The organism is Mesorhizobium sp. WSM4822 (genome assembly GCF_055811155.1).
In genome coordinates this window covers 416,310-641,245 of record NZ_JBVVQM010000002.1, presented here as the reverse complement: position 1 = coordinate 641,245, position 224,936 = coordinate 416,310, and the positions used below count along the sequence as shown (strand labels likewise).

At 63.3% G+C, this 224,936-nt stretch carries 223 protein-coding genes, 1 tRNA gene and 1 pseudogene (2 of these 225 cut by a window edge); 118 read left to right on the top strand and 107 right to left on the bottom strand.

Annotated elements, in window-relative coordinates; translation table 11 throughout:
- The 4 genes in view from AC0L3E_RS07945 to AC0L3E_RS07930 are tightly spaced (at most 22 nt apart) and all read left to right on the top strand, a layout consistent with a single transcriptional unit that may run on beyond the window.
- A protein-coding gene (locus tag AC0L3E_RS07945; RefSeq protein ID WP_473604570.1) for a glycerol-3-phosphate dehydrogenase/oxidase crosses the window boundary here: on the top strand, positions 1-449 show its end. 1,249 nt of this gene lie to the left of the window's left edge; 449 of the gene's 1,698 nt are visible here — the last part of the coding sequence; the start codon falls outside the window, past its left edge; the stop codon is at positions 447-449.
- Positions 440-1,282, top strand: a complete 843-nt coding sequence (locus tag AC0L3E_RS07940; RefSeq protein ID WP_473604569.1) for a class I fructose-bisphosphate aldolase — start codon at positions 440-442, stop codon at positions 1,280-1,282. Before AC0L3E_RS07945 ends, AC0L3E_RS07940 begins: the two co-directional genes overlap by 10 nt.
- A gap of 22 nt (positions 1,283-1,304) precedes the next feature.
- Complete coding sequence (locus AC0L3E_RS07935) at positions 1,305-2,819, top strand: FGGY-family carbohydrate kinase (protein ID WP_473604568.1); 1,515 nt, start codon at positions 1,305-1,307, stop codon at positions 2,817-2,819.
- A complete protein-coding gene (locus AC0L3E_RS07930) occupies positions 2,816-4,432 on the top strand; it encodes a GMC family oxidoreductase (RefSeq protein WP_473604567.1) in 1,617 nt (538 codons plus the stop codon). The genes AC0L3E_RS07935 and AC0L3E_RS07930 overlap by 4 nt, the downstream gene beginning before the upstream one ends.
- Positions 4,433-4,444: 12 nt before the next feature.
- Here the strand turns inward: AC0L3E_RS07930 and AC0L3E_RS07925 are convergent, their stop codons facing one another.
- On the bottom strand, positions 4,445-5,362 hold the full coding sequence (locus AC0L3E_RS07925; protein ID WP_473604566.1) for a LysR family transcriptional regulator: 918 nt from the start codon (positions 5,360-5,362) through the stop codon (positions 4,445-4,447).
- A gap of 131 nt (positions 5,363-5,493) precedes the next feature.
- Between AC0L3E_RS07925 and AC0L3E_RS07920 the strand changes: the two genes are divergently transcribed.
- Positions 5,494-6,132 (top strand): DsbA family protein, encoded by a 639-nt coding sequence (locus tag AC0L3E_RS07920; protein ID WP_127397363.1) that lies wholly within the window; start codon positions 5,494-5,496, stop codon positions 6,130-6,132.
- A 41-nt stretch (positions 6,133-6,173) separates the two neighbouring features.
- A complete protein-coding gene (locus tag AC0L3E_RS07915; protein ID WP_127322455.1) occupies positions 6,174-6,785 on the top strand; it encodes an NAD(P)-dependent oxidoreductase in 612 nt (203 codons plus the stop codon).
- Between the two features lie 25 nt (positions 6,786-6,810).
- Here the strand turns inward: AC0L3E_RS07915 and AC0L3E_RS07910 are convergent, their stop codons facing one another.
- From AC0L3E_RS07910 to AC0L3E_RS07890, 5 genes are all read right to left on the bottom strand, one after another.
- Positions 6,811-7,611 carry an ATP-binding cassette domain-containing protein gene (locus AC0L3E_RS07910; RefSeq protein ID WP_473604565.1) on the bottom strand — a complete coding sequence of 267 codons (801 nt, stop codon included), beginning with the start codon at positions 7,609-7,611 and terminating at the stop codon, positions 6,811-6,813.
- Positions 7,608-8,627 carry an ATP-binding cassette domain-containing protein gene (locus AC0L3E_RS07905; RefSeq protein ID WP_473604564.1) on the bottom strand — a complete coding sequence of 340 codons (1,020 nt, stop codon included), beginning with the start codon at positions 8,625-8,627 and terminating at the stop codon, positions 7,608-7,610. The genes AC0L3E_RS07910 and AC0L3E_RS07905 overlap by 4 nt, the downstream gene beginning before the upstream one ends.
- Complete coding sequence (locus AC0L3E_RS07900; RefSeq protein WP_127809248.1) at positions 8,624-9,454, bottom strand: ABC transporter permease; 831 nt, start codon at positions 9,452-9,454, stop codon at positions 8,624-8,626. The genes AC0L3E_RS07905 and AC0L3E_RS07900 overlap by 4 nt, the downstream gene beginning before the upstream one ends.
- Entirely contained in the window at positions 9,451-10,437 is a 987-nt protein-coding gene (locus tag AC0L3E_RS07895; protein WP_473604563.1) for an ABC transporter permease, read from the bottom strand. Before AC0L3E_RS07895 ends, AC0L3E_RS07900 begins: the two co-directional genes overlap by 4 nt.
- A gap of 267 nt (positions 10,438-10,704) precedes the next feature.
- Positions 10,705-12,315, bottom strand: coding sequence for an ABC transporter substrate-binding protein (locus AC0L3E_RS07890; protein WP_473604562.1), 1,611 nt, complete (start codon positions 12,313-12,315; stop codon positions 10,705-10,707).
- A gap of 369 nt (positions 12,316-12,684) precedes the next feature.
- Here AC0L3E_RS07890 and AC0L3E_RS07885 point away from each other — a divergent pair, with 369 nt between their 5' ends.
- Positions 12,685-13,875: a M24 family metallopeptidase gene (locus AC0L3E_RS07885; protein WP_473604561.1), complete on the top strand. Its 1,191-nt coding sequence runs from the start codon at positions 12,685-12,687 to the stop codon at positions 13,873-13,875.
- A 201-nt stretch (positions 13,876-14,076) separates the two neighbouring features.
- On the opposite strand, the gene AC0L3E_RS07880 is transcribed toward AC0L3E_RS07885, so the two are convergent.
- The 3 genes from AC0L3E_RS07880 to AC0L3E_RS07870 are packed head-to-tail and all read right to left on the bottom strand — an operon-like array spanning position 14,077 to position 16,637.
- The gene (locus AC0L3E_RS07880) at positions 14,077-14,493 is read right to left on the bottom strand and encodes a cupin domain-containing protein (RefSeq protein ID WP_127268329.1); all 417 of its coding nucleotides are present in this window, start codon (positions 14,491-14,493) and stop codon (positions 14,077-14,079) included.
- Positions 14,494-14,500: 7 nt separating this feature from the next.
- A complete protein-coding gene (locus AC0L3E_RS07875; protein ID WP_473604560.1) occupies positions 14,501-15,427 on the bottom strand; it encodes a phosphoenolpyruvate hydrolase family protein in 927 nt (308 codons plus the stop codon).
- Between the two features lie 13 nt (positions 15,428-15,440).
- Positions 15,441-16,637, bottom strand: a complete 1,197-nt coding sequence (locus tag AC0L3E_RS07870; RefSeq protein WP_473604559.1) for a Tm-1-like ATP-binding domain-containing protein — start codon at positions 16,635-16,637, stop codon at positions 15,441-15,443.
- Between the two features lie 112 nt (positions 16,638-16,749).
- Here AC0L3E_RS07870 and AC0L3E_RS07865 point away from each other — a divergent pair, with 112 nt between their 5' ends.
- The 7 genes from AC0L3E_RS07865 to AC0L3E_RS07835 all read left to right on the top strand — a co-directional run bounded on the left by AC0L3E_RS07865 (position 16,750) and on the right by AC0L3E_RS07835 (position 23,569).
- Entirely contained in the window at positions 16,750-17,445 is a 696-nt protein-coding gene (locus AC0L3E_RS07865; RefSeq protein WP_127268332.1) for a TetR/AcrR family transcriptional regulator, read from the top strand.
- 360 nt (positions 17,446-17,805) lie between these two features.
- Complete coding sequence (locus tag AC0L3E_RS07860; RefSeq protein WP_127268333.1) at positions 17,806-19,122, top strand: ABC transporter substrate-binding protein; 1,317 nt, start codon at positions 17,806-17,808, stop codon at positions 19,120-19,122.
- A gap of 70 nt (positions 19,123-19,192) precedes the next feature.
- Positions 19,193-20,098 carry a carbohydrate ABC transporter permease gene (locus AC0L3E_RS07855; protein ID WP_023812446.1) on the top strand — a complete coding sequence of 302 codons (906 nt, stop codon included), beginning with the start codon at positions 19,193-19,195 and terminating at the stop codon, positions 20,096-20,098.
- A gap of 1 nt (position 20,099) precedes the next feature.
- Positions 20,100-21,059 carry a carbohydrate ABC transporter permease gene (locus AC0L3E_RS07850; protein ID WP_127268334.1) on the top strand — a complete coding sequence of 320 codons (960 nt, stop codon included), beginning with the start codon at positions 20,100-20,102 and terminating at the stop codon, positions 21,057-21,059.
- Positions 21,056-21,277, top strand: a complete 222-nt coding sequence (locus AC0L3E_RS07845; RefSeq protein WP_127268335.1) for a hypothetical protein — start codon at positions 21,056-21,058, stop codon at positions 21,275-21,277. Before AC0L3E_RS07850 ends, AC0L3E_RS07845 begins: the two co-directional genes overlap by 4 nt.
- Positions 21,274-22,377, top strand: coding sequence for an ABC transporter ATP-binding protein (locus tag AC0L3E_RS07840; RefSeq protein ID WP_128289236.1), 1,104 nt, complete (start codon positions 21,274-21,276; stop codon positions 22,375-22,377). Before AC0L3E_RS07845 ends, AC0L3E_RS07840 begins: the two co-directional genes overlap by 4 nt.
- A 106-nt stretch (positions 22,378-22,483) precedes the next feature.
- Entirely contained in the window at positions 22,484-23,569 is a 1,086-nt protein-coding gene (locus tag AC0L3E_RS07835) for an ABC transporter ATP-binding protein (RefSeq protein WP_127268316.1), read from the top strand.
- 116 nt (positions 23,570-23,685) lie between these two features.
- On the opposite strand, the gene AC0L3E_RS07830 is transcribed toward AC0L3E_RS07835, so the two are convergent.
- The 3 genes from AC0L3E_RS07830 to AC0L3E_RS07820 all read right to left on the bottom strand — a co-directional run bounded on the left by AC0L3E_RS07830 (position 23,686) and on the right by AC0L3E_RS07820 (position 26,358).
- Positions 23,686-24,117: a DUF4437 domain-containing protein gene (locus tag AC0L3E_RS07830; RefSeq protein ID WP_127332286.1), complete on the bottom strand. Its 432-nt coding sequence runs from the start codon at positions 24,115-24,117 to the stop codon at positions 23,686-23,688.
- A gap of 170 nt (positions 24,118-24,287) precedes the next feature.
- Positions 24,288-25,259 carry an AraC family transcriptional regulator gene (locus tag AC0L3E_RS07825; protein ID WP_164761593.1) on the bottom strand — a complete coding sequence of 324 codons (972 nt, stop codon included), beginning with the start codon at positions 25,257-25,259 and terminating at the stop codon, positions 24,288-24,290.
- Between the two features lie 520 nt (positions 25,260-25,779).
- Positions 25,780-26,358, bottom strand: coding sequence for a TetR/AcrR family transcriptional regulator (locus AC0L3E_RS07820; protein ID WP_245469859.1), 579 nt, complete (start codon positions 26,356-26,358; stop codon positions 25,780-25,782).
- Between the two features lie 99 nt (positions 26,359-26,457).
- Here AC0L3E_RS07820 and AC0L3E_RS07815 point away from each other — a divergent pair, with 99 nt between their 5' ends.
- Positions 26,458-27,366, top strand: coding sequence for an SDR family oxidoreductase (locus tag AC0L3E_RS07815; protein WP_473604558.1), 909 nt, complete (start codon positions 26,458-26,460; stop codon positions 27,364-27,366).
- A 60-nt stretch (positions 27,367-27,426) separates the two neighbouring features.
- Here the strand turns inward: AC0L3E_RS07815 and AC0L3E_RS07810 are convergent.
- Positions 27,427-27,773, bottom strand: a pseudogene (locus AC0L3E_RS07810) (GFA family protein).
- Between the two features lie 120 nt (positions 27,774-27,893).
- Between AC0L3E_RS07810 and AC0L3E_RS07805 the strand changes: the two are divergent.
- Positions 27,894-29,192, top strand: coding sequence for an amidase (locus AC0L3E_RS07805; protein ID WP_128309204.1), 1,299 nt, complete (start codon positions 27,894-27,896; stop codon positions 29,190-29,192).
- Positions 29,193-29,210: 18 nt separating this feature from the next.
- Here the strand turns inward: AC0L3E_RS07805 and AC0L3E_RS07800 are convergent, their stop codons facing one another.
- The 5 genes from AC0L3E_RS07800 to AC0L3E_RS07780 all read right to left on the bottom strand — a co-directional run bounded on the left by AC0L3E_RS07800 (position 29,211) and on the right by AC0L3E_RS07780 (position 33,462).
- Entirely contained in the window at positions 29,211-29,357 is a 147-nt protein-coding gene (locus AC0L3E_RS07800) for a hypothetical protein (protein WP_245470103.1), read from the bottom strand.
- 282 nt (positions 29,358-29,639) lie between these two features.
- Entirely contained in the window at positions 29,640-30,620 is a 981-nt protein-coding gene (locus AC0L3E_RS07795) for an NAD(P)-dependent oxidoreductase (RefSeq protein WP_128309203.1), read from the bottom strand.
- Positions 30,621-30,625: 5 nt separating this feature from the next.
- Positions 30,626-31,342: a FadR/GntR family transcriptional regulator gene (locus AC0L3E_RS07790; RefSeq protein WP_128309202.1), complete on the bottom strand. Its 717-nt coding sequence runs from the start codon at positions 31,340-31,342 to the stop codon at positions 30,626-30,628.
- 2 nt (positions 31,343-31,344) lie between these two features.
- A complete protein-coding gene (locus tag AC0L3E_RS07785; RefSeq protein ID WP_127328201.1) occupies positions 31,345-32,514 on the bottom strand; it encodes a mandelate racemase/muconate lactonizing enzyme family protein in 1,170 nt (389 codons plus the stop codon).
- A gap of 60 nt (positions 32,515-32,574) precedes the next feature.
- Complete coding sequence (locus AC0L3E_RS07780) at positions 32,575-33,462, bottom strand: sugar phosphate isomerase/epimerase family protein (protein ID WP_128309200.1); 888 nt, start codon at positions 33,460-33,462, stop codon at positions 32,575-32,577.
- Between the two features lie 399 nt (positions 33,463-33,861).
- On the opposite strand from AC0L3E_RS07780, the gene AC0L3E_RS07775 reads away from it, so the two are divergent.
- From AC0L3E_RS07775 to AC0L3E_RS07765, 3 genes are all read left to right on the top strand, one after another.
- On the top strand, positions 33,862-34,917 hold the full coding sequence (locus AC0L3E_RS07775) for a sugar phosphate isomerase/epimerase family protein (protein ID WP_128289244.1): 1,056 nt from the start codon (positions 33,862-33,864) through the stop codon (positions 34,915-34,917).
- A 147-nt stretch (positions 34,918-35,064) separates the two neighbouring features.
- Positions 35,065-36,252: a Gfo/Idh/MocA family protein gene (locus tag AC0L3E_RS07770; RefSeq protein WP_127269535.1), complete on the top strand. Its 1,188-nt coding sequence runs from the start codon at positions 35,065-35,067 to the stop codon at positions 36,250-36,252.
- 39 nt (positions 36,253-36,291) lie between these two features.
- On the top strand, positions 36,292-37,146 hold the full coding sequence (locus tag AC0L3E_RS07765; protein ID WP_128307398.1) for a sugar phosphate isomerase/epimerase family protein: 855 nt from the start codon (positions 36,292-36,294) through the stop codon (positions 37,144-37,146).
- A 74-nt stretch (positions 37,147-37,220) separates the two neighbouring features.
- Here the strand turns inward: AC0L3E_RS07765 and phnE (AC0L3E_RS07760) are convergent, their stop codons facing one another.
- The 4 genes from phnE (AC0L3E_RS07760) to phnC form a co-directional block, all read right to left on the bottom strand.
- The gene (phnE, locus tag AC0L3E_RS07760) at positions 37,221-38,771 is read right to left on the bottom strand and encodes a phosphonate ABC transporter, permease protein PhnE (RefSeq protein WP_128307399.1); all 1,551 of its coding nucleotides are present in this window, start codon (positions 38,769-38,771) and stop codon (positions 37,221-37,223) included.
- Positions 38,772-38,775: 4 nt separating this feature from the next.
- Positions 38,776-39,750, bottom strand: a complete 975-nt coding sequence (phnE, locus tag AC0L3E_RS07755) for a phosphonate ABC transporter, permease protein PhnE (protein WP_127271835.1) — start codon at positions 39,748-39,750, stop codon at positions 38,776-38,778.
- A 74-nt stretch (positions 39,751-39,824) separates the two neighbouring features.
- Positions 39,825-40,733: a phosphonate ABC transporter substrate-binding protein gene (phnD, locus tag AC0L3E_RS07750; RefSeq protein ID WP_127321054.1), complete on the bottom strand. Its 909-nt coding sequence runs from the start codon at positions 40,731-40,733 to the stop codon at positions 39,825-39,827.
- 84 nt (positions 40,734-40,817) lie between these two features.
- On the bottom strand, positions 40,818-41,675 hold the full coding sequence (gene phnC, locus AC0L3E_RS07745) for a phosphonate ABC transporter ATP-binding protein (RefSeq protein WP_127267986.1): 858 nt from the start codon (positions 41,673-41,675) through the stop codon (positions 40,818-40,820).
- A gap of 342 nt (positions 41,676-42,017) precedes the next feature.
- Between phnC and AC0L3E_RS07740 the strand changes: the two genes are divergently transcribed.
- Positions 42,018-42,383, top strand: coding sequence for a hypothetical protein (locus AC0L3E_RS07740; RefSeq protein ID WP_128307400.1), 366 nt, complete (start codon positions 42,018-42,020; stop codon positions 42,381-42,383).
- 13 nt (positions 42,384-42,396) lie between these two features.
- Here AC0L3E_RS07740 and AC0L3E_RS07735 read toward each other — a convergent pair whose 3' ends face one another.
- The 8 genes from AC0L3E_RS07735 to phnG are packed head-to-tail and all read right to left on the bottom strand — an operon-like array spanning position 42,397 to position 48,027.
- Positions 42,397-43,014, bottom strand: coding sequence for a DapH/DapD/GlmU-related protein (locus AC0L3E_RS07735; RefSeq protein WP_128307401.1), 618 nt, complete (start codon positions 43,012-43,014; stop codon positions 42,397-42,399).
- A complete protein-coding gene (phnL, locus tag AC0L3E_RS07730) occupies positions 43,011-43,718 on the bottom strand; it encodes a phosphonate C-P lyase system protein PhnL (RefSeq protein WP_128307402.1) in 708 nt (235 codons plus the stop codon). The genes AC0L3E_RS07735 and phnL overlap by 4 nt, the downstream gene beginning before the upstream one ends.
- A 37-nt stretch (positions 43,719-43,755) precedes the next feature.
- Positions 43,756-44,532: a phosphonate C-P lyase system protein PhnK gene (phnK, locus tag AC0L3E_RS07725; RefSeq protein ID WP_127267988.1), complete on the bottom strand. Its 777-nt coding sequence runs from the start codon at positions 44,530-44,532 to the stop codon at positions 43,756-43,758.
- Positions 44,529-45,428 (bottom strand): alpha-D-ribose 1-methylphosphonate 5-phosphate C-P-lyase PhnJ, encoded by a 900-nt coding sequence (locus tag AC0L3E_RS07720; protein WP_127321058.1) that lies wholly within the window; start codon positions 45,426-45,428, stop codon positions 44,529-44,531. The genes phnK and AC0L3E_RS07720 overlap by 4 nt, the downstream gene beginning before the upstream one ends.
- Entirely contained in the window at positions 45,425-45,844 is a 420-nt protein-coding gene (fosX, locus tag AC0L3E_RS07715; protein WP_128307403.1) for a FosX/FosE/FosI family fosfomycin resistance hydrolase, read from the bottom strand. The genes AC0L3E_RS07720 and fosX overlap by 4 nt, the downstream gene beginning before the upstream one ends.
- On the bottom strand, positions 45,841-46,953 hold the full coding sequence (locus tag AC0L3E_RS07710) for a carbon-phosphorus lyase complex subunit (protein ID WP_128307404.1): 1,113 nt from the start codon (positions 46,951-46,953) through the stop codon (positions 45,841-45,843). Before AC0L3E_RS07710 ends, fosX begins: the two co-directional genes overlap by 4 nt.
- Before the next feature lies 1 nt (position 46,954).
- Positions 46,955-47,566 (bottom strand): phosphonate C-P lyase system protein PhnH, encoded by a 612-nt coding sequence (gene phnH / locus AC0L3E_RS07705; RefSeq protein ID WP_127267992.1) that lies wholly within the window; start codon positions 47,564-47,566, stop codon positions 46,955-46,957.
- The gene (gene phnG, locus AC0L3E_RS07700; protein ID WP_127328214.1) at positions 47,566-48,027 is read right to left on the bottom strand and encodes a phosphonate C-P lyase system protein PhnG; all 462 of its coding nucleotides are present in this window, start codon (positions 48,025-48,027) and stop codon (positions 47,566-47,568) included. The genes phnH and phnG overlap by 1 nt, the downstream gene beginning before the upstream one ends.
- A 132-nt stretch (positions 48,028-48,159) precedes the next feature.
- Here phnG and phnF point away from each other — a divergent pair, with 132 nt between their 5' ends.
- On the top strand, positions 48,160-48,909 hold the full coding sequence (phnF, locus tag AC0L3E_RS07695) for a phosphonate metabolism transcriptional regulator PhnF (RefSeq protein ID WP_164755509.1): 750 nt from the start codon (positions 48,160-48,162) through the stop codon (positions 48,907-48,909).
- A gap of 77 nt (positions 48,910-48,986) precedes the next feature.
- On the opposite strand, the gene AC0L3E_RS07690 is transcribed toward phnF, so the two are convergent.
- From AC0L3E_RS07690 to AC0L3E_RS07665, 6 genes are all read right to left on the bottom strand, one after another.
- Positions 48,987-50,006: a zinc-binding alcohol dehydrogenase family protein gene (locus AC0L3E_RS07690; protein WP_292455330.1), complete on the bottom strand. Its 1,020-nt coding sequence runs from the start codon at positions 50,004-50,006 to the stop codon at positions 48,987-48,989.
- Between the two features lie 66 nt (positions 50,007-50,072).
- Complete coding sequence (locus AC0L3E_RS07685) at positions 50,073-51,038, bottom strand: ABC transporter permease (protein WP_023812479.1); 966 nt, start codon at positions 51,036-51,038, stop codon at positions 50,073-50,075.
- On the bottom strand, positions 51,035-52,588 hold the full coding sequence (locus tag AC0L3E_RS07680) for a sugar ABC transporter ATP-binding protein (protein WP_127328220.1): 1,554 nt from the start codon (positions 52,586-52,588) through the stop codon (positions 51,035-51,037). Before AC0L3E_RS07680 ends, AC0L3E_RS07685 begins: the two co-directional genes overlap by 4 nt.
- A gap of 155 nt (positions 52,589-52,743) precedes the next feature.
- A complete protein-coding gene (locus AC0L3E_RS07675) occupies positions 52,744-53,736 on the bottom strand; it encodes an ABC transporter substrate-binding protein (protein ID WP_127272465.1) in 993 nt (330 codons plus the stop codon).
- A 299-nt stretch (positions 53,737-54,035) separates the two neighbouring features.
- Entirely contained in the window at positions 54,036-55,034 is a 999-nt protein-coding gene (locus AC0L3E_RS07670) for an aldo/keto reductase (RefSeq protein WP_473604557.1), read from the bottom strand.
- 60 nt (positions 55,035-55,094) lie between these two features.
- Positions 55,095-56,600 (bottom strand): UxaA family hydrolase, encoded by a 1,506-nt coding sequence (locus AC0L3E_RS07665; protein ID WP_473604556.1) that lies wholly within the window; start codon positions 56,598-56,600, stop codon positions 55,095-55,097.
- A 228-nt stretch (positions 56,601-56,828) separates the two neighbouring features.
- Between AC0L3E_RS07665 and AC0L3E_RS07660 the strand changes: the two genes are divergently transcribed.
- The 7 genes from AC0L3E_RS07660 to gndA all read left to right on the top strand — a co-directional run bounded on the left by AC0L3E_RS07660 (position 56,829) and on the right by gndA (position 64,160).
- A complete protein-coding gene (locus AC0L3E_RS07660) occupies positions 56,829-57,731 on the top strand; it encodes a GntR family transcriptional regulator (RefSeq protein ID WP_473604555.1) in 903 nt (300 codons plus the stop codon).
- A gap of 197 nt (positions 57,732-57,928) precedes the next feature.
- Entirely contained in the window at positions 57,929-58,285 is a 357-nt protein-coding gene (locus AC0L3E_RS07655) for a DUF2946 family protein (protein ID WP_127321857.1), read from the top strand.
- A 97-nt stretch (positions 58,286-58,382) separates the two neighbouring features.
- Entirely contained in the window at positions 58,383-58,922 is a 540-nt protein-coding gene (locus AC0L3E_RS07650) for a copper chaperone PCu(A)C (protein WP_127270813.1), read from the top strand.
- Positions 58,923-58,963: 41 nt separating this feature from the next.
- The gene (locus AC0L3E_RS07645) at positions 58,964-59,482 is read left to right on the top strand and encodes a YcnI family copper-binding membrane protein (RefSeq protein ID WP_292695672.1); all 519 of its coding nucleotides are present in this window, start codon (positions 58,964-58,966) and stop codon (positions 59,480-59,482) included.
- 53 nt (positions 59,483-59,535) lie between these two features.
- On the top strand, positions 59,536-61,173 hold the full coding sequence (locus AC0L3E_RS07640) for a copper resistance CopC/CopD family protein (RefSeq protein WP_473604554.1): 1,638 nt from the start codon (positions 59,536-59,538) through the stop codon (positions 61,171-61,173).
- 182 nt (positions 61,174-61,355) lie between these two features.
- Positions 61,356-62,501, top strand: a complete 1,146-nt coding sequence (locus tag AC0L3E_RS07635) for a trypsin-like serine peptidase (protein WP_473604553.1) — start codon at positions 61,356-61,358, stop codon at positions 62,499-62,501.
- 231 nt (positions 62,502-62,732) lie between these two features.
- Complete coding sequence (gene gndA / locus AC0L3E_RS07630; protein WP_128307413.1) at positions 62,733-64,160, top strand: NADP-dependent phosphogluconate dehydrogenase; 1,428 nt, start codon at positions 62,733-62,735, stop codon at positions 64,158-64,160.
- A 9-nt stretch (positions 64,161-64,169) separates the two neighbouring features.
- Here the strand turns inward: gndA and AC0L3E_RS07625 are convergent, their stop codons facing one another.
- Positions 64,170-65,225: a LacI family DNA-binding transcriptional regulator gene (locus AC0L3E_RS07625; protein ID WP_032900915.1), complete on the bottom strand. Its 1,056-nt coding sequence runs from the start codon at positions 65,223-65,225 to the stop codon at positions 64,170-64,172.
- 403 nt (positions 65,226-65,628) lie between these two features.
- Between AC0L3E_RS07625 and AC0L3E_RS07620 the strand changes: the two genes are divergently transcribed.
- The 7 genes from AC0L3E_RS07620 (at position 65,629) to mgrA (ending at position 72,996) form a co-directional block, all read left to right on the top strand.
- The gene (locus AC0L3E_RS07620; RefSeq protein WP_127328234.1) at positions 65,629-66,867 is read left to right on the top strand and encodes an ABC transporter substrate-binding protein; all 1,239 of its coding nucleotides are present in this window, start codon (positions 65,629-65,631) and stop codon (positions 66,865-66,867) included.
- Between the two features lie 81 nt (positions 66,868-66,948).
- The gene (locus tag AC0L3E_RS07615) at positions 66,949-67,836 is read left to right on the top strand and encodes a carbohydrate ABC transporter permease (RefSeq protein ID WP_127322195.1); all 888 of its coding nucleotides are present in this window, start codon (positions 66,949-66,951) and stop codon (positions 67,834-67,836) included.
- A 2-nt stretch (positions 67,837-67,838) separates the two neighbouring features.
- Entirely contained in the window at positions 67,839-68,771 is a 933-nt protein-coding gene (locus AC0L3E_RS07610) for a carbohydrate ABC transporter permease (protein ID WP_473604579.1), read from the top strand.
- Between the two features lie 5 nt (positions 68,772-68,776).
- Positions 68,777-69,874: an ABC transporter ATP-binding protein gene (locus tag AC0L3E_RS07605; RefSeq protein ID WP_023812494.1), complete on the top strand. Its 1,098-nt coding sequence runs from the start codon at positions 68,777-68,779 to the stop codon at positions 69,872-69,874.
- Between the two features lie 53 nt (positions 69,875-69,927).
- Complete coding sequence (locus AC0L3E_RS07600) at positions 69,928-70,674, top strand: sugar phosphate isomerase/epimerase family protein (protein ID WP_127328238.1); 747 nt, start codon at positions 69,928-69,930, stop codon at positions 70,672-70,674.
- A gap of 11 nt (positions 70,675-70,685) precedes the next feature.
- Positions 70,686-71,828 carry a Gfo/Idh/MocA family protein gene (locus AC0L3E_RS07595; protein ID WP_473604552.1) on the top strand — a complete coding sequence of 381 codons (1,143 nt, stop codon included), beginning with the start codon at positions 70,686-70,688 and terminating at the stop codon, positions 71,826-71,828.
- 121 nt (positions 71,829-71,949) lie between these two features.
- Positions 71,950-72,996, top strand: a complete 1,047-nt coding sequence (mgrA, locus tag AC0L3E_RS07590; protein WP_256745389.1) for an L-glyceraldehyde 3-phosphate reductase — start codon at positions 71,950-71,952, stop codon at positions 72,994-72,996.
- Positions 72,997-73,071: 75 nt separating this feature from the next.
- Here the strand turns inward: mgrA and AC0L3E_RS07585 are convergent, their stop codons facing one another.
- Positions 73,072-74,169, bottom strand: coding sequence for a S1 family serine peptidase (locus AC0L3E_RS07585; RefSeq protein WP_127272136.1), 1,098 nt, complete (start codon positions 74,167-74,169; stop codon positions 73,072-73,074).
- Between the two features lie 396 nt (positions 74,170-74,565).
- On the opposite strand from AC0L3E_RS07585, the gene AC0L3E_RS07580 reads away from it, so the two are divergent.
- Positions 74,566-75,660: a trypsin-like serine peptidase gene (locus AC0L3E_RS07580; protein ID WP_473604551.1), complete on the top strand. Its 1,095-nt coding sequence runs from the start codon at positions 74,566-74,568 to the stop codon at positions 75,658-75,660.
- Positions 75,661-75,722: 62 nt separating this feature from the next.
- On the opposite strand, the gene AC0L3E_RS07575 is transcribed toward AC0L3E_RS07580, so the two are convergent.
- From AC0L3E_RS07575 to AC0L3E_RS07565, 3 genes are all read right to left on the bottom strand, one after another.
- Positions 75,723-76,430, bottom strand: a complete 708-nt coding sequence (locus tag AC0L3E_RS07575) for a DUF4760 domain-containing protein (RefSeq protein WP_473604550.1) — start codon at positions 76,428-76,430, stop codon at positions 75,723-75,725.
- Positions 76,427-76,807, bottom strand: a complete 381-nt coding sequence (locus AC0L3E_RS07570; protein WP_473604549.1) for a hypothetical protein — start codon at positions 76,805-76,807, stop codon at positions 76,427-76,429. Before AC0L3E_RS07570 ends, AC0L3E_RS07575 begins: the two co-directional genes overlap by 4 nt.
- 122 nt (positions 76,808-76,929) lie before the next feature.
- Entirely contained in the window at positions 76,930-79,128 is a 2,199-nt protein-coding gene (locus AC0L3E_RS07565; protein WP_473604548.1) for a caspase family protein, read from the bottom strand.
- A 243-nt stretch (positions 79,129-79,371) separates the two neighbouring features.
- On the opposite strand from AC0L3E_RS07565, the gene AC0L3E_RS07560 reads away from it, so the two are divergent.
- Complete coding sequence (locus tag AC0L3E_RS07560) at positions 79,372-79,776, top strand: Fur family transcriptional regulator (RefSeq protein WP_109658718.1); 405 nt, start codon at positions 79,372-79,374, stop codon at positions 79,774-79,776.
- A gap of 231 nt (positions 79,777-80,007) precedes the next feature.
- Here the strand turns inward: AC0L3E_RS07560 and polA are convergent, their stop codons facing one another.
- Positions 80,008-82,959 (bottom strand): DNA polymerase I, encoded by a 2,952-nt coding sequence (gene polA, locus AC0L3E_RS07555; protein ID WP_473604578.1) that lies wholly within the window; start codon positions 82,957-82,959, stop codon positions 80,008-80,010.
- A gap of 416 nt (positions 82,960-83,375) precedes the next feature.
- Here polA and AC0L3E_RS07550 point away from each other — a divergent pair, with 416 nt between their 5' ends.
- The 8 genes from AC0L3E_RS07550 (at position 83,376) to AC0L3E_RS07515 (ending at position 91,702) form a co-directional block, all read left to right on the top strand.
- Positions 83,376-84,761, top strand: a complete 1,386-nt coding sequence (locus AC0L3E_RS07550) for a M20/M25/M40 family metallo-hydrolase (RefSeq protein ID WP_473604547.1) — start codon at positions 83,376-83,378, stop codon at positions 84,759-84,761.
- 124 nt (positions 84,762-84,885) lie between these two features.
- The gene (locus AC0L3E_RS07545) at positions 84,886-85,506 is read left to right on the top strand and encodes a ribonuclease D (RefSeq protein WP_095084743.1); all 621 of its coding nucleotides are present in this window, start codon (positions 84,886-84,888) and stop codon (positions 85,504-85,506) included.
- A gap of 105 nt (positions 85,507-85,611) precedes the next feature.
- Positions 85,612-85,815 (top strand): hypothetical protein, encoded by a 204-nt coding sequence (locus AC0L3E_RS07540; RefSeq protein WP_127322523.1) that lies wholly within the window; start codon positions 85,612-85,614, stop codon positions 85,813-85,815.
- 110 nt (positions 85,816-85,925) lie between these two features.
- Positions 85,926-86,180 (top strand): GlsB/YeaQ/YmgE family stress response membrane protein, encoded by a 255-nt coding sequence (locus tag AC0L3E_RS07535; protein WP_013529551.1) that lies wholly within the window; start codon positions 85,926-85,928, stop codon positions 86,178-86,180.
- 25 nt (positions 86,181-86,205) lie between these two features.
- Positions 86,206-86,352, top strand: coding sequence for a hypothetical protein (locus AC0L3E_RS07530; protein ID WP_013529552.1), 147 nt, complete (start codon positions 86,206-86,208; stop codon positions 86,350-86,352).
- Positions 86,353-86,382: 30 nt separating this feature from the next.
- On the top strand, positions 86,383-87,297 hold the full coding sequence (locus AC0L3E_RS07525) for a hypothetical protein (RefSeq protein ID WP_473604546.1): 915 nt from the start codon (positions 86,383-86,385) through the stop codon (positions 87,295-87,297).
- Between the two features lie 23 nt (positions 87,298-87,320).
- Positions 87,321-89,291, top strand: coding sequence for an acyltransferase family protein (locus tag AC0L3E_RS07520; protein WP_473604545.1), 1,971 nt, complete (start codon positions 87,321-87,323; stop codon positions 89,289-89,291).
- 149 nt (positions 89,292-89,440) lie between these two features.
- Positions 89,441-91,702 (top strand): transglycosylase domain-containing protein, encoded by a 2,262-nt coding sequence (locus AC0L3E_RS07515; RefSeq protein ID WP_127328260.1) that lies wholly within the window; start codon positions 89,441-89,443, stop codon positions 91,700-91,702.
- A 9-nt stretch (positions 91,703-91,711) separates the two neighbouring features.
- Here the strand turns inward: AC0L3E_RS07515 and AC0L3E_RS07510 are convergent, their stop codons facing one another.
- On the bottom strand, positions 91,712-92,074 hold the full coding sequence (locus AC0L3E_RS07510; RefSeq protein ID WP_027037737.1) for a nuclear transport factor 2 family protein: 363 nt from the start codon (positions 92,072-92,074) through the stop codon (positions 91,712-91,714).
- Between the two features lie 165 nt (positions 92,075-92,239).
- Between AC0L3E_RS07510 and AC0L3E_RS07505 the strand changes: the two genes are divergently transcribed.
- On the top strand, positions 92,240-92,992 hold the full coding sequence (locus tag AC0L3E_RS07505; protein ID WP_023812510.1) for an SDR family NAD(P)-dependent oxidoreductase: 753 nt from the start codon (positions 92,240-92,242) through the stop codon (positions 92,990-92,992).
- Between the two features lie 13 nt (positions 92,993-93,005).
- Here AC0L3E_RS07505 and AC0L3E_RS07500 read toward each other — a convergent pair whose 3' ends face one another.
- Complete coding sequence (locus tag AC0L3E_RS07500) at positions 93,006-93,926, bottom strand: zinc-binding dehydrogenase (protein WP_128308902.1); 921 nt, start codon at positions 93,924-93,926, stop codon at positions 93,006-93,008.
- A gap of 197 nt (positions 93,927-94,123) precedes the next feature.
- Between AC0L3E_RS07500 and AC0L3E_RS07495 the strand changes: the two genes are divergently transcribed.
- The gene (locus tag AC0L3E_RS07495; RefSeq protein ID WP_127271895.1) at positions 94,124-94,933 is read left to right on the top strand and encodes an AraC family transcriptional regulator; all 810 of its coding nucleotides are present in this window, start codon (positions 94,124-94,126) and stop codon (positions 94,931-94,933) included.
- Between the two features lie 69 nt (positions 94,934-95,002).
- Here the strand turns inward: AC0L3E_RS07495 and AC0L3E_RS07490 are convergent, their stop codons facing one another.
- Together AC0L3E_RS07490 and AC0L3E_RS07485 are read right to left on the bottom strand one after the other, a co-directional pair.
- The gene (locus tag AC0L3E_RS07490; RefSeq protein ID WP_292334068.1) at positions 95,003-96,799 is read right to left on the bottom strand and encodes a cation:proton antiporter domain-containing protein; all 1,797 of its coding nucleotides are present in this window, start codon (positions 96,797-96,799) and stop codon (positions 95,003-95,005) included.
- 224 nt (positions 96,800-97,023) lie between these two features.
- Positions 97,024-97,473 (bottom strand): baeRF12 domain-containing protein, encoded by a 450-nt coding sequence (locus AC0L3E_RS07485; protein WP_127271043.1) that lies wholly within the window; start codon positions 97,471-97,473, stop codon positions 97,024-97,026.
- 420 nt (positions 97,474-97,893) lie between these two features.
- Between AC0L3E_RS07485 and cysG the strand changes: the two genes are divergently transcribed.
- From cysG to AC0L3E_RS07455, 6 genes are all read left to right on the top strand, one after another.
- Complete coding sequence (gene cysG / locus AC0L3E_RS07480) at positions 97,894-99,345, top strand: siroheme synthase CysG (RefSeq protein WP_473604544.1); 1,452 nt, start codon at positions 97,894-97,896, stop codon at positions 99,343-99,345.
- A complete protein-coding gene (locus AC0L3E_RS07475; protein ID WP_128309092.1) occupies positions 99,342-99,635 on the top strand; it encodes a DUF2849 domain-containing protein in 294 nt (97 codons plus the stop codon). The genes cysG and AC0L3E_RS07475 overlap by 4 nt, the downstream gene beginning before the upstream one ends.
- A gap of 43 nt (positions 99,636-99,678) precedes the next feature.
- Positions 99,679-101,349 carry a nitrite/sulfite reductase gene (locus tag AC0L3E_RS07470; RefSeq protein ID WP_127272508.1) on the top strand — a complete coding sequence of 557 codons (1,671 nt, stop codon included), beginning with the start codon at positions 99,679-99,681 and terminating at the stop codon, positions 101,347-101,349.
- A complete protein-coding gene (locus tag AC0L3E_RS07465) occupies positions 101,324-102,088 on the top strand; it encodes a phosphoadenylyl-sulfate reductase (protein WP_127272509.1) in 765 nt (254 codons plus the stop codon). Before AC0L3E_RS07470 ends, AC0L3E_RS07465 begins: the two co-directional genes overlap by 26 nt.
- A gap of 207 nt (positions 102,089-102,295) precedes the next feature.
- Complete coding sequence (locus AC0L3E_RS07460) at positions 102,296-102,829, top strand: DUF934 domain-containing protein (protein WP_127271069.1); 534 nt, start codon at positions 102,296-102,298, stop codon at positions 102,827-102,829.
- A gap of 97 nt (positions 102,830-102,926) precedes the next feature.
- Positions 102,927-104,531, top strand: a complete 1,605-nt coding sequence (locus AC0L3E_RS07455) for a GMC family oxidoreductase (protein WP_128309091.1) — start codon at positions 102,927-102,929, stop codon at positions 104,529-104,531.
- A 117-nt stretch (positions 104,532-104,648) separates the two neighbouring features.
- On the opposite strand, the gene AC0L3E_RS07450 is transcribed toward AC0L3E_RS07455, so the two are convergent.
- The 3 genes from AC0L3E_RS07450 to AC0L3E_RS07440 form a co-directional block, all read right to left on the bottom strand.
- Complete coding sequence (locus AC0L3E_RS07450; RefSeq protein ID WP_473604542.1) at positions 104,649-105,671, bottom strand: fatty acid desaturase; 1,023 nt, start codon at positions 105,669-105,671, stop codon at positions 104,649-104,651.
- A 153-nt stretch (positions 105,672-105,824) separates the two neighbouring features.
- Positions 105,825-106,202, bottom strand: coding sequence for a hypothetical protein (locus AC0L3E_RS07445; RefSeq protein ID WP_127269664.1), 378 nt, complete (start codon positions 106,200-106,202; stop codon positions 105,825-105,827).
- 99 nt (positions 106,203-106,301) lie between these two features.
- Positions 106,302-106,502, bottom strand: a complete 201-nt coding sequence (locus AC0L3E_RS07440; RefSeq protein ID WP_127319283.1) for a hypothetical protein — start codon at positions 106,500-106,502, stop codon at positions 106,302-106,304.
- 239 nt (positions 106,503-106,741) lie between these two features.
- Here AC0L3E_RS07440 and grpE point away from each other — a divergent pair, with 239 nt between their 5' ends.
- Positions 106,742-107,377, top strand: a complete 636-nt coding sequence (gene grpE / locus AC0L3E_RS07435) for a nucleotide exchange factor GrpE (RefSeq protein ID WP_027161324.1) — start codon at positions 106,742-106,744, stop codon at positions 107,375-107,377.
- Positions 107,378-107,496: 119 nt separating this feature from the next.
- On the top strand, positions 107,497-108,129 hold the full coding sequence (locus tag AC0L3E_RS07430; protein ID WP_127319279.1) for a trimeric intracellular cation channel family protein: 633 nt from the start codon (positions 107,497-107,499) through the stop codon (positions 108,127-108,129).
- Between the two features lie 77 nt (positions 108,130-108,206).
- Here AC0L3E_RS07430 and olsB read toward each other — a convergent pair whose 3' ends face one another.
- From olsB to AC0L3E_RS07400, 6 genes are all read right to left on the bottom strand, one after another.
- Positions 108,207-109,082 (bottom strand): l-ornithine N(alpha)-acyltransferase, encoded by an 876-nt coding sequence (olsB, locus tag AC0L3E_RS07425; RefSeq protein ID WP_023812526.1) that lies wholly within the window; start codon positions 109,080-109,082, stop codon positions 108,207-108,209.
- A 180-nt stretch (positions 109,083-109,262) separates the two neighbouring features.
- Positions 109,263-111,545: a response regulator gene (locus AC0L3E_RS07420; protein ID WP_473604541.1), complete on the bottom strand. Its 2,283-nt coding sequence runs from the start codon at positions 111,543-111,545 to the stop codon at positions 109,263-109,265.
- Between the two features lie 138 nt (positions 111,546-111,683).
- On the bottom strand, positions 111,684-112,673 hold the full coding sequence (gene acuI, locus AC0L3E_RS07415; RefSeq protein WP_128307458.1) for an acrylyl-CoA reductase (NADPH): 990 nt from the start codon (positions 112,671-112,673) through the stop codon (positions 111,684-111,686).
- A 57-nt stretch (positions 112,674-112,730) separates the two neighbouring features.
- The gene (gene lspA, locus AC0L3E_RS07410) at positions 112,731-113,219 is read right to left on the bottom strand and encodes a signal peptidase II (RefSeq protein ID WP_127269341.1); all 489 of its coding nucleotides are present in this window, start codon (positions 113,217-113,219) and stop codon (positions 112,731-112,733) included.
- Between the two features lie 13 nt (positions 113,220-113,232).
- A complete protein-coding gene (locus AC0L3E_RS07405) occupies positions 113,233-114,090 on the bottom strand; it encodes a TrmH family RNA methyltransferase (protein ID WP_013529576.1) in 858 nt (285 codons plus the stop codon).
- The gene (locus AC0L3E_RS07400) at positions 114,087-115,181 is read right to left on the bottom strand and encodes an RsmD family RNA methyltransferase (RefSeq protein ID WP_023812530.1); all 1,095 of its coding nucleotides are present in this window, start codon (positions 115,179-115,181) and stop codon (positions 114,087-114,089) included. Before AC0L3E_RS07400 ends, AC0L3E_RS07405 begins: the two co-directional genes overlap by 4 nt.
- A 135-nt stretch (positions 115,182-115,316) precedes the next feature.
- Between AC0L3E_RS07400 and AC0L3E_RS07395 the strand changes: the two genes are divergently transcribed.
- The 3 genes from AC0L3E_RS07395 to AC0L3E_RS07385 all read left to right on the top strand — a co-directional run bounded on the left by AC0L3E_RS07395 (position 115,317) and on the right by AC0L3E_RS07385 (position 116,910).
- Positions 115,317-116,009 carry a helix-turn-helix transcriptional regulator gene (locus AC0L3E_RS07395; RefSeq protein WP_128307457.1) on the top strand — a complete coding sequence of 231 codons (693 nt, stop codon included), beginning with the start codon at positions 115,317-115,319 and terminating at the stop codon, positions 116,007-116,009.
- Between the two features lie 71 nt (positions 116,010-116,080).
- Positions 116,081-116,476, top strand: a complete 396-nt coding sequence (locus tag AC0L3E_RS07390; protein ID WP_473604540.1) for a VOC family protein — start codon at positions 116,081-116,083, stop codon at positions 116,474-116,476.
- Positions 116,473-116,910, top strand: a complete 438-nt coding sequence (locus tag AC0L3E_RS07385; protein WP_127271652.1) for an EVE domain-containing protein — start codon at positions 116,473-116,475, stop codon at positions 116,908-116,910. The genes AC0L3E_RS07390 and AC0L3E_RS07385 overlap by 4 nt, the downstream gene beginning before the upstream one ends.
- Here AC0L3E_RS07385 and lhpI read toward each other — a convergent pair.
- The 4 genes from lhpI to sppA form a co-directional block, all read right to left on the bottom strand.
- On the bottom strand, positions 116,907-117,872 hold the full coding sequence (gene lhpI, locus AC0L3E_RS07380) for a bifunctional Delta(1)-pyrroline-2-carboxylate/Delta(1)-piperideine-2-carboxylate reductase (protein ID WP_128307455.1): 966 nt from the start codon (positions 117,870-117,872) through the stop codon (positions 116,907-116,909). The two genes, AC0L3E_RS07385 and lhpI, sit on opposite strands and share 4 nt — an antisense overlap.
- Before the next feature lie 37 nt (positions 117,873-117,909).
- Positions 117,910-118,290: a LapA family protein gene (locus AC0L3E_RS07375; protein WP_128307454.1), complete on the bottom strand. Its 381-nt coding sequence runs from the start codon at positions 118,288-118,290 to the stop codon at positions 117,910-117,912.
- A gap of 57 nt (positions 118,291-118,347) precedes the next feature.
- Entirely contained in the window at positions 118,348-118,632 is a 285-nt protein-coding gene (locus tag AC0L3E_RS07370; RefSeq protein ID WP_006200394.1) for an integration host factor subunit beta, read from the bottom strand.
- An 82-nt stretch (positions 118,633-118,714) separates the two neighbouring features.
- Positions 118,715-119,671 (bottom strand): signal peptide peptidase SppA, encoded by a 957-nt coding sequence (sppA, locus tag AC0L3E_RS07365; RefSeq protein WP_473604539.1) that lies wholly within the window; start codon positions 119,669-119,671, stop codon positions 118,715-118,717.
- A 402-nt stretch (positions 119,672-120,073) separates the two neighbouring features.
- Here sppA and lptC point away from each other — a divergent pair, with 402 nt between their 5' ends.
- The 6 genes from lptC (at position 120,074) to ptsN (ending at position 125,441) form a co-directional block, all read left to right on the top strand.
- A complete protein-coding gene (lptC, locus tag AC0L3E_RS07360; protein ID WP_127269996.1) occupies positions 120,074-120,787 on the top strand; it encodes an LPS export ABC transporter periplasmic protein LptC in 714 nt (237 codons plus the stop codon).
- Positions 120,774-121,355, top strand: a complete 582-nt coding sequence (locus AC0L3E_RS07355) for an LptA/OstA family protein (RefSeq protein WP_256745406.1) — start codon at positions 120,774-120,776, stop codon at positions 121,353-121,355. Before lptC ends, AC0L3E_RS07355 begins: the two co-directional genes overlap by 14 nt.
- Complete coding sequence (gene lptB, locus AC0L3E_RS07350) at positions 121,355-122,173, top strand: LPS export ABC transporter ATP-binding protein (protein WP_013529586.1); 819 nt, start codon at positions 121,355-121,357, stop codon at positions 122,171-122,173. Before AC0L3E_RS07355 ends, lptB begins: the two co-directional genes overlap by 1 nt.
- A 325-nt stretch (positions 122,174-122,498) precedes the next feature.
- Entirely contained in the window at positions 122,499-124,025 is a 1,527-nt protein-coding gene (rpoN, locus tag AC0L3E_RS07345; RefSeq protein ID WP_127328299.1) for an RNA polymerase factor sigma-54, read from the top strand.
- 264 nt (positions 124,026-124,289) lie between these two features.
- Positions 124,290-124,874, top strand: coding sequence for a ribosome hibernation-promoting factor, HPF/YfiA family (gene hpf / locus AC0L3E_RS07340; protein WP_013529588.1), 585 nt, complete (start codon positions 124,290-124,292; stop codon positions 124,872-124,874).
- Positions 124,875-124,976: 102 nt separating this feature from the next.
- Positions 124,977-125,441 (top strand): PTS IIA-like nitrogen regulatory protein PtsN, encoded by a 465-nt coding sequence (gene ptsN, locus AC0L3E_RS07335; protein ID WP_473604538.1) that lies wholly within the window; start codon positions 124,977-124,979, stop codon positions 125,439-125,441.
- A 67-nt stretch (positions 125,442-125,508) separates the two neighbouring features.
- Here the strand turns inward: ptsN and AC0L3E_RS07330 are convergent, their stop codons facing one another.
- Positions 125,509-125,763, bottom strand: a complete 255-nt coding sequence (locus AC0L3E_RS07330) for a BQ00720 family protein (protein WP_023760740.1) — start codon at positions 125,761-125,763, stop codon at positions 125,509-125,511.
- 121 nt (positions 125,764-125,884) lie between these two features.
- Positions 125,885-126,310: an Hsp20 family protein gene (locus AC0L3E_RS07325; RefSeq protein ID WP_023760739.1), complete on the bottom strand. Its 426-nt coding sequence runs from the start codon at positions 126,308-126,310 to the stop codon at positions 125,885-125,887.
- 315 nt (positions 126,311-126,625) lie between these two features.
- Here AC0L3E_RS07325 and AC0L3E_RS07320 point away from each other — a divergent pair, with 315 nt between their 5' ends.
- Positions 126,626-127,567 carry a nucleoside hydrolase gene (locus tag AC0L3E_RS07320; protein WP_128307451.1) on the top strand — a complete coding sequence of 314 codons (942 nt, stop codon included), beginning with the start codon at positions 126,626-126,628 and terminating at the stop codon, positions 127,565-127,567.
- Positions 127,568-127,732: 165 nt separating this feature from the next.
- Here the strand turns inward: AC0L3E_RS07320 and AC0L3E_RS07315 are convergent, their stop codons facing one another.
- The 10 genes from AC0L3E_RS07315 to AC0L3E_RS07270 all read right to left on the bottom strand — a co-directional run bounded on the left by AC0L3E_RS07315 (position 127,733) and on the right by AC0L3E_RS07270 (position 134,932).
- Positions 127,733-128,011, bottom strand: a complete 279-nt coding sequence (locus AC0L3E_RS07315) for a hypothetical protein (RefSeq protein ID WP_245469389.1) — start codon at positions 128,009-128,011, stop codon at positions 127,733-127,735.
- A 143-nt stretch (positions 128,012-128,154) separates the two neighbouring features.
- Positions 128,155-128,769 (bottom strand): LysE family translocator, encoded by a 615-nt coding sequence (locus AC0L3E_RS07310; RefSeq protein WP_127267106.1) that lies wholly within the window; start codon positions 128,767-128,769, stop codon positions 128,155-128,157.
- Positions 128,770-128,883: 114 nt separating this feature from the next.
- Positions 128,884-130,335: an amidase gene (locus tag AC0L3E_RS07305; RefSeq protein ID WP_473604537.1), complete on the bottom strand. Its 1,452-nt coding sequence runs from the start codon at positions 130,333-130,335 to the stop codon at positions 128,884-128,886.
- Position 130,336: 1 nt separating this feature from the next.
- A complete protein-coding gene (locus AC0L3E_RS07300; RefSeq protein WP_128307448.1) occupies positions 130,337-131,242 on the bottom strand; it encodes a ribokinase in 906 nt (301 codons plus the stop codon).
- A gap of 153 nt (positions 131,243-131,395) precedes the next feature.
- Positions 131,396-131,878 carry a hypothetical protein gene (locus AC0L3E_RS07295; RefSeq protein ID WP_164898499.1) on the bottom strand — a complete coding sequence of 161 codons (483 nt, stop codon included), beginning with the start codon at positions 131,876-131,878 and terminating at the stop codon, positions 131,396-131,398.
- Complete coding sequence (locus AC0L3E_RS07290) at positions 131,853-132,365, bottom strand: hypothetical protein (protein ID WP_128307446.1); 513 nt, start codon at positions 132,363-132,365, stop codon at positions 131,853-131,855. Before AC0L3E_RS07290 ends, AC0L3E_RS07295 begins: the two co-directional genes overlap by 26 nt.
- Positions 132,332-132,724, bottom strand: coding sequence for a hypothetical protein (locus AC0L3E_RS07285; RefSeq protein ID WP_128307445.1), 393 nt, complete (start codon positions 132,722-132,724; stop codon positions 132,332-132,334). The genes AC0L3E_RS07290 and AC0L3E_RS07285 overlap by 34 nt, the downstream gene beginning before the upstream one ends.
- A 21-nt stretch (positions 132,725-132,745) precedes the next feature.
- Positions 132,746-133,216 carry a hypothetical protein gene (locus AC0L3E_RS07280; protein WP_128307444.1) on the bottom strand — a complete coding sequence of 157 codons (471 nt, stop codon included), beginning with the start codon at positions 133,214-133,216 and terminating at the stop codon, positions 132,746-132,748.
- 221 nt (positions 133,217-133,437) lie between these two features.
- Positions 133,438-134,313 carry a methylated-DNA--[protein]-cysteine S-methyltransferase gene (locus AC0L3E_RS07275; protein WP_024502817.1) on the bottom strand — a complete coding sequence of 292 codons (876 nt, stop codon included), beginning with the start codon at positions 134,311-134,313 and terminating at the stop codon, positions 133,438-133,440.
- Positions 134,314-134,437: 124 nt separating this feature from the next.
- Complete coding sequence (locus AC0L3E_RS07270) at positions 134,438-134,932, bottom strand: DUF2244 domain-containing protein (protein ID WP_127328318.1); 495 nt, start codon at positions 134,930-134,932, stop codon at positions 134,438-134,440.
- Positions 134,933-134,954: 22 nt separating this feature from the next.
- Here AC0L3E_RS07270 and nth point away from each other — a divergent pair, with 22 nt between their 5' ends.
- Entirely contained in the window at positions 134,955-135,779 is an 825-nt protein-coding gene (gene nth / locus AC0L3E_RS07265) for an endonuclease III (protein ID WP_128307443.1), read from the top strand.
- 1 nt (position 135,780) lies between these two features.
- Here the strand turns inward: nth and AC0L3E_RS07260 are convergent, their stop codons facing one another.
- The 4 genes from AC0L3E_RS07260 to AC0L3E_RS07245 form a co-directional block, all read right to left on the bottom strand.
- Complete coding sequence (locus AC0L3E_RS07260) at positions 135,781-137,289, bottom strand: tripartite tricarboxylate transporter permease (RefSeq protein WP_473604536.1); 1,509 nt, start codon at positions 137,287-137,289, stop codon at positions 135,781-135,783.
- A gap of 10 nt (positions 137,290-137,299) precedes the next feature.
- Positions 137,300-137,773: a tripartite tricarboxylate transporter TctB family protein gene (locus AC0L3E_RS07255; protein ID WP_128308716.1), complete on the bottom strand. Its 474-nt coding sequence runs from the start codon at positions 137,771-137,773 to the stop codon at positions 137,300-137,302.
- A 75-nt stretch (positions 137,774-137,848) separates the two neighbouring features.
- Complete coding sequence (locus AC0L3E_RS07250; RefSeq protein WP_128308717.1) at positions 137,849-138,826, bottom strand: tripartite tricarboxylate transporter substrate-binding protein; 978 nt, start codon at positions 138,824-138,826, stop codon at positions 137,849-137,851.
- Between the two features lie 135 nt (positions 138,827-138,961).
- The gene (locus AC0L3E_RS07245) at positions 138,962-139,417 is read right to left on the bottom strand and encodes a DUF2214 family protein (RefSeq protein ID WP_127328326.1); all 456 of its coding nucleotides are present in this window, start codon (positions 139,415-139,417) and stop codon (positions 138,962-138,964) included.
- Positions 139,418-139,616: 199 nt separating this feature from the next.
- Between AC0L3E_RS07245 and AC0L3E_RS07240 the strand changes: the two genes are divergently transcribed.
- Positions 139,617-140,150 carry a GNAT family N-acetyltransferase gene (locus AC0L3E_RS07240; RefSeq protein ID WP_128288014.1) on the top strand — a complete coding sequence of 178 codons (534 nt, stop codon included), beginning with the start codon at positions 139,617-139,619 and terminating at the stop codon, positions 140,148-140,150.
- A 137-nt stretch (positions 140,151-140,287) separates the two neighbouring features.
- Here the strand turns inward: AC0L3E_RS07240 and AC0L3E_RS07235 are convergent, their stop codons facing one another.
- Complete coding sequence (locus tag AC0L3E_RS07235; RefSeq protein ID WP_127397554.1) at positions 140,288-141,058, bottom strand: IclR family transcriptional regulator; 771 nt, start codon at positions 141,056-141,058, stop codon at positions 140,288-140,290.
- Positions 141,059-141,242: 184 nt separating this feature from the next.
- Here AC0L3E_RS07235 and AC0L3E_RS07230 point away from each other — a divergent pair, with 184 nt between their 5' ends.
- From AC0L3E_RS07230 to AC0L3E_RS07210, 5 genes are all read left to right on the top strand, one after another.
- Positions 141,243-142,217 (top strand): Bug family tripartite tricarboxylate transporter substrate binding protein, encoded by a 975-nt coding sequence (locus AC0L3E_RS07230; protein ID WP_127269608.1) that lies wholly within the window; start codon positions 141,243-141,245, stop codon positions 142,215-142,217.
- A gap of 122 nt (positions 142,218-142,339) precedes the next feature.
- Positions 142,340-142,876 carry a tripartite tricarboxylate transporter TctB family protein gene (locus AC0L3E_RS07225; protein WP_128308718.1) on the top strand — a complete coding sequence of 179 codons (537 nt, stop codon included), beginning with the start codon at positions 142,340-142,342 and terminating at the stop codon, positions 142,874-142,876.
- A gap of 4 nt (positions 142,877-142,880) precedes the next feature.
- On the top strand, positions 142,881-144,404 hold the full coding sequence (locus tag AC0L3E_RS07220) for a tripartite tricarboxylate transporter permease (protein WP_023812558.1): 1,524 nt from the start codon (positions 142,881-142,883) through the stop codon (positions 144,402-144,404).
- A 15-nt stretch (positions 144,405-144,419) separates the two neighbouring features.
- Positions 144,420-145,604, top strand: a complete 1,185-nt coding sequence (locus AC0L3E_RS07215; protein WP_473604535.1) for a CaiB/BaiF CoA transferase family protein — start codon at positions 144,420-144,422, stop codon at positions 145,602-145,604.
- On the top strand, positions 145,601-146,449 hold the full coding sequence (locus tag AC0L3E_RS07210; protein WP_473604534.1) for a citryl-CoA lyase: 849 nt from the start codon (positions 145,601-145,603) through the stop codon (positions 146,447-146,449). Before AC0L3E_RS07215 ends, AC0L3E_RS07210 begins: the two co-directional genes overlap by 4 nt.
- Before the next feature lie 4 nt (positions 146,450-146,453).
- On the opposite strand, the gene AC0L3E_RS07205 is transcribed toward AC0L3E_RS07210, so the two are convergent.
- From AC0L3E_RS07205 to AC0L3E_RS07195, 3 genes are all read right to left on the bottom strand, one after another.
- Positions 146,454-146,930: an NUDIX hydrolase gene (locus AC0L3E_RS07205; protein ID WP_473604533.1), complete on the bottom strand. Its 477-nt coding sequence runs from the start codon at positions 146,928-146,930 to the stop codon at positions 146,454-146,456.
- A 127-nt stretch (positions 146,931-147,057) separates the two neighbouring features.
- Positions 147,058-147,366: a hypothetical protein gene (locus AC0L3E_RS07200; RefSeq protein WP_473604532.1), complete on the bottom strand. Its 309-nt coding sequence runs from the start codon at positions 147,364-147,366 to the stop codon at positions 147,058-147,060.
- Positions 147,367-147,769: 403 nt separating this feature from the next.
- Positions 147,770-149,203: a hypothetical protein gene (locus AC0L3E_RS07195; protein ID WP_473604531.1), complete on the bottom strand. Its 1,434-nt coding sequence runs from the start codon at positions 149,201-149,203 to the stop codon at positions 147,770-147,772.
- A gap of 197 nt (positions 149,204-149,400) precedes the next feature.
- On the opposite strand from AC0L3E_RS07195, the gene AC0L3E_RS07190 reads away from it, so the two are divergent.
- Together AC0L3E_RS07190 and AC0L3E_RS07185 are read left to right on the top strand one after the other, a co-directional pair.
- Positions 149,401-156,102 carry an autotransporter outer membrane beta-barrel domain-containing protein gene (locus AC0L3E_RS07190; RefSeq protein WP_473604530.1) on the top strand — a complete coding sequence of 2,234 codons (6,702 nt, stop codon included), beginning with the start codon at positions 149,401-149,403 and terminating at the stop codon, positions 156,100-156,102.
- Positions 156,103-156,137: 35 nt separating this feature from the next.
- Positions 156,138-156,716, top strand: a complete 579-nt coding sequence (locus AC0L3E_RS07185; RefSeq protein ID WP_127379941.1) for an invasion associated locus B family protein — start codon at positions 156,138-156,140, stop codon at positions 156,714-156,716.
- A gap of 87 nt (positions 156,717-156,803) precedes the next feature.
- Here AC0L3E_RS07185 and coaBC read toward each other — a convergent pair whose 3' ends face one another.
- The 6 genes from coaBC to ubiE all read right to left on the bottom strand — a co-directional run bounded on the left by coaBC (position 156,804) and on the right by ubiE (position 161,428).
- Entirely contained in the window at positions 156,804-158,036 is a 1,233-nt protein-coding gene (gene coaBC / locus AC0L3E_RS07180) for a bifunctional phosphopantothenoylcysteine decarboxylase/phosphopantothenate--cysteine ligase CoaBC (RefSeq protein ID WP_473604576.1), read from the bottom strand.
- Between the two features lie 25 nt (positions 158,037-158,061).
- Complete coding sequence (locus tag AC0L3E_RS07175; protein ID WP_127270488.1) at positions 158,062-158,463, bottom strand: type II toxin-antitoxin system VapC family toxin; 402 nt, start codon at positions 158,461-158,463, stop codon at positions 158,062-158,064.
- A gap of 2 nt (positions 158,464-158,465) precedes the next feature.
- Entirely contained in the window at positions 158,466-158,720 is a 255-nt protein-coding gene (locus AC0L3E_RS07170) for a FitA-like ribbon-helix-helix domain-containing protein (RefSeq protein ID WP_127270486.1), read from the bottom strand.
- Between the two features lie 2 nt (positions 158,721-158,722).
- Positions 158,723-158,932: a FitA-like ribbon-helix-helix domain-containing protein gene (locus tag AC0L3E_RS07165; protein WP_127379939.1), complete on the bottom strand. Its 210-nt coding sequence runs from the start codon at positions 158,930-158,932 to the stop codon at positions 158,723-158,725.
- 74 nt (positions 158,933-159,006) lie between these two features.
- Entirely contained in the window at positions 159,007-160,581 is a 1,575-nt protein-coding gene (gene ubiB, locus AC0L3E_RS07160) for a 2-polyprenylphenol 6-hydroxylase (RefSeq protein WP_127272445.1), read from the bottom strand.
- A 70-nt stretch (positions 160,582-160,651) separates the two neighbouring features.
- Entirely contained in the window at positions 160,652-161,428 is a 777-nt protein-coding gene (gene ubiE, locus AC0L3E_RS07155) for a bifunctional demethylmenaquinone methyltransferase/2-methoxy-6-polyprenyl-1,4-benzoquinol methylase UbiE (protein WP_127266931.1), read from the bottom strand.
- Positions 161,429-161,562: 134 nt separating this feature from the next.
- Between ubiE and AC0L3E_RS07150 the strand changes: the two genes are divergently transcribed.
- From AC0L3E_RS07150 to AC0L3E_RS07140, 3 genes are all read left to right on the top strand, one after another.
- Entirely contained in the window at positions 161,563-162,537 is a 975-nt protein-coding gene (locus AC0L3E_RS07150) for an adenosine deaminase (protein ID WP_128307702.1), read from the top strand.
- Between the two features lie 146 nt (positions 162,538-162,683).
- Positions 162,684-163,313, top strand: a complete 630-nt coding sequence (upp, locus tag AC0L3E_RS07145) for a uracil phosphoribosyltransferase (protein ID WP_127266929.1) — start codon at positions 162,684-162,686, stop codon at positions 163,311-163,313.
- A 222-nt stretch (positions 163,314-163,535) separates the two neighbouring features.
- The gene (locus AC0L3E_RS07140; RefSeq protein ID WP_473604529.1) at positions 163,536-164,099 is read left to right on the top strand and encodes a TIGR02281 family clan AA aspartic protease; all 564 of its coding nucleotides are present in this window, start codon (positions 163,536-163,538) and stop codon (positions 164,097-164,099) included.
- Positions 164,100-164,182: 83 nt separating this feature from the next.
- Here AC0L3E_RS07140 and deoA read toward each other — a convergent pair whose 3' ends face one another.
- Genes deoA through AC0L3E_RS07110 form a run of 6 tightly spaced genes read right to left on the bottom strand, consistent with a single transcriptional unit; the run spans position 164,183 to position 170,432 of the window.
- Positions 164,183-165,502: a thymidine phosphorylase gene (gene deoA, locus AC0L3E_RS07135; protein ID WP_473604527.1), complete on the bottom strand. Its 1,320-nt coding sequence runs from the start codon at positions 165,500-165,502 to the stop codon at positions 164,183-164,185.
- Complete coding sequence (locus AC0L3E_RS07130) at positions 165,502-166,311, bottom strand: purine-nucleoside phosphorylase (protein WP_128307705.1); 810 nt, start codon at positions 166,309-166,311, stop codon at positions 165,502-165,504. Before AC0L3E_RS07130 ends, deoA begins: the two co-directional genes overlap by 1 nt.
- Positions 166,312-166,341: 30 nt before the next feature.
- Positions 166,342-166,734, bottom strand: coding sequence for a cytidine deaminase (cdd, locus tag AC0L3E_RS07125; protein WP_023812575.1), 393 nt, complete (start codon positions 166,732-166,734; stop codon positions 166,342-166,344).
- 56 nt (positions 166,735-166,790) lie between these two features.
- Positions 166,791-167,762, bottom strand: a complete 972-nt coding sequence (locus tag AC0L3E_RS07120) for an ABC transporter permease (protein ID WP_127266924.1) — start codon at positions 167,760-167,762, stop codon at positions 166,791-166,793.
- 1 nt (position 167,763) lies between these two features.
- Positions 167,764-168,903, bottom strand: a complete 1,140-nt coding sequence (locus tag AC0L3E_RS07115; RefSeq protein WP_473604526.1) for an ABC transporter permease — start codon at positions 168,901-168,903, stop codon at positions 167,764-167,766.
- Positions 168,900-170,432, bottom strand: coding sequence for an ABC transporter ATP-binding protein (locus AC0L3E_RS07110; protein WP_127328351.1), 1,533 nt, complete (start codon positions 170,430-170,432; stop codon positions 168,900-168,902). Before AC0L3E_RS07110 ends, AC0L3E_RS07115 begins: the two co-directional genes overlap by 4 nt.
- 229 nt (positions 170,433-170,661) lie before the next feature.
- On the opposite strand from AC0L3E_RS07110, the gene AC0L3E_RS07105 reads away from it, so the two are divergent.
- Together AC0L3E_RS07105 and AC0L3E_RS07100 are read left to right on the top strand one after the other, a co-directional pair.
- Positions 170,662-170,868 carry a SlyX family protein gene (locus tag AC0L3E_RS07105; protein ID WP_189367407.1) on the top strand — a complete coding sequence of 69 codons (207 nt, stop codon included), beginning with the start codon at positions 170,662-170,664 and terminating at the stop codon, positions 170,866-170,868.
- 22 nt (positions 170,869-170,890) lie between these two features.
- A complete protein-coding gene (locus AC0L3E_RS07100) occupies positions 170,891-171,298 on the top strand; it encodes a hypothetical protein (RefSeq protein ID WP_473604575.1) in 408 nt (135 codons plus the stop codon).
- Here AC0L3E_RS07100 and AC0L3E_RS07095 read toward each other — a convergent pair.
- The 5 genes from AC0L3E_RS07095 to AC0L3E_RS07075 form a co-directional block, all read right to left on the bottom strand.
- Entirely contained in the window at positions 171,293-171,733 is a 441-nt protein-coding gene (locus AC0L3E_RS07095) for a GNAT family N-acetyltransferase (RefSeq protein ID WP_473604525.1), read from the bottom strand. The two genes, AC0L3E_RS07100 and AC0L3E_RS07095, sit on opposite strands and share 6 nt — an antisense overlap.
- 137 nt (positions 171,734-171,870) lie before the next feature.
- On the bottom strand, positions 171,871-172,860 hold the full coding sequence (locus tag AC0L3E_RS07090) for a BMP family lipoprotein (protein ID WP_473604524.1): 990 nt from the start codon (positions 172,858-172,860) through the stop codon (positions 171,871-171,873).
- 208 nt (positions 172,861-173,068) lie between these two features.
- Positions 173,069-173,734: a peptide-methionine (S)-S-oxide reductase MsrA gene (msrA, locus tag AC0L3E_RS07085; protein ID WP_473604523.1), complete on the bottom strand. Its 666-nt coding sequence runs from the start codon at positions 173,732-173,734 to the stop codon at positions 173,069-173,071.
- A 101-nt stretch (positions 173,735-173,835) separates the two neighbouring features.
- Positions 173,836-174,159 (bottom strand): hypothetical protein, encoded by a 324-nt coding sequence (locus tag AC0L3E_RS07080; RefSeq protein WP_473604522.1) that lies wholly within the window; start codon positions 174,157-174,159, stop codon positions 173,836-173,838.
- 308 nt (positions 174,160-174,467) lie between these two features.
- On the bottom strand, positions 174,468-175,172 hold the full coding sequence (locus tag AC0L3E_RS07075) for a hypothetical protein (RefSeq protein WP_473604521.1): 705 nt from the start codon (positions 175,170-175,172) through the stop codon (positions 174,468-174,470).
- Between the two features lie 361 nt (positions 175,173-175,533).
- On the opposite strand from AC0L3E_RS07075, the gene AC0L3E_RS07070 reads away from it, so the two are divergent.
- A tRNA-Ser gene (locus AC0L3E_RS07070) sits at positions 175,534-175,623 on the top strand.
- A gap of 191 nt (positions 175,624-175,814) precedes the next feature.
- Here AC0L3E_RS07070 and AC0L3E_RS07065 read toward each other — a convergent pair.
- Positions 175,815-177,032, bottom strand: a complete 1,218-nt coding sequence (locus AC0L3E_RS07065; RefSeq protein ID WP_127329467.1) for an NAD(P)/FAD-dependent oxidoreductase — start codon at positions 177,030-177,032, stop codon at positions 175,815-175,817.
- A gap of 15 nt (positions 177,033-177,047) precedes the next feature.
- The gene (locus AC0L3E_RS07060; RefSeq protein ID WP_473604520.1) at positions 177,048-177,812 is read right to left on the bottom strand and encodes an HpcH/HpaI aldolase family protein; all 765 of its coding nucleotides are present in this window, start codon (positions 177,810-177,812) and stop codon (positions 177,048-177,050) included.
- Between the two features lie 110 nt (positions 177,813-177,922).
- Here AC0L3E_RS07060 and AC0L3E_RS07055 point away from each other — a divergent pair, with 110 nt between their 5' ends.
- From AC0L3E_RS07055 to AC0L3E_RS07035, 5 genes are read left to right on the top strand one after another with little or no spacing between them, the layout of a single operon-like run.
- Positions 177,923-178,813: a 2-hydroxy-3-oxopropionate reductase gene (locus tag AC0L3E_RS07055; RefSeq protein ID WP_292336345.1), complete on the top strand. Its 891-nt coding sequence runs from the start codon at positions 177,923-177,925 to the stop codon at positions 178,811-178,813.
- Between the two features lie 6 nt (positions 178,814-178,819).
- Positions 178,820-179,632 (top strand): shikimate dehydrogenase family protein, encoded by an 813-nt coding sequence (locus AC0L3E_RS07050; RefSeq protein WP_473604519.1) that lies wholly within the window; start codon positions 178,820-178,822, stop codon positions 179,630-179,632.
- Positions 179,625-180,431, top strand: coding sequence for an SDR family NAD(P)-dependent oxidoreductase (locus AC0L3E_RS07045; RefSeq protein WP_473604518.1), 807 nt, complete (start codon positions 179,625-179,627; stop codon positions 180,429-180,431). Before AC0L3E_RS07050 ends, AC0L3E_RS07045 begins: the two co-directional genes overlap by 8 nt.
- 31 nt (positions 180,432-180,462) lie before the next feature.
- Positions 180,463-180,810, top strand: a complete 348-nt coding sequence (locus tag AC0L3E_RS07040) for a RidA family protein (RefSeq protein ID WP_128308769.1) — start codon at positions 180,463-180,465, stop codon at positions 180,808-180,810.
- Between the two features lie 50 nt (positions 180,811-180,860).
- Positions 180,861-181,649, top strand: coding sequence for a FadR/GntR family transcriptional regulator (locus AC0L3E_RS07035; RefSeq protein ID WP_164898681.1), 789 nt, complete (start codon positions 180,861-180,863; stop codon positions 181,647-181,649).
- 42 nt (positions 181,650-181,691) lie between these two features.
- Here AC0L3E_RS07035 and AC0L3E_RS07030 read toward each other — a convergent pair whose 3' ends face one another.
- Positions 181,692-181,955: a hypothetical protein gene (locus AC0L3E_RS07030; RefSeq protein WP_128308765.1), complete on the bottom strand. Its 264-nt coding sequence runs from the start codon at positions 181,953-181,955 to the stop codon at positions 181,692-181,694.
- Here AC0L3E_RS07030 and AC0L3E_RS07025 point away from each other — a divergent pair.
- From AC0L3E_RS07025 to AC0L3E_RS06920, 22 genes are all read left to right on the top strand, one after another.
- Positions 181,939-182,649: an SDR family oxidoreductase gene (locus AC0L3E_RS07025; RefSeq protein WP_127321703.1), complete on the top strand. Its 711-nt coding sequence runs from the start codon at positions 181,939-181,941 to the stop codon at positions 182,647-182,649. The genes AC0L3E_RS07030 and AC0L3E_RS07025 overlap by 17 nt on opposite strands.
- A gap of 11 nt (positions 182,650-182,660) precedes the next feature.
- Positions 182,661-183,410 (top strand): SDR family NAD(P)-dependent oxidoreductase, encoded by a 750-nt coding sequence (locus AC0L3E_RS07020; protein ID WP_127397377.1) that lies wholly within the window; start codon positions 182,661-182,663, stop codon positions 183,408-183,410.
- Between the two features lie 96 nt (positions 183,411-183,506).
- A complete protein-coding gene (locus AC0L3E_RS07015) occupies positions 183,507-184,457 on the top strand; it encodes a LysR substrate-binding domain-containing protein (protein ID WP_023810154.1) in 951 nt (316 codons plus the stop codon).
- An 86-nt stretch (positions 184,458-184,543) separates the two neighbouring features.
- Positions 184,544-185,578, top strand: a complete 1,035-nt coding sequence (locus tag AC0L3E_RS07010; RefSeq protein ID WP_127267661.1) for an amino acid ABC transporter substrate-binding protein — start codon at positions 184,544-184,546, stop codon at positions 185,576-185,578.
- An 82-nt stretch (positions 185,579-185,660) separates the two neighbouring features.
- Positions 185,661-186,824 (top strand): ABC transporter permease subunit, encoded by a 1,164-nt coding sequence (locus AC0L3E_RS07005; protein WP_127267662.1) that lies wholly within the window; start codon positions 185,661-185,663, stop codon positions 186,822-186,824.
- A 3-nt stretch (positions 186,825-186,827) separates the two neighbouring features.
- Positions 186,828-187,907 (top strand): amino acid ABC transporter permease, encoded by a 1,080-nt coding sequence (locus AC0L3E_RS07000; protein WP_127267663.1) that lies wholly within the window; start codon positions 186,828-186,830, stop codon positions 187,905-187,907.
- 11 nt (positions 187,908-187,918) lie between these two features.
- On the top strand, positions 187,919-188,683 hold the full coding sequence (locus AC0L3E_RS06995; RefSeq protein WP_127267664.1) for an amino acid ABC transporter ATP-binding protein: 765 nt from the start codon (positions 187,919-187,921) through the stop codon (positions 188,681-188,683).
- Positions 188,684-188,715: 32 nt separating this feature from the next.
- A complete protein-coding gene (locus AC0L3E_RS06990) occupies positions 188,716-190,146 on the top strand; it encodes an FAD-binding oxidoreductase (protein ID WP_473604517.1) in 1,431 nt (476 codons plus the stop codon).
- Positions 190,147-190,241: 95 nt separating this feature from the next.
- A complete protein-coding gene (locus tag AC0L3E_RS06985) occupies positions 190,242-191,912 on the top strand; it encodes a thiamine pyrophosphate-binding protein (RefSeq protein WP_473604516.1) in 1,671 nt (556 codons plus the stop codon).
- Positions 191,909-194,002 (top strand): hydantoinase/oxoprolinase family protein, encoded by a 2,094-nt coding sequence (locus AC0L3E_RS06980; protein ID WP_473604515.1) that lies wholly within the window; start codon positions 191,909-191,911, stop codon positions 194,000-194,002. Before AC0L3E_RS06985 ends, AC0L3E_RS06980 begins: the two co-directional genes overlap by 4 nt.
- Positions 193,999-195,618, top strand: a complete 1,620-nt coding sequence (locus AC0L3E_RS06975; RefSeq protein WP_127320509.1) for a hydantoinase B/oxoprolinase family protein — start codon at positions 193,999-194,001, stop codon at positions 195,616-195,618. The genes AC0L3E_RS06980 and AC0L3E_RS06975 overlap by 4 nt, the downstream gene beginning before the upstream one ends.
- Positions 195,615-196,817, top strand: a complete 1,203-nt coding sequence (locus AC0L3E_RS06970; protein ID WP_473604513.1) for a pyridoxal phosphate-dependent aminotransferase — start codon at positions 195,615-195,617, stop codon at positions 196,815-196,817. Before AC0L3E_RS06975 ends, AC0L3E_RS06970 begins: the two co-directional genes overlap by 4 nt.
- A 3-nt stretch (positions 196,818-196,820) precedes the next feature.
- Positions 196,821-197,633: an NAD-dependent epimerase/dehydratase family protein gene (locus tag AC0L3E_RS06965; RefSeq protein ID WP_473604512.1), complete on the top strand. Its 813-nt coding sequence runs from the start codon at positions 196,821-196,823 to the stop codon at positions 197,631-197,633.
- Positions 197,634-197,988: 355 nt separating this feature from the next.
- Positions 197,989-198,213 (top strand): alkylphosphonate utilization protein, encoded by a 225-nt coding sequence (locus AC0L3E_RS06960; RefSeq protein WP_013529641.1) that lies wholly within the window; start codon positions 197,989-197,991, stop codon positions 198,211-198,213.
- Between the two features lie 258 nt (positions 198,214-198,471).
- Positions 198,472-198,774 carry a DUF982 domain-containing protein gene (locus tag AC0L3E_RS06955; protein ID WP_473604511.1) on the top strand — a complete coding sequence of 101 codons (303 nt, stop codon included), beginning with the start codon at positions 198,472-198,474 and terminating at the stop codon, positions 198,772-198,774.
- A gap of 448 nt (positions 198,775-199,222) precedes the next feature.
- Positions 199,223-199,312, top strand: coding sequence for a K(+)-transporting ATPase subunit F (locus AC0L3E_RS06950; RefSeq protein WP_032808122.1), 90 nt, complete (start codon positions 199,223-199,225; stop codon positions 199,310-199,312).
- Between the two features lie 20 nt (positions 199,313-199,332).
- The gene (gene kdpA / locus AC0L3E_RS06945) at positions 199,333-201,036 is read left to right on the top strand and encodes a potassium-transporting ATPase subunit KdpA (protein ID WP_127273222.1); all 1,704 of its coding nucleotides are present in this window, start codon (positions 199,333-199,335) and stop codon (positions 201,034-201,036) included.
- 25 nt (positions 201,037-201,061) lie between these two features.
- Positions 201,062-201,259 carry a hypothetical protein gene (locus AC0L3E_RS06940; RefSeq protein WP_473604510.1) on the top strand — a complete coding sequence of 66 codons (198 nt, stop codon included), beginning with the start codon at positions 201,062-201,064 and terminating at the stop codon, positions 201,257-201,259.
- Positions 201,256-203,349: a potassium-transporting ATPase subunit KdpB gene (kdpB, locus tag AC0L3E_RS06935; protein ID WP_473604509.1), complete on the top strand. Its 2,094-nt coding sequence runs from the start codon at positions 201,256-201,258 to the stop codon at positions 203,347-203,349. The genes AC0L3E_RS06940 and kdpB overlap by 4 nt, the downstream gene beginning before the upstream one ends.
- A gap of 12 nt (positions 203,350-203,361) precedes the next feature.
- A complete protein-coding gene (kdpC, locus tag AC0L3E_RS06930; protein WP_473604508.1) occupies positions 203,362-203,925 on the top strand; it encodes a potassium-transporting ATPase subunit KdpC in 564 nt (187 codons plus the stop codon).
- Between the two features lie 57 nt (positions 203,926-203,982).
- Positions 203,983-206,718: a DUF4118 domain-containing protein gene (locus AC0L3E_RS06925; RefSeq protein WP_473604507.1), complete on the top strand. Its 2,736-nt coding sequence runs from the start codon at positions 203,983-203,985 to the stop codon at positions 206,716-206,718.
- Positions 206,715-207,407 (top strand): response regulator transcription factor, encoded by a 693-nt coding sequence (locus AC0L3E_RS06920; protein WP_473604506.1) that lies wholly within the window; start codon positions 206,715-206,717, stop codon positions 207,405-207,407. The genes AC0L3E_RS06925 and AC0L3E_RS06920 overlap by 4 nt, the downstream gene beginning before the upstream one ends.
- 34 nt (positions 207,408-207,441) lie before the next feature.
- Here AC0L3E_RS06920 and AC0L3E_RS06915 read toward each other — a convergent pair whose 3' ends face one another.
- Positions 207,442-208,335 (bottom strand): LysR substrate-binding domain-containing protein, encoded by an 894-nt coding sequence (locus AC0L3E_RS06915; RefSeq protein ID WP_473604505.1) that lies wholly within the window; start codon positions 208,333-208,335, stop codon positions 207,442-207,444.
- A 129-nt stretch (positions 208,336-208,464) separates the two neighbouring features.
- Here AC0L3E_RS06915 and AC0L3E_RS06910 point away from each other — a divergent pair, with 129 nt between their 5' ends.
- The 3 genes from AC0L3E_RS06910 to AC0L3E_RS06900 all read left to right on the top strand — a co-directional run bounded on the left by AC0L3E_RS06910 (position 208,465) and on the right by AC0L3E_RS06900 (position 211,176).
- A complete protein-coding gene (locus AC0L3E_RS06910; protein ID WP_473604504.1) occupies positions 208,465-209,226 on the top strand; it encodes a class II aldolase/adducin family protein in 762 nt (253 codons plus the stop codon).
- A gap of 38 nt (positions 209,227-209,264) precedes the next feature.
- Positions 209,265-209,978: a haloacid dehalogenase type II gene (locus tag AC0L3E_RS06905; RefSeq protein ID WP_473604503.1), complete on the top strand. Its 714-nt coding sequence runs from the start codon at positions 209,265-209,267 to the stop codon at positions 209,976-209,978.
- A gap of 160 nt (positions 209,979-210,138) precedes the next feature.
- Positions 210,139-211,176: a GlxA family transcriptional regulator gene (locus AC0L3E_RS06900; protein WP_473604502.1), complete on the top strand. Its 1,038-nt coding sequence runs from the start codon at positions 210,139-210,141 to the stop codon at positions 211,174-211,176.
- A 95-nt stretch (positions 211,177-211,271) separates the two neighbouring features.
- On the opposite strand, the gene AC0L3E_RS06895 is transcribed toward AC0L3E_RS06900, so the two are convergent.
- The 7 genes from AC0L3E_RS06895 to AC0L3E_RS06865 all read right to left on the bottom strand — a co-directional run bounded on the left by AC0L3E_RS06895 (position 211,272) and on the right by AC0L3E_RS06865 (position 216,886).
- Entirely contained in the window at positions 211,272-212,708 is a 1,437-nt protein-coding gene (locus AC0L3E_RS06895) for an MFS transporter (protein ID WP_127409006.1), read from the bottom strand.
- A 211-nt stretch (positions 212,709-212,919) separates the two neighbouring features.
- Positions 212,920-213,399 carry a DUF992 domain-containing protein gene (locus tag AC0L3E_RS06890; protein WP_023810132.1) on the bottom strand — a complete coding sequence of 160 codons (480 nt, stop codon included), beginning with the start codon at positions 213,397-213,399 and terminating at the stop codon, positions 212,920-212,922.
- Positions 213,400-213,492: 93 nt separating this feature from the next.
- Complete coding sequence (locus AC0L3E_RS06885) at positions 213,493-213,969, bottom strand: DUF992 domain-containing protein (RefSeq protein WP_127290636.1); 477 nt, start codon at positions 213,967-213,969, stop codon at positions 213,493-213,495.
- Between the two features lie 202 nt (positions 213,970-214,171).
- A complete protein-coding gene (locus AC0L3E_RS06880; protein ID WP_023810130.1) occupies positions 214,172-215,014 on the bottom strand; it encodes a tetratricopeptide repeat protein in 843 nt (280 codons plus the stop codon).
- Positions 215,015-215,152: 138 nt separating this feature from the next.
- Positions 215,153-215,431, bottom strand: a complete 279-nt coding sequence (rpsU, locus tag AC0L3E_RS06875; protein ID WP_023810129.1) for a 30S ribosomal protein S21 — start codon at positions 215,429-215,431, stop codon at positions 215,153-215,155.
- A 201-nt stretch (positions 215,432-215,632) separates the two neighbouring features.
- Positions 215,633-216,019, bottom strand: coding sequence for an SET domain-containing protein (locus tag AC0L3E_RS06870; protein ID WP_127395264.1), 387 nt, complete (start codon positions 216,017-216,019; stop codon positions 215,633-215,635).
- Between the two features lie 108 nt (positions 216,020-216,127).
- On the bottom strand, positions 216,128-216,886 hold the full coding sequence (locus AC0L3E_RS06865; RefSeq protein WP_128307207.1) for an SDR family oxidoreductase: 759 nt from the start codon (positions 216,884-216,886) through the stop codon (positions 216,128-216,130).
- A 260-nt stretch (positions 216,887-217,146) separates the two neighbouring features.
- On the opposite strand from AC0L3E_RS06865, the gene AC0L3E_RS06860 reads away from it, so the two are divergent.
- The 8 genes from AC0L3E_RS06860 to AC0L3E_RS06825 all read left to right on the top strand — a co-directional run.
- Positions 217,147-218,400: a sarcosine oxidase subunit beta gene (locus AC0L3E_RS06860; protein ID WP_127321970.1), complete on the top strand. Its 1,254-nt coding sequence runs from the start codon at positions 217,147-217,149 to the stop codon at positions 218,398-218,400.
- Positions 218,400-218,840 carry a hypothetical protein gene (locus tag AC0L3E_RS06855; protein WP_127270055.1) on the top strand — a complete coding sequence of 147 codons (441 nt, stop codon included), beginning with the start codon at positions 218,400-218,402 and terminating at the stop codon, positions 218,838-218,840. The genes AC0L3E_RS06860 and AC0L3E_RS06855 overlap by 1 nt, the downstream gene beginning before the upstream one ends.
- Positions 218,841-218,851: 11 nt before the next feature.
- Positions 218,852-219,148, top strand: a complete 297-nt coding sequence (locus AC0L3E_RS06850; RefSeq protein WP_015315781.1) for a sarcosine oxidase subunit delta — start codon at positions 218,852-218,854, stop codon at positions 219,146-219,148.
- Positions 219,145-222,138, top strand: coding sequence for a sarcosine oxidase subunit alpha (locus AC0L3E_RS06845; protein ID WP_473604501.1), 2,994 nt, complete (start codon positions 219,145-219,147; stop codon positions 222,136-222,138). Before AC0L3E_RS06850 ends, AC0L3E_RS06845 begins: the two co-directional genes overlap by 4 nt.
- Positions 222,131-222,715, top strand: coding sequence for a sarcosine oxidase subunit gamma (locus AC0L3E_RS06840; protein ID WP_473604500.1), 585 nt, complete (start codon positions 222,131-222,133; stop codon positions 222,713-222,715). The genes AC0L3E_RS06845 and AC0L3E_RS06840 overlap by 8 nt, the downstream gene beginning before the upstream one ends.
- Before the next feature lie 59 nt (positions 222,716-222,774).
- Entirely contained in the window at positions 222,775-223,005 is a 231-nt protein-coding gene (locus AC0L3E_RS06835) for a hypothetical protein (protein WP_127398121.1), read from the top strand.
- 78 nt (positions 223,006-223,083) lie between these two features.
- Entirely contained in the window at positions 223,084-223,869 is a 786-nt protein-coding gene (locus tag AC0L3E_RS06830; RefSeq protein WP_473604499.1) for a ThuA domain-containing protein, read from the top strand.
- 48 nt (positions 223,870-223,917) lie between these two features.
- Positions 223,918-224,936, top strand: partial view of a Gfo/Idh/MocA family protein gene (locus AC0L3E_RS06825; RefSeq protein ID WP_127329421.1) — the 5' portion only. 31 nt of this gene lie beyond the right edge of the window; only the first 1,019 of its 1,050 coding nucleotides appear in the window; its start codon is at positions 223,918-223,920; its stop codon lies beyond the right edge, outside the window.

The following is a 224,936-nucleotide window of genomic DNA, read 5'->3' as shown; positions in this document are numbered from 1 at the left end:
GCACGCAGTACATGGCCATCGGTGGCGGCCGCGATTTCCCCGCCGATCCGGACGCCTGGTGCGCGTCATTCGCCGCCGAGCATGGCCTGCCGGTCGAGCGCGCGCGCACACTTCTGCAGCGCTATGGCACGTCGGCCAGGGATTTCGTTTCGCACCCGGCGGGCGAACAGATGCTGCCGCGGTCGGACTATTCGGCAAACGAGATAGGGCGCATCATCGAGCGCGAGCAGGTCGAGTGCCTCGCCGACCTGTTCCTGCGCCGCACCACCATCGCCATTTCGGGCGGTCTCAGCTTCGACCTCGTCAATGCCGTTCTCGACATGCTGGCGGCGCACAAGGGCTGGAGCGCCAGCGAGGCCGCCACCGAGCGCGCGACCTTCCTCACCTTGCTGGCCGACCGGCACGGCATCGATCTCCAGACGCATCAAAGGAGCGCCCTATGCGCATAAACAAGAAAGTCCGCATGAACCGGCTGTTCGATGGCGGCCGCTGCCTCGACGTAGCCATCGATCACGGTGTCTGCAACGAGCCGAGCTTCCTTGCCGGGCTGGAAGACATGGCCGGTGTGGTCAATCAGTTGGTCAAGGCCGGCCCCGACGCCATCCAGATGAACTACGGCCAGGCCGATCTGCTGCAGGCCGTGCCTGGCAAGGACAAGCCGGCGCTGGTGATGCGCATCGACATGGGCAATCCCTATAACAGGATACGCCACCGGGCGATGTGGGCGGTGCTGCAGAACGAAGCCGAGCCCTTGCTTGGCGCCATCGGGATGGATGCGGCTTGCGTCGTGGTCAATCTGTTCATGCTGCCCGACGAACCCGACCTGTTCCGGCAATGCGTGCAGAACATCGCCCGCGTGCGCGCCGATTGCGAGAAATACGGCCTGCCGCTGATGATCGAGCCGCTGGCCATGCTGCCGGTCGCAGAGCATGGCGGCTACATGGTCGACGGCGATGCCGAAAAGATCGTCACCTTGACCCGGCTTGCCCGTGAAATGGGTGCTGATATCGTCAAGGCCGATCCGACCACCGATCCCAACGACTTCCACCGCGTCGTCGAGGCGGCGCGCTGCCCGGTGCTGGTGCGCGGCGGCGGCAAGGAGGATCTGCGTGCCGTGTTCGACAAGTCGGCCGCCTTGATGGCACAGGGTGCGCTTGGCATGGTCTATGGCCGCAACATCTACCAGCACGCCAACCCGAGCGCTGTCGTGCGCGGGCTGATGGCGATCATTCACGACGATGCCGATGGCGGTACGGCCTGGGATCTGTACAACCAGGCTTAGGCTGCGGCCTCGGGAGGCGCCAATGGCAAGCTATATCCTCGGTCTCGATGCCGGCAACACCGTCATCAAGGCCATCCTCTTCGACTTGTCCGGCCGCGAACTGGCATTCGCCGCCCGTGACGGCCGCTCGTCCATGCCAAAGCCCGGGCATGTCGAACGCGATCTCGACGAACTCTGGCGCAACGCGGTTTCGGTCATCGGCCAATGCATCGCTGAAGCCGGCATCGACGCCGGCGAGATAGTCGCCATCGGCTGCGCCGGTCATGGCAACGGGCTCTACGCGCTCGATCGCACGGGCGCGCCATTGATCGGCATCCAGTCGCTCGACACACGCGCGGTCGACATCGTCGCCGAATGGGCAAAAGAGAATGTCGGCGGCCGCACCTATGCACATTGCCTGCAACGGCCGTGGGCGGCGCAGACGCCTACCCTGCTTGCCTGGCTCAAGCGCTTTTCGCCGGCCTTGTTCGCCAGCATCGGAACTGTGTTCCTGTGCAAGGATTTCGTCGTCAACCGCCTGACTGGTGCGCGCAGCAGCGATACTTCAGACATGTCGGGCTGCGGCCTGCTGGAGATGCAGGACCGCCGCTACGAGCCGGACCTGCTTGCCGCCTATGGGCTCGGCGATTGCATGGACCTGCTGCCGCCAGTGCTGGAATCGGCCGACATTGCCGGTCATGTGAGCGCGGAGGTGGCGGCCCTGACGGGACTGCGCGCCGGCACGCCGGTCGTCGCCGGGCTGTTCGATGTCGTCGCCAGCGCGGTCGGTTCGGGCGTGACCAGAACCGGCGCCGCCTCGGTTATCGCCGGGACCTGGAGCATCAACCAGGTCATTACCGACGAACCGATCCGCGACCCTTCGATCTTCATGCTGTCGACTTTCGACCGCCAGCGCTATCTGGCGATCGAATCCAGTGCCACCTCGGCCGCCAATCTCGAATGGATCGTTCGCGAATTCCTCGAACATGGTGGCGAAGCCGGCAAGTCGCCGTTCGAATTGTGCAGCGAACTGGTGGCGTCCGTCGATCCCAACAGCGACATCCCGATCTATCATCCCTTCCTTTACGGCTCGCAGCAGAATGGCCATGCGCGCGCAGGCTTCTATGGCATCGCCGGCTGGCACAGCCGAGCCCATCTGCTGCGTGCGCTGTTCGAGGGCGTTGCCTTCGAGCATAAGCGCCATGTCGAGACCTTGCACAGAGCGGGCGCTGATTTCGACCAGGTGGTGCTGTCGGGCGGGGGCTCGCGCAGCAGCGTCTGGCCGCAGATATTCGCCGATGTGCTCGGCGTGCCCGTCACCGTGGCGCGCAGCCGCGAAACCGGCGCGCTGGGAGCGGCGATCGCGGCGGGCACCGGCGTCGGCATTTTCGCGGACTACAGTGCCGGTGCAGCCGCCATGACGGCGGCGGCCCGACATTTTGTACCCAATGAGGCGGTTGCCGATGCATATTCGGGGCGGTATCGACTGTACGGCGAGATCAACCAGGCGATGACCCCGATGTGGGAGCGCATCGCCGGACAGCAGGCGCGCACGTGACCGAAGATCCACCGTCCCCGTTCGGCAATTACGATTACGTCATCGTCGGCGCCGGTTCCGCCGGCTGCGTGCTCGCCAACCGGCTCTCCGCCGATCCGCGCAACAATGTGCTGCTGCTCGAGGCCGGGGGCAGCGACCGCTATCACTGGGTCGATATCCCGATCGGCTATCTCTTCTGCATGGGCAACCCGCGCACCGACTGGATGATGAAGACCGAGCCGGAAGCCGGTCTCAATGGACGCAGCCTCAACTATCCGCGCGGCAAGGTGCTTGGCGGCTGTTCATCGATCAACGGCATGATCTACATGCGCGGCCAGGCAGCCGACTATGATGGCTGGCGTCAGGCCGGCAATGCCGGCTGGGGTTGGGACGATGTCCTGCCTTACTTCCTCAAGTCGGAAGACTATCACGGCAGCAAGAGTGCCATGCACGGCAGCGGCGGCGAGTGGCGGGTCGAACGGCAGCGGCTGTCATGGCCGATCCTTGACGCCTTCCGGGACGCGGCCGAGGAACTCGGCATTCCGCGCACCGAAGACTTCAACACCGGCACCAATGAAGGCTCGGGCTATTTCGAGGTCAACCAGAAGAAGGGCGTCCGCTGGAACACATCGAAGGCCTTCCTGCGCGGTATAGCGGCGCGCAAAAACCTGCGCGTGGTGCTCGGCGCGGAGACCGAAAGGCTCGAATTCGACGGCCGGCGCGTCACCGGCCTGATTTTCCGCCAAGGCGGCCGCCTGCATCAGGTCCGCGCTGGACAGACGATCCTTGCGGCCGGTGCCATCAACTCGCCGAAGCTGCTCGAACTGTCGGGGGTGGGCCGCCCCGACCTGCTCTCGGGCATCGGCGTTGATGTTCGTCACGCCTTGCCGGGCGTCGGAGAAAACCTGCAGGACCATTTGCAGATCCGCACCGTCTTCAAGGTCGCCAACACCGCCACGCTCAACCAGCGCTACCACAATCTGGTCAGCCGTGCGTCGATGGGGCTGGAATACGCGCTCAAGCGCAGCGGGCCGCTGTCGATGGCGCCGAGCCAGCTCGGCATCTTCGCCAGGAGCGATCCGCGTCTCGCAACGCCCGATCTCGAATATCATGTACAGCCGTTGAGCACCGACCGTCTTGGCGAACCGCTGCATCGCTTTCCCGCGGTCACCGTCTCGGTCTGCAACTTGCGTCCGGAAAGCCGGGGCAGCGTGCACATGGGTTCAGCCGACGCGCGGGAGGCGGCGAAGATCCGGCCGAATTATCTTTCCACCGAGGGGGACCGCAGCGTGGCCGTCGCGTCGTTGCGCCATGTCCGCACTCTCATGAAGGCCCGGGCGGTGGCACGCTTTGCGCCGGAAGAGATGCTGCCCGGCACGCAGTATGACAGCGACGAAGAGCTCATCCGCAAGGCCGGCGATATAGGCACGACGATTTTCCACCCCGTCGGCACCTGCAAGATGGGGTCGGATACGATGGCGGTGGTCGACGACGGCCTGCGTGTTCACGGGCTTGGCGGGCTGCGCGTGGTCGATGCCTCGATCATGCCGACAATCGTCTCGGGCAACACCAACTCGCCGGTCGTCATGATCGCGGAGAAGGCAGCCGAGATGATCCTGCAAGAGGCCCGCTGACCGCCATCGGCTTCAAGCCGTGGCAACACCGCGCGATCGCCGTCTCTCGGCCGCCGCGAGCAGATCGACGAAGGTGCGCACCTTGGCGGGCCGGAACCGGGCCGGCGGAAAGACCGCGTGGATGCCGCCTGACGGCAGGCTCCAGTCGGCAAACACCGGCACCAGCCGCCCCTCGGCGATATCGTCGCTGACGCTGTAGTCCGGAAAGACGCCGAGCCCGATGCCGACGAGCACGCAGGCCAGGGCGGCGGGGCTCTTGTCGCACATGATGACCGGATTGAGTTCGGTCAGCACCGTCTCAGTGTCCCTGGAAAACAGCCATTGGCCGATGCCGCGCAACTGGGTGTTGCCGACCCAAGCCAGCGATCTTGCCTGGCGCGGCGTCACGTCGGGCGGCAGGCTCGCCGCGAAGCCAGGGCTCGCCACCACGATCTGCCGGATCGTCCCCAGGCGCCGCGCCTGGTTCGAGGAATCGGTGAGCCAGCCGACGCGGATGCCGAGATCGATCTGCTCGTCCACCAGATTGCTGACGGCGTCGTCGAAGATCGCCTCGACGCGCATATGCGGGTAGGTTCTGAGATAGGCCGCCATGACCGGAGCCACGATCTTGGTGCCGTAGTCGAGTGGCGCCGTCAGCCTCAGCGTTCCGCTCGGTTCTACGGACCCGCGCGAGATTTCGCCATAGGCCGCCTCCGCTTCGCGCAGGATGATCATCGCGCGGTCATAGAAGAGGCGGCCCTCTTCGGTCGGCGTGACACGCCGGGTCGTGCGCTGCAGCAGCGTTGCGCCCAGCTCCTCTTCGAGCTTGCCGATCTGGTGGCTGACCACGGCCTTGGCGACGCCAAGCCGGTCGGCCGCGGCGGTGAACGAGCCGGTTTCCATCACCGTGGTGAAGTAGGCGAGCCGATTGAGGTTCAGAAGTTCGGCCAAGCTGGCTGCCCTTTGTATGATCGGATCAGACAGTTTGTACAATTGGGCGCCATTTATCGCAAGGCTGCCGTCTGCCACATATGAGCGACGGCCTCGACGAGTCCGGTGGCCGGGCAGGAATGGCAGCGACTATGAGCAATTCAGAAGTGACCTATCTTTTCGATCCGCTCTGCGGCTGGTGCTATGGCGCCACCCCGATGCTCGACCGGTTGTCGGCCGCCGGCCTGAACGTCGAACTGCTGCCGACCGGCCTGTTTTCCGGCGCCGGCGCGCGTCCGATGGATGAAGGCTTTGCGGCGCATGCCTGGGCGAACGACCAGCGCATCGAGCGCCTGACCGGACAATCCTTCACGCCGGCCTACCGGCACAATGTCCTCAATGTTCGTGGGACCCTGCTCGACTCACATGCCGCCACACTCGGCATCAGTGCCGCTGGCCTGGAAGATCCCAGCCGCCGGCTTGCGGCGCTGAAGACGATCCAGCATGCGCGCTATGTAGAAGGACGCGATGTCGTGACGATCGGCGGTGTGGCCGAGGTGCTCGCCGCCGCCGGCATGGCGGACGCCGCCGAAATGCTCAAGGCGCCGACCGAAACATTGCTGACGGCTCACCGCGATCTGGTTGGCCGTGGCCGTGCGCTGTTCCAGCGCCTGCATGCCGATGGCGTGCCTTCGCTCTCGGTCATCCGCAATGATGCGCCCCGGCTCATCGGTTCGAACGCGCTGTTCGGCAGCTTCGACAATCTTGTCGCCCATATCGCGGCGGCGTGATCCCATCCTCCAGACCCCCAACAAGAAATAAGGAAACAGACATGGCAAAAGTCGCTCTCATTGGTGCATCGGGCGCCGTCGGTTCACGCCTTCTTAGGGAACTCTCCGATCGCGGCCACACCGTCACCGGCATTGCGCGCAACCCGGAAAAGATCGTCGCGCTTCCGGGCGTGACGGCCAGGAAAGGCGATGTCTTCGACAGACAAGGTCTCGCGGACCTGATCCGCGGCCATGACGCGGTGATCAGCTCCGTGCATTTCCTGGACAGCGATGCCGATACGCTGATCGAGGCGGTGCGCGCCTCCGGCGTGAAGCGCTATCTGATCGTCGGCGGCGCCGGCAGTCTCGAAGTCGCACCGGGCAAGCGGCTGGTCGATAGCCCCGACTTCCCTGATATCTACAAGGCCGAAGCGCAGAAGGGCGCCGACTTCCTGGACAGATTGAAGACGGTCGACGACCTCGATTGGACGTTCCTGTCGCCATCCGCCATGTTCGTGCCTGGCGAGCGCACCGGCAAATTCCGCCTCGGCAAGGACACACTTCTCGCCTCCGACAAGGGCAGCAGCATTTCCTTCGAGGACTACGCGATCGTCATGGTCGACGAGATCGAGAAGCCAGCCCATATCAGGCAGCGCTTCACCGTCGGCTATTGAGCGAACGGGTGGCGGCGGCCGGGTCTCAATCGAGGCCGGCCGACGTCAGCCGCATCAGAGTCCGGTTCAATCTCGGTGCTGCCGCCACCAGCGCCTTGCCGATGGCCGATTGCGGTGCGTCGATGACGGTTTGGGCATCGCCACTTTCGGCAATCCGCCCGGCATCGAGAAGGATGACGCGGTGGGCGACCGACCTGATGACGCCGAGATCATGTGAAATGAAGAGATAGGCGATCTTTTCCTGGCGTTGCAGGTCGAGCAAAAGCTCGAGGATCTCCCCGCGCACGGAGACGTCGAGCGCCGACACCGCCTCGTCGAGCACGATCAGCGACGGCTTCGTGGCGATGGCGCGGGCAATGGCGACGCGCTGCCGCTGGCCGCCGGAGATTTCGTGGATGGCGCGTGGGGCGAGATCAGCCGTCAGCCCGACGCGCTCCAGCAAGGCGGCGATGCGGCGCGGCCGCTCGGCGCGGGAGGCGATGCCATGGATGCGCAAGGGATCGTCGAGCACGCGCGCCACCGTGGCGCGCGGATTGAAGGCGGCCAGTGGGTCCTGGAACACCATTTGCAGGCGTGCGCGGCGTGCTCGCAGCTTGGCGCCGCTCAAGGCCAGGAAATCACTGCCCTCGAAGTCGATGCGTCCGTCGTCCGGCTCGATCAATCGCAGCACCAACCGCGCGATCGTCGACTTGCCGCTGCCGGAAGGTCCGGCCAACGCCAGCGTCTCACCGGGGCCGATGTGAAAGGAGACATCGTCGACGGCAGCGATGGTCTTGTCGCCGCGACGGTAGCGCTTGGTCAGGTTGGACACCGCCAGCAGGCTCATGCGTGGAGCCTGGCTCGGTTCAGCAACGGCCTGGTGTCGAGGCCGATATGGGCGTCGAGCAATGCACGCGTATAGGGCTGGGCCGGGGCGCCGACAATCTGCGCCGTCCTGCCAAGCTCGACCAACTGGCCATGACGGAAAACAGCGATACGCTCGGCAAGCTCGGCCGCCAGCGCGATGTCGTGGCTGATGAACAGCAGCGTCATGCCGTCCTCGGTCACCAGGCGTCGGATCAAGGCGACGATCTCGGCCTGCACGATGGTATCGAGCGCGCTGGTCGCTTCGTCGGCGATCAGCAACTTCGGACTGGCCGCAATGGCGGCGGCGATCGCCACACGCTGCTTCTGGCCGCCGGAGAGTTGATGCGGGAAGGCGCGCAAGGCTGAGTCCGGGTCCGGCAGCCGGACGCGATCGAGCAGGCTTTTGGCCCTGGCATAGGACTGGGACCAGGTGAGGCCGAGATGGGTGCGGGCGACTTCGGCGATTTGCTTGCCGATGGTCATGACAGGATCGAGGCTGGCTGAGGGGTCCTGGAAGACGAAGCCGATGTCGCGGCCGAGGCGGGGGATGTAGCTCTGTTTGAGGGAAGACTTTCGGACTTTGCGCCTTACGAGGCCCCCCTCTGTCCTGCCGGACATCTCCCCCTCAAGGGGGGAGATTACGCCCTTGTCTCCACTTTCGCCCATCGCCAGAGATGCAGAAAGAGGGCCTGCGGGGGAACTGCCAATCTCCCCCCTTGAGGGGGAGATGTCCGGCAGGACAGAGGGGGGTGCCTTGGCGCCAGAGGGTGGCGATGATGGCAAGAACCAGTCGATTCGCCCTCCAATCCTGGAGGATCCCGGCAGCAGCCCCGCGAGCGCCAGCGCCAGTGTGCTTTTGCCCGAACCGCTTTCGCCGATGATGGCGAGGCGTTCGCCATTGGTGACGTCGAGGCTTACACTCCTCAGCGCTGCGACCTCATTGCCGTCACGCCGATAGGTCACCGTCAGGTCGCGGATCGAAGCGAGCGTGGTCACGACAGGCCTCTCCTGACCGCTGTCGTCTCGACAATGCCTTCGCCGGCGAGATAGACGCCGAGCACGGTCAGCACCAGCGCTATGCCCGGGACAATCGACAGGAAGGGCGCGGTACGCAGGACGGCGCGGCCTTCGGCGATCATTCCGCCCCAGGTGACCCGGTTGGGATCGCCCAGGCCGAGGAACGACAACGCCGCTTCGGTGAGGATCGCGGCGGCGACGATCACCGACGACATCGCCAGCACCGGCGGCAAGGCATTGGGCAGCACCTCGCGAAAGGCGATCGCCAGCGGGTGCATGCCGATGACCCTGGCTCCGGCGACATAATCGCGTTCGCGAATGGAGAGGACTTCCGCGCGGGCGACCCGGGCTGGTCCGGTCCAGGTGCCGAGCGCGATGGCAATCACGACGACGCCGAGCGACGGTCCGACGACGCTGACGAAGGCCAGTGCCAGCAGGAAGCTCGGCACGGTCTGGAAGGCGTCGGTGATGCGCATCAGCACCTCGTCGACGAGGCCGCCGGCAAAGCCGGCCAATGTGCCGACCACGGCGCCGACGACAAGTGCGGCGGCCGCGGCCGCGAGCCCGACAGCCAGCGATGTGCGGGCGCCATGAAAAAGCTCGGCCAGTACGTCGCGGCCAAGCCGGTCGGTGCCGAGCGGCAGCGACCAGTCCTGGAACGGCGGCAGCAGCGCCGGGCCGGCGATGGCCTGCGGGTCGCCGGGGAACAGCAGCGACGCCGACAGCGCCATAGCGATCAGCGCCGCCAGGAGCATGGCGCCGGCGACCGCCTCGGGCGTGCGCAGAAAGCGGCGGAGCGGGCTCATGCGCCGGCCTCGCTGGCGCCTACGCGCGGATCGAGGAAGGCGTAGGCGATGTCGACGAGCAAATTGATGACGATGACCAGGACGGCGCTGGTGAGGATAATGCCGAGCAGAAGCGGCGTATCGCGGGAGGCGACCGCCTCCTGCGCCAGCCGGCCGAGGCCGGGCACGGAAAAAACGCTCTCGATGACGACGCTGCCGCCGAGCATCTGCGCCGACTGCAGGCCGAGCATGGTGACCAGCGGCAGCAGTGCATTGCGGGCGACGTGGGCGAGCACGATGCGGCGGCGTGACAATCCCCTGGCGCGCGCGGCCAGGACGAAATCCAGGCGCCAGACCTCGGCCATACCGGCGCGCATCATGCGCAGATAGAGCGCCAGATAGATGAAGCCGAGGGCGGAAACGGGCAGGGCGAGATGGATGGCAATGTCGGCTGCGCGATCAAGGCCGGTCTTGTCCGAGGCCAGGGTTTCGATGCCGCCGATCGGCAGCCAGCGCAGGTCGACGGCAAAGACGACGATCAGCACCAGGCCGAGCCAGAAACCCGGCACTGCATAGAGCGCCAGCGAGCCGATCGACAGGAAGCGGTCGCGGAAGCTGCCCGGCTGTGCGCCGGCGTAGATGCCGAGTGCCGAGCCGAGCCCGAAGGAGAGCGCGGTGGCGCTAACCATCAACAGCAGCGTGTTGGGCAGGCGTTCGAGGATGACGTCGCGGATCGGCCTGGAGAAGGTCACCGACTGGCCGAGATCGAGATGCAGCAGCGCCCAGAGGTAATTGGCGAGCCGCGTCAGCTCCGACTGGTCGAGGCCCCAGCGATGTCGCAACAATTCGATCATGCCGGCGTCGCCACCGGTCGAGACGATATAGGCATCGACCGCATCGCCGGGGGCGGCCTCGAGCAAAAGGAACGTGCCGATGACGACGATCAGCAGCACGAAGATGCTGCCGACGAGGCGACGGCGGATGAGCGTGAGGGCGCGGGTCATGGGGGCGTCGGAGGCTTGGCACTGAGTCGCCCAAGAGAGATGTCGCGCCTGAGCGCCCCCCTCTGTCCTGCCGGACATCTCCCCCTCAAGGGGGGAGATCGGAAGTCATTTATGGCTTCGCCAATGTTCGACGCTGCAGGAAAATCAGCCGACGGTGCGGCCAGCCAATCTCCCCCCTTGAGGGGGAGATGTCCGGCAGGACAGAGGGGGGCCTCGTAGGGCTCAACGCCTACGCTGATTTCGCGAATTTTCATCCGCGCAATTCTGTCACGATTCCAAATACGTGTCCGCCCAGTTCGACACCGCCCAGCGCGGGTTGTTGGCGATGTTGCCGACGGTGTCGCGCGCGACGCTGATAAAACTCCATTCGGCGACGTTGATCAGCGGCAGGTCGGTGGCCACCTCCTTCTGGAATTCCTTGTAGAGGTCGGTGCGGGCTGATGTATCGAGCGTCTCCGATGCCTTGGCGATGAGCGCATCGAGCGCGTCGTTCTTGTAGCCGCCCTGGTTGGAGAACGGCACGCCGTCCGGAATGCCGCTCTGCACCAGAATGGTGGTCGAGATCGCCGGATCGCCGCGGAACACCGGCGGGCCGACCGCGAGGTCGAAGGCGTGGTCGGTGTAGACCGCCTTGATGTGCGCGGCCGAGTCGTTGTTGACCAGTTGGGCGTCGATGCCGATGGCGGCGAGCGCCTGGCGAAGATAGTCGCCGAACTGCTTGGTCTCATTGAAATAGGGCGCGGGTAGCAGCTTGAGCGAGAAGCGGTTGCCGTCGGCGCCTTTCTTGTAGCCGGCGTCGTCGAGCAGCGCGTTGGCCTTGGCGACGTCGAAGGCATAGGTCGGCACGTCGGCGGTGTAGAATTGCGGATCGTTCTTCGGCACCGGACCGGTGGCGGTCGCGGCATAGCCGAGGAACACCGTCTTGACGACGAAATCCTTGTCGATGGCATGCGCGATCGCCTGGCGCACCTTCACGTCGGCCAGTTCCTTGCGGCGATGGTTGATCTCGACGACAAGCTGATAGGTCAGCCCTTCGTAACCCTTGGAGATCACCTTCAGGCCCGGCACTTTCGAGATGCGGTCGAGGTCGGCCAGCGGCACGGCGGAAAAGGCCGCCAGTTGGATCTCTTCGGCCTCCAGCGCGCTCGCCGCTGACGTGCGATCCGGCAGCACCTGATAGATGATCTCGTCGAGATAGGGCTCGTCCTTGCCCCAGTAATCCGTATTCTTGATCAGCCGGTAATATTGCCCGGCCTTGTGCTCGCCGAATTTGAACGGTCCGGTGCCGATGGGCGCGTTGTTGGCCGGGTTGTCCTCGATCTTGCCGACCTCATAGATGTGCTTCGGCACCACGCTGCTCAGCGCCGGCAGCGCGTTGCGGATCAGCTGGAACGGCGTCGGCTTGGCGAATTTGAACACGGCGGTGAGATCGTCGGGCGTGTCGACGCTGGCCAGATCCTTGAACACAGTGCGGCCGAGATTCTGCAGCGGCTTCCAGATCTGCAGCGCCGAAAAGGCGACGTCGGCCGAGGTGAACGGCTTGCCGTCATGCCATTTGACGCCGTCGCGCAGTTTGAACGTCGCCGAGAGCCCGTCGGCGGCACCCTCCCAGCTCAGCGCCAGCCGTGGCGCGAGACCGTCCTTGCCGTCGAAGGAGGCTTCGGCCAGCGTTTCGACGATCTTGCTGGAAATGAAGAAGACGCCGTTGGAGGCGACGATCGCCGGGTTGAGGTTGCGCGGTTCGGAATCGGCGGCAAGCACCAGCCGCCCGCCCTTCTTTGGCGTCTGCGCCCAGCCCGGTGCCGGCATTGCGGTGGAGGCCAGCAGCATTGCCGAGCCGGCAAGCATCGTGCGTCTGGAAATCGTGAAACCTGACATGATCGAACTCCGTCCTCTCCGCGACCCGGTCGGGTGCGCCAACCCCCTCGGACGCCGGCAGCCCGCCAGCATCCCTTGCGGCGGCGATTATGAGCCTTGCCGAGGGTTTCGCCAGAGACGGAATTGGCGCATCCTCGCTTGGCTTTGAAATTTTCGTCCGCTGGACCAGTTTGGAGGACGTGGCTCAATTTGATCCTTCTGGTAGGACCAGATTGGTTGAATATGCGACGAATGACAGCGCGGAGTCATAGAGAGGCGACATTTCATCTGTTTCTGGCTGGACCAGAACGGGCAAAATGGTGCAGATTTGACCGCTGCCAAGGGATCGGGAGCGGAACAGCGGCGATCCGGCTATTCAGGGAGAGAGAGATGAACATTGCTCCGGGCAAGAATGCGGTCGGCAATATCCCGTTCGACCAGGCAAGGGTCGACCGGCTGATGGAGGAGGCCGGCATCGATGTGCTGCTCGCCACCTCCAAGCACAACACGCAATATCTGCTGGGCGGCTACAAGTTCATCTTCTTCGCCGCCATGGATGCGATCGGCCACAGCCGTTACCTGCCGATTGTCGTGTACGAGAAAGGCGGGCCGGACCATGCCGCCTATATCGGCAACCGTATGGAGGGCGGCGAGCATCAGAACAACCCGTTCTGGACGCCGACGCTGCACGCCGCCTGCTGGGGCACGCTCGACGCCGCCAACCTTGCGGTCGAGCATCTGCAGAAGATCGGCAAGGCGGGCGCGCGCATCGGCATCGAGCCCGGCTTCCTGCCGTCGGACGCCTATACGCTGATCCGCAACGCATTGCCGGATGCCAGGCTGATCGATGCGACCGACATGCTGGAGCGCATGCGCGCCATCAAGACCGATGCCGAACTGGAGAAGCTGCGCACGGCCTCCGAACTGATCACCGATTCCATGCTGGCGACCATCGCCTGGGCGCGCGAAGGCACGACCAAGGGCGAGATCATCGAACAGCTGCGGCGGGAGGAAACCAATCGCGGCATCCATTTCGAATATTGCCTGCTGACGCTGGGTGCCAGCCACAACCGCGCCGCTTCACCGCAGGCGTGGAAACAAAGCGAAGTGCTGTCAATCGATTCCGGCGGCAACTTTCACGGCTATATCGGCGATCTCTGCCGGATGGGCATTCTCGGCGAACCGGATGCCGAACTGGAAGATCTGCTGGCCGAGGTCGAGACGGTGCAGCAGGCGGCCTTCTCAAAAGTCAAAGCGGGCACGCTGGGCGGCGACATGATTTCCCATGCCGAGGGCGTACTGAAGGCTTCGAAGGTCGCGCCCTACACGGATTTCTTCGCCCATGGCATGGGCCTGATCACGCACGAGGCGCCGTTCCTGATGACCAACCACCCGGTGACCTATGAAGGCACCTATGCGGCCAAGCCGCTGGAGAAGAACATGGTGCTGTCGGTGGAGACAACCATGCTTCACCCGACGCGCGGCTTCATCAAGCTGGAGGACACGCTGGCGGTTACTGAGGGCGGCTACGTGATGTTCGGGGACCGTGGCAGGGGATGGAACAGGGGCGGGATCTCATAGAACCCAAGGCGGGCGCTGCCCCTCATCCGCCTGCCGGCACCTTCTCCCCGTATAGTGACGGGGAGAAGAGGGCAGCCGCGCCCTCGGCACCTATTTGAAAATTGGCGAAAGCGCCGATGACTGCGTCTTTCTCCCCGTCACTATACGGGGAGAAATGTCCGGCAGGACAATGAGGGGCAGCGCTACCCTAGAACAAGTTCATCACTGCCCCGGCGCGATCAGCCTGAAATCCGGCAGCTCACGCAAAACCAGTTCAGGCCCGGCCGGCGAATAGACGACGAAAAGCTGCATCGGCCCGTCGCCGGTGTTCAGCGTCGAATGAAAGCGGCTTTCCGGGACATAGATGGTGCAGCCGGGGCCGACTTTTGCGACCACCGGATTGCCCTTTTCGTCCTCGACCATCTGCTCGCCATGACCGGAGATGACGAAGATGATTTCTTCCGCGCCCGGATGGTTGTGGCGCGTGTGACCCTTGCCGGACGGTAGGTCCACCACACCGCCGGAAAACCGGGTTGCGCCATTCACTTCGGGCGCCACCGTCAGCGCCAATTTTCCCCAGTCGAAGCCGAAGGCGCTGACGTCCTTCGGGTAGACAAATACCTTGCTCGTGTCGGTCATCGTCTCATCATCCCTTCTTTTTCTTCGTGGTCTTGTAACCGTTCTGTCTTTTTGTGGGAGCATCGGATTCTCCCAAAACCGGTTTCCACTTTTGGGTCCGATGCTCCAGTGTCACCGCCTTGAAATCGGCCGTCTGTTTGGCGATCGCGGCTTCCGCCGGCAGCCGTTCCATCGAGCTGGCGCCATAGAAGCCGTGCAGGCCCTTGGCATGGGAGAGGATGTAACGGGCGTCGTCCGGCATCGAGATCGGGCCGCCATGGCAAAGCAGGATGACGTCCTTGCGCACCGAGCGCGCGGCGTCGGCGATGGCATCGATCTCGACGATGCAGTCGTCGAGCGACTTGGCCGAGGTGGCGCCGATCGAGCCGCCTGTCGTCACACCCATATGGGCGACGACGATGTCGGCGCCGGCTTTTGTCATGGCGCGGGCCTCGTCGGGGTTGAAGACATAGGGCGTGGTCAAGAGATCGAGCTTGTGCGCCTCGGCGATCATGTCGACCTCGAGCCCGAAGCCCATGCCGGTTTCCTCGAAGCTTTGCCGCATGCTGCCGTCGAACAGGCCGATGGTGGGAAAGTTCTGCACGCCGGAAAAGCCCATGGTCTTCAGCTCTGCCAGCAGCAGCGGCATGATGACGAACGGGTCGGTGCCGTTGACGCCGGCCAGCACCGGCGTGTGTCTGACCACCGGCAGCACCTCATAGGCCATTTCCTTGACGATCTCGTTGGCATTGCCATAGGCGAGCAGGCCGGCGGCCGAGCCGCGCCCGGCCATGCGGTAGCGGCCGGAATTGTAGATGATGATGAGGTCGATGCCGCCAGCCTCCTCGGCTTTCGCCGACAGGCCGGTGCCGGCGCCGCCGCCGACGATCGGCACGCTCTTGTCGATCATTCCCCTGAATTTCTTCAATATGTCCTTGCGCGGTATGGCGGGCATTTTTTGAGATCTCTCACTGTCTGGCGATGTCGAGGAAGGCCGATGTTGCAGCCTTTGCGAATTCCGGGTCGTTGATATGCAGCGGCAGGCGCGTCACGCGGCGCTTGCCGTTGGGCTGGATGGTGCGCTCGATGGCTTCGAACAGAACGGCGTCGGCTTCCGGGTCGAAGAAGGCGCCGCCTTCGATGTCGAGCGCCGAGACGCCTTTTTCCGGGATGAGAAGATGCACCGGCCCTCCGCAGCGGGCGAGCCTGGTGCCGATCCACTCGCCGATCGCGCGGCATTCGTCCGCCGTGGTGCGCATCAGCGTGACATTGGGATTGTGTTCGTAGAACAGCCGATCGCGATAGGGCTCCGGAATGGTCGAAGGCGCCCAGAAGTTCACCATGTCGAGCGCGCCGACGGAGCCGACATAGGGCAGCCCCGTGCGAACTATGGCGCCGAAACGATCCTCCGTCGCCGGCAGCACACCGCCGAACAGCAGATCGCAAACTTCGGTCGTGGTGATGTCGACGACGCCGGACAGCAAGCCGCTGTCGGCCAGCTTTTCCATGCTGCGGCCGCCGGTGCCGGTGGCGTGGAAGACCATGCAGTCATATCTGGAACGGAGCTGGTCGGCGATGGCGGTCACGCAAGGCGTTGTGACGCCGAACATGGTGAGGCCGATCGATGGTTTGCCGTCGGGTGGCGGCGCCGGCTTGGTTGCCATGCCTACGATCGCCTGGGCGGCATTGTGCAGCACGACACGGGAGATCCGGTTCAGTCCGGCCATGTCGGTCACCGCCGGCATCATGATGATGTCGGAGACATCGACATAGGGAGCGGTATCGCCGGAGGCGAGCGTCGAGACCATGATCTTGGGCAAGCCGAGCGGCAGGGCGCGCATGCCCGACGTGATGATCGATGTGCCGCCACCGCCGCCGATGCCGATCATGGCTGCGATGTCGTTGCGCGATGGGGCAAAGCGGGCGAAGGCGATGCCCATCGCGGCGACCGCGGCGCCACGGTCATTGCCGCCGAGCACGGCGTCACGGCCGCCGGGATGATGGTCGGCGATTTCCATAGCGCCGATATCGACGAGGATGGTTGCGTCGCGCGTTCCCACATCGACCCGGCAAACGATGGCGCCCGCAGCAGTGATCGCATCGGCCAGGAAGGCGAGCTCCTCGCCCTTCGTGTCCGCGGTACCCACCACATAAATACGCTTCATTTGCGCTCCCCCGATCCTGGCAGGCGCGATGCCGCCCCCATTGCTCATTGCCCGGGCCACTCGACGATGCGGACACCATTGCAAATTTTTGAGACTCGCGTATCGTATTGGTATGAATGTCTCACGTCAACAATCCACTGCGAGCGACGACGCTGAACGGGCAACCGGCCCGGTGCCCGAACGTGGGCCGCGCGCGCGGACCAAACGGCTGATGCTGGAGACGGCAACAAGGCTGATGCAGGCGGGCGTCACGCCCTCGGTCAGCGAGGTCGCCGAGGCGGCCGAGGTTTCCCGTGCCACCGCCTATCGTTACTTCCCGAGCCAGTCGGCACTGGTGCAGGCCGTCGTCGACGAGGGGCTGGGGCCAATCCTCACCTGGCAATCGACCTCCGCCGATGCCGAGCGCCGGGTCGCGGAGCTGTTCGATACGGCCATGCCGCGCATCGAGGCCTTCGAGGCCACGTTCAAGGCAGCACTGAAGCTGTCGCTCGATCAATGGGCGCGGCGTCAGGCCGGCACGCTGGGCGCTGAGCCCGCCTTTACGCGCGGCCATCGCATCGACTTGCTGAAAGATGCGATCGCGCCGCTCAAGAGCCGTTTGCCGCCGCGCGACTTCAAGCGGCTGGCGCAGGCGCTGTCGCTGATCTTCGGCGTCGAGGTGCTGATTGTGCTCAAGGATATCTGGGGACTGGACAGCCGCCGGACGAGGGCGGTCGCACAGTGGGCAGCCGGGGCGCTGGTGCGTGCGGCAGTCGCGGAATCGGTCGATGAAGGAGGCAGCCCCGATCCGAAGGCAGTCATGAAATAGAGCCTATCTGGTTGGACCAGATTGGCATGCACGCTACTGATCTTAGCCGTTGAGTGGGGTGCCGGACAATACCCAATCATATCACTGAGTAGGAAAATCTTGGTAAAACAGGCAGATAAAGCCGGAATCCGATGGCAATGGCCACGTCAAGCTGTCAAGAAAGGGCTTGACGCGCATGCAAAATTGGTAATACCAGATTGGATCAGAAAAGCGGATCGAAAGTGAGGGCTGCGATCCATTTTCCGGCAGGGGCGAGGAGGCTCGAAACCGGGAAGGTGCGATCACGGGAGGAACTACCAGGGCCGGCCCCGTTGCCGGCTCGCACGATAAGGTAGAACGCGCACAAGGGAGGAAATCATTATGCGCAAGTTAGTGACCAGCGCACTTGCTGGTATCGGCTTAACGCTTGCCTGCGGAACGTCCGTTTACGCGCAGGACAAAGAACTCACCATATTCTGGGCGGAATGGGATCCGGCGAACTATTTGCAGGAACTCGTCAATCTCTACGAGGCCGAGACCGGCGTGAAGGTCACGGTCGAAACCACACCTTGGTCCGACTTCCAGACCAAGGCATTCACCGAGTTCAACGCCAAGGGCAGCGCCTACGACATGGTGGTCGGCGACTCGCAGTGGATCGGTGCCGCATCCGAGGCGGGCCACTATGTCGACCTTACCGACTTCTTCAACAAGCATAATTTGAAGGAGGTGATGGCGCCGGCGACTGTCAAGTACTACGCAGAATATCCGTCGGCCTCTGGCAAGTACTGGTCGATCCCGGCCGAGGGTGACGCAGTCGGCTGGTCCTACCGTAAGGACTGGTTCGAGGACCCCAAGGAAATGGAAGCCTTCAAGGCCAAGTATGGCTACGATCTCGGCGTGCCGAAGGATTTCAAGGCGCTGCGCGACATTGCCGAATTCTTCCACCGTCCCGACCAGAAGCGCTACGGCGTCGCCATCTACACCGACAATTCATATGATGCCCTGGTGATGGGCGTCGAGAACGCCATCTTCTCCTACGGCGGCGAACTTGGCGACTATGCCACTTACAAGGTCGACGGGATCATCAACTCCGATCAGAACGTCAAGGCGCTCGAGGTCTACAAGGAACTCTATTCCTTCACACCTCCTGGTTGGGCCAAGAGCTTCTTCATCGAGGACAACCAGGCGATCACCGAGAATCTGGCTGCGATGAGCATGAACTACTTCGCCTTCTTCCCGGCGCTCATCAACGAAGCCTCGAACCCGAATGCCAAGAACACAGGCTTCTTCGCCAACCCGGCCGGCCCGAACGGCGACCAGTTCGCCGCGCTCGGCGGCCAGGGCATCTCCGTCATCTCCTATTCCAACAACAAGGAAGAGGCGATGAAGTTCCTGGAATGGTTCATCAAAGACGAGACGCAGAAGAAGTGGGCGGAACTCGGCGGTTACACGGCAAGTGCCAAGGTGCTCGAGTCGCCTGAATTCCAGAACGCCACGCCTTACAACAAGGCTTTCTACGAAACCATGTTCAAGGTGAAGGACTTCTGGGCGACGCCGGAATATGCCGAGCTGCTCATCGCGATGAACCAACGCGTCTATCCGTACATCACCGGCAATCAGGGCACGGCCAAGGAAGTGCTCGATGCGCTCGCCGCGGACTGGAACGCGACGTTCAAGAAGTACAACCGCGTGAAGTAAGCGGTACTAACGCTCGGAAGGGGTGGGAGCCCACCCCTTCCGTTTTCTTTTCTCAAGGAAGGAACTGGCCTTGGCCACTGCAGTCATGACCACGCTGGATCCCAACTCGCGCTCCGCCACCCGCGGCATGAGCGATCTCACGATCCGAAATCTCTTCATCATTCCGACGATCGTTTTCCTGATCGTCTTCAACATCTTTCCACTGCTCTATTCGCTCGGCTATTCGTTCACCGACTTTCGCGCGTCGAGCCCGGCGGCGGCCAATTTCGTCGGACTGCAGAATTACCGCGAACTGCTAAACGACCCGTTCATCTGGTCGAATTTCGCCATCACCGCCAAATATGTCATCGTCTCCGTGGTCGGTCAGGTCATCGTCGGCTTTGGCGTGGCGTTGCTGCTCAACCGCGATATCCCGCTGAAGGGCCTGCTGACGACACTGCTGTTGTTGCCGATGATGCTGTCGATGGCCGTCGTCGGTCTGTTCTGGAAACTGCTCTATGATCCGTCATGGGGTGTCATCAACTATGCACTCGGCCTCGGCAATTTCGAGTGGCTGTCCAACCCTGACATGGCGCTCTACGCGGTTGCCATCACCGACATCTGGATGTGGTCGCCCTTCGTCATGCTGCTGTCGCTTGCCGGCCTGTCGGCAGTGCCGAAGCACCTCTACGAGGCGGCGGCGATCGACCGCGCCGGCTCGTTCTATACCTTCTTTCGCATTACGCTGCCGCTGGTCGCGCCGATTCTGATGATCGCGATCATCTTCCGCACCATGGAGGCGTTCAAGACCTTCGATCTCGCCTACATCCTGACCAGCCAGCCAACCACCGAGGTGATCTCGATCCGGCTCTACAAGATGGCGTTCCAGGAATGGCAGACCGGGCGCTCCTGCGCGCTTGCCTACATCGTGCTGATCATGGTGCTGGCTATCACCAACATCTACGTCAAATACCTCAACAAGGTGAAGGAGCGCTGAGATGGCCGCCGTCCGCACTTCTTCCGAAATCGGCTTCAATCGCGTCGCCATCGTCGTTGTCCTTTTGGTGACGATCATCTTCCTCGCGCCGATCTACTGGATTGCCTCGACGGCGTTCAAGCCGCGCAATCTTGCCACGACCATCCCGCCGACGGTGGTGTTCCAGCCGGAGATATCGCCCTTCGTCAAACTGTTCACCAAGCGCTCGCAACTGCGCAGCGCGCCGACGCCGGAAGAGTATGCGGCAGCGCCCTGGTGGGAGCGCGTCGTCTTCGACGGCGGTGAAAAGATCGTGCGCGACGGCAAGGGCCAGGTGCAATGGTCCGGCTATCCGAGCCGCTTCATGAACTCGCTGATCATCGCCATCACCTCCACGGTGCTGGCGGTCGGCATGGGCACCTTCACCGCCTATGGCTTTTCGCGCTTCAAGGTGAAGGGGGAGGCTGACCTGCTCTTCTTCATCCTGTCGACACGCATGCTCCCGCCGGTGGTGGTGGCGATCCCGATGTTCCTGATGTACCGGGCGGTCGGCCTCAACGACACGCATGTGGGCCTGATCATCCTCTACACCGCCTTCAACCTGTCCTTCTCGGTGTGGCTGATGAAGGGTTTTATGGATGAGATACCGAAAGAGTATGAAGAGGCGGCCCTGGTCGACGGTTACACGCGCATGGAGGCCTTCTTCAAGATCGTGCTGCCCGAGGCGGCCACCGGCATCGCCGCCACCGCGGTGTTCTGCTTCATCACCGCGTGGAACGAATATGCCTTCGCACTGATCATGACCAACCGCCGCGCCCAGACCGCACCGCCCTTCATCCCGAGCCAGGTCGGCTCGGGCCTGCCGGACTGGACGGTGATCGCCGCCGGAACCTTTCTGTTCCTGCTGCCGGTCGCGATCTTCACGTTCCTGCTCCGCAACCATCTGCTGCGCGGCATGTCCTTCGGAGCGATTCGCAAATGAGCTTTCGTGCCATCAACCAGAAATATCTGGAGCCCGGTTCGCAGGTGCTGATGGTGCTCGGCATCATAGCACTCTGCCAGCCCTGGAACCTGTTGTTGCACACATATGGCCTGACCATCATCCTGATCGGGCTGGTCGGCTTCAACGTCACCTCCAAGATCGCGCCTGAGGAAAAGGCCGGCACCGGCCAGGTGCGCAATCCGGGAGCACAGCATTGACCCAGATCGAGCTTCGCGGCGTCCAGAAATTCTTCGGCGCCGTCCAGGTCATCAAGGACCTGAACCTCAAGATCGCCGACAACGAGTTCATCGTTCTGCTCGGCCAGTCGGGCTGCGGCAAGACGACGACGCTGCGGGCCATCGCCGGGCTGGAAACGATCGACGAGGGCGACATCCTCATCGACGGCAAACCGATCCAGCATCTAAAGGCCGCCGACCGCGACATTGCCATGGTCTTCCAGTCGTTCTCGCTCTATCCGCATATGAGCGTCTACGAGAACATCGCCTTCCCCTTGCGCGCCACGCGCAAGAGCAAGACGGAGATCGACAGCGAGGTTCGCTCCGTCGCCAAGACGCTGCAGATCACCGATCTGCTGGACAAGAAGCCATCGGCGCTCTCGGGTGGCGACATGCAGCGCGTCGCCATTGGCCGGGCGCTGGTGCGGCGGCCGAAGGCCATGCTGATGGACGAGCCGATCGGCGCGCTCGACGCCAAGCTGCGCGAGGAGATGCGGGCCGAGATCAAGCGGCTGCACATCAAGCAAGGGTCGACGACCATCTATGTGACGCACGACCAGGTCGAGGCGATGAGCCTCGCCGACCGTATCGTCATCATGCATGAAGGCGTGCTGCAGCAGGTCGGCTCGCCCGACGAGGTCTATTCGCACCCGGCCAATCTGTTCGTGGCGCAATTCGTCGGCAGTCCGGTGATGAACGTCGCCGATGCGGCAGTCGCCGAGACGGCGTCCTCGGTCTCGGTGACGGTCGGCGGGGCTCCCGCCGGCTTCGAGTTCCCGCGGGCGCTGCTGTCGAAGCTCAACGGCCATGCAGGCGGCCAGCTCGCGCTCGGCATCCGGCCGGAAGGCGTTCTCATCCGCCGCGAGGCGACGGAGGGGTTTTTGCCGGTCGAGACGCAGATCGTCGAGCCGCTTGGCTCCTTCGACATTGTCGATCTCAAGGTCGGCTCAAAGATGCTGCGCGCACGCACCAAGAGCGGCTTCGTCGCCGGTCCCGGCCAGAAGGTGTTCGCCAGGATCGATCCGGCCCAAGCGCATTTCTTCGACACGGCAAGCGGCAAGTCGCTGGGAGTGAGATTGTGATGGCCGAAGGACACGAAAGGCCAATGACTTGGCCTTTCGAACAATCGAACGCCCGGAGCTATAGCGGAGGGCAGACACCCTCGAAAAAGAGATCGGGACGATAGACATGGCCCATATCCAGCTCAAGAACATCTCGAAGACTTTCGGCAACCACACTGCGCTCACCGGGCTCGATCTCGATATTGCCGATGGCGAGTTCTTCGTGCTGCTGGGCGAGACGGGCGCCGGCAAGACGACGACGCTGCGGCTTATCGCCGGCCTGGAAAAGCCGAGCGAAGGCCAGGTCTTCATCGACGGCGTCGACGTCGCCGACTGGGGTGCGGCCGAGCGTGACGTGGCGCTGGTGCTGCAGCAATACTCGCTCTATCCGCGCTACACGGTGCGTGAAAATCTCGAATTCCCGCTGAAGCCGAAAATTCGCCGGCTGCCCGACGCCGAGATCAAGGATCGCGTCGACCGTGCCGCCCGTACGCTGCGGATCGAGCACCTGCTCGACCGCAAGACGGATCGGCTGTCCGGCGGCGAGATGCAGCGCGTCTCGATCGGCCGCGCCATCGTGCGCAAGCCGCGTGTGTTCCTGATGGACGAGCCGCTGTCTGCGCTCGACGCCAAGCTGCGCGAGGCGCTGCGGACTGAACTGAAGAACCTGCAGATGCAGCTCGGCGCCACCTTCCTGTTCGTCACCCACGACCAGATCGAGGCGATGTCGATGGGCGACAAGGTCGGCGTGCTCAACCATGGCCGCATCGTTCAGACCGGCACGCCGCACGAGATCTACAACAATCCGCGCGATACCTATGTGGCGAGCTTCGTCGGCTCGCCGCCAATGAACCTCATCGACGGCAAGCTTGTGAACGGCCGCGCGGTGATGGCGCCGTTGAACTTCGAACTGCCTTTTTCGGGGGGAGCCAAAGCGGGCGGGGCGACCGACGGTCGCCCGCTCGTCTTTGGCATTCGTCCCGAGGACGTCTATCTCGAGAGCGGCGCGCCGGTCGAGGCGCATGTTCACGACGTCGAGAACCACGGCGTCGAAAAGATCCTGACGCTGCGCGTCGGCGACGCGACACTGCGTGCCACCGTGCCGGCCAGGACCGACGTCGCCATCGAGCAGGCGGTGCGCTTTGCCTGGAACCCCGACAAGGTGGTGCTGTTCGACAAGGGCAGCGGCGTCAGCTTGCGACACGCCTCATAAAGCGCGTCGCGCTGAAACGGATTCATGCGACGCGCTTTAGGTCTTTGTTTTTGTGCATGTCGTTCTCCCAAAACCGAGGTCACTTTTGGGCGACATGCGTGAGGCCGCATCCCAGCCTATTTCTGGAAGTAGGTTTCGTAGGGCGTGTCGTTGATCAGCAGGATCACGCATTCCGTGTCGGAGACGCAGGCGTCGTCATGCATCTCATTGGCTTTCTGGGTCCAGTAGGATCCAGGAGGCAGTTCGACCTTGGTCGCCTCGCCGCCATCCATCTGCCAGTGCGCCCACAGCCCCTTTATGACCACCGCACGATAATCCGCGGTGTGCGCATGGACCGGTGCACGCCAGTTGCCGGGAACCTTCAGCAACGTGCCTGCCGGACCCTTGGCCCGCTCGCCCCACAATGGGCCAAGACGATGCGGCTGGTCGGGTACTTCCGCCACATAGGGGATCTTGTCGGCCGGCAGGTAGCTGTCCTCGAGGGCAAAGGCGCGCCCGGGAACCGCAAGCATGACGGCGAGTGCGATGACCTTCGGATGATTTGGCATGGTTCTCCTCTTCGGACCGACTGGACGCCGGCCGCTGGCTGCCTGGTTATGGCAAGCTATTGCATGCGGGTGGCCCGGCAATGGCATTGCGTCCGGAAGGCTTGGCAATTCATCCAGACCCGGCAATTCATCCAGACCCTGCGATCCATGGCCGCGGATCCGGGATCGCCTCAGCGGTTTTCGGAGGTGCCGTCGACGGTGCGCAGGTGGCTGGGCGCGATGCCTATGATGCGCTTGAACGCCCGGCTGAACGACGCTTCGGAATCGTAACCCAGTCTGGCGGCGACCACCGAAACCCGCATCCGATCATCGATCAGCCATTGCCGCGCCTGGTGCATGCGTATCCGGGCGACATATCTCGCCGGTGTTTCGCCAACGACGGCCGTGAAGCGTTCGGCGAAGGCCGATCGCGAGGCGCCCATTTCGCGCGCCAGCGCTTCGACAGTCCAGTTCCTGTCGGGCTGCAGATGAATGGCGGCAACTACGCGGCCGATGTCGCGATCCCTGATCGCCGCGATCCAGCCTCTGGTGTCGCCGCCGCTGTTTTCCACCCATGAACGGATGATGCTTGCAGCCAGTACGTCGGCCAGCCGCGCCAGCATGCCGCCGGAACCGGCGCGGTTCATGGTGATCTCGCCGGCCATGGCTTGCAGCAGATGCGGAATACCTGGCTCGCCAGCCATCAATTCCTTGGCGCGCATCATGTCCGGCATCATGCCCAGCAAGGGGTGCGATCCGTCCAGGTTGAAGTGCATGCTGCCGCAAAACAGCAAGATTTTCGGGCCGTGGCCGCCATTGGAGACATTGAAGACATTGTCCTGCAAAGGCTCGACAGTGTAGCTTTCGATCGGCACGGCAGGAATGCCAGGCGCGCTGGCAACGACATGCTCGGCGCCGCGCGGCAAGAGCAACGCATCGCCGGGTGTCAGCTCAATCCATTCTCCGGCTGGCGAGAACAGCCAGCATCCGCGGCGGCCAATGAAGTGAAATCTTGCTGCCTTCTGGGCAGGAAACAACACGGCCCATGGCTCTGAAAGTTCGCAGCGGCCATAGTCGACGCCATCAAGCCGCAATCCGCGCAAGATGTCGGTGAGCGGACCCTCCGAGGCCGGCAAGGCAGTCTTGGGCGAGGTGAAAACCATGCGGATTTTTCTAGAGCAGTTCATCGTTTAACGGAAACGTTGAACCGCTCTATCTCTTTGTTTTGACGCAATTCCGGACGGAAAAACCGCTTCACACTTTTCCTGGAATTGCTTTAGCCTGGAATCGCCAGTCCGTCACGGCTCCATGCGTCGGCTCAGGGCAATGAACTCGGGTCAACGGGTTCCTTCGGAGCTTTCGCCAGGCGTAGGGACGGAGCATCAAACGAAAACCCGCCTGTGCGGCGGGTCACTGGCGCAAATCAGCACCATAGACAGAAATGTAGCATAGCTGAGGTCACCGAGTCAAGAAAAAATTCCTATCGCGAAAAGCTGCCGGCAAAAAAGCTGCCGGGACCGCCGAACTGCCTTTGGCAAGCTGAGTTCGAAACCCTGTGCGTCAGCTGGCCTGGCGGATATCGGCCTGTTCCTCGCCCCGGAGATGGCTGCGCGCCAAGCCGATGACGCGCTTGAAGGCGCGGCTGAAGGCGACATCGGATTATAGCCGAGACGCCAAGAACCATCACGGTTTTCGGGCCGGCGCCGTTGTGATGGCAGCGACGAAGCGGTTCAGGCTGTCCTCGACATAGGCGGCCACTTCGATGGCCGGGTCAAAGCTCCACCACAGCAACGAGCCTTGCCAATGCGAGGCCATCAGCAGGCCGATGTCGCGTGGCGGGTTGGGCGTCTTGGCAAAACAGGCTGCAAGTGTGTCGCACAGGAACGCCTTCCAGGCCGCACCCCGCGCCCTGAGCACGGGATCGCGCAGATCCTCGCGCAGGACAAGCAGGCCTTCGGCATAGGATTCGATGCCGCCATAGAATTGCGACAGCGCCACCAGCAACGCGACCGCACCAGTGGGGGTTCTGGGAACGGCGGCTGCCAGCTTTCTGGTGTTCTCGTCGAGACCGTCCCAGGCGTGCAGCAAAGTGCGCTGTTTCAGCTGCGCCTTGTTCTTGAAGCGCTGCACCAGCGTTGCACCGGAGAGACCGCAGGCCTTTGCCAGACGCTCGAAGGTGAGTGCTTCGGGACCATGCTCGTGGATTAGCCGGTGCGCGGTCTCCAGCACCTGCTCGTCGGACTGGGTTTTTGGCCGTGTCATCTTGACATCCCGATATAACCGAATGATCATTTATATATATGGCGCGAACAGCACAAGCCAGCCTTGTCTGATCGATGAGACCGTTTTTGGGAGAGTTCAATGACGCTGCAAGGGAAAGTTGCTCTGGTCGCCGGCGGGACGCGCGGCGCCGGACGGGGCATAGCGATCGAACTCGGCGCAGCCGGCGCCACCGTCTATGTCACCGGGCGCAGCACGCGGGCCCAGCAATCCGAATATGCCCGGCCCGAAACCATCGAGGAAACAGCGGAACTGGTCTCGGCGAACGGAGGCAACGGCATCGCCGTTCAGGTCGATCATCTGGTGGCCGACGATGTGCGCAAACTGGTCGAGCGCATCCGCACCGAACAAGGCCGGCTCGACATACTGGTGAATGACATCTGGGGTGGCGAGAAACTGTTCGAGTGGCACAAACCGGTCTGGGACCACAATCTGGACAATGGCCTGCGCATGCTGCGGCTCGGCATCGACACGCATCTGATCACCGCGCACCATGCGCTGCCGCTGTTGATCGAACGTCCGGGCGGGCTGCTCATCGAGGTCACAGACGGCACGGCCGAATACAATGCCGATCACTACCGGCTGTCGCCATTCTACGATCTCGCCAAGGTCGCGGTGACGCGCATGGCATGGGCGCATGCCCAGGATCTCGCCAAACACGACGCAACGTCCGTGTCGCTGACGCCCGGCTGGCTGCGTTCGGAGATGATGCTGGAAGCCTTTGGCGTGAGCGAGGGCAATTGGCGCGACGCCACCGCTGAGGTGCCGCATTTCGTCATTTCCGAGACGCCACGTTTCGTCGGCCGCGCCGTTGCGGCTTTGGCGGCGGATCCGGACCGCTCGCGCTGGAACGGACAGTCGCTGTCCAGCGGCGGGCTGGCGCAGGTCTACGGCTTTACCGACCTCGACGGCTCACGGCCCGACGCCTGGCGTTATGTTCCCGAGGTCCAGGACGCCGGCAAGCCCGCCGATGCGACGGGCTATCGATAGGTAATTGGTTCCTGCGCAATTCCGGACGGAAAACCGCTGCGCACTTTTCCTGGAATTGCGTCAGGCGGACCGCCCGTCGAAAGCGAAGACCGACAGGGTCGAAGGGTCGAGATCGGCCACGCAGTTGATGTTGATATAGGCGCTGCGTTCACGGCCTCGCGGACATCCTCCGCAAAGGGATGGATGCCGCAAGCCCGGCAGAACCGGTGCGCGATGGCATGGTTGCCGAATGTGTAAGTGCCCAAATCGTCGCCCCAGGCCAGGACCCGCAAGGTCTCATGCGGAATGGCACACAGCAGGGCGCCCTTGCGCGTGCAGATCGAACAATTGCACCTGATGGCACCGGTCAGTTCGGCCTTGAATTCGAAGGCCACCTTGCCGCAGTGGCAGCTGCCTTTGTAGAGCATCGGGCTTTTCCTCGTATTCGACAGGGTGCAAAACTGCCTGCGCCGGGTTAAGTCTGGGCAAGCCATGCACTGGCCGCACCCCCTTAAGACGTTCAAGGCGTCCGGAGTCCGACACCGAAAATGCAATCCGTTCGTGATCATCTGGAAATCATTCTTGCGCGCCTCGCCGCCCGTGCCGGCGAGGAGCACGTGTTCACGAAGCTCTATGCCGAAGCCGCACGGGCCGCGGCTGATGCCAGCGATGCCCGCAAGCGGGCAAGTGTGACGCTAGGGCCGCTCGACGGCACCATCGTCTCGATCAAGGACCTGTTCGATGTCGCCGGCGAGCCGACCACGGCCGGTTCGCTGATGCGCAAGACCGCGGCGCCCGCCCAAAGCGACGCGGCAATCGTCAGCCGGCTGCGGCAGGCCGGCGCGGTCATCATCGGCAAGACCAACATGACCGAATTCGCCTTCACCGCGATCGGCGACAACAGCCATTTCGGCACGCCTGGCAATGCCGTGGACGCCAGTCGCATTCCGGGCGGCTCTTCCTCGGGCGCAGGCGTTTCCGTCGGCGAGGGGACAAGCGAAATATCGATCGGTTCCGATACCGGCGGTTCGATACGCATACCGGCTTCACTCAACGGTGTCGTCGGCTTCAAGCCGACAGCGCGACGCGTGCCGCTCGCCGGCGCGTTCCCATTGTCCGCCACGCTGGACTCGATCGGGCCGCTTGCCCGAACCGTCGCCCAATGTGCCGCCGCCGACGCCGTGATGGCCGGCGAGGTGCTGCCGACCGCGCTGGCGCCGATTGCCCTTGCAGGGCTTCGCATAGGCATTCCGCGCGGCGTCCTTTTCGAAGAGACGGAAGACGAGGTGGCGACCGCGTTCGACCGCTGCCTTGGCAAGATCGAGCAGACAGGCGCGCGGATCGCCGACCTGTCGATCGACGATCTGCTCGCCGATTTGCACGCGGCGACCAAGCGTGGCTCGATCGCTGCGATGGAAGGGGCCGAAGTGCATGCCGACTGGCTGGCGACAGGAGCGTCGGTGCCGGTCGACCCGCATGTCAGCGGACCTTTGTCGCGGGCGGCAATGCTGCCGACGCCTGTCTACATCAGGGCAATGCGTCGTCGCGCAGCACTTGCCGCCGCCATGGACGAGCGGCTGGCATCGGTCGATGTGCTGGCTCTGCCGACCACGCCGGTGACGGCGCCGACCATCGTCTCGATGGCTGACGGCGCCGAGCTGCGCGACCGCACTGAGGGCCTGCTGCTGCGCAACACGCAGGTCGCCAACCAGTTCGATCTCTGCGCGATCTCGCTACCGATGCCGGGCACTCCGCTGCCCGCCGGATTGATGCTGGTGGCGCGCAACGGGCATGACCGGCGCCTGCTGCGGATTGCTGCCGAAATAGAGCAGCTGCTTGGCGCGTGACCAGGGCTGAACCGCCTATCAGTGCGACGAACAGTGCTTGCGTTCGCTGTCCTTGGCGGTCCGCACGATACGGGTCGCGACCAGCCAGGGCAGATTGTACTTCTCGCCGGTGATGGTCTGGGGTGCGGTGCTCGATCGAACCCCTGACGACGATCTTGCCGGCATAAAGCGCGTCGGAAAGATCGGTTATCGCCTTGTCGGCCTGCGGCAATCCGCTTGGATCGATCGAGACGCCCTTGATGATCGCCCCGGTGGCAAGGTCGAGCACGCTGTTCGACGGGCAGGGCGCCTTGAAGCAGCGCAGTCCGTTGTCGCAATAGACATAACTGCTTTCGGCCGCGAATGACGGCATGGCGCAGAGCGAACAGACGACGACTACCAGGAATGCGAGCCGTGGATCGGCATGGCTCTCAACGTCGCGGAGAATTGGGGCGAAACCGCGATGCGTTACAGGTTCGCCGGAAACCGCCGCCGATAGTGATCGACCACTTCCGGATTGCGCAGATTGACCGGCAGCTTGTTGGCCAGCACCAACAAGGCTTCACCCGCCGCGCCGACGCCCATGCGCATCATCGATTCCTCGGTGATCCCGGCCATGTGCGGCGTGATGATGACATTGTCGAAGCCGAAATAGGGATGGTTCGACGGCAGCGGCTGTGTCGCAAAAACATCGAGCGCGGCACCGCCGATACGGCGTTTCTGCAATGCCTCGATCAGCGCATCGTCATCGATGACCGGTCCGCGCGACACGTTGATCAGCAGCGCATGCGGCTTCATGCGGGCGATCCGCTCACGGTTGATCAGGCCGCGCGTTTCCGGCGTCAGCGGGCAGCACAGAACGATGATGTCGCTCTGCTCGACGAGAGCGTCGATCGACAGGAAGCCGACCTTGTCCGGCGCCGGCTGCATGCTGCGCGTCGTTGCCACCACCTTCAGGTCGAAGCCGTGCGCCGCGATATGGCCGACCGCCTGGCCAACGGCACCAAGGCCGACGATGCCGATGGTCTTGCCGGCAAACTCGCTGTTGGAATTGGCGTGCTCGCGGCCGGCAAGCCAGCCTTTGGCGCGCAGGTCGCGGTCGACGACGCGGAAGTTGCGCAGCAAGGCGAGCGCCGCGAACATGACGTGCTCGGCAACCGAGCGGGCATTGACCGCCGGCACATTCGCCACCAGCACGCCGCCCGCCGCCGCTGCTTCCATCGGGATCATGTCGAGCCCGGCGCCATGACGGATTGCCGCCCGCAGCAGCTTTGCGCCGTCGAAAAGCTGTGGTGGCAGCGGCGCGCGCACGATGACGATATCAGCGTCCTTCGCCTCGGCGGCCAGCGTGGCCGGATCGATGGCGGAGGCGACGACGAGTTCTCCGGCGCCGGCCAGCATGGCCGAGGCGCGCGGGTGCAGGGCGTGGGTCGTGAGGATACGGGCCATGTTGGTCAGGCTCTTTCGAGCGCCGGGCTTTGCGGCTCCTCGCCATGGCCCTCGATCAGGCCTTTCCAGTAGCTCTCAGCCCCTTGCAGATGGGCGCTCATCAGCGCCTGGGCGAGATTGCCGTCGCGGCGCAGCAGCGCCTCATAGATCTGGATATGCTCGGCATGCGAGCGCACGTTGCGCTCGGGGTCGTTGAAATAGATCGGCAGGCGCTGCTCGCCCATCATATAGTAGACGCTGCAGACATTGTGGAAGACGCTGTTCTTGGTGGCGCGCACGATCTCGAGGTGGAATTCACGGTCTTCCCTGGCAAGCCCTTCGCCGGCGGCAATGCGCTCTTCCGAAACCTTCAGGATTTCACGCAGCCGCTCGAAATTCTCCTCGGTGGCGCGCGAACAGGCAAGTTCGGCCGCCTTGATCTCGTGGATCTTGCGCAGTTCGACCGTCTCGTAGATCTGGATCGGGTCGAGCGGCAGGCCCGCGCGCGCAAAAAGCGCCATGGCCTCCACGCTGGCCTGCTTGGTGTCGATGTAGATGCCGGACTTGGCCCGGCGCTCGACGATGCGCATGGCCTCCAGGATGGCCAGCGCCTCGCGGATCTGGCCGCGGCTGACGGCGAAATGCTCCGCCAGTTCGCGTTCCGAAGGCGTTCGGCCGCTCTCCTTGTCCGAATGGGAGAACAGGTAGGCAGCGAGTTCCGCGAGGAGGTTCTTTTCTTTCATCGTCAACCGCGTTGCGCGTGCGCCTCCAGGAACCGCTCCGAAATGGTGAATCCCAGGCCCGGTTTTTCCGGGATCGCTATCATACCGTCCCTGGCTTCGACAGTCTCTTCGACCAGATCATGGATCATCGGGTTGGCGCCGAGCGAATATTCGACGGTGAAACTCGACGGCGAGGCGGCGCAGACATGCAAGCCTGCGAAAAAACAGGGCGCGCCGGCCCACAGATGCGGTGCAAAGCGCAGATTGAAGGCGCTGGCGATGGTGCCGATCTTCATCGCCTCGCTGATACCGCCGCAGAAGGCGGGATCCGGCTGGAAAATGTCGGCGGCTTTCAGCACCGCGAGATCGCGGAAGGCATAGCGTGTCGCCTCGCTTTCGCCGGTGGCGATCGGGACGGCACCTGACGCCCGCACTTCAGCCATGCCGGGCTTGTCGTCGGCGATGATAGGCTCCTCGAACCAGGCGAGGTCCAGATCGTTGACGAGATGGATGAAGCGCTTGGCTTCGGCCACCGTGTAGGTGCCGTGCGCGTCGACCATCAGTTCGACATCGGGGCCGAGCGCCTGCCGTGCGGCCCGCACGCGGCCGGCCGAAATGTGCGCCGCGCCATCCATGGCGCCAACCCGCATCTTCAGTGCCTTGAAACCGCCCTTGGCGATGTAGGATTTCAACTGCTCGCCGATGGCGTCGGCAGCCGCCCAGCCGCCGGACGCGTAAGCCGGCATGCGATCGAGCTTGCGGCCGCCGAGCAGCCGCCAGACCGGAACGCCAAGCGATTTGCCAAGAATGTCCCACAGCGCGATGTCGACGGCGCTGATGGCGGCGATGCTCATGCCGCGCCGCGCCAGTTGCGGCATGGCGTGGCCGCCACGCGCGGCGCTGTCGTGGCGCACGCCATTGTAGAGCATCTCCCATATGACGCCGATATCGGCCGGATCGCGACCGATCAGTTGCGGCCCGACCTCATGGTTCAGCATGTGGACGAGCGCACCGTAGCTGCCGGCACTGCCGGCGGCGTTCTTGCCTTCGCCCCAGCCGACCAGCCCGTCATCGGTCGCGATGCGCAGGATGGCGGCGTCGAAGGTCGTCACCTGACCGAAGTCGCTGCGGTGCTGCCGAGCGGCTTCGATCGGAACGCGGATCCACCAGGCTTGGACGGACTTGATACGCATATTCTTCCCCAGCCCCGCCGCCGGTCAGGGCGGAAGGGCGAATTTCCCAGAGGCAGTCGGCTACTTGATCAGCGGCAATAACGTTTCGGCGTTGATGCGCATCTGGTCGGTGTAGAATTTCTCGGTGAGCACGCTGGAGCCGTGGTCCTGGATGAACTTCAGCTGCTCGGGCGAGATGTCGACCGGATTGCGCTCGACCATGTCGGGATAGGGGGCTGCCGGCGTCCGGTCGACGGGCGCGACGAACTCGTTGGTCAGCGCGCCGTCGTAGCCGATCTCGCGCAAGGTGGCGACGATCTTCGGCCAGTCGATCTGGCCGAGGCCGGCGGCAAACCGGTTGTTGTCGGCGACGTGGAAGTCGAACAGGCGCTTTCCGACCTGCCGGATCGCGTCATGGACGTTAAATTCTTCCATGTGGAGGTGGTAAGCGTCGAGGCACACGCCGCATTCGGGGCTGACCGCGTCAGCCAGCGCCAGTGCCTGGGCGCCGCGATTGAACAGATAGGTCTCGAAGCGGTTTAGGGGTTCGACAGCGATCTTGACGCCGACCTTCTTGGCGTGGGTGAAGCATTCACGGGTGGCGTCGACGACCCACTTCCATTCCTCTTCTTCGGTCCCGTCAGGCACGACCTTGCCGACGGTGGCCGGAACCAGCGTGATGATCTCGCCATCGAGTTCGCTGACCATGGTCAGCACGTCCTTGACATACTGAACGGAACGCTCGCGCTGGCCCTGGTTCCTGGCGGCAAGGTTGCGCTCGCCCAGCATCAGGGTCACCGCGCCCCAGCAGCGAATACCATGCTCCTTCAGCAGTGCCCGGGTCTCCTTGGTCTTGTACTGCTCGGGCTCGCCGGAAATCTCGATCGACTCATAGCCGAATTTCTTGATGCGCTTGAGCGTCGTCTCCAAGGGTTCCGCGCGCATCCAGTTGTGCGTCGAAAGATGCATGGTCTGTCCTTCCCAAATCGTCTCTATGGTTCGCCTGCGACATGCATCGCCAAAAGGCGACACAAAGGTTCCTCCCCAAGGCGTTCCCAGCCTTTTTTCGCAAACTGGTTCGACCAATTGGGCCTGAGGCGAGGTCTACAGCAAATTCTCCAGATCGGCAAGAAGCGCTGGGGTGCAACTTTCTCTGTGGATTATTTCATTGATTATATTGAGATATATAGGCCTGCAACAGGTGATTTTGGGGTCTTGATGGCGCATTGCGCGGCTTGACCAAATTTCCACATTTGGTAATACCAGAATGGCGGTGCGTGCAAGCACCCGTTGAGAAAAGACCAAAGTAGCTGGCCCTGCTTCCAATCGGCGCTATGCTCGGTCGAGAGAGAAATGAGGGAGGATGCGATGCCGACGACAATGAAGGGCCCTGGGCTGTTTCTGGCGCAGTTCGCGGGCGACGCCGCGCCGTTCAACTCACTGGCGTCGATCACCAAATGGGCGGCCGGTCTCGGCTACAAGGGCGTGCAGATCCCGACCTGGGACGCGCGGCTGTTCGACCTCAAGAAGGCGGCTTCTTCCAAGGCCTATTGCGATGAGGTGAAGGGCATCTGCGCTGACGCCGGCGTTGAGATCACCGAACTGTCGACGCATCTGCAGGGGCAGTTGGTCGCGGTTCATCCAGCCTATGACGCGCAGATGGATGGCTTTGCGCCGCCGTCGGTGCACAACAATCCCGCAGCCCGGCAGGAGTGGGCTGTCGAGCAGATGAAGTTCGGCGCTAAAGCATCGCGCAATCTGGGCCTGAATGCTTCAGTGTCGTTTACCGGCTCGCTGGCTTTCCCTTACCTCTATCCGTTCCCGCAGCGACCGGCTGGACTCATTGAGGAAGCGTTTGGCGAGCTCGGCAAACGCTGGAAGCCGATCCTCGACGTCTACGAGGACAACGGCGTCGATGTCGGCTATGAGATTCACCCCTCTGAAGACGTGTTCGACGGCGCCACCTTCGAGATGTTCCTCGACGCGGTCGGGGGCCACAAGCGCTGCAACATCAATTACGATCCGTCGCACTTCCTGCTGCAGCAGCTCGACTATCTAGAATTCATCGACATCTATCACGAGCGCATCAAGGCGTTTCACGTCAAGGACGCCGAGTTCAACCCGACCGGCCGGCAAGGCGTCTATTCCGGCTACCAGAGCTGGACCAACCGCGCCGGGCGCTTCCGTTCGCTGGGCGATGGACAGGTGGATTTCGGCGGCATCTTTTCCAAGCTGACGCAGTACAATTATGATTCCTGGGCGGTACTGGAGTGGGAGTGCTGCCTGAAGCATCCGGAGGATGGTGCGGCCGAAGGCGCGCCTTTCATCGAGCACCACATCATCCGGGTGACCGAAAAGGCATTCGACGACTTCGCCGCCGGCACCACCGACAAGAAGTTGCTGCGCGCCATGATGGGAATCTGACGCGGTTTCCCCTTCCCCTTGAGGGAAGGGTGGCCCGAAGGGCCGGGAGGGGTCGGTTCATGCCGATCTCTGCCTCAACGACCCCACCCGATCCGCTGCGCGGATCGACCTCCCCTCAAGGGGGTGAGCAACAGCGAGGAGCAAGACATGGTCGGCGCATCGAAGTCGGAAACGGGAGGCGGCCCGATCCGCTACGGCATGGTCGGCGGCGGGCAAGGCGCCTTCATCGGCGCGGTGCACCGGATCGCGGCGCGGCTGGACAACGACTTCGTGCTGGTTGCCGGTGCTTTGTCAGCCGACCCGGCCCGTGCCAAGGCCTCGGCCGCCGAACTGGGGCTCGACCCCGCACGCAGCTATGCATCCTATGCCGAGATGGCCAAGGCCGAGGCGAAGCGCCCCGACGGCATCGAGGCGGTGGCCATCGTCACGCCCAACAATGTCCATGTGCCGGCGGCAAAAGCTTTCCTCGAGGCCGGCATCCACGTCATCTGCGACAAGCCGCTGGCGACGACGCTGGCCGAGGCGAAAAAGCTTGCGGCGATAGTCGAGAAGACCGGCAAGGTGTTCGTGCTGACGCACAACTACACCGCCTATCCGATGATCCGGCAAGCACGCGAAATGGTCGCCAAGGGCGTGCTCGGCGACATCCGCATCGTGCAGTCCGAATATCCGCAGGACTGGCTGACCGAGGATTTGGCCGCGACAGGCCAGAAGCAGGCGGCGTGGCGCTCCGACCCCAAGCAGGCAGGCGCCGGCGGCGCGCTGGGCGATATCGGCACGCATGCCTACAACCTCGCCCGCTTCGTCTCGGGGCTGGAACTGGACTCCCTGTCGGCCGATCTCGACGCCTTCGTGCCGGGCCGGCTTCTCGATGACAACGTCAACGTCATGCTGCGCTTCAAGCCTATCGGCAAGACGCATCCGGCCAAGGGCATGATCTGGGCAAGCCAGGTGGCGCCCGGCCACGAGAACGGGCTGAAGCTGCGCATCTATGGCTCCAAGGGTGGGCTGGAATGGGTGCAGGCCGACCCGAACTATCTCTGGTACACGCCGTTCGGCCAGCCGAAGCAATTGATCACCCGCAACGGCGCCGGCGCGCTGCCGGTGGCGGGCCGTGTCAGCCGCGTGCCGTCGGGCCATCCGGAGGGCTATCTCGAAGGTTTCGCCAACATCTACCAGGAGGCCGCGCGGGCGATCCGGGCAGCGCGCCGCAAGGGTGGCAAGCCGCCCAAGGATGTCGTCTTCCCGACCATCCAGGACGGCGTAGAAGGCATGGCCTTCATCGAGGCCTGCGTGAAGTCGTCGAAGAAGAATGGGGCGTGGACGAAGCTCTGAAATAGAGGCGGTCCGGGGGATTCAAGGGGAGGGGCGTCGATGAAAATCGGCATGTGCATGTTCTTATGGACGACGGCCGTGTCGAAGAAACACGAGCCGCTGTTGCGCGACATCAAGGCAACGGGCTTCGATGGCGTCGAGATACCGATCTTCGCCGGCGCGCCGGACGACTACAAAAAACTCGGCGATCTGCTCGACTGCATCGGACTGGAGCGAACGGCTGTTTCGGCCATGGGCGATCCGGCGATGAATTTGATTTCGGCCGACGCGGCGACGCGCAAGGCCGGTGTCGACTACATGAAATGGGCGATCGACTGCGCGCAGGCACTTGGCGCCGACACGCTGAGCGGCCCGCTGCATTCGACGCTCGGCGCCTTTTCCGGCTCAGGGCCGACGGCTGCCGAGAAGAAGCGCTCGGTCGCCTCGCAACGCGCGATCGGCGACCATGCCGGCAACAAGGGCGTCACCATCGGCCTCGAGGCGCTCAATCGCTTCGAATGCTATCTCCTCAACACGATGGCGGATCTGTCGGAGCATATCGACACCATCGACCGGCCGCACATCAAGGCGATGTACGATACCTTCCACGCCAATATCGAGGAAGCCGACCCGATCGGCGCCTACACGAAACACCGCAGGAATGTCGTGCATATCCATATTTCGGAGAATGATCGCGGCGTGCCGGGGCGCGGCAACATTCCCTGGACCGAAACGTTTTCCGCCATCCGCAAGAGCGGCTATGACGACTGGCTGACGATCGAGGCGTTCGGCCGCTCGCTGAAGGACTTGGCGGCGGCAACGAAGGTGTGGCGCGATTTTTCCGAGACGCCGGAAGCGGTCTATCGGGAGGGGTATAGGCATATCAAGAGCGGGTGGAAGAAGGCCGGCGCCTGAGACGCGAGCCGAAGGTCGGCGAAGCAAAACCCGTACCACCTTTGCTTCGTCGACCTTCGATTCAGGATCGTGGTCTAAGCCGCCGGCAGCAGGCGGGCGGAGGCGCCCCGCGCGCGCTCGTCGTTGCCGTTTCCGACGGTCCCCATCAGTTTGCGGCGGAGATGGTTGGAGATATTGTCGAAGACAAAAACGACAATCAGGATCAACAGCACCATGTAGAAAACATTGGCCCAGTTGGTGCCGGTGCGCATGGCTTCCCATAATTTCAGACCGATGCCGCCGGCACCGACGGCGCCGATGATTGTCGCCGAGCGGGTGTTCGATTCCCAGAAATAGAGGGATTGGCTAAGGAACACTGGCAGAACCTGAGGCAGCACGCCGTAGCGTTGCACCATTGTTGGTGTGGCGCCCACCGAGCGGATGCCTTCGCGCTGCTTGTCGTCGATGTTTTCCAGCGCCTCGGAATAGAGCTTGCCCAGGGTTCCGGTATCGGTGAAGAAGATCGCCGACATGCCGGCCAGCGGCCCCGGACCAAAGCCGCGGGTGAAGAACAGCGCCCAGATCAGCATGTCGACAGACCGCAGGAAGTCGAAGAAGCGTTTTGTCGCCTGGTTGGTCAACCAGTTCGGCGTGATGTTGCGCGCAGCCAGGAAGGCGAGCGGAAAGGCGACGACCGAGGCCAACACTGTGCCGACAAAAGCCATGACGATGGTTTGCAGAAGCTTCAGCCACACGTCGCCGTGTTGCCACTCGGCATTGTAGAGGATGTTGTCCCAGGCAAGCGCTGCGTTTGACCTCGACGGATCGATGCGTTCTCCGGAGACGATCAATGAAGCGACCTCGCCAAACGATTTTCCCCAGAATGGCGAATTCGTGTCAAACACAAAATTCGCCCAACCAAAAAACCGCCTCCAGGCGATCACCTCGTCATTTTGCACTTCAGCGCGGCCCAAAAATCCGAACGAGACATAGGCTGTCGAACCTGGCTTGCGTTGCTCTATCCAGTCAGGCAGCGGTGTGCGCGGCGTGACAGACCTGTCCTTGGCAATGTCGAAGACGACGCTTTCGGCGCCGCGCGTCACCGTGACAAGATTTGGCGCAATGGCAATCTGGCCGCTGCCAAGGACGACGGTCGCCGCCACCACGGCCTTTTCGCGCACCGTTTTGGGCGCGGCCGGAACTGGTTTGTCTGGCGAGGGGGCCGGATTCTCGGCCGTTGGCGCGCCAGCCGCCATGAACGAACCCTGCGACGACTTGTCGGTCGCGGTCGCCGGTGCCGGTGCGGCGTCGACCCGCCGCTCGACTTCGGCAATCTGCTTGATAACCCAGTCGGGATTTGGATTGGATCCAAGTTTGGAGAAACGAGAGTAGTCGATGGTCAGATAGCCGTCCTTGAATTCGATGTCCGGGCGGATTTCGTAAGACACCCAGTCGGCGAGATAAGCGCCGGCCAGGTTCCAGTTCGCCTTTCCGAGAACGATGCCGATCGAGAAGAACCACGAGCAGTAAAAGGTGTAGAGGATGCATAGAAGGATGCCGAACGGGGCGGCATAGCGCTTCCATAAAGGCCGCTGAAACGCATCGGGATAGCGAGCGGCGATGTCGTTGATGGCGTCGGCGTTCATTGCGTTACTCTCCGCGCCCGTATGCGAACGCCTGCCTGCCGACGAGACGTTGTCTCAGCCATGCCGAAAACTGGTCAACGGCGACAATCGTGCAGAACAGCAGAAACACGATGGCTATGGTCTTGGCCTCATGGCCCCGGCTGATCGAAAGACGCAGGGATTCGCCGATGCCGCCGGCGCCGACGGCACCGAGAATGGTCGAAGCGCGCACATTGATCTCGAAGCGGAGCAGGAAATAGCTCATGAAGTTGGGCAGAACCTGAGGCACCATGCCGAACCACACCCGTTCGACCCAGTTGGCGCCAACGGCCCGCAAGCCTTCGTCAGGCTTCATGTCGGCGTTCTCGACCACTTCGTAGAACATTTTTCCGAGCGCGCCGACGGTGTGGATGCTGACCGCGAGGATCGCTGGAATGGGCCCAAGCGAGAAGATCGCCAGAAAAAAGCCGGCAATGACGATTTCCGGAAAGGCGCGGACAATTTCGAGGAAGCGGCGCGTGGTGAAGCGGAGCCAGCGGCTGGCCGTCACGTTGCTTGCAGCCAGGAAGCAGAGCAGGAAACCGAAGGTGGAGCCGACCAGGGTCGAAAACAGCGCAATGTTCAGGGTCTCGATCATCCGGTAGAAATACTCCGGAATGTAGATGCCTTGGGTCAGGTAGACCCGGCCTTCGGGATAGTCGAATTTGAGGCTGCCATCGTCATAGGGCGACGGCAGGTCGAACAGCGCGCGCACCGGGTCGAACCAGTCGCGCGGCTTCAATTCGACGAAAAAGTCGGCGATGTGGGGAAGGCGGTCGAAAAACTTTCCGGCGTTGGTCTCATTGGCGAACCAGAGCGAGCCCGAGAGCGCAAGCAACAGGAAAACCAGGCCTCCGATCGTGTAGAGGCGCCGGCGAGCGGCGAGGTCGCGCCAGTGCCGCTCGGCCAACGCTCCTTCCGTGGAGAGCGCAGGCGCGCGGTAAATTTCGGTCGCACTCATCGATAGTTCCCCAGCCCGTGACGCGGCAACGCCGCCGGCGGCACTTTGGCCCCGGCGGCGTCGTGCCTTTTGGCTTACGAGCCGATCTTCGCCTTACGAGCGTCGATGATCGCCTGATAGAATTCCGGGGTGACCGGCGAATAGCTCTTGAAGTCGCCGCCTTGCACCGCCGCGAAACAGGCCGGGTCGGTCTGCGGAAGCTTGGTCAGGAAATCGGTGATCTTCTGCTTGGTGTCGGCGTCGAGCGAGGTGCGTATGACCAGCGGGCCGTTCGGGATCAAGGGGGACTGCCACAACTCCACGAGGTCGTCCATCTTGAGGACACCCTTGTCGACCATCTTGCGCAGATTGCCGGAGCTGTAGCCATCCTTGAAGTCGCCGACGCCGGAGGCCCAGGTGGTGCCGGCATCGAAGGTGCCCTTCAGAACTTCAAGGACAAGCTGTTCATGGCCGCCGCCGAAACCGGTCGACGCGAAATAGCTCTTCACATCCATGCCGATGTCTTTGGGCAGCGAGGTGACCGGGACCAGGTAGCCGGAAGTCGAATCGGGATCGGCGAAACCGAGTTTCTTGCCCTTCATGTCAGCGAGTGTCTTGATGCCGGAATCCGCACGGGCGACCATAACCGAATGGTAGCCGGTCGAACCGTCGGTCTGGACCGTCGTCAGGATCGGCTGAACCGCGTCCTTGTTCTCGAGGTAGACCTTGGCGTAGGCGGAAGCGCCGAGTTCGGCATAGTCGAGCGTGCCGCCGAGCAGACCCTGGATGACGCCGTCGTAGTCGGCGGCCGGGAACAGCGAAACTTTCTCGACGCCGAGAACTTGCTTGATGTGGTCGGCGAAGCACTGGTAGTTGCGCAGACGGTCGGCTTCGTTCTCGCCGCCCAGAATGCCGACGCGGAATTCCTTCAGATCCTGTGCCTGGACCGAGCCCATCGCCATGGCCATGATGGAAACGGCACCGAAAAGTATCTTTCTAAACATCTCGTCTCTCTCCTGTTGGTCCCGGCATCGCGCCGGCTGCGTTGGGATATGATGCCCTTGACGCGGGCTGGCGATCCAGGTCGCTCAGTAACCAGGAAAGGCTGGCTCAAGCGGTCCGGCGGATGCGGCGATTTTTTGCTTGATGATGACACTGGTCGAGGTGATGGCCTCGGAGATTTCGCCGCCGCTGCTGTCGGCGCCGTAGACCATGCGCACGGCCTCGCGGTTGAGCTCTTCCGGCGGGCCGTCGAAGACGACCTTGCCGGCAGCCATGCCGATGATACGGTTGCAATAGGTGCGGGCCGTGTCCAGCGTGTGCAGGTTGGTGATCACGGTGATGCCTTCGCGCAAATTGATATCCTGCAGCGAATCCATAACCACCTTGGCGTTGAGCGGATCGAGTGACGCGATCGGCTCGTCGGCGAGGATCACCTTCGGCTGCTGCATCAACGCGCGGGCAATGGCGACGCGCTGCTGCTGGCCACCCGACAAGGTGCCTGCGGCCTGCAGCGCGGTGCGGGCGATATCGAGACGCTCCAGCGCTGCTATCGCCTCGGCTCGTTCCTCGCGGGAGAAGATGCCGAGCAGGTTCGACATGGTGGAGCGGTGGTTCAGCCGGCCGAGAAGCACATTGGTCAGCACGTCGAGGCGCGGCACCAGGTTGAACTGCTGGAAGATCATGGCGCAATCGCGCTGCCAGCGCCGTAGTGGCGAACCGCGCAGCTGGGAGACCTCGGCGCCGTCAAAAAAAATCGACCCCTGGCTGGGATCGATGAGACGGTTGATCATGCGAAGAAGGGTCGATTTGCCGGCGCCCGAACGGCCGATGACGCCAACCATCTGACCCTGCGGGATCGCGATGTTGATGTCGCTGACGGCGGTGTTCTTGCCAAATCGTCGGGTGACACCGCGGATTTCGAGCGTGGCGGAATTTGCTGGCATGGGGGCAGGTTCCAGGTCCGGACCATTGATCGTCAGGCTCTCGCCTAGCGCAGCCACATGAACCTGCCGTGTCGCGGTGATGTCAGTTTTGTTACGCTCCACAGGTGTGGAGTTTACGGTCGGCCCAGGACCAGCAGTTTCCTCGAAGCGCTCCAGGTCCCTGACGCTGCAGAAGGCGGGCGGCTTGATTTCGACTACGGGAGCCTGCTGCTCGAAAAGTGCCAGGCAATCATTGAACAGGTCCCGCCATGCCGCGGTACGATCGCAAAGGGAAGCTGCGGGTTTTCACATAATCAAGAATGAAATAAGCATTCAGGCTCATGGGGGCAGGAGGCTTACCAATTGGCACGCTGGCGTCAGTGGTTGAGATTGTATGTTGCAGGAGTGATCGCTGTAACAAGCTTTGCAATGGGTCTGCTTTTGATACTCGTATATCGGGTTGGTAGCCTAAATCATCCGGTATCTGGATACCTTTACAATTATAAAAATGGGCGCGATACGGCAATTGTTTTGATGGTTCTAATATTCTTTATCGCGTTAGTTACGATCCGTTTTGCCAATAAGGCTGATGTGAAAGCCAAATCGCTTATAAATATTGGATATGATGTGAAATTTGTGGAATTTATTAGGCTAAATCAGACGGTCGCCGCTGTTCTTATGACGTTAACCTTCCTTTCTGTTATTTTGGACGTTTGCCTAAGCGGCTGACCTGTTCGGGCTGTCAACCTCCGTGCTTCTCCAAAAACTGATTGGCCGACAGTTCGCGAAAATCATCAAGGGCAGCCCGCAACCTTGCATGGTCCCAGTCCCACCAGGCGAGCGCCTGGTAGCGTTCGGCCGTGCGGCGATCGAAGCGCTCGCGGATCGGCTTTGCCGGCACGCCGCCGACAATGGTATAGGGCGCGACATCTTTCGAGACCACCGCACCCGCGCCGACCGCGGCGCCATCGCCGACGGTGACGCCGGGCAGGATGGTCGAGCCGTGACCGAGCCAGGTGTCGTGGCCGATGGTGACGCGTTTAGCGCGGCGTTGGGCGAAGAATTCTGTCTCGTGCTCGGCATCGTCCCAGTAGTCCGAGGCGCGATAGGTGAAGTGATGCAGCGTCGGCCGCCAGGTCGGGTGGTTGGTGGCGTTGATGCGAACGCTGGCCGCGATGTTGGCGAACTTGCCGATGGTCGCGCACCAGACGGAGCAGTCCTGCATCATGTAGGAATAGTCGCCAAGTTCGCTTTCCGAGACCCGGCTGCGGTCGGCGATCTCCGTCCAGCGGCCGAGCGTCGAATTCTGTACATCCGCCGTCGGGTGGACCAGCGGCGTCTCGGACAATTTCCTGCTCATGCGGCGATTTTTCCGGACGCGAACGCGGTGACGTCGATGATGCGGTCGGCAACCGCCTCGCGCACATCGTGGTCATGGAAGATGCCGAGCAGGGCGACATCAGCCGCCTTCTTGGCGGCGATGAGTTCGATCACGACATCGCGGTTCCTGGCGTCGAGCGACGCGGTCGGCTCGTCAAGCAGCAGGATCGGATGCTCGGTGATGAAGCCGCGCGCGATGTTGACGCGCTGCTGCTCGCCGCCGGAGAAGGTCGCAGGCGGCAAAGCCCAGAGTTTCTCCGGCAGGTTGAGCTGCGCCAGCAAGGCGCGGGCCTTGTCTCTTGCCGCTTCGCGGTCCTCGCCACGCTCGACCAGCGGTTCGGCGACGACGTCGAGCGCCGAGACGCGCGGCACGGTGCGCAGGAACTGGCTGACATAGCCGATCGTTTGCCGGCGCACCGCAAGCACGGTGCGAGGGCTGGCGGTGGCCAGGTCGATCAGCCCGTCATCATGCGTGACGATGATCTGGCCTTCGTCGACGGCGTAGTTGCCGTAGAGCATCTTCAGGATCGAGCTCTTGCCGGCACCGGACGGGCCGCCGAGCACGGTGCATTCGCCGGCCCTTATCGAGAACGAGACACCGGCGACAACAGGCAGTTTGATGCCGTCACGCAGATGCATGGTGAAGCTCTTGGCAACGCCGGAAACAACGAGCGGGGTTGCCATCAGAAGGTTCTCCAATCGTCAGTCGTTTGCGTCATCGTCAAACCTGCAGAATCGAGGAAACAAGCAATTGCGTGTAAGGCGCGCGCGGGTCGTCGAGCACGCGGTCGGTGAGACCGCTTTCGACGACGCGGCCGTCCTTCATCACCATCATGCGCTGCGACAAAAGCCGCGCCACGGCAAGGTCATGGGTGACGACGATGGCCGCCAAACCAAGATCGGTGACCAGACCGCGCAGCAGGTCGAGCAGGCGCGCCTGGACCGAGACGTCGAGGCCGCCGGTTGGCTCGTCCATGAACACCAGACGCGGGCCGGTGACGAGGTTGCGGGCAATCTGCAGGCGCTGGCGCATGCCGCCGGAAAAGGCGCGGGGCTCGTCGTCGATGCGGTCCTCGTCGATCTCGACGCGCGATAGCCAGTCGACGGCGGTGGCGCGGATCTTGCCGTAGTGGCGGTCGCCGACCGCCATCAGCCGCTCGCCGACATTTGCGCCGGCCGACACCGTCATGCGCAGGCCGTCGGCCGGGTTCTGGTGGACAAACCCCCAGTCGGTGCGCATCAGGAAGCGGCGCTCGGCCTCACTCATGCGGTAGAGCTCGCGGAACTGGCCGTCGCGCATGCGGTAGCTGGCGCTGCCGGAGGAGGGCAGCAGCCGCGTCGACAGGCAGTTGAGCAATGTCGTCTTGCCGGAGCCGGACTCGCCGACCACAGCCAGGACTTCGCCCGGCCACAGGTCGAAGGAGACGTTGTCGCAGCCGACGCGCGAGCCGTAGAATTTGGAAAGCGCCGAGACGCGCAGCAGCGGTTCGTCGGTCATTGCGCCGGCTCCATTTTTTCCGAGGCAAGATGGTTTTCCGGGGCAAGGTGGCCGTGATGGCCGTCCGCCCGCCGCTTCTCGCAATGATCCGTGTCGGAGCAGACGAACATGTGGCCTCCATGGTCGTCGAGGATGACCTCGTCGAGATAGACATTCTCGGCCGCGCACAGCGCGCAGGGCTGGTCGAAGGTCTGCACCTCGAACGGATGATCCTCGAAGTCGAGGCTGACCACTTCGGTGAAGGGCGGCACCGCATAGATGCGCTTTTCGCGGCCGGCGCCGAACAGCTGCAGCGCCGGTGAGCGATGCATCTTGGGATTGTCGAATTTCGGCGTCGGCGACGGGTCCATCACATAGCGGCCCTCGACCTTGACCGGATAAGCATAGGTGGTGGCGATGCGGCCGTGCTTGGCGATGTCCTCGTAAAGTTTCACATGCATGAGGCCGTATTCTTCCAGCGCATGCATTTTGCGCGTTTCGGTCTCACGCGGTTCGAGGAAACGCAGGGGCTCCGGGATCGGCACCTGATAGACCAGCACCTGGCCCGCCGTCAGCGGATGTTCGGGGATGCGGTGGCGGGTCTGGATGATGGTGGCGCTGGCGGTGTCGGTCGTCACCGCGACGTTGGCGACCTTCTTGAAGAAGGCACGGATCGAGACCGCGTTGGTGGTGTCGTCGGCGCCCTGGTCGATCACCTTGAGCACATCGTCTGGGCCGATGATCGAAGCGGTGACCTGGACGCCGCCAGTGCCCCAGCCATAGGGCATCGGCATTTCGCGCGAGGCGAACGGCACCTGATATCCCGGGATGGCGATGCCCTTGAGGATCGCGCGGCGGATCATCCTTTTGGTCTGTTCGTCGAGATAGGCGAAGTTGTAGGTGGCGATGTCGGTCATGATGCGACCTCAAATCCCTTGGCGTAGCGCGCCAGCCGCTCATTGAGCGTGCCGGTGTGCAGTTCGAACATGTGGTTGTCGTCGTCGTAGAAATAGATCGAGCGGCCCTCGCCCTCGACGCGCGGGCGCGGCGGGCGCATGTCGAGGCCGAGCTTGCCGATGCACTCGGCATAGTGGTCGAAATCGGCGTCATCGATCTTGAAGGCGATGTGGTTGTAGCTGCGCTCCGGCAAGGGCTCGCCCTGCATGATGGCGACCCAGATGTCGCCGATCAGGAAGAATTTTTCGCGCGACACCGAGAACTGCTCGGCATCGCTGGCATAGATTTCGCGTGCGTCGAATACGCCCTCGAGGATCTTGGTCATCCGCTCGAGATCGCGGACGATGAAGGTCATGTGGGAAAGCCCTTCGATCATTCCGCGGCCTCCCGCTTCTCTTCGACCTTCACGGGGTTTTGGTGGGCGTCGTGTTCGGCGCGCATGCGGCGCACGAGGTCGAGTTCGGCCTGGAAATCGACATAGTGCGGCAGCTTCAGATGCTCGACGAAGCCGGTCGCCTGGACATTGTCGGAGTGTGAGATGACGAACTCCTCGTCCTGGGCCGCGGCGACGACATCCTCGCCGAGCTCCTTCGCGCGCAGCGCCCGGTCGCAGAGCGCCATCGCCATCGCCTTGCGCTCGCTCTGGCCGAAGACGAGGCCATAGCCGCGGGTGAACTGCGGCGGCGCCTTGGCTGAGCCTTTGAACTGGTTGACCATCTGGCATTCGGTGACACGGACAGTGCCGAGCGGGACAGCGAAGGGCAGTTCGGGAACGTCGAGCTCGAGCTCGACCTCGCCGATGCGGATCTCGCCGACAAAGGGATGGTTGCGGGCATAGCCGCGCTGGGTGGAATAGCCGAGCGCCAGCAAAAACCCCTCATCGCCGCGCGACAGCGCCTGCAGCCGGATGTCGCGCGCCATTGGGAATTCCAGCGGCTCGCGGGTGATGTCGCCGGGGACATGGTCCTGCGGCATGTCGCCATCCGGTTCGATCAAGCCTTCGCGGGCGAGGATGGCCGAAACGCGCGGCATGGCTTGCGCTTCCGTCTCGCGCAGCAAGGGCTCGGCGACCTCGGCCCCCGCGGCAAGCTCGGGATCGAGCAGTCTGTGCGTGTAGTCGAAGGTGGGCCCGAGCAATTGGCCGCCGGGCAGATCCTTGTAGGTCGCCGACACACGTCGCTCGACCAGCATGGTGGCGGTGTCGATCGGCTTGGAGTAGCCGAAGCGTGGCAGCGTGGTGCGATAGGCGCGCACCAGGAAGATCGCCTCGATCATGTCGCCGCGCGCCTGGACGATGGCTAGGGCGGCCAGCTCCCGATCGTAGAGCGAGCCTTCGCTCATCACCCGGTCGACGCCGAGCGCCAGCTGCTCGACGATCTGGTCGAGGCGAAGCGCCGGCACCGAACGGTCGCCGCGGCGTCGGTCGGCAAGCAGGCTGTGGGCGTTGGCGATTGCGGCTTCGCCACCTTTTACCGCGACATACATCTTACGCCTCCATCGTCTTGATGCGCGTCGTGCGCGGCAGGCAGGCAATGCCGCCTGATGTGACGAGGATGATGTCGACGCCACGCGGAAAACGCTTGATGTTCTGTTTCCACTGCTCGACGAAATGGCGCGGCATCTGTGCCGGCGCGATCGTGGCGCTGGTTTCGATGCCGGGACCTTCGAGCAACAGCGGCGTGCCGGAGACGAGATCGCCGACTTGCAGGATCAACGTGGTCGAACGGTCGGGATAGTCCTGCGTGCCCTGCGAAAAACCATCAAGCGACATCATCTCGGCCGGGGCCGCGATGAAGGCGAAATGCGCATCGGCCGGTGTGTTGGCCACGGGCGCGCCAGTGTGGAACCCAAGCCAGGATCTGATCGCGGCGGAAGCTTGCAGGGCCTGGTCGAGCCAGAGCGGGGTGTCGTTATCGCACAGCGCCAGTGCGATGGCGCCGGCGGTCGCCGAGAGCGGCGCCGGCGGGCGGGCGAAGGCCGGCAGCGGCTGCACGCTGCCCGGCCGAGCCATTGCGTCCATGACGGCGCGGAACACGGTCTGGGCGTCGAAGACCGGATCGGCGAAACCGCCCTCGATCGATTGCGCTGCAATGTCCATCAGTCTTCTCCGCGAACCATGGTGAAGAAATCCACCTTCGTTGCCGCCGTCTCGGCGCGGCGTTTTTCATGCGCTGCGGTCAGAGCCGACCGCAGGGGCGCTATCAGCCCGGTCTCGACCTCATTGCGGCGGGCAGGGTCCTGCCACAGCGCGTCGGCGATGGCCGCCAGCTTCGCCTTCTGCTTGTCGCGGCCAAGCGCATAGCAATGGCCGACCTGACCGGAGGGCAGCCGGACGGTGGCGCGGGTAACGGTCGCCTCGCCGACATTGAAAGGGGCGCCGCCGCCGCCGATGCGGCCGCGCAGGGTGACAAGGCCGGTTTCGGGGCCGCGCAGCAACTCGGCGTCCGAAGGCAGTCCGGCCTCATTCCAGAGCCGTACGATGTCATCGCCGCTGGATTGCGTAAGGGTTGCCATGGCGGCTTTGCGCTCGGCCTGGTCGCGGGCTTCCTGTCCTCGCATCAGAAGCATTCCTCTTTGTCAATTTGTCTATTGATGTAGACAACTATACAAATTATATCTATTATCTAACGCGTGTCCATGACGGGTGGATGACAGCGATAGAAGACTGGGCGCTGGAAGGTTGGGGCAATGATGGTCGGGCGGCTGTTAGCGGACAGCATCGAGCGGCGCAGTGGCGTTTCGCTGTGGCGGCAGATCGCCGACAAGATCCTGCATGCGATCGCCATCGGCGATTTCACGGAGAATGCAGCGCTGCCGCCGGAGGTGGCGCTGGCAGAACGCTATGGCGTCAACCGTCACACGGTGCGCAACGCCATATCAGCCCTTGTAAGGGAAGGCGTGCTGCGGGCCGAGCAGGGGCGCGGCACCTTCGTACTGTCGCGCAAGCGGCTGTCCTATCCGATCGGGGCGCGCACACGTTTTTCGACAGGGCTGCAAGGGCAGACGACGGAACGGCACATCGTCCTGCTCGCCTCGTCGGTCGAGCCGGCCAGCCAGCGCGTCGCCGAGGGACTGGGTCTTCCCAAGGGAGCCGATGTGATCCGGTTGGAAACGCGCGGCGAAGCCGACGGACGGCCGGTGTCGCGCGCTGCCGGCTGGTTCGAGGCCCGGCGCTTTGCCGGCATCGATGCCGCGATGGCGGAAACAGGCTCGATCACCGCATCGCTGGCGCGGTTCGGCATAGACGACTATCTCAGGCAATCGACCGTGCTGTCGGCGCGCCATGCCGATGCGGCGGACCTTGCCGACCTCGACCTGCAGCCGGGCGCCATCGTGCTGGTCACGGTTGCCGTCAACGTCACGCCGGACGGCCAGCCGATCCAGTTTTCCGAGTCGCGCTTTCCGGCCGAACGGGTGGAGCTGAAGCTGTCGGCGCTGTAGGGAGTGCCCGGCCCAGCTCGGCCGCATTCACTTGCCAGCGGCGGCGCATTTGAGGACCGGCTTCGCCGTTTGCCATGTTATGATCCGACCTCGATCACAGCCTTGATCAGGCCGGATTTCTCATGTGCCCAACGAGCCAGATCGCGCGGCGTGCCGGCGAGTGTGGTGCGGTGTGTAACGAGCTTGGCCAGGGGAACGGCGCCGTTGCGGATCGAGGCGGCGACGTGATCGAAGTCGGCGCGCAAGGCGTTGCGGCTGCCGATCAGCGTCATCTCGCGCTTGTGGAATTCCGGATCGGAAAAGCTGATGTCGTCCTTGACAACAGAGACCAGTACCAAGGTGCCGCCATGCGCGACATGGGCAAAGGCCGACTGCACCGACTGGGTGTTGCCGGTGGCGTCGAAGACCACATCGAAGCCTTCGCCTGATGTTGCTTGCCTGACCAGATCGGGCACCGCGCCGCGCGAGCCGTCGAGGGTCTGGAAACCAAGCTCATTTGCGGCGAAGGCGAGCCTTTCACTGCTCATGTCGAGCAGCGTCACGTCGAGTTCGGCGATGCGGGCGAAGATGGCGGTGCCGAGCCCGATCGGGCCGGCGCCGATGACCAGCGTGCGGGCGCCGGGGTCGGCGCGGGCGCGCCGCACGGCATGCGCGCCGATGGCCAGGAACTCGACTGCGGCGGCGTCAGCCAGCGACAGGCCGTTGGCCGGATAGAGATTTTGCGCCGGCACCAGGATCCGTTCGCACATGGCGCCGTCGCGATGCACGCCCAGCACCTCGATCCTGACGCAGCAATTCGGCTTGTCGTGCCGGCAGGCGATGCACTTGCCGCAGGAAAGATAGGGGTTGATCACCACGGGCTCACCAACGGCAAGATCGACGCCGTCGCCGGTCTCGACGATCGTTCCCGACACCTCATGGCCCATGATGCGGGGATAGGCGAGGAACGGGTGCTTGCCCTCGAAAATGTGGTAGTCGGTGCCGCAGATGCCGACATGGCTGACCGCCACCAGCGCCCAGCCGGGAGGCGGTGCCTCTGGTGCGGGCCGGTCTTCAAGGACAAGATCGCCGGGCGAACGGCAGAGGACGGCTTTCATGCGCTAATCCAGTCATGAAATCGCCGGCCCGTTGGTGTGGCGGGCCGGCGGTTGATTGCGGGATCGCTACTTGCCGCGGCGGCGCAGGCCGTCGAAGTAGACGATGATGATGATCAGCGCGCCGGTGATGATGCGCTGCCAGAACGAATTGACGTTGAGCAGGTTGGCGCCGTTGTTGATGGTGGCCAGGATGAAGGCGCCGAGCAGCGGCCCATGTACCGAGCCGACGGCGCCGAACAGCGAGGTGCCGCCAATGACGGAAGACGCGATCGCCTGCAGCTCCCAGCCCTCGGCCTGCGTCGGGTTGCCGATGCCGATGCGGGCGGCCAGCAGCACGCCGACAAAGGCGGCGCACAGGCCCGACAGCGTGTAGGCCATGTAGATGGTTCGCTGGACATTGACGCCGGACAGACGCGAAGCCTCGGCGTTGGAGCCGACCGAAAACAGGTATCGGCCCCAGCGGCTGTGGTGGAGGAAGATATAGGCTGGAATGCCGACCAGGATCACCATCCAGAACAGGTTGGGGATGCCGATGAAGGAATTGCGAGAGAAGGCGGTGAAGGTGTCGCTGTTGATGTTGATCGAATTGCCGTTGGTCATCAAAAGGCCGATGCCGCGCAGCGAGGTCAGCGTTGCCAGCGTGATGATGAAGGGTGGCAGGCCCATCTTGACGATGCCGAAGCCGTGGAACATGCCGATGGCGACGCCGACCAGCAGCGTCACCAGAATGGCGAGCCAGATGGGGAAGCCGGCATTGATCATCATGGCCACGACCACCGTGGCGAAACCGACCACGGCGCCGACCGACAGGTCGATGCCGCCGGTGATGATGACGAAGGTCTGGCCGACCGCCATGATGGCGATCATCGAGCCCTGGCGCAAGAGATTGGCCATGTTGTTGGCGGAGGCGAAGCTCGTCGTCGCCACGGAGAGAAGAATCCAGAGCAGAACCAGCAGCGCCAAAAGCGTCAGCCCAAACAGGACGTTGTAGTTGCGCTTCGGTTTTTCGACGGCGATCGCCTCGGTGCTCATATCTGTCCTCCCAGCTTTTCTTGTTTCTCGGCGAGCGCCTGAGTGAGAATATCCTCGTGGCTGGCGGCGTGAAAACCGTGCGTCGCCACCAGTTTGCCGCGCCGGAACACATGCAGCGTGTCGGCGAGTTCATAGACTTCCGGCAGATAGGACGAGATCAGGATGATGCCGGCTCCCTTTGACAAAAGTGCGCTGAACAGGCGGTAGATCTCGGCCTTGGTGCCGACATCGACGCCGACCGTCGGTTCGTCGAAGATGAACAGCTTGGCGCCGTGCGCCAGCCATTTGCCGATGACGATCTTCTGCTGGTTGCCGCCCGACAGGCTGGATGCCAGCGCGCCGCGCGTCGGTGTCTTGATGCGCAGATCGGCGATCTGGCGATCGGCTTGCGTCTTCTCCTGCGTGCTCGAAATCAGCAGATTGTTCGAGATACGCTTGTAGATCGGCAGGTTGAGGTTGAAGCCGACCGGCAGGTTGAGGCAGAGGCCCTGGTCGCGACGGCTTTCCGGCGCCAGCGCCATGCCGAGCTTGATCGCGTCATGCTCGGAATTGACCTGCACCTCCTTGCCTTCCCAGAGGATCTGGCCGGCGGATTTGCGGTGGCGGCCGTAAAGCGTGGTGACGAACTCGCTGCGTCCGGCGCCGATCAGGCCATAGAGTCCGACGATCTCGCCGGCGCGGACCGTCATCGAGACATTTTCGAAGCCCTTGCCGGACAGGTTCCTCGCCTCGATGAGGGCGGCGCCCGGCGTGAAATGCTCCTTGTGGTAGACCTGCTCGATCGAGCGGTTGATCATCATCTTGACCAGTTCGGCATCGTTGGTCTCGGCGATGTTGCGGGTGCCGACCAGCGTGCCGTCGCGCAGCACGGAAACACGGTCGGCGAGCTCGAACACTTCCTCCATGCGGTGGCTGATGTAGATGATCGTCACGCCTTCGCCCTTCAGCCGGCGGATCAAGGTGAAGAGCTGGTCGGCCTCTTTGCGGGTGAGGTAGGCGGTCGGCTCGTCGAAGATCAGGAATTTGGTGCCGCGCACGGTGGCGCGGGCGGCGGCTATCAACTGCTGCTGGCCGATGGTCAGGTCGCCGAGCGTGACATGCGCCGGCAGGTCGAAGCCGAGGTCGTCGATGATCGTCTGCGCCTGCCTGACCATGGCGCGCTGCTGCAGGATGCCGAAGCGTGAATTCTCCTCGCCGAGGAACATGTTGGCGGCGACCGTCAGGTGACGGCATAGCACGACTTCCTGGTGCACGGCATTGATGCCGAGCGCCATCGCCTCGTGCGGCGTCGCCAGGGCGGCCGGCTGGCCCTCCCAGGCGATCTCTCCGGAGGTGCGCGGCATGACGCCGGTCAGAAGCTTGATGAGCGTGGATTTGCCGGCGCCGTTCTCGCCGACGATGGCGTGGATCTCACCGGACTTGAAGGCGAGGTCGACCGGCTTCAGCGCGTGGGTGCCGGGATAGCGCTTCTCCAGCCCGCGCAATTCGAGGATGGTCCGCCCCGGTTCCAGCACAGGGGCCGGATGCAGTTCCTGCGCCGTCGATGTCATGACAATCCTCCCAGATTGGCCTCACGATTGGCACGCGGCGAGACAAGGATATGTCTCGAAAACAGCCTAGCCTACGCTTATGGATTGCCAAGCCGTTTGTGCGGCAGCTTGTCTCCGGGGCGAGGTGCCCCGGAGACCATTGCGGATGCGACGGCTCAGAGCTTCGGATTGAGCAGCGCGTCGATCTTGGGGTCTTTCATGTTGTCCTTGGTCACCAGATTGGCGCCGGTGTCGACATTGGCTTCGACCTTCTCGCCCTTGGAAGCGGCGAGTGCGGTCTTGATGCCGTCATAGCCCATCCGGTACGGATCCTGGACGACGAGGGCGGAAATGACGCCGTCGTTGAGGAACTTGATCAGCTTCTCGTCGCTGTCGAAACCGACCAGCGCCAGCTTGCCGCCAAGGCTGTTTTCCGCGACAGCCTGACCGACGCCCTGCGCCATGATCAGGTTGGAAGCGAAGATGCCCTTGAGGTTCGGGTTGGCGGTGATCAGGTCGGTGGCGATGTTGAGGCCGGTGGTGGCCTGGCCGTCGGCATATTTATCGGCGACCAGCTTGAGGCCCGGATATTTGGCGGCCAGCTGTTCGGTGAAGCCCTGCTTGCGCTGTTCGAGCGAGCCGGCGCCCGGCGCGTTGGTGATCAGGGCGACGTCGCCCTCGATCTTGCCGCCGTTGGCGGCGCCGATGGCGGCTGCGAGGCCGTCGGCAGCGACGCGGCCGCCCTGGACGTTGTCGGTGGTCAGGAACGAGGTGAAGGCCTTGGAGTCGGCGCCGGAGTCGATGCCGATGACCTTGACCTTGGCAGCGGCTTCATCGATCGGCTTGCCAAGCGCCTTGAACTCGGTCGGCGCAATGACGATGGCCGCCGGGTTGCTGGCAACGGCGTTCTCGAGGATCGAGACCTGGCCGTTGACGTCGGTTTCAGCCTGGGCACCGAGTTCCGGCACGTTGACGCCGAGATCCTTGCCGGCCTTGCGGGCGCCGGCCAGAACGATCTGCCAGTAGAACGACGTGGTGTCCTTGACGATGATCGGAATGGTGACGTCCGCCGCCGAAACCGGCGCCGAATGCATGACGCCGGCGAGCATCGAAGCTGCTGCCAGCGCCATGACGGCGCGGCGGTTGAGAATGCTGGTCACGAATTTCATGAGGTTTCCTCCCTAAGTCGCCCGGTGAACGATACGGAAGCTCCGTCCGGATAGGCGTGGTCCAAAACAGAACTTTATCAATAAAAAACAATTGCCATGTTTTGATAATGCATCGAACAGATCGATGCAAGCGCTGTTTGATCAGTCCTTGCGAGGCCTGGCAGAGGCAAATCCACCGCGCTGCTCCCCATTGGCGCCGTCACACTTCCGTTCCGTTCCGGGAACGTATGGAATATTAATTCCATCATTTCGTCAATATAGAATGTCCATTCCTTCGTGTGACCGCAAGAATATGGAGTTCACGCCAGCTCCTGCACCAGCGTGTGGGGACGATATCTGGCGTATTCCGTCTCCGGCACGTCGATGTCGAGCAGTTGGAGGTTGCGCGTCAGGTTCGCCAGCTTGGCGGTGCCGGTCAGCACGGTGGCGACGGCAGGTTCATGCAAGGGGAATTGGAACGCTGCGGCGGCGAGCGGATAGCCACCCTCGGCGGCGATCCTTTCCATTGCGCCGACGCGGTCGAGCACGTCATGGCTGGCAGGGCGGTAGTCGAAATGTGCGCCTTGCACCGGCCCGGTCGCCAGGATACCGGAGTTGAACACGCCGCCAATGACCAAGGAGGTCTGCCGCGCCCGGCATAGGGGCAGCAACTCCGCTTCGGCGCTGCGGTCGAGCAAGGAATAGCGGCTGGCGAGTAGGATGCAGTCGAGCGGCGCCTCGCGCATCACGTCCAGACAGATCTGCACTTCGTTGACGCCAAGCCCATAGGCGGAAATGACGCCGGACCGTTTCAGCTCTTCAAGTGCCTTGAGGCCGCCGTCCATCAGGTCGCGAAAGTGCAGCTTGGTCTTCTCGACACCATGGGTGTAGGCGCCGATGTCGTGGACAAACAGGATGTCTATCCTGTTTAGGCCAAGCCGCGCATAGCTGAACTCGACCGACCGCATGATGCCGTCATAGGAATAGTCGTAGTCGAGCGCGAAGGGCAGCGGATCGACATAGGAGTGATCGGGAACCTGATCGTCCGGCACCGGGCGGAACAGCCGGCCGACCTTGGTCGACAGCACATAGGAATCGCGCGGCTTGTAGCGCAGGAAGTCGCCGAAGCGGCGCTCCGACAGGCCGAAACCGTAGAAGGGTGCGGTGTCGAAATAGCGCAGGCCGGCATCCCAGGCGCCCTGCAGCGTCTCCATCGCCGCTTCGCGCGAACAGGCGCGGTAAAGGCCGCCAAGTGCGGCGCCGCCGAAGCTGACCTCGGTGACTTCCAGCGCTGTCTGGCCGATGCGGCGTCTTTCCATGCACAACCCCCCCGTTGCCCGCCGCTGACCGGCGCGCAGTCTACTTTATATCAGTAAAATCTAAAGTGTTGCGCCCAGATGCCAGGGCACGAACTCGTTGTCGCCGTAGCCGAAGTCCTCGCTCTTGGTCTTGCGGCCGGAAGCCGTCTCGACGATCAGTTCGAAGATCTCGCGACCCATGCCGGCGATGGTCTTTTCACCCGAAGCGATGACGCCGCAATTGACGTCCATGTCCTCTTCCATCTGGTGGTACATGGTGGAGTTGGTGGCGACCTTGATCGACGGCGTCGGGCGGCAGCCGAAGCATGAGCCGCGGCCGGTGGTGAAGACGATGACGTTGGCGCCGCCCGCCACCTGGCCGGTCGCCGAAACCGGGTCGTAGCCGGGCGTGTCCATGAACACGAGGCCGCTGCCAGTGACTTTTTCGGCGTAGCCGAAGACGCCGTTGAGGGGCGTCTGACCGCCCTTGGCGACCGCGCCGAGCGACTTCTCCAGGATGGTGGTGAGACCGCCGCGCTTGTTGCCGGGCGAGGGGTTGTTGTCGATCGAGGCGCCATGCTTGGCGACGTGGTCCTCCCACCATTTCACGAAACCGTCGAGCTTCTGCGCGATCTCCGGCGTTGCCGCGCGATAGGCAAGCAGATGCTCGGCGCCGTAGATCTCCGTGGTCTCGGAGAGGATGCCGATGCCGCCGACGCCAGCCAGGATATCGACAGCCGCGCCCAGCGCCGGATTGGCCGTGATGCCCGACATGCCGTCCGAGCCGCCGCATTGCAGGCCGACGACGATCTCGCTGACCGGGATCGGCTCACGCTTCAGCTGGCCGACTTCCTCGGCGATCTCGGCCAGCACGCCCATCGCTTTTTCGACCGATTTGCGCGATCCGCCGGCGTCCTGGATGTTGAAATGGCGTTTGCCCGCAGCGACGCCCTTCTGGCCGTATAGGGTGAGCTGGTTGACTTCGCAGCCGAGGCCGACCATCAGCACGCCGCCGAAATTCGGGTGGCGGGCGTAGCCGGCGAGTGTACGGTGCAGCACCATCATGCCGTCGCCGGTGCCGCTCATACCGCAGCCCTGGCCGTGCACGATCGGCACGAAACCGTCGATGCCGGGATAGTTAGGCAAAAGCGTGCGGTTGGCGGTGTCGGCGATGGAATGGCAGACGGTGGCCGAGCAATTGACGCTGGCGACGATGCCGATGAAGTTGCGCGTGCCGGCGCGGCCATCGGCGCGGCGATAGCCCATGAAGGTGCGGGCGCGGTCGGCCTCCGTCGCGTGCTCGGCCTCGCTCGGGGGCACGACCGGCAAGCGGCCGGATTCGAAAACCAGATTGTGCGAATGCACGTGCTCGCCCGCTGCAATATTCTGTGTCGCTCGACCGATCGCCTGGGCGTATTTCACCACGGCCTCGCCGGCGGCGATCGGCTTGATCGCCACCTTGTGGCCGGGCTCGATCAGCGCACTGGCGACGGCACCGCCCGGCAGCGCGGTGCCAATCTCGATGCGGCCGTTGGCGACGGCGACATTGTCGGCGGGGGACAGAAGAATGCAGTTGGAGGCGTTCACGGGCGGTTTCCTGGGTGATCCTGGGTTGCGCGGACGGATTGACACGCGTCTGTTTAGAGATATTGTCTTTTATCGTGAAAAAACAGTTTTGCGTCAATTGTTTTTTCACTGGGGAGTTCCGCATGTCCTTGGTTGTTCCGGGAAGCAATTTCGCTTCTCAGGGCCATGGGAACGTCATATTGCGCTTCAAACCGGCCGCCGCAAGCGACGGCGTGCAACGGGTCAGGGATGTCGAAGAGCAACAACGTCTACAAGGATGCCTACAACCGCTGCCTGCGGCTGCTCGACGAAACGCGCAGCCTGCCTTCGGAGCCGGAACTGGGCACCTTGCTTGGCGTCAGCCGTACGACCGTCCGCACCATTCTTGCGCGCATGGAAGAGACAGGGCTGATCGCCTGGGACAAGCGCGCCAAGACGGTGCTGCGCGAAGCGCATCCGGACGATTTTTTCCCCGAAGAAGAGACCGACACGCTGGCCGAGATCATCGAACGGTCGTTCATGCGCAGGCTGCTCGCCGGCGGCGCCGAGGCCGGCATGCAGATCAATGAACTCGAACTGGCGCGTGAGATCGGCGTCGGCACCACCAGCGTGCGCGAGTTCCTGATCCGCTTCTCCCGCTTCGGCCTGATCGAGAAGCGCCGCAACAGTCACTGGGTGCTGAAGGGCTTTACCCGCGCCTTCGCACTGGAGCTCACCGAAATCCGCGAAATGTTCGAACTGCGCTCGGCGGCCGCCTTTGCCGCTTTACCGCAGGACAGCGCGGTCTGGACCGATCTCGACCGCCTGGAAGACGAGCATCGCCAGTTGGCAAACGACATCGCCACCCGCTTCACCGAGTTCTCCGAACTCGACGAGCGCTTCCACCGGCTCATCCACCGGGCGTCGCGCAACCGCTTCATCGTCGATTTCTACGATGTCATCGCCATGATCTTCCACTACCATTACCAGTGGAACAAGGCGCAGGAACGCGAGCGCAACGAAGTCGCCATCGGTGAGCATCTGGTCTACATAGAGGCGCTGAAATCACGCGATCTCGGCAAGGTCGACGCCGCTTGCCGCAAGCACCTGAAGTCGGCGCGCCAGACATTGCTGACCTCGATCCCGGAGAGCCGGTCGCTGCAAAAATCCTGAGTCGCATCGCGGCTCGGAGTCTCGTTTCATGCATGTCGTTGTCCCAAAGCCGCTATACACTTTGGGGCGACATGCATTGACCCTGCCGCGTTGGCGCCGCGGCGATTTGGCGATTTTCCACCCGCCAGCCCCGTGCTAGGAATGTCGCATTGCTGCGAAGAGGCAGGGCTTTGAGCGTATCGAGGAGACGGTGGAGCATGCCGGTCGCGCTGGTCGCGGCCTATCTGCTGTTGCTCCAGTCGACGCTCGGAGCATTCGCCTTCGGCACCGGTCCCAATGCATCGCAGCTCGACGCGTTCGGCAACGTCATCTGCACCCATGAGGGCGCAGCCCAGCTTCCCGGCGGCAACCAGCAGCCGTCCCATCTTCCGGCATGCTGCGTGCTCGGCTGCAGCATGGTTTCGGCGGCCTTTGCGCCGCCGCCCGGTGCTGGCCTGGCGCTGGGCAGCCTTTCCTTCAAAACGGTCGCCTTTGTTTTTCCGGCGGCCATCCATCTCGACTTTGCGCGTGAGCGCTCGCCGTCGAACCCGCGCGCGCCGCCGCTGACGGCCTGAGCCTGTTTGCCCGGCGGAATTTTTCGTGGGCGTACCCATCCAAAGATCAAACTGCTCGCGACCGGCAACGGCGCGACCATCACTTCATGGAGCAACCATGTCCTATTTTTTCCCTGACGCCGCGCGTCCTGCGCCAGGCGGCATTCTACGCGGCATCGAAGAGCGTGTCGGCATTGCCGTGCTGGCTCTTGCGCTGCTGTTCACAGGCGCCCAGTCCGTCCTCGCGCATGAGTTCAAACTTGGCGATCTCGAGATCGGCCACCCCTGGTCGCGCGCCACACCTGCCGGTGCCAAAGTGGCCGGGGGTTATTTCACCGTCACCAACAATGGCAGTGCACCGGACCGGCTGGTGTCGATTTCGTCCGATGTTTCTGAAAAGGCCGAGCTGCATGAGATGGGCGTCAAGGACGGCGTCATGACCATGCGGCCGGTTGCCGGCGGCCTGGAAATTCCGGCCGGCGGCAAGGTCGCGCTTGCGCCTGGCGGCTATCATTTGATGTTCATCGGCCTGAAGCGGCAACCCAAACAGGGCGAAAAGTTCTCCGCCGTCCTGACCTTCGAAAAGGCCGGCGCCGTCAGCGTCGATTTCGCTGTCGAAGGCATGGGCGGTGGCGCCATGGACGATCACGCCAATTGATCCGGCCGGTTCGACAAATTTTGAAAATCCGAGGGACCATCATGAACAAATATCTTTTGTCGGCCGGCGCACTTCTCGCGCTCGGAACCAGCGCCGCCTTCGCGCATATCACGTTCGAAACCCAGGAGGCGGCGGTCGGCTCGACCTACAAGGCCGTTTTGCGGGTGCCGCATGGCTGCGAAGGCAAGGCGACGACCGCCGTGCGTGTGCAGATTCCGGAAGGGGTGATCGCGGTGAAGCCGATGCCGAAGCCTGGCTGGACGCTGCAGACCAAGAAGGGCAAGTACGACAAATCCTACCAGCTCTACGGTCAGGCGGTTGCCGACGGGGTCAAGGAGGTCGACTGGAGCGGCGGCAGCCTGCCCGATGAATTCTACGACGAGTTCGTCTTCCGCGCGACGTTGACGGCGGATCTCCCGGCGGGCCAAAAACTCTACTTCCCGGTGGTGCAGGAATGCGACGGCGCCGCCGATCGCTGGATCGAGATCCCGGCGGCAGGGCAGGATGAAGACGCGCTGGAAAGCCCGGCACCCGGCATCAAGTTGCTGCCGAAGAAATGATCTCCCAGGCGGCGCGCCCTTTCGAGCGCGCCGCTCCTTTTCGTGGCGGTGACATGGGCACGACCTCCTTCCTGCAAACGGCTTCCATGACCGGCCAACGCGCCGGCCGGCTTGCCGCCGGCCTGTTGGCCGTGATCGTGTTTCTTGCCGGCCTTGCCGTGTCGGATCAGGCCTTTGCCCATGCCGCGCTGATCAAGACCGACCCGGCCGACGGCGCGGTGCTGGCACAGGGGCCGGCGCAGTTCTCGCTGACCTTCAGCGAGCCGGTCTCGCCTCTGGTGCTGACGCTGGTGAAGCCCGACGGCAAGCCGGTTCCGCTAACGTCATTCCGGCTCAGCGACCAGACCGTCGAGATCGACAATCCGCAGCTACTCAAGTCCGGCACGCATGTCTTGAGCTGGCGCGTCATCTCCGCAGACGGTCATCCCGTCGGCGGATCGCTGCTGTTTTCCATCGGCGCGCCCAGCGAGCCGCCCGCCGTATCCGAAGCCGTCGACTGGCCGTTGCGGTCGGCTATCTGGACGGGCAAAATCTTTCTCTACGTCGGCCTTTTCCTCGGCGTTGGCGGCGCCTTCGCGCTTGCCTGGTTGGCCGGAAGTGGCCGTGCCGGGCAGCGCTTCGTTGCAGCTGCAATCCTGAGCGGGCTGGTCGCGTCGTGCCTGTCGCTCGGCTTGCAAGGTCTGGACGCATTGGGGGCGCCGCTCTCCCATCTGGCACAATCGGTCGTCTGGCGGACCGGGCTCGACACCAGTTTCGGCTGGACAGTGCTGGTCGCGCTGATCGCGCTGGGCCTTGGCCTGCTGTCGCTGGCCGGTCCCCGCGCCACCGCCAAACCATCGGCGCTGGCCGGCTTGGCCGGGGTGGGGGTTGCCCTTGCCGCCAGCGGCCATGCCAGTGCCGCCGAGCCGCAATGGCTGACGCGGCCGATGGTGTTCCTGCACGGCGTCGGCATCGCGTTGTGGGCTGGCGCATTGATCCCACTCGGGCTGGCGCTGAAGGGGCAATCGGCGGGGGCCACGCCATTCCTGCGGCGGTTTTCTTGGGCGATCCTGCCCGTGGTGGCCGTGCTTGCCGCTGCCGGCATCGTGCTTGCCGTCATCCAGGTGCAGACACCCGCAGCTTTGGTCGAGACCGCCTATGGAAGGCTGCTGCTTATCAAGCTGGGGCTGCTGGTCTTTCTGTTCACGCTTGCTGCCGTCAATCGCTGGAAACTCACCGCATCGGCCGAGGCGGGATCGACGGAAGTTCAACGCAGGCTGGTCCGCTCGATCGGCGTCGAGACGTTGATCGTGTTGGCTATTTTCGGCGTTGCCGCGGGCTGGCGTTTCACGCCGCCGCCACGAGCCCTGGCGATTGCGGCAGCGCAACCGGTGTCGGTCCATATCCACGCGCTGCAAGCGATGGCCGATCTCAGCATCACTCCCGGCCATGCCGGCCCGGTCGTTGCCTCGATGGTCATCATGAGCGGCGATTTCGGCCCGCTCGACGCCAAGGAGGTGACGCTTGTGCTGTCAAAACCCGATTCCGGCATCGAGCCGCTGAAGCGCGCTGCGAGCAAGCCCGGTGACGGCAGCTGGCGCGTCGACAACCTCGTCATCCCGGTGCCGGGCCGGTGGACGGTGCGCATCGACATACTGGTCTCGGACTTCGAGATGGTGAAGATCGAGGCGCCCGTCGATATCAGGCCGTAGCGTCGGCCTTATGGTCCTCACGAAATAGCACCCGCAAAAAGGAGCGACCCAGTCGGCAAATGACGACTGTCAAAATGGTCGCTTTCGTTCGACCTTGGCGGCCATCACTTCGGTTTCGATGCCAATCGCGATCGTCTCGCCCTATCGAGGCGCATTGGCAGGGGCAAGCGAGGACAAATCGCATGAAGAAGGATCAACGCCTCTCCACTGCGGGGAACGAGAATGCCGGGCGCAACAGGCGACAACCAAACTTCAGGGCGCTGGCTGCGCGCAACGACCTCGGCGCTCTCATCGAAAAACTTGATCGTGATCCGACGGAGCCGATGCCTGTCGACATCATCAATCATCTCAGTCTGGGCCGATTTCCGGACGCCCGCAAGGTGGCTGAGCGGGTCTCTGCGCCGAAGGGCTATGTGCCGCGATTGGAATCGAGGCTCAACCTGCCTGTTGCGAAGGCCGTCGCGCGACCTGAGGGCAAGCCGACGCGCACGGGCAGGCGAAACGAGGATCTGCTCAAGGCCTATGTTCCTCGCCATCTCGCCGTGCGAACGGTCCCACGGTTGCGACCGTTCTTTGCTGGACCGGACGGCGATATTGCCGTCAAGCGGTCGGGGCTTACGGCTATCGGCATGGATCTGGTGGCGTTTCCCTGGTCGGCGATAGGCCACATCCGCACCTTCTCCGAAGGCAAGGAGCTTCCAGGAGGCACCGCCTTCATGGTTGGGCCGAACCTGTTGATGACAGCCAGCCATGTCATGCCGTGGGACTACAGCGGCAACTGTCAAATCGAATTCACGCCGGCTATGTACCCGGGTCACTCCCCTCGCTTCGGCTCCACATGGGTCAGCGACTGGTATGGCGTCAGGCATGACGGCTTCTGGGATATGGCGTTCAAAGCGGATGCCAGCGACTATGCAATCTGCAGGACGATTGATCCGATTGGCAACGTCTGCGGCTGGCTGGGTACGCAGGCCTTCGACGACCACGATGAGTATTTCGACCATCTTTACATGAGCGCTGGCTATCCTGATTTCGCCGCCGGATACCCGGCTGTCGAGCTGGCTGCCTTCATCAGAGATGTCGACGGAGACAAGCATGCGCGCGAGCTTGAAACGACAAACTTCGCCGGCCACGGGTGGTCGGGAGGACCTCTGTTCGGCTTCATCCGCGACGACTGGCGCGTCGTGGGAGTTTGCCATGGCCAGGAAACCGAGTTCGTGGTTCCCTTCCCGCCTTGGAACCCGCCTTGGAATGTGAATCTGCTCTTTGCCGGAGGGGACGCAATGGTGGATTTGGTCTACCATGGCTATGCCAACTACAATTTCTGAACCCGCTTTTCCCTCGACGCCGGCACCTGAATTTCCCGGCGGCTGCGCCAATTGCCAATCTTCTCGGGCTCTGGTCTTCACGTTCGATCCGCGCAACACAATTCGGCGAGGCGGTTGACGCGGCCCGAAAGGCCCGTCAATCATCCCGTGAAGAATGGCATCCCGTGATGAATGGGCATCCCCGCAAATCGCGGGCTCGAACCAACAAGATCCGAAAGCAGGGAAGAAACGATGGAAAATGCCGAAATCGGCCTGATCGGCCTTGGCACGATGGGCTCCAACCTGGCGCTCAACATCGCCGAGCACGGGCACCGCATCGCTGTCTTCAACCGCACCAGGGCGCGCACCGACGCTTTCATAGAGAATGCCGGCGCGCTCAGGGACATGGTCGTGCCCTGCTACAGCCTGGAAGAGCTTGCCGCCGCGATCCGGCCGCCGCGCCCGATCATCATCATGGTGCTGGCCGGCAAGCCGGTCGACGAACAGATCGCGGCTCTGCGCGGCGTTCTGTCGGCCAACGACATCGTCATCGACGCCGGCAATGCCAATTTCCGCGACACGATGCGGCGCTTCTCCGAGCTTTCCGGCTCGGACCTCACCTTCATCGGCATGGGCGTGTCCGGCGGCGAGGAGGGCGCGCGCCACGGGCCGTCGATCATGGTCGGCGGTACGGAGGACTCGTGGAAGCGCGTCGAGAAGGTGCTGACGGCGATCTCCGCCAAGTTCAAGGACGAACCCTGCGCGGCATGGCTCGGCACCGACGGCGCCGGGCATTTCGTCAAGACCATCCACAACGGCATCGAATATGCCGACATGCAGATGATCGCCGAAATTTACGGCATCTTGCGCGACGGCTTAGGCATGGGGCCGAAGGACATCGGCACGGTGTTTTCCAACTGGAACAAGGGCCGGCTCAATTCCTACCTGATCGAGATCACCGCCAAGGTGCTGGCATCAGACGATCCGAAGACCGGCAAGCCGGTGGTCGACATCATCCTCGACCGCGCCGGCCAGAAGGGCACCGGCAAATGGTCGGTCATCGAGGCGCAGCAACTCGGCATTCCGGCGACGGCGATCGAGGCGGCGGTGGCGGCACGCGTTCTATCATCGATCAAGGACGAGCGGCTGGCGGCGGAAAAGGCCTATGGCAACGCCGGCGTCACGAAGATTTCAGGTGACAAGGATGCCCTGCTGAAAGATCTGGAACTGGCGCTGTTCGCCGGCAAAATCGCCGCCTACGCCCAAGGATTCGCGGTGATGAGCGGCGCCTCCAAGGAATTCAACTGGAACCTGCCGATGCCGACCATCGCCAGGATCTGGCGCGCCGGCTGCATCATCCGCTCGCAGATGCTCGACACCATGGCGGAAGCCTTCAGCAAGGGCGGCGCCTCGACCAACCTTCTGATGGCTCCGGCCTTCATCTCGCTGATGCAGGAAGCGCATCCGTCGCTGCGCCGCATCGTGGCGAGGGCTTCGGAGGCCGGTTCGCCGGTTCCGGCGCTGTCTTCCGCACTTGCCTATTTCGACAGCTACCGCCAGGGCCGCGGCACCTCGAACCTGATCCAGGCGCAGCGCGACTTCTTCGGCGCGCACGGCTTCGAGCGCATCGACGACAAGGGCGCTTTCCACGGGCCGTGGGGGAGCGGTGCGGCTGGCTAGCCCAAGGGCCTAAACGGAAACCGGCGGGCTGAACGCCTGAACCTCGCTGGTGGCGACCAGGCGCTGCAACGAGCCGGGTGCGGCGCCGCCGATCCAGCCGAGCACGGAGCGGGCGAGATCGGAGCCGGCCAGGCGGAAGTTCTCGTTGACGACGAGCAATTCCGGCCGGAACAGGTGCAACAGGTCCGACGACTGCTTGGACACGACATCGACGTCGCGGCCAAGCTTGAGGCCGGCATCCTCGATGCCGGCGACGATCGCCAGTGTCGCGGCGGCAGCGCTGCTGACGAAGCCGTCCGGCCTGTTCTCGCGGCGCATCAACTGCGCGGTCCTGGTCCTGATCTGCTCGATCGTGTGATCGATGGAAACGGTGTTGAACGGAATTTCGCTGGCTCCGACCTCGCTCAGCGCATCGGCAAAGCCGTTCAGCGTGTGGCCATAATAGGTCAGCCCGGGCGGCGGCGACAGAAGCGCCAGCTTGTGCCTGCCCATGCTCGCCAGGCGGCGCACGGCCTCCATCGCGAAAACATGGTTGTCGAAGTCATGGTAGGGATGGACGAGGCCCATGTCGGTGCGCCCATGCGTGGCAAAGGGCATGCCGTGCTCGAGCATGTAGCGGGCGCGCGGATCGTTCGGTTGGGTGCGCGAAATGATGACTCCGTCGGCCGAGCCGGTCTCGACGAGATAGCGGATCGGCTCCATCGGATCCTGCGAGCGGGAATAGGGTGTGACGATCAGGTGATAGGGCGTTTCGGCGAGCACTTCCGAAACGCCGTAGATGATGTCCGAGACGAAGCTCATGATCTCGCGGTCGGTGTTGAGCACGAGGCTGATGACATTGGTCCTGCCGGTGCGCAGACGCACGCCGGCGCGGTTCGGCCGGTAGCCGATTTGCTTGGCGACGAGCTGGACGCGACGCCTGGTTTCGGCGCCGATTTCCGGGGCATCCTTCAAGGCGCGTGACACGGTGGTGACGCCGAGCCCGGTCATGAAGGCAAGCGTCTTCAACGTCGGCCGTCCCTGTGCCGAGGTCTCCCCGTTCTTGTCCGTACGCTGTCTGTCCATTCGTCCCGCCCGTCAGGCGCATAGCAGCCGCGAGCCATGTCGGCAATCGCCGTCATGGCGATACGATATGCGTTCCAGCCCCGGTAAAGTCTCAATATACTGAAACGTTACAGATTGCCATATCGAGTTACATGTCCCTCGCCCACGAGGTGGATGGTTCTTTTGCGAAACGCTTGGGATTCCAGGAGAAATCGCCTCTGCCGCCGCCTTTTGCCCGTATCAGGCGGCATTTCGGTGTTTGCGCCGCAGCAAACCATGCTGCAGTGCATGAGAAGCGCGATCATTCATGCGAATTTGTTCGCGGTCCGAAAAAATATCGGGGACGCTTCGTTGATGGGTTGCACAGCTCGCGCAATTGCCGTATCGAAAATCTGTAACGTTTCAGATTCTGGGAGGAGCCGAAATGCGATACAGATTTTTGACCGCTGCGCTGGCAGCGACGGCCGCGTTGCAGTTTGCCGGCCAGGCGGCCGCGACGGACCTGGAAGTCACCCATTGGTGGACGTCGGGCGGCGAGGCGGCGGCGGTTGCGGAACTTGCCAAGGCATTCGATGCGACCGGCAACCACTGGGTGGACGGCGCCATTGCCGGCTCCGGCGGAACGGCGCGGCCAATCATGATCAGCCGCATCACCGGTGGCGATCCGATGGGCGCCACGCAATTCAACCATGGCCGGCAGGCGGAAGAGCTGGTGCAGGCCGGCTTGATGCGCGACCTCACCGACGTCGCCACCAAGGGCAAGTGGACTGATGTCGTCCGGCCGAAGAGCCTGCTCGACGGCTGCACCATCGACGGCAAGATCTATTGCGTGCCCGTCAACATCCATTCCTGGCAGTGGTTGTGGCTGTCCAACGAGGCCTTCGAGAAGGCCGGCGTGCCGTTGCCGAAGGACTGGAATGAATTCGTGGCGGCAGCGCCGGCGCTGGAAAAGGCCGGCATCATCCCGCTCGCCGTCGGCGGACAGGCCTGGCAATCCTCCGGTGCCTTCGACGTCCTGCTTGCGGCTGTGGGCGGCACGGACACATTCCTCAAGGTCTACAAGGACAAGGATGCCAAGTTCGCCGCCGGGCCCGAAGTCGCCAAGGTCTTCAAGGCCGCGGACGATGCCCGCAAGATGGCGAAGAACACCAATGTGCAGGACTGGAACCAGGCGACCAACCTGGTCATCACCGGCAAGGCCGCTGGCCAGATCATGGGGGACTGGGCACAGGGCGAGTTTCAGGTTGCCGGCAAGACCGCGGGCAAGGATTACACCTGCCTGCCAGGCCTTGGGCTGAACGAGGTGATAGCCACGGGCGGTGACGCCTTCTACTTCCCGCTGCTCAAGGATGCCGACAAGAGCAAGGCGCAGGAGGTGCTGGCCGAGACGCTGCTCGATCCCAAGACGCAGGTTGCCTTCAATCTGAAGAAGGGATCCCTGCCGGTGCGCGGCGACGTCGATCTCAATGCGGCCAACGACTGCATGAAGAAGGGCCTCGCCATCCTTGCCAAGGGCGCCGTCATGCCGTGGACGGACCAACTGCTTTCGCAGGACACCCAGAAGCAGAAGGAAGACCTTTTCGCCGAATTCTTCGCCAAGCCGGAACTGACCGTCGAAGACGCGCAGAAGCGCTTCGCCGACCTCATCGCTTCGGCGGACTGACGCTGGAGGCAACCCGCCTCGCTCCCGGCCTTGCGAATGCGGGGCCGGGAATGCACCGCCCTTACCCAGCCGGCTGACGAGATGAGCAAGAGCGCACGCCCCAACCTTCTGTTCCGCAACCTCAATGCGAAGGTCGCCTCGATCCCGATGATCCTCACCGCCATGGTGGTTTTCGTCGGCGGCACCGTTTGGACGGTGCTCTATTCCTTCACCAATTCGAAGCTCCTGCCGCGGCTGAATTTCGTCGGACTAGACCAGTATTACCGGCTGTGGGCGGCGCCGCGCTGGCTGATCTCGATCGAGAACCTGTTGATCTACGGCGCGATCTCGCTGGTGTTCTCGCTGGTCATCGGTTTTCTGCTTGCCGCGCTGCTCGATCAGAAGATCCGCTTCGAGGACACGTTCCGCACCATCTTCCTCTATCCTTTCGCGCTCTCCTTCATCGTCACCGGCCTTGTCTGGCAGTGGTTGCTCAATCCGGATTTCGGCATCCAGCATGTCGTGCGGGACTTAGGCTGGACGAGCTTCAGCTTCGACCCGCTCTATAATTCCAGCATCGTCATCTACGGCATATCGATCGCTGCGCTGTGGCAAGGCACCGGGCTCATCATGTGCCTGATGCTGGCCGGCCTGCGCGGTATCGACGAAGACATCTGGAAGGCGGCGCGCGTGGATGGGATCCCGATGTGGAAGACCTATCTGTTCATCGTCATCCCGATGATGCGGCCGGTCTTCATCACCACGCTCGTCATCATCGCTTCCGGCATCGTCAAGGTCTATGACCTGGTCGTGGCCCAGACCAGCGGCGGCCCGGGCATCGCCTCCGAAGTGCCGGCCAAATACGTCTACGACTATATGTTCTTCGCCCAGAACCTCGGCCAGGGTTTTGCCGCCTCGACCATGATGCTGCTCTCGGTGGTGATCGTCATCGTGCCTTGGGCCTATCTCGAGTTCGGGCGGCGCAAATGAGCATTGCAGACATCACCGCTCAAGCAAGCGTTGCCGCCGGCGCGCAACAGGACATCGCAGGGCCCTACGGTCCAAAGCCGCGCCGCATGATTTCGCGCCGCAACGTCTTCCTCTACGGCACATTGTTCGTCATGGCGGTCTACTACCTCTTGCCGCTCTATGTCATGGTCGTCACCTCGCTCAAGGGCATGCCGGAGATCCGGCTTGGCAACATCTTCTCACCGCCGCTCGAGATCACCTTCGAGCCGTGGGTCAAGGCGTGGTCAACGGCCTGCACCGGTCTTAACTGCGACGGGCTCTCGCGCGGTTTCTGGAATTCGGTGCGGATCACCGTGCCGTCGGTTCTGCTGTCGATCGCCATCGCCTCGGTGAATGGTTATGCACTGGCCAATTGGCGCTTCAAGGGCGCCGATACGTTCTTCATCATCCTGATCGTCGGCGCCTTCATTCCCTACCAGGTGATGATCTATCCGATCGTCATCATCCTGCGCGAAATCGGCCTCTATGGCAGCCTCAGCGGGCTGGTGATTGTCCATTCCATTTTCGGCATGCCGATCCTGACGCTGCTGTTCCGCAATTATTTCGCCTCGATGCCGGAGGAGCTGTTCCGGGCGGCACGCGTCGACGGCGCCGGCTTCTGGGGCATCTTCCTGCGCATCATGCTGCCGATGTCGCTGCCGATCTTCGTCGTCGCCATCATCCTGCAGGTGACCGGCATCTGGAACGACTTCCTGTTCGGCGTCGTCTACACCCGCCCCGACACCTATCCGATGACGGTGCAGCTCAACAACATCGTCAATTCGGTGCAAGGCGTGAAGGAGTACAACGTCAACATGGCCGCAACCATCCTGACCGGGCTTGTGCCGCTCATCGTCTACTTCATTTCCGGCAAGCTTTTCGTACGCGGCATCGCCGCCGGCGCGGTGAAGGGGTGACGGCGATGACGGCAGCCAATGATACCAGCGTTTCGATCCAGGACCTGTCGCTGAACTTCGGTGCGGTGACCGTCCTGGAGACGCTCAATCTCGATGTCGCCGATGGCGAGTTCATCGTGCTGCTCGGGCCGTCCGGCTGCGGCAAGTCGACCTTGCTCAACTGCATTGCCGGCCTGCTCGACGTTTCCGAGGGCCGCATCTTCATCAAGGGCAAGAACGTCACCTGGGAAGAGCCCAAGGACCGCGGCATCGGCATGGTGTTCCAGTCCTATGCGCTCTATCCGCAAATGACGGTGGAGAAGAACCTGTCCTTCGGGCTGCGTGTCGCCGGCACGCCAAGAGAAGAGATCGCCAAGCGGATCGCGCGGGCGGCTGAAATCCTGCAGATCGAACCGCTGCTGCAGCGTAAGCCGGCCGCCCTTTCCGGCGGCCAGCGCCAGCGCGTCGCGATCGGACGGGCGCTGGTGCGCGATGTCGACGTGTTCCTGTTCGACGAGCCGCTGTCCAATCTCGATGCCAAGCTGCGCGCCGAACTGCGCGTCGAGATCAAGCTGCTGCATCGCAAGCTGCAGAACACCATGATCTACGTCACCCACGACCAGATCGAGGCGATGACGCTGGCCGACCGCATCGCGGTGATGAAGGGCGGCGTTATCCAGCAGCTCGATGCGCCGCAGACCATTTACAACCGCCCGGTCAACCGCTTCGTCGCCGGCTTCCTTGGCTCGCCCGCAATGAACTTCGTCGATGGCCGCCTGGAAGACGCCGACGGCGGCTGGCGGTTCGCGGCCGAGGATATCAAGATCCCGCTCGGCACTTACGACTTTGCCAAGCCTCCGGCTCCCGGCCCCGTCACATTCGGTATCAGGCCCGAGCATGTCAGTCTGAACAGCGGCACCGGTTGGCCGTTTTCGATAGCCGCCAATGTCGAGGTGGTCGAACCCATGGGCTCCGACACGCTGGTCTGGCTGAAGCTTGCCCAGCAGAATTTCAGCGTCCGAGTGACCTCGGAACGCACGCCCAAGAATGACGAGGCGGTGACGCTTGGCTTCGATCCGATGCGCGCTTCGCTTTTCGACACTGCAACGGGCACACGCATCTAGCTTTTGAGAACCAACCTTCCAACGACAATCCCCAAGCGAAACGGACAGAGACGATGAATTGGTCATTCCAACTTTACAGCGCCCGCAATTTCCAACCCTGGGACGGTGTGCTCGCCATGCTCGGCAAGCTCGGCTACGCCCAGGTCGAAGGTTTTGGCGGCGTCTATGATGATCCCGTGGCATTCCGCGCCGAGCTCGACAAGAACGGGCTTGCCATGCCGACTGGGCATTTCTCGATCGACGCGCTCGAGAACGATTTCGACGGCGTGCGCAGAACCGCCGACGCACTTGGTATCACGCTGCTCATCTGTCCCTTCCTGATGCCCGACCAGCGGCCATCAGACGTGGCCGGGTGGCGCGGCTTCGGCGAACGCCTGGCCAAAGTCGGCGACGCCGCGAAAAAGGCCGGCTACGGCTTTGCCTGGCACAACCATGATTTCGAGTTCAAGAAACTTGCCGACGGATCGGTGCCGCAGGATCACATCCTGTCATCCGCGCCCGATGTCAGCTGGGAGATGGACGTTGCCTGGGTGGTGCGCGGCGGCGATGATCCGTTGTCGTGGATCGAAAAACACGGCAAGCGCATCAGCGCCGTCCACGTCAAGGACATGGCCAAGCCCGGCGAGGGGCTGGATGAGGATGGCTGGTCGGATGTCGGCCATGGCACCATCGACTGGGCCGGTCTGATCAAGGTGTTGCGTGCCAAGAGTGCTGCCCAATACTACGTCATGGAACAGGACAACCCCAACGACATCGAGCGTTTCGCCCGCCGCTCCATCGCAGCCGCCAAAACATATTAGGAGCAATCAGCATGGCAAAGAAACTTGGCATCGGCGTCATCGGCTGCGGCAACATCTCGAAAGCGTATTTTTCGCTGGCGCCGCTGTTTCGCGGCATCGAAATGCGTGCCTGCGCCGACATCAACATGGAGGCGGCCAAGGCGCGGGCGAAGGAGTTCAAGCTGCGCGCCGAGACCGTCGAAGACCTGCTCAAGGCCGACGACATCGACATCATCGTCAACCTGACCATCCCGGCGGTGCACTATGAAGTGTCAAAGCAGATCCTCGACGCCGGCAAGCACGTCTATTCGGAAAAGCCGTTCGTGCTGTCGGTCAAGGAAGGGCTCGACCTTAAGAAGCGGGCGGAGAAAAAGGGCCTGCGGATCGGCTCGGCGCCAGACACTTTCCTCGGCGGCGCGCACCAACTGGTGCGCAACCTGATCGACACCGGCAAGCTTGGCAAGGTCACGAGCGGTACCTGCCATGTCATGGGCCACGGCATGGAGCATTGGCATCCCAATCCGGATTTCTTCTTCCAGCCGGGCGCCGGTCCCGTGCTCGATATCGGGCCTTACTACATCACCAATCTGATCCAGCTGATCGGACCGGTGAAACAGGTCGCGGCCTTCGCGACGACGCCGGCCAAGGAGCGGACGATCAGTTCAAAGCCGCGCGCGGGTGAAAAGATACCGGTCAACACGCCGACGACCATCCATGGACTGCTGGAGTTCGAGAACGGTGCCGTTATAACGCTCAACACCAGCTGGGACGTCTGGGCCCACGGCCACGCGCCGATGGAACTCTATGGCGAGGCGGGTACGGTGTTCGTGCCGGACCCGAACTTCTTCGGTGGTGACGTTCGCTTCACCGACGCGGCCAAGCCGGTCAAGAAGCTGCCGAACTGGCCGCATCCGTTCGGCGTACCCAACGAGATGCATTCGCAAAACATGATGGCCAACTACCGCACATCGGGCCTCGCCGACATGGCAGTGGCGATCGCGGAAGGCCGGCCGCACCGCTGTTCGATGGAGCTGGCGCTGCACGCCGTCGACGTGATGACCGGCCTGTTGCGCTCCGGCGAAACCGGCAAGTTCGTCGCCATGCAGACCACCTGCGAACGGCCGGCCGCACTTGGCGTCAAGGAAGCCAAGGCGCTTTTGGCGAAGAAGAAATAGGGCAGCACACCTCAACCCTCTCCCCGTTCCGACGGAGAGAGGGTAAAGGTGAGGGGCAGAGCCAACTCGCCGCGTTGTCGCGATGCAGCCGACCGGCTCGCTTCCATTTGAGGATTTTCCGATGCCCTACACGCCTGCCGAAAACCGCTATGAAAAAATGATCTACAACCGCTGTGGCCGCTCCGGCCTGAAGCTGCCGGCAATCTCGCTCGGCCTGTGGCATAATTTCGGCAACGACACGCCGCACAGGACCAAGCAGGCGATCGCGCGCAAGGCCTTCGACCTCGGCATCACGCATTTCGACCTTGCCAACAATTACGGTCCGCCACCCGGCTCGGCCGAGACCGCTTTCGGTGAAATCCTGCGCACCGACTTCGCCGCCTACCGCGACGAGCTGATCATCTCGACGAAGGCCGGCTACGAGATGTGGGCCGGACCCTACGGCGAATGGGGCGGGCGCAAATACATTCTGGCCAGCCTCGACCAGAGCCTGAAGCGCATGGGGCTCGACTATGTCGATATCTTCTATTCGCATCGTTTCGACCCCGACACGCCGCTGGAAGAGACCATGGGCGCGCTCGACCATGCCGTGCGCTCGGGCAAGGCGCTCTATGCCGGCATCTCGTCCTACAATTCGCAGCGCACACGCGAGGCCGCCGATATCTTGAAGCAGCTTGGCACGCCTTGCGTCATCCACCAGCCGAGCTATTCGATGCTGAACCGCTGGGTGGAGGAAGATGGCTTGCTCGACACGCTCGAAGGGCTCGGCGTCGGCTCCATCGTGTTCTCGCCGCTGGCGCAAGGCATGCTGACCAACAAGTATCTCGGCGGCATTCCCGATGGCAGCCGTGCCTCCCAGGGCAAGTCGCTGAAGACAGCCTTCATCAACGACAAGACCATCGCCAACATCAAGGCGCTCGACGCCATCGCCGGCAAGCGCGGGCAGACGCTGGCGCAGATGGCGCTGGCCTGGGTGCTGCGCAAGGGCAGGGTGACATCGGCGCTGATCGGCGCCAGCCGGCCGGAGCAGGTCGAGGACTGCGTCGGCGCGCTCAAGGTGCTCGATTTCAGCGATGCCGAACTCGCCGAGATCGACACCTATGCGCGCGAATCCGACATTAATCTGTGGGCGGCTTCCGCCGAGCGCAAAGGCCCGCCGCGAAAATAAGTCCTCTCGATAAGCCGGCAAGCAAAACGGCGGGAACCTCTCCCGCCGTTTTGCTTGAAAGCGAACAGCGCTGCTTCAGGGCGTTTTCGGTTTCTGGGCGGTGCCCAGTCCCGCCTTGGGCTTTGCCGGCGCCGGAGCCGAGGTCTTCATCTTCGCCTCGATCCAGCCGGTGTAGTTGGCCAGCCGCGTGTAGATGCCGTAGGCCTCCTTGTGGCCGCACGCCGCACTGCCGTCAGCCGGGCCTTCGCCCCAGCTGACGACGCCGACCTGGACCGGGCCTTCGGCACCGGTCATGAACAGCGGGCCGCCGCTGTCGCCGTTGCAGGCATCGCGCACGCCGCTGGTGGTGCCGGCGCAGATCATGTTGCCGGTCAGCGGGTCGGTCATGTCGGCGGCGATCGCATTGGCTGCCGCGTCGATGCCTTTTTCCGAATAGCGCATACGGCGGGACAGATCACCGAGCGCTGCCTTCAGATCACGCGCATAGATGGCCTTGATGCCGCTGTTGCAGGCCTGGTTCGGCTGCAGATCGAGATCGACAACCATCAGCGTGGTCGGAAAGGTGCCGTCCTGCATCTTGCCCCAGCCGGTGACGGTCGTCTTGCCGGTGTCGGGGGTTGCCTCATGGGCGACCTTGATGGTCGGCGCGTCGGCCGGTTCGGCAAGCCGGAGCAGGGCGAGATCGTTGTCGAGCGTTTGCTCGCTGTAGGCTTCGTTGACGATGACCTCCACCACCTTGTGGCGCTTGCCCTCGCTGAGATCGGTTGCACCGGTCAGCACGGTGACGCTCTCCGGCGAAACCGGCTGACCCTTGTCGTTGAGGCAGTGTGCTGCCGTCAGCACCCATTGCGGCGCGATCAGGCTGCCGCCGCAGAATTGGGCGTTGGCCTGCGAGGCCGGGTTCTCGTCCAGCCTGTCGGTGGTGAGCAGCGCGACCTGGAACGGATAGGCTCCCTTTTCGGCCTGGTTGCCGCCATAGACGCGGTCGGCTGCGTCGGGGTTCTCCGCCGCGGCTTTCGCCCTGGCTTCCGTCACGCGCTTCATTGGCGAGACCGCTGCCTCCGGTCGGGCGACTGCTTCGTCGGCCTGGGTGGAATTGGCTGCCGCAAGGGCGGCTGCGATGCCGAGCAGCGATGCAGCGGCGATCGGCCTGAACCGATGGATGATGTTCATCTGAAGCCCTCCTGATATGTACCCGAGCGGACCAGCCCCGGCGCATGATCAACAAAGCAAGCCTCAGACTGGTGGTCAGGCCGCGCAGCTTTCGTTGTAGCGGCACGGCAGGGACACCAAGTCAGGCACTGCTTCGCGTATCGCGTTCCTGTGCAGACCCCGTTCAAAACCCTATAGCCCCCCACGGGCTATGTGGAAGCTAATTGTCATTCCAATGTTGTATTAATTTAGGCAATATATCCGCCCGGGTGTCTTTGGCGGGGGCTTTGACCGACCGCATAGGCGATGGTCATATTTCAAGTGCGGTAACCAAACTCCTTTTTCGACGCCACCACGATCTCGACAATATTTCTGTATCTTGATCCAGTCCTTGCTGACTTTTGGGAGAGTCTCACCATGACAAAACTGACAAACGCACTCATTGCGTCCACATTGCTTTGCACCGCAATGTGGACGGTCCCGGCTTTCGCCGCCGATCCTGGCTCCGCCAGTGCCGGCAATGGCGAAAGCGCGCGCGACGTGACTTCAGGCGACTACAAGCCCGGGCGGGCAAAGCCGATCGCGCCACCGAAGCTGACCGACGAAGACAGCCGCGCCGCGCCGCTTGCCGACGAGGCAACGGCTGTCAAATCCTACGGCATCGTCGGACGGTCCGCCGATGGCAAGGAGATCAAGATCGAGCCGAGCGAAGCGCTGCGGGAGCTTATCATCAAGGAACTGAACGCTCCGGCCACCGGAAAAGACGGGGCCGAGCGCAAGACCGAGGATCCGGACCTCGGCGAAGGCGAAGCCGGCCGTCAGGTCTTCGGCACCGACGATCGCGAGCAGGTCAAGAACACCAAGACCTATCCGTTCTCGGCAATCGGCTATCTCGAAGCCAAATCGCCGAAGACGGGCAGCTTCGGCAGCTGTTCGGCAACGCTGATCGGCCCGCGCACGGTGCTCACCGCCGCGCACTGCCTCTACAGCCATGAGGACAAGGATTGGCTCTCCGACTATCTGTTCGTGCCGGGGCTGAACGGCAGCACGGCCGACGACGCACCGTTCGGCGCCTTCGCCTTCGAAAGCGCCTATGTGCTGCAAGGCTTCATCGACAACTACCAGGGTTATTATGGTTCGGTCCTGCTGTGGGATCTCGGCATCGTCACGCTAAAGCAGGATGTCGGCACCAATCTCGGCTGGCTGGGCTATGCGAACTATGACGATCTTGGCGACTTCACCGCCAATCTCGTTGGCTATCCCGGCGACAAGCCGATGGGCACGATGTGGAAGGCAAACTGCGAAGTGCATGCCGAAAACATCGCGCCGGAATATTTCCAGTACGACTGCGATACGTTCCCAGGGTCGAGCGGCAGTTCGGTCTATGCCTACGACAACAAGGCCAAGCAGCGCATCGTCACCGGTGTCAACGTGGCGGAAAGCCCCGACGCGAACACCGCCGTGCGCCTGAATGCTGCCAACGTCCAGTGGATCAACAGCCTGTATAAATAATCGCTGCGCATTCGCGGTGGAGACAAAGGCGGCGGCGCAATCCCGCCGCCTTTTTCGCGCCGCTATTTGGCTTCGGCCGTGGGCGGCCCATTGCGCACATAGGTCTCGATTGCCGAAGCGAAAGTGGGAGAACCCGCCTTGCGCTGCTTGTCTATGTAGCCGGCAAAATAGCTCCAGAAAGAGACGGCATAGTCGCGGAAATAAGCGTCGGTCACCTTGCGCGAACACAAATCGCCGTCGACACAGAAGGACAGACGGTTGAGGAAATAGACGATGCGGTCGAAATTCTCGCTGAAATCGGCGAGCGGCATGTCGCCGCCGGAGGCAGTCATCGCCTCGATGCCGATGCGTTGCCGGAACACCTGCTCCTCGGTGGGCGAGGGGTTGGCGCTGAGCAGATTGTCGTATTTGGCGTTGAGGCCCGTCAGACGATCCTTCAGCGCACGCTGCGCCTGTTGGTAGTCCTTGTTTTCCCAGAGCTCGACAAGCGCCATGGTCTGCTCGACGCGCTTCTGCTCCTGGTTGGCCAGGAACTGGTAGACCGAGAACATCAGGGTGAAGATGATGGCGAGACGCACGGCCATGCCCGACCAGGCATAGACCAGCATGCGCCAGTCGCGGTCGGTGAAGGGGTTGCTCTCCTTCTTGATCTCGTGGCTGCTTGGCCACGGGAAACCTTCGGTGGTTTCCTGCAGGGCCGGTTTGCCGGCCTGCGCCTTTGCGGGTGCGGTCACTGCCGTCTGCCTGGTGTTGCCCGTTGGCTTCTTCATCCGCAGCTGTCCAGTTCAATGGTGGCGGAGGGATCCAGCACGATGCCCGGCGTCTCCAGCTTCCGTTTCAGGCATTCCAGTTGCAGGCGCGAAATCATGAACTGTACGTCGGGCTCCGCCGCCCCCTTGTTGGGGGACGGCAAGGCTTCGACGACGCCGCGCGAGGCGCAGTTGCTGAGATCGACGACAACGGCGTCGCTGCCGCTTTTGGCGAACTGGTCGTACTGATCGAGAAAACACGTCGCCAGTTCCGAGTTGGTGACGATCTGCTTGACGCACAGGCCGCAGGCCTCGTCCGCCGAAGCGTTGGCGATCAGCAACAGGCCGCCGGCAAGGCCGGCTACCGTTCCACGCCAGGAAAACACAGAATTCTTCACAATCGGTCCGATCCGTTTCATCCGGCCGTCATGCGCCAGGACGCGGCCGGGAATGTTCTCATATCGCGCCGATCGCGCAAGAGCCGCCACAGAGCCATATGGCCCTGGGCGGCGGCATCCGCTCAGGCGCGCGGCACCGTTTCCATCGGGAAGATCATCACCGCGCCTTTCGGACCGCTCTTGTCGGCAAGCCCCATCACCGAGCGGGTTGCCGGCGCCATGCCGAGATCGGTCAGCATGTCGGAGAAGCCTGCGGAGCCCATTCCGCGTGTCGCCGAGGCGACGCCGTCCTGTGCCAGGAAGCTCAGATCCTGCTTCTCGCTCTCCGGCGGCGCCTCGGTCAAAACCGCGATCATCCGTTCCATGCCGAAGCTGGTGTCGGTGAAAGCCAGCAGCCCCTCTTCGAGCATGGCTTGCGGGGCGAGGCGTTCGGCAACGATATGGGTGATCGAATAGTCGCTGCCGACATAGAGCACATTGATGTCGACCAGCAGATCCGAGCCGTTCTTGGCCAGCACATGCACTTCGTCGCCCGGCGAGACGCGCGGCACAACCGAAGCCTGCAGCGGTTCGAGGCCATCCTTGTCGCGGCGTTTGACCTGGAACTGGACGTCGACGTCCTCGGGCTTGTAGTCGGAGGCCGCCGCCAGCCGCGAAAGCCCGGTGGCACGGAAGATGGTGCGCAGGTTCCTGGTCGTTGCATCGGCCAGCTTGTGGCGGTCGTGAATGATGATCAGCGGCGGTTTGCCGCCCTCCTTCAGGCTCACGTCGCCCGACGCCGGCAGGAACCACAGCGCCGGCTTGTCGGCCGCATCCTTGGGGGCACCGGGAACAGCATTCTCGCGTATCACCGCGAGGCGGAGGTCGGCGCTCTTGCCGGGTTCGACCAGCTCGATGTTGAAGCCGGTCTCCCTGGCTGTGGCCAGTTCGTCGAGAACCGCATTGACGAGAGCGGTTTCCTTCTCAAGTCCCTTGGCTATGGCCGGCCGCGCCAAGACGAGCTTGTAGTCGACGGCGATCTCCGCCACCCGCGCATAGGCGTTGGCGGGAATGTCGGCGACTTCGAGCGCCGGCTTCTTGTCGAACTCGACCGGCTTGACGCGGCTTTCCAGGTTTTTTGCCGACTGCACTTCCAAAAATCCGACAGCGTCGGACAGCGGCGATAACGCCGATGGCAGGATGGCGAGCTTGCTGCCGGGGGTGAGGCGATGCAGCAGCCCGGCGCCGATCGTCGCTTCGCCGTCCTTGATGACGACAGGCCACTGCATGACTGCATCGGTCTTGTCGGTGCCGAAGACGCGGGCATCCAGTTCGCCCTCGAACAGCGGTGTCGGCCGGGTGCGGCTGTCGGCCGAATATTGCTGCAGCACGGCCTGGCCGAGCTGGCGATAGGTGACGTTGGGATTCTCGGCCAGTTTGGACAGGATGGTGAAGGTGAACAGGCCCAAGCGCGGCGCATCCGCGATGCCCTTGGGCAACGGCATCTCGGGCGTCGTCTCCACCGTCTGCGCGGCATAGAAGGCGACCAGCTTGCCCTTGGTGATCGGTTCGCCACCGGTCGGCGTCAGGGTGAAGGCGGGCTTGCGCGTGCCATTGTCGTCGATGCCGCGCGAGCCGGCGACCGAAATCACCTCGTCATAGGCCTCGATCGCGGCAGCCCGCTCGGACTCGTTGCCGCCGACCAGGTCGGCGAACTCGACCTTGCGCTCCAGCTCGTCATCGACCTCGACGGCGCGTGTCGCGGTTCCGGAATGGCAGCAGTCGAACACAACCCAGACGAAAGCACCCTTGTCGCGGATGGCGTCGAGTGCCGCGCCGATTTCGTTGTCGATCAGCGCATTGGGCACGCCGGCATCGCGGTTGATCCATTTGCCAATATCGACGGGCAGGAAGATCTCGTCGAGCCCGTCGGTTTCGTCGCCCTTGACCATCTGCGGCTGCTGGGCACCGTGACCGGACAGATGCAGATAGACGAAATCGTCGCGCTGAACCTTGGCGGCAAGGTCGGCCAATGCAGCCTTGATCGCCGCATGGGTCGGCAGGCCACTGGCGCCGGGGACATCCTTGGCGAGCAGCGTGACGTTTTCCGGCGCGAAGCGCACGGGGTCGGGCACATTCTTCAGGAGATAGTCGCGGACGAGGGCTGCATCGTTCTTCGGCCCGACAAGCCAGTTCCTCTGCGGCAGGTTGGGATATTCGGTGCAGGCGACCAGCAGCGCATGGTAGGTGCGCGATGCGGCCATGGTCCGGAACGATACCATGCCGGCCATGGTCAAGGCGGACGTGCCGACCAGCAGCGTCCGCCGCGTCAATTTGATCATGATTGCTTCCCCAAGCCCGACCGAATTTCCAAGCGCGGCAATCCTTGCCGAAGATATTGTCAGTATTTTGAACGTCACATCGCAGAGCAACCTGCCTGTTGCCCCGCTCCGATCGATGTTCTCGACCGCCTCGCGGGCAGAATGCTGGAAACAGTAGCAAAAATGCCTGTTCGTCGCTATCTGGATGGGACATGGATCGTTGTGCGCGGCACAAGCGACGCAAGGCGAGTTGGAAACAGGATCATGGCGGCAAGGGATGTGCTGACGAAGAACCAGCTGTGCGTGCTCGAGAAACTCGAGACCGCCAGCGGACCGCTCAGTGCCTACACCTTGCTCGACCAATTGCGCGAGCGCGGTTTTCGCGCGCCGCTCCAAGTCTATCGCGCGCTCGATACGCTGGTGAAGTCAGGTTTCGTGCATCGGCTCGAAAGCATCAACTCCTTCGTCGCCTGCGCCGAGCCGCACGACCACAGCCATTCGATGACCGCCTTCGCGATCTGCGACACATGCGGGCAGGTCACCGAAATGTCCGACCACGATGTCGGCCACCAGTTGGACGAATGGGTGCGCTCCACCGGCTTCGCCGCCAAGAAGGCGGTGATCGAATTTCGCGGGACGTGTGCCAAGTGCCTGGCCGAAGCGGCCTAAGGCCCATCGCTTCGTCATCCTAGGGCGAAGCAGGAGCGAAGCGACGTCGCGGAGACCCTAGGATCCATGCCGTGACATGAGAATGTCGCGGCGGCCCAGATTTAAGGATACTTGGCGCAGCCTCGGAAGCGGCTTCATTTTGCACCGTTGCATCCAAGGCTAATGTAACGGCATGGATCCTAGGGTCTGCGCTCCGCTTCGCGTCGCTCCGCCCTAGGATGACGACGACGGCTAATGCGCCTCGTCCCAGTTGTTCGCCGCCCGCGCGTCGACGTGCAGCGGCACCGACATCGAGACCGCCGGCATCGCCGCGTTCTCCATGACGTGACGCACGACCGGGATCGTTGCCTCGACTTCCGCCTCGACGGTCTCGAAGATCAATTCATCATGCACCTGCAGCAGCATGCGTGCCGAAAGGCCTGCTTTTTCCAGCGCCTCCTCCATGCGGATCATGGCACGGCGGATGATGTCGGCGGCGGTGCCTTGCAGGCGGGCGTTGATCGAGGCGCGCTCGTTGAAGGCGCGGAGCGAGGGATTGGACGATCTTATATCGGGGTAATGGATGCGGCGGCCGAAGATCGTTTCGACAAAGCCATGCTCGCGGGCATAGGCCTTGGTCTCCTCGATATAGTCTCGGATGCCGGGGAAGCGCTCGAAATATTTCTTGATGTAGTTGCCTGCCTCCTCGCGCGGGATCGACAGCTGGTTGGCGAGACCGAAGGCCGAGATGCCGTAGATGATGCCGAAATTGATCGCCTTGGCGCGGCGGCGGACTTCCGAAGGCATGCCTTCGACCGGCACGTTGAACATCTCCGACGCGGTGATGGCATGGATGTCGGCGCCGTCGGCGAAAGCCTGCCGCAATTGCGGGATTTCGGCGACATGGGCGAGCACCCGCAGCTCGATCTGGCTGTAGTCGGCCGAGACCAGGCGGTGGCTCTTGTCGGTGATGAAGGCGGTCCTGATCTTGCGGCCTTCGGCGGTGCGAACCGGGATGTTCTGCAGGTTCGGGTCGGAGGACGACAGCCGGCCCGTCGTCGTCGCGGCCAGCGCGTAGGACGTGTGGACGCGCTTGGTGTCGGGGTGGATGAAGCCCGGCAGCGCATCGGTATAGGTCGATTTCAGCTTGGTCAGCTGGCGCCAGTCGACGATCTTGCGCGGCAGTTCGTGGCCTTCGGCAGCGAGATCTTCGAGAAGCTGCGCCGACGTCGACCACTGGCCGGTCTTGGTCTTGGAACCGCCGGGCAGGCCCATGCGCCCGAACAGGATGTCGCCGAGCTGCTTTGGCGAGCCGATGTTGATGCGTTCGCCGATGAGCTGGTAGATTTCCTCTTCAAGGCGAGCGGCGCCCTGGGCCAGTTCGCCGGAGAGCCGCGACAGGATCTGCCGGTCGACCGAGATGCCGCGCTGTTCCATGCGCGCCAGCACCGGCACCAGCGGCCGCTCCAGCCGCTCATAGACAGACACCAGGCCCTTGGCGGCAAGCCGCGGTTTCAGCACCAGCCAGAGCCGAAGCGTCACATCCGCGTCTTCGGCGGCATGAGCCGTCGCCTTGTCGATGTCGACCTGATCGAAACCGACGGAGCTTTTGCCCGAGCCGGTGACGTCCTTGAGTTGGAGAGGGGTATGACCGAGCCACTTTTCGGCAAGCGCATCCATGCCATGACCATGGGGCGTGCCGGCATCGAGCACGTAGGAGATCAGCATGGTGTCGTCGAACGGCGCGACATCGATGCCGTAGCGGCTCATGATGACAAGATCGTATTTCAGATTCTGCGCCACCTTGAGAACCGATCGGTCTTCGAGCAGCGGTTTCAGCACGGCCAGCGCCTCGCGCAGCGGAATCTGGTTTTCGAGCGCGCCACCACCGAGCAGGTCGCCATTGCCGCTCATGTGGGCAAAAGGAATGTAGGCGGCGCGGCCGGGCGCTGTGGCGATGGCCATGCCGATCAGTTCGGCCTGCATCGGATCAGCCGATGTTGCCCGGACATCGAAGGCGGCGATGCCCGCCTCCCGTGCCTCGGCCACCCAGGCTTTCAGGGTCGAGATATCGCGAATGCAATGATAGGCAGAAATATCGATCTTGCCGGTGGCCGCGCGCTCCAGCCGCAGTGCCGCGAGCAGGGAAGGGGTATCGCCTTGTTTTGACGTCTCCGCTGTCCCGCCGGCTTGGTCCGGTTCAGTGCCGGACCCGTTTCGGGCAACCGACGGCAACCCGGCCCCGACATCTGGGCCATGAGCATGATCGGCGCGTTCGACGGTGACCGCGACGGCCTGGACGTCGCCGGCCTCGGTGCTGGTCGCTTCCGCCACACGGCGGGTCAGTGACGTGAATTCCATGGTCTTCAAGAAACCGATCAGCTTCGGGCCGTCCGGCGCGTGCAGGACGAAATCCTCCAGTCCCTCGGTCACCGGCACATCGTTCATCAGCGTCACCAGCTGACGAGAAATGCGCGCCTTGTCGGCATTGGCGATGATCGATTCGCGCCTCTTGTCCTGCTTGATCTCGCCGGCCCGGGCCAGCAGCGTGTCGAGGTCACCGAACTGTTCGAGCAGTTGCGCCGCCGTCTTCGGCCCTATGCCGGGCACACCAGGCACATTGTCGACCGAATCGCCGGTCAGCGCCTGCAGATCGACCATCTTTTCCGGCGGCACGCCCCATTTCTCGATCACCTCCGGGATTCCGATCTGGCGGTCCTTCATCGGGTCGTACATGGCGACCGTGTCGCCGACCAGCTGCATCAGATCCTTGTCGGAGGAGATGATGGTGGTGTCGCCGCCAGCTTCGCAGGCCAGCCTCGCATAGGTGGCGATCAGATCGTCGGCCTCGTAGCCTTCGATCTCGACGCAGGGCAGGTTGAACGCCCTGGTCGCCTGGCGGATCAGGCCGAATTGCGGGATCAGATCTTCCGGCGGTGCCGAGCGATTGGCCTTGTATTCGGGGTAGAGGTCGTTGCGGAAGGTCTTCGACGAATAATCGAAAATGACGGCGAAATGCGTCGGCACAATGCCTACATCGGTGTTGCGGGCGTCGAGCATCAGCTTCCACAGCATGTTGCAGAAGCCGGAAACGGCGCCGACCGGCAGGCCGTCGGATTTGCGGGTCAGCGGCGGCAGCGCGTGATAGGCACGGAAGATGTAGCCGGAGCCGTCGACAAGGAAGAGATGATCGCCTTTTTTCATGCCGGCAGGGATAGCGCGGCGCGGCGGCTTGGTCCATGCCAAAGGCAGCCTCGACTATCGGTTCCGGCAACACCCTGACAGATCGCCGTCACCCTGCTCACGCCTATGTTACAAAACTGTAATTTTCGTGCCCTTGAATCGCCATGTTCACAGACCCAAATACACGTCATCGGCAGTTTTCGCCGAGTCCGGAGCAAGGCCCGTCCCCCGCCTATTCCGGACACCTGCGGCAGCCTATCCCCCCTCTCCGGGCTGCCGCATCGTTTCGAGTAGAAGGCCGCCGTGGTTCCCCCTCCACCACGGCGGTCTTTTTTTATCCCAGACAGACGTTTGCAGCCCGTGGTCCAATGATCGCGGGCTTTTCGTTTTCCTGTCCTGCCTTTACGGTTCGGGTTCTGAATCGAAAGGCTTCACATATGTCCGCAATTTCCCCCGTCCTCGACCGTCTCGACAACAATCTCGACCAGAGCCTCGAGCGCCTGTTCGGCTTGCTCAGGATCAAGTCGATCTCCACCGATCCGGCCTTTGCCGCCGATTGCCGCAAGGCGGCGGAATGGCTGGTGGCCGAACTCAAGCTGATCGGCTTCGACGCCAGCGTTCGCGACACATCAGGCCACCCGATGGTGGTTGCGCATCATGACGGCCCGGCCGGCTCGCCGCATGTGCTGTTCTACGGCCACTATGACGTTCAGCCGGTCGATCCGATCGAATTGTGGGAAAGCGATCCGTTCGCGCCTGCTGTCAAGGAGGTCGGGCCGGATCACAAGGTGATCACCGGACGCGGGTCGGCCGACGACAAGGGCCAGTTGATGACCTTCGTCGAGGCTTGCCGCGCCTGGAAACAGGTGCACGGCAATCTGCCTTGCCGCATCACCATCCTGTTCGAGGGCGAAGAGGAGTCCGGCTCGCCCTCGTTGAAGCCGTTCCTCGAAGCCAATGCCGACGAACTCAAGGCCGATTTCGCGCTTGTCTGCGATACTGGCATGTGGGACCGCGACACGCCGTCGATCTGCGTCGGGCTGCGCGGGCTGGTCGGCGAGGAGATCACGGTGAAGGCGGCCGATCGCGACCTGCATTCCGGCCTCTATGGCGGTGCCGCCGCCAATCCGATCCGCATCCTGGCCAGGGTGTTGGCCGATATCCACGACAAGGACGGCCATATCACCATCCCCGGCTTCTATGACGGCGTCGAGGAAACACCGTCGCAGATCCTGAAATCATGGGAGACGCTCGGCGAGACGGCCGAGACGTTCCTGGGACCGGTCGGCCTGTCGATCCCGTCGGGCGAAAAGGGCCGCTCGGTGCTGGAGTTGACCTGGGCGCGGCCGACAGCCGAGTTCAACGGCATCATCGGCGGCTATACCGGCAAGGGCTTCAAGACGGTGATCGCGGCGGAAGCCTCGGCGAAGGTGTCGTTTCGCCTTGTCCACAAGCAGGATCCCAAGAAAATTCGCGCTGCGTTCCAGAAATTCGTCCAGGAGCGGATTCCGGCCGACTGTTCGGTCGAATTCCATCCGCATGGCGGCTCGCCGGCAATCCAGCTTTCCTACGACTCGCCCTTCCTCGCCAAGGCCAAGAATGCGCTGTCCGACGAATGGCCGAAGCCGGCGGTGACGACGGGCAGCGGCGGCTCCATTCCGGTTGTCGGCGATTTCCAGACCTATCTCGGTATGGAATCGCTGCTGGTCGGGTTCGGCCTCGACGACGACCGCATCCACTCGCCCAACGAGAAATACGAGCTCAGCTCCTTCCACAAGGGCCAGCGCTCCTGGGCGCGGATTCTCGATGCCTTGACGCGCTGAGCGGCGGAAACTCCTGTTTTCCTGTTGATTTTTCAGCGGATCGCGGCGAGGACGGGCCACAAGACAAAGCGCTGCAGCGTCCCTTGCGGGTCAGGGGACACTGTAGGCTCGACCGGAGAAGACAATGGCCGATATCCGTTTCCATAAAAACGACCTGCCCGACCTCTCGCACTACAATGTCGGGGCAGTGGCCATCGACACCGAGACGCTCGGGCTCAATCCGCATCGTGACCGGCTGTGCGTGGTGCAGATTTCGCCCGGCGACGGCACGGCCGACGTCATCCAGATCGCGCCTGGCCAGAAGAAGGCGCCGAACCTCGTCAGCCTGCTGCGGAACCGTGGCGTGACCAAGCTGTTCCACTACGGACGCTTCGATCTTGCCGTGCTCTACAATGCGTTCGGCGTGATGCCGGAGCCGGTGTTCTGCACCAAGATCGCCTCGCGGCTGACCCGCACCTACACCGACCGCCACGGGCTGAAGGACATCTGCTTCGAGCTTCTCGGCGTCGGCCTGTCCAAGGCGCAGCAATCGTCGGACTGGGCGGCCGAGACGCTGTCGCCCGAACAGCTCGAATATGCCGCTTCCGACGTGCTCTATCTGCACCGTTTGCGCGATGTGCTCGCCGGACGCCTGGCGCGCGATGGGCGGACCAAGGAGGCCGATGCCTGCTTCCGCTTCCTGCCGACGCGTGCCAAGCTTGACCTGATGGGCTGGGACGAAGAGGATATCTTTGCCCACAGCTGACGGTCGTCCGGCCAGCACATCTTCCAGCCGGTACCGGCTGGAACCGGATGCGGGCTGCGGCGTTCTGTCGGCTTAGTTTTGTCGGTGCAATTGGGGGATGATGACATGGCGGACAGAAAGCCGATTGTGACCGCGCCGACAGACGGCTCCAAGGTCTCCGTCACGTGGAAGGATAGCGACGGCGTGATCAACGAATCCATCGCGCAATATCGCGACGACGGCTGGTGGGTCTATATCGACAGTCACACGCAAAAGAAGGTCGAGCCGACCAGCTGGCGCCCTGCCGCAAGCGACGATGACGATCAATGAGTGCGCCGCTGGTGAGGCTGGTCGCTTTCGAATAGCCTGAAGCCGTTGATATCGAGGCCGATTCGGAGCTTTCCGTTCCGCCGTCGCCCTCTTGCTCGGAGGAACTCTCTATGGGTGTCGAAAGCCTGCTCGTCTTCATCATCATCGGTGCCATCGCCGGCTGGCTCGCCGGTCTTATCGTTTCCGGTTTCGGCTTCGGCCTTATCGGCAACATCATCGTCGGCATCGTCGGCGCGTTCATCGCCGGCTGGCTGTTTCCGAGGATCGGATTTTCCATCGGCGGCGGCACTCTCGCCGCGATCATCCATGCCACCATCGGCGCCATCATCCTGCTGGTGCTGGTCAAGGTCCTGAAACGAGCCTGAGGCTCGACAACGCAAAGAGCGCGCCATGAAACAGAATACGCTCTATCTCGTCATTGGCGCGCTCGTCGTCGTGGTCATTGCGCTCGGCATCTACGTCTATCGCGAGCAGACCAAACCCAAGGGCGTCGAGCTCAAGATCGACGACAAGGGCATTTCGATCCAGCAGAACTGAGCCGTCGAACGGCACATGCAGGAGCACGACATGGTGGCTTCTGACGCTCCGGAAGACGTCGATCAGCCCAGAATTACCGTTGCGGAATGGGAGAGGCTGAACAGGCCGCCAAGGCGCGAAGCGCTGTTGCGCTATCATTGGCGGGTGTTTCGCTTCCTGAGAGCATCCGCGCCGGTCTTCGATTTGCAGGGGCAAGAGCAGGTATTTCGCGATGGCATAGTCGCCACCGTGGCCTTCAACCGGCCCGAAATGATCGAATGGCAGATCCACCTGGTGCGCCGATACCTGGCCGAGCACGAGAGCTACATCGTCTTCGACAACAGCAAGAAGGACGAGGCGAGGCAAGCAATCCGCGATCTCTGCCGTCGCCAGCATGTCCCCTATGTGGCATTGCCGAAGAACAGGCTGGTCGTCAGCAGATCGCACGGTCAAGCGCTCAACTGGATCGTGCGGAATTTCTTGCCTGGGTTCGGGCCGAAGCTTTTCGGCTTCATCGATCATGACATCTTTCCAACTGAACCATTTTCGATCCGCGACCGAATGGAGGGCAAGAGCCTATACGGCAGCGTGCGGCGCGATACGCCGACACCAGGCGGCTGGTTCCTGTGGCCCGGCTTCTGTTTTTTCGATGGAAGCCTGTTGCGGCGGCGGCTGGATTTCGCCCCGAGCTACAAGTTTCATATGGATTCCGGCGGCGGCAACTGGCCGGTGCTCTACAGGTCGATCGACCCGGCGATGGTTCGGTTCGCTGAAAACAAATCGCTTCGCTTCGGCGCGGGACATGACCCATCCGAGGATTTTTTCATGGTGGTCGATGGCTGGCTGCATGTGACGAACGCCTCCAACTGGAGACGACAGCAGGTTGACAGGGGCGAACACATTCTCGCGCTGTTGCGGCAAGCCGGCGGTCCTGACCAGCCGGATGTGAAGTTCGAGCCCATCTGAAATCAGGTCTGAGGCGGGTGGTGTTGACAGAAGACGCTGAGGGGCCTGTTGCATTGCGGCCTGAAATCCAGGGGCTCCGTGGCATTGCCGTTGCCCTGGTGGTGGTTTTCCACATCTGGCCCGCGGTTCTTCCTGGCGGGTATGTCGGAGTCGATGTGTTCTTCGTCATCTCGGGCTATCTCATCACCGGTCTGCTTGCCCGCATGGCGCTGCGCGACGGCCGCATCTCGCTGATGGCCTTTTATTCGCGGCGAGTGCGGCGACTGCTGCCGACTGCGATCCTGGCCCTTCTAGCCACGCTCGCAGGAACGCTGGTCTTCCTGTCCATGGCACGTTGGGAAGAGACGGCAATCCAGGTCGCTGCCAGTGCGCTCTATGTGCAGAACTGGCGGCTTGCCTGGCAGGCGGTCGACTATCTCGGCGCCGAGGAGGCGGCGAGCCCGGTACAACATTACTGGTCTCTATCCATCGAGGAGCAGTTCTATATCGTCTGGCCATTGCTGATGGTGGCGGGCCTTTGGCTGGCGCGCCGTCTCGGGCGGCCAGCGAAAGACGTATTCCTCGTGGGGCTGACCGCGGTTTTTGCCGGATCGCTGATCAGCTCGGTTGTCATCACCCGGAGCGATCCGGCCGCCGCTTATTTCGTAACCCATACCCGTCTGTGGGAGCTGGCGCTTGGTGGCCTGCTGGCGCTGACGGTCCATCGGTTCAGGGCAGGGCTGCCATTGCGCGCCGCAATGGCGATGACCGGTATTGGCGCCATCGGGTTTTCAGCGCTTTTCTTTTCGGCCTCGACGCCATTTCCTGGCGCCGTTGCGTTGCTGCCGACCCTGGGGACGGTGCTCATCATTGCCGCCGGCGGCATCAAACTAGGCCGGTTTCGCGGGCTTGACGCCAGCATCCTTTGCTATGTCGGCGACCGGTCGTATTCGATCTACCTCTGGCATTGGCCGCTGGTTGTTTTCTATTCGGCGCATCGCCCCGCCGCCGGGCTCCTTGCAGGTGTCGTGCTGATCGCCCTGACGCTGGCAATCTCGGATTTGTCCTACCGATATGTCGAACAGCGCTGCCGGCAGCCGCGGTCGGATACGGAACGGAAACCTCTGGCCTATGCCACTGCCGCCGTTGCCGTATGCGTGATGGTGTCGGGTGGGCTCGGCTATGCGCTCGACAGGCAAGACGTCGATATCAGCCTGATCGGAACACCGAATTATCCAGGGCCGGCAGCGCTGCTTGCCAACGCTTCGGTTCCGCGCGACGTGGAACTGCTGCCATCCCTCGGCAAACTCAGGCGTGACGTACCGATCGTCTATCGACTGAAATGCCATCAGGAGCAGGACAGCACGCAAGCTGTGGGCTGCCAGCTCGGCGATCCCCAGGGAACCAGAACCATTGTCGTCGCAGGCGATTCACACGCAGCACAATGGATCCCGGCCATCGACAAGATTGCCAGGGACCGCAAGTGGAAATTGGTCACCTTCACCAAGGCTGCATGCCCTTTCACCCTTGCCGCGGTGACGGATGAAGGTAAGCCGTATGAGGCCTGCGCAACATGGCGCGACAACGTTCTCGCCGAGATCAGGAAATTGCGGCCAGACCTGATGTTCACCAGCCAGTCTCGCTATTCCGACACACCGGAGCCGGCAATGATCGACGGTTTGCGCAGCATCTGGAGCGACTTGAACAGAACGGGCGTGCGTATTATCGCCATTCGGAACACGCCTTTCGTCAAGTTCGATCCCGGTGATTGCCTGGCCGCCGATGCCGACAAATGCGTCAACGCGCGACAGGAGGTGGAGACGAGCGATGTCTTCGCCCTCGCCGCAGGGGCATTGCCAGGGGTCCGTGTCGTTGACATGAACGATGCCTTATGTGGCAAGGACAGCTGTTCGGCCGTGGTCGGCAACATCATCGTCTGGCGCGACCATCACCATATGACGGCCACCTATGCGCTGGCGCTGGCGCCCTATCTGGCGAAGGCGGCGGGTCTCTAGCGAGATATCAAGGCGTAGCGGCTTTTTCGCATCGACATCGTTGACCAACGCCAGGGCCGGCATTCGAACACGACTTAACCCGCCTTTAAACCGCCGCATCTACTCTTCAACCCGAACGCCATAGGCATCGGGGATATCAAGCACAGCGCATGGCGAACCGCAGAGACAGTCGCATCGAACCCAGTTTCGAGGGGCCGCCGCAGGCGCGGTCCTCGGCGGGTCTTTCGGTGAACGAGGAGGATCGCGTCGTGCCGAGCAATCGCAAAGCCTCCGCAAAACGCAAGCCGGCCAAAGGGAAATCGTCGCGGGCCAAGCGCGGCAGAAGCCGGCGCGGCCTGTTCGGTGTGCTCGGCCGGCTGTTCTACTGGTGCTTCGTGTTCGCCATCTGGGGCGGCATCGCGGTGGCCGGCATCGTCGTCTACTATGGCGCCAAGATGCCGGCGGCGACGACCTGGTCGATTCCCGACCGCGCCCCCAACATCAAGATCGTCTCGGCAGATGGCCAATTGCTCGCCAATCGCGGCATGAGCGGCGGCGAGGCCGTCGGCCTGCATGAGATGTCGCCCTATATCCCGGAAGCCGTCATCGCCATCGAGGACCGGCGCTTCTACTCGCATTTCGGCATCGACCCGATCGGTCTGTCGCGCGCCATGGTCACCAATGTGCTTGGCGGGCGTTTCTCGCAGGGCGGTTCGACGCTGACCCAGCAATTGGCGAAGAACCTGTTCCTGACACCCGACCGCACGCTGGAACGCAAGGTGCAGGAAGTGCTGCTGGCGCTGTGGCTGGAGCACAAGCACACCAAGGACCAGATTCTCGAAATGTACCTGAATCGGGTGTATTTCGGTTCCGGCGCCTATGGCGTCGAGGCCGCCTCGCGCCGCTATTTCGGCAAGAGCGCGCGCGACGTCACCCTGTCGGAAGCCGCATTGCTTGCCGGCCTGTTGAAGGCGCCGTCGCGGCTGTCCCCGGCACGCGATCCGAAGGCCGCCGAGGAACGCTCGCAACTGGTGCTTGCCGCCATGCGTGACGAGGGAAAGATCAGCGCCAAGGAAATGACCTCGGCGATGAGCGCGCCGGCAACGCGCGCGCCGTCCTACTGGACCGGCTCGGAGAATTATGTCGCTGACACCATCATGGAGGAATTGCCCGACCTGATCGGCGATGTGCGCGGCGACATCGTCATCGACAGCACCGTCGACCTCAACCTGCAAAAGCTCGCCGAACAGTCGATCCGCAGACTGATCGACGAGAGCGGCAAGAAGCTCAACGTCACACAGGGCGCGCTGGTGTCGATCGACGATTCCGGTGCGGTGCGTGCCATGGTTGGCGGCTACGACTATTCGACGAGCCAATTCGACCGTGCTTCGGAGGCACGTCGCCAGCCGGGCTCGGCGTTCAAGCCGTTCGTCTATATGGCCGCGCTCGAAGCCGGTCGCACGCCCGACAGCATCCGCAACGATGCGCCGATCAAGATCGGCAATTGGACACCCGACAATTACGGCGGCAAGTATTTCGGCAAGGTGACGCTGGCCACCGCGCTGGCCAAGTCGCTGAACTCGGTGGCGGCGCAACTGACCATGGAGGTCGGGCCGAACGCGGTTGTCGAGGCGGCGCACCGCATGGGCATCCAGTCCGACCTGATAGCCAACACCTCGATCGCGCTCGGCACTTCGGAAGTGACGCCGCTGGAGCTGACCTCGGCCTATGTCCCCTTTGCCAATGGCGGCTATAAGCCGGACATCCATTTCATCCGGCGCGTGACGACCACCGAGGGCAAAGTGCTTTACGACAGCGGCGGCGGCAGCGCGCCGCGCGTCGTCAAGCCTGAGATCGTCGGCATGATGAACTCGATGATGACGGGCACGGTTGAGATCGGCACTGCCCGGAAAGCGGCTTTCGCCTGGCCATCGGCCGGCAAGACCGGCACCAGTCAGAATTCGCGCGACGCCTGGTTCGTCGGCTACACCGCCAACCTCACCACTGGTGTGTGGTTCGGCAATGATGATGGCAGCGCGATGAAGAAGGTCACCGGCGGCGCACTGCCGGCGCAGGCCTGGCACGAGTTCATGGTTGCGGCCCACGAGGGTGTGCCGGTGCGGCCGCTGCCCGGCACCTGGAAATCGACGCCGGCCGACACAATCGTCCCCGACGAGATACCCTCGGCGAACAACACGGCGCCGGTTCCGTCGACGTCGGTCGGTCAGCAGGCACCGGCGCGGCCAGCAGCGCCGGTTGCCCAAGCGCCGGTCCGCGCGGCCCGTCCCGCCCAAACTGTCGATGCCGACGGTCCCTCCATGCCGGAGGATGACGGCGCCACCGCGTCGGTCAAACACCCGGTGCCGCCAGGCGACGTCGGCGGTCCGCGCAAGAAGCGGCAGACCTCGATCCTCGACCTCCTTGGCGGCTGATCCGATCCGCTAATTCCGTGGCTTGGCGCTGCCCAACTTCTTGCTGTCAAAGGTCAGTTTGTCGCTGTGAATCTTGCCATCGCTGATGGTGAGGTGCTTGGCGCAGGAAAGCGCGCCGGACGACTTTGTCATCAAGTCATACATCAGCAGCGCCTGATGATCGTCTCCGAAGGCCGCGATCATGCGCACACCGGTCACATCCTGTGATAGTTTGGTCAGGCCCTCGAGATAGGGTTTCTTGCCGGTCGATTGCTGCATCGGCCCATCAAAGACGACGTCGTCGGCGACCAAGGATGCTGCCTTTTCGAGGTCGTGGCTTGTCCACGCCTTGGTGAAGGCGGTTGCTATGTCGAGGGGTGCTGTCTGCGTCATGGCTCTGTCCCGATTGATTTGATCTGAGACCCCGCGCCCTGTCCTGCAACTCCCGAACCAACGGCGAGCCGGCTTCCCGGTTCCTCCTCTGAGGTGAATGGTGACATTTCGGCCTCTCGCCACCTCGGCGGCGTTCGGCTACATCTGCCGGCCGGAGACCTTGAAATGACTGAGCTCGACACCCGAAAGACCATCGTGCTGACCGGCGCCAGCCGCGGCATTGGCCACGCCACCGTCAAGCGTTTTTCGCGCGAGGGCTGGCGCGTCATCACCTGCTCCAGGCAGGCTTTCGCCGAGGATTGCCCGTGGCCGGCCGGGCCGGAAGACCACATCAAGGTCGATCTCGCCGATCAGGAGGATGTCGGCATCGCCGTCTCCGAAATCCGCCACCGGCTGGAAGCGCATGGCGGCCAGTTGCATGCGCTGGTCAACAATGCCGGCATTTCGCCGAAGCTCAAGGACGGCAACAGCCGCATGGATTCGATCGACACGCCGATGCATGTCTGGCGCGACGTGTTCCAGGTCAATTTCTTCGCGCCGATCATGCTGGCGCGCGGCCTGTTCAAGGAGCTGGCGGCGGCCAAGGGCTCGATCGTCAACGTAACCTCGATCGCGGGAACCCGCGTGCATCCCTTTGCCGGCACGGCCTATGCCACATCGAAGGCGGCGCTCGGCTCGCTGACGCGCGAGATGGCGCATGATTTCGGCCCGCACGGCATCCGCGTCAATGCCATTGCGCCCGGCGAGATCGACACCGCGATCCTGTCGCCGGGCACTGACAAGATCGTCGAGACCATCCCTCTCAGGCGCCTTGGCACCACGGCCGAAGTCGCCGACATCATCTTCTTCCTGTGTTCGCAGCAGGCGTCCTATGTGACGGGCTCGGAAATTCACATCAATGGCGGCCAGCACGTGTGACAAAACAGGATGCTCATCCTGTTATGGTGAGAACGGCCTTGCCGCTGAAGCTGCGCTGTCGCAGTGCGTCCAGCGCTTGGGCGATGTCTGTCCATGGCACGGTCAAGGCCACGCGTGTTTCGAGCCGGCCGGCTGCGACCAGAGCGAGCAGCGAGGCGATGTCCTCGCCAATGCCTGGACCGGATGTGTAGTAGGCGAAGGTCTGAAGCCTCGCTCCTTCATGATCCGGAACGAACTGGCGGAATCCGACGGGCGTTAGTTCGCCGCTGCTCGAACCGAACATGACGATGGTCCCGCCAGGGGCGACGCGTTCGATCGCGCATGCGAGGCTTTGGCCGCCAACCGACTCGGTAATCAGCGAGAACGGCCCCTCGGCCAGGTCTATCGCTTCGACAACCTGCCTGGCTCCGAGGCCGCGGAGATCCTCAGCGTGCCGGGCGGCGGCGACAGCGGTCACGAATCCGCCCTGATGGCGGGCGAGCTGGATCTGGAAACGACCGACCGCACCGCTTGCGCCGGTGATCAAGACCTGCTGGCCGGCGAGGTCCCCGCCATGGCGTAGAGTCCTCAGCGCCGTCGTACCGGCGACAGGAAGCGTGGCTGCGGAAACGAAGCTGACGTCATCCGGCAGGACGGCGAGACGGTCGGTTGGGACTGCGATGCGTTCGGTCCAACCAGCCTCGTCGACCAACGCGACAACCCGGGCGCCGACGGTTGGCCCGGAACCATCGGCTGCTCTTCGTTCGACAATCCCCGCAATGTCCTGGCCGGGTATCCAGCCCTTGGGGCGTATGGCAAGCAGGCGCAGTTCGCCGCGATTCAACGAAGTCGCGTGGACCGAAACAAGCGCTTCATTCGAGGCCGGTTGAGGCTCGGCGACGTCGGCGAGCCTCAACCCGGTCGCGCTTTCGGGAGAGATGACCAGGGCGAGCATGGCGTACCTTGTTGCTGGCTTGTCGGTGCCAGCTTGCGTTGGAAAGCACGGCAAGCTGAGTACCCACGTAGGTAGCGAGCCATACCGGCGATGGCGCGCAGCGTCACGAGATCAACCCTGCGCGAACCGGAGCCTATCGACTTCCGCGGTTAAAGAATTTAGCTATCATGGCGTTTCATCGCTAATAGCAGTCAATCATGAGACGGCCCCTCAGCTACCCCTGGCTTGATCTCGATGTGGATGACCCTTCCGCGTTGGCGATTGCCGTGCGCGTCGACATCCCCGACACCCGAGCGGAAGTCCCCGCCCACCGGCACCGCAAAGGCCAGCTCGTCTTCGCGCTCGGCGGCGGCGTCACATGCCGCGTTCCAAGCGGTCTATGGATGGTGCCGCCGCATTGCGGGGTGTGGATCCCCGGCGGCATGGAGCACAGCAATGTCGCAACCGCCAACGCCCGGATTTTTTTCGTCTACATAGAGCCGGGAGCGGCCGACCTGCCGGAGCGGTGCTGCACGCTTTCGATCTCGCCACTGCTGCGCGAATTGATCATCGAGCTTTCCGATCGGCTGCAGGACGACGAGGCGAGGGGCGAACTCTTGACCAAAATGCTGCTCACCGAATTGCCACGCATGCCTGTCCAGCAATTGCACCTGCCGATCTCATCCGAGCCGCGCTTGAACAGGATCGCCGAGGCGTTGGCGCAAGACCCTGCCGACCGCAGTACGCTGGCGGACTGGGCCAAGCGCATGGCGCTCAGCGAGAGCAGCCTCGCCCGCCTTGTGACAAAGGAGACAGGGCTGAGTTTCGGGCGCTGGCGCCAGCAATTGCACTTGATCGTTGCAATTCGGGAACTGGCGTCCGGCAAGAGTGTCCAGCAAGTCTCGGGCGATCTCGGCTATGGTTCGGTCACGGCCTTCATCACCATGTTCAAGAAGGCGCTTGGGAAGCCGCCGGCCAAATACCTCAGTGGTATCGCGCAAAATGGCGGCTCTGCATTCGTGGCGTAATGCTCACTTGAAGGCTGGGTCGAGCCGATCACGTTGCCAGCGCGCGCGAGTGCAGCTTGGGCTTGGGACTCAGGCCACCGACGGCTCGGCGGTTTCGCGCCTCAACTCCGGTTTGGAACCGAGAACTTCTTCCACAATCCCGCGCGCAATCTCGCGTTCACCCATGATCACCGTATCGGCGCCCAAACCCTTGAGATGTTCGACCTCGGCATCGGAATGGGCACGGGCGATGACGTTGATGCCAGGGTTGGCGGCGCGGGCTCGGAGCACGATCTGACCGGCTTCGAAGGCATTGGGGATGGCAAGGATCAGCCGGCTGGCGCCTTCGGGATTGGCGGCGGCGAACACTTCGGCATTGGCCGCATTGCCGGCGACGGTCTCGATGCTGTCCGCTTTCAGCCTCGCCAGCGTCTTGTCGGCGTCCTCGATGACCAGGAAGGGCAGTGCCGCGTCTTTCAACGCCGAGCCGACCAGGCCACCGACACGGCCGTAGCCGATCAGGATGGCATGGCCGGTGAGTGCCGTCTTGGGCGGCGGCCCGTCCTCCCTTTTCGCCGTTGCCGCGACAGAGGCCACCTGGCCCGGCTCCGTCGCCGGACCAACCGGTTTTGCTTCGACCGGCGGTGCCGTCCTGGCGGCGCGCCGTTCCAGCCACGGCTTCATCCAGTCGATGGCCAGGAACATCAGCGGGTTGAGGACGATCGACAGGATGGCGCCGGCCAGAATGAGGTCGCGACCTTGTTCGGGCAACAGTTTCAGCCCGACGCCGAGCTCGGCCAGGATGAAGGAGAATTCGCCGATCTGGGCAAGGCTTGCCGAAATCATCAATGCGGTGGCCAGGGGATAGCCGAAGGCAACGACGATGACGAACGCCGCCAGCGATTTGCCGATGACGATGATGGCCAGCGTTGCCAGGATCGGCCAGCCATTGCTGATCAGGCTGAACGGGTCGAACAGCATGCCGACCGAGACGAAGAACAACACGGAAAAGGCATCGCGCAGCGGCAAGGATTCTTCGGCGGCACGGTGACTGAGTTCGGATTCGCTCATGATCATGCCGGCGAAGAATGCGCCCAGCGCCAGTGAGACCCCAAACAGTTTGGCCGCGCCAAAGGCGACGCCGAGCGCTATGGCAAGCACCGCCAGCCGGAAGAGCTCGCGCGAGCCGGTGTGGGCGACATAGTGCAGGATCCAGGGGATGACCCGGCGGCCGACCACCAGCATGACGACGACGAAGGCGGCGACCTTGGCCAGCGTGATGCCGACGACGCCCCAGATGCCGTAGCTGGCCGGCAGCGACAGCAGCCCGCTTGCATGGGCGTCGGTCTGCTCCTGGCCGCCGAGCACGCCGGCCAGCGCCGGCAGCAGCACCAGCGCCAGCACCATGGCCAGATCCTCGACGATCAGCCAGCCGACAGCGATGCGGCCGCGCTCGGTCTCAATCATCCGCCGCTCTTGCAGAGCGCGCAGCAGCACGACCGTCGAGGCGACCGATAGTGCCAGGCCGAACACCAGTCCCGCGCCCATCGACCAGCCGAGCATCCACGACAACCCGGCACCGAGTGCGGTGGCAAAGCCGATCTGGACGACGGCGCCCGGCACGGCTATGGCGCGCACCGACAGAAGATCCTTCAACGAGAAGTGCAATCCGACGCCGAACATCAGGAGGATGACCCCGATTTCGGCCAGTTCGTTGGCAAGGCCGGCATCGGCGACGAAGCCAGGCGTGTTCGGCCCGACCAGCACGCCGGCTACGAGATAACCGACCAGCGGCGGGATACGGAAGCGGTTGGCGAGAGCCCCGAAGATGAAAGCCAGCCCCAGACCGGCGACGATGGTGGCGATAAGGGGCGTGTCATGCGGCATTGTCTATGGAGCGCCTTTCAAAAAACAGCGATGTTGGATGAGCGCCGCCCAAAGCCGCCGCCTGTTTTGCAATATGGTGGATGGTATGTCGGCGATGCAACCCGCGAATCCGTGAAATCGACGGCGCCGCCGCAAAAATTTGACCGGCAGCTGAGAAGCTGCCGGCCGGATCGGAATTTGTGCGGTGCTATTCGTCTCGATCCGTCAGGGCCGATCGACAATGATCAGCCTGCCCGCAGCAGGGCCTCGATTTCCGGTATGGCATGGTTGGTCAATGTCTTGGGAATTTCGGCGGTCACCTTGTCCTCGACCTCCTTGTGCAGCTTTTTGCGCATTGTCCCAAGCACCACTGGCGGTGCGACGAGCACGATCTCGTTGAATTCGCCGTCATGCGCGAGCTTGTAGAGCCGGGCGGCGATTTCATCGGCGAAACGCTCCTTGCCGATGCGGTGCCAGTCCGTATCCTCGACTGCGCTGCGATGGACGGAGGGACCATCATTGTATCGGCCCGGGCTGTCGCTGCCTTGCTCGCGGGTGGGCGGGTTGTCCTGCTGTATTTCCTGCACCACCTCGAGATTCGGATATTTGTTGTCGCCGGCGTTCCTGAGGAAAAGCGCCTTCTCGCCATCGGCCACCATGACCCAGATACCGTGCTTGAGTATGATTGTGTTCATGATGACAGGCTCCTTTTCAGCCGCGTGGTGGCCTTTCGTGGCGTTCCGCAGCCGGGGTTTCGATCCGATATGACAGGCCTTTTGAGAACGCGCCCCGAGCCACTAATGTTCCAGGCGGCAGCCGTGTCGGCGTTGAACATTCTGGCTGTCCAGAGTTCGCGGCTTTAATCTACTAATTTGGTAGAATTTAGAAAAAACAGTTTTGCGGCTTTTCTTCCCGGGCGCTAAAAGACCCGGAAAACAAGGCCTGCGACAGCAGCTTGAATCCGCTCCATCCGTAAACGAGAAATATTTTTCTCTTGGCTGGGATGCTTTCAGAAAAGCAATTGCATCCCGACAAGGGATGCGCGAGTGCGTTCCTTCTGGTTTCTCGCGCCCGCGCGTAGAACTGCAAGCTCATTCAGGATTCCGCTCGCGTCCATGTCGCACACTGCTCCCAAGCTCAGCGCCTTCCCCGTGTTCATGCGGGTCGAGGGCGAAGCCGTGGCCATCGTTGGCGGCGGCGAAGAGGCACTGGCCAAGGCGCGGCTGATCGGACAGTCGAGCGCGGTCCTGCGGATCATCGCGGAACACGCCGAGCCCGACCTGCTCGCCTTCATCGCCCAGGCCGGCGCGAGCCATTTTGCCGCCGCTTACGACGCATCGCAGCTCGAAGGCGCGATCATGGTGTTTGCCGCCAGCGGCGACGAGGAACTCGACCGTCGGGTGGCTGCGGATGCGCGCCGCCTAGGCATTCCGGTCAATGCCGTCGATCGGCCTGAGCTTTGCGATTTCTTCACCCCGGCGCTGGTCAACCGCGCGCCGGTCGCCATCGCCATCGGCACCGAAGGTGCAGGCCCGGTGCTTGCCCAGATGTTGCGCGGCCGCATCGACCGCATGCTGTCGCAGTCGCTCGGGCCGCTGGCAATTCTTGCGGCGTCGTTTCGCGGGGCTGCCGAGAAGCTGCTGCCGAAAGGCAATGCCCGCCGCCGCTTCTGGAATGATTTCTTCTCTGGCGCTCCTGCGCGCGCGGCCGAAGCCGGCCAGCTTTCGCAGGCGCATGACGCTGCCGTCGATCTTCTGCTGTCGGACACGCCCGCTTGCGGTCACATCGCGCTGGTTGGCGCCGGTCCGGGCGCCGAGGATCTTTTGACCTTGCGGGCCCATCGTCTGCTGATGGAAGCCGATGTCATCGTCCATGACGCGCTGGTGCCCGAGGCGGTCGTTGCCATGGGTCGCCGCGATGCCGAGCGCCTGCCGGTCGGAAAGCGTAAGGGCTGCCACACCAAGAGCCAGGCTGAGATCAATGCGCTGCTGGTCGAGCTTGGCCGTGAAGGCAAGCGTGTCGTGCGGCTGAAGTCAGGCGATCCGCTGGTGTTCGGCCGGGCCGGCGAAGAGATGGCGGCACTTCGTGATGCCGGCATCGCCTATGAGGTGGTTCCGGGTGTCACCGCGGCCTTTGCCGCCGCCGCCGATTTCGAACTGCCGCTGACCTTGCGCGGTGTCTCCTCGTCGATGGTGTTCACCACCGGCCACGACCTCAAGGGCAATTCGCTGCCCGACTGGGCCAAGCTCGCCATTTCCGGCGCCACCGTCGCCGTTTATATGGGCCGCTCGGTGGCCGCCGAGGTTGCCGGACGGCTGATCGAGGCCGGTCTGTCGCCGGACACCGCGGTGGCCGTGGTCGAGAATGCCAGCCTCGCCAACCGGCGTCGCTTCCACGGCACGCTTGCCGACCTGCCGTCGCTGGAAGCGCGCGCCGATCTTTCCGGCCCGGTCATGACCATCATCGGCGATGCGGTCGCCGGCGCCAATTTTGAGCGATCCGAGCCGCTGGCGGCACACAGGCATGAAGGTGCTTCCAGTTCGGTCGCCGAAGGAGTTCAGCCATGAAGATACTGACCGCCAACCGCCTCACCGACGGCATTGCCGTCTGGTACGCCGATGGCGGCTGGGCCGAGACGGTGGACCATGCCGACCTCGCCCATGACAAGGCAGCCGAGGACAGGCTCGAGGCGATCGGCGCCAAGGCCTATGCCGCCGACGAAGTGGTCGACGTCAATTTGATCGACGCTGAAGTCGTCAACGGTGTCGTCCAACCGGTGCGGCTGCGCGAGAAGATCCGCGCCGCCGGCCCGACCATCCGCAACGATCTCGGCAAGCAGGCTGCGCGGGCAGCATAACCAAGACACCAGGCATGGGCGGACGCGCCCTGAAAGACCAAGCATGTACCGTTACGATGAGTTCGACCACGATTTTGTCCAGGCCCGCGTCGCCGAGTTCAGCGACCAGGTGCAGCGTCGTCTTGCCGGCGAGATCACCGAGGACCAGTTCCGGCCCTTGAGGCTGATGAACGGCGTCTATCTTCAACTGCATGCCTACATGCTGCGCATCGCGGTGCCTTACGGCACGCTGAACGGCAAGCAGTTGCGCATGCTTGGTCACATCGCCCGCAAATACGACAAGGGCTATGGCCATTTCACCACCCGCCAGAACATCCAGTTCAACTGGCCGGCGCTGTCGGACATTCCGGCGATCCTGGCGGATCTCGCGAGCGTTGAGATGCATGCCATCCAGACCAGCGGCAATTGCATCCGCAACGTCACCGCAGACCATTTCGCCGGCGCTGCCGCCGACGAAGTCGCCGATCCGCGTCCCTACGCGGAAATCCTGCGCCAGTGGTCGTCGGTGCATCCGGAATTCTCGTTCCTGCCGCGCAAGTTCAAGATCGCGGTGACGGGTGCCGAGCGCGACCGCGCCGCCATTCAGACCCACGACATCGGCCTGCACCTGAAGAAGAACGCCGCCGGCGAACTCGGTTTCGCCGTCTATATCGGCGGCGGCCAGGGCCGCACGCCGATGGTTGCCCGCAAGATCCGCGACTTCCTGCCGGAAGCCGACCTTCTGTCCTACTGCACGGCGATCCTGCGCGTTTACAACCTCTATGGCCGCCGCGACAACAAGTACAAGGCGCGCATCAAGATCCTCGTCCATGAGACCGGCGTCGAGGAGATCACCCGCCAGGTCGAGGCCGAGTGGCAGGAGTTGAAGGACGCCGAGCTGAAGCTGCCGGAAGCGGACATCCGCGCCATCGAGGCCTATTTCGCGCCACCGGTGCTCGCTGGGCGGCCGGAAGGCGACCAGGCGGTCAAGCTGGCGCGGCTCGATTCCAAGGGGTTCTCGGAGTGGCTCGACCAGAATGTCGTGACGCACCGCCATCCCGACTATGCGGCGGTGACGATCTCGCTGAAGGGCATCGGCGAGGTGCCCGGCGATGCCTCAGACAGCCAGATGGAAGCGATCGCCGACATCGCCGAGAAATATGGCTTTGACGAGCTGCGTGTCAGCCATGAGCAGAACCTGATCCTGCCGCATGTGGCCCGCGCCGACCTCAAGGCGGTCTATGATGCGCTGGTCGGCATCGGCCTGGCGACGGCCAATTCCAACCTGATATCGGACATCATCGCTTGCCCGGGCCTCGACTACTGTGCGCTGGCCACGGCGCGCTCGATCCCGATCGCGCAGGAAATCTCGCGCCGCTTCGCCTCGCTTGAGCGGCAGCGCGAGATCGGCGAACTGAAGCTGAAGATCTCCGGCTGCATCAACGCCTGCGGTCATCACCATGTCGGCCACATCGGCATCCTGGGCGTCGAGAAGAAGGGCTCCGAACTCTATCAGGTGACGCTGGGCGGCTCGGCAGACGAGAACACCTCGGTCGGCGAGATCATCGGCCGCGGCTTCTCGTCGGAAGAGATCACCGACGCCATCGAGCAGATTGTCGAGACCTATCTCGGCCTCCGGCTCGACCCGCAAGAGAAATTCATCGACGCCTACCGCCGAGTCGGTCCCGCGCCGTTCAAGGAGGCGCTCTATGCTGGCGAAGCCAAGGCCGCTTGACCGTATCGGAGACGTCGATGACGGCATCGCCGCCAAAGCGGCGGGGCTCGATGCGCTCTATGGTCATCTGAAGCCGATCGAGATCATCGAACGCTCGGCCCGCGAACTGTTCCTCGACGAGATCGCCGCGGTGTCGTCGTTCGGCGCGGATTCGGCTGTGCTGCTGCACATGATCGCCAAGATCGACCGGACGCTGCCGGTCATCTTCCTCGACACCGGCAAGCATTTCGAGGAGACGCTCGGCTATCGCGACGCGCTCGCCGCCGATTTCGGGCTGACCAACATAAGGGTGATCAAACCCGAGGAAGCAGCACTCGAACGGATCGACCCGACGGGCAATCTGCATCAGAGCAACACCGACGCCTGCTGCGACGTGCGCAAGGTGGAGCCGCTGGCGCGCGGTGTCGCGCCATTTCGTGCCTGGCTCACCGGCCGCAAGCGTTTTCAGGCCGCGACGCGGGCGGCGCTGCCGGTGTTCGAGGCGGTCGGTCCGCGTATCCGTATCAATCCGCTGGCGCATTGGACGACATCGGACCAGGCGGACTACATGCGCGCGCATGCGCTGCGCGAAAATCCGCTGGTCGCCTATGGCTATCTGTCGATCGGCTGCTTCCCGTGCACGCAGCCGGTGCAGCCGGGCGAGGACGCGCGCAGCGGCCGCTGGGCCGGTCACGCCAAGACCGAGTGCGGCATTCACCTGTCGGGGCTGGAGAAGTCGCTGACCGACGCATCCCTTTAGGATATGCTGATATTCAGGTTAGGCTGGCCTGCAAACGGCAGCTTCCTGCGCTTCCGGTGCTCACGTACTTCAAGTACGCTCCGCTCCGGTTCTCGGAAGCCGCCATAAGTACGCTCCGCTCCGGTTCTCGGAAGCCGCCATTTTCGACTCAGCCTGACCTGAATCTCAACACATCCTTGGTTCGTTTGACTATTTAGGAACTTTTTGATGACTGAACCGACGACAGCGGAGACCCGACTCTGGACCCCTGCGGGTTTTCACGAGGATGAGTGGACGCATGCCGAAAGCGCCGATGCGCTGTCCGGCAACGGCCGCTTCATCCTGCCGTTGCAAGTCTTCCTCGATCTGGATCCGGAGGTGCGCCGCTCGGCCAAGGAACGGCTCGGCGTCCTGCTGCAGCCTGGTGATCAGCTCGAGAAGATTGCCGACCTGCTCGACCAGCTGTCGCTGGTGGCATTGGCCTTCCCGGCCTTCAGCGACGGCCGCTCCTTCTCCAAGGGAGAACTGCTGCGCGGCCGCTACCATTTCGAAGGTGCCGTTCGCGCCACGGGCCAGGTGCTGGTGGACCAACTGCCGCATATGCTGCGGCTAGGCTTCGACGAGTTCGAGATTTCCAATGCGGTGCTGTTGAAGCGCCTGGAGGAGGGCCGCACCGGCGGATTGGGGCTCTACTACCAGCCAGCCGCCGTGCCGGAACCAAAAGGCCCGAAATACTCCTGGCGGCGCGTTCGCAGCAGCTGACGTTGCGGTAATTCCGCGCGTCTTTACATCAGCCGTGTTCAGGCCTTCTCTTGATCATCCGGATGGAAAATCCGTGGACGATCGGGGAGGGGTCTTCATGCGTTACGACTATGTCATAGCCGGCGGTGGGTCCGCCGGCTGTGCGCTTGCCGCGCGGCTTTCGGAAGATCCATCGAAAACGGTCTGCCTGATCGAAGCTGGCGGCGAGGGCAGGGATATGCTGATCCGTGCTCCGGCTGGCATTATCGGCATGCTTTCCGGCCGGCCCAGGATCAACAACTGGGCCTTCGAGACCGTGCCGCAGCAAGGTCTTGGCGGCCGCAAGAGCTACCAGCCGCGCGGCAAGGCGCTGGGCGGCTCCAGCGCCATCAATGCAATGCTCTATGTCAGGGGCCATCGCAGCGACTATGACGAATGGGCAAATCTGGGCTGCGAGGGCTGGTCGTGGGATGAGGTTCTGCCCTATTTCCGGCGCGCCGAGGGCAATGAGCGCGGCACTGATGCCTTGCATGGCGGGGACGGCCCGCTGAAAGTGTCGAACCAGCGCTCGCCGAGGCCGATCGCCAAGGCCTTCATAGAGGCTTGTGCCGAAAACCAGATTCGCGCCTCGGACGATTTCAACGGACCGGAACAAGAGGGCGCCGGCTATTTCCAAGTGACCCAGTTTGCCGGTGGCGCCCGTAATGGCGAGCGCTGTTCGACTGCCGCCGCCTATCTCCATCCGGTGATGCAGCGGACCAATCTGACCGTGATCACGCGGGCGCACGCCACAGGCATCGTCCTTGCCGGCAAGCGCGCCACCGGCATCCGCTACCGGACGCGCAAAGGCGAGGCAGTGGCACAGGCGTCGCGCGAGGTGATCCTCTGCGGTGGTGCCTTCGGTTCGCCGCAGCTTCTGTTGCTGTCGGGTATCGGGCCGGCGGCCGAACTTGCCGTGCATGGCGTTCCCGTCGTCCACGAATTGCCGGGCGTCGGCAAGAACCTGCAGGACCACCTCGATTTTATCGTCGGCTGGAGATCGAAGGACACCGATATGCTCGGTATGAGCCCGCGCGGCGCGTGGGGTTTCCTCAGGCACATCGCGCAGTGGCGGCGGGATGGAACCGGGCTGATCGCCTCGCCGTCGGCCGAGAGCGGCGCTTTCGTCAAATCCGACCCGGCGCTTGAGCGCCCTGACCTGCAGCTGCAATTCGTCATCGGCTTGGTCGAAAACCATGCGCGCACGCTGCACTACGGTTTCGGCTTTTCCTGTCATGTCTGCATATTGCGGCCGCACTCGCGTGGCGAGGTTGGGCTGGCCAGCGCCGATCCACTTGCCGCGCCACGCATCGATCCGCGCTTTCTCGGCGACCAGCGCGATGCGGAACTGCTGCTGAAAGGCGTGAGGATCACCCGGCAGGTGCTGGCTTCGCCGGCGCTGACGCGCTACCGGCACAAGGAAATGCACATCGCCGGCGAGCCGAGCGATGCCGATCTGATGACCCATATCCGTACCCGCGCCGACACGGTCTATCACCCGGTCGGCTCCTGTCGGATGGGGGTCGACGAGATGGCGGTGGTCGATCCGCAACTCAAGGTGCGCGGGCTTGAAGCCTTGCGTATCGTGGACGCCTCGGTGATGCCGACACTGATTGGTGGCAACACCAATGCCCCAACCATCATGATCGCCGAAAAGGCCGCCGACATGATCAGGGCTGCCTGATCGGAGCTCCAGGCCGCGGCGCCCATGGCGCGGCGGTCTTTTTGTTGTGACGCAATTGCCCAGGGAAAACGCTACGCGTTTTCCCTGGAAAACCGTTCACACTTCTCCTGGAATTGCTTAAGCCGCCGCCCGTGCCTCGCGGAACGACACCAGCTTGCGGCGGTTTTCGTCCCACAATGCCAGTTTGACGCAGCGCAGGCTTTCGAGCAGCGTAACCCGGCCTATGTCGCGCAACTCGGGATAATCCCGCAGCACTTCCTGCAACCGGTAGCACGGCACCTTGGCCGAGAGGTGATGGACGTGATGGACACCGATGTTGCCGGTGAACCAGTTCAGCACCGGCGGAAGGTCGTAATAGGACGATCCGTGCAGGGCAGCGTGCTGGAATTCCCAGTCGGCATCCTTCGCCCATTCCGTTTCCTCGAACTGGTGCTGGACGTAGAACAGCCAGATGCCGGCCGAACCGGCGAGGATGACGATCGGCAGGTGAACCACCAGGAAAGCGCCCGGGCCGACGAACCAGATAAGGATGGCTGCTGCGACCGCGATGCCAAGGTTGGTGGTCATCGATGACACCCAAGGGGTCAGGCCGCCGCGCATCATGCCGACGGGCAGCCTTTGCTCGAAGATGAAAAGCCAGATCGGACCGAGCCCGAACATCACCAGCGGATGGCGATAGAGACGATAGGCGAGGCGGCCCCGCCACGACATCTGCCGGTATTCTGCAACGGTCAGCGTCCGGATGTCGCCCATGCCGCGTTCGTCAAGATTGCCGGCGCTGGCGTGGTGCGTCGCGTGGGCGCGCCGCCAGCAATCGTAGGGCGTCAGCGTCAGGATGCCGAGCGCGCGGCCGATCCAGTCGTCCGCGTAACGATTGGCGAAGAAGGAGCCGTGGCCGCAATCGTGCTGGATCATGAAGATGCGCACCAGAAACCCGGCCGCGGGGAGGATGAGGACCAGTCCCCACCAATGGCCGTAGGCATAAGCCGCCGAGGACAGCCCCCAGAGTATGGCGAATGGAATGAGGGTGATGGCGAGCTCGACGGCGCTGCGCCGCCTGTCAGGCTTCTTGTAGCGGGCGAGAATCTTCAACCAGGCGCGCTTGCTGTTGGCGACCGCCTCAGGGGAAATCATGTTCATCAGGAAGCATAGGCGGGGTGCCTCGCCGCCGCAAGGCAACATCACGCAAAATTACTGTGCGTAATTGTCGCGTGGCTTGGCGATCGAGCCTGCCGACCCGCCAGATCGACCTGCTGATGGCTCTGAGCGTCGGTTTTCCGCTGAGGTCGATCGCTATTCGCGATCGAGGATAGGGCAGCCGCGCTCGGTGCCAAAAGTCACGCGCACGCGGTCGCCGCCCTGTCTGCCGCGGACCGTGATCTCCCGGCGGCCGACGGACTCTATCCTTGCGCGGCGGATGCCCATTCGGTCTGCCTTGTCGAGAGCCCGGTCTTCCGTGCAGCCTCGTTGACGGCGGTCGCGCCGATCGTCGCGACGGGGGCCTTCGCAATCGTCGTAGGCGGGGTCGCAATCTTCCATGAGCTTCAGCCGCGGGCCATGTTTGCCCAATTGCAGCTGAAGATTGTCTGCTTGTGCCGGAAAGGCCGCCAAGGTGATGGCGCCGAGGCCGACAAACGCTATCAGCGATGAGGTGATCGAAACCTTGCGCATTTACGTCCTCCATTGAACCACAACACATCTATCCTTAGATGGTTCGGCTCTCCCCGGCTATTGCCGATAGGAGGTTTGCTGCCAAGATCGATTGTTGCGTTAAGGCCGGCGCCAGCCGATGTCACCGCGCTCCGCCCCATCGAGGCGGTCGAGCAGTTCTCTGAACCGATCGGGGATGTCGGCCTCGGTGCGGAAGGCCGGCAAGGTGCGCAGAAAGCGGGTCACCGCCTCGGCGCCGAACTGGCGCCTGATCTCGATGGCCAGCCCCTCTGCCTTTTCGCCCATGTTGCGGGTCATCATCTCAAAATCCTGTGTCGGCTTCGAAACTCCTGCAGCAAGAGAATGGTTCCCCCATCATGCCTGTATGGCAAGCAAAGCCCGCGGTTAAGGTAAAATTTGAATTAAAGTCGAAATGTCTTGCCTGTCATTGCCCGGCCTTGGCCGGCGGCTTCCATAGTCGCTTACCCCTTGATTTTTGGCCGCCAAACATCGATATCGGGCACAAAATCCACATCATTCGAGATTGACGGGAAACGGCGATGAGCGACCAGGCAAAAGACGAACGCGCGCCCGACGAAGTCGAGGCGACCGAGCCCGCAGCCGAGCGCACGGAAGGCAGCACCGACGGCGACTATGAAGCCCTTGTGCGGCTGCTGAAGGAAAATGAAGAGCTGAAGGACCGCGCGCTGCGCGTGGCGGCCGAGATGGAAAACCTGCGTCGCCGCACGGCGCGCGATGTGCACGATGCGCGCACCTACGCGGTCGCGAATTTCGCCCGCGACATGCTGTCGGTGTCGGACAATCTGCGCCGCGCGCTGGATGCGATTCCCGCCGAGGCCAAGGCATCGGGTGACGCCGGCTTCAAGGCGCTGATCGAAGGCGTCGACCTCACCGAGCGCGCCATGCTGTCGGCGCTGGAACGGCATGGGGTCAAGAAGCTCGCGCCGGAAGGCGAGAAGTTCGATCCCAATTTCCACCAGGCGATGTTCGAAGTGCCCAATCCGGATGTCCCGGCCAACACCGTGGTCCAGGTCGTGCAGCCGGGCTATTCGATCGGCGACCGCGTGCTGCGCCCGGCCATGGTCGGCGTCGCCAAGGGTGGTCCGAAGTTCGCCGCCGCTGAAGCACCGGTTGAGCCGGGGCCGGTGAACGAACAGGCTGAGAAAGATGCGTAGTTAGCGCAGTAAGGGAGTAAGGGAGTAAGGGAGTAGGGGAGTAGGGAAGCGTACCAACGGTGCGGCTTTGTGATAAACATACTCTCCTATTCTCCTCTTCCCTTACTCCCCTGGTCTGCATGAATGCCATCGCGCTTCTCGACTATGCCGGTGTCGCCGTCTTCGCGGCGACCGGGGCGCTGGCGGCTTCGCGTAAGCAGCTCGACATTATCGGCTTCCTGTTCCTGGCCAGTGTCACCGGGATAGGCGGTGGCACGCTTCGCGACGTTATCCTCAACCTGCCGGTTTTCTGGGTTGCCAACTCCGGCTATGTGCTGGTCTGCGCCGCGGTTGCGGTGCTGGTCTTCTTCAGCGCGCATCGTGTCGAATCGCGCTGGAAGTGGCTGCTCTGGCTCGACGCCATCGGGCTCGCCGCCTTTTCGGTGATGGGCGCGGCCAAGGGGCTTGCGATTACCGGCTCGCCGGTCGTGTCCGTCATCACCGGCGTGCTCACCGCCACTTTCGGCGGCATTTTGCGCGATCTCCTTGCGGGCGAGCCATCGGTGCTGCTCAGGCCCGAAATCTACGTCACGGCGGCCCTTGCGGGTGCCGGCCTCTACACGCTTGGCGATCTTGCCGGACTGCCGCCGCTCGCCTCGAACCTCGCCGGCTTTGCGGCGGCGTTCCTCGTGCGCGGTGGTGCGCTCAAATTCGGCTGGTCGTTTCCGTCCTACAAGAGCCGACCCGGCAGGCGGCCGGAAGATATTTTGTGAAAGGAAGCGAATAGCGAATAGAGAGTAGCGAATAGGGGTTGAGCGAGATAGCTCCCGCTATTCGCTATTCGCTAGCGTCACGCAGCGAAGCGCTGGGCTTCGCCGCCATAATAGTTGACGTAGCGTGCGCCGATCTCCTTGACCGGCATCACGACGAACACATCGACCGTCGAGAATTCGCGATCGATGACGCAACCATCGCCGATGCGGGCACCGACGCGCAGATAGCCCTTGACCAAAGGCGGCATCGCGGCGATCGCCGCCTTGGCATTGACGGCCTCGATCGGCATCAGATCCATCGAGCAATAGCGCCCGGACACCGCGCGCACGTCCCAGGCCGAATTCGTCCGGCAGTGGTGGGCGAGATAGGTGAGCGCTTCGGCATGCGCCGCCGGCACGGTGCCGTGAAAGGACGCGCAGCCGGTCATCACACCGATTTCGTAATGATTGATGTAAGCCCAGATGCCTTGCCACAGCGCCTCGATGGTGCGCTTCGAGCGGTATTCCGGCAAAACGCAGGAGCGGCCGAGTTCAAGGAAACGCTGGCCGGGGTGGCGGGCGATGAGCTTGGTCAGCTCGAATTCACCTTCGGAATAGAAGCCACCGGCCGTGGCCGCGATTTCTTGCCGCAGCAGCCGATATGTGCCGACGATGCGGCGATGTTCGGGACCGGAAAGCGTGGTGTCCAAAACCAGCAGATGGTCGCAGAGCGGATCGAACCGGTCGGCGTCCCGGCGGTCATGGGCCTGGAACAGGTCCTTCCTGGCGCCAAGTTCGTCGTAGAACACCCGGTAGCGCACTTCCTGCGCGGCCGCGATCTCGGCCTCGTTGCGAGCGAGCCGCACTTCAAGATTGCCTATACGGCCCAGCGCAGCGCCCTTTATGACGGAATCGACGTTACGTCCGGCAAGCAAGGCGCTGCTGGCGTTCGGCCGAGTGTCACATTCCGGCATAACTGTATGCACGAGTGATTCTCCTTCGAGCCATCCCTCTTGGCACGGGGATACGGTGTAGGTGCAACAGGATTGTGACAGTACCGTGATACGACGTCATGGGCAATACTTCGTCGGCTGGCGAATACGATCAACCGGCTACGTTTAAGTGATCGCCCGTGCCGAATGGCGGTGGAAAGCTCAGGCCGCGACGACCTGCCCCTCGACGGCATTGACCAGCGCTTCGGGGTCGAGCGGTTTGGTGACAAAGCCGCTGGCGCCATGGGCCAACACCGCATGACGGGTCTTTTCCTGGCTGTCGGCCGACAGCACCATGATCGGCACCGGCCGCACGGCACTTTCTTCCTCATGGCGGCGGATGGCGGCAATCGCGTCCAGCCCGTCCATGACCGGCATGTGCAGATCCATCAAGACCACGTCGAAGCGGTCCTTGTGCGCGGCGCCGGTGACAGCCTCGACGGCGGCCTTGCCGTTGCCGACCACCTTGACGCGATGCCCGGCCTTCAGCAGCGTGGCGCGGGCCAGCATGGCGTTGATGTCATTGTCCTCGGCGATCAGCACCGACAGGCCGCGCTGGCGGTTGCCGACGGCCCGCAGCGACGGTGCGCCGCGCTTTTCCGGCAGCGGCGGGCCGAGGCTCGGAGCATGGCTGCTCAACAGAACACGCAGAAGTGTTCCGCCACGCACCGGCCTGGCCAGGAAGGTTGCGTAGCCGCTGGCACGGAACTCGCCAAGCATGCCGCGATCGGTCGGCGCGATCAGCGTGATCGCCTCACAGTCGGAGAAACCGCTTTGGCGCAGGCGCTTGAGCAGCCTTCCGTCGCCTTCTTCCATCGCTGCATCGACCAGGATTGCATCGCAGCCGGCGGCGAAAGGCGCGGCCTGTGCGGCAGTAGTGGCGATGTCGACCGCGCCGCCATTGGCGCGGATGGTGCGGGCGATGGCGTCGGCCTCGACGGCGTTCTTCGACAGGATCACCGCGCGTCTGCCCGAGAGAGCATTCTGGTGGCCCTGCGGCGCTTCGGTGGCCGCTGTCGCAGGGATTTCGAAGACGAATTCGGATCCCTGGCCGAGCCGGCTGGATACCGAGATCGTGCCGCCCATGGCGGCCACCAGGCGCCTGGAGATGGCAAGGCCGAGGCCGGCCCCGCCATGGGTGCGTGTCGACGTGCCGTCGGCCTGCTCGAATTCCTCGAAAATGCGTTCCAGGTCGGCGTCACGCAGGCCCGGACCGGTATCGGCGATGGTGAAGCATATGCGGTCGCTGGTTTCGGTGCGTGCGCGTGCTATGCTCACCAGCACGCCGCCGCTGTCGGTGAACTTGATGGCGTTGCCGATGAGGTTGAGAAGCACCTGCCTGACCTTGCCCGGATCGGCGGTGATCAATTGCGGCACGTCGGGTTCGACATGGCAACCCAGTCCGATATCCTTGGCGAAGGCGCGCGCTGCCAGCAATTCGATGATGTTGTCGGCGATCTCGCGCACCGACATCGGCTGCGGCTCGGGGTCGAAACGCCCGGCTTCGATCTTGGAATAGTCGAGAAGATCCTCGATCAAGGCAAGCAATGCGCTGGCCGAGGTCGAGACGGCGCCGACATAGGTCTGCTGCTCCGGCGACAGGCTGGTGTCGGCGAGCAACCTGGCCATGCCCATAATGCCGTTCATCGGGGTGCGGATTTCATGGCTGACGGTGGCAAGGAAGCGCGATTTGGCCTGGCTTGCATATTCGGCCCGTTCGCGTGCGGTGATCAGCGACGATTCGGCGCGTTTGCGGGCGGTGATGTCGCGGGCGATGGCGCGGTGCGAAACCGCGCCGCTGTCCTTGTCGCGCACCGACAGTTCGATCCACGAGAACCAGCGCTGCCCGCTCGGCGTGCTGATGGAGACATCGGTGGAACTCAGGCACTCATGGTCGGAAAAGGCGGCATCGGGAACCATGCCGACCTCGATGCCCAGTTCCGCCAGGGTCTTGCCGGCGAGGTCGCGCTGGTCGATCTCGACGAGATCGGCGAAGACCTTGTTGGCATAGACGATGTAGCCGTCGCGGTCGCGATGGATGACGAGATCGCCAAGCGCGTCGATCAGGCCGCGAAAGCGCTCGTCGCTCTCCTGCATCTCCCACATGCGGTCGGCCAGCGTCTCGATCTCGGCGCGGCTGCGGGCAGTGGTTTCGTCAAGAAGGGCGGAGGTGCGATGTTCGCTCCGCCTGGCGCGCAAATGCAGGGCAAGGCCGGTTGCCAGCAATGCGACGCTGATGAAGATCGGTGCCCCGGTCAGATGCGCCAGCCCGGCCACCAACACGATGGCGACGAATGTCAGAAAGGGCAGGCTTTCGCGCCTGGAGAATTCCGGCTCGGGCACCAGCGGCGGCGCGGCGACAAAGCGCCGCGTCGACGCCGGCGGGAGCACCGCATCGACGTCGTCGCCAGTGTCCGCCTGTTGGCTGCCGGATTCCGCGATCATGCGAAATCCTTGCCAGACAGAGATTATGGAAAATTGCGGCGGATCGTTCGAATTTTAGCGGATGAGCGCTTTTTGCCGAGGCGCGGCGGGTTTGCCACCAGATCTGGCGATTCCATCCCTTCCGGCAGTTGGGCGGAGTCACATATCCACGACGACGCGGCCGCGGATCTTGCCGTCGACGATGTCGCGCGCGGCATCGACGATGCCATCGAACCCGATGGTGCTGGACAGGCTGGCGAGCTTCTGCAGATCGAGGTCGGTGCCGATGCGGCGCCATGCCTCGAGGCGGACTGCTTTAGGCGCCATCACTGAATCGATGCCGAGCAATGAGACGCCGCGCAGGATGAAGGGCGCGACGCTGGCCGGCAGGTCCATGCCGCCGGCCAGGCCGCAGGCGGCGACCGCGCCGCCATAGGAGGTCATCGAGAGCACATTGGCCAGCGTGTGGCTACCGACGGCGTCGATGCCGCCGGCCCAGCGCTCCTTGGCCAGCGGCTTGGCCGGCTGGGCAAGCTCGTCGCGCGATATCACTTCGGCGGCGCCAAGGTCGATCAGATAGGGGCTTTCGGCATTGCGGCCGGTGGAAGCAATGACATGGTAGCCGAGGCTGGACAGGATCGAGACCGCTACCGAGCCGACGCCGCCGGCCGCCCCCGTCACCACCACCGGGCCGCGATCGGGCAGGATGCCGTGCCGTTCCAGGGCCATGACGCAGAGCATGGCGGTATAGCCTGCGGTGCCGACGGCCATCGCGTCATGCGTGCTGATGCCTTGCGGCAGCGGCACCAGCCAGTCGCCCTTGACGCGGGCACGGCCTGCATAGGCACCGAAATGGGTTTCGCCGACGCCCCAGCCGTTCAGAATGACCTTGTCTCCGGTGCGCCAGTCGGGATGCGAGGACGAGACGACGGTGCCGGCGAAATCGATGCCCGGCACCAGCGGCCAGCGGCGGATCACCGGCGCCTTGCCCGTGATCGCCAGGCCATCCTTGTAGTTCACCGTCGTTGCCTCGATCGCGACGGTGACATCGCCTTCCATCAGGTCGGCCTCGGTGAGATCGGTTACGTTGACCGACTGCTTTTTCTCGGCGTCACGCGAAACGAGGATGGCTTTGAAGGTTTCGGACATGTCTTTCTCCGCGATCTTGTTTGGCGACATGAACTGTGCGGCGATGGCCGCACGGGGTCAATCCTTGGAAGGTCTGGCTTTGGGTTCGCGTCCCCAGCCGAACAGCTCGTCGAAGACGACCAGTGCCGCGCCCACCGAAATGAAGGCGTCGGCAAGGTTGAAGACGGCGAAGGACCACACCGGCGTGTGAAACAGAATATAGTCGATGACGTGGCCGTAGACGGCGCGGTCGATCAGATTGCCCAGAGCGCCACCGACGATCAGCGCAAAGCCGGTGCGGGCAAGGATCTGGGACGGCGCGATCCGCGTCGCCAGGAACAGCACGAAAGCAACGACGACAAGCGAGATGACGATCAACCCGGTGTCGCCGAAGGACGAGAACATCGAGAAGGCGATGCCGGTATTGTAGGTGCGGAACAGCGCCAGGAAGGGCAGCAGATCAACCTTCTCCTGAAAAGGCAGATCGGCCTCGACCAGGTATTTTATCCACTGGTCGAGCGCGATGGCCGCGACGACGAGCAGTGCGTAGGGAGACCATGATCTCACGGGCGGGCAACCTTCATTGCTGGTCCAGGATTGGCTCGAGCTTGAGCGCGCCGCGCCGGATCTCGAACAGCATGATGCCGGTGGCAACGGCCAGATTGAGCGAATCGGCACGGCCGGCTTGCGGAATCCTGAGCAGCCTGTCGCAACTCGCAGCCAGGCTTTCGGGCAGTCCCTGCTGCTCGTTGCCCATCATCAGCAGCACGGGCCCGCGTGAAAAATCGACCGAGCGGTAGTCGACGGCGCCTTTCAGGTGGGTGCCGGCGACTAGCCCTGAGAAGCCGCCTCGCCAGGCAAGGAAAGCCTCGGTTGTCGCCTTGGCCACCGGCACGGCAAAGATCGAACCCATGGTGGCGCGCACCGTTTCCACGGAGAACGGATCAGTGGTATCGCCGACCAGGATGACGCCTTTGGCGCCGACTGCATCGACGGTGCGGATGACGGTGCCGAGATTGCCGGGATCGCGTACCCGGTCGAGAGCCACCCAGACGTCGCCATTGTCGGCGCGCACATCCTTCAAGGCGAGGAATTTTTGGGAAAAGACGCCCACCACCATTTGCGGATTGTCGCGACGGGTGATGGCGACCAGCACCTTTTCCGACACTTCGAGCACCATGCCGCCGGCGGCAACCGTGCGTGCGGCCACCTTCTCCACCGCCGCGTTGCCGCGCCCGGCCTTGGCGAAAACCAATGTCCTGATCTGCCAGCCGAGATCGAGCGCATCGATGACCAGCTTCAGCCCCTCGGCCATGAATGCGTTTTGCTGGTCGCGGAATTTCTTCTGAGCGAGCGCCTTGATGTCCTTGACCAGCGGATTGGCGAGGCTGGTGACCTCCTTCACCTGGCCAGGTGCGCCTGCATGCCGCTCGTTCATTCAGCCACCCAACGCGAAAACAATGAAGTCGAGAGCGCCCGGCCGGCGGACTTTTCACGGATGATCAGCTCACCCGATTCAATCTTGCCGCCCATGCCGGCAAAGGTATCGCGCATCAGGGCGTGGATGGCGAAGAAGGAGGCGCGGATCGAATAGGCGGTCAGCACCACGGCAAGCGGCTTCGGCGTCAGGATCGCCCGGCAGAGATCGGTCAAATCGGGCAGGTCCTCGAACAATTGCCAGACCTCGCCCTTAGGGCCACGGCCATAGGCCGGCGGGTCGAACAGGATGATGTCGTAGCGGCTGCCGCGGCGCTCCTCGCGCTCGGCGAATTTGACCGCGTCGTCGACGATCCAGCGGATCGGCTTGCTGCCGAGGCCGGCCATCTCCTGGTTTTCACGGGCCCAGCCGATCGCTTTCTTCGAGGCATCGACATGGGTGACCTCGGCGCCGGCGCGAGCCGCCACCAATGAGGCGAGACCGGTATAGCCGAACAGGTTCAGCACCTTGACCGGCCGCTTCGCCGCCGCGATCAGCCCGGCCATGTGATCCCAATGGGAGGCCTGCTCGGGAAAGACGCCGACATGACGAAACGAGGTGAAACGGCCGAGATAGTCGATGCCGTCATGCTTCATCGGCCAGGTCTCGCCGAGCGGCAGCTTGGGGAAACGCCAGCGGCCGATGCCCTCCTCGTCGGTGTCGCCGGTGAAGACGGCGTCGGCACGCTCCCATTCCTTTGCCGGCAAGGCCTTTTGCCAGATCGCCTGGCCCTCGGGCCGAACGATACGGTAGGGGCCATATTGTTCGAGCTTTTGGCCGGTGCCGCTGTCGAGCAGCGCATAATCGGCATTGGGCGCCACTTCCAGGATCACGGGAAGATGTTCGGCGGGCAGAGCGCCTTCGCGGCGGGCCAGGATGCGCGGCGCCGAGTTCGGTTCGGAACGACTTTCCGTCTTCGCCTCATGGCGCTCGCGCGGTGGCGCTTCCGGTCTGGCGGGAGCCTGGCCGGGACGCGGACGTGACACGTCCGCCGCACCCTTCGCGGATGGATGTGGACGGTTGTCGCGGCGTTTGTCGCGAAAAGACTTCAAGCGGGGGCAACTCCGAACGGCGTGGCCGCTTTTGACATAGGGCAACCCGCTTCGCAACCAAGTCCGACAGGTCGGCCTCTCCGGTTCAGGTTGGCCGTGGTGGACCAATGTCAAGGAAACAGGCAAATCTACCGGATGTCCCGCTCCGAACGCCTGCTCGACCTGATCCAGTGCCTGCGCCGGCATCGCCGGCCCGTGAGCGGACAGGCGCTGGCCGATGAACTCGGGATTTCGATTCGCACACTCTACCGCGACATCGCCACGCTGCAGGGCCAGGGCGCGCCGATCGAGGGCGAGGCGGGTGTCGGTTATGTGCTCAAGCCCGGCTTCATGCTGCCGCCGCTGATGTTCAGCGACGAGGAGATCGAAGCCATCGTGCTCGGCTCGCGCTGGGTCGCCAAGCAGCCGGACCAGCGCCTCTCGGCCGCCGCTGCCAACGCGTTGGCCAAGATAGCGGCGGTCCTGCCGGACGATCTGCGCGAGGATCTCGACGCGAGCACACTGCTGGTCGGCCCTTCCGCCGCAGTCATCGAAAGCATCGATCTTGGCCTCGTACGGCAGGCCATCCGCAACGAGCGCAAGCTCGGCTTTCTTTACCGCGCCGCCGGCGGCGCTGCGTCCGAGCGTGTCGTGTGGCCATTTGCGCTGGGCTTCTTCGACAAGGTGCGGGTGGTGGTGGCGTGGTGCGAGATGCGGCACGATTTCCGGCATTTTCGCGCCGATCGCATCGCCGAACTCCAAGCAACGGACACGCGCTATCCGCGTCGTCGCCAGGCGCTGCTCAAGGAATGGCGGGCAACGCTCGACAAGCCGCGTGGTTCGAGATGACTGCTGCCATGATCTGACAGTAGCTCATCTTATGGTCGCCAAGTCGAAGCACCGAACCTTGGAGAGCAGATATGGCCACCCCGAATTTCATCATCCTCTATGTCGACCAGCCGCTTGAGAGCGGCGCCTTCTACAGCGCGCTGCTCGGCCGTGAGCCGGTCGAAAGTTCGCCGACCTTCGTGCTGTTCGTGCTCGATGCCGGCTTCAAGTTCGGCCTGTGGTCGCGCCATACGGTGGAGCCGGGAGCCGGCATGTCAGGCGGTGGCGCCGAAATCGTCTTTGCGCTGGCTACGCCCGATGCGGTCGATGCCGCCCATGCCGACTGGTCCGGGCGCGGGCTGAATATCCTGCAGACGCCAACCGACATGGATTTCGGCCGTACTTTTGTCGCGCTCGATCCCGACAATCATCGCCTGCGCGTCTATTGGCTGTCCGATGGCGAACAGGCCAATGGTAACCAGAAATGAGCGCGTACTGGATCGCCGTGGCGTCGGCCGAACATGTCCGGCGGGGTCGCGCAGCCGGCTTCATGCAGGTCAACCACGGCAAGGCGGCACCGCTGCGTCGCGTCAAGCCAGGCGATGGCATCGTCTACTACTCGCCGAACACTGTTTTGGGCGAGAAAGATGGCCTGCGGGCCTTCACCGCGATCGGCATCGTGCGGGAAGGCGAGCCCTATCAGGGCGATATGGGCGCCGGCTTCACACCCTTCCGCCGCGATGTGGCGTGGGCCAAGGCCGAGGAAGCGCCGATCAAGCCGCTGCTCGACAGGCTGGACTTCACCATGGCCAAGTCGAACTGGGGTTATCAGCTTCGCTTTGGCCTTTTCGAAATCGGGGATCACGATTTTCGTGTGATCGCCGACGCGATGAGCGCCAAAATGGCTGTACCGGCGAACTAGGCCGTGAGCGCCTTGTAGACGGCAATGCCGGCGGCAAGATCCTCGAGCGCCGCGCCGACCGACTTGAACAGCGTGATCTCCCCAGCGCTCTCGCGACCCTTCTTCTGGCCGCGCGCTAATTCGTGCAGATCGGCGACGATGGTTTCCGGCTTCAGCACGCCGGAGGCCAGCGGTTGGACGATGTCGCCGGCTTCCTTGGTGGCGCCGGCGCGGGTGTCGACATAGACGCGGGCAAGCCTGATCGCGTCGTCGTCGCTCTCGCGCATCGTCGGCGTAAAGCCTCCGACCAGGTCGACATGGGTTCCCGGCCGCAACAATGCGCCCTTGATCAGCGGCGTCGTCGTGATCGTCGCCGAGGAGACGATGTCGGCCCGTCCAAGCTCGGCATCGAGATCGCTCGCCGCGCTGGCTGCAAAACCCTCGGCGCGCAGGTCGGCGGCGACTTTCTCGGCATTGGCCGGGGTGCGGTTCCAGATGCGGATGGTCTTGATCGGCCGTACGGCCGAGTGCGCCTTGGCGAGGAAGGGCGACAGCGCGCCGGCGCCGACCACCAGCAGCCGCGAGGCATCGTCGCGGGCGAGATAGGAGGCCGCAAGCGCCGAAGCACAGGCGGTGCGCCACTGTGTCAGCCGCTGGCCGTCGATCAAGGCCTCGGGTTCGCCGGTGGCGCCATTGAGCAGGAGATAGAGCCCCATCACCGCCGGCTTGCCGATGGCATTGTTGTCGGGGGACACGGTGACGATCTTGACGCCGATGTGACCACCGGTCGATGTGCCGGCCGCGTTGAGGTCGGTCCAGGCCGGCATCAAAAGCAGGGTGGAGGCCGCGCCATCTGGCCGCTCGATCGTATGATGATGCCTGACCGGCTGCACCGCACCGTCGCGGAACGCCGTGCGCAGCGTCTCGACCAGTCCGGCAAAGGTCAGCGCATGGTCGACCTCTGCGGCCGAAATGGTCAGCATGTAAAACTCCGTAGGGACAAAACCGCCGACGGGCGGCTCAAGCGGTCGGCTTCGGCAATGCGGACCCTTGGGCGGAGCCTTGGGTGGAGCCTGGGGCCGTTCCCGGAGCCTGGCTTTGCGGTACCGCCGGCGCACGGCTGACCGCCTGGCGCAGGTTCTCGGCTTCGACGCCGCGCTGGCGCGCCAGCTTGCGATAGCGGCCCTGCTTGACCCAGGTTGCCAGGCTGCCGACGATCATGCCGATGGCGAGTGCCAGGAACAGGAAAATGAACAGCGGCAAAGTCAGGGTCAGCTTCGGATTGCCGGGGTTGAACGGATCCAGTGTGAAGGCGACCAGTTCGCGGTTGGCAACGGCGAGGGCGATCAGGATGATCGCCAGGGGCACGAAGATCGCGATGAGCATGAAGCGATTGAACATGATGTTTTCCGTCGGAAGCTGGCCTGTCCGAAAGGCCGTCAGGCGCTGACGTCGCGCCTACTTGCCGCCGTTCAGCCTTTCACGCAGTTCCTTGCCGGTCTTGAAGAACGGCACCCACTTCTCCTCGACCTCGACGGATTCGCCGGTGCGCGGATTGCGGCCGGTGCGGGCGGGACGATTCTTCACCGAAAAAGCGCCGAAGCCACGCAACTCGACCCGGTTGCCTTCGGCAAGGGCGTCGGTGATTTCATCGAAGATGGCGCCGACGATGTTTTCGACGTCGCGCAGGAAAAGATGCGGATTGCGCGTGGCAATAATCTGCACAAGTTCGGACTTGATCATGAGACGGGTCCCCGTGAAAGCAGTGCGGTCAAAATTATGAGGATGATTTTATTTGCTTTTTTCACTTGCCCCAAACGGCGTCTCAAGGGTGCCAGACGGAAACGAGACCGTCAAGAAACAAGCGGTCGGCTCCGAGTTCATGGATGACGTCGCCGCTGTAGGCGGGCAGGCCGAGCGCGCTGCCGATGGTTTGCGCCATCGCTTTCGAGAACAGGAAGCCGCCGCGCTGTTCGGTATCCTTCCACTCGACGACCTTGAGCTTGGCATCGACGCCCTTGGTCGCCAGCCAGTCGACCGCTACCGCCTCGCCGCCGACGGCGTCGATCAGCCCGTTGGCAACGCCCTGACGACCGGTGAATATCGAGCCGTCGGCAAGCGCCAGTGCTTGTTCGCGGGTCATCTTGCGGCGTTCGGCGACGATGTCGACGAACCAGTTGTAACTGTCGAGGATGAGTTTGCGGACCATGGCGCGCTCGTCGTCATTGGTCGGCTTGAAGGGAGAGGGCGCGGCTTTCAGCGGTGAGGATTTAACTTCCTCCAGCTTGACGCCGAGTTTGTCCATCAGGCCGCTGACGTCGGGATACTGGATCAGCACGCCGATCGAGCCGACGATCGAGGTCTTGCGGGCAACGATGTGATCGGCGGCACTGGCGATCATATAGCCTGCCGATGCGGCGAGCGTGCCGATTTCCGCCACCACCGGCTTGTCGGCGGCCAGCTTGCGCACTTCTTCATAGATCGACTCACCACCGACGGTGGTGCCGCCAGGCGAATCGATCGACAGGATCACGCCCTTCACCTTCGATGAAAGACGGATGGTTTCCAGCCGCTTGATCAGTTCCTCGTCCTCGGTGATCGTGCCTTCGATCTTGACCTTGGCAATATGGTCGACCGTCGAGCCGCCGAAATCGTCGCCATAGAACCAGGTTGAAAGCGCAATCACCCCAAGGGCTACGATGCCTATGGCGACGACGCGCCAGAATGTCAGCTTGCGCCGCAAACGGCGGCGGTCGATCAGGTCGTCGGCTCTCAGTGCCATGGTCAGCCTTTCAGTCGGCGGGAGGAGACGCTTTTAGACCATGATCCGCGCATCTGGAAGCAGTTCTCTTTTGCGTATGGCGAGACAAGTCAGCACCTGGACGTGAGGTGGCCATCCCCGTCGACAGTCGGCCAGCCTCGGCTAGGCGCTCTACAAGTATTGGTCTGCTCACATGTTTGTGCAATCGCCCCAGGTCGGCGACGAGACCGACGGCGGATAAATTTTACGCCGCGTGTCTGTTTCTGCTATGGAGAACACGCAGTTGTGCGGACCTCGTTTTCGTCTGTACAAAGGCGGCTGTCACATTTTTGCAGTTTTCGTGGGCTTGTGCTTGCTTGAAAGCGCCGGCGTCCCACCTATAGGCGGTGCTTAAGGGTGGGCAGGGTTAGAAGAAAGCAGTGAATGTTAGCGCGACCGATTGAACCGACCAACGCCGAGGCGGTGTTGGCTCCCCCGGCGGACGGCCGGACGCGCGGCGACGCTTTCGACCGTGCACAGCGTCATTCGCGCCGCGTGCGCGTTCTCAAATTTGCCGTGCCGGTGGCCGCGGCACTGATAGCGGTCGCTTTCCCGGTCTATTCCTATCTCGCCGCACCCGTCGCCGTGAAGGTTCAGGCGGAAGGCACTGCCTTTTCCAACGGCAAGCTGGTGATGGCCAATCCCAAGCTCAACGGTTTCACCAAGCAGAAGCAGCCTTATTCGATGACGGCGCTGCGTGCCATTCAGGATGTCAGCACGCAAGGTATCATCGAGCTGGAAGGCATCGACGCCAAGGTGCCGATCGCGCCCGACAATGTGGCGGCGGTCAAGGCCTCGCACGGCACCTACGATCGCGACGGCAATACGATGAATTTGACCAGCGACGTGACGATCACCACGACCGACGGCATGCAGGCCAAGTTCAAATCGGTCTTCCTCGACATGGGCAAAGGCACTATGAAGACGGGAGATCCCGTCGATGTCAGCCGTGGCGGGTCGCGGATCACGGCGGATACGATGTCGGTCCAGGACAATGGCAAGGTTCTGGTTTTCGAGAACAAGGTGCGCGTCAACATCGATTCCACCGCCTTGAAGGCGGCACAGGGAAACAGCGGAGAAACCAATGCGGCTCAGTAGTTCGACGCGGCTCGCGGCTGCAACTTCAGCGTTGCTGCTGCTCGGACTCGTGCCGTCATCGGCGCAGACGACCAGTCAATCAGGCCTCAAACTGTCCGGCGACAAGCCGATCCAGATCGAGAGCGACAAGCTGGAAGTCCGCCAGGCCGACAGTGTCGCCATCTTCACGGGCAATGTCAGTGTCGTCCAGGGGCCGACATTGATGAAGGCCGGCAAGATGACGGTCTACTACGTCAAGGACCCCAACGCCGCTGCCAAGGGCACGGAGGCCGCGGGTGCGGCGATGACGGGCTCGGCCAACATCGATCACCTGGAGATCTCCGACAAGGTTTACATCAAGTCGGATGCGCAGGTCGCGACAGGCGATCAAGGCAGCTTCGATATGAAGAGCCAGGTGCTGGTGCTTTCGGGCAAAAAGGTCGTTCTGTCGCAAAACGACAACATTCTGGTGGGCTGCAAGCTTACCGTGCAGATGAAAAGCGGGCTGGCTCAGGTGGATCCATGCGCTGGGCAACGCGTCCAGATGTCGATCACGCCGCCGCCGAAATCGGGAGCGACGAACCCCTGATGGCCAGCCTGTCGTCGCTGACGGCGCGTCTTCCGGGACGGGCCGCCGGCAAGCTTTCGGCGCCGGCCACGGTGACCGTCGATGCGGGAAAGTTCAAGGGAACCCTGATCGCCAAGGGGCTGACCAAGAGCTACAAGGGCCGCAAGGTCGTCAGCGGCGTCACCATCGGCGTGCGCGCCGGCGAGGCCGTTGGGCTGCTCGGCCCCAACGGCGCCGGCAAGACGACCTGTTTTTACATGGTTACCGGCCTCGTGCCGGTGGATGAAGGCACGATCGAGATCGACGGCTTCGACGTCACGTCGATGCCGATGTACCGTCGCGCACGCCTCGGCATCGGCTATCTGCCGCAGGAAGCGTCGATCTTCCGCGGTCTCAATGTCGAGCAGAATATCCGCGCGGTGCTGGAAGTGGTCGAAAAGGACCGCAAGGTGCGCGAGCGCAATCTCGACGAACTGCTCGAGGAATTCCACATCAGCCATCTGCGCAAGGCGCCATCCATGTCGCTTTCGGGCGGCGAGCGGCGACGCCTGGAAATCGCGCGAGCGCTGGCGACGCGTCCGGCTTACATGCTGCTCGACGAGCCTTTCGCAGGCATCGATCCGATCGCCGTCGCCGATATCCAGCAACTGGTGCGCCACCTGACGGCGCGCGGCATCGGCGTCCTCATCACCGATCACAATGTGCGCGAAACGCTCGGCCTCATCGACCGCGCCTACATCATCCATGCCGGCCAGGTGCTGACCCATGGAAGGGCCGACGAGGTGGTGGCAAACCCCGATGTGCGGCGACTTTACCTCGGCGAGGGTTTTACGCTCTGAACGGTTCGTCGTTTCACGGAAAACGCCAATCCGCTCCGTCTTTTCGTCTTGACGCAATTCCCAAGGGAAAGCGCCATGCGCTTTTGCCGGGAAAGCCGTTTCTCACTTTTCCTGGAATTGCTCTGAGCGTGAAATTTGTTTCCTGACACGATTTTTGCGGTTCGCGCGGCGCTTTTTTCTCGATTTTGCTCCGGGATAACGCTCCGGTAAGCGCGTTTTGCTACCAATTGCCTTGACAAGCAAAAGCCGGGCCAGTTTTTATGGCCGGCTGCAAAATTCTTGCCCGGAAGTCGGGATGCGTAGACGAGGCGTTTGAAACCGAACCATGGCGTTGGCGGCCAAACTACAGCTACGACAATCGCAGTCGCTGGTGATGACGCCGCAGCTGATGCAGTCGATTCGGCTGCTGCAGTTCACCCATGTCGAGCTTGAGCATTTCATCGACGAGGAAATCGAGCGCAATCCGCTGCTGGAGCGCGCCGAGCCGCAGGACGATGCCGCCAGCGACCAGGCGCAGAAGATCGAGGCGGAGCCGCAAGCCACCGCCGAAGGCGACTGGTTCGAAAACGAGACGCAGTGGAGCGCCGAGGCGATCTCGGACAAGCTCGACACGTCGCTGGAAAACCTGTTCCCCGACGACCCGGGGACCAGCGAGCGGCTCGGTCCCGACCTAACGGCACAATGGAAATCGGCTTCGGGCAATGGCGCGGGTTCCTCATCCGAGTGGTTTGACGCCGGCGATATGGCGACTGCTGCGATCACGCTGCGCGACCATGTCGGTGAGCAGGTGGCGCTAGCCTTCACTGACCCGGCTGCACGGCTGATCGCCGCCGAACTCGCCGACGGCCTTGACGAGACCGGCTATCTGCGTGCCGACCTGGTCGAGATCGCCGCTCGTCTCGGTGCGGATGCCGCTGCCGTGGCGAAGGTGCTGGCGGTGTGTCAAACCTTCGAGCCGGCTGGCCTGTTTGCCCGCGACCTGGCCGAATGCCTGTCGCTGCAACTTGCGGTGCGCAACCGGCTCGATCCGGCGATGAAGGCGCTGGTCGCCAATCTCGAACTCCTGGCACGACGTGACTTTCATGCATTGAAACGGATATGCGGTGTCGACGAGGAGGATCTGCTCGACATGCTGGCAGAGATCCGGGCGCTCGATCCCCGGCCGGGCATGGCGTTTTCGGGCGGCGCCAGCGACGCGATCGTCGCCGATGTCGAGGTGCGCGCGGCCAATGACGGCAGTTGGACGGTCGAACTCAATGCCGAAACGCTGCCGCGGGTCTTGGTCGACCATATCTATTTCGCCCAGGTCTCACCGCAGGCCAAGAACCAGGCGGAAAAGGATTTTCTGGCCGAATGCCTGCAGAATGCAAACTGGCTGACGCGCAGCCTCGACCAGCGGGCAAAGACCATCCTCAAGGTCGCCTCGGAAATCGTTCGCCAGCAGGATGCCTTCCTCGTCCATGGCGTGCGGCAGCTGAAGCCGCTCAATCTGCGCACGGTGGCCGACGCCATCGGCATGCACGAATCGACGGTCAGCCGGGTCACAGCCAACAAATACATGCTGACGCCGCGCGGCGTGTTCGAGCTTCGCTACTTCTTCACCGCCTCGATCGCCGCGTCGGGCGGCGGCGATGCGCATTCCTCGGAAGCCGTGCGTGACCGCATCAAGCAGTTGATCGACGAGGAAAAACCCGTCGACGTGCTTTCCGACGACGCAATCGTCGACATGTTGCGCGAAAGTGGCGTCGACATTGCAAGACGTACGGTCGCCAAGTACCGGGAAGGCATGAATATCCCCTCTTCGGTGCAGCGCCGACGCGAGAAACGGGCGATGGCCAGCGCCGGGCGCTGAGCGGGTCGATTTTCCACAGGCCGGCACTTCATTGACAAGCCGCGGTGAAGTGGCTAGAAGCCCGCCCGCATGAGACGGGCTAGATGCCCGCATGCGGATGGTCCGTCACGACGTTGGCCTCGGGACGGTCAAAGGGCGGCTTGTGATCAACCGGAAAGTTTGGATTTAAAATCGGCGCAAGTGACGCCGCAAAGCTTGTGCGCACGGATCACGAGTATAAACTCGGGCCAGTTTGAAGCCTGAGCAAGGAAGGTCAGTTTTCAGATGAATCTGCGCATATCGGGAAAACACATGGATATCGGCGATGCGTTTCGGACACGCATCAATGATCGCGTCGGCGAAGCGATCGGCAAATATTTCGATCGCGGCTTTGCCGGACATGTCACGGTCATCAAATCGGGCTCGCGCTATTCGGCGGACTGCATGATCCGGCTGGATTCCGGCGCTTCGCTGCAGGCCACCGGCGATGCCCAGGATCCGACGCTAGCCTTCGAGGCGGCGGCGGACCGTCTGGAAACCCGCCTGAGGCGCTACAAGCGCAGGCTGAAATCGCACAATTCGGGCGCCGCCAACGGCCAGCCGACCGACATCGCCTACACGGTGATGGCGCCGCTTGCCGATGACGACGAGGACATTCCGGAGAATTTCGCGCCCGCCATCGTCGCCGAATCAACCATGACGCTGAAGACCATGTCGGTGGCGTCGGCGGTCATCGAGCTCGACACCAAGGACAGCCCGGTCTTTGTCTTCCGCAATGCGGGAACCGACCATCTCAACATCGTCTATCGCCGACCCGATGGAAATATCGGCTGGATCGACCCGTCGACGACCAAGGTCGCGCAAGCGTGACGACAAAGGTCGCACGGTGACGACAAGGGTCGCACGGCAATAAGAGCCGGCCGCACGAGGGGTGGGGACTGGTGACGGCAGGCGAACAAGGGATTTTCTAGCATGGATCTGAGCGATCTTATCAACGTTCCGGCGATACTGCCGGCGTTGAAGGCGAACTCCAAGAAGCAGCTGCTGCAACTGCTGTCCGAACGGGCAGCGGCGATTTCCGGCATTCCGGAGCGGGAGGTGTTCGACACCATCCTGCAGCGTGAGCGCCTGGGTTCGACCGGCGTCGGCAACGGCATCGCCATTCCGCACGGCAAGCTGGCCGGCGTGAAACGCATCGCAGGTGTTTTCGCCCGGCTGGAGACGCCTGTCGATTTCGAATCGCTGGACGATCAGCCCGTCGATCTGGTGTTTCTGCTGCTGGCGCCGGAAGGGGCGGGCGCCGACCACCTCAAGGCACTGTCGCGCATCGCGCGGGCCCTGCGCGATGCCGACACGGTGGCCAAGATCAGGGGTACGCGCGACGCCGCCGCTATCCACGCGCTGTTGTCGGACACCCAGGCCTCGCACGCGGCCTGAATTTGAGGGTGATACCGCCACAAGGGCCGCCATGGGCGGCCCTTTCCGTTTCAGCCGGAAATCGCTGTCAGTGAATGGCGACGGTGGTCAGGTCGTTTTCCATGGCGCCGGCCAGAGCGCGGTCACGCGCATCGGAAAGCAGGATCGGCTGACCATTGGCGGCAAACAAGGCCCACAGTTCCATGCCGGGGGCGATTTCGCCGAGATTGGGGAAACGGCCGAGCAATTCGTCGCTCGAGACCTTTCTGAGATAAGCGACCGAGCCCTCGCCGAGATGAGCGAATTCGCCATTGGTCATGGTGATATTTTCAGTTCTGGTCATTTCAAAGCCTCCTTGGCGCGAGGACGCCGCTCAAGGCCATCCCGCATGAGAGCCATTTCAATTTGCTGCATCATGCTTTCGGAAAGTCGGAGCCGATTTCCGGCCGATGCAGTGGTAAAGATCAGTCTTTCACCGATATGTTTATTTTCCGTACCAGCCGTTCGGACTCCGGTCGATCGAGGTCGATCGACAAAAGACCGTTCTTCAACTCCGCCGCGATCACCCGCATGCCGTCGGCCAGCACGAAACAGCGCTGGAACTGGCGTGCGGCGATGCCGCGATGAAGAAATTCGCGCTCGGTGTCGTCGGTCTGACGGCCGCGCACGACCAGCTGGTTTTCCTCCGTGGTGACATCGAGATCGCTTTCGGCGAAACCGGCGACCGCCAATGTGATGCGCAACCTTTCGGTCTTGCCGTCGGCGCCGCTGAGGCGTTCGATGTTGTAGGGAGGGTAGCTGTCGCCGGATTTCGCCAGGCGTTCCAGGGTCTTTTCCATGGCGTCGAAACCAAGGAGAAGCGGGCTGGAAAAGGGCGTCATTCGGCTCATGTTACACTGTCCTCTCAAGAGCGACATAAAGTGGAAAAACCCAGATGGCATTTTTCCCGATGGCCTTGATATGGTCCGCCCCGCGACCAAGTTCAAGCCGTCAACAGACCCGCTCAAAAAGACCAGGCGTGGACTCACAGGAATGACCGACATGGCGCTTGAAACGGCGAGCAGATGCAAGGAGAAGCGCGCAGGTCGGGAATTGTCTTTCCCGGTCGAGCGGTTCGACATGGCAGCTCGCGACCGCTTCGGCGTCATTTGGATGTTTCGATCGGATCGGTTCAAGCCCACGACCTCGCCAAACAAGGAATTGAAATGCCCCAATCACGCAAGATCATCATCGACACGGATCCCGGTCAGGATGATGCCGTCGCCATATTGCTGGCGCTCGGCAGCTCCGAACTGGAGATCGTCGGCATATCAGCCGTTGCCGGAAACGTGCCGCTGAAGCTTACCGAAAAGAATGCCCGCAAGATCTGCGAATTGGCCGGCCGCCCGGACATCAAGGTCTATGCCGGCGCCATCCGGCCCCTGATGCGCGAATTGGTCACCGCCGAGGAAGTGCATGGCAAGACCGGCCTCAACGGACCGCAATTGCCAGAACCGACGATGAAACTGCAGGACCAGTACGCGGTCGATTTCATCGTCGAGACGCTGATGGGGGAAGAAAGCGGCACGATCACGCTTTGCGCACTCGGCCCGCTCACCAACATTGCGCTGGCGCTGATCCGCGAGCCGCGCATTGCACCGCGCATCAAGGAAATCGTGCTGATGGGCGGCGGCTTCTTCGAAGGCGGCAATGTCACCCCGACCGCCGAATTCAACATCTACGTCGATCCGCAGGCCGCCGATGTCGTGCTCAAATCCGGCATTCCGATCGTGATGATGCCCCTCGATGTCACCCATAAGGCGCTGACCACCGCCAAGCGCACGCAAACCTTCCGCGCGCTAGGCACCAAGGTCGGCACCGCCACCGCCGAGATGCTGGAATTCTTCGAGCGCTTCGACGAGGAGAAATACGGCACCGACGGCGGCCCGCTGCACGACCCTTGCGTCATCGCCTATCTGTTGAAGCCTGACCTGTTCAAGGGCCGCAACTGCAACGTCAGCGTGGAAACGGCCTCCGAGCTCACCATGGGCATGACCGTGATCGACTGGTGGGGCGTTACCAAGCGGCCGAAGAACGCCATGGTGATGCGCGACATCGACCATGACGGGTTTTTCGGGTTGCTGGTGGAGAGGCTGGGGCGGCTGTGAGAGCTTCCTTCTCCCCGTTTACGGGGAGAAGGTGCCGGCAGGCGGATGAGGGGCGGCACAAACGTTGAGATTCTGCTTGCGCCCTCGGCGCTGCCCCTCACCCGATCGCTTCGCGACCGCCCCCTCGCCGTAAACGGGGCGAGGGAAGAGGCGCCAGCCGCCAGTTCATTCTGGAAACCGGTAAAAGATCGTTCCATTGTCGCGCGTGACGCGTTCAATGCTTATGCGCGAGCCGATCAGATGCTGGCGTTTGTCCTTGATGAGAACAGACGGACCGTTCTCGACAGAGACCAGATAGATGCCGACGCGGTCCCACTGGACACTTCTGACCATTGCGTCGACGGTGACGACCGACCGGATTGGGCTTGCCATATTCGTCCACTTGAGCGGATCAAGGACCAACACCGCCGCGAACACCGCAACAATGAGGACCACGCCCAGCACGTGCCCTTTCACATCCGCAAAAGTCCACGACATCGACGTGAATCCCCCAACCGCCGATTCATGTGGTGGACAGAAGGCCGACTTTCAATCGGCCTCCCTGTTTCAGGAAATTGCTGTTAGAGTCCCGGCTTGTCGGCGCGCTGTTACTTTGCCTTTGAAAGCGCCAGCCACAGGCCGCCGCCGACCATGAAGCTGCCGCTGATCCTCGACAAAAGCTTGATGCGGCCCGCCGACAGCAGGCGCCCGGCGCGGCCGGCGGCCAGCGCATAGGTCGAATCCGAGAAGGCGGCGAAGATCATGGCGGTCAGGCCCATGATGGCGATCTGCAGCGAGTAGTTGCCTTGCGGCGAAATGAACTGCGGAAAGAAGGCGCCGAAGAAGATCAACGTCTTGGGGTTGCTGAGCGCCACCAGCAGGCCCTGCAGGAAGAAGCCGCCGCGCGGCTTTCTCGCTGTTCCATCGGCATTCAGCGTGCCTTTGGAACGGAACATCTGCACACCCATCCAGATCAGATAGGCGGCGCCGATCAGCCGCACCCACTCGAACCAGTGGCCCATGCCCGAGATCAGCGTGTTGAGGCCGATGCCGACGATGGCGATCATCACGGCAAGCCCGGCCTGCGTGCCGGCGACATTGGCGAGACCGGCGCGGGAGCCATGGCGGATGCTGTTGGCGATGATCAGCGTGACCGTTGGGCCCGGCACCAGGATAATGACGATGCAAGCCAGGACATAGGCGGCGTAGAGTTCCAGCGACATGATTTTTCCCCAGGAATGCCGCCGATGCGGCGCGGCTTGAGGACAATCAATGCATAGCAGCGCAGCCGGTGCAAGCCGCTACCTAGCGCCCTGCGACACGCCAGTCCGCCCGGTTCAGGCGCCGGTCTGCCAAGGCAGCGTTGCCTCATAGGCCGCCGCCGCCTTCAGCACGGCGAGGTCGCCGCGCGGCCGGCCGATCAGTTGCATGCCCATCGGTCGGCCCCTATCGTCGAAGCCGACCGGCACGTTGGCCGCCGGGCAGCCGCCCAAGGTCGCGAAGGCGGAAACCTGCATCCAGCGGTGATAGCTGTCCATTGCGCGTCCGGCGACCTCACGCGGCCAATGCGTATCGACATCGAAGGGGAAGACCTGCGCGGTCGGCAGCGCGACGAGATCATAGCGGTCGAAGATCGACAGCAGCGTGCGATGCCAGGATGTACGGGTCACGGAGGCGGCGCGGATCTGTGGCGCCGTCAGCCGCATTGCGTTCTCCACTTCCCAGATGGCTTCCGGCTTGAGCAGGCGGCGCTTCGCGGGATCGTCATAGTGGGTCTTGAGCGCACAGCCGCTGCTGGCCTGGCGCAGCGTCACGAAGGCCTGCCACAGCGCTTCGAAATCGAAATCCGGCAGCAACGGTTCAGTCGCGAAGGATGCTTCCGCAAAGCGGCCGAGTGCCGCCTCACACAGATCGAGAATGCCTGTTTCTACCGGCAGATGACCGCCGAGGTCACCGAGCCAGGCGATGCGGCCACCAGTTGCCGGTATTCCAAGCCCTTCGAGGAACGAGCCGGGTTTCTCGTAGGACAATGGCGCGTGCGGGTGGTAACCGGCCTGCACATCGAGCAGCAGGGCCATATCACGAACGTTGCGGCCCATCGGCCCGTCGACGCCCATCTGCGCATGGAAGACTTCGAAATCGGGTCCGCCGGGAACAAGTCCTTGCGACGGGCGGAAGCCAAAAACATTGTTCCAGGCGGCCGGGTTGCGCAGCGAGCCGCCGAAGTCGCTGCCATCGGCGACGGGCACCATGTCGAGCGCCAGGGCCACCGCCGCGCCACCGCTCGAGCCGCCGGCGGTCAGGGCCGGATCGAAGGCGTTCAGCGTCGGCCCGAACACGGCGTTGTAGGTGTTGGAGCCGAGCCCGAATTCGGGGACGTTGGTCTTTCCGATGATGATGGCGCCGGCATTGCGGATACGCTCGACGAAGAAATCGTCTTCCTGCGGCACGAAATCGGCGAAGATCGGCGAGCCGAAGGAGGTCCTGAGGCCCGTGGTCGAGGCGAGATCCTTGATGGCGATCGGCAGGCCGAAGAGCGGACCTGCCGCTTCGGCTCGCGACAGGCTGGCATCGGCCGCATCGGCTTCGCGCAGGATATCGGCGCGATCGCGCAAGGAGACGATGGCGTTGACCAGCGGATTGACCGCCTCGATGCGATCGAGGAATGCCGCCACCACCTCGCGCACGGAAAGCTCTCTCTCCCGGATCGCGCCGGCGAGTTCGACAGCGGACAGGCGGCAGATGTCGCTTGCCGGCGGCACGGCATGTTTCGTTTGCGGACGCAGCATTTTAATGGGTTTCCTGCAGCGCCTGATCGACGTCTTTGGCGAGCGGGATCGCCGGTTGGGCGCCAGGCTTCAGGCAGGCCAGCGAACCGGCCGCGCCGGCGCGCGCCAGCGCCTGTTCGAGCGCGAGGCCCGACGACAGGCTGGCAGCGAAATAGCCGCAGAACGTGTCGCCGGCGCCGACCGTGTCGACAGGGGTTATCTTGCGCGCAGCAACGGCCAGGAACTCGGTCGGTGTCGCCGCCATCACGCCGTCGCCGCCGAGCGTGACGACGGCGGTGCGGCCGGTCTTTCCGGCAAAGTCGCGCATGCGGGCCGCCCGGTCGCGGCCTTGCAGCGACAGCGCTTCGCCATAGAGGTCGAACTCGGTTTCGTTGGCGACGACATAGTCCGCCTTGCCGAGAAAGCCGGCTGCCTGCCCCTGGAAAGGCGCCGTGTTGAGCACGGTGATGGCGCCGGCCACCCTTGCCTGGTCGAGGGCGGCATCGACGGTGGCCAGCGGAATCTCATTTTGCAGCAGCACGACGTCGCCTTTTTTCAGAAAGGCCTTGGAGAGATCGCCTGGCACCACGGAAGCGTTGGCGCCCGGCACCACGGCGATGATGTTTTCGCCGTCGTCGGCGACCATGATCAGTGCCGTGCCGGTCGAGGCGTGAGTCTCGGCAACGCCGGACAGGTCGACCTTGCCGTCGCGCAGCAAGGCCAGTGCCTCGGCTGCGAAGCTGTCCCTGCCGACGGCGCCGACCATGCGCACCGAGGCGCCGGCGCGTGCGGCGGCCAGTGCCTGGTTAGCGCCCTTGCCCCCGGGCGCGGTGGTGAAGGCTGAGCCGCCCACCGTCTCGCCGGGGCTCGGCAAGCGGTCGACCTTGGCGATAAGGTCGAGGTTGATCGAGCCGATGACGATAATCAAGCAGGGCCTCCTGGCAACGCAAATTCAAAATATCGGAGCGTCTTCGTGCGTCCGGGCGAACGCAGATCGTTCCGATTGCGTGAAAGCTAACCTGTAAGGCCGCGGCTTGCCAGACCACGCGCATGGTCCAGTCCGATTTGAGGTGTCGTGGCCTTATTCGCAGCGCACGGTGACCGTGCCCTGATAGTTGCCGGCGGGAAAGATACCGCTCGACTTGGTGGCGGTGAGGTCGACCTGCATCGCGTGGGTGCCGTTGGCAACCCTTTGCGGCACACTTCCGTTGACATCGACCCCCGAGCCATCGAGGCGGAAGACTGAAGCGAAGATCACGTTGGTGCCGCCGCCGCTCGGTGCGGAGGAGAATGCGGCAGGCGCCGGCGCCGAAACCGAATAGCAGTCAAGCAGGTTAAGTATCGAGCACAACAGGGAACTTGCCACCACGGTGGCGCTGGCGCTCGATCCGCCTGCCTGTTTGGAGCTCAGTATGCTGATGGCGGGATTGGCCTTCATCGTTCCGGACGCCCCGACCATGATGGTGCAGGTGCCGATGATCGCCGCCTGCACCGGAAGGCAGGAACCGGCAAGTGCAGCCATCGCAAACAGCGCGCGGCTACTGCTTCTTCTTTTTCTTGCCATCGCCATTTCCGGTCCTGATGCTCCAGCCTTCATTGGCCCACCCCGGTGACGCGGCCGTGGAAGCGCTGGCGGCCACGCTCGCCGTCTGGCCGTCGGCGCCGAGGCCCATTTTGAGGAGCTTCAGTTCCAACTGCAGGCGCTCGACCTCAAGCTCATAGAGACGGCTGCAATCGACGCGCTTCGGCGTACGCCCGATCGGGATCACCACCCGGCCGTAAGTGGCGACATCATTGTCGGACTGGCTGTTGCCTCTGATAACGCCGAGATCGACATAGGCCCCGGAGCCGGAGACGGCGGAACGGCATGTGGTGCCGTCCGCGGCACGGACCTCGTCCTGACCCTGGGGCAAGGTGACACCGGGCAGGTTGAAGCCGCTCTCATTCTGGTTGAGGTTGTAGACGTCCTCGGCCCCGGCCGGCGAGGCACCCGCCCAAGCAGCCGCGAGCGCCAGTGTCAGGACTTGCGGCGCCCAAAGAACTTTCCGCATATCTGTGCCCTTATCTGCGTCTGTTGATCGGGAAAGGGGATGCTTTCGGTACAGATACGCACTTTACGCTCGGCCGCGCCGTCAAAGGGCACGACCACAAGGACAGAACGGGAAGCCTGGGAAGCCAGCTGGAAGACATTTGGAGAGATTCTGGCATCTACCGGCTGAAAATCCTGATCGTAGACGTGGATTTCGACCCGGATCTTCCGGTCGTAGGGATTGGCAGGGAAGATGCGGACCGCGAAGACGTCGGTGAAGCTGTTGATCTCGCCACGCATCGGCGACATCGATTGGGCCTTGGCGGCAATGGGCGCCAATCCGACGGCCAATGCCGTCGCCAGGATTCGAACATGTTTCAACGACCCCTCCTTCGCTGCGCGTCATTCGCAGCGCAGCGTTACCGTTGCCTGATAATTGCCGTTGGCGAAGCGATTGCTGCCGCCTTTGGTTCCGGCGAGGTGAACCGAGACGAGGTCGGCGCCGGGTGTGGTGATGCTGGTTGCCGAGCCGGTCTCGACGATGGCATGCGCGCCGGTGGCGGAGTAGGTCGGCGTCCAGGTCGTCGACGTGCTGTCTGCCGATGGCACCGTCATGGTGGTGACCGGATCGACGCTGAGCGACACACCTCCGGTCGTCGTCAGCGTCACGGTCCCAGCCGAGCCGCCGCTGTTGTGGGAACTGAGGGACTGGAGATCGGGGCTGGCCGTCATCGTGCCGTTGGTGGCAACGACAAGCGTGCAGGTGGGCGCGATCGTGCCATTGAAGATGACATTCTGTGTCGCGGCCAACGCGGCCTCGTCGATGCTGGCAACCAGCAGAGCTGCGCCGCAGGCGGCGCGAAACAATGTCATCGGGACCTCCTATCAAGCCGGATCGTCCGGATTAATATGAGGGCATCATCACTTTATCGTGGTTAATTTAGAGTTACCTAAAATAACGGCTTAAAATAACAACTACAGGGACCGCAGGTTGCCCTCGGTTGCAACGGCAGAAACCACAGTCTAAATCGCGCTTATACTTAATAAGGCCGATATAGCCATGTTTTCCTTCGCAATATCGAGGAAAATCGATATTACGATACCTGCCCGGCTTCCCAGCCCAGAATGGCGCGCTTGCGGGTCAGGCCCCAGTGATAGCCGGTGAGATCGCCTGATTTACCGATGGCGCGGTGACAAGGCACCACGAAAGAGAGCGGATTGGCGCCGTTGGCCGCACCGACCGCACGGCTGGCGGACGGTGCGCCGATGCTGGCCGCGATCGAGGAATAGGTGCGGGCCTTACCCATCGGGATCTTGAGCAGCGCCTCCCAGACGCGAACCTGGAAGTCGGTGCCGATCATGACGACATGCAGCGGCTGGTCGGGGCGCCACAGCGTCGGGTCGAAGATACGGGCGGCATAGGGACCGGTAGCAGTCATGTCCTCGACATAGATGGCGTTCGGCCAGCGGCTGGACATGTCGGCGAAGGCGGCGCGTTCCTCGCCGGGGTCGCTGAAGGCGAGGCCGGCGAGCCCGCGCTCGGTGGCCATGATCAGGGCGGTGCCGAATGGCGAGGAATGGAAGCCGTAGCGGATGGTGAGCCCGGCGCCGCGTGTCTTGTAGTCGCCCGGCGACATCGCCTCATGGGTGACGAACAGGTCATGCAGCCGGCCCGGGCCGGACATGCCCAGTTCGAACGAGGTCTCGAGCAGCGGCATGCCGGAATCGAGCAGCCTGCGCGCATGGTCCAGCGTCACCGCCTGCAGGAAGGCCTTGGGCGACAGGCCGGCCCAGCGGGTGAAGAGTTTTTGCAGGCCGGTCGGAGTCTCGCCAACCTCCTCGGCCAGTTCTTCAAGGGAAGGCTGATCGCGATAGTCGAGACTGATCTTCTCGATGGCACGGCGCACGATTTCGTAGTCGCTGCCTTCAGGCGTGATGTCCTTTTTGAGGACCGCGGTGTGTGTGCTCATGGAACTGTCTCCTTGAGCCGGAATATCGCCCCTCGGGGCGTCGATCGCCACCCGAAACTTGCCTTCCTGCGGCGCATACCCAGATAGGCACGGGATTCGAGCCCAGGAACCGCTCGTGGCTGGCTCAGCGTGCCTTGGCGGTCGCCAGCGCCCGCGAAAAGGCGGTGGCAAAACTCTCGCGGGAATCGGGGTCCAGGAACGATCCGATCGGCACGTTCTGCCCTTGGCCTTCCACCGTCATCCCTGTGATGCCGATCTCGGCGTGACGGGCCACCGAAAACCGCGCCCAGAACGGATTGAAGCGATGCGCCTCCGATTTCCCCGAGGGGGCGGTCTTGCGGATGTCGAGGCTGGTGCGCGAGACCGAGACTTCCTCGCGTGCGCGAGCGGCACGATAGTTGATGCGAAAGGCGATGTAGACGGCGACCACGTCGAGGCCGAAGAAGCCGAACACCGGCCAGGCGCCGCGCGACAGGAAAACCGCGCCTGTCACCAGCCAGCCGAACAGCAGCGCGCCCATCAGGATGAAGAAGCCTGTCCGGCCCAGAGACCGGTGCGGGGTGAGTAGCGCCTGAAAGAATGGCTCGTCGGCCTGAAACGAGGCGTTTGTGTCGCTCATGAGGGGATATTATAGGAGGGAAATGGCAAGCCCCAAGTCCAAAGATTCTTCCCTGTCCAAAAAAGAGTTGTTGCCCGCACGACGCAATGGGTCGAACGTCAAGCCACGCCCGCGGCCGGTGCGGAGCTCGTCGCGTTACAGCCCGGCCGAAGTGCACGAGATATTCCGGCGCTTTTCCGTCCAGCGGCCCGAGCCGAAGGGCGAGCTCGAACATGTCAACGCCTTCACGCTGTTGGTCGCGGTGGTGCTGTCGGCGCAAGCGACGGATGCCGGCGTCAACAAGGCGACGCGGGCGCTGTTCAAGGCCGCCGATACGCCGCACAAGATGCTGGCGCTGGGGGAGGCAAGGGTCGGCGAATATATCCGCACCATCGGGCTGTGGCGCAACAAGGCGAAGAATGTGATTGCGCTGTCGCAGGCGCTGATCCGCGACCATGGCGGCGAGGTACCCGACAGTCGCGATGAATTGGTCAAGCTGCCCGGGGTCGGGCGCAAGACCGCCAATGTCGTGCTCAACATGGCCTTCGGCCAGCACACGATGGCGGTCGACACGCACATTCTCCGTATCGGCAACCGGCTCGGATTGGCGCCCGGCAAGACGCCGGAACAGGTCGAGCAAGGATTGTTGAAGATCATTCCGGACGAATATATGCGCCATGCACATCACTGGCTGATCCTGCATGGCCGCTACGTCTGCAAGGCGCGCAAGCCGGATTGCCCGGCCTGCGTCATCGCCGACATCTGCAAGGCCGAGGTCAAGACGACCGATGTGCCGGCACCGCTGGTGCCGATCGCACCGCTCGACCCTGTCGAAGAGATCCAGGACCGAAGCGGAACGACGGCGTAATTCAACTCTCCTCCACAAACACCTCTTCGCGCTTTTTCCTGACCGCCGGCAGGAAGACGACGGCGAGCACGGCGAGCGCGATGAGGAGCAGGCCGGCGCTGATCGGTCTGGTCAAGAAGGTGCTCGGGTCGCCGCGCGAGAGGATCATGGCGCGGCGCAGGTTTTCCTCGAGCAGCGGGCCGAGCACGAAGCCGAGCAGCAGCGGCGCCGGTTCGCAGCGCAGCTTGGTCAGGAGATAGCCGAGGAAGCCGAAGAAGGCGACGGCATAGAGGTCGTAGACGTTGCTGTTGACGCTGTAGACGCCGATCGAGCAGAACGCCATGATGATCGGGAAAAGCACGTAATAGGGGATCGTCAGCAACTTCACCCAAAGCCCGATCAGCGGCAGGTTGAGGACGATCAGCATCAGATTGCCGATCCACATCGAGGCGATGATGCCCCAGAACAGCGCCGGCTGTTCGGTCGCAACATTGGGGCCGGGCACGATGCCCTGGATGATCATTGCGCCGATCATCAGCGCCATGACCGGGTTGGCTGGAATGCCGAGCGTCAGCATCGGGATAAAGGAGGTCTGCGCACCGGCATTGTTGGCCGATTCCGGTCCGGCGACGCCTTCGATGGCGCCCTTGCCGAACTCCTGCGGGTTTTTCGAGACGCGTTTTTCGACCGTGTATGACGCAAAAGCTGCCAGGATCGCGCCGCCTCCCGGCAGGATGCCGAGCGCCGAACCGATGATCGTTCCGCGCACGATGGGCGCTGCCATGCGCCGAAAGTCCTCGCGGGTCGGCATAAGGCCGGTGACCTTGCGGATCATCACGGAACGCTCATCCTCGTTTTCGAGGTTGCGCAGGATCTCGGCGACGCCAAAGACGCCGACCGCCACCGCAACGAAATTCAAGCCGTCGGCATATTCCCGGATTCCAAGCGTGAAGCGCGGCGTGCCGGTGTAGATGTCGGTGCCGACAATGCCGAGCAGAAGGCCGAGCACGACCATGGCCAGCGCCTTGACGATAGAGCCGTGGGCGAGTGCGACGGACGAAACCAAGCCGACGACCATCAGCGAAAAATACTCGGCCGCGCCGAATTTCAGCGCGATCGCCGTCAGCGGCGGGGCAAAGATGGCGACGAGGAACGTCGACACCGTGCCGGCAAAGAACGAGCCGATGGCCGCGATCGCGAGGGCCGCTCCGGCGCGGCCGTTCCTGGCCATCTGGTAGCCGTCGATCGCGGTCACGGCGGACGAGGATTCGCCCGGCATGTTGATGAGAATGGCGGTGGTCGAGCCGCCATATTGCGCACCGTAATAGATGCCGGCGAGCATGATGAGGGAGGAGACCGGATCGCCGATCTGGAAGGTGATGGGCAGAAGCATGGCGATGGTCGCGGTGGCGCCGATGCCGGGCAGGACGCCGATCAGCGTGCCGAGAAGGACGCCGATCAGGCAGAAACCGAGGTTGGTCAACGACGTCGCCGTCGAAAAGCCGAGCGCGAGGTTGTCGAGGAGATTCATGCTCATCGCCTCACGATGCCGACCCTGGGGCCAGCCACGGGCCGAAGCGGCGGAACGGCAGGCCGAGCGCGTAGCTGAAGACGAGGAAGGCAAACAACGTCAGACCGGCCGACAGCACGAGCGCGGTCAATGGCTTCATGCGGCGGCTGGCAAACGACGCGATCAGCGCCGTCAGGAAGATCGACGGGATGAATCCGAGGCCGCGCACTGTCAGGCCGAAGAAGATCGGAGCAGGCAGGATGAGCAGCATGCCGCGCCACGCAACGTGCCCGATCGCTTCGCCCTCGACGCGTACGGCCTGGACGAGAATGACCGCGCCAAGCAGGATCAGCACGATCGCCAGGACCAGCGGAAAATAGCCTGGCCCCATGCGCAAGGCGGTGCCGATTTCGAGACCGAGCGATTGCAGCGCGAACGATGCGCCAAAACCGATGAACAGGGCGGCGCACAGGCCGTTGGCCCTGTCGATCGCGAAAGGTTTCATGATGGTTCTCCAAGCCCGCACTGGGGTAGCGATGCCGAGCGAAATAGGGGCGCTGGTGGCGCCCCTATTCAAATCTCAGTCGGCGTACTGGCCGGCGGCTTCGATGATCGGCTTCCAGCGCGCGATCTCGCTTTCCAGCTTGGCCTTCAGTGCGGCGGGCGTGGCATCGGCCTCGAGCGACGGCTTGGTGCCGAGTTCGGCGAAGCGGGCGGCGACGTTCTGGTCCTTCAGCGCGACCTGCAGCGATTTCGACAGGCGTTCGGTGATCTCGGCCGGCGTGCCCTTGGGTGCATAGAGACCATGCCAGATGCCGACCTGCACATCGGGAAGGCCGCCTTCCACCGTCGTCGGCACGTCCTTCAGCACATCGAGGCGTTCCGGCGAGGTGACGGCATAGGCCTTGATGGTGCCGCCCTGGATCTGCTTGGTGGTGTTGGTCGTCTGGTCGCACATGATGTCGACCTGGCCGCCGAGAAGATCGGTCATGGCCGGGCCGGTGCCCTTGTAGGGCACGGTGACCAGCGGCGTCTTGATGGCGCTCATGAACAGCATGCCGCATAGATGCGAGGCCGCACCGATGCCGGCATTGGCGACGGTTATGGAATCCTTGTTGGCCTTGGCGTACTCCACCAACCCCTTGAGGTCGGTGGGCCCCAGGTCCTTGCGGCCGACGATGGTCATCGGCACCTCGGTGACGAGGCCGACATATTCGAAGGCGTTCAGCGTGTCGTAGGCGAGCTTTCTGTACAGCGTCGCACTTGTCGCCATGCCTATATGATGGAGCAGCAGCGTATAACCGTCCGGCTCGGCGTTGGCGACGCGACCGGCACCCAGAGTGCCGCCGGCGCCGCCGACATTTTCGACGATGACCTGCTGGCCGAGATCCTTCGACATCGCTTCGGCGACGAGGCGCGTGACCGTGTCGGTCGGGCCGCCGGCTGCAAACGGCACCACAACGGTGATGGTGCGTTCAGGATAGGTCTGCGCGCCGGCAGTGAACCCATAAAGCGCGACGGCCGCAGCAGCAGCCAGAGTGGCGACAAATCTTCTCATCGTGATCTCCTCCCAATGCGTAAATCTCCAACCGCTGCGCGGGGTCCTCTCAACACCCTGCAGATGGAGCAACAACTAGCGCAAATTAACAGATTGCAACCGGACTCAAACGGCAAACTGCTGATGGGCGCCATCCTAATAGCCGTAGCCACGCGCCATCGCGGCGGCGAAGACCGGGATGAGCAGGAAGATGAAAGCTTCGGCGCGGATGTAAGTCTTCACGGACGCAAGCTCGGCCGCCGGCACCTGGAACGAGGCATTGCCGCTCGCCTGCCTGCTCCAGGATATGAAGCGGACGGTCGGGATGATCGACAGCAGGCCGACCACGACGAACGCCGCTATCTTGGCCCAGAACACCCAATTGTGGACGTAGAATTCCCAGCCCTTGAGGCCATAGAAGACGCGGCCGATGCCGACGACGATGATCAGCGTGGCAATGATGCCGTAATGGCGGTCGATGCCGGCGAGCCTCTTGAGCGTCGCAGTGCCCAGATCGCCGCGGATCAGGACGAATTCGGCGCCGATGATTCCCGCCAACGAAAACACCAGCAGATGATGGAAGATCGCAAGCACAAGATCGGTGGTGTCCATGCTCTTTCCCTGGGTTTGACGGCAGCAATGCGCGCCTGAAAGGTCGCGCTGGCAGGCGTTGAATCGGCCTGCCGTGAAAAAATAACACCGTCTCGCAAAATTCCCATAGCGGCGCCTGGATGATGGGCCGTGTTGCGCTGGCCCCTTGCGCCGCACCGGCGATTTGCTAAGCGCTGGCGATCCGTACAAGGCAGATCCCATGAACAATCCACAAGCGACCAGCGCCCCTGTCATCGAAACGAAGCGCACCATCCTGCGGGCACACCGGCTGGATGATTTCGACACCTATGCCGCGATGTGGACCGATCCCGTCGTCACCCGCTTCATCGGCGGCAAGCCGCGCACGCGCGAAGAAAGCTGGATGCGCTTCCTGCGTCACGCCGGCCTGTGGTCGCTGCTCGGCTATGGCTTCTGGGCGATTGAGGAGAAGGCGACCGGACGCTTCATCGGCGAGGCCGGGTTTCACGACCTGAAGCGCGATATGGAACCATCGATCGAAGGCATTCCCGAGGCCGGGTGGGCGCTGGTTCCGGCCGTGCACGGGGCGGGCTTCGCCACCGAGGTGGTTGGCCGCATCCTGTCGTGGAGCGAAGAGATTTTCGGGCGCGAGAAGACCGTCTGCATCATCGATCCGGAAAACGGCGCGTCGCTGAGGGTGGCTGCGAAGTGCGGTTACCGGGAAGTGGTGAAGACCACCTATCACGACACTCCGACCATCCTGCTGGCGCGGTGACCTGAGCGGCGGGCTGACAGCTGCCGGCGCCGGCATGATGGCGCCTGTCGCCAGCAATGATGACGAGGCGGGCCGCGCCAAGAACCGCTGTGGCCTGGTCAAACTGACTTGAGCGGGGCTTCCAACGAGAACGTGTTCTACGGCATGGCGTCCGCTGCCAGGCTTGCCCGCTCGAGCATGGAGGCGTCCTCGCCGAAGGCGCGGGTGGCGCGGGCCGCCGCCTCGAGCAGCGGACGCTTCATGCGCTGCAGAAATGCCGCGTCGACGCGCGTGCTGGGTCCAGCCAGGGTCAAGGCGCCGAGCAGGACGCCTCCCGGGCCGAACACCGGCGCCGACACGCCCCCCGTCTCGGGGTCGCGGTCGCCCACGGCGAGGCAGTTGCAGGTCTTGCGGATGGTCTCGTAAGGTTCGCCCTGCTGGCCCGAAAACGCTGCGAGCACGCGGCCTCCCGAGCCGAGCAGCAAAGGCAATACGTCGCCTTCGCGTATCGTGTAGCGGATCGGGTGCTTGGATTCGACGCGGTAGAGACAGGTGCGGACGTCGCCCGAGCGAACATAGAAGGCAACGCTCTCCCAGCTTCGCTCGGAAAGATCGCGCATGATCGGCAGCAGGATATCGACCGCCACGACCGAACGCTGGTAGAGCGCACCGAGCCGAAAGGTCGCGGGTCCGACGCGGTAGCGTCCATTGTCGAGGCGCTCGAGCAATCGTCCGCGCATGAGGGAATTCGCAAGCCGCAGGATGGTGCTCTTGTAGAGGCCGGTGCGCGCCGCGATTTCGGCCAGGCTGAGCGACCGGTCATCCGTGGTGAAAGCATCGAGGATGGCAATGGCCCGATCAAGCGCGGCAACACCGTCCGCCGAGGTGCGATCTATTTCCCCATCTGCCGATTTGCTTGGCGAGTCCATGGTGGTTCCAGTTTGAAGAAAGCCGAGCGACGCGACTCTGTCGCGCCGCCAAATCGTTCTGTCCAGTAGAATATCGTTTCCGTTGACAGAACTCCGTAACATCTGCTTGAAATCGATGACGGGTCTGGATGCAGGCGCGTTTTGGCGGGCACCGGAGGAGGTGTCGTGATTTGGAGGAATCCCCATGCTGAACAGACGCAGATTTTTGATGAGCACCGCAGCCGTGGGTGCCGGGCTGATGACGTCGCATCTTTCTCCCGCTTACGCCGAAGGCGCGCCCCAGATACAGCTCTTCGTGCCTGCCGCACCGGGTGGCGGCTGGGACCAGACGGCGCGCACGATCGACCAGGTGCTGCGCAGTGAAAAGCTGATCTCGGGTTCGCAGATCACCAATGTCGGCGGCGCCGGCGGCACTGTCGGGCTGCCGCAATTCATCAGCCAGTGGAACGGCAAAGGCAATTCCCTGATGGTTGCCGGCATGGTCATGGTTGGCGCCATCATTGCCAACAAGGCCGCGAACAATCTGACGCAAGTCACCCCGATCGCCCGCCTCACCGGCGAGTTCGAGGCCCTGGTCGTGCCGGCGGAGTCACCGTTCAAGACGGCCGCTGATTTCGTCGCCGCGCTCAAGGCCGATCCGACAAAGGTTCCTGTCGCCGGCGGCTCGGCAGGCGGTTCCGATCACATCCTGTTCGGCCTGATCGCCAAGACGGTCGGCGTTCCGGCAACCAACCTCTCCTATGTGCCGTTCGCCGGCGGCGGCGAGGCGCTGTCGGCGCTGCTCGGCAACCAGGTCGCGGCCGGCATTTCCGGCTTCGGCGAGTTCTCGGAGCAGGTCAAGGCAGGTGCGCTCAGGCTGCTCGCCATCTCGGCTGACAAGCGTCAGGACGGCATCGACGCACCGACGATGAAGGAAGCCGGCATCGATGTCGAACTGTTCAACTGGCGCGGCGTCTTCGCACCGCCCGGCGTTTCCGACGCCGACAAGGCGGCGATGGTCACAATGATCGAGACCATGGCCAAGAGCGATGCATGGGCAACCGAATGCAAAAACCGCAACTGGACGCCCATCCTTTTGACTGGCGACGACTACGCAAAATTCCTCACCGAGGACACGGCCCGCATCACCGCGATCCTCAAGGATCTCGGCCTCGCCTGATGTCTTCAGGGGGCGGTTAGAGTGCCGCCCCCTTCCCATCTCGCCTGCCGCATGGACATATGATGCGGCGAAACTGCGGATGCGGCGGGCTGGAGGATGCCGGCCATCTTGGGAGGATACCGATGAGCACCAGCGACCAGCAGTCGGCGCCGTGGCGCCTTGCCGTGCCGGAATTGTTGATAGGCATCGGGCTCCTGGCCTGCGCCGGCGCCGTCGCCTGGCAGACGCTGGCAATCCCGGTGTCGCCGCTCTACTCCAAGGTCGGCCCGACCGTCTTTCCCTACCTCACCATGTTCGGCCTGGTGGTTCTTTCGCTGTTGCTCATCCTTGCCGCGCTTCGCGGCGGCTGGCAGCCGGAGGAGGAAAAGGAGACGCCGACCGACTGGAAGGCGATGGGCTTCGTCGTCATCGGCCTGATCGCCAATCTGCTGCTCATCCGGCCGCTCGGCTTCACGGCGGCATCCGTCATCATGTTCGTTCTGGTCTGCTACGGCTTCGGCAGCAAGCGCACGCTGCGTGACGCAGTGCTCGGCCTGATCCTGGCGCTGGCCGCCTATTTCGGCTTCGCCAGGGCGCTTGGCGTCAACATCGGTGCCGGTTTCATCGAGAACCAGCTGAACACGGTCATCGATGCGTTCATCACCATGTTGAGGGGCTGACGTCATGGAAACGCTCGGACATCTCGCACATGGCTTCTCGGTTGCCTTCACCCCGGTCAACCTTCTGTGGTGCCTGCTTGGCACCACACTCGGTACCGCCATCGGCGTGCTGCCCGGTCTTGGGCCGGCGCTGACCATCGCGCTGCTTTTGCCGATCACCTATCAGGTGGCGCCGGAGGCATCCTTCATCCTGTTCGCCGGCATCTACTACGGCGCCATGTATGGTGGTTCGACGACGTCGATCCTGCTCAACACGCCCGGCGAAAGTGCCACCATCGTCACTGCGTTGGAAGGCAACAGGATGGCGCGCTCCGGGCGCGGCGGCGCGGCACTCGCCACCTCGGCGATCGGTTCGTTCGTCGCCGGCACGATCGGCACGATGGGCGTCGCTTTCCTGGCGCCGGTGGTGGTCAAATTCGCATTGGCCTTTGGTCCGGCCGAATATTTCTCTTTGATGGTGCTGGCCTTCATCACCGTTTCGGCGGTGCTCGGCTCGTCTTCCGTACGCGGCCTGACCAGCCTGTTCGCCGGCTTCGTCATCGGCATGATCGGCGTCGACCTGCAGACCGGCCAGCCGCGCTTCACCTTCGGCACGAACGAACTGCTTGATGGCGTCGATGTCATCATTGCCGCGGTCGGCCTGTTTGCCGTCGGCGAGACGCTCTACATGGCCTCGCGCCGCTATGCCGGCAAGGACGAGATCGTGCCGCTGAAGGGCTCGCTCTACATGACGGCGGCCGAGTGGGGGCGTTCGTGGAAACCCTGGCTGCGCGGCGCTGCGATCGGCTTCCCGATCGGCGCCATGCCGGCCGGCGGCGCCGAAATCCCGACCTTCCTGTCCTATGCCATCGAAAAGAAGCTGTCGAAGCACAAGGAGGAGTTCGGCACGGTCGGCGCCATCGAGGGCGTTGCCGGCCCCGAGGCCGCCAACAATGCCTCCGCAGCCGGCGTGCTGGTGCCTATGCTGACGCTTGGCCTGCCGACCTCGGCGACTGCGGCGATCATGCTGTCGGCCTTCCAGAGCTACGGCATCAACCCCGGACCGCTGCTTCTCACGACCCAGGGCGATCTCGTCTGGGGGCTGATCGCCAGCCTGTTCATCGCCAACGTCATCCTGGTCATCCTCAACCTGCCGCTGATCGGCCTGTGGGTGCGGCTTTTGAAAATCCCGGCGCCGCAGCTCTATGCCGGCATCCTGGTGTTCGCGACGGTCGGCACCTATGGTATTTCGCAATCGCCCATCGACCTCGTCATCCTCTATCTCCTGGGGGCCGCCGGCTTCCTGATGCGGCGCTTCGATTTCCCGACCGCGCCCGTCATTATCGGCATGATCCTTGGACCGCTCGCCGAAACCCAGTTCCGCCGGGCGATGACCATCTCGAATGGCGACTGGTCGGTGTTTTACACCCACAAGCTGTCGCTGACGCTGCTGACGCTCGCCTTCATCGGCCTCGCCGGCCCGCATATCTGGGCCTTCATCGAGCATCGGCGTCGGCGCGGACCGGAGCATGTGCCCGGCGATGCCTGATCGATCCATGATGCCATGACAGAATTGCTTTCCGGTATCCGCGTCCTCGACCTGACCAACGTCCTGGCTGGTCCCTACTGCGCCTATCAGCTGGCGCTGCTCGGCGCCGATGTGATCAAGGTCGAGGCGCCGCAAGGCGGCGACCTGGCCCGCCAGCTCGGCGGCTCGCCAAAGCTGAACAGCGCCGGCATGGGCGCATCGTTCCTGGCGCAGAACGCCGGCAAACGGTCGGTGGTGCTCGACCTCAAGCAGCAAGCCGATCGCGAGCGCTTTTTCGATCTGGTGGCCAGCGCCGACGCCCTGGTGGAGAATTTCCGCCCGGGCGTGATGGATCGGCTGGGGCTTGGTTACGAGGCGCTGAAGACGGTCCGTCCAGGCCTCGTCTATTGCGCGATATCGGGTTTCGGCCAGACCGGGCCGATGCGCGACAATCCCGCCTATGACCAGATCATCCAGGGCCTGTCGGGGATCATGAGCATCACCGGAACACCGGAAACGGCGCCGCTGCGGGTCGGCTATCCCGTGGCCGACACGCTTGGCGGACTGGTCGGCGCGTTCGCAATTACCTCGGCGCTGGTGCGGCAGAAGACGAGCGGCGAGGGTGCCTTTCTCGACGTCTCGATGCTCGAATGCACACTTTCCGCGCTTGGCTGGCCGGTTTCCAACTATCTGACCGCAGGCATCGACCCCAAGCCGATGGGCAATGAGAACATGACGGCGGCACCCTCCGGTACGTTTCGCACCGGCGACGGGCTCGTCAACATCGCCGCCAACAAGCAGGAGCAGTTCGTGGCGCTGTGCCGGCTGATTGGCCGGCCGGAACTGGCCTCCGATGTCCGCTTTGCCGAGCGCGAGACGCGCAAGCGCAACCGTGCGGCGCTTAAAGTCGAAATCGAGGACGCCCTGGCGGACGCCTCGGCGGCTGCCTGGGAAGAGATGCTCAATCGCGCCGGGGTGCCCGCCGGCAGGGTGCTGACGATCCCGCAAGTGCTGGGCGAGCCGCAAGTGCTCGAACGCCGGGTGACCGCGAATTTCGACGATGTGGCCGGCATGGACAAGCCGCTGACCGTTCTGCGCGGCGGCTTCATGGTCGATGGCGAGGCGCCGTTGCCGACAAAGCCGCCGCCGGCGCTCGGCGAACATATGGGCGAGGTGTTCGCCGACCTGCCACCCCGCGCCAAGACAAAGGCAGGCGCATGAGCGACACGGAGAAGACGGGCCGTGAGCGCGGCGAGGAATGGTGGCAGACCGACATCATCGAGATGCGGCCTGGTGTCATCCGGCTGCGCGGCTACGAGATCCAGGATCTGATCGGCCGCGTCAGCTTCCCGGCTGTCATCTGGCTGATGCTGCGCGGCGAACTGCCCGGCGAGGACCAGGCAGAGTTGCTCGGCATTGCCTTGGGAGCCGCCGTCGACCACGGACCGCAGGCGCCATCGATCGCCATCGCGCGCATGGCCGCAACCTGCGGCGTCGGTATCAACAGCGCCATGGCCTCGGCCATCAACGTTCTCGGCGACGTGCACGGTGGCGCCGGCGAGCAGGCGCTTTCCTTCTATGGTGACATTGCCGTGGCAATCGATGCCGGGATGACGCTGAATGAAGCGGTCTCGACACGGCTCGACCGGTTCTTCGCCGAGGAGAAGGGCTATGTGCCGGGGCTCGGACATCGCTTCCATCCCGTCGACCCGCGCGCGCCGCGCTTGCTGGAACTGACCCGCGAATTTGCCGTGCGCGGTGCCGTCAATGGACGTTTCGTCGATATTGCAGAAGCGATCGAGGCGGACGTCGCGCGACGCAAGAGGAAAAAAATACCGCTCAACATCGATGGCGCCACCGCCGTCATCTATGGCGAACTCGGTTTTCCGCCAGCGCTGACGCGAGGGCTTTTCGTGCTGTCGCGCTCGGTCGGCATCCTTGCGCATGCCTGGGAGCAGTCGCAGCAGGCCGAGCGAAACAAAGGGCCGCTGCCGCGCGAATGGCTGTGGACCTATACCGGCACGCCGGTGCGGCCGTTTCCCGAAAGCGATGAGCCCGGCGAGTGAGGCTTTACGCCTGGTCCACCGGCACAGGTTGAGGGATCTTCAGTGTCTTCACCAGCGTTGAAAGATCCGGCTCGTCGATGAGCATGGCCGCATCGGCTGGCGCCAGCCAGGCCCGCTGGCGTCGTTTGGCTTCCTGCCAGTCGGCCAATTCCTCCGTTACCTCGAGCAGAAAGACGATGACGTCGACGCGGACAAAGCGATTGGCCAGCCGCTTCCAGTAGGAATAGGTGCCCGCCGGCTGCTTCAGCGTCTTGCCGAGCACGCCGGCTTCCTCCTGTGCCTCGATGGTGGCCGCCTTGCGCCCGCTCTTGCCCTTCATCGGCCAGCCCTTGGGGACGATGAAGCGCCTGGTGGTACGCGACGTGACCAGCATAACCTCGATGTCGCCGCGCGCGGTCAGCCGAAAGGGAATAGCCGCCACCTGGCGGATCCTCTCGCCCTTTTTTGCCTTGCGTACGGCCTTCTTCTTGGTGGCTGCCATTCGTCGATCCAGTCGATGCAATGCCGCATAGCGCGACAAGGCGTCGTTGCAAAACCAAAACTTTCGCATGTGCCGAAAGACACCCGAAATACCTAAGTCGGCTAAATAAACGAAAAAGGCCTTGATGTCAGCGGCAATTGCTCACGGCGGTGGTGCCGATTATCTGGGTCTGGCAGCTTGGCTTGAGCTGCTGCACGACCGGTGGCGGTTGCTGAACGATCTGGCGGTCCTGGGCGCGATTCTGCTGTTGTTGCTGCTGATATTGCTGCCGTTGTATCCTGTTTTGCAGGATTTGCAGGTCGTTCTGCCGGATCAGCGCATTGTTGCCGGTAGCGGAATTGAGCGCTTGTGCGGAAGCCGGCAGGCAAACGCCCGCCAGCACTGCCGTGGCCAGCATTGCCATTGTGAAGATCGTTGATGGCCGAAGTGCCGACATTCGCTCATTCCCGCGCAAAAAACTCTGCCCACTGATATAGGACGTTTGCGCGGCGATGCCATGGCCAGCGGGTCGAGCATCACGAAATCGGGCAGTCCGATCGCTTTGTTCTGCGATTCCAGCAGTGAACCGCAGATAGTCGTCATATGACGACTATGAAACGTCAGCGGCTTTAGTCAGTGTCCGCACGTAAATTTTCGGTTTCATCCGGCATAAGTTAATGTATTCTAATTGAGTCAGAGCTCCGCAAGTGGGAATGCGGATGCTCTGTTTTAATGCATTGAACCTTATTGCGCAGTGCCGGCATCCTTATTGCAATTGCATGAGCATAGCGGTGGCGTCGCCTTAAGCAGGCATTGAGGCGCGCCCCCGTAAAACGGGGGGTAAGTGCATGGCTTTGTTTTCAAAGCGTGGTGGCTTTGCCATCAAACACGCATTCGCGGTTTCGGGTTCCGGTATCGACGCTGCCAATGCCCATGTGGCAGAGGTATCCCAGCAAGCAGGGCTTGCCCGCCAAGCGCTGCCCGGCAGTTCGCCTTGTTCGCTTCGTGCGGCGCAAGCGTGGACTTTGTTCAAACTTGGACCGGTGGCACGTGCGCAAGAAGCGTCTGGCTCGGGTCGCCGTCGCCGGCCAGGTGTGATTGCCGGACGGTTGATGGTCCTCCTCGGCGCCACCGCGCTGGTGGGTTTTCCGCCGATACCGGCGGCGCATGCTCAGTTCGTCATAGACGAGAACGGCCCGGATGCTCCGGACAGGGGACCTGGTGGCTTTGACGCAGATGGCGATAATGGCGATCCCGGCGGATCGATTACAAATGCGACTCCTGGAGCCGTAAACAACACCCCGCAGATAAACGTCAACGCATCTGGATTTGTCGGCACTGCCAATGGCGGCGATGGCGGCGACGGCGGCGAAGGCCTGGCTGGAACGCCCATTGAAACCAATGGTGGTGAGGGCGGCAATGGCGGCGTGGGTGGATCCGTCGACATTCTCAACAACGCTGTGATTTCGACCATCGGCACGGGACATCATGGCTTCGAAGCTTCTGCGGTCGGTGGCAATGGCGGCAGTGGCGGCGGCGCCCTTCCGGCGATCGCGAACCTCGGCGGCGACGCCGGAAGCGGCAATACCGGCGGCAACGCCAACGCGGTTGCGTCTGGCACCAGCGACATCACGACGACGGGCGACTTCTCCTACGGCATTTTCTCCAATGCCAGCGGCGGCAATGGCGGCCAGGGCGGTGACAACATCGTCAGTCTCGGCGTCGATGCTGGTGACGGCGGTGATGGTGCTTCCGGCGGCACCGCATCGGCAAGCAACGCCGGCAAGGTGGAAACATCGGGATTGGCCTCTTATGGCATGCTGGTGCGGTCGGCAGGTGGTGTGGGTGGCAATGGCGCCGATGGCGTCGGGGTCGTCAGCGGCGGCGGCAATGGCGGCGGCGCCACTTTGGGCGGAAATGCCACGGGCAGCAATTCGGGCGGCATCATAACGCATGGTGATTTCGCCAGCGGCATGGCCGTGCAGTCGGTCGGCGGCGGCGGTGGTGGCGGCGGCGACGCCTTCGGCCTGTTCGGCGGCGGTGGCACCGGCGGCGCGGGCAATGATGGCGCCACTGCAACCGGTACCAACACCGGCAACATCACCACCGATGGTCGGGGTGCTATCGGCATGCTGGTCGAATCGGTCGGCGGCGGCGGTGGTGACGGCGGCGGGGCAGCCGGCATCGTATCGATCGGCGGCACAGCCGGCGGCGGCGGCAAGGGCGGGACTGTCATCGCCAATGTCGGCGGCACGATAACGACTGGCGCTGACGGCAGCGGCGATGGCGCGCATGGCGTTCTGGCCCAGTCGGTCGGTGGTGGTGGCGGCAATGGCGGCTTTGCCCTGTCGGTCGCCCCGGCAGTCGCTGTCGCGATCGGCGGCGGCGGCGGAACCGGCGGCAATGCCGAGCCGTCAACGTCAACCAGGCCGCGACCGGTCCGACGGTCGACACCAACGGTCGTTCGGCCATTGGCATCCTCGCACAGTCGGTGGGTGGCGGCGGCGGCAATGGCGGTGGCGCCTTTGCGCTTGGCGGCATCGTGTCTGTTTCGGTCGGCGGCAGCGGCAGCGCGGCCGGCAACGGAGACGAGGTCACCTACAACATTGCAAACGCCAAGGTCACGACGCGCGGCACCGATTCCATCGGCATCCTCGCCCAGTCGGTGGGCGGCGGCGGCGGCAATGGCGGCTTCGCTCTCGGTGGCGCGGGTCTCGTGGCTGTCGGCGTCGGCGGCTCGGCTGGTTCAGGCGGCTTCGCCAGGAAAGTCGACGTCACCACCGGCGGCTCGGTCGAAACCCTGCAGGACCGGTCGGCAGGCATCGTCGTCCAATCGCTTGGCGGCGGCGGCGGCAATGGCGGCTTTGTCGTGGAAGGCGCCCTCTTCGGAGCGAGCGTTGGAATCGGCGGCAAGGGCAGCGGCGGCGGCGATGGCGGCGACGTGTTCTTCCGCACCGCCAATGGCGGCCAGCAATCGATCATCACGCGCGGCACCGACTCGATCGGCCTCGTCGTACAGTCGGTCGGCGGCGGTGGCGGCAATGGCGGCTTCGTCGGCACGTTTGGCGCGATCGCCAATCTGGGCATCGGTGGTGGCGGCGGCGCGGCAGGCGCGGGCAAGGCAGTCGATGCGACCTATAATGGTTCGGTCGAAACCTTCAAGGAAAGGTCGGCCGGTATCATCGTGCAATCGATCGGTGGCGGCGGCGGCAATGGCGGCGGCGTCATCGGTGTCGGCCTTGGCCTGACCGTCGGCATCGGCGGCAGTGGCGCGGGCGGCGGCGCCGCGGGCAAGGTCGTCTACAACTCCACCACCACGAATATCACAACCCACGGCGCCGACTCCGCTGGCCTGATCATTCAATCGATCGGCGGCGGCGGCGGCAATGGCGGCTTTTCGTTCAATGGCGCTATCGCTGCGACCATCGGCATCGGCGGCAAAGGCGGAGCGGCCGGCGAGGCCGAGACGGTCAGGGCCACAATTGGCGGCGGCTTGATCCATACGATCGGCGATCGCTCGACGGGCATTATCGCGCAATCCATCGGCGGTGGCGGCGGCACGGGCGGCGGTTCTGCAGGACTGAACCTGGGCCTCGGCATCGGGATCGGTGGTAAGGGCGCCGGCGGTGGCGGCGGCAAGACCGTTGATGTCATCAACGGCGCCGTCGTCCAGACCGAAGGTATTCAGTCGCACGGCATCATGGCGCAGTCGGTCGGCGGCGGCGGCGGCTCCGGCGGCTTTGCGGTGACGGTTGGCGGACCTTCCTTCTCGCTGGGCGGCAATGGCAGTTCCGGTGGTGGCAGCCAGAAAGTCTATGTCGAAAATACGGCTCGGATCACCACTGACAGGGACCTCTCGATCGGCATCTTCGCGCAGTCGGTCGGTGGTTCAGGTGGTGATGGAGGCTTGGCGGGCGCCGGTGGTGCCTTTGCGGCCGTCGCTGTCGGTGGCCAGGGCGGCGCTGGCGGGGCAGGTGGCCAGGTCGAGGTCAAAAACACCGCAAACATAACCACCAAAGGCGCGCTCGCGCACGGCATCCTGGCGCAATCGGTCGGCGGCGGCGGCGGCAATGGCGGCAGCGCCGGTGCGGTCGCGGTTGGTATATTCGGTGCGGCTGGCGTCGCGATCGGCGGCGGCGGCGGCGATGCGAACCTGAGCGATCAGGTTACCGTCACCCACAAGGGCGACATCCACGTCGGCGGCGCGGGCGCGAAGGCCATCCTGGCGCAATCGGTCGGCGGTAGCGGCGGCAATGGCGGCAATGCCTATTCCGGAGCCTTCAGCGCCGGTTTCTACGCATCGGCAGCGGTCGGCGTTTCGGTTGGCGGCGAGGGCGGCGATGGCGGCCCTGGCGGCAAGGTTACGGTCAGGGCGGACGGCAACATCATCGCCGACACCGACGCGGTCGGCTCGGGCGGCATCGTGGCACAGTCGATTGGCGGCGGCGGCGGCAATGGCGGCCGTGCGGCCACGATGGCCGGCTCGGTCAGCAACGGCGTCAATGTCAGCCTCGGCGTGACGGTCGGCGGCTGGGGCGGCGACGGTGGCCGCAGTGACCTGGTGATCGTCGATACCGGCCTCAGCGGCGGCGGCAGCATAGTCACCAAGGGTTACCAGGCTGGCGGCATTCTTGCCCAGTCGGTTGCCGGCAGCGGCGGCAATGGCGGCGATTCCTGGGCGGCGGCTGGCGGTTACGGCGTCAATGTCAGCGTCAACGCGACCGTGAGCATCGGCGGCGGCGGCGGCGACGGCAATGTCAGCGACGATGTGCTCGTCCACAATGCCATGACGGTGCAGACGGATGGCGACATGAGCGCGGCGATCCTTGCGCAGTCGATCGGCGGCGGCGGCGGCAATGGCGGCTCGACCAACGGTGCGACCGCCGATCTGGGCGGCGGCCAAGGCGTCAACGTTGCGGCCAATGTGACCGTCGGAGGCGGGGGCGGCACCGGCAATATCTCCGGCGCGGTCGACGTGATCAACACCGGCAATTTGACGACCAAGGGCGATTTCTCCTCAGGCATCGTCGCGCAATCGCTGGGCGGCGGCGGCGGCATGGGCGGATCGAGCAACGCCAAGGCGTTCCACCTTGGCGGCACCAGCGAGACGAGTGTCACCGTCAATGTCGGCATTGGCGGTTCGGGCGGCTCCGGCAACGATGCGGCGTTGTTCCGCCTGGATGACGGCAACAACGTCATCGGCGCCGGCGTGCATGTCGACAATTCCGGGATAATCCGGACCCAGGGCTTCAACTCCATCGGTATCCTGGCGATGTCGGTCGGCGGCGGCGGCGGCGGCGGCGGCGCGGCTTCGACCGACGAGGAGATCGTTGGCGGAGGCAGCGAAGGCGAGACGTCCGTCGGCATCGGCGCGGCGATCGGCCTCGCCGCGGGTGGTGCCGGCAATGGCGGCACGGTCTCTGTTACCAACCGGAGCCCGATCGTGACCGACGGCGCCGATTCGTATGGTATCAGCGCCAACTCGATCGGCGGCGGTGGTGGTGTCGGCGGCTCGGCGACATCGGGCGTATTGGGTAAATATGCGATCGGTGGGGCGCTTGGCGGGGCAGGCGGCGGCGGTGGCAGCGCTTTCCAAGTCGACGTCTTCAATCTCGCCACGGCCGGCATCTGGACCCAGCAGGAGCGTTCCATTGGCATCTTCGCACAGTCGGTGGGTGGCGGCGGTGGCGCCGGTGGCGCCGGCGAAAGCACCGGTCATACCGATGAATCGGAAGTCAGTGTCAACCTGTCACTGGGCGGGTCCGGCAACGTTGGTGGTAATGGCGGTAAGGTCAATGTCGAAAACAGCGGCTGGATCCAGACCGAGAAGGCCTATTCGCACGGCATACTGGCGCAGTCGATCGGCGGCAGCGGCGGCGTCGGCGGCGCTTCGGGCACCTCGGCCAAGGACTCCAATGTGGCCATAACCTTGAGCCTCGGCGGCGCCGGCGGCACCGGCGGCAAGAGTGGCGAAACCGTTCATGTGACGAATTTCGGGTCGGGCGAGATCCTGACCAAGGGCGATAATTCGCATGGCATCTTCGCGCAATCGGTGGGCGGTGGCGGTGGCGCGGCGGGCGCCGGCTCGACCGAGACAGGCAGCGCGGAAACGTCGGTGACGCTGGCGATCGGCGGGCTGGGCGGTGGGGGCAGCAGCGGTGGCGACGTAATCGTCGACAATCATGGCAAGATCACCACGCTCGGCTATCTTTCGCACGGCATTTTCGCGCAATCGGTAGGCGGTGGCGGCGGTGCTTCGGGTGCCGCGGCCAACGCTTCGGAGGCCGACATGACGATCGGCGGCGCGATTTCTCTGCCGAGCGGCGACGGCTCCAATGGCGGCCATGTCACGGTCAACAATGACGGCATCATCGAAACCTGGAAGGATGGGGCGCTCGGCATCTTCGCCCAGTCCGTCGGCGGCGGCGGCGGCTATGGCGGCGTGGTATCGGCCGACACGGCGGGAGACGAGTCGGTCGCGCTGCAGCTTGGCGGCTTCGGCGGCAATGGCGGCAATGGCGGCAAGGTCGATGTCACGGTTTCCGGCACCATCATTACCCATGGCGAGCGCGCGCATGGCGTGGTCGCGCAATCGGTCGGCGGCGGTGGCGGCTATGGCGGCGACGCCAAGGGCAAGAGCTCGAATGCGTTGGCCATTGGCGGTCTCGGCGGCAATGGCGGCGATGGCGGCGATGTTACCGTCATCCGCACCGGCACGATCACGACGACGGGCAAGGATTCCATCGCCATCATCGCGCAGTCGGTCGGTGGCGGCGGCGGCATCGGTGGTGCCGGTTTCGGCCGCTTTGGCGCCGACGACGACGGCGGCGGGCCAAACGCCATCGGCTTCAACACGCCTGGTGGCACCAAGGGCACCGGCGGCAAGGTAACCATCATCCAGTCCGGCGCCATTGAGACCGATGGCGACCGTGGCCACGGCGTCGTTGCCCAGGCGGTGGGCGGTGGCGGTGGCGCCGGCGGCATGGATTCGCTGGCCATGGGCCAGTCGGCGGCTGGCTCGCAAGGTGGTATCGGCGACGCTGCGGCGTCGGCCGCTAGCACGGACAGCCAGGTCTGGGTCAAGGGCGCAAGTTCGTATGCGATGTTCGGCCAGAGCGCGACAGGCGACGGCAATGCCCATGCGGTCGATCTGACGGCGGGTGACAGCCTGTTCGCGCAAGGTGCCGATTCCGTGGCTGTCTATGGCGAGAGCACGGCCAAGGGCGCCAAGGGCAACATCACCATCAACCTGAATGGCCAGTACACGATCGGCGGTGCCGGAACCGGCGTGGCGGCGATGCTTGTCGGGGGCGCAGACAACACGCTGAACAACCACAGCCTGCTCTATGCGATGGGGGCAACGCCGAGTTTCATCATCCAGGCGTCGCAATTTCAGGCATTCCAAGCCTTCCTGTTGGCGCCCGGTCCCGTCGTGCCGACGAATGCGATCCTGGAATCGCTTCTGGACGATTTCAGCCCACTGGCTATCACCGGCACATCGGGCGATGACCATGTGGAGAATTCGAAGAGCGCCGACACGCTCGGACGGGTGATCGGCAACATGGACCTCGGCGGCGGCACGAACAGCTTCCACAATATCGCCGACGCCTCGATGGTCGGCCTCAAGACCATCGATCTCGGCGGCGGCAAGTTCACCAATGACGGGCTGTTTACCAATCAGGGCATCGGCGTCGTGGCCAAAGTGGATGTCACGGGAGGCTTCACGCAGATATTCTCGGGCGACTTCGTCACCGACGTCGATCTCAACAACCAGATCACGGATGCCCTGGCACTAACGGTGGCCGGAGACTTCGATGGTGAAGCGCCGTTGAATTTCCTGTCGATCGACAAATTGTTCGCCGAATATGTGCTGGCCACCGGATCGGCGATGACCGATTCCGGCATCACGCCCACGACGCTGCATCCGGCGGTCGGCTTCAATTTCCTGACCAAGGTGGTCGGCGGAACGGATCTGGTTCTCTATGCCGACAATCCGACTTTCCTGGAGTTGGCACAGGATCCTAACTCCGGCACGACCGATCCCGGCGTCTTCCAGATGGCGCAGTATCTCGATGATGTCGAGGCTTCTTCGAGCCCAGACAATCCGATGGCGCTGTTGATCAACATGCTGCGCTTCCTGCCCGATGAAATGGAGCTCGGCTCGGCCCTGGCGCGGCTGACGCCGCACTATGCCGTGCACACATTCGAGATGATCAACCGCTCCACGGACATCATGCTGGAGGCGGCGCGCGAATGCACCGGCGTTCCCGCCTACAAGGATCCCGACGGACGCTGTGTCTGGGCGTCGATCAGTCCGCAAGCCGAGTACAGCCGCGACGCTGGGGCCGGCACCACCAGCCGAGACGACGTCATGAAGACGATGTCGCTTGGCGGCATTGGCGAGGTCAGCCAGCACTGGTCGCTCGGCGCAACGATAGGCCGGACCGAATTCGACTCGAAGATCGATTTCAACGGCGAATTGCTGTCGGCCACGACAGGCGAATCTTGGCAGGCGTATGCGCTGGCGAAATATGCCGACAAGAACTACTTCATCGACTTCGCAGTCGGCGGCGGCACCGGCTCCTTCAAGGGCGAGCGCGATACGCATCTCGATCAGGTGGCCTTCATTCCGGGCGAAACGCTGATCGGCGATTATCTGCCGGAGGCATTGCTGCCTGGCATCGGCAACAGTGTCACCTACACGCAGAAAACCGCCCAGTTCGGCGGTTCGGCGCGGCTCGGCATAACGCAGGAGATGGGTGTTTTCTACCTGCAGCCGACCCTGCAGTTCGACGCGCGCTGGCTGCGTGTTTCCGGCAAGGAAGTGGGCTCGGTTGCCGCCTTCAACTTCGACGGCAGCGCCAACATGTATTATTCGGCGACGCCGGCTTTCGAGATCGGTACCGACATTGCACTCAGCGACATTGCCAGCCTTCGCGTCTACGGCAAGGCTGGCGTGGAGTTTTCCGACAAGGAGTGGGAAATCGAAGGTCGCTTCGCGGCGGCGGAGAATCTGCCTGGCAACCCCGCATTGCACTTGACGGAGGCCGTCGATTCGCCGCTCTATCGGGTCGGCGCCGGCCTTGAGCTGAACGGCGTCAATGGCGTCGGCATGTCCGTCAGATATAATGGCGCCTTCGGCGAAACGGTTAAACAGAACGCGATCAGCGCGTCTCTCAAGGTCAGTTTCTAGCTGGCCCGAGGCGGAGCCGGGCGGGAGGGATCTTGATGAGGAAGTACGCGTATTTCGTGGCGATGCTGGGTGTTGCCTGCACCGTCGGCGTGGCGGCCGTGGCGGCGCAAACCAAGAGCGACAAGGCGGTCGCGGCACCCGCTGCCGCAGATGCGCCGCAGTTGCCCGGCGGCGCGTCGGCACTGTCTGAAACCCACGGCGACTGGACGGTCAATTGCCAGATATCGGGCACGGCCAAGACCTGCAGCCTGTCGCATCAGCAATTCAACAAGCAAAGCAATCAGCGGCTGCTGGCGATCGAGCTGTCGAGCAAGACCGGCGAGGATGCCACGGGCACGCTTGCGTTGCCGTTCGGCCTGGCGCTGGCCAAGGGGGTCAGCCTGACCATCGACGATCAGAAGCTGGACGGCAGCCTGGCGTTCAACACCTGCCAGGTCGTCGGCTGTCTGGTGCCGGTGGTGTTCGATGCGACTGTCACGCCGCTGCTGAAATCAGGCACCACACTGAAGATCGACGCTTTCGCGGCAGATACCGGACAAGCGGTGAACTTTTCCATTCCGCTCAACGGCTTCGCCGGCGCGCTTGCCCGAACCGCGCAGCTTTTGACCAATTGAGGTAGAGCCGCAGGACTTAAAGCGCTGCCTGAATGTCGTCTCGCGGCAGGGCAGTGCGTCACTGCCTCAGAACGTCTCTGCGTCGGTTCAAACGATGATGGTTTTAAGCCTTTCGGCGATCAAGGCGGCGAGCCGCGCCGCCACATCGTCCTTGCTCATCTCCGGCCATTCCTCGACGCCAGCCTTTGACACGATCCGCACCCGGTTGCGATCGCCGCCCATCACGCCCGAAGAACCGACGCCGCTTCCCTGCGACACGTCGTTGGCGACGATGAGATCGGCGCCTTTTTTCTTGAGTTTGGCCTCGGCGTTGCGCAGGAGATCCTGCGTCTCGGCGGCGAAGCCGATAACCAGGCCGGGTCGCTGGCTGTGATGGCCGACGCCGGTGAGAATGTCGGGATTTTCGACCATGCGCAGCACCGGCGGCCCTTCGCCGGCCACCTTCTTGATCTTCTCACCGGCTGAATTTTCGGTTCGCCAGTCGGCAACGGCGGCGACGAACACCGCCGCGTCGGCAGGCAGCAGCTGTTCCACCGCGTCGCGCATCTCTTGCGCACGTTCGACATGGATGGTCTTCACGCCAGCCGGATCGGCAATGCCGACAGGGCCGGAGACGAGGCGCACATCGGCGCCGAGCCTGGCCAGTGCCGCCGCTATGGCATGGCCCTGCTTGCCGGACGAACGGTTGGCGATATAGCGCACCGGGTCGATCGGCTCATGCGTGGGCCCGGAGGTGACGATGATCCTGCGCCCCGACAGCGGCTTCGGGCCGACGTCGAGCAGTGCCTCGATCGCGGCGACGATCTCCAGCGGCTCGGCCATGCGGCCTTCGCCCGCTTCATTGCTTTCGGCCATCTCACCCCTGGCCGGACCGACGAAGATGACACCGTCTTTCTGGAGTGTCGCGCGGTTGCGGCGGGTAGCCGGATGCGCCCACATTCTGGGGTTCATGGCCGGCGCCATCAACACCGGCTTGTCGGTGGCGATGAGCACGGTGGAGGCCAGATCGTTGGCGTGGCCATTGGCGAGCTTGGCCATCAGGTCGGCGGTGGCGGGCGCCACCACCAGCAGATCGGCCTCTCGCGACAGCCTGATGTGGCCGACATCGTGCTCGTCCTGGCGGTCGAACAGTTCGGTAAAGACATGGTCGGCGGAGAGCGCGCCGGCCGACAGCGTGGTGATGAATTCCTGCGCGGCCGATGTCATGACCACCCGAACCGCGGCCCCGCGCTCGCGCAGCCGGCGGATGAGATCCAACGCCTTGTAGGCGGCGATGCCGCCGCCGATGATGAGCAGGATGCGCTTGCCGGAGAGGCTCATGCCCAAGACCAGTTCTTATCGAGTGTCATGCCGGCTTCAGCGCCGGTTCGATATCGGTATGGATGAAATCATTGCCCTTGAAAAGCAGCGGCAGGTTTCGCGTCCTGGCGAGGGCGTAGGAAAAACAGTCGCCCATGTTGAGTTTGGCGGGATGGCCAGTGCCGCGGCCATAGAGGGCATAGGCTTCAATGCCGGCCTGTGCATGTTCGGCAGTGAGAGCGACGATCGTGACTTTCAGTCTTTCTAGAAGGCCTCTCAACTCAGCTGTGCCGGCCGCCCCATAACGTCCGACGACGACCGTGCCACATTCCATCAGGGTCGCGGCGCTCATAAACATCAGCTGATTTCCGGCGAGGCGCTGGGCTATCACCGGTGCATCAGGCTCCTGCTTGAGGATGGCCAAAATCGCGGAGGTGTCGATCACCACAGTCAGTCCTCCTCGATGAAGGACCAGAGCTCATCCGTTAGTTTTTTCTGATCGAAGTCCACTTTTCGCAATCGTCGACCGAATTCGAGGATTTCCTCTGCCGTGACGACATCGTCGTCGTGCTTGTTGACTGCCGCTACATCCTTCAACAACAGGGTTCTTGCCTCCTGCTCCATTGACACGCCATGTCTGGCGGCCTGCTCGCGCAGCCTTTGCTTCAAATCCTCGTCGAGATTGCGGATCGTCAGGGTGCCCATGGCTATTCCTGCATTCTTGCGATTGATTGATCCTTGGGTCTTTCCCCAGATGCCAAACCCGTTCGGTCGAACCCTTTTGTGGTCGGCAGCCCAACGGATGCGGCGAGCACGTCCCGCGCTTCCTGCTCCATGGAAACGCCCCGCGCGGCGCCGCGCTCGCGTAGCCGCCGCATGACATGGTCTTCCAGATTGCGGACGGTAATCCTCGCCATATGCACACTCCTACGTAGAATATAGCGATCTCGATTTCCGACTGCAATGACAGCATTGCTGTCATTGCCTGCACTCAGATGATCTTCCAGGCGATATAGACCAGCGTCAGCGCAATTACCCAGAGTGCCCAGCGGCCGGAGCGGCTGTAGCGCGCCTCGGCCTTGCCGATGGCGTCGGCGGTGGTCTCGTCGAAGCGCAGGCCGTGCTCGGCCATCAGGTCGATCTCGCGCGACAGCCGGTCGGTGCGCGCCGCAAGCTCGGGAATCTGGCGGGCCAGGGTGAGCAGCGCCCGGGCGCCGTCACGCGCATCGATCATCATGCCACGCGGCCCAAGATTACCTGATATCCAGTCGCCGACCACCGGCTCGGCCGTCTTCCACATGTTGAAGGCCGGGTCGAGCGTGCGCGCCACGCCCTCGACCACCACCATGGTCTTCTGCAACAGGATCAATTCGGGCCGCGTCGCCATGTCGAAGAGTTCGGTGACCTCGAACAGCAGCGTCAGAAGCTTGGCCATCGAGATGGTCTCGGCCGGCTGGCCATGGATCGGCTCCCCGATCGCCCGGATCGCCTGCGCGAAGGCTGCGACATTGTGCTGGCGCGGCACATAGCCGGCCTCGAAATGGACCTCGGCGACACGCAGATAGTCGCGCGTGATGAAGCCGTAGAGAATTTCGGCGAGGAAGCGGCGCTCCTTCTTGCCGAGCCTGCCGGCAATGCCGAGATCGACGGCAACGATGGTGCCGTTTGCCTCGACGAACAAATTGCCCGGATGCATGTCGGCATGGAAGAAGCCGTCGCGCAGGGTGTGGCGCAGGAACGACTGGATGAGGTTGGCTGCGATCGCCTTCAAATCGTGGCCGGCGGCTTCCAGGCCGGCAATGTCGTTCATCTTGACGCCGTCGACCCATTCCATGGTCAAGACGTCGCGGCCGGTGCGCTCCCAGTCGACGGACGGCACGCGAAAGCCGGGGTCATCCCTGGTGCTTTCGCCGAGCTCCGAGAGAGCCGCCGCCTCGAGGCGAAGATCCATCTCGATCTTGGTGGTCTGCGCCAGCGTCTGGGTGACCTCGACCGGCCGCAGCCGGCGGGACGAGGGGATGTATTTCTCCTGCAGGCGAGCGGCGAGGAAATAGCTTTCGAGATCCTGGAAGAAACGGCGGCGCACGCCGGGCCGGATCACCTTGACCGCCACCTTGGTGGCAATGCCGTCATGGACAGCGTCGGCGGCATGGACCTGGGCGATGGAGGCGGCGGCGACCGGGTCGCCGAATTGCGTATAGAGATCGCCGATCTTGCGCCCGAGCGAAGCCTCGATCGCCGCGATGGCCTCGGCCCGGGGGAAGGTGTGCATCTTGTCCTGCAACGTGGCGAGATCGAGCGCCATGTCGTTGCCGACGACGTCGGGCCGTGTCGCCAGGAACTGGCCGAGCTTTACATAAGATGGACCGAGCCGGACGACCGCCTTGGCCAGCCGGTCGCTGCGCTCATAGGCCAGCGCGCGGCGGCGGGTGAACAGCCGCGCCATCCGCCATCCGAACTTCGGCAGGCCGGACAGTTCCTCACCCGGCAGAGCGGCGACGACACCCTCGCGGACCAGCACCCAGCCGGCCCTTACGAGCCGGAATCCTGCACTGACATTGCTCATGGCAGCGCCAATCCTGCCGGCTCTTTGAACCGGCATAGCACGCGTCGGTTGTGAGAAATGCGGCCCGGCCTCAAAGCTTCCAGCCCGAATGAAGTGCTGCAATACCGCCGGAGTAGTTGCGGAAGGAAACGCGGTCGAAGCCGGCGCGGGAAATCATCGTCGCGAAATTCTGCTGATTGGGAAACCTGGCGATCGATTCGACCAGATAGGAATAGGGTTCGCCGTCGCCAGTGACCATCTTGCCGATCTTTGGAATGGCGTTGAACGACCAGGCTTCGTAGGCCTTGTCGAGAAGCGGCATCTCGACCTCGGAAAACTCCAGGCACAGGAAGCGCCCGCCGGGCTTCAGCACGCGAAACGCTTCGCCCAAGGCCACCTCGATGCGCGGCACGTTGCGGATGCCGAAAGCGATGGTGTAAGCGTCGAATGTGGCATCGGCAAAGGGCAGTTCCTCGGCATTGGCCTCGACGAAATCGGTGTTGCCGGACAGGCCCTTCTTTTCGGCCCGGTCGCGGCCGACAGCCAGCATCGAGCCATTGATGTCGAGCACGGTGGCATGGGCATTGCCGTGGCTGGCATCGACGATGCGGAAGGCGATGTCGCCGGTGCCGCCGGCAACGTCCAGCACGCGCCAGCCGATCCTTTTGGGAGGATTGAGCCAGGTGACCATGGCGTCCTTCCACAGCCGGTGCAGGCCGGCCGACATCAGATCGTTCATCAGGTCGTAGCGGTTGGCGACCTTGTGGAAAACATCGTTGACCAGGGACTGCTTGTCGCCAGCCCCTACACGCTTGAAACCATAGGAGGTTTCCATGCCGCCCGCGGCCGTGGTTCTCTCAACTGACATTTTTTTGATCCGTCATAAAACCGGCGGGACCATAGCCGATCGATGGTGCGGGCGCTATTGTTTAAGGCGCGGTGTTCAGCCGCGCTTCCAGGTGGCGGGTTTTCGAGACCTGGACGGACCGACGGGATGGTTGAATGCCTTTGAAAGCGGAACTGCACTGCCACATCGAAGGGGCAGCGGCGCCCGAACTCGTCATCCGCCAGGCGCAGAAATACGGCAAGGACACCTCGCCCTATATCCAGAACGGTTCCTTCGTCTGGCATGACTTCACCTCCTTCCTGGCGGCTTATGATTTTTCCGCCGATCTGTTCCGGACCGAGGAGGACTATGCGCGGCTGGCCGACCATTATCTGACCAGTCTCGCTCGCGATGGCGCCATCTATTCCGAGGTGTTCACCTCGCCGGACCACGCGAAAAAGGCCGGCCTGTCGCCCAAGGCCTATACCGATGCGCTCGGCGAAGGCATGGCCCGCGCCAAGGCCAAGACCGGCATCGAGGGCCGCATGATCGTCACCGGCGTGCGCCATGTCGGCGTCGAGTCGATCGAGCAGGCGGCGCGCTTTGCGGCGCGCTGCGGGCATCCGCTGGTCACCGGTTTCGGCGTCGCCGGCGATGAGCGCATCGGCGATATGGAGGACTATGTCAGGGCTTTCGAGATCGCCCGCGAGGCCGGGCTCGGCATCACCATCCACGCCGGCGAATTGACGGGCTGGGAGACCGTCCAGGCGGCGCTCGATCATATCCGTCCGTCCCGCATCGGCCATGGCGTGCGCGCCATCGAGAACCCGGACCTCGTCCGGCGCATCGCCGACGAGGGCGTCGTGCTGGAATGCTGCCCCGGTTCTAACATCGCGCTCAAGGTGTTCGACAGTTTCGCCGATCATCCATTTCCGGCCCTGCAGGCGGCCGGCTGCAAGGTGACGCTCAATTCCGACGATCCGCCCTATTTCTGGACCTCGCTGAAGCGGGAATACGACATTGCCGCCGAGCATTTCTCGATGAACGAAAAGGCGCTGGCCGTCGTCACCCGCACCGCCATCGAAGCCGCTTTCGTCGATAGAAAGACGAAGACCGCGCTTCTTGCCCGGTTGAACAGCGCGGCACGCTGATTTCCGCCGACAAAGCTGTGGTCGGTGCGGGCCAAGCGGTTCCTTGGCCGGCGCATTGCCGCTAGGGTTCGCTCAGGCAGCTTGAAGCGCGGCGCGTCCGAAAGGGCCATGCGCGCATTTTCGGGCGCAGGCATCAGGAGAACACCATGCAGGGCGTCACCGTCGTCGACCACCCGCTTGTCCAGCACAAGCTGACCATCATGCGCAAGAAGGAAACCTCGACGGCCGGCTTTCGCCGGCTGCTGCGCGAAATCTCGCTGCTGCTCGGATACGAGGTCACCCGCAACCTCGAACTGACGACGACGACCATCGAGACGCCGATGGAAACCATGGAAGCGCCGACGCTTGAGGGCAAGAAGCTGGTCTTTGCCTCCGTGCTGCGCGCCGGCAACGGCTTGCTGGAAGGCCTGCTCGACCTGGTTCCGGCGGCCCGCGTCGCCCATGTCGGTCTCTACCGCGATCACGAAACGCTGGAAGCGGTCGAATATTTCTTCAAGGCGCCGAGCGATCTCGCCGACCGGCTGGTGATCGTCGTCGATCCGATGCTGGCCACCGCCAATTCGGCGATCGCGGCGATCGACAAGCTGAAAGAGCGCGGCGCCACCAACATCCGTTTCCTTTGCCTGCTGGCGGCGCCCGAAGGCATCGAACGCTTTCTCAAGGCGCATCCGGACGTTCCCGTCTTCACCGCTTCGATCGACCGCCAGCTCAACGAGAAGGGCTACATTATGCCCGGCCTCGGCGACGCCGGCGACCGCATGTACGGGACCAAGTAATACCAGGCAAAGTCACCTGGTGCGATTTACCAAATGTTTACGCAAAGGCGCGGTTTTGGCGCGCGTTAAAGCGGCAAACACCATCCGGGTCTAACGATCGGCTGTCACTACGGCGCCGCGCGTCCATTTCGGACGCGCAAAGGACGCTGTAGCATTTTGATTTGCGCGTGAGCCTTTCCGAAATCGATCCCGATTTCCGGGGTCATGCGGCGAGGCCGATCCATGCTGCGCAAACTTCTCATCCTCGCCGTTTTCGCCGGTTCATCGGCATCGATACCGATTGTGTACCAGTCCAATCCGCAACTCGTCGAAAACCTGCTGAGGTCGGCGGTGCCGGGCAAACAAGCGGTCGAAGCCCAACCAGACGTCAATCTGGCATCGGTGCCCAACAAGCCCGCGGCACCGCTGCCGATGGGCCGCAAGGTGGTCGTCGCGGCAGACGAGCGCGGACATTTCTCATCGGCTTTCAAGTTCAACGGGCGCCAGGTCGACGGCATGATCGACACCGGCGCCACGCTGGTCGCCATCAACATGTCGACGGCACGCAAGATCGGCTTGTCGCTGAACGCTTCGGACTTCAGTCACGAGGTCAACACCGCCAACGGCACCATCAAGGCGGCCGTGGCCATGATCGACCGCCTGCAGATCGGCAACATCACGGTCAATGACGTCCAGACCATCGTGCTCGACGACAGGGCGCTGCGCACCAATCTGATCGGCATGAGCTTCCTCAACCGGCTCGACAAATACCAGGTCGAGAACGGCACGCTGCTGCTCGTCCAGTAAGGCTATTCGTTTGCCGCAATTTCCAAGGGAAAGCGCTATGCGCTTTCCCGGGAAAACCGGTCCACACTTTTCCTGAAATTGCTTCAACCGCGCGGCAGAATCCGCCGGATGACCGACTTGTCGGCGGGCGGCTTCGAGGCGCCGACCGTATAGGCCGAAAGCACGGTAGCCGCGGCGGCCTCGGCATCGGCCGATGAGCGGGCATGGATCAGCGCCAGCGGCTCGCCGATCCCAACCTCCGCACCGACCGGCAACAGCCTGGTGATGCCGACCGCGGGGTCGATCCTGTCGTCCGGCCGCGTGCGTCCACCTCCCAGGCCGACCACGGCGAGCCCGATATCGCGGGTGGCGATGCCGGTGACGAAGCCGTTTGCGGTCGCCTTGACGGCAAATTCGATCGCCGCCGCCGGCAGATACTTTTCCGGTTTCTCGATGAAATCGGCGGGGCCGCCAAGCGCGGCCACCATGCGTGCGAAGGTGGCGGCGGCGCGGCCGCTGGCGAGTGTCTCGGTGGCGCGCCGCATGCCATCCTGGTTGGACGACACCAGCCCGGCCGACTGCAGCATTTCGGCGGCCAGCGCCAGCGTCACGTCCTCGAGCCGACGGTCACGATACCGGCCGGTGAGGAAATCAACGGCGTTGCGCACCTCGACGGCGTTGCCGGCGGCCGACGCCAAGGGCTCGTTCATGCCGGTGATCAACGCCGAAGCCTTTAGTCCGGCGCCGTTGGCGATCTCAACCAGGCTGTTGGCGAGTGCGGTGGCGTCGCGCGATTTTTCCATGAAGGCGCCGTTGCCGACCTTGACGTCGAGCACCAGCGATTGCAGCCCGGCCGCCAGCTTCTTCGACAGGATCGAAGCGGTGATCAGCGGCACCGATTCGACCGTGCCGGAGACGTCGCGGATCGCGTAGAGCCGTCGATCGGCGGGCGCGAGGTCGGCGGTCTGGCCGATGATGGCACAGCCTGTTTCGAGCACCGCCTTGCGAAACAGCGCGACGTCGGGCTGGCTGATGTAGCCGGGAATGGCATCCATCTTGTCCAGCGTGCCGCCGGTGTGGCCAAGGCCGCGGCCCGAGATCATCGGTACATAGGCGCCGCAGGCGGCGACGATCGGCGCCAGCATCAGCGAGACATTGTCGCCGACGCCGCCGGTCGAATGCTTGTCGGTGACCGGGCCGGGCAGGTCCGACCAGTCGAGCACATCGCCGGAATCGCGCATCGCCAGCGTGAGCGCCACGGCCTCGTCGCGGTTCATGCCGTTGAAGAACACCGCCATGGCGAAGGCGCCGGCCTGGCCATCGGTGACGGCGCCCGACGTCACGCCCGCGACGAAGCCGGCGATCTCCTCTTCCGACAGCCTGAGGCCATCGCGCTTGCGGCGGATGATTTCCTGGGGAAGCATCAGATCTCCAGCAGTCCGTCGCGGAACACGCGCTGCAGGATCGTCGCCAGCCGCGCGCCGCCGACCGGTGCCATGTCCTTGGTCTCCTGGTGCGATAGCTCGGCCCCGGTCATGCCGGCCGCCAAATTGGTGATGACCGAACAGGCGGCGACGCGCAGTCCTAGGAAGCGGGCGAGAATGACCTCCGGTACGGTCGACATGCCGACCGCATTGGCGCCCATGATGCGCGCCATGCGGATCTCGGCCGGCGTTTCGAAGCATGGGCCGGAGAACCACATATAGACGCCCTTGTACAGGGTGGTGCCGGTCGCATTTGCCGCCCGCTCGATGGCCTGGCGGATGCCGGCATCATAGGCTTCAGTCAGGCCGACGAAACGCCGGTCGCTTGGTTCGCCGATCAGCGGATTGGTGCCCGAGAAATTGATGTGGTCCGATATCAGCATCACCGAGCCCGGCGGCATGTCCGGATCGACCGAACCGGCGGCATTGGTGAGGATCAGTTTCGTGATGCCGATGCCGGCAAGCACTTCCAGCACCGGCCGCATCGCCGCGGCAACGCCGTGCTCGTAGTAATGGGCGCGGCCCGACAGCATCAGCACCGGCGCGCCGGCAAACAGCCCCGCCACCACCTCGCCGGCATGTCCGGTGACACCGCTTCTGGGAAAACCGGGCAGGTCGGCATAGGAGATGCGGATCGGGCCCTCGATCTGGTCGACCAGACCGCCGAGGCCCGAACCGAGCACCAGTGCCGTGGCGGGCGCCAAGCCGTCCAGCCTTTCGACGAGATGATCCAGGGCTTTTTCCGTCATCGCTGCCAGCTGTTCATTTGCGCCCATTGCTCATTTCAAAATATCGCCGCGGAAGCCGTAAGGCAGCATGTCGCCCATGGTCACGGTCTCGGCCACACCTGCATTGTCGCAGAGATAGAGCTTTGTTTCCGGCCGGCAGAATTCGGCCAGCCGCTGCCGGCAGCCGCCGCAAGGCGAGCATTTCGCCATGCGTTCGGCGATGACGGCGATTTCCACGATCTTGCCGCCGCCGCCCATGATGTAGTGGCCGAGCGCAGTGGTCTCGGCGCACCAGCCTTCCGGATAGGAGGCGACTTCGATGTTGGCGCCGGTAAAGACGCGCCCGTCCTCGGTTCGCAAGGCAGCGCCGACCGGAAACTTAGAATAGGGCGCGTAGGCCCTGGCCATGGCGGCCTTGGCGGCCTCGAACAGATCATGCGACATTCAGGTGTTCTCTCCGATGATCGTGTTCAAAACCCGGCGCAAAGCCGACCTGCCGCTCAACGTTCCTTGACATAAGGTACGCCGCCGGCGCGTGGCGGGATTGCCTTGCCGATGAAGCCGGCGAGCAGAATGACGGTGAGGATGTAGGGCAGCGCCTGCATGAACTGCGCCGGCACCTTGCCGATGATGGGCAGCGGTGATCCCTGCAGGCGGATCGACGCCGCGTCCAGGAAGCCGAACAGAAGGCAGGCGAACATGGCGTTGACCGGCTTCCACTTGGCGAAGATCAGGGCTGCCAGCGCGATGTAGCCCTTGCCGGCGGTCATGTCCTTCACGAAGCCGCCATTTTGCACCATCGACAGGTAGGCGCCGGCAATGCCGGTGAGGATGCCGGTGCAGATCAGCGCCCTGTAGCGCAGCCAGGCGACCGATATGCCGGCAGTATCGACGGCGGCCGGGTTCTCGCCTACGGCGCGCAGCCTGAGGCCAAAACGGGTGCGAAACAGCACCCACCAGGTGAACGGCACCATCAGGAAGGCAAGATAGACCAGGATCGAGTGGCCCGACAGGAGCTCGGCATAGATCGGTCCGATGATCGGAACGCCGCGGATGGCCTCGGCGCCCGGCAAGGTGATGGCCTCGAAGCGCTCGCCCGGTTGCAGCGCCGGCGTGCGCCCGCCCTGCTGAAACCAGGCCTGGCCGAGGATGATGGTCGAGCCGGCGGCGATGAAATTGATCGCCACGCCGGAGACGATCTGGTTGCCGCGATGGGTGATCGAGGCAAAACCGTGGATCATGGCAAAGGCGACCGAGATCAGGATCGCCATGCCGAGGCCGAGAAAGGCCGAATGGAACACGGAAGCGGCGGCCGCACCGGCGAAGGCGCCGACCAGCATCTTGCCTTCGAGACCGATGTCGAAGATGCCGGCGCGTTCCGAATAGAGGCCGGCGAGGCAGGCAAGCAGCAGCGGCACCGAAAGGCGGATGGTGGAGTCCAGTGTCTGGATGATCGCGTTGAACACATCCATCTCAGGCACCTTTCCCCTTGACCGCTTCCATGCCCACCGATCGCGGACTGAACGAGGCGAACAGCGCCTGGATGTAGGGCCGGAACATGTGCTCGAGGGCACCGGCAAACAGGATCACCAGGCCTTGAATGATGACGATCATGTCGCGGCTGATCGCCGGCATCTCGAAGGCGAGTTCGGCGCCGCCCTGGTAGAGCATGCCGAACAGGATCGCCGCCAGCACGATGCCGACAGGGTGCAGGCGGCCCATCAGCGCCACGGCGATGCCGACGAAGCCGGCGCCGGAAACGAAGTCGATGGCGACATTGTGCTGATCGCCCATCACCGGATTGAGTGCCATCATGCCGGCCAGCCCGCCCGAGATCATCATGGCGGTGATGATGATGCGGGTTTCGGAGATGCCGGCATAGCGTGCCGCTTTCGGGCTGTGACCGTAGGTGCGCATTTCATAGCCGAGCTTGGTGCGCCAGATCAGCAGCCAGACCAGGAAGGCCATGACCAGCGCCAGCAGGAAGGTGACATTGAGCGGCGCCGAACGGATCTTGGCGCCGAACAGCTCGATGATCCAGTTGAGCTTGGGCAATTCCGCGCCGGCGAGAAAGTTACGCGTCTGCGGCGCTTGCGAGGCGGCTGGCTTCAACGGGCCGACCAGCAGGTAAACCATGATCGAGGCGGCGATGAAGTTGAACATGATGGTGGTGATGACGATGTGCGAGCCACGCTTGGCCTGCAGATAGGCCGGGATGAGCGCCCACAATGCGCCGACCGTCGCCGCAGCAATGATCGCCAGCGGGAAGGTCAGCCACCATGGCAGTGTGCTGTCGAGGCTCAGGCAGACGATGGCGATGCCGAGGCCGGCGATGTAGGCCTGCCCTTCGGTGCCGATGTTGAACAGGCCGCAATGCGCGGCCACCGCCACCGAAAGCCCGGTGAAGATGAAGGTGGTCGCATAAAAGAGGGTGAAGGCGATGCCTGTGCCTTTGCCGAAGGCGCCCTCGACCAGGATGACGGCTGCGCGCAGCGGATTCTCGCCGACCAGAAGCACGACGAAGCCGGCGACGACGAAGGCGACGAACAGATTGATCAGCGGGATCAGGCCATAGTCGGCCCAGGCCGGCAGTTTGGCGTAGGGCGCGCTCAAAGTGCTGCCTCCTGGTGCTCGATGCCAGCCATCAGCAGGCCGAGCTCGCCCTCGGTCGCTTCGGGGCCGCGTTCGCCGACGATGCGGCCCGCAAACATCACCAGGATACGGTCGGACAGCGAACGGATCTCGTCCAGCTCGACCGACACCACCAGCACCGCCTTGCCCTGGTCGCGCATGGCGATCAGGCGCTTGTGGATGAATTCGATGGCGCCGACATCGACGCCGCGTGTCGGCTGGCCAACGATCAGAACACCAGGGTCCTGTTCCATCTCCCGCGCCAGCACGATCTTCTGCTGGTTGCCGCCGGAGAAATTGGCGGTCTTCAGCCGGCAGTCGGCCGGCCGGATATCGTATTTGGCGATCTTGTCCCTGGCATCGTTGCGGATGGCATCGATGTTGAGGAACGGCCCCTTCAAATAACGGGGATCATCGTGATAGCCGAGGATCGAATTCTCGTTCTCCTCGAAGGCCAGCACCAGCCCGACGTGATGGCGGTCCTCCGGCACATGGGCCAGGCCGCGGTCGCGCAGTTCGCCCGGGTCGGCGGCGCCGGTCAGGTCGATCGGCTTGCCGTCGAGCATGACCGAGCCGGACACCGCACGCCTGATGCCGGAAATCGCCTCGAGCAGTTCGGATTGTCCGTTGCCGGCGACACCGGCGATGCCGACGATCTCGCCGGCCCTGATATCGAAGGAGATGTCGTCGACCATGGTTACGCCGCGCGTATCCTTCACCGTCAGGTTCTTGACAGCGAGCTTGACGGCGCCGGCCTCGGCCTCGCCCTTCTCGACCCGCAAGAGCACGCGCCGCCCGACCATCAGCTCGGCCAATTCCTCGACAGTCGTCTTCCTGGTTTCGCGCGTCGCCACCATCGTGCCCTGGCGCATCACCGACACGGTGTCGGTGATGGCCATGATCTCGCGCAATTTGTGGGTGATCAGCACCACCGTCTTGCCCTGGTCTTTCAATTGCCCGAGGATGCGGAACAGGTGGTCGGCCTCGGCCGGCGTCAGCACGCCCGTCGGCTCGTCGAGGATCAGGATCTCGGCGCCGCGATAGAGCGCCTTCAGGATCTCCACCCGCTGCTGCAGGCCGACCGGCAATTCCTCGATGATTGCATCGGGATCGACTTCCAGCCCGTATTCACGCTCCAGCCGCTCCAGTTCGGAGCGCGCCTTGGCGATGCTCTTCTTCAAGAGCGCATCGCTTTCGGCGCCGAGGATGACGTTCTCCAGCACCGTGAAATTGTCGACCAGCATGAAGTGCTGATGCACCATGCCGATGCCGAGCGCGATGGCGTCATTGGGGGTCTTGATCGAGGCCGGCTGGCCGCCAACGCGGATTTCGCCGCTGTCGGCCTGGTAGAAGCCGTAGAGGATCGACATCAGCGTCGACTTGCCAGCTCCGTTCTCGCCGACAATGCCGTGGATCGTGCCGCGACCGATCTCAAGATTGATGTCCCGGTTGGCGCGCACCGCACCAAAGCTCTTGTTGATGCCGATCAACTCGATTGCGGCTTGCGCCATGCAGCCTGTCCCACTCTTATTTTTTTATCGCTTGGTCAAAACGCCTAGCATGACGCTCCGCCCGTGCCAATTGCGGAGCAGGTTCACTCTCGACAAATCCCGGTGCGCTTGTCAATTTGCAACGTGGCCGGGGCCTTCACATTCGCTAGTATGACGGAGCCGAAATTCGCATCACGGCGCAAGACATCGCGGTCAACGACATCGCGGCGAAGATTGGGGAATTCACATGATCATGCCCGCCGACCGGCTGACGACGCTGGAAATACGCGCCGCCGAGCAGGAGAAGACCATCGAGGAACTGTCCGGCCAGATCGCCGAGCAGTGGAAGGTGATCGAGCGCATGCAGCGCAAGCTGGACGCGCTGACGGATCGCTTCCTGGCGCTGGAGGAGCAGACAGGAGATGAAGTGCCGGTAACCAAGCCACCGCACTGGTGAGGAAAAAGGGAAGGTGCACGCCTTGGTCAGTGAAAGCGATCGCATCGCGCGGGCCGGCGAATATGTGCTCGGTCTTATGAACGACAAAGACCGCGAACGGGCCGAACGTGACCTGGAGGTCGATCCCGCCTTCCGCGACGCGGTCGCGCGACTTGCCGAGCAGATGTATTTCTTCGACCGTTACGGAAAACGCGACCTGCTGCCTGGCAGGCATTGGGAACTGGTTACCCAACGCCTAGCCGAGTTACCTCAGATGCGCAGCGTCGAGCTCGGCGGCAATGAGGTCAAACCGCGCACGGTGATCCGAAGCCTGTCCCGGCCACCATACGGCATTGGCGTGCACGCGCTTGGCGGCCGGCGCGGAGTTGTCGTTGCCGCCGGACTAATGGTGGCGTTCGAGCTGGGTTGTCTCGTGGCGAAGCTGCTATAGGCGAGGCCTGCGCGCCATCAGCGCCATCGTCTCGCCCTCCGAACCGCATATCTCAACGGTATTCCAGCCGAGGGCCGCGTAGAAATCACGCGCATCCCATGTGTAGAGATGGAGCGTCTCGACGCCCCGTGACGCCGCATGGGCTTCCGTCGCCTTGACCAGCGCGGTGGCGATTCCTCGGCGTCGATACCTTGCATCGACAACCAACCCGGCCAGCCATGGCGTCAGATCATGCATGGGCTCCAGCTCGTGGCGGACCAGCAGGCATGTCCCGACCGGGGTGTCGCCGATCCGGGCCACGAATGCCGCCTCGAAGCCGTCACCGGCGATCAAGTCGCGAAGCCCTGCCGCATCTTCCCCGAGGGTCCTTCCGGTTCCCTCGAAAAAGGCAGCGAGGCGCAGTTGCGCGACAGCTGCTACGTCGTGCTCGCCCATGGGTCCGATCGTCGGCTGCATCTGTATCCCGAAACGATGTCCGGCACGGAGCGAAGGTTTCGCTCGAACCCGTATAAGGCAAAACCGCCGGGCTGGCGCCCGGCGGTTTGCAGATCATGGCTGTGTGTTCGAGCCGCTCAATAGGGGCAAGCGTTGTCAGCCGTATAGTCGTGTACTTCGACCTTGCCGGCAATGATGTCGGCCTTGGCTTTTTCGACGGCCGCCTTCATCTCGTCCGTCACCAGCGCCTTGTTGTTGTCGTCCATGGCGTAGTCGACGCCGCCTTCCTTGAGGCCCAGATTCTCGACCCCGCCCTTGAAGGTGCCGTTCTTGCCGTCCATGAAGGCGGTGTAGACGGCGACGTCGACGCGCTTCAGCATCGAGGTCAGCACCTTGCCCGGCTGCAGGCCGTTCTGGTTGGAATCGACGCCGATGCCGAGCTTGCCGGCATCCGCCGCCGCCTGCAGCACGCCGACGCCGGTGCCGCCTGCCGCGGCATAGACCACGTCGGAGCCCTGGTCGATCTGCGTCTTGGCGATCTCGCCGCCCTTGGCCGGATCGTTCCAGGCAGCCGGCGTATCACCCGTCATGTTCTGGATGACGTCGGTCGCGCCCGCTGACTTGGCGCCGCCGACATAGCCGCATTCGAACTTGCGGATCAGCGGGATGTCCATGCCGCCGACGAAGGAGACCTTCTTCGACTTCGAAGCCATGGCCGCCAGGACGCCGACGAGGTAGGAGCCCTCCTGTTCCTTGAACTTCAGCGACCGCACGTTCGGCAGATCGACCTGGTCGTCGATGATGGCGAAGTTCAGGTCGGGGTATTCGGCGGCGACCTTGGTCAGCGCGTCCGTCCAGGCAAAGCCCGCCATAACGATCGGGTTGCGGCCGTCCTCGGCGAAGCGGCGCAGCGCCTGCTCACGCTGCGAGGCATTGGAGACCTCGAATTCGACGTAGGCCGTGCCGGTTTCCGTCTTGAATTTTTCGGCGCCGTTGTAGGCAGCCTCGTTGAAGGATTTGTCGAACTTGCCGCCGAGATCATAGAGGATGGCCGGCTGGACATCCGCGGCGAAAGCCGGAAGAACCATTGCGGTTGCGGCCAGGAGGCCGAGAACGATACGTTTCATGTGATCCACACCCTGTCGGTTATTTTTTCCGTTACGCGCCGCATGCCGGCCCGGTTCTCCGGCAGGCATACGACGTCAGCCAGGAGTGTACTCCCTCCCGCTCGGCGGCAATCTGGCATGGCCCGAAATAAAATTCACGCGGAATTTTGACCTTTTGGAAAAGCTTGATGCGGGCAAGCCGCACCGCAGCTTGTCCTTGCGCCAAGCGTTACGCGGACGCGGCGGCAGGGATGACGCAAGCGACGCCGGTGCCTTTGAGGTTGCACGTGCCGTAAGGGTTCTTCGCCAGATATTGCTGGTGATCGGCTTCGGCGAAGTAGAATTCGGCCGCCGGCGCGATCTCGGTGGTGATCCTGCCGTGGCCGGCACCGCGCAGCGAGATGTCATACGCATCGCGCGAGGCGCTCGCCGCCCGCAATTGCGCCTCGTCGCTCGTGTAGATCGCGGAGCGATAGGCGGTGCCGACATCATTGCCCTGGCGCATGCCTTGCGTGGGGTCGTGGCTTTCCCAGAACAGCCTCAGAAGCCCAGCATAGGAGACGATCTCGGGGTCATGGACCACCAGCACCACTTCGGCATGACCGGTAAGCCCAGTGCAGGTCTCCTGATAGGTCGGATTGGGCGTGAAGCCGCCGGCATAGCCGGCTGCGGTGACCCAGACGCCGTCGATCTGCCAGAACAGCCGCTCCGCACCCCAGAAGCAGCCCAGTCCGAACATCGCCGTCTCCAGCCTCTCGGGATAAGGACCTTTGAGCGGTCTTTTCAAGACCTTGTGCCTGGATGCGGTCGGGATCGCCCTGGCGCGGCCCGGCAGGGCCTCGGAGGGCTTCGGCAGATTGAGCTTCTTGTTCAGCATGTCGCTGAGAAAGAACATGCGCGGCTCCTCTTCGGGTGAAACGCAAGAAGCCGCATGACGGCGGCTTTGTTTGAGCATCGGATTTCCCAAAACCGGCAACCGCTTTTGGGTCCGATGCTCTAGGTGGCGGCGAACTGCCCAGTACGCGGTGACCGCCTGTAGCCTATCGCATAGAGCAGGAAAGCCAGCACCGCGAACACGGCGAAGCCCGGCTGGTTCAGCACCCAGGCGATGGCGCCGTCCCACAGCAGCGGGCTGGCCTTGGTTCGGATCAAGGTCTCGAAGGCGGCCCGCGTGTCGGGCGAGACCGCCAGCCAACTGGTGTTGAGCGGGGTCAGCACCAGCACGGAGGCCGCCACGGTGCGTGTCGCGTCGAGCACCGCCATGATGACGGAAATCGACAGCGCGATCATGGCGGCAAGACGAAAGACGAAGCGAAACATCAGAACCCTCCTCCGGGCTGGTCCCCCTCCCGAGGGGCCTTTCAGAGATAGAATGCGCATGGCCGGATCGCAATCGCCATATGCGAATTTGCAGACTCCAAACTCCGGTCAACAGAGGCCGGACGACAGTCGGCCGGGCGGCTTCTCATTGACATGTGAGGGCAGCTATGCTACTAATTTCGACATGGTGCTGACTTGCGCCGACGACCCGCCGCACAGGCGGGTTTTTGCGTTTGGTGCCTCGCAAACCGACGTGCCGGCGAAGTCTTTAAAGACCGGGTGAACCCGGGTTCGTTGCTCTGCGCGAATTATACAGCCGGCTTCCTTTTGCGCCGATGGACACGCCAGACGGCGAAAATGCCGCCGCCGATGGCGCCGATCACGAGGCCGGCCAGGCCGGTGAACACGGCAAAATAGCCGCAGGCGCCCTCGAAACAGCTCATCTCGGTGGCATCAGCGATCACCGAGCCGATGGCGAACCCGGCCACGGCGCCGATGACCGCGCCCAGGACGATGCCGAGCAGCGCGGCGACGAGCGAGACGAAGGCCGATGGGCTTTCGGTTTCTGGATTGACATAAACGGCATCGGCTTCGGATCCACGGCGCAGCAAATGGATGCAGAGAACGCCGATGGCGATTTGAGCAGCCGTGATGGCGAGCGCCTGGCCCGAAAAGACGAAATCCGAAATCGTCAGTGCACAGGCCTGCCAGGCCACCAGCCAGACGATCGTGGCGACCTGCCAGATGGTGAACCGGCGCGGGAAGCGGGCCGAGCGGCCGAAGGCGAGGCCGAGCAGGTAAAGCCCCCACAGGATGGTGACGACGTCGATGAAGAGCCCCGCATAGATAAGGTAAAACACGCTGTCTGGCAGGCCGGTGGCGCCGACCGCGGGCCAGACGGAGATCAGGCCGTAGACCGACCACGCCATGACGAAGACAAGCCAGCCCACCGGCACAAAGGACAGCCCGCTGTCCGGCCGCCTGACTGGCGTCTGTCCATTGCTCGATGTCATGTCCGCACAATGCCCCCGCAAAGTCTCGGCACCCGACAGGCAACTCCGGGGGAAGTCAAGGGCGGCCGTCCCGGCGGTCCTGCCTGTGCACACCATTGCAGCGGCGGCGCCCGCAAAAACGGGCATGCCGACGGCCCTGCGAACACTGTGTGGCCGGCAAAGCGAATAGACGGCTGATATGGCTTGGCATTCGGCGCCGGATCGACTAGATGAGCCCCGCGCCTGTTGCTTCGACGGCTCAGGTGCAGGGGAAGGGCGTTTGCTGGTTGGCGACGCCGATGGCGGAAGTTCCGCCTTGCCCCAAGGGAGGTGCATCTCCCCAACCCGCGCGGCAAAACCGGCCGACGCGACATGCATGGACGGAGAGGTGGCCGAGTGGTTGAAGGCGCACGCCTGGAAAGTGTGTTTACGGGAGACCGTAACGCGGGTTCGAATCCCGCTCTCTCCGCCAGTTTGCACCTAGGTGTGATCAAGATCGGCGCGCCCAGGCAATATGATCTGGCGCAGGCTGCCGACGCTCATCGCGATCTCGAGGCCAGGAGGACAACCGGGGCGCTTGTGCTTGGTGCAATCTCGAACACGACCGACGTCCCGTAGTGAATTGCATCGCCAAATCAAAACGGGGTGGTCGATCGTCTCGCCCTAGATCACCGCTTCCTCGAGGAACGGCTCGTTGCGCTCTATGCGCTCGTAACAGAATGGCGACAGATCGAGCGTCTGGAAAGCCCCGTGAACGATAAGTTCTGAAACTCCCCGGCCCACGGCTGGCGACTGTTGCAGCCCGTGCCCCGAGAAGCCGTTGGCAAACATGAAATTGGTCACCTGCGGGTGGAAGCCGACGATGCCGTTGTGGTCGAGCATGTTGTACTCGTAGTGGCCGGTCCAACTGGTCTGGACCTTGAGTGCGTCGAAAGACGGAATGCGGTGCCAGAGTGCCGGCCAGATGTAGTCGTCGAACTCTTCATGATGCATTTCAAAGTCGTCGTAGCCGGCCGGTCCGTCGCCCTGCGGCGTGTTGCCGGTGAGAAAAAGCTCGCCTTCGGGACGCACGAATGTTCCGGAAAGGTCGATGACATTGGGCATCCGGCCGGGGATCGGGTTGGCGCTGGCGAAGACGAAGCTGTAGCGCTTGTAGGGCGCGACCGGGATCGACAGGCCGGCCATGGCTGCCACCTGCTGCGCGCGCGGGCCCGCGGCGTTGACCAATGTTCCGCAACGAACCGTCTGTCCGGTCGCGAGGCGCACCGAGATGACCCGTCCATCGGCAATATCCAGCCCTGTCGCTGCATTGTCGATATACTCGACGCCGCTGGCGCGGGCGGCGCGGCGGAAACCGTTCATCAGCCCAACGGAATCGAACCAGCCCTCTTCCCTAGCCCCCCAGGAACCGCCACCGAGATCCTCCACATTGAGCCAGGGGAAGCGATCCTTCAGCGGGCCCGGCTCGAGGAACACTGTGTGGGCCCCAAAACTGCGCTGCAGATCGACGCGCTCGCGGGCCGCTTCGACGCCGTCGGGTGAACAGCAGTAAAGATATCCATGCTCCTTGAAGCCGAGGTCGGGCGCCGGTTCGTCCTTGTAGAAAGGTGCCATACGCTCCTGAAATCCGCGGATGATCTCGATGCCGAACTGGCTGATCTTCACATTGATCGGATTGGAATATTGCTGCCGGATCGCGCTGGTGGACAGCGCCGTCGATGAAAACTCGTAACTGCTATCGCGCTCGACCACGAGGATCGAGGCACCGCTGCCCAGCGCCTGGCTCAGCCAGTAGGCCGTGGACGAGCCGACAACCGCTCCGCCGACGATGACGATGTCGTAGGCGTTGCGCGATGGCGCTTTGTAAGGCGGGATCGCCATGGCTCCGACTCCAAGCTACTGGTTGAACAAAGCGATCAGGGCATCCGAGCCCCGCGCAAGAAGGCCAAGGTCCGAACCGACGGCAACCATGGTGAAGCCTTCGGCAAGGTAGCGGTCGGCATCGGCCTTCGCCGGCGCCAGGATGCCGCTTGCCTTGCCTGCCGCCGTTGCGGCCTTGCGCACGGACGAGATTGCCTCCTGGACATGTGCCGCGCCGGGATTGCCCATCGCGCCCATATTGGTGGAAAGATCGCCGGGACCGACGAAGAGAACGTCGACGCCGTCGACCGCCGCGATCTCGGCGGCATTCGCCACGCCCAATTCATCCTCGATCTGCACGGCGAGAAGCTGCTGCTCGCGCGCCTTGGCGTGGTAGCCGGCGATGCGGCCGAAGGCGTTGGCGCGGTGACCGACCGAGAAGCCGCGAAATCCGCCGGGCGCATAGGTCATGGCCGCGACGATGGCGCGGGCCTGATCGGCGGTTCGTACATTGGGGATCATCAGGCTGCGTGCGCCGATATCCAGCGCCTGCTTGATCAGATTGGGATCGTCGGAGGGCAGCCTGACGACAGCCTCGCTGTCGAAGCCGCCCATCACCTGAAGCTGCGCCATGATGCTGCGCAGATGGTTGGGGCTGTGCTCGCCGTCGATCAGCACCCAATCGGCTCCGGAGCCGGCGATGATCTCCGTGGTGAGCGCCGAAGCCAGCGAGCACCAGATGCCGATGTGAGCCTGGCCAGCCGCTGTGGCAGCTTTCAGCGTGTTGACGCGTTCTTGCATCTTGCGATCATCTCCAATCATCTGGATTGAAATTTGTATGATGTCCTATATCATATGGCTATAAAACGCTGCAAGATGCGATGTACGGACTTTCAAATAGGAGCTGGAGAATGAGGATCGGGTTCATCGGGCTTGGCGTCATGGGAGCACCGATGGCGCGCCACCTGGCCGATGCCGGGCATGAGATCGTCACCGTTCTCAATCGCTCCCCTCTACCGCAGGGCCTGACCGCATCGGTCGTCGCGTCCGCCGCCGAAGTGGCACGGCGGTCCGAGATCGTCGTCACCATGCTGCCCGACACGCCTGACGTCGAACGCGTCCTGTTGGGCGAGGACGGCGTCCTGGAAGGACTGTCAGCCGGCAAGCTGGTCATCGACATGAGCTCGATCAGCCCCATCGCCACGGCGGCGTTCGCGGCGAAACTTCGAGAGAAGGGAGCCGGCTATCTCGACGCCCCGGTCTCGGGCGGCGAGGTCGGCGCCAAGGCGGCAAGCCTCACCATCATGGTCGGCGGCCCGGCCGCCGAGTTCGAGCGGGCGCTGCCGATCTTTGAGACACTCGGCAAGAACGTCACTTTGATCGGCGAGCAGAATGGCGCCGGGCAGACCTGCAAGATCGCCAACCAGATCATCGTTGCGCTCAACATCGAGGCCGTGGCCGAAGCGCTTGTCTTCGCCAGCAAGGCCGGGTGCGACCCGGCGAAGGTTCGCGGCGCCCTGATGGGTGGCTTCGCCGCTTCTCGCGTCCTGGAAGTGCATGGCCAGCGCATGATCGACCGGACCTTCGCCCCAGGCTTTCGCATCAAGCTCCACCAGAAGGATCTCAACCTGGCCCTTGACAGTGCCCGCGCCCTTGGCGTGGCGCTGCCGAACACCGCCATGGCGCAGCAACTGATGAATGCCTGTTCGGCCCATCCAGATGGCGCCGAGGCCGATCACTCGTCTCTCGTCCGGGCGCTGGAGATCCTCAGCGGCCACGAACTGTCAAAAGAAAAGGAGTAAAAACCGATGCGCGGAACCGGCAAGGCCGAGATCTTCGTGATGCTGGCCCATCCCGTGGCCCATGCCAAGAGTCCCGGCATATTCAACGAGATCTTCGAGCAGAAGGGCCTCGACAGCCTCATGGTGCCCTTGAGCTGCCGCCCGGAGGATTTCGAGACCTTCTGGGCCGGCATCACGGCAGCCGAGAATATCAGGGGCGTGATCATCTCGGTGCCGTACAAGGTTGCGGTCTACCACAAATGCTCTGCCGCGCATGACCGCGCCTCGCGGGTGGAAAGCGCCAACTCGGTGCGACGGCTGCCGGATGGCAGCTGGTATGCCGACAATTTCGACGGCGTCGGCTTCATCGATGCGCTCAAGGCGAACGGGCATCAGATCGCCGGTCGCCGTATTCTTCAAGTCGGTGCCGGTGGCGCCGGTGCCTCGCTCGCCTATTGTCTCGCGGAAGCCGGCGCCGACGAAATCCGCCTTACAGACATCGATACGGTGCGTGCCGGGAAACTCGCGGCGCTGGTTGGCCGCGCGTTCCCGAAATGCCGCATCCAGGTCGGAGAGGCCGAGCCTTCCGGCATGCATATGGCGATCAACGCCACGCCTGTCGGCATGCATGCCGGCGATCCGCTGCCGCTTGACGTCAGCCGGCTGACCCCGGATATGACGGTCGTGGACATCATCATGGAGCCTGCGGAAACCGCTCTGCTGCGGGCGGCCAAGGGGGTCGGCTGCCGCGTTCAACCGGGGCGCCCGATGATGGATTTCCAGGTCCGGGCGATGTCCGAATTCTTCGACATCGAAGGCAAGGACCGCGGCCATGGCTGAGACACCGACTGCCGTCGTCATCGGCGGCACCTCCGGCATCGGACGCGCTATCGCGCAGCGCTTCGCAGAAGACGGTTATCATGTGGTCGTCTCCGGCCGGGATGCGACGAGGGGCAATGAGGCGGCCGGCTCCTGCCAGGCGGCGGGCGCGCCGCGTGCGCTGTTTGTCCAGACAGATGTCGCAGATAGCGGCTCAGTCGAGGCTCTGGCACGGATTGTCAGCGACAGGTTCGGCACGCCTCACGTCGTCGTCAACTGCGCCGGCATCTTGCAGAGCGGCAAGTACGTCCTTGATCAGGATCTGGACGAGGACGAGAAGATGTGGCGGGTGAATTATCGCGGCACGCTGTTGGGGTGCCAGGTGTTTGGCCGGCTGATGTCGGCCGCCAAGCGAGGCGCGATCCTGAATGTCGGCTCGCTCGCCTCTTTCGCGCCGCTGTCGCTGCCGGCCTACACGCCGGGAAAGCATGCAGTCCTGGCCCTGACCCAGATCCTCGCCGCCGAACTCGGCCCGCATGGCGTTCGCGTCAATGCGGTCGCGCCCGGCTATACACTTTCCGATGGTTTGAAGACCAAGATCGCCAGGGGTGAACGCAATCCCGAAGCCATACAGGCCACCACGGCACTGCGACGCTTCGTCGAGCCGCGCGATGTCGCCGAGGCGGCATTGTTCCTCTGCTCGGAGCGCGCTGCTTCGATTACCGGCGTCACCTTGCCGGTCGACGCCGGCTGGCTGGTTCAGGCGCCTTACGCACAATATCTGCAGGGAAATCCCATCCGGCAAACGCCGGCTATCTGACAAGGATAATCCAGTGATCAATATCCCGCCAGTGAGCGACATCCAGCGCTTCGACTTCGATACCCGCATCCACCATGGCGTCATCCATAACGGCACGCTCTACCTCACCGGCCAGGTCGCGAGGCCCGGCCAGTCCGCGGCCAACCAGATGCGCGAGGTGCTCGGCAAGATCGATGCGCTGCTTGGCAAGGCGGGCACGGACAAGACCCGCATCCTTCATGTGCAGATGTGGCTGGACGACATCAGGGATTTCGACGAGGTCAATGCGGTGTGGGACGCCTGGATGCCCGGGGAGCACGCACCGGCGCGCTCATCGGGCGAAGGACGGATGGCGAAGCCCGGAATGCTGGTCGAGCTGATCGTCACCGCGGCGGTTTGAATGGTCCTGCCGGTTCGGGCATCATCCCGAATCTGGCGAGAGGGAGACTGATGACGAAGCGCAAGCCGCTTTCCACCGTCGTGGCGGAGAGCCTGTCCGAGAAGATCCGTTCCGGACAGCTGCTGCCCGGCGCGCAATTGCCGACTGAGGCGGAGCTTTGCGCCGAGTACGATGTCAGCCGCACCGTGGTGCGGGAAGCTGTGGCGCGACTGCGTTCCGAAGGCCTGGTGGTGCCGCAGCAGGGGCGCGGCATGTTCGTCAGCGAGACGCCGGCGCCGCGCAACTTCTCGATACCGGACGAAGCGCTCAGGACCTTGCCGGAAACCATTGCGCTGCTCGAGCTGAGGTTGAGCGTCGAGGTGGAATCGGCAGGATTGTGCGCGGAACGGCGCACCGATGCGGAAGCCAGCGCGATCCGCACCCTGATGGAACAGGTCGACGCCCAGCAGGCCGATCCCGCCGTCGTCCAGATCCACTACGACTATGATTTCCACCTGGCGATCGCCAAGGCGGCACGAAATGAATTCATTCACGGTTTCCTAAGCTATCTCGGGCCGATGATCGTCCCGCGCTTCCAGCTCGGCTATGTGGTCACGCCCGAACTCAAGGACAGCTACTACGCGCGCATACACAGCGAACATAAGACAATCGTCGACGCCATCGAAAGGCAGGATGGCCGCGCCGCCCGCCAGGCCATGCGCAAGCACCTGCACAACAGTCTCGGGCGGGTGCGCGCCCTGGCCCGAGCCTCTGGCGTGGAGGCAATCGAAGCCGAGCAGAAGGCGGCGGCGGCCTCACTTTTCACCGACATGAAAAGGCCTGTCTCGACGGGCGGATGAGGCCTCGCGAATTCGATCGCATCGGCGCGCCTGGGCCGAAAATTAGACATCCATTGCGAAAGCCGTGTTTTTTGTTCCGTCACCGGCTGCGCGGGTTTCCCAAGGGCTGAAGGCGCCAGCTTGCCAGCGTTTCCCTGGGTTTTCGGCTGCTGCGGTTATCCGAACACCCCAAGGGATTTTGGGGGCATCCGAAATTTTCGAAAGTTTATCTTTCCTTTTTGCTGGTTTTCTTGGTTTCGCGGCATCGGCCCGGGCCGCAAACTGAAAACAGACAATCAGGAAAGCCCACGTGACGACAGCCTTCATCACCGGTGCGACGAGCGGCATAGGGCGGGCCATTGCGATCGCGCTGAGCGACGCCGGCTACGACGTCTATGCGGTCGGGCGCAGCCAGGCCGCGCTCAAGGAGCTGCAGGCACAGCGGCCCGGCATCGTGCCGATTGCCGTCGACGTCACCGACCGCGAGGCCCTGGAAGCGGCCCTGGCGGATCTCACCATCGACGTGCTGATCAACAATGCCGGGGTCATGCCGCCGCTCGGCAACTTCGCCGATATGAAGATCGCTGACATCGACACCACGCTCGAGGTGAACCTCAGCGCGGCAATCCTGCTCACGCGCCTCGTCGTCCCGCAAATGCGCGAGCGGCAGTCCGGGCATGTATTGTTCACCGGCTCCACGGCGGGCCACGCGGCATACTCCAACATTGCCGTCTATTCAGCGACCAAGGCGGCGATATCAGGCTTTGCAGCAGCGCTGCGCGCCGACCTCTCCCCATCGGGCGTACGCGTCACCGAGATCGTTGCCGGCCGTGTCGAGACGCAGCTCTACCAGGACATCCTCGACGCCAACGCGCGCGCAGCCATGTACGCCAGCAAAGTGGTGCAGCCGGATGACGTGGCCAGGATGGTCGTCGCTGTGCTTGGGCTCCCCGCATGGGCCGACGTTACCCGTTTCGACATCATGCCGACTTGGCCAACCTCGCCAAGCGGTACCAAGTAAGGAAAACTGGGATGAAAGATCTTTCCGTTCTGATCGTTGGCGGTGGTGCCGGCCTCGGTGCCCTCTTAGCCGAGATGGCTGTCGAGGCCGGAGCGGCAAAGATCGGCATCATCGACATCAACCAGGAAGCCGCCGAGTCCGCGCTGGCGACCGCGAAGGCCAGCGGACTGCCTACCGCGACCGCCCTTTGCGACATCCAGGTAGGCCCACAGTGCCACGCCGCATTCGAGGCGATCGTTTCGAAACTCGGGCGCGTCGACACGCTGATCAATTGTGCCGCGATCTACCCTCGCCGCCCGCTCCTCGAAATCACCGACGCCGACTGGGATGCCTCCAACGGCATCAACATCAAGGGCACCTACCACATGATGGTGGCGGCGGTTCGCCACATGCAATCGCAGGAGCCGAAGAGCCGCGTCCGCGGCCGGATCGTGAACCTGACCTCGGTCGACGCCTTCAAGGCGCATCCGCAGAACGCTCACTATGCGGCGACCAAGGCCGCCGTCGTCAGCCTTACCCGATCCTTTGCCCATCACGTGGCGAAGGACGGCATTCTGGTGAATTCGGTGGCGCCGGCCGGCATGGCGACGGAGAAGGCGAAAGCGCTCGGCTTCCTGGAGGAACTGGCCAAGGCGAGCCCGCTCGGCCGCGGTGCCGAGCCAAAGGAGATTGCCGAATGGGTGCTGATGACGGGCAGCCCCAAGAACACTTACATGACCGGTGAAAACGTAATTGTTTCAGGTGGTTACATATACGCCTAAGTCTCTTTCGCCGCGGGCGACTGAACTCTGGCAGTGCATGACCGAGGCAGTGCATGACCGACCGGGCCACAAGCAGGGAAAGGAACGGAATTTTCGATGACCGGCAAGCTGCGCCTTCCCTCGCTGAATGCTCTGCGCGTGTTCCACGCGGTCGCGCAGCACAAGAGCTTTCGGCAGGCGGCGGATGAATTGCTGGTCACGCCGCAGGCCGTCGGACAGCAGATCAAGCTTCTGGAGGATACGCTCCAGGTAACGCTGTTCGAGCGTAAGGGCCGGTCGATCGAACTGACCGAGTCGGCCATTCTTCTGTCGCACTATGTCAAAGCCGGCTTCAACGAGTTTGCCGAAGGCGTTCGCCGCGTCACCAAGTCGAACTATCGGGACCGCATCAACCTGAATGCGAGCCCATACTTCGCCACGCATTATCTCCTGCCGCGGCTTTCGTTGTTCCGGGAAATCTTGCCGGGCGCGGACCTGCGCCTGACGACCATGGTCGACCTGCCCGATTTCGGGCGCGACGATATCGATATGACGGTCCAGTGGGGCTACGGCAACTGGTCCGACTATGAAACCACGTTGCTGGTGCCGGATCCGAAGATCATCTGCTGCACGCCGGCGATCGGCGAAAGGATCAAGTCGGCGCATGATCTGACACAGTTCACGTTGCTCGACACCGTCAAGTCGAAGCGTCTGTGGCCGGACATATTGCGCCACCTTGGCGTGGAACTGACGGATGGCGACCGCAGCATCAGCTTCGACGACGCCGCGACCATGCGCCGGGCGACCTTGCAAGGCATAGGTGTGGGCTTGGTTTCCGTCATCGATGCCGAGGAAGATTTCCGGGCGGGCACGCTGGTCGCGCCGATCGGCCGCGACGCCATTGCCGACATGAAGCCGGAGGAAGTCCCGGGCTTCTATCTTGTCGTCCCACGCGGACATCTGCGCGTGAAGGCGGTCGCGGCACTTCACCGATGGCTGGCTCAGCAGGATTGGCGCGGCGACCTCACGATTTCCTCGTTACCGAAACCGGCCCCGCTTTCCGACTAGAAGCGGCTTCGAGACCGAGGCCTGAAAGACGCCTTTCGGGCCTCCAACAACAAGAAACCAAACAACTTCAACAGTGGAGACGGAACATGAAAATGATGAAATGGGGGGCTTCGGCCCTGGCCCTTGGCCTCGTGCATTTTGCGGCGCCGGCGGAAGCCGCCGGCGGCAAGACGCTCGAAACCGTCAAGGCACGCGGCATGCTGAACTGCACCGGCCATGACGGCTCCTATCTCGGCTTCGCCGAGGTGGACGACAAGGGCAACTGGAAGGGCATGGACATCGACCTCTGCAAGGCGGTGGCCGCGGCCGTGTTCGGCGACCCTGCGAAGCTGAAAGTCGTTCCTATCAGCTGGGCCCAGCGCTGGCCGGCCCTGCAGTCCGGCGATGTCGACATCATCGTCAAGGCCTCGGGCGGCACGCTCAGCCGCGACACCGAACTTGGGCTGCAGTTCTCCATGTCCTACTATCTCGGGACCACCAAGGTGATGGCGCACAAGGAGCTGAACCTCAAGTCGCTCAAGGATGCCGCCGGCGGCACGATCTGCATTCCCGCCGGCACCTCGCAGGAACAGCAGGTCGCTGCCTATACTGCCAAGCTCGGCATCAAGCTCGAACCGGTGCTCATCGAGAAGACCGAGGAGCTCGAGCAGGCCTATTTCTCGGGACGCTGCGATCTTTATGCGCAGTGGGGTCCGACACTGGCCATTGCGCGCATCGCCAAGAGCAAGGTCGACGACCATGTCATCCTCCCCGACGTGCTCGCCGTCGAGCCTGAAGTCATGATCATGCGGCAAGGCGACGACAACTGGGTCGACATCGCCAACTGGACGCTGAGCACGCTGATCTTTGCCGAGCAGGAAGGCATCACCTCGAAGAACGTCGACGAGATAAAGGCCAAGCCGACTTCACCGCAGGTCGCCAAATTCCTCGGCGTCACGCCAGGCATGGGCAAGGGTCTCGGGCTCTCCGACGACTGGGCCTACAAGGTGATCAAGAACGTCGGCAACTACGGCGAAATCTTCGATCGCGATCTCGGCAAGGACTCGCCCTACAAGATGGATCGCGAACTGACCAATTTGTGGAACAATGGCGGTGTCCTGTTCCCGCTGGTTGTTGATTGATCCGTTCTGAACGCATCCCGCTCCAGGTCCCGCCCGGCTCCCGCCGGGCGGGATCGCGCGGCAATTCGGGAAGGATTTCTGAATGGTCAGCCTGCTGAGAAATCAAAAAGTCCGCAACGCACTGTTGCAGATCCTGTATGTCGGCTCGATCGCCGCGATGGTGCTTGCCGGCATTGTGATCGCCAGACAGAACCTGGCGGCGCAGGGGATCACCTCCGGATTCGACTTCCTGTTCAAGTCGACGGGCTGGGACCTGAACTTCTCGCTGCTGCCCGCCACGGCCAACGACCCTTATTGGTGGTACTTCCTCATCGGGATCATCAATACGCTGTTTCTGGGAACCGTCGGCCTGACGCTGGCGACGATCGTCGGAACGATCGTCGGCCTGGCGCGGACATCCTCGAACGAATTGGCCCGGCTGCTCGGCCGCACCTATGTGGACATCTTCCGAAACATCCCGCTGATCCTCCAGGTTTTTTTCTGGTATGCCGTCATCACCCATCTGCCGACGCCGCGCGCCGCGCATGAGGGATGGGGCTTTCTCCTCACCAGCCGGGGGCTTTACATCCCGTTCCCCAATATCAGCAGCGCCGCGCTCGCTGCGGCGACATTGGCTGTGATTGCCGCCATCGCGCTGCCGATCTGGCTGGGCAGGACATCGCGCCTCAGCCTGCCGGTCGGCCAGCGTGGCGGCATTCAGCTTGCCGGCACGGCGGCGGCACTTGCCTGCGCGGCCATCGTTCTGGTGGCCGGCCGCCTGGCCGACTCGCCGCTGCTCGATTTTCCGGCGCTGCAAGGTCTCAATCTGCGAGGCGGCCTGCGCATTCCGCCGGAGTTTGCGACACTGGCCATCGCGATCGCCATCTATGGCGGCTCCTACATCGCCGAGATCGTGCGCGGCGGGTTCAAGGCTGTCGGCAAGGGCCAGGTCGAGGCGGCTCTTTCCCTGGGCCTCGGCCCGTGGCGGGTCTTCATGCTGGTGCGGCTGCCGCTGGCACTACGCGCCATGCTGCCAATCCTCGCCAACCAGTATGTCTGGCTGATGAAGGCGACCACAATGGGCATCGCGGTGGGCTTCACCGATTTCTTCATGATCGTGGCGCTGACGATCAACCATTCCGGCCAGACAATCGAAGCGATCGGCATCCTGATGGCTGGCTTCCTCGTCATCAACCTCAGCCTCGCCGCCATCTTCAACCGCATCAACAAAGCAATCGCCCTCAAGGGCAACCAGTTGAGGGGGTGAGGGATGGAAATGGTCGTTGTCGCCCCTCCTGCCATTGGCAAGATCGAGGATCTGAGGCGGCGCTTCTTTGCGACGCCCCTGCAGGCATTGCTGTCGCTGGCTTCCCTGGCGGTCATGGTCTTCCTGGCCTGGAAGCTCCTGAATTGGGCGGTTTTCTCGGCTGTCTTCACGACGAGCGGCGGACCCGAAGCCTGCCAAGCGGCGGCGGGAGCCTGCTGGTCGGTCATTGCCGCGCGATGGCGCATCATCCTGTTCGGCCTCTATCCCTATGACGAGCAGTGGCGGTCGGCCCTGGCTTGCCTGATCGTCGTGGTCATGACGGTGCTAAGTTGCGTTCCAGCCTTCTGGACGGGTCGCCGCATCGCACTCGTATGGGGAGCCGGAACGGCGCTTTTCTACGTGCTGATGAAGGGCGGCGTGCTTGGTCTGCCCTATGTCGGCGAGGAGGCCTGGGGCGGACTGGCGCTGACCCTGTTCATCTTCGTGACCACCTGCCTGATCGGCTTCCCGCTGGCGATCTGCCTGGCGCTGCTGCGCCGCTCCGGCCTGCCATGGATTTCCCGCACCACCGGCCTCATCATCGACGGGGTGCGTTCATTGCCTCTGATCTCGATCCTGTTCACCTTCGCCATCGTGCTGCCGTTCGCACTGCCGCAATGGCTGGTGGGCGACAAGCTGTACCGGGTGATCCTGGGCTCGGCCCTGTTTTTTTCCGCCTACCAGGCGGAGATCGTCAGGGGTGGGATGCAGGGCGTTCCCAGTGGGCAAGAAGAGGCAGCCATGGCGCTTGGCATGCGCTATTGGCAGCGCGTCGGCCGCATTCTTCTACCGCAGGCCATGCGCAATGCGCTGCCGGCGACGATCAACCAGTTCGTGATCTCGTTCAAGGAAACCTCGCTGGTGATCATCGTCGGCTTCTTCGAGATCCTGGCCTCCGGCAATGCCGCCTACGGCACCGGCGAGTGGCGCTTCGCCTATGTCGAGGTCTATGCCTTCATCGCCTTCATCTACTTCATCTTCGTGTTCAGCCTGTCCCGCTATGGCGCTTTTCTCGAGCGCCGTATGTCGGTCGGCGAACGATAGGGGGCGTTTACGTGATTTCAGGAAACTCGCCCCGATCCAGCGGCCCCGCGGTGCTGATCGAAAATCTCGACAAATATTACGGGACATTCCAGGCGCTGCGAAAGGTGAGCTTGTCCGTGGATCGCGGCGAGAGGATCGTCGTCTGCGGCCCGTCCGGCTCCGGCAAGTCCACCATGATCCGCTGCATCAACCGTCTGGAGCAGCACAATGGCGGCCGGATCACCGTGCTCGGCACCGAGCTCAACGACGATGTCGGCAACATCGACGGGATCAGGCGGGAAGTCGGCATGGTGTTCCAGCACTTCAACCTGTTTCCACACATGACGGTGCTGGAGAACTGCATGCTCGCGCCCATGATCGTACGCAAGGTGCCGCGCGCGGATGCCGAGGCGACCGCCCGGCGCTATCTGGAGAAGGTACGCATTCCCGAACAGGCGATGAAGTATCCCGGTCAATTGTCCGGCGGCCAGCAACAGCGGGTCGCGATAGCGCGTGCCCTTTGCATGCAGCCCGAGATCATGCTGTTCGATGAGCCGACCTCTGCGCTCGACCCGGAAATGATCGCGGAAGTGCTCGACGTCATAGTCACGCTCGCCTCCGAAGGCATGACAATGATCTGCGTCACGCATGAGATGGGTTTTGCGCGCCGGGTTGCCGACCGGGTAATTTTCATGGATGGAGGCGAGATCGTCGAACAGGCGCCTCCCGATGAATTCTTCACCTCCTCCCGCAACGAGCGCACGCGGCAGTTCCTGTCGCAGGTGCTTGGTCACTGATCGATGCAACGATCCCGCGTCAGGCCGCAGCCATGTCCGTGACTGATCCCGTCACCGCCTTGCGCGAGATGCTCGGACCGAAAGGCTGGCTTTCGGGCAGCGATGCCAGGCCCTATCAGCGCGATTGGCTCGATCGCTACGGCGTCGCGGCTCTGGGCGTGGCCAGGCCTGCGGATACCTCCGAAGTGGCCAGTGTCGTAAAGACATGCCACGCGGCCGGCCTGGCGGTCGTGCCGCAAGGCGGCAACACCGGGCTTTGCGGCGGCGCCGTCGCCGATCGGCCGGATGCGGTGATCGTTTCGCTTTCGCGCATGACGGCGATCGGCAAACCGGACTTGGACAGCGGCTCGATCCTCGTCGAGGGGGGAGCCGTGCTTGCCGCGCTGCACGAGGCGCTGGAACCGCACGGCCTGATGTTTCCGATGCATCTCGGCGCGGAAGGCAGCGCCAGGATCGGCGGCCTGGTCGGCACCAATGCCGGCGGCAGCCAGGCGTTCCGGTATGGCATGATGCAAGACCTCGTGCTTGGCCTGGAGGTCGTGACCCCTGACGGAGCGATATGGAACGGGCTGCGCGCGGTGCAGAAGGACAATGCCGGCTATCAGTTGCGCAAGCTCTATTGCGGCGCGGAAGGAACGCTTGGCATCGTGACGCGCGCGATCCTGCGGCTCTACCCGATGCCGCGGCGGCAGGCGAGCGCGCTTGTCGTCATGCCCGATTTCGCCGCGGCGGTTTCGTTTGGCACCTTTCTGCGGGGCGAGGCGGGGGAATTCCTGACCGGGCTCGAGTTCTTCTCCGACATCGGGCTGGGACTGGCCCTGAAACACCTGCCCGACCTAGCCTACCAGTTGGAGGCACGCGGCGAGGTCTATGTGCTGGTCGAACTGGCATCGGGCGCCCCCCGCGTTCCGCTCGACGAGATACTGGCTTCGGCGCTGGAGTGGGGCATGGAGCAAGGCCTGGTGCTGGACGGAGCATTGGCGGCGACGGGCGCGCATCGCGCACAATTCTGGCGGCTGCGAGAAGAGCAGCCGGAAGGACAGAGGCTGGAAGGTGAGCAACTGAAACACGACATCTCGGTGCCTCCGGGCGCTATCGCCCGTTTCGCCGAGGCCGGCGCAGAGATCTGCGACGACATTCTTCCCGGCGTGCGGATAAACCCGTTCGGGCATCTCGGCGACGGCAACATCCACTACAATCTGTCGCCGCCGGAAGGCCGCGCCGATTTTGACGGCAAGGCCGAGCGGTTCGCCGAGGCGCTATCGTCGCTCGCCACGCAATTGGGCGGCAGTTTCGCGGCCGAGCATGGGCTTGGCCGCGCAAAGATCGCCATGGCCGACCGAAACCGCAGTCCATTGGAACGCGAACTCATGGCGCGGCTCAAGGATGCATTCGATCCACGGGACACGATGAATCCGGGCGTGCTGGTGCACGCTGCTCGGCAAAGAAAAACTTTCGAATAGACGGCATTTCTTGATTTCGCCCCGAACCGCCTGCGTGCACCTATGAACCGAAGGCAGGCTCGATCGACCTGCCGCCAAAGTGAGGATGTCGAAGCATGATCCGCAATGGCGGCCGCCTTCTCGTCGAGTGCTTGATCGGGCTTGGCGCGACCAGGAGCTTCGGCGTGCCCGGAGAAAGTTATCTGGCCGTCCTGGACGCGCTGCACGACACGCAGGGAAAGCTGGACTACACGCTTTGCCGCAATGAAGGCGGCGCGGCGTTCATGGCCTCGGCCTACGGCAAGTTGACCGGCTCGCCAGGCATCTGTTTCGTGACGCGCGGCCCAGGCGCCACCAACGCCAGCATCGGCGTTCACACGGCCATGCAGGACAGTTCGCCGATGATCCTGTTCGTCGGCCAGGTCGGCACCGACATGAAGGGCCGCGAAGCGTTTCAGGAAATCGACTACCGGGCGGTGTTCGGCACGGTCGCCAAATGGGCGGTCGAGATCGACGATGTCGCGCGCCTGCCCGAGATTGTGGCGCGGGCATGGACGACCGCATTGACCGGACGACCTGGTCCCGTCGTGGTCGCGCTGCCCGAGGACATGCTGACCACCATGACCGAAGCGGCTCCGCTCAGCGCACCGGCGGCCATTTTCGAGCCGGCGCCGGGGCCGGAAGCGATCGCTTCGGCCTTCAAGCTGCTGGCCAAGGCCGAGAGGCCGGTCCTGCTCATGGGCGGCGCCAACTGGACCGTGGACGGACGCGCGGCGCTACAGGCTTTCGCAGAGGCTTCCGACATCCCTGTCGTGGCGGCCTTTCGCTATCAGGACCAGTTCGACAACCATTCGCCGGTCTTTGTCGGCGAGGCCGGCGTCGGCATGGTGGCGCATGTCAAAGCCCTGCTCCGCGAGGCCGACGTGATCCTGGCCGTCAATGTGCGTTTTGGCGAGATGACCACGGATGGCTATACGCTGCTGTCCGTGCCGGTGCCGCGCCAGAAACTGATCCATGTCCATGGCTCCGATCGCGAGATCGGCAAGATGTATGTGCCGGCCATCGGTATCCATGCCGGGCCGAACGCTTTTGCCCGGGCGTTGACGCCCGTCAAAGGCGGCTGGGCGGACTGGCGCGCCGCGGCCCGCAAAGCCTATGAAGGGACATTCGGCGCGCCCGTCCAGCCCGGCCCGGTGGACATGGTGGAGGTCAGCGCCTGGCTGCGCGAAAACCTGCCTGCCGACGTCATTCTCACCAACGGCGCCGGCAATTTCACCGTCTGGCCGAACAAGTTCTTCAAGTTCGGGCCGGACGCACGGCTGCTCGCCCCGCAGTCTGGCGCCATGGGCTACGGCCTGCCGGCGGCAATTGCCGCCAAGGTTGCGTTTCCAGAACGCACGGTCGTCTGCTTTGCCGGCGACGGCGACTTCCAGATGAATTGCCAGGAACTCGGAACCGCCATGCAGGCTGGCGCGCAGCCGATCGTGCTGATCCTCAACAACGGCATCTACGGCACGATCCGCGCCCATCAGGAGCGCCACTATCCGGCGCGCGTTTCGGGCACGTCGCTCGAAAACCCTGATTTCGTGACACTGGCAAAGGCCTATGGCTTCCATGCCGAGCGGGTCGAGGCGACGCGCGATTTCGCGGCGGCGTTCGATCGGGCGCTCGGATCCGTGACGGGAGCGGTCCTCGACATCGCCATATCTCCCGAAGCGCTGACGCCCCGACAGACCCTTTCCCAGATGCGTGACGCCGCGCTCGCTTCCCAGAAGGCCAAGGCATGACCTCCAAAGACGACATCCGTCTCGGCGCGGACATCGGCGGCACGTTCACCGACGTCGCGCTCGACCTCAGGGGAACGATCTTCTCCACCAAGGTGTTGACCAATTATGCGGCGCCCGAGCAGGCGATCCTGGACGGCATTGCCGTAGTCACGCGCGATGCCGGTATCGCGCTTGCCGAGATCGGCATCATCATCCACGGCACGACGCTGGCGACGAATGCGCTCATCGAACGCCGTGGCGCCAAGACCGCGCTGGTCACCACCGAAGGGTTCCGCGATGTCATCGAGATGCGCACGGAAAACCGCTTCGAGCAGTATGACCTCGACCTGCAGCTGCCGGCGCCGCTAATCCCGCGCGAGCACCGTTTCACGGTAAAGGGCCGGATCGGTGCGGAAGGCCAGGAGCTTCAGCCGCTCGACGAAGCCGCCCTGGAAGGCATTGCCGACCGGATCGCGGCCGGCGGCTTCGGCTCCGTGGCGATCGGCTTCATCCATGCCTACACCAACCCTGATCATGAGCGCCGGGCACGCGCTATCCTGTCCCGCAAGCTTACCATCCCGATTTCGATCAGCGCCGAAGTCTCGCCGCAGATGCGAGAGTTCGAACGCTTCAACACGGTCTGCGCCAACGCCTATGTGCGGCCGCAGATGGCGGACTATCTCGCGCGTTTCCAGACCCGCTTGAAGGAGATGGGCGCCGAGTGCCCGGTCTTCATGATCCATTCGGGCGGCGGTCTGATCTCGGTGGAGACGGCCTCGGAATTTCCCGTGCGCCTCGTTGAGTCCGGCCCGGCCGGCGGCGCCATCTTCGCCGCCGACATCGCCAGGCGATTCGGCCTGGAAAAGGTCGTCTCCTATGACATGGGCGGTACCACTGCAAAGATCTGCCTGATCGAGGATTATGCGCCGCGCACCGCCAGAACCTTCGAAGTGGCGCGTACCTATCGCTTCTGCAAAGGTTCCGGCATGCCGATCTCCATTCCCGTGATCGAGATGATCGAGATCGGCGCCGGCGGCGGCTCGATCGCCTGGGTCGACGCCATGGGCCGCATCCAGACCGGTCCCGAAAGTGCCGGATCGGAACCTGGCCCGGCCTGCTACGGCCGCGGCGGCAGGCGCCCGGCCATCACAGATGCCGACCTGGTGCTCGGCAAGCTCGATCCCGACAATTTCGCCGGCGGCGCCATCAGGCTGGACACGTCCGCATCCGAACAGGCGATCCTGCGCGATGTCGGCGAACGCCTGTCGCTCGATGCCATGGCGACGGCCTTCGGCATCTGCGAGGTGGTGGACGAGAACATGGCCAATGCCGCCCGCGTCCATGCTGTCGAAAACGGCAAAAACATTTCCGACAACGTGATGATCGCCTTCGGTGGCGCGGCCCCGCTTCACGCCGCAAGGCTTTGCGAGAAACTCGGCATCGACCAGTGCATCGTCCCCAAGGGCGCGGGCGTCGGATCGGCGATCGGCTTCCTCAAGGCTCCGTTCGGCTACGAAGCCCTGGCATCCCGGCTGACGCGGCTGTCGCAGTTCAAGCCGGCCGAGGCCAATGCTTTGCTAGACGACCTCAAAGTGTCAGCCGAAAGCTTCGTGCGGGCAGGGGCCAACGGTGCGATCACATGCGAAATCACCGCCTTCATGCGCTACGCCGGCCAGGGCTGGGAAATCCCCGTGCCGCTGCCGGACAAGCCGTTCGGCAAGGATGCCGCAACCACGCTCGAGGATTTGTTCCAGGCGAATTACCAACGCTTCTTCGGCCGCGCCATCGAAGGACTTGGCGGCCTGGAAATCGAGATCGTCACCTGGTCCGTGAAGGCGACGGATGTCCGGCCTGCTGTCGCCAGGCACGAGCTGATCACCGGCAAGCGGACCACTCAGCCGGCAACAAGCCGCGCGGTGTTCGATCCGGCCAGCGGTGCGCCGCGGACCTATGGCATCGTCGAACGGGAGGGGCTGTGCACCGGCGATCGGGTGGCGGGCCCGGTCATCATCGTCGAACGCGAGACGTCCACCGTCGTCACCACGAGCTTCGACGCCGTCATCCAGAGCGACGGCGCGATCCTTCTGATCCGCAAAGGCAGCCAGGCATGAGCGACATCAGTGAAATCCGCATGCAGGTCATGTGGAACCGGTTGATCTCGGTGGTCGAGGAGCAGGCCCTCACCTTGCTGCGCACGGCTTTCTCGACATCGGTGCGCGAATCCGGCGACCTGTCGGCGGGCGTGTTCGATCCCCGCGGCCAGATGCTGGCACAGGCGGTGACGGGAACGCCCGGCCATGTCAACACCATGGCCGAGGCGGTGCTGCATTTCATGAACGAAATCCCGCGCGAAACCATGTTCGAGGGCGACACCTACGTCACCAATGACCCCTGGTTGGGCACGGGCCACCTGCACGACATCACCATGGTGTCGCCGTCGTTCCTGAACGGCGAATTGGTTGCGTTCTTCGCCTGCACGGCGCATGTGGTCGATGTCGGTGGGCGCGGCTTCGGCGCTGACGGCAAGTCGGTCTACGAGGAAGGCATCCAGATCCCGATCATGAAGTTCGCGGAGAAGGGCAAGGTCAATCTCGATCTCGTCAGGATCCTGCGCGCCAACGTCCGCGAGCCGAACCAGGTCGTCGGCGATTTCTATTCGCTCGCCGCCTGCAACGAAGTCGGCCACCGACGCCTCGTCGACATGATGAAGGAGATCGGCCTGGCATCGCTGGACGGGCTTGGCGAGTTCATCTTCTCGCGCACACGCGACGCCATGGTCGAACGCATCAAGGCGATGCCCAAAGGCAGCTGGTCGAACGCGCTGGTGACCGACGGCTACGACGAGCCGGTGAAACTCGCGGCGACCGTCACGGTTCGGGACGCCGGCGTCGAGGTCGATTTCACCGGTACCGACCCGATGAGCCGATGGGGCATCAACTGCCCGATCATCTACAGCAAGGCCTATGCCTGCTACGCGTTGAAATGCGTGGTGGCGCCCGATATTCCTAACAATGCCGCGTCGCTCGCCTTCTTCACCGTGTCGTCTCCGGTCAACATCCTGAACGCCGTGCGGCCGGCGCCGGTGGCGCTCAGGCACATCTTCGGCCATATGGTTCCCGATCTGGTGCTCGGCGCGATCGCCAAGGCGATGCCCGGCAAGATCCTTGCCGAGGGCGCCGGCGCACTGTGGAACATCCATATCTCGGTTCGGCCGGTCTCCGGCGGTTCGGGCCGCCGCGCCGAGGTGTTGATGTTCAATTCCGGCGGCATGGGCGCGCGCCCCGGCCTCGACGGATTGTCGGCGACGGCCTTCCCCTCCGGCGTCCATACGATGCCGATCGAGGCAACGGAGCACACCGGCCCGATCGTCATCTGGCGCAAGGAGCTGCGGCCCGATTCCGGCGGCGACGGCGAGTTCCGCGGCGGGCTCGGGCAGGTTATCGAAATCGAGGCGATCGAGGGCCATGAATTCGATTTCTCGGCCATGTTCGACCGCGTCAATCATCCCGCCCACGGGCGCAACGGCGGCGGACCTGGAGTGGCCGGCGTGGTCAGGCTGGACGATGGCACGCAGATGCGACCCAAAGGCTGGCAGCATGTTCCGGCTGGCCGTCGGCTGATCCTCCAATTGCCGGGCGGCGGCGGCTATGGCGATCCGTCCAAGCGCAGCACCGAGGCGCGGGCGAACGACCGCTCCAAGGAATACATTTCGGAGAACGGCAAATGAGCTACATTGCCTCGCGCCTGTCTGCGGTGAAGCCTTCGGCGTCCATGGCTGCTTCGCAAGCAGCCAAGGCCCTGCGCGCCAAGGGCGTCGACGTTATCGATCTTGGCCTGGGCGAGCCGGATTTCCCGACACCGAGCCATATCATCGAAGCGGCGCATTTCGCCGCGAAGGCCGGCCAGACGCTATACACGGGTGCCGCCGGCACGGCTGAGGTGCGCGAAGCCGTGGCCGGCAAGTTCCGCCGCGAAAACGGACTGGACTACACGGCGGACGACGTCGTCGTGGCCAATGGCGCCAAGCAGATCATCTTCAACGCGCTGATGGCGACGCTGGAGTCTGGTGACGAAGCGATCCTGCCGGCGCCCTACTTCGTCTCCTATCCCGAGATGGTGAAGCTGCTCGGCGGCACGCCTGTCGTTATCGAGTGCCCGGAAACTTCCGGCTTCCGGCTGACGCCGGAGCTGCTCGAAAAAGCCATCACTCCAAGGACGAAATGGCTGTTCCTCAACATGCCCGGCAACCCCTCCGGCGCCATATATTCGCAATCGGACCTGCGGGCACTCGGAGCGGTTTTGGCAAGGCATCCGCAGGTGCTGGTGCTTTCCGACGAGATTTACGAGCACATCCTGTTCGACGGACGCGACTTCGTCTCCTTCGGCAAGGCTTGCCCGGAACTCAGGGACCGCACCCTGATCGTCAACGGCGTCTCCAAATCCTATGCGATGACCGGGTGGCGTGCCGGCTATGCCGCCGGGCCGGCGCCGCTCACCAGGGCGATGGCGATCATCCAGAGCCAGTCCTGCACGTCCGTCTGCTCGATCGCGCAAGCGGCGACGGTGGCCGCGCTCAACGGCCCCCAGGACGAGGTGGCACGCTTTCGGCAGGCGTTCGAGGCGCGCCGCGACCTTGTCGTCGACGGCATCAGGCGGATCAACGGTCTTACGCTTTCGCCACCGGAAGGCGCCTTCTATGCCTATATCGGATGCGCCAGCCTGATCGGCCGCAGGACCCCAAAAGGCGTCGTGCTCGAGGACGACACGGCAGTGGCGAATTATCTCCTGAACGAAGGGCGCGTGGCCTCGGTGCCGGGCGCCGCCTATGGACTTTCCCCCTATTTCCGCATCTCGACCGCGACCGGCGAAGAGGTGCTGACCGAAGCGATCGCGCGCATCAACGCCGCCGTCGCGCAAGTGGAGTAAATCATGCCGCATTACGAACGCATCCTGATCACCGGCGCGGCCGGCCGCCTCGGTTCGGAACTGCGAAAGGGGCTGGTGCCGCTGGCAAAAACGATCCGCCTGGCCGGCCGCGAACCGTTCGGCGATCTTGCTCCACACGAGGAAGAAGCGGTCTTCGACCTCGCCGATATGGAGGCGACGTTTGCCGCCACCAAGGATTGCGATGCGATCGTGCATTTCGGCGGCGCACCACTCGAATGCGAATGGCAAACCATCCTGGATTCCAGCATCCGCGGCTCCTATCACCTCTACGAGGGCGCCCGGAAACACGGGGTGAAACGAGTCATCTATGCCTCCTCCGTGCATGCCGTCGGCTATCACGAGGTCGAGGCGCATATCGGCGTCGACGCGCCGGTGCGTCCCGACAGCCTCTATGGCGTGTCGAAGAACTTCGTCGAGAGCCTGAGCCGGCTTTACTGGGACAAGTTCGGCATCGAGACGGCATGCCTGCGCATCTTTTCGTCCTTCCCCGAACCGGCGGACCGTCGCATGCTGTGGTCATACCTCTCCTTCGCCGATTGTGTGCGTCTGGTCGAGGCAGCTCTCACCGCGCCGCGCGTCGGCCATACGATCTCCTTCGGCCTTTCCGACAACAAGGTGAAAACGGTCGACAACAGCGGCGCCAACCATCTGGGGTTTTCTCCGCAGGATAGTGCCGAGCCGTTCCGCGCAGCGGTCGAGGCGAAGACGCAGATTCCGGATCCCAAGGCGCCATCGGTGAAGTATCTGGGCGGGTGGTTCTGCGAGCTTGGCCATCCGGACGACAAACAGGCGTAGCTGCCAATCCGCTCGATGGCGCAGAGCGGAAGCCGAGATGCGGCAGGCGACGGATTCACGCGTGGTGGCGGAGATCGAGGAGGTTGTCGGCGGCGCCGGCTTCGATGTGCCACGCCGACCACGGTCATGGATCAGATCTGGCAGCGGTACCTGCAGACGATGCCGGACTTCCCCCAAGCGTTCATCCACCTTGGGCGTCGAAGACTTAGGCATTTACGTGCTGAGCGTCTTCTCGTCGCACATGTTTCACGCCGCCCACCAGATGGGCCCCCTGAAATATTGACGGTTGCCGGTCGTCATCGGTTTTGGGATTCTCATCTGATCTGGTAGTGGGATCCAAATCACAGGAGATGGCATGCCGAACGATGTAATCGTGCGCGACAGCAATGGCGCTCAATTGAATGACGGTGATTCCGTAACGCTGATCAAAGACCTCAAAGTCAAAGGCACTTCGGAGACGATCAAGCGCGGCACGTTGGTGAAGGCCATCCGCCTGAACGGCAATCCCGGCGAGATCGAATGCAACACCAAGCAAGTGAAAGGCCTGGTGCTCAAGACCGAGTTCGTGAAGAAGGCGTGAGCCTCAAGGCGGCAAGCGATCTCGATGGCTCCTTCGGGATTTTGGAGAGCCTGCCGTCGCCAAGGGGGCTGCGGAGCCGTTGAGCGTCCGGCACGCGATCGTTGCGCTGCGAATTGATAACTTCGCCGACCAGGCACAATCAAAAAAATCGCCAAGTCCCAAGCTGGAACCTCCGGCCTCATTGCGCGTTTCACGGCGTCCCGTTCGCGGACCCGCCCGGATATCTCTCCAAGCGCGCGAAAACCAGGAGCCCGCTTCATGCACGACAAGCTGTTTCATTCACCGGTCGCACTGTCGGTCGGCCTCGGCCTCAAGCGCGAGATTGCCTCGCTGGCCGAAATGCACGATTTCCTCACCGATTGGACGACCTCCCGCCGCGGCCCGCTTTACCGAAACGCGGTGGAGACATGTGATCTGGCCGTTCCAGGTTATGTGAGCGTCGAGCAGGCGCGCCGGGCGTTGCTCGAATTCGCGCAAGCCGCCGGCATCCTGTGGCCGGACCTCGAGCCGGTGGCGGGCGTGCACGCCGTTGCGCGTGGCTATGGCGGCTACGCTGCCTGAAGATTGATGTTCTCCGTGGCGGCTAAAGCCACACCACCATAGAAAGCCCGGCTGGCCCTCAGCCGGGCTTTCGCGTTTCCGGCAGCTCGCAAGGAAATCGCAATCCTGTAGCCGTGTGTCTTGGGCGACAATCCCTGCGTGGAGTGTCGGGAAGAGCCCGCGCAAAAATCTTTATGAAATTCCTATTTCTTTCCACTGCGCCTCGTCTCGAACCTTTATGGCGATCGGGTCCATATTCCTTTCAGAAAATACAACCGGTTCCGTCGCCAAAGATGCGACGGGACACTTTCGAGATATTGCGAACTCTCTTGTCAAATCCGCAAAGTACAAAAGAACAAAAGGAATAAACACAATGGATATGGCCGTTATCGGAATCGGAATTTTGTTCTTTGCCCTTTGTTTCGCCTACATAAAATCTTGTGACGCGCTCTAGAGCGAGGCTGAAAAAATGATCGTCGACTATATTCTCGGTGGCGGCGTTACGCTGTTCCTGCTCGCCTACCTGACATACGCCCTCGTTCGTCCAGAACGCTTCTGAAGGCACGGAAAGCCACACCCATGACACTGAACGGTTGGATACAGATCCTGGTCTATTGCGGGATCGTCGTTTTGCTGGTGAAGCCGCTCGGCGGCTACATGCACCGCGTCTTCAACGGCGACCGCACGCTGCTTTCGCCGGTCCTTCGCCCGCTTGAGCGTGGGCTTTATCGTATTTGCGGAACCAGCGAACGCGAGGAACAGCACTGGACCACCTACGCGGTCGCCCTGCTGCTCTTCAACCTCGCCGGCTTCCTGGTGCTTTATGCGCTGCAGCGCCTGCAGGGCAGCCTGCCTTACAACCCTGCCGGCATGACAGCGGTTGAACCAGGGTTGGCCTTCAACACCGCCGCCAGCTTCATGACCAACACCAACTGGCAGAACTATGGTGGCGAGAGCACGATGTCCTATCTCGTGCAGATGGCCGGGCTGACGGTGCAGAACTTCGTTTCGGCGGCCACCGGCATTGCCATCGCCATTGCGCTGATCCGCGGCTTTGCCCGGGCGTCCGGCAAGTCGATCGGCAATTTCTGGGTCGATATGACCCGCTCCACACTCTATCTGCTGCTGCCGTTCTGCATCGTGCTGACGCTGGTCTATGTCTGGCTCGGCATGCCGCAGACGCTCGGCGCCTACGTCAACGCCACGACGCTGGAAGGCGCGCAGCAGACCATCGCCGTCGGCCCGGTCGCTTCGCAGGTGGCCATCAAGATGCTCGGCACCAATGGCGGCGGTTTCTTCAACGCCAATGCCGCGCACCCGTTCGAGAACCCCGACGCGATCTCCAACCTGATCCAGATGGTGTCGATCTTCGCCATCGGCGCCGCCTTGACCAATGTCTTCGGCCGCATGATCGGCAACCAGCGCCAGGGCTGGGCGATCCTCTCGGCCATGGGCGTCATGTTCATCGCCGGTGTCGCCATCTGCTACTGGGCGGAAGCCGCCGGCAACCCGCTGGTGCATGCGCTGGGCATCGACGGCGGCAACATGGAGGGCAAGGAGAGCCGCTTCGGCATCGCCCTGTCGGCGCTGTTTGCCGTCATCACCACGGCCGCTTCCTGCGGCGCCGTCAACGCCATGCACGGCTCCTTCACCGCGCTCGGCGGCATGATCCCGATCATCAACATGCAGCTTGGCGAAGTTATCGTCGGCGGTGTCGGCGCCGGTCTCTACGGCATCCTGATGTACATCGTCGTCGCCGTCTTCGTCGCCGGCCTGATGGTCGGCCGCACGCCCGAATATCTGGGCAAGAAGATCGAGGCCAAGGAGGTCAAGATGGCTATGCTGGCCATACTGTGCCTGCCGCTGGCGATGCTGATCTTCACGGCCATCGCCGTCGTGCTGCCGACCGGCGTGGCGTCGATGGGCAATGCCGGCCCGCACGGCTTCTCCGAGGTTCTGTATGCCTACACTTCGGCGGCGGCCAACAACGGTTCGGCCTTTGGCGGCCTCAGCGGCAACACGCCCTGGTACAACATCACGATCGGCATCGGCATGCTGATGGGCCGCTTCCTGGTCATCATCCCGGCGCTGGCCATTGCCGGCTCGCTGGTGGCGAAGAAAACGGTTCCGGCTTCCGCCGGCACCTTCCCGACCGATGGCCCTCTGTTCGTCGGGCTGCTGGTCGGCGTCATCCTGATCGTCGGTGGCCTCACCTTCTTCCCGGCGCTCGCCGTCGGGCCGATCATCGAGCACCTGGCGATGGCTCACGGGCAGACCTTCTGAGACCGTCATGTCCTGGTTCAATGCCATGCGCCGCAAGGTCGGCCACAGGGACGATCACCGAAAGGAGGAGAGACCTCCTCCTTTCCCGACCCTGTCGACGTTTCTCGGCCTTGCGGCAGTCATGCTCGTCCTCTGGCTGCTGGCCTACGGGCCGCCGCATTTCCTTTTGGCATCCAATCATCGGGTGCCGTCCAACAACACCGAAGCCGGAGCTTCAAAATGAGCAACTCGAAATCAGCAAGCATCATGGATGCACGCATCCTGGTTCCCGCCCTTGGCGGCGCCTTCCGCAAGCTCGATCCGCGCACGCTGGCCAGGAACCCGGTGATGTTCGTCGTTGCCGTCGTCTCGGCGCTCACCACGGTGCTGTTCGTGAAGGACCTGGTCACCGGAGGCGGCAATCTCGGCTTTACGCTGCAGATCATCATCTGGCTTTGGTTCACCGTGCTGTTCGCCAACTTCGCCGAAGCGGTCGCAGAAGGCCGCGGCAAGGCGCAGGCGGATTCGCTGCGCAAGGCACGCACAGAGACCCAGGCCAAGCTTTTGACCGGTGAGGACCGCACCAAATACAAACTCGTGCCCGGCACCAGCCTCAAGGTCGGCGATGCCGTCCTGGTCGAGGCCGGCGACATCATCCCGTCGGACGGCGAAGTGGTCGAGGGCGTCGCGTCGGTCAATGAGGCGGCGATAACAGGCGAATCGGCGCCGGTCATCCGCGAATCCGGTGGCGACCGTTCGGCGGTCACCGGTGGCACCCAGGTGCTGTCCGACTGGGTCCGCGTCCGCATCACCGCCGCCTCCGGCCATACCTTCCTCGACCGCATGATCTCGCTGGTCGAAGGTGCCGAGCGCCAGAAGACGCCGAACGAGATCGCGCTCAACATCCTGCTCGTCGGCATGACGCTGATCTTCGTGCTGGCCACCGCGACGATCCCGAGTTTTGCCTCCTACTCGGGCGGCTATATCTCGGTGACCGTTCTGGTGGCGCTGTTCGTCACCTTGATCCCGACCACGATCGGCGCGCTGCTTTCGGCCATCGGCATCGCCGGTATGGATCGTCTGGTGCGATTCAACGTGCTGGCCATGTCGGGTCGCGCCGTGGAAGCCGCAGGCGACGTCGACACGCTGCTGCTCGACAAGACCGGCACGATCACACTCGGCAACCGCCAGGCGACGCAGTTTCGCCCGGTCAAGGGCGTCACCGAACAGGAACTGGCCGACGCGGCTCAGCTAGCCTCGCTCGCCGACGAGACGCCGGAAGGCCGCTCCATCGTCGTGCTGGCCAAGGAGAAATACGCCATCCGCGCCCGCGACATGGCAACGCTGCACGCCACTTTCGTGCCCTTCACAGCGCAGACCCGTATGAGCGGCGTCGACATCGATGGTTCATCGGTGCGCAAGGGCGCCGTCGATTCCGTGCTTGCCCATGTCAACCAGTCGGCAGCTGCCGCCCATGGCACGCGCCCAAGCAGCGAATCCATCCGCGATCTCCAGTCCATCGCCGACGAGATCGCCAAGTCCGGCGGCACGCCGCTGGCGGTCGAACGCGACGGCCGCCTGCTCGGCGTCATCCACCTCAAGGACATCGTCAAGGGCGGCATCAGCGAGCGTTTCACCGAACTGCGCCGCATGGGCATCCGCACGGTGATGATCACCGGCGACAACCCGATGACGGCGGCGGCGATCGCCGCGGAAGCCGGCGTCGACGACTTCCTCGCGCAGGCCACACCGGAGGACAAGCTGAAGCTGATCCGCGACGAACAGGCCAAGGGCAAGCTGGTGGCCATGTGCGGCGACGGCACCAACGATGCACCCGCCCTTGCACAAGCCGATGTCGGCGTCGCCATGAACACCGGCACGGTTGCCGCCCGCGAGGCCGGCAACATGATCGATCTCGACAGCGATCCGACCAAGCTCATCGAGATCGTCGAGATCGGCAAGGCGCTCTTGATGACGCGGGGTTCGCTGACGACCTTCTCGATCGCCAACGACGTGGCCAAGTATTTCGCCATCATTCCGGCGATGTTCGCCGTCTTCTACGTCGCACCGGGACAGACGACCGGCCCGCTGCAGGCACTCAACGTCATGCATCTGGCGACGCCGCAAAGCGCCATCCTGTCGGCCATCATCTTCAACGCACTGATCATCATCGCGCTGATCCCGCTGTCGCTGAAGGGCGTCAAATATCGCGCCATCGGCGCCGGCGCGCTGCTCAGCCGCAATCTTCTCGTCTACGGCCTCGGCGGCCTCATCGTGCCTTTCGTAGGCATCAAGGCGATCGACATGATCGTCACCGCGCTTGGCCTTGCTTAAGGAATTACGCTCATGTTCAAACAGATAAGACCCGCGATCATCATGATCGTCTTCTTCACGGTCCTGACCGGCCTGATCTATCCCTTGGGCATGACCGGCATCGCCCAGGCGATCTTCCCGCGCCAGGCCAATGGCAGCCTGATCGAGAAGGATGGCAAGGTTATCGGCTCCGAGCTGATCGGCCAGGGCTTTGCCAGCGACAAGTATTTCCATGGCCGCCCCTCGGCCGCCGGCGACGGCTACAACGCCGCCGCCTCGAGCGGCAGCAATCTCGGCCCGACCAATCCCAAGCTGATCGACCGCATCAAGGGCGACGCGGAAAGACTGAAGGCGGAGAATCCGAACCAGCCCGTCCCGATGGACCTGGTGACGACGTCCGGCAGTGGCCTCGATCCCGATATCAGTCCCGAAGCAGCCTACTTCCAGGCCGCCAGGGTGGCCAAGGCCAGGGGGATCGATGAAGCCAAGGTCAAGGCGCTTGTCGATGCCCAAGTCGAGGGCAGGGAGCTTGGCTTCATGGGCGAACCGGTGGTCAATGTGCTCGGTCTCAACCTTGCGCTGGACGCCGCGAAATAGTGAATGGTGCGGGCCGGGGATCGACAGTATCCCCGGCGCCATCCATGATCGATCCCGATGCCGGACGACAGAAGCAACGACGCCAGACCTTCTCCCGACGCACTGCTTGACCATGCCGAGCGGGAAGGTCGCGGCCGGCTGCGGATATTCCTGGGTGCCGCTCCCGGCGTAGGCAAGACCTACGAGATGCTGATGTCGGGCCGCGCCAGGCTGACCGACGGCGTGGATGTGGTGATCGGTGTCGTCGAGACGCATGGGCGCAAGGAGACACTGGCCCTGGTCGAGGGTTATGAGGTCATTCCCCGCCGCAAGGTCGACTACAAGGGGCGCATCCTCGACGAGATGGATATCGACGCCATCCTCGCCCGGCGCCCGGCGCTGGTTCTCGTCGACGAACTCGCCCACACAAATGCGCCTGGCAGCCGGCACCCCAAGCGCTATCTCGATGTCCAGGAAATCCTGACGCACGGTATCGACGTCTACACGACGCTCAACATCCAGCATGTCGAAAGCCTGAACGACGTCGTCGCCCAGATCACCAAGGTCAGGGTTCGCGAGACGGTCCCCGATTCCATCATAGACCAGGCCGACGATGTCGAGATCATCGATCTCACCCCCGACGACCTGATCAAGCGGCTCGAGGAAGGCAAGGTCTATTTCCCCAACACCGCGCAGCGCGCGATCGAGAACTATTTCTCGCCGGGCAATCTGACGGCGCTCAGGGAACTGGCGCTGCGGCGCACCGCGCAGCGCGTCGACGACCAGTTGCTGATCCATATGCAGGCCCACGCCATTCCCGGACCGTGGGCCGCGGGGGAAAGGGTACTCGTCTGCGTCGACGCGCGTCCGGGCGGGGCGGCGCGTATTCGCTATGCGCGCAGGCTGGCAGACCGGCTCCGTGCCCCGTGGACGGCGCTGCATGTCGACAGCCCTCGCTCGGCCAGCATGCCCGAAGCGGACAAGGATCGGCTGGCTACGAACCTGCGGCTTGCCGAACAGCTCGGCGCCGAGGTGACCACCATTCCCGGTCAGAACATCGCGCAGGACATTGTTCGCCATGCGACGGCGAACAATTTCACCCATATCGTGGTCGGCAGGCCGACCCGGTCGCGCTGGCGGGAATTGATCGAAGGTTCGCTCACCTACGATCTCATCCGCAATGCCGGCGACATCAGCGTCCATGTCATTTCAGGAACCGAACGCAATGCCGAGGTGACGTCGAGGAGTGTCAAGGCGGCGGACGAGCAGTGGCAGTTCGAGATCTGGCCCTATCTCAAGGCCACGGCCTTTGTCATCGGTTCGCTCGCCTTCGCCGTCGTTCTCGACCAGTTTCTCGACGTTCGCAACCTGGCGATCATTCTTCTCATCGGCGTACTGGCATCGGCGGTAACCGGCGGTCTGTGGCCGGCTCTGTACGCTTGTTTCGCCAGCGCCCTTGCTTTCAATTATTTCTTCCTGGAGCCTCGTTATACGCTGACGATCCGGGATCCGGAGAGCATCGTCGCGCTTGGCGTCTTTCTCGTCGTTGCGGTCATCGCCAGCAATCTGACGGCGCGCGTGCAGCGCCAGGCGGTCGCCGCCCGCTCGCGGGCGCGGGCCACGGAAGACATCTACCTCTTTTCAAAGAAGCTCGCCGGCGCCGGCACGCTCGACGACGTCCTTTGGGCCACGGCCTTCCAGATCGCCTCGATGCTGAAGCTGCGGGTGGTGCTGCTTTTGCCGGAAGACGGGACCATCACCGTCAAGGCCGGCTATCCGCCCGACGACACGCTGGCCGAGGCCGACATCGCCGCCGCCCGCTGGGCCTGGGAGCACAATCGTGCGGCGGGTCGCGGCGCCGACACGCTTCCGGGCGCCAAGCGCCTCTATTTGCCCTTGCGGACGGGGCGCACGGCCATCGGGGTCGTCGGCCTCGACAACGACAAGCAGGGTCCGCTGCTGACGCCCGAGCAGCAGCGGCTGCTTGACGCACTGGCCGACCAGGCGGCGGTCGCCATCGAACGTATTCAATTGGTTGCCGACGTCGACCGTGCCAAGCTCGCGGCCGAGGCGGACAGGCTGCGCTCGGCGCTGCTCACCTCCATTTCCCATGATCTGAAAACGCCGCTCGCTGCCATCATGGGCGCGGCCGGCACGCTGCGGGATTTTTCAGCAGCGCTTCCCGAACCGGACCGGGCCGAACTGCTGTCGACGGTGCTCGACGAATCCGAGCGGTTGAACCGCTTCATCGCCAATCTGCTCGACATGACCAAGATCGAGTCCGGCGCGATGGAGCCGAACTACGCCTTTCACTATGTCGGCGACATCGTCGGCTCCGCCTTGCAAAGGGCCAGGAAAATCATTGGCGAGCACAAGATCGAGACCGACATCCCCAGGGATTTGCCGATGTTGAAGGTCGACCCGGTGCTGTTCGAGCAAGCGTTGTTCAATCTTCTCGACAATGCGGCGAAATATGCCCCGGCAAGCTCGACGATTCGCATGCAGGGTTGGACCGACAATGGCTCCGTCCTGCTGCAAATCATGGATGAAGGGCCAGGCATTCCTCCCGGCGATCTGGAACGAATTTTCGACACGTTCTATCGAGTGCGCAAGGGGGACCAGATCCGCGCCGGTACGGGGCTCGGCCTGTCGATCTGCCGCGGCTTCGTCGAAGCGATGGGTGGCACCATCATGGCGGCAAACCGGACCGACGGTTCGGGCGCGGTGTTCACCATCAAAATGCCCAGGCCGGCAAATCCGCCCAATTTCGACGCTTCGAATACCGACGACCACGACGTGGGTGACCTGGCATGACAAACTCGAACGTCAGGATATTGGTCGTCGATGACGAGCCGCCGATCCGCAAGCTGCTGCGCGTCGGGCTCGGCAGTCAAGGTTATGCGGTCAGCGAGGCGCCGAACGCGAAGGTGGCGATCGAGCTGATGGAGGCGGAGAAGCCGGACCTCGTCCTGCTCGACCTTGGGCTGCCCGGCATGAGCGGTCATGAGTTGCTGCGCAAATGGCGCGACGATGGTCTCGACATTCCAGTGGTCATCCTGTCCAGCCGAACCGACGAGGCCGGCATCGTCCAGGCCCTGGAATTCGGCGCCGACGACTATGTCACCAAACCTTTCGGCATGAACGAGCTGGTGGCGCGCATTCGCGTGGCGCTCCGCCACAAGTTCCAGCAACAGGGCGAGAAGCCGATTTTCCAGAGCGGCGATCTCAGCGTCGACCTGGTCAAGCGCATCGTCAAGGTAGAGGGCAAGGAGGTAAAGCTGTCGCCGAAGGAATACGACATCCTGCGCATGCTGGTGCAGCACGCCGGCAAGGTGCTGACACACCATTTCCTGCTGAAGCAGGTCTGGGGCGATTCGACCGATGTGCAGTATCTCAGGGTCTATGTCCGGCAGCTCAGGCAGAAGATCGAGAAGAGCCCCGACCAGCCGCGCTACATCACCACCGAGACGGGCGTCGGCTACCGCCTGCGCGAGGTTGAGTGAGCAGCTCATCCGCCCCAAAATTATGCAGACGTATCTAAGAGACGGCCACGCAAGTCCGCAGGTGAGACGCCAGCAGCTCGGATGCCGGCTTGCTCGGACCCTGCAAGGGGCTCATCAGGTAGTAGGCGCCGCCAGGGATGATGGGTTGATTGCGGAAGATCACCAACCGCTCCTCCCTGACAAGGTCACCGGTATTGGCAATCCATCCGAGCATCACTCCCATCCCCGCCAGCGCGGCCTGGGTTGCTTGAACGTGGTTGCCGAACGAGAGATCGCCTTGCCGGTCGTGCGGTAGACCGGTCGCATCGAAATAGTCGTCCCAGCCGGGTGAAAATTCCTCGTCGGTTTCAACGTGGAGGAGGGTCGCTTCGGCGAAATTTCCAGAGCCGACACATTCAACAGCCTTTGGGCTGCAGACGGGAACCAGGCGCTCATCGAAAAGAGCTTCGCATGTGCCGTCAAGCCAGTTACCCGCCCCATAACGAATCACCAGGTCGGCTTCGGGCGTAAACCGCGGGGTGCCGGATGTTGGTACGACCCGTACGACAATGTCAGGGTGCCGAGTGTAGAACGTCGCCAAGCGTGGCATCAGCCAATATGTGCCGGTACAGACAGTGCAAGCGATGGTAACGACGTTTTGTTCCATTCGCTCCAAGGCTCTAATCTTTCCGATCGCGCTCTCGATCCGGTCCATTCCGTCCGAAACTGCGTGAAGCAGAACCCGGCCTGCGTCTGTCAACGCCGCAGGACGCATCCGTCGATCGAGCAGCTTCGTGCCGATGTGGTCCTCGAGATTCCGAAGTGCCTGGCTGACGGCGGGCTGCGTGACATTCAACTCGGCCGCCGCGCTCTGGACGCCGCCTGCACGTACCACGGCTTCAAACGCCGACAGAAGCCGAAGGGGAGGGAGATGTCGACGCAATACCATAACCTCTTGCTTATGCCGGATTAGACTTTCAGCTCTTCCAAACCTAGTCGGATAGCGCAATTGTTGCAACCAGAGACGGCCGATCCGCGCCCACAATATAAGCACACCTCAGCCAGAGAGAGAGAGTTCATGAACGCCCATCCCCGTCCCTCCGAGCTGACTGCGGACGAAACACGGTCGCTTCGGGTCGATCTTGCTGCAGCTTTTCGCCTGTCAGCCCAGTTCGATTGGCATGAATCGGTGGGAAATCATTTCAGTGCCGCACTTTCCGCCGACGGGAAGAAATTCCTCATGAACCCTCGCTGGCGGCACTTCAGGGAGATTCGGGCGAGCGATCTCTTGGTTCTGAATGCGGACGACAGCGGGGTGATGGCTCGGCCTGACGCCCCAGATCCCTCCGCGTGGACGATCCACGGCTCCGTGCACGGCAGGCGGCCGGAAGTCCGGGTCATGCTGCATTGCCATCCCCCATACACGACGGCGCTGGCCGGTCTCAAAGACCCCGGCATCAAGCCCATCGACCAAAACACGGCTCGTTTCTTTGGCCAGTTCGGTATCGATCTTGGGTTCGGCGGCATGGCTGACGATGCTGCCGAAGGGCAGCGCTTGGCGGCTGCTTTGGGCAGCAAGAGAGTCATCATCATGGGCAACCATGGTGTGACCGTCACGGGACGAACGGTCGCCGAGGCGTTTGAAGACCTCTATTTCATGGAGCGCGCGGCCAAGATCCTTGTGCTCGCATACTCAACTGGCCAGCCGCTTAACGTCATGTCCGATGAACTCGCACAGAAGACGGCCGATGGCTGGCTTCCCTACAATGATCAGGCATTCGCACACTTCGACTATCTGAAGCGGCAGTTGGACCAAACCGACTCCTCTTATCGCGACTAGCCCCAAGAATCCCTGCATGATCTGCACAAGGAGAAAACGTGCGTAATATTGAAGTCCTGTTCTTTGACGTCCTGGGCACGATGGTCGACTGGCGTGGCAGCATCACGACCGAGGTCGGAGAGTTTCTGAAACGCCACAACCTCGGCCATGTGGACGCTGCTGGTTTTGCCGATGCATGGGTCGGACGCTACGACGCTTCAGTCGATCCAATTCGGACCGGCAAGCGATCATTCGTTTTGCTCGATCAGGTAAACAGAGAAAATCTCGTTGTCAGCCTCGAAGAATTCGGTTTGGCCCCTGCGTCATTCCCATCGGAGGAACTTGAATACCTCAATCTGTCGTGGCATCGCCTGAAGGCCTGGCCGGACTTGGCCGAGGGTCTTTCTCGCTTGAAGTCGCATTTCATCATCGCGCCGTTGTCCGACGGACACGCCCGGCTTCTGGTGAACGTATCGAAATACAACAATCTGCCGTGGGATTTTATTATCGGCGCCGATATGTCTCAAGCTTACAAGCCCATGCCGCAAGTCTACCTGCGGGCCTGTGAGTTCCTTGAGGTTCCGCCGGGGCATGCCATGCTGGTGGCGGCGCATGACTACGACTTGGAAGCGGCCCGCCGTTGCGGATTGAAGACCGCCTACATCGCTCGCGCCAACGCCGAAGACCCTTCCAAGGCAGGTAACCAGAAAGCACTGGACGGCTGGGACTACAAAGCGAAGGACCTGCTCGAACTCGCCGACATGCTCCAATAGCCACGCAGCACGCGTCCTCCGAGTTGGCCATCCGGCTCTAGCCCATCGTTCGACCGACAAGCCAGTCCTGTTACCGCCGCAACGGCCACCGGATGCTGCCGACACGGCATCTATGTCGACCTTGGACTAAGGCCAACTGACTTAAATGCCAGGGGAAACTGTGGCCAACTTAGACACCGTACCGCGAGATGTAGTTTTCTATCTGGTGCCGGAGTTCGATATTCTGTCGTTCGGAGCCGCAATTGAGGCGTTTCGCCTTACGAACCTGGCATTGGGCTATGAGGCTTACAACTGGAGGTTTGTCTCAGCGGACGGGTGTAACGTGAGGGCAAGCTGCGGTCTGGATATTCAGACGGTCAATTCAATTCATCGCGAGAGGTCCTACCTGGTTGGCGGTAAGCGCCCAGACAAGGTGATTGTCTGCTCTGGTCCTAATGTGGACAGGTATCGCGATCGTGCAGTGGACGCGTGGCTGCGAGAATGCAGTCATCGCGGCGTTGTTCTCGCTGCGCTGTCCTCCGGCGCTCAGGTACTGGCAACGGCAGGCCTCCTCGAAGGCCGCAGATGCGTTATTCATTGGCAGAATTTTCCTGCGTTCGTCGAACATAACGCCCGGGTTAGCGTCAGTCTGGGCATCTACGAGATTGATGGAGACATTTATACCTCGGCGGGAGGCGCCTCTTCCATAGACATGATGGCCAGCATCGTCAGCCGAGACTTTGGGGAGGATGTCTTTGCGCGGGTATGTCAACATCTCGTCGCCGATCGGGTTCGGGGAGCAGCCGCCCGGCAGCGGTTGCCTCTGTCAAAGCGGCTAGGGCCATGTAACGAGGTTGTTCTGCATGTGGTGCGGAAGATGGAAGAATATCTCGCGGATCCGATTCCAATGGGTACTTTGGCTGCCGCTACTCGTCTCTCGCGCCGGCAGCTAGAGCGATTGTTCCGGTATGAATTCGGCTGTTCGCCGGCTAGGTACTACATGAGTTTGAGGCTTGAGCATGCCGATGGACTCCTTATCCAGACGAAATTGCCGATTGTTGATATCGCTATCGCCTGTGGGTTCGTATCGGCGTCGCATTTTTCGAAGGTATACCGAGTGGCGTATGGTCGCACACCGCAGAAGACACGCATCGGCCGAATTAGTTCTTTCCGGCCGAGCATGATCCCGCAAAATGACAGAATGATACTTGCCAGCTGAAACCCCCGATTGCATCCGCCAAATTCTTGGTAGGGCTTGCGGAGGCATGTCCACCTGACGCCTGCCTCTTCCTAGCTGAGGTACTGGAGTTGTTTTTAGCCGATAGCTTCCCGTGGCTGGCCAAGCGGTCTGGAAACCCGCAAGGCCGCCAGGCAGCCGACAATGCCGAGCGGCACGAAGGCAAGAAACAGCCAGGAGGCGACATTCGCCGCCGCGTCGTGGTTCAGACCTTGCGAAAAGCCGCTGGCGTTGGCGACGATGCCGGCCAGGGCGGCGCCCACGGCATAGCCGATGCGCTGCATGGTCGGCACCGCCGCCGAGGCGATGGTCTGCTCACCCTCCGGGGCGGAGGCGACGATGACGCGCGTCAGGAACGGCCAGGCGATGCCGAAGCCGCCGCCCTGCAACAGGGCACACATCAGGATCAGCGGGATGGAGCCCAGGGGTATCGCATACGCAAAGCCGGCGATGCCGGCCGCGATCATCACCGCGCCGCCGACGATGATCAGCCGCTCGCGCTGCGGCGGCGCGTTGGCGACCAGGATCGAGAGGATCGACCAGGCTATCGATTCGGCGGCGATGATGTAGCCGGTCGTCAACAGCGGAATGTCGTGAAGGCTGGTCAGCAACAGCGGTCCGTAGACGCCGAAGGAACAGGTCGCCACCGAAAAGGCGGCAACCATGGTCATGCCGGCGCCGACCGGCGTGCGCCATGAGAACAGCCGCGCCGGGAACAGCCGCGAACGCGGCTTCAGCGCGTCGATGGTGAAGAACAGCACCAGGCCGATGAGTCCGAGGGCCATCAGCAGCGAAGAGCGCAGCAAGGCGATGTCGACGCCGGCCGAGGCGATCAGCACCACGGCGACGGCAAGGCAGCCAAGGGCCGCGAACGGGAAGGGCGGTGCCTTGCCCGTGCTCGTCTTGGGTTTCGTCGCCTGCGGCGTGTCGAGCACGAGGAAGCTTGCCAGCGCCATGGCGGCGCCGCCGAGTGTGAAGATGCCGAAGGCCCAGCGCCATGACAAAAGCTCGGTCATGATCGCGCCTAGCAATGGTCCGCTGAAGGCGGCGACGCCCCAGATCGCCGACATGATGCCGAAAAGCTGCGGCCAGATGGCGCGCGAGAACAGTCGTTCGACCGAGACGAAGGCCAGCGACACCAGCGCACCGCCGCCAAGTCCTTCGATCAGGCGGCCGGCGAGGAACAGTTGCATGGAAGGCGAGGTGGCGCATATCAGCGCGCCTGTTGCGTAGAGGAGCGCGGCGACCACCATGTTGGTGCGCAAGGGGACATAACTCACCAGTCGTCCGGCGGCCGCGCCGGCAACGATGGCGCCGAGTTCGTAGATCGCCAGCGACCAACCGACGAGCTGTACGCCCGCCAGTTCGCCGACCATGGCCGGCATCACCGTTGCCACCATCGTTTCGTTGGTGGCGTGCAGCAGAATGCCGAGGCTGATGAAGCAGAAGCGCGCCAGGTCGCCGCTTGCCCACAATACGCGCCAGTCGACCCTGTTCGTGCTGATCTCGGTCATTTCCACCCCCGTCTTGCATATCTCGACGCCAGCGCAGGACGCCAGAAGCCAGTACGGGTTTCCGGCAGGACCATGCGAATCGACAGCGCTGGATCGAGGCGTTGTTGCGCTCGGGGCAGGCTTGTAAAACCTCAACCGGGGTTGAGCTCAAGCGGTTTTTTGAGGGCCGTTCGCGCGGATGCCCCTTCGGTTGGCGGGCTTCGTTGCGCGATCAATTCTCGGTGCTGCGCAGCTGGAATTGGCTGACGCCGATCGCGAGGTTCATGCCGGTCTGCGTCTGCAAGCTGAGCGGCTGCAAGGTGAAGGCCTGAGAGGAGCCGCCGACCAGCAGATTGGCGCCGGCGCCGACGGCGGCCGTCACCTCCGCGCTGGCGCCGATATAGTCGCCGGCCAGCGCACCCGGCGCATAGATGTTCTTCAGCGGCGTCAGCACGATCCATTGCATGACCGTCTGCTTCGTCGTGCCGATGTCGAGGCCGTATTTGTTGACGGCACCGAAATAGGCTTCCGGCGCGAAGCTTTTGTCGGCGGGGTTGAAGGTGCAGCTCAGATCCTTGCTCGAGCCGAAGATGAAGCCGGTGCCGCCGCCTATGGCGCAGTCAAGCGTACCGACTTCCATGCCTCGGTCCTGCGCCTGCACCGCTCCGGATAGCGTGGTGAACATGGCGGCAGCTATGGCTGTCTTCAGCATGATGGTTCCCCCCCCAAATCAAACGGCGCGAAACCATCCTATCTGGTTCCGCGCCGCGGGGTGAGGGGTCATGGAGCGCACGGCTCCATGCAATCACTTGAATGAGTGGATCAGCTGGAGCGAGGTCACAGCCACGGCAAGGTTGACGCCGGTCTGCGCTTGGACGCTGAGCGGCTCCAGCATGACGGCGCTGTCCAGGCCGCCAACCAGCAGATTGGCGCCGCCGCCGGTCACCACGCTCGCCTCGGCGTTGACACCGTAGTAGCTGCCGGCGAGATCGCCTCCGTCACGATCCCGGGTCGCGGCCAGCACGGCCCAGACGAGCTGGCCCTGATGCGTCTGGCCGACATCGAGGCCGATCTTGGAGATGACGCCTGTGTAAATCTCGGACGGCCCGTGATGATGAGGCCGGAAGACACAGGACACGCCCTTGTTGGAAGCGACGATATAAGCGGTGCCGCCGTCGATGGTGCAATCGAGCGTGCCGAGTTGCAGCTTGCCGGCGCTGGCCGGAGCCACCGCGAACATCGTCGTGGCGAGGGCAGCGGCGCAGGCGAGTTTCTTGATCATGGGAGGGTCCTTTCGCAAAATACTTTCAACAACGGCTTGGGTGGGTAGACCGTTCCGCTGAAAACTTGGCGCGATCAAGGCAGGGGCCGAAAGCCTCCTGCCGGGGTTAATGCCCGGTTGCGAAGTGCGTCCTTTAGGACACGCAAAGGATTCCGCGGCACTTGGATGTCACGCGGATTTGTATGGGAAGCCGAAACCGAGATCAGCTGACGCGGGCGAGGCCATCCTTGGCCGGCTGGTAGGTAGGGTCGAGGCGAACGGCTTCCTTATAGGATTTCGCGGCCTTCGCCTTGTCGCCGCGCCGCTCATAGATCAGCGCCTGGTTGGACCAGGCCTCGGCATTCCTGCCGTCGAGCTTGATCGCCATGTTGAAATCGGAAAAGGCGTTGTCCTCGTCGTTGGTCGCCAGATAGGAGAGGCCGCGGCCGTTGTAGGGCTCGGCGGCGTCCGGCGCCAGCGAGATGGCGGTCGAGAAGTCCTCGATGGCGAATTTGTGCTGGCCCTGGCTCTGATAGATCAGGCCTCGATTGTGGTAGGCGCGCGCGTCGGTCGTATCGAGCTGGATTGCCTTCTGGAAGTCGTTGAAGGCGTCCTGGGTGCGACCCGCCTTGCGGTAGAGATTGCCGCGGCCGATATAGGCGGCGTCATAGTTCGAGTTGATCTGGATCGAACGGTTGTAGTCCGCGAGCGCGGCTTCCTGATTGCCGAGGAAGCGCTGGATGAGCGCGCGGTTCGAATAGGCCTGGAAGAAATTCGGGTTGAGCTGGATGGCTTGATTGAAATCCTTGAGCGCCGCCTGGTACTGACCGCCACGGCCATAGGCCGAGCCGCGCACATTGTAGCCTTCGGGATCCTGGGGATTGCGCTGGATGACCGCCGACAGCGAGGAAATGTTCTCGCTCGACCCTTGCGCCTTGTCGATGTTGTTGAATTCACCGGTCGGGCCCGCCGTTTGGCAGCCGGCAAGCGCCAGTCCGGAGAGCAGGGCCGCTGTCAGGGCGAAACCACGCAATGCGGTCCCGCGCTCCACGCTTGTTGCGTTCATGTCTGCCCTGTCCTCACTTCAAGCCGCGTCGTTCAGGTCCGGCTCCCCCTCCGGACCGGTCACATCAAAACAAAAAGGTGGCGGCGATTCTACATCGCGCCACCTCTGATATCCTTCGAAAAGGACGAAAAATTGGCGTTAGAACCGCGGCGGACGCGGAGCGCCACCTGCACCGCCGGCGGCGCCAGCAGCGACCGGGCGCGGCGTCATCGGCAGCAGGCCTTCGCGCTGGGCGCGCTTGCGGGCCAGCTTGCGGGCGCGGCGGACAGCTTCAGCCTTTTCACGGGCGCGCTTCTCGGACGGCTTCTCGTAGTGACCGCGCATCTTCATTTCGCGGAAAATGCCTTCGCGCTGCATCTTCTTCTTGAGAGCGCGAAGCGCCTGATCAACGTTATTGTCGCGGACGAGTACCTGCACGGGCAATCCTGTCTTTCGGGTTTGATATCAACAGGCAAGCGGCCATAGCCACTAGCCTCCGCAGCGGTTTACACCACGAATTGGGGCGGCTGATAGCAGAATCATGCCGCGCTGTCCACAGTGGAAATGAATTTGCGGGGCCAGCCGCCGTCTGTTTGCCCTGGGACAAGTGTGCCACTTGCCCATGAGATAAGGAGCCGACTAGGCCGTCGCGAGGTGCAGCAGCTCGAAATCCTCGAAGAACTCGCCGTAGTCGCAGGTGATCTCCTCGCCCACGGCGATGTCGCGGGTCGCGGTGGCTCCGCCATATTGCGAAAAATCCGTATTCGGATTGCTGGAATGGTTCATGAAGCGGCCATTGTCGACTTCATAAACCATGAAACCCGGCCGGTCCGGGCTCGGATAGGCATAGCGGTCGAGCAGTTCCCTAAGATGCGGGGGTGCCGTCTCGTATTTGTCCATGGGGATCAGCCGGTCGAAATCCGGATCGAGCCGCCAGATCGAAGCGCCTTTCCCGATCGGCTCCGCGGCGAACACGCCGACGCCTTCGATCGCGCTCGCAGTCACATAGGTTCTGATCAGCATCATGGTTCCAGACCCGCTTTTAGACAGGAACGGAATCGCCAAATCGCGGCGAAAAATCAAGAGCGGCTGTTTGCCTGGCGGCTATGAACATGCATCCCGCCGCTGGAATCTTCACGTCCGATTGATCGACACGCCGCCATCGGCAAACAGAGCCGCTCCGGTGGTGAAGCTCGAGGCGTCGGAGGCGAGATAGAGTGCCGAGTGGGCGATCTCCTCCGGCATAGCGATACGCTTCAAAGCATGCAGGCCTTCGACGAAGGTCCGCGATTCCGGAGTCTTGAAGGTTGCCGCCGGCGTGTCCGTGCCGCCGGGCAGCAGCGCGTTGACCCGCACACCTTTCGGGCCGTATTCGGCGGCCAGCACCTGGGTCAGCCCGATCAGCCCGGCCTTGCTCGCGGCATAGCTGGTCATGCCTGGCATGCCGACTGTGTGGCCGACGAAGGTGGAGGTGAAGATCAGCGAACCACCGCCACGCTCGACCATTGCCGGCACCTGGTATTTGGCGCCGAGAAACGCGCTGGTGAGATTGGTGTCGAGCGTCTCGCGCCAGCCTTCCAGCGGCAGGTCCGAAATCGGCCCCATCCGGCCGACGGCGCGGGCATTGTTGAAGGCGATGTCGAGCCCACCGAACTTTTCGACCGTCAGATCGACAAGGGCCTTTGCATAGGCTTCGTCCCTGACATCGCCGGCAAGCGCGATGGCCGCGCCATCATTGTCTTCTATCTCGGCGACAAGCGCATCGAGCTCGGCCTGGCGGCGGGCGGCGACGATGACCTTGGCGCCTTCCTCGGCAAAGAGTTTTGCCGAGGCCCGGCCGATGCCGGAACTGGCGCCGGTGACGATGGCGATCTTGTTGGCGAGTGCGAACATTTTTGCATCCTTTTCTTCGCGTCGGCTTTAGCGGCGATCCGAGATGCTTGGTCGCAGATGGGGCAAGCACGAGCCACCCGATACCTGCCAATGTGTGGAAGCGCCGGATGCGTCTTTTCCGCCACGGCGCAAAACGGCAAGCGCCGTCGCAAACAGCGCAAGGGTGGAAGCGCTGTTTCGCTAGTGATACACCTCGCGCGCCGGGACCGAATGAACGCCGGCCGCCATTCGCGAAGCCTTTTTGGGGCGAGGTTGGGACGTTGAAGAAATATTCGGTATTCGCCATCGCCCGTGAAGCCATGCGCGGTCACAAGGGCTGGGAGGAACAGTGGTCCTCGCCTGAGCCCAGGAAAGAATACGACGTCATCATCGTCGGCGCCGGCGGCCATGGCCTGGCCACCGCCTATTACCTCGCCACCGTGCACGGCATCACCAATGTCGCGGTGCTGGAAAAGGGCTGGCTCGGCGGCGGCAACACCGGCCGCAACACCACCATCATCCGTTCCAACTATCTCTATGACGAGAGCGCCGGCATCTACGACCATGCGCTGAAGCTGTGGGATGGGCTCAGCCAGGAACTCAACTACAACGTCATGTATTCGGCGCGCGGCGTCATGATGCTCGCGCACAATGTGCACGACGTCCAGGTGCTGAAGCGCCACGTGCACGCCAACCGGCTGAACGGCATCGACAATGAATGGCTGACGCCGGAGCAGGCGAAGGAATTCTGCCCACCGCTCAACACCTCCAAGGATGCGCGCTATCCGGTGGTCGGTGCGTCGCTGCAGCGGCGCGGCGGCACGGCCCGTCATGATGCCGTTGCCTGGGGCTATGCGCGCGGCGCCTCGGCGCGCGGCGTCCACATCATCCAGAATTGCGAGGTCACCGGGGTCAAGCGGGCGGCCAATGGCGCGGTGATGGGCGTCGACACGACGCGCGGCTTCATCGGCGCCAAGAAGGTCGGCGTCGTTGCCGCCGGCCATTCCTCCGTCATCATGAACATGGCAGGCGTGCGCATGCCGCTGGAAAGTTATCCGCTGCAGGCGCTGGTGTCGGAACCGGTCAAGCCGGTGGTGCCCTGCGTGGTGATGTCGAACACGGTGCACGCCTATATCTCGCAGTCCGACAAGGGCGAGCTGGTGATCGGCGCCGGCACCGACCAGTATGTCTCCTATTCGCAGACCGGCGGCTTGCACATATTGCAACATACGCTCGACGCCATCTGCGAGATGTTCCCGATCTTCACGCGCATGAAGATGCTGCGCTCGTGGGGCGGCATCGTCGACGTCACGCCCGACCGCTCGCCGATCCTGGCCAAGACGCCGGTGCCGGGCCTCTATGTCAATTGCGGCTGGGGCACGGGCGGCTTCAAGGCAACGCCGGGTTCGGGCCATGTCTTTGCCCACACCATCGCCAAAGACGATCCGCATCCGATCAACGCGCCCTTCACCATCGAACGCTTCCGCACCGGACGGCTCATCGACGAGGCGGCGGCGGCGGCGGTGGCGCACTGATGATGGCTGAGATGGCTGTCGCGATGCCGCTGATGCTGGCGGGGGAGCAAGTGCTGGCGGGAGAACGGGGCATGTTCCATTTTCCCTCGCCGGATGAAGTGCGCACGCAGCCGATCAGCCGTGCCGGCAACGAAGCCGGCTGGCCGTTTTCGGTCGATGACGGCACGTTGGCCTGCGTCTGGAGCGGCGGCCAGAGGGTGGTGATGTTCTTCGAGGGACGACCCGAAGGGCTCGAAGAAGACGAGACATTCCAGCCGCGTCAAGTCATCGTCACAACCGATCCGATGCAGCTCACCCTCGGCAACATGGCGTCCCGCGATCTGTTTCGTCCCGCTGCAAGCGTGGAAGAGCGCATCCGGCTCGTCGCACCGTTCGCGACCCTGGGACAGAAGCTTTGCGATCAACCGGCGGGCGCCCGCGTCGGCCACGGCGAATTGTAGGAACGAACCAAATGCTTCTCATCCGCTGCCCCTATTGCGAGGAAGAGCGTCCGGAACTCGAGTTCCGCAACGCCGGCGAGGCGCATATCGCGCGCTCGGCCAACATATCAGGCGAGAGCGACGACGATTTCGAAAAATTCTTCTTCATCCGCTCCAACCCCAAGGGCATCATTTATGAGCGCTGGCGGCACATGCATGGCTGTGCGCGCTTCTTCAATGCCGTACGCGACACCGTCACCGACAAATTCGTCATGACCTACAAGGCCGGCGAGCCGAAGCCGTCGAAGCTCCCGGGAGTTGCCAAATGAGCGGCGCGTTCCGCATTCCCGGCGCTGGCCGCTTCAGCCAAGCCAAGACCGCGCGGTTCAGCTTCGATGGCCAGTCCTATGCCGGCATCGAGGGCGACACGCTGGCCTCGGCGCTGCTCGCCAATGGCGTCCATCTCGTCGGCCGTTCGTTCAAGTACCACCGTCCGCGCGGCATCCTGTCGGCGGGCGCCGAGGAGCCGAACGCCCTGGTCGAAATCAGGCGCGACGCGGCACGCAAGACGCCGAACGTGCGGGCGACCGTGCAGGAGCTCTATGACGGGCTTGACGCGCAGTCGCAGAACCGCTGGCCGTCACTGTCCTTCGACCTCGGTGCGGTCAGCGATATCGCCTCACCGCTGCTTTCGGCCGGCTTCTACTACAAGACCTTCATGTGGCCGAAAGCGGCGTGGAAGAGGCTCTACGAGCCAAAGATCCGCGCCGCGGCCGGTCTTGGCGTTTCCCCGGACCAGCCGGACCCCGACCATTATTCATCGCGCTACGCGCATTGCGACGTGCTGGTGCTCGGCGGCGGTGCGGCAGGCATCGCGGCAGCGCTTGCGGCGGCTGAGACCGGCGTGCGCGTCATCCTCGCCGACGAGCAGGCCGAGTTCGGCGGCAGCCTGCGTTTCGAGAGCGGCGCGAAAATCGACGGCCAGGACGGTTTTGCCTGGGCGCAAGCTGCCGTGGCGAAGCTCGCCGCAATGGACAATGTCCGCGTGCTGTCGCGAACGACGGCGTTCGGCTACTATGCGCAGAATTTTGTGGGGCTGGTCGAGCGTGTCAGCGAGCATCTGAGGACCCCCGGCCACGATCTGGCGCGCGAGCGGCTGTGGCAGGTCCGGGCCAAGCGCGTGGTGCTGGCCTCGGGCGCGATCGAGCGCCACATGGTGTTTGCCGACAATGACCGGCCGGGCATCATGCTGGCGGGTGCCGCGCGCACCTATCTCAACCACTATGGCGTCGCGGTCGGCAGGAATGTCGGCGTCTACACCGCCAATGATTCTGCTTACGCGGCGGCGATCGACCTGAAGAAGGCCGGCGTCAACGTGGCGGCGATCGTCGATCTGCGCGAAAATCCGACCGGACCGGTGATCGACGAGGCGAGGGCGCTCGGCATCGAGATCAATTTCGGCCGCGCGGTGATCCGCGCTGGCGGTAAGCTCAGGGTGTCGTCGATGACCGTGCAGCCGAAGAATGGCGGCGGCGAACGCACCATCGCGGTCGATGCGATCCTGATGTCGGCCGGCTGGACGCCGTCGGTGCATCTGTTCTCGCAGTCGCGCGGAAAGGTCGCCTTCAACGACGAGACCAAGCGCTTCGTGCCGGGCACCTATGCGCAGGACTGCGTCTCGGTGGGCGCCTGCAACGGCACCGACGGGCTGTCGGCGACGGTGGACGAGGCCTATGCGGCGGGCGCCAAGGCGGCGAAAGATGCCGGCGCCAAAGCCGCCAAGAGCAGTAAGCCGAAGGTCGATGCGTCGGAGAGCTGGTCGCGCGGTATGTTGGGCGCGGCGCCTGGCGCCGGGCCGGACACGACTGTGAAGGCGTTTGTCGATTTCCAGAACGACGTCACCGCCAAGGATATCCGCCAGGCGGTGCACGAAGGCATGCGCTCGATCGAGCACGTCAAGCGCTTCACCACCAACGGCATGGCGACCGACCAGGGCAAGACCTCCAACATGCACGGCCTGGCGATTGCCGCCGAGACGCTGGGAAAGCCGATCCCGGAGGTCGGCCTGACCACGTTCCGTGCGCCCTATACGCCGGTCACCTTCGGCGCGATTGTCAGCCATGCGCGCGGTCCGCTGTTCGACCCGACGCGCAGAACCGCGATCCATCCCTGGGCCGAGGCGCAAGGTGCCGTGTTCGAGGATGTCGGCCAGTGGAAGCGCGCCTGGTATTTCCCCAAGGCGGGCGAGGACATGCATGCCGCGGTCGACCGCGAATGCGTCGCGGTGCGCAAGACGGCGGGCCTGTTCGATGCCTCTACGCTGGGCAAGATCGAGGTGGTTGGGCCGGATGCGGCCAAGTTCATGGAACTGCTCTACACCAACCCATGGGAGAAGCTGGAACCCGGCCGCTGCCGCTACGGCATCATGCTGCGCGAGGACGGCTTCATCTATGACGACGGCGTCGTCGGCAGGCTGGCCCCCGACCGTTTCCACGTGACGACGACGACCGGCGGCGCGCCGCGCGTCATGAACCACATGGAGGATTATCTCCAGACCGAGTTCCCGCATCTCAATGTCTGGCTGACCTCGATCACCGAGCAGTGGGCTGTTATCGCCGTGCAGGGGCCCAAGTCGCGCGACATCATCGCGCCACTGGTCGAAGGCATCGACATGTCCGACGAGGCGCTGCCGCATATGTCGGTGCGTGAAGGCAAGATCTGCGGCGTGCCGACGCGGTTGTTTCGCATGTCGTTCACCGGCGAGCGCGGCTTCGAGGTCAATGTGCCGGCCGACTATGGCCAGGCGGTCTGGGAAGCCCTGTGGGCCGAGGGCCAGAAGCATGGTGCGGCCGCCTACGGCACCGAGGCGATGCACGTGCTGCGCGCCGAAAAAGGCTACATCATCGTCGGCCAGGACACGGATGGCACGGTAACGCCGAACGACGCCGGGCTCGACTGGGCGGTCGGCAAGAAGAAGACCGATTTCGTCGGCATCCGCGGCCTGACGCGGCCGGATCTGGTCGCCAAGGGCCGCAAGCAGCTGGTCGGCCTCAAGACCAGGGACCCCAAAGTGGTGCTGGAAGAAGGCGCGCAGGTCGTCGAGGATCCGAAGCAGGCGATCCCGATGAAGATGATCGGCCATGTCAGCTCGAGCTATTGGTCGGAAAATTGCGGCCGCTCGATCGCATTGGCGCTGGTCGCCGGCGGCCGCGACCGGATGGGCGAGACCCTCTATGTGCCGATGCCGAATGGGGTGATCGAAGTGGAGGTTACCGGCATGGTATTCTTCGACGACACGGGAGGGCGCCTCAATGGCTAAGGCCGCTGCAAGGAAGACGGCTCCGGCCGCATCGCCTTCGGTCGAACGCCGTCCGGCGCTGGCTGGGCGCAGCACCACTGCCGCCGCCGTCAAGGTCGAGGTGCTGTCGTCGGCCGAGCGCGTTTCACTGCGTGCGCCGGAGGCTTCGGCCGCAGCGCTTTCGAAGGCGCTCGGCGTGACCTTGCCGAACAAGCCGAAAACCTCTGCCGCGAAGGGCGGGCGCACCGTCTTGTGGCTCGGTCCCGACGAATGGCTTGTGATCGATGAGGCCGGCAACGATCCGCTCGCCGATTGCGCCAAAGTATCCGCGCTGCATTCGGCGGTCGGCGTCTCGCATCGCAACATCGCGATATCGGTGACGGGCACTGGGGCAGCGGCGACGATCAATGCTGGCTGCCCGCAGGACCTGTCGCTCGACGCCTTCCCGGTGGGCGCAGCGTCGCGCACCATCCTGGGCAAGACCGAGATCGTGCTGCTGCGCACAGCCGCCGATGCCTTCCGGGTCGAATGCTGGCGTTCCTTCTCGGACTATGTCTTTACTTTCCTGTCCGAGGGATCGCGCGACGCGGCGGTCTGAACTCGGAACGTTTTGCAGGGCACGCTCGTTCTGCATCCGCACGCCGAGGGAGAATGCCGATGCCGTCGAATTCCGCACCGAAGTCGCCGGTCATAAAGACATCGGCCGTTCGCTCGCTCGAACATGAGCGACATGAAGCCCCGAGCGCCGAAGAGGAACTCGAGGAAGGCCTCGAAGACACGTTCCCGGCCAGTGATCCGATATCCATTACCGGAACCGCCATCCCCGGCGCACCGGCGAAACCGGGCAAGGCCAAGACCGTGCCGGGGCGCAAGAAGCGCAAGACGTAGTATTCCATCGGGCCAGGCGGCATCGGGACCTTCTCAATCCCTTTTGACATGCTATTTAAAGCGCTTTGGGAGATGAAAATGCCGACAAAAGCGATCGTTTGGGGCGAGAATGTCCACGAGCAGACCAATGAAGCCGTGCGCGACCTCTATCCCTTGGGCATGCATGGCACCATCGCCGCCGCCCTCAACCAGGACAACGGTATCGAGGCGACCACCGCAACCTTGCAGGAGCCCGAGCACGGCCTGAGCGAAAAGCGCCTGGCGGCCGCCGACGTGCTTTTGTGGTGGGGCCATGCGGCGCATGGCGAGGTCAAGGACGAGATCGTCGAGCGGGTGCAGAAGCGGGTGTGGGAAGGGATGGGCCTGATCGTGCTCCATTCCGGCCACTACTCGAAGATATTCAAGCGGCTGATGGGCACGCCCTGTTCGCTGAAATGGCGCGAGGCGGGCGAGCGCGAGCGCGTCTGGGCGATCAACCGCGGCCACCCGATCGCGCAAGGCATCGGCGAGTGCCTGGAGATCGGCGAGACCGAAATGTATGGCGAGCCGTTCGCCGTGCCGGAGCCGCTGGAGACGGTGTTCGTCTCCTGGTATGAGGGTGGCGAGGTGTTCCGGTCCGGGCTGACCTACCAGCGCGGCGCGGGACGGATCTTCTACTTCTCGCCCGGTCACGAGACCTATCCGATCTATCACAATGAGGGCGTGCAGCAGGTGCTGCGCAACGCCGTGCACTGGGCGCACAACCCGGCGCCGGCATGGTCCGGCATCACCAATGCGCCGAACGTGCCGACGGATGCGGCCAAGGAGAAGATCGTGCAGAAGGGGCTGCGCCTGCATGTCGACGGCGACAAGGGCCTGAGTTGATTCGGGCCTGAGCTGATTGGGGTGTGAGGTGGCTGGGGGCCTGAACTGATGCATCGAATTCTTCTGCTCGGCACCGGCGGCATCGCCGGACATCATGTCGAGGAGTTTGCCGGGATTCCCGGCTGCAGCATCGTCGCTTGCGTCGATCAGGTGCCTGGCCGTGCGGCGGCGTTTGCCGCCGTCAGCAAGATCGGCGAATCTTTCGAGAGCCTGGAGGCGGCGATCGCCTGGGGTCAGTTCGATGCCGCCATCAACGCGACGCCGGATGGTGCGCATATGGCAACGACGCTGGCGCTGCTTGCCCAGGGAAAGCATGTGTTTTGCGAAAAGCCGCTGGCGCCGAACCACGCCGACGCGCTTGATATGACCGAAGCGGCCGAGGCTGCAGGGGTGGTCAACATGGTCAACCTGACCTATCGCAACTCACCGGCGATCCATGAAGCGCGGCGCATGGTGCTGGCCGGCGAGATCGGCGTGTTGCGCCATGTCGAGGCAAGCTACCGGCAAAGCTGGCTGGTCAGCCAGTCGTGGGGCGACTGGCGGGTCGAGGACAAATGGCTCTGGCGCTTGTCGAGCCGGCACGGTTCGACCGGTGTGCTGGGCGATGTCGGCATCCATATCCTGGACTTCGCCACCTATGGCGCCGGCCAGGATATCGTCAGCCTGCATGCCGATCTGGTGACGTTTCCGAAGGCCGAGGGCGAGCGCATCGGCGACTATGTGCTGGACGCCAATGACAGCGTGGCAATGACGGCGCGGCTCAGTTCCGGTGCGCTCGCTACGATCGTGGCGAGCCGCTACATGACCGGCCACGCCAACGATCTGTCGCTGGCCCTGCACGGCACCAAGGGCGCCATCAGGGTCGAAACCGACGGCAAGGCATCGAACCTGTCGGCCTGTCTCGGCGGCGATGTCGATCTTCAGCGCTGGCAGATCTTGGCGCTGCCCAGTGTCAAGCGCAATGCGCGACGCTTTGCCGATGCGCTGGATACAGGCCGGAATGGCGATCCGTCGTTCCGGCGTGCCGCGGACATGCAAAAGCTGATCGACGCGGCCTTCGAGAGTTC

Bases quoted from the DNA above. Each gene is read 5' to 3' on its own strand.
- AC0L3E_RS07940 (WP_473604569.1), top strand. From the start codon at position 440: ATGCGCATAAACAAGAAAGTCCGCATGAACCGGCTGTTCGATGGCGGC.
- AC0L3E_RS07935 (WP_473604568.1), top strand. From the start codon at position 1,305: ATGGCAAGCTATATCCTCGGTCTCGATGCCGGCAACACCGTCATCAAG.
- AC0L3E_RS07920 (WP_127397363.1), top strand. From the start codon at position 5,494: ATGAGCAATTCAGAAGTGACCTATCTTTTCGATCCGCTCTGCGGCTGG.
- AC0L3E_RS07915 (WP_127322455.1), top strand. From the start codon at position 6,174: ATGGCAAAAGTCGCTCTCATTGGTGCATCGGGCGCCGTCGGTTCACGC.
- AC0L3E_RS07910 (WP_473604565.1), bottom strand. From the start codon at position 7,611: ATGAGCCTGCTGGCGGTGTCCAACCTGACCAAGCGCTACCGTCGCGGC.
- AC0L3E_RS07900 (WP_127809248.1), bottom strand. From the start codon at position 9,454: ATGAGCCCGCTCCGCCGCTTTCTGCGCACGCCCGAGGCGGTCGCCGGC.
- AC0L3E_RS07895 (WP_473604563.1), bottom strand. From the start codon at position 10,437: ATGACCCGCGCCCTCACGCTCATCCGCCGTCGCCTCGTCGGCAGCATC.
- AC0L3E_RS07890 (WP_473604562.1), bottom strand. From the start codon at position 12,315: ATGTCAGGTTTCACGATTTCCAGACGCACGATGCTTGCCGGCTCGGCA.
- AC0L3E_RS07885 (WP_473604561.1), top strand. From the start codon at position 12,685: ATGAACATTGCTCCGGGCAAGAATGCGGTCGGCAATATCCCGTTCGAC.
- AC0L3E_RS07880 (WP_127268329.1), bottom strand. From the start codon at position 14,493: ATGACCGACACGAGCAAGGTATTTGTCTACCCGAAGGACGTCAGCGCC.
- AC0L3E_RS07875 (WP_473604560.1), bottom strand. From the start codon at position 15,427: ATGCCCGCCATACCGCGCAAGGACATATTGAAGAAATTCAGGGGAATG.
- AC0L3E_RS07870 (WP_473604559.1), bottom strand. From the start codon at position 16,637: ATGAAGCGTATTTATGTGGTGGGTACCGCGGACACGAAGGGCGAGGAG.
- AC0L3E_RS07865 (WP_127268332.1), top strand. From the start codon at position 16,750: ATGAATGTCTCACGTCAACAATCCACTGCGAGCGACGACGCTGAACGG.
- AC0L3E_RS07860 (WP_127268333.1), top strand. From the start codon at position 17,806: ATGCGCAAGTTAGTGACCAGCGCACTTGCTGGTATCGGCTTAACGCTT.
- AC0L3E_RS07850 (WP_127268334.1), top strand. From the start codon at position 20,100: ATGGCCGCCGTCCGCACTTCTTCCGAAATCGGCTTCAATCGCGTCGCC.
- AC0L3E_RS07845 (WP_127268335.1), top strand. From the start codon at position 21,056: ATGAGCTTTCGTGCCATCAACCAGAAATATCTGGAGCCCGGTTCGCAG.
- AC0L3E_RS07835 (WP_127268316.1), top strand. From the start codon at position 22,484: ATGGCCCATATCCAGCTCAAGAACATCTCGAAGACTTTCGGCAACCAC.
- AC0L3E_RS07830 (WP_127332286.1), bottom strand. From the start codon at position 24,117: ATGCCAAATCATCCGAAGGTCATCGCACTCGCCGTCATGCTTGCGGTT.
- AC0L3E_RS07825 (WP_164761593.1), bottom strand. From the start codon at position 25,259: ATGGTTTTCACCTCGCCCAAGACTGCCTTGCCGGCCTCGGAGGGTCCG.
- AC0L3E_RS07820 (WP_245469859.1), bottom strand. From the start codon at position 26,358: ATGACACGGCCAAAAACCCAGTCCGACGAGCAGGTGCTGGAGACCGCG.
- AC0L3E_RS07815 (WP_473604558.1), top strand. From the start codon at position 26,458: ATGACGCTGCAAGGGAAAGTTGCTCTGGTCGCCGGCGGGACGCGCGGC.
- AC0L3E_RS07805 (WP_128309204.1), top strand. From the start codon at position 27,894: ATGCAATCCGTTCGTGATCATCTGGAAATCATTCTTGCGCGCCTCGCC.
- AC0L3E_RS07800 (WP_245470103.1), bottom strand. From the start codon at position 29,357: ATGCCGGCAAGATCGTCGTCAGGGGTTCGATCGAGCACCGCACCCCAG.
- AC0L3E_RS07795 (WP_128309203.1), bottom strand. From the start codon at position 30,620: ATGGCCCGTATCCTCACGACCCACGCCCTGCACCCGCGCGCCTCGGCC.
- AC0L3E_RS07790 (WP_128309202.1), bottom strand. From the start codon at position 31,342: ATGAAAGAAAAGAACCTCCTCGCGGAACTCGCTGCCTACCTGTTCTCC.
- AC0L3E_RS07785 (WP_127328201.1), bottom strand. From the start codon at position 32,514: ATGCGTATCAAGTCCGTCCAAGCCTGGTGGATCCGCGTTCCGATCGAA.
- AC0L3E_RS07780 (WP_128309200.1), bottom strand. From the start codon at position 33,462: ATGCATCTTTCGACGCACAACTGGATGCGCGCGGAACCCTTGGAGACG.
- AC0L3E_RS07775 (WP_128289244.1), top strand. From the start codon at position 33,862: ATGCCGACGACAATGAAGGGCCCTGGGCTGTTTCTGGCGCAGTTCGCG.
- AC0L3E_RS07770 (WP_127269535.1), top strand. From the start codon at position 35,065: ATGGTCGGCGCATCGAAGTCGGAAACGGGAGGCGGCCCGATCCGCTAC.
- AC0L3E_RS07765 (WP_128307398.1), top strand. From the start codon at position 36,292: ATGAAAATCGGCATGTGCATGTTCTTATGGACGACGGCCGTGTCGAAG.
- phnE (WP_128307399.1), bottom strand. From the start codon at position 38,771: ATGAACGCCGACGCCATCAACGACATCGCCGCTCGCTATCCCGATGCG.
- phnE (WP_127271835.1), bottom strand. From the start codon at position 39,750: ATGAGTGCGACCGAAATTTACCGCGCGCCTGCGCTCTCCACGGAAGGA.
- phnD (WP_127321054.1), bottom strand. From the start codon at position 40,733: ATGTTTAGAAAGATACTTTTCGGTGCCGTTTCCATCATGGCCATGGCG.
- phnC (WP_127267986.1), bottom strand. From the start codon at position 41,675: ATGCCAGCAAATTCCGCCACGCTCGAAATCCGCGGTGTCACCCGACGA.
- AC0L3E_RS07735 (WP_128307401.1), bottom strand. From the start codon at position 43,014: ATGAGCAGGAAATTGTCCGAGACGCCGCTGGTCCACCCGACGGCGGAT.
- phnL (WP_128307402.1), bottom strand. From the start codon at position 43,718: ATGGCAACCCCGCTCGTTGTTTCCGGCGTTGCCAAGAGCTTCACCATG.
- phnK (WP_127267988.1), bottom strand. From the start codon at position 44,532: ATGACCGACGAACCGCTGCTGCGCGTCTCGGCGCTTTCCAAATTCTAC.
- AC0L3E_RS07720 (WP_127321058.1), bottom strand. From the start codon at position 45,428: ATGACCGACATCGCCACCTACAACTTCGCCTATCTCGACGAACAGACC.
- fosX (WP_128307403.1), bottom strand. From the start codon at position 45,844: ATGATCGAAGGGCTTTCCCACATGACCTTCATCGTCCGCGATCTCGAG.
- AC0L3E_RS07710 (WP_128307404.1), bottom strand. From the start codon at position 46,953: ATGTATGTCGCGGTAAAAGGTGGCGAAGCCGCAATCGCCAACGCCCAC.
- phnH (WP_127267992.1), bottom strand. From the start codon at position 47,566: ATGGACATTGCAGCGCAATCGATCGAGGGCGGTTTCGCCGATCCGGTC.
- phnG (WP_127328214.1), bottom strand. From the start codon at position 48,027: ATGCGAGGACAGGAAGCCCGCGACCAGGCCGAGCGCAAAGCCGCCATG.
- phnF (WP_164755509.1), top strand. From the start codon at position 48,160: ATGGTCGGGCGGCTGTTAGCGGACAGCATCGAGCGGCGCAGTGGCGTT.
- AC0L3E_RS07690 (WP_292455330.1), bottom strand. From the start codon at position 50,006: ATGAAAGCCGTCCTCTGCCGTTCGCCCGGCGATCTTGTCCTTGAAGAC.
- AC0L3E_RS07685 (WP_023812479.1), bottom strand. From the start codon at position 51,038: ATGAGCACCGAGGCGATCGCCGTCGAAAAACCGAAGCGCAACTACAAC.
- AC0L3E_RS07680 (WP_127328220.1), bottom strand. From the start codon at position 52,588: ATGACATCGACGGCGCAGGAACTGCATCCGGCCCCTGTGCTGGAACCG.
- AC0L3E_RS07675 (WP_127272465.1), bottom strand. From the start codon at position 53,736: ATGAAATTCGTGACCAGCATTCTCAACCGCCGCGCCGTCATGGCGCTG.
- AC0L3E_RS07670 (WP_473604557.1), bottom strand. From the start codon at position 55,034: ATGGAAAGACGCCGCATCGGCCAGACAGCGCTGGAAGTCACCGAGGTC.
- AC0L3E_RS07660 (WP_473604555.1), top strand. From the start codon at position 56,829: ATGTCGAAGAGCAACAACGTCTACAAGGATGCCTACAACCGCTGCCTG.
- AC0L3E_RS07655 (WP_127321857.1), top strand. From the start codon at position 57,929: ATGCCGGTCGCGCTGGTCGCGGCCTATCTGCTGTTGCTCCAGTCGACG.
- AC0L3E_RS07650 (WP_127270813.1), top strand. From the start codon at position 58,383: ATGTCCTATTTTTTCCCTGACGCCGCGCGTCCTGCGCCAGGCGGCATT.
- AC0L3E_RS07645 (WP_292695672.1), top strand. From the start codon at position 58,964: ATGAACAAATATCTTTTGTCGGCCGGCGCACTTCTCGCGCTCGGAACC.
- AC0L3E_RS07640 (WP_473604554.1), top strand. From the start codon at position 59,536: ATGGGCACGACCTCCTTCCTGCAAACGGCTTCCATGACCGGCCAACGC.
- AC0L3E_RS07635 (WP_473604553.1), top strand. From the start codon at position 61,356: ATGAAGAAGGATCAACGCCTCTCCACTGCGGGGAACGAGAATGCCGGG.
- gndA (WP_128307413.1), top strand. From the start codon at position 62,733: ATGGAAAATGCCGAAATCGGCCTGATCGGCCTTGGCACGATGGGCTCC.
- AC0L3E_RS07625 (WP_032900915.1), bottom strand. From the start codon at position 65,225: ATGGACAGACAGCGTACGGACAAGAACGGGGAGACCTCGGCACAGGGA.
- AC0L3E_RS07620 (WP_127328234.1), top strand. From the start codon at position 65,629: ATGCGATACAGATTTTTGACCGCTGCGCTGGCAGCGACGGCCGCGTTG.
- AC0L3E_RS07615 (WP_127322195.1), top strand. From the start codon at position 66,949: ATGAGCAAGAGCGCACGCCCCAACCTTCTGTTCCGCAACCTCAATGCG.
- AC0L3E_RS07605 (WP_023812494.1), top strand. From the start codon at position 68,777: ATGACGGCAGCCAATGATACCAGCGTTTCGATCCAGGACCTGTCGCTG.
- AC0L3E_RS07600 (WP_127328238.1), top strand. From the start codon at position 69,928: ATGAATTGGTCATTCCAACTTTACAGCGCCCGCAATTTCCAACCCTGG.
- AC0L3E_RS07595 (WP_473604552.1), top strand. From the start codon at position 70,686: ATGGCAAAGAAACTTGGCATCGGCGTCATCGGCTGCGGCAACATCTCG.
- mgrA (WP_256745389.1), top strand. From the start codon at position 71,950: ATGCCCTACACGCCTGCCGAAAACCGCTATGAAAAAATGATCTACAAC.
- AC0L3E_RS07585 (WP_127272136.1), bottom strand. From the start codon at position 74,169: ATGAACATCATCCATCGGTTCAGGCCGATCGCCGCTGCATCGCTGCTC.
- AC0L3E_RS07580 (WP_473604551.1), top strand. From the start codon at position 74,566: ATGACAAAACTGACAAACGCACTCATTGCGTCCACATTGCTTTGCACC.
- AC0L3E_RS07575 (WP_473604550.1), bottom strand. From the start codon at position 76,430: ATGAAGAAGCCAACGGGCAACACCAGGCAGACGGCAGTGACCGCACCC.
- AC0L3E_RS07565 (WP_473604548.1), bottom strand. From the start codon at position 79,128: ATGATCAAATTGACGCGGCGGACGCTGCTGGTCGGCACGTCCGCCTTG.
- AC0L3E_RS07560 (WP_109658718.1), top strand. From the start codon at position 79,372: ATGGCGGCAAGGGATGTGCTGACGAAGAACCAGCTGTGCGTGCTCGAG.
- polA (WP_473604578.1), bottom strand. From the start codon at position 82,959: ATGAAAAAAGGCGATCATCTCTTCCTTGTCGACGGCTCCGGCTACATC.
- AC0L3E_RS07550 (WP_473604547.1), top strand. From the start codon at position 83,376: ATGTCCGCAATTTCCCCCGTCCTCGACCGTCTCGACAACAATCTCGAC.
- AC0L3E_RS07545 (WP_095084743.1), top strand. From the start codon at position 84,886: ATGGCCGATATCCGTTTCCATAAAAACGACCTGCCCGACCTCTCGCAC.
- AC0L3E_RS07540 (WP_127322523.1), top strand. From the start codon at position 85,612: ATGGCGGACAGAAAGCCGATTGTGACCGCGCCGACAGACGGCTCCAAG.
- AC0L3E_RS07535 (WP_013529551.1), top strand. From the start codon at position 85,926: ATGGGTGTCGAAAGCCTGCTCGTCTTCATCATCATCGGTGCCATCGCC.
- AC0L3E_RS07530 (WP_013529552.1), top strand. From the start codon at position 86,206: ATGAAACAGAATACGCTCTATCTCGTCATTGGCGCGCTCGTCGTCGTG.
- AC0L3E_RS07525 (WP_473604546.1), top strand. From the start codon at position 86,383: ATGGTGGCTTCTGACGCTCCGGAAGACGTCGATCAGCCCAGAATTACC.
- AC0L3E_RS07515 (WP_127328260.1), top strand. From the start codon at position 89,441: ATGGCGAACCGCAGAGACAGTCGCATCGAACCCAGTTTCGAGGGGCCG.
- AC0L3E_RS07510 (WP_027037737.1), bottom strand. From the start codon at position 92,074: ATGACGCAGACAGCACCCCTCGACATAGCAACCGCCTTCACCAAGGCG.
- AC0L3E_RS07505 (WP_023812510.1), top strand. From the start codon at position 92,240: ATGACTGAGCTCGACACCCGAAAGACCATCGTGCTGACCGGCGCCAGC.
- AC0L3E_RS07500 (WP_128308902.1), bottom strand. From the start codon at position 93,926: ATGCTCGCCCTGGTCATCTCTCCCGAAAGCGCGACCGGGTTGAGGCTC.
- AC0L3E_RS07495 (WP_127271895.1), top strand. From the start codon at position 94,124: ATGAGACGGCCCCTCAGCTACCCCTGGCTTGATCTCGATGTGGATGAC.
- AC0L3E_RS07490 (WP_292334068.1), bottom strand. From the start codon at position 96,799: ATGCCGCATGACACGCCCCTTATCGCCACCATCGTCGCCGGTCTGGGG.
- AC0L3E_RS07485 (WP_127271043.1), bottom strand. From the start codon at position 97,473: ATGAACACAATCATACTCAAGCACGGTATCTGGGTCATGGTGGCCGAT.
- cysG (WP_473604544.1), top strand. From the start codon at position 97,894: ATGTCGCACACTGCTCCCAAGCTCAGCGCCTTCCCCGTGTTCATGCGG.
- AC0L3E_RS07475 (WP_128309092.1), top strand. From the start codon at position 99,342: ATGAAGATACTGACCGCCAACCGCCTCACCGACGGCATTGCCGTCTGG.
- AC0L3E_RS07470 (WP_127272508.1), top strand. From the start codon at position 99,679: ATGTACCGTTACGATGAGTTCGACCACGATTTTGTCCAGGCCCGCGTC.
- AC0L3E_RS07465 (WP_127272509.1), top strand. From the start codon at position 101,324: ATGCTGGCGAAGCCAAGGCCGCTTGACCGTATCGGAGACGTCGATGAC.
- AC0L3E_RS07460 (WP_127271069.1), top strand. From the start codon at position 102,296: ATGACTGAACCGACGACAGCGGAGACCCGACTCTGGACCCCTGCGGGT.
- AC0L3E_RS07455 (WP_128309091.1), top strand. From the start codon at position 102,927: ATGCGTTACGACTATGTCATAGCCGGCGGTGGGTCCGCCGGCTGTGCG.
- AC0L3E_RS07450 (WP_473604542.1), bottom strand. From the start codon at position 105,671: ATGAACATGATTTCCCCTGAGGCGGTCGCCAACAGCAAGCGCGCCTGG.
- AC0L3E_RS07445 (WP_127269664.1), bottom strand. From the start codon at position 106,202: ATGCGCAAGGTTTCGATCACCTCATCGCTGATAGCGTTTGTCGGCCTC.
- AC0L3E_RS07440 (WP_127319283.1), bottom strand. From the start codon at position 106,502: ATGATGACCCGCAACATGGGCGAAAAGGCAGAGGGGCTGGCCATCGAG.
- grpE (WP_027161324.1), top strand. From the start codon at position 106,742: ATGAGCGACCAGGCAAAAGACGAACGCGCGCCCGACGAAGTCGAGGCG.
- AC0L3E_RS07430 (WP_127319279.1), top strand. From the start codon at position 107,497: ATGAATGCCATCGCGCTTCTCGACTATGCCGGTGTCGCCGTCTTCGCG.
- olsB (WP_023812526.1), bottom strand. From the start codon at position 109,082: ATGCCGGAATGTGACACTCGGCCGAACGCCAGCAGCGCCTTGCTTGCC.
- AC0L3E_RS07420 (WP_473604541.1), bottom strand. From the start codon at position 111,545: ATGATCGCGGAATCCGGCAGCCAACAGGCGGACACTGGCGACGACGTC.
- acuI (WP_128307458.1), bottom strand. From the start codon at position 112,673: ATGTCCGAAACCTTCAAAGCCATCCTCGTTTCGCGTGACGCCGAGAAA.
- AC0L3E_RS07405 (WP_013529576.1), bottom strand. From the start codon at position 114,090: ATGAACGAGCGGCATGCAGGCGCACCTGGCCAGGTGAAGGAGGTCACC.
- AC0L3E_RS07395 (WP_128307457.1), top strand. From the start codon at position 115,317: ATGTCCCGCTCCGAACGCCTGCTCGACCTGATCCAGTGCCTGCGCCGG.
- AC0L3E_RS07390 (WP_473604540.1), top strand. From the start codon at position 116,081: ATGGCCACCCCGAATTTCATCATCCTCTATGTCGACCAGCCGCTTGAG.
- AC0L3E_RS07385 (WP_127271652.1), top strand. From the start codon at position 116,473: ATGAGCGCGTACTGGATCGCCGTGGCGTCGGCCGAACATGTCCGGCGG.
- lhpI (WP_128307455.1), bottom strand. From the start codon at position 117,872: ATGCTGACCATTTCGGCCGCAGAGGTCGACCATGCGCTGACCTTTGCC.
- AC0L3E_RS07375 (WP_128307454.1), bottom strand. From the start codon at position 118,290: ATGTTCAATCGCTTCATGCTCATCGCGATCTTCGTGCCCCTGGCGATC.
- AC0L3E_RS07370 (WP_006200394.1), bottom strand. From the start codon at position 118,632: ATGATCAAGTCCGAACTTGTGCAGATTATTGCCACGCGCAATCCGCAT.
- sppA (WP_473604539.1), bottom strand. From the start codon at position 119,671: ATGGCACTGAGAGCCGACGACCTGATCGACCGCCGCCGTTTGCGGCGC.
- lptC (WP_127269996.1), top strand. From the start codon at position 120,074: ATGTTAGCGCGACCGATTGAACCGACCAACGCCGAGGCGGTGTTGGCT.
- AC0L3E_RS07355 (WP_256745406.1), top strand. From the start codon at position 120,774: ATGCGGCTCAGTAGTTCGACGCGGCTCGCGGCTGCAACTTCAGCGTTG.
- lptB (WP_013529586.1), top strand. From the start codon at position 121,355: ATGGCCAGCCTGTCGTCGCTGACGGCGCGTCTTCCGGGACGGGCCGCC.
- rpoN (WP_127328299.1), top strand. From the start codon at position 122,499: ATGGCGTTGGCGGCCAAACTACAGCTACGACAATCGCAGTCGCTGGTG.
- hpf (WP_013529588.1), top strand. From the start codon at position 124,290: ATGAATCTGCGCATATCGGGAAAACACATGGATATCGGCGATGCGTTT.
- ptsN (WP_473604538.1), top strand. From the start codon at position 124,977: ATGGATCTGAGCGATCTTATCAACGTTCCGGCGATACTGCCGGCGTTG.
- AC0L3E_RS07330 (WP_023760740.1), bottom strand. From the start codon at position 125,763: ATGACCAGAACTGAAAATATCACCATGACCAATGGCGAATTCGCTCAT.
- AC0L3E_RS07325 (WP_023760739.1), bottom strand. From the start codon at position 126,310: ATGAGCCGAATGACGCCCTTTTCCAGCCCGCTTCTCCTTGGTTTCGAC.
- AC0L3E_RS07320 (WP_128307451.1), top strand. From the start codon at position 126,626: ATGCCCCAATCACGCAAGATCATCATCGACACGGATCCCGGTCAGGAT.
- AC0L3E_RS07310 (WP_127267106.1), bottom strand. From the start codon at position 128,769: ATGTCGCTGGAACTCTACGCCGCCTATGTCCTGGCTTGCATCGTCATT.
- AC0L3E_RS07305 (WP_473604537.1), bottom strand. From the start codon at position 130,335: ATGCTGCGTCCGCAAACGAAACATGCCGTGCCGCCGGCAAGCGACATC.
- AC0L3E_RS07295 (WP_164898499.1), bottom strand. From the start codon at position 131,878: ATGGCAAGAAAAAGAAGAAGCAGTAGCCGCGCGCTGTTTGCGATGGCT.
- AC0L3E_RS07290 (WP_128307446.1), bottom strand. From the start codon at position 132,365: ATGCGGAAAGTTCTTTGGGCGCCGCAAGTCCTGACACTGGCGCTCGCG.
- AC0L3E_RS07280 (WP_128307444.1), bottom strand. From the start codon at position 133,216: ATGACATTGTTTCGCGCCGCCTGCGGCGCAGCTCTGCTGGTTGCCAGC.
- AC0L3E_RS07275 (WP_024502817.1), bottom strand. From the start codon at position 134,313: ATGAGCACACACACCGCGGTCCTCAAAAAGGACATCACGCCTGAAGGC.
- AC0L3E_RS07270 (WP_127328318.1), bottom strand. From the start codon at position 134,932: ATGAGCGACACAAACGCCTCGTTTCAGGCCGACGAGCCATTCTTTCAG.
- nth (WP_128307443.1), top strand. From the start codon at position 134,955: ATGGCAAGCCCCAAGTCCAAAGATTCTTCCCTGTCCAAAAAAGAGTTG.
- AC0L3E_RS07260 (WP_473604536.1), bottom strand. From the start codon at position 137,289: ATGAATCTCCTCGACAACCTCGCGCTCGGCTTTTCGACGGCGACGTCG.
- AC0L3E_RS07255 (WP_128308716.1), bottom strand. From the start codon at position 137,773: ATGAAACCTTTCGCGATCGACAGGGCCAACGGCCTGTGCGCCGCCCTG.
- AC0L3E_RS07250 (WP_128308717.1), bottom strand. From the start codon at position 138,826: ATGAGAAGATTTGTCGCCACTCTGGCTGCTGCTGCGGCCGTCGCGCTT.
- AC0L3E_RS07245 (WP_127328326.1), bottom strand. From the start codon at position 139,417: ATGGACACCACCGATCTTGTGCTTGCGATCTTCCATCATCTGCTGGTG.
- AC0L3E_RS07240 (WP_128288014.1), top strand. From the start codon at position 139,617: ATGAACAATCCACAAGCGACCAGCGCCCCTGTCATCGAAACGAAGCGC.
- AC0L3E_RS07235 (WP_127397554.1), bottom strand. From the start codon at position 141,058: ATGGACTCGCCAAGCAAATCGGCAGATGGGGAAATAGATCGCACCTCG.
- AC0L3E_RS07230 (WP_127269608.1), top strand. From the start codon at position 141,243: ATGCTGAACAGACGCAGATTTTTGATGAGCACCGCAGCCGTGGGTGCC.
- AC0L3E_RS07225 (WP_128308718.1), top strand. From the start codon at position 142,340: ATGAGCACCAGCGACCAGCAGTCGGCGCCGTGGCGCCTTGCCGTGCCG.
- AC0L3E_RS07220 (WP_023812558.1), top strand. From the start codon at position 142,881: ATGGAAACGCTCGGACATCTCGCACATGGCTTCTCGGTTGCCTTCACC.
- AC0L3E_RS07215 (WP_473604535.1), top strand. From the start codon at position 144,420: ATGACAGAATTGCTTTCCGGTATCCGCGTCCTCGACCTGACCAACGTC.
- AC0L3E_RS07210 (WP_473604534.1), top strand. From the start codon at position 145,601: ATGAGCGACACGGAGAAGACGGGCCGTGAGCGCGGCGAGGAATGGTGG.
- AC0L3E_RS07205 (WP_473604533.1), bottom strand. From the start codon at position 146,930: ATGGCAGCCACCAAGAAGAAGGCCGTACGCAAGGCAAAAAAGGGCGAG.
- AC0L3E_RS07200 (WP_473604532.1), bottom strand. From the start codon at position 147,366: ATGTCGGCACTTCGGCCATCAACGATCTTCACAATGGCAATGCTGGCC.
- AC0L3E_RS07195 (WP_473604531.1), bottom strand. From the start codon at position 149,203: ATGCGCGCCATCGCCGCTGCCGTCAGCGCCAGTCGTTATCGTGCCGCC.
- AC0L3E_RS07185 (WP_127379941.1), top strand. From the start codon at position 156,138: ATGAGGAAGTACGCGTATTTCGTGGCGATGCTGGGTGTTGCCTGCACC.
- coaBC (WP_473604576.1), bottom strand. From the start codon at position 158,036: ATGAGCCTCTCCGGCAAGCGCATCCTGCTCATCATCGGCGGCGGCATC.
- AC0L3E_RS07170 (WP_127270486.1), bottom strand. From the start codon at position 158,720: ATGGGCACCCTGACGATCCGCAATCTCGACGAGGATTTGAAGCAAAGG.
- AC0L3E_RS07165 (WP_127379939.1), bottom strand. From the start codon at position 158,932: ATGGCGAGGATTACCGTCCGCAATCTGGAAGACCATGTCATGCGGCGG.
- ubiB (WP_127272445.1), bottom strand. From the start codon at position 160,581: ATGAGCAATGTCAGTGCAGGATTCCGGCTCGTAAGGGCCGGCTGGGTG.
- ubiE (WP_127266931.1), bottom strand. From the start codon at position 161,428: ATGTCAGTTGAGAGAACCACGGCCGCGGGCGGCATGGAAACCTCCTAT.
- AC0L3E_RS07150 (WP_128307702.1), top strand. From the start codon at position 161,563: ATGCCTTTGAAAGCGGAACTGCACTGCCACATCGAAGGGGCAGCGGCG.
- upp (WP_127266929.1), top strand. From the start codon at position 162,684: ATGCAGGGCGTCACCGTCGTCGACCACCCGCTTGTCCAGCACAAGCTG.
- AC0L3E_RS07140 (WP_473604529.1), top strand. From the start codon at position 163,536: ATGCTGCGCAAACTTCTCATCCTCGCCGTTTTCGCCGGTTCATCGGCA.
- deoA (WP_473604527.1), bottom strand. From the start codon at position 165,502: ATGCTTCCCCAGGAAATCATCCGCCGCAAGCGCGATGGCCTCAGGCTG.
- AC0L3E_RS07130 (WP_128307705.1), bottom strand. From the start codon at position 166,311: ATGACGGAAAAAGCCCTGGATCATCTCGTCGAAAGGCTGGACGGCTTG.
- cdd (WP_023812575.1), bottom strand. From the start codon at position 166,734: ATGTCGCATGATCTGTTCGAGGCCGCCAAGGCCGCCATGGCCAGGGCC.
- AC0L3E_RS07120 (WP_127266924.1), bottom strand. From the start codon at position 167,762: ATGGATGTGTTCAACGCGATCATCCAGACACTGGACTCCACCATCCGC.
- AC0L3E_RS07110 (WP_127328351.1), bottom strand. From the start codon at position 170,432: ATGGCGCAAGCCGCAATCGAGTTGATCGGCATCAACAAGAGCTTTGGT.
- AC0L3E_RS07095 (WP_473604525.1), bottom strand. From the start codon at position 171,733: ATGGGCGAGCACGACGTAGCAGCTGTCGCGCAACTGCGCCTCGCTGCC.
- AC0L3E_RS07090 (WP_473604524.1), bottom strand. From the start codon at position 172,860: ATGAAACGTATCGTTCTCGGCCTCCTGGCCGCAACCGCAATGGTTCTT.
- msrA (WP_473604523.1), bottom strand. From the start codon at position 173,734: ATGTTCTTTCTCAGCGACATGCTGAACAAGAAGCTCAATCTGCCGAAG.
- AC0L3E_RS07080 (WP_473604522.1), bottom strand. From the start codon at position 174,159: ATGTTTCGCTTCGTCTTTCGTCTTGCCGCCATGATCGCGCTGTCGATT.
- AC0L3E_RS07075 (WP_473604521.1), bottom strand. From the start codon at position 175,172: ATGACATCGAGCAATGGACAGACGCCAGTCAGGCGGCCGGACAGCGGG.
- AC0L3E_RS07065 (WP_127329467.1), bottom strand. From the start codon at position 177,032: ATGGCGATCCCGCCTTACAAAGCGCCATCGCGCAACGCCTACGACATC.
- AC0L3E_RS07060 (WP_473604520.1), bottom strand. From the start codon at position 177,812: ATGCAAGAACGCGTCAACACGCTGAAAGCTGCCACAGCGGCTGGCCAG.
- AC0L3E_RS07055 (WP_292336345.1), top strand. From the start codon at position 177,923: ATGAGGATCGGGTTCATCGGGCTTGGCGTCATGGGAGCACCGATGGCG.
- AC0L3E_RS07050 (WP_473604519.1), top strand. From the start codon at position 178,820: ATGCGCGGAACCGGCAAGGCCGAGATCTTCGTGATGCTGGCCCATCCC.
- AC0L3E_RS07045 (WP_473604518.1), top strand. From the start codon at position 179,625: ATGGCTGAGACACCGACTGCCGTCGTCATCGGCGGCACCTCCGGCATC.
- AC0L3E_RS07035 (WP_164898681.1), top strand. From the start codon at position 180,861: ATGACGAAGCGCAAGCCGCTTTCCACCGTCGTGGCGGAGAGCCTGTCC.
- AC0L3E_RS07030 (WP_128308765.1), bottom strand. From the start codon at position 181,955: ATGAAGGCTGTCGTCACGTGGGCTTTCCTGATTGTCTGTTTTCAGTTT.
- AC0L3E_RS07020 (WP_127397377.1), top strand. From the start codon at position 182,661: ATGAAAGATCTTTCCGTTCTGATCGTTGGCGGTGGTGCCGGCCTCGGT.
- AC0L3E_RS07015 (WP_023810154.1), top strand. From the start codon at position 183,507: ATGACCGGCAAGCTGCGCCTTCCCTCGCTGAATGCTCTGCGCGTGTTC.
- AC0L3E_RS07010 (WP_127267661.1), top strand. From the start codon at position 184,544: ATGAAAATGATGAAATGGGGGGCTTCGGCCCTGGCCCTTGGCCTCGTG.
- AC0L3E_RS07005 (WP_127267662.1), top strand. From the start codon at position 185,661: ATGGTCAGCCTGCTGAGAAATCAAAAAGTCCGCAACGCACTGTTGCAG.
- AC0L3E_RS07000 (WP_127267663.1), top strand. From the start codon at position 186,828: ATGGAAATGGTCGTTGTCGCCCCTCCTGCCATTGGCAAGATCGAGGAT.
- AC0L3E_RS06990 (WP_473604517.1), top strand. From the start codon at position 188,716: ATGTCCGTGACTGATCCCGTCACCGCCTTGCGCGAGATGCTCGGACCG.
- AC0L3E_RS06985 (WP_473604516.1), top strand. From the start codon at position 190,242: ATGATCCGCAATGGCGGCCGCCTTCTCGTCGAGTGCTTGATCGGGCTT.
- AC0L3E_RS06980 (WP_473604515.1), top strand. From the start codon at position 191,909: ATGACCTCCAAAGACGACATCCGTCTCGGCGCGGACATCGGCGGCACG.
- AC0L3E_RS06975 (WP_127320509.1), top strand. From the start codon at position 193,999: ATGAGCGACATCAGTGAAATCCGCATGCAGGTCATGTGGAACCGGTTG.
- AC0L3E_RS06970 (WP_473604513.1), top strand. From the start codon at position 195,615: ATGAGCTACATTGCCTCGCGCCTGTCTGCGGTGAAGCCTTCGGCGTCC.
- AC0L3E_RS06965 (WP_473604512.1), top strand. From the start codon at position 196,821: ATGCCGCATTACGAACGCATCCTGATCACCGGCGCGGCCGGCCGCCTC.
- AC0L3E_RS06960 (WP_013529641.1), top strand. From the start codon at position 197,989: ATGCCGAACGATGTAATCGTGCGCGACAGCAATGGCGCTCAATTGAAT.
- AC0L3E_RS06955 (WP_473604511.1), top strand. From the start codon at position 198,472: ATGCACGACAAGCTGTTTCATTCACCGGTCGCACTGTCGGTCGGCCTC.
- AC0L3E_RS06950 (WP_032808122.1), top strand. From the start codon at position 199,223: ATGATCGTCGACTATATTCTCGGTGGCGGCGTTACGCTGTTCCTGCTC.
- kdpA (WP_127273222.1), top strand. From the start codon at position 199,333: ATGACACTGAACGGTTGGATACAGATCCTGGTCTATTGCGGGATCGTC.
- AC0L3E_RS06940 (WP_473604510.1), top strand. From the start codon at position 201,062: ATGCGCCGCAAGGTCGGCCACAGGGACGATCACCGAAAGGAGGAGAGA.
- kdpB (WP_473604509.1), top strand. From the start codon at position 201,256: ATGAGCAACTCGAAATCAGCAAGCATCATGGATGCACGCATCCTGGTT.
- kdpC (WP_473604508.1), top strand. From the start codon at position 203,362: ATGTTCAAACAGATAAGACCCGCGATCATCATGATCGTCTTCTTCACG.
- AC0L3E_RS06925 (WP_473604507.1), top strand. From the start codon at position 203,983: ATGCCGGACGACAGAAGCAACGACGCCAGACCTTCTCCCGACGCACTG.
- AC0L3E_RS06920 (WP_473604506.1), top strand. From the start codon at position 206,715: ATGACAAACTCGAACGTCAGGATATTGGTCGTCGATGACGAGCCGCCG.
- AC0L3E_RS06915 (WP_473604505.1), bottom strand. From the start codon at position 208,335: ATGGTATTGCGTCGACATCTCCCTCCCCTTCGGCTTCTGTCGGCGTTT.
- AC0L3E_RS06910 (WP_473604504.1), top strand. From the start codon at position 208,465: ATGAACGCCCATCCCCGTCCCTCCGAGCTGACTGCGGACGAAACACGG.
- AC0L3E_RS06895 (WP_127409006.1), bottom strand. From the start codon at position 212,708: ATGACCGAGATCAGCACGAACAGGGTCGACTGGCGCGTATTGTGGGCA.
- AC0L3E_RS06890 (WP_023810132.1), bottom strand. From the start codon at position 213,399: ATGCTGAAGACAGCCATAGCTGCCGCCATGTTCACCACGCTATCCGGA.
- AC0L3E_RS06885 (WP_127290636.1), bottom strand. From the start codon at position 213,969: ATGATCAAGAAACTCGCCTGCGCCGCTGCCCTCGCCACGACGATGTTC.
- AC0L3E_RS06880 (WP_023810130.1), bottom strand. From the start codon at position 215,014: ATGAACGCAACAAGCGTGGAGCGCGGGACCGCATTGCGTGGTTTCGCC.
- AC0L3E_RS06870 (WP_127395264.1), bottom strand. From the start codon at position 216,019: ATGATGCTGATCAGAACCTATGTGACTGCGAGCGCGATCGAAGGCGTC.
- AC0L3E_RS06865 (WP_128307207.1), bottom strand. From the start codon at position 216,886: ATGTTCGCACTCGCCAACAAGATCGCCATCGTCACCGGCGCCAGTTCC.
- AC0L3E_RS06855 (WP_127270055.1), top strand. From the start codon at position 218,400: ATGATGGCTGAGATGGCTGTCGCGATGCCGCTGATGCTGGCGGGGGAG.
- AC0L3E_RS06850 (WP_015315781.1), top strand. From the start codon at position 218,852: ATGCTTCTCATCCGCTGCCCCTATTGCGAGGAAGAGCGTCCGGAACTC.
- AC0L3E_RS06845 (WP_473604501.1), top strand. From the start codon at position 219,145: ATGAGCGGCGCGTTCCGCATTCCCGGCGCTGGCCGCTTCAGCCAAGCC.
- AC0L3E_RS06840 (WP_473604500.1), top strand. From the start codon at position 222,131: ATGGCTAAGGCCGCTGCAAGGAAGACGGCTCCGGCCGCATCGCCTTCG.
- AC0L3E_RS06835 (WP_127398121.1), top strand. From the start codon at position 222,775: ATGCCGTCGAATTCCGCACCGAAGTCGCCGGTCATAAAGACATCGGCC.
- AC0L3E_RS06830 (WP_473604499.1), top strand. From the start codon at position 223,084: ATGCCGACAAAAGCGATCGTTTGGGGCGAGAATGTCCACGAGCAGACC.